The sequence below is a fragment of the Novosphingobium sp. TH158 genome, assembly GCF_002855555.1.
Taxonomy (GTDB): Bacteria; Pseudomonadota; Alphaproteobacteria; order Sphingomonadales; family Sphingomonadaceae; genus Novosphingobium.
In genome coordinates, this window is sequence record NZ_PKRT01000001.1 from 666,416 (window position 1) to 897,101 (window position 230,686).

The window sequence follows — 230,686 nt, forward strand, 5'->3', positions numbered from 1 at the left end:
AATCGTCAAGTTAAGCGGCCCATTAAATCGCAAATCGTTACCGCGCTTCCTGTTCGGCGTTTTTTGGTCTAGCCATGGCCCTCATGACGGGGGATCGTATCCATCAGGCCCTGGCCCGGATAGAGGCTGCCGCCGCCCGGATAGAGGCGGCCGCGGCAAGGCGTGGCAATTCCGACGGCGATCTCGCTGAACGGCACGAAGCCCTGCGCGGTGTCGTCGCCCAATCGCTGCGCGAACTGAATTCGCTGATCGGGAGCGCCCGGCAATGAGCAACATCGACCTGTCGATCGGTGGCCGCAGCTTCAAGGTGGCCTGTGCTGCCGGTGAAGAGGAGCACGTTGCCAGCCTTGGCCGCATGATCGACGCCAAGGTTGCCTCGGTCCCAGGTGCCGCCGGGCAGAGCGAGGCGCGCATGCTCCTGTTTGCTTCGCTGATGCTGGCGGACGAAGTGCACGAGGCACAGAATCGCAGCGGCTCCGTTCCGGCACCGCAGGCCCCGGTTGCAGACCCCGCACTGGCGGAAAGGCTCGAGGCGCTGGCCGCAACGCTCGAAAAATGCGCCACCGCCCTTGAGGCCTGAGCGCCCTGCGCCTAAATAGGCGGCGACGGGTACTGCCCGGTACGAACCGACAGAATATCCCTGAGGCTATAAGCAATCCATGGGGGCTGTCCCTGCCCGGACCCTGGTCCGACGCATATGGTCCCCACCTGACGTTCGAGGCGTCAGAGGATTTCCCGGCAACGGCCCATGGTGGTCCCGTCACCCTCCCGCAGGAGCCGCAATTGCTCGACAAGAAGACCCTGCGTGCAAGGCTGAAGCAGGAACGCCGTGAATTCGTCGCCGCGATCCCTGACTGGCAGCGCGGCCTGCTTTTCCGGCGACCGCCCTCTCCCCTTGTTGAGATGATACCCGATGGGGCCGTCATCTCGGTCTACTACGAACAGCCTGCGGAGGCACCGGCGAGCCACTATGCACGCTGGTTCTTCGAGCGGGGCCACCGTATCGCCCTTCCCTGGTTTGCCGATCGTGCTTCGCCCATGCAGTTCCGCGAATGGACAAACCCGTTCGAGGATGGCCTTCGGCTGGAAGCCGACCCATTCGACAAGGGCGGATTGAACTCGCTCCAACCGCGGGCAGATGCGGCCATGCTGGTCCCAGATGTGATGTTCTGCCCGCTCGTCGGTTTTTCGGCGGAAGGCGGCCGAATCGGCATGGGCGGCGGCCATTACGACCGCTGGCTTGGCGCAGACCGCCCCGCCCTTGCGATCGGGCTCGGCTGGGACTGCCAGCTTGTCGAGGAACTCCCGCTTGAACCGCACGACGCGCCGCTCGATGCGGTGGTCACTCCGACCCGTCTGTACTGGAAAGAATCCTGATGCGCACTGAACCCACCTGGCGAATCCCTGTCGGCGTGATCGGCCTGCTGCTGGCGCTTGCCGTCTATGCCTTGGTCATCGCGCGCTATGTGCCGGAACTGATAGGTGGCTGGCCCGCCCTCGCGCAAACACCGATCTATATCGTGCTGGGCATTGCCTGGCTGCTGCCGCTCAGGCGCTTCCTGATCTGGATGGAAACCGGCCGCTGGCGCGGCTGACAGGTTCAAACGACAATTTCAGGAAAATCCCCAAGTGGCGCGAGTGACGGGGCTCGAACCCGCGACCTTCGGCGTGACAGGCCGACACTCTAACCAACTGAGCTACACCCGCGCAGCCACTTGGGAGCCGCGCCACTAGGGCAGGCCACCGGGCCTGTCAACAGCTTTGCAGCCCATTCGAGCGGAAAGATTGTCGGGCAGTTATCCCTTAGCGTCGTTAACCATTTTTTGGGGCGGATTTGCGACAAGTCTGAGCGCAAGCGGGGGCTGATCTCAGATGAATTCGCGCAACTTCACCAAGGCATTTTCGCTGGTTTTCGCGCTGGCATTCGGCAGCGAATCCTTGGCTGCAAGCATATCGCTCGACAGCAGCGTGTTCGTGGAACGCAGCAAGGCGCAATCGCGCGTGCTCGAACCGGCGAGCGAACTGTCCCGTGGCGACCGTGTGGTTACTGTCCTGACATGGAAGCGGCAGGCACCCGGAGGGCAGTTCGTCGTTTCGAACCCCCTGCCCCGCAGCCTCTACTACCAGGGCAGCGCCAGCGATTCGGAAGAAGTATCCATCGATGGTGGCCGAAACTGGGGGAAGCTGGGCAGCCTGCGCCTGGGCGAGCGGCTGGCAACCGCCGAAGATGTGACGCACGTGCGCTGGAAGATCGAATCGCCGCGCACCAGCGGGCGGATCGCCTACAGCGCCATCGTCCGCTGAATCAGCACTCGTCGTATTTCCAGTAAAGCTTCTTGCCCTCGGCAAGCTCGGCAACCGCCTGCGCAATTCGCTTGTCGCGCGTTTCCGGCCGCTTGGCCTCTGTGATCCACTCGATATAGTCGCGGCGATGCGAAGGCGCGAAGCCCGCAAGGGCCGCCTCCGCGGCAGGACAGGCTGCGAGGGCCCGGGCAAAGTCCTCGGGCATCGGAAGCTCAGGCCTGGGTGCACGCTTAGGCCTTGGTGCAGCGTCCCCCGCGCGAATCGATTCCGCCTTCGCCTGCAGCAAAGCCACAAGCGAATCGTCGCTCGGCATCCCCTCCCGACAGGTGATCCTGCCGAAGTTTCCCATGCCATCGCCCATCATCCCGCGGCGCTCGCCCGATCCTTCGACGATCAGCGAAGCGTGGGCCTTGTGCGCGGCCATGCCGGCAAGGATCTTTCCCTCAAGCGTGAAATGCGGCACGCCCCACTTGATCGTCTCCGACGCATCGGGAACGGTCGCACCGACCAGCGCACGAAAGTGATTGAGGATCGGGACCGCAAAGCCTGCCGACTTGTCGATATAGGCATCGACGCGCGGATCGCCCTGCATTGCCCTTCTCCTAATTCGCCAGCAGCAGCACCGGCGTTTCGATCAGCTTCTTGATCGCCTGGACAAAACTCGCCGCATCCCACCCATCGACCACGCGATGGTCGCACGAGATCGAGATGTTCATGATCTTGCGCTTCTCGATGCGTTCACCGCCCATGCCGTCAGGTACGAACATCGGCCGTTCGACAATGCGGTTGGGACCGAGGATCGCGACTTCGGGCCGGTTGATGACGGGGGTGTGCGCCACCCCGCCCAGGGGACCAAGCGAGGTTATCGTCAGGGTAGAGCCGGAGAGTTCCTCGCTCTTGGCCGTGCCGGTGCGCGCCGCTTCGGCAAGGCGGACGATCTCCTGCGCCAGTTGCCACAAGTTGCGGTCCTGCGCGTTGCGGATCACCGGCACCATCAGGCCGGACGGCGTCTGTGCTGCCATGCCGAGGTGGACGGCAGCGTAACGCGTCACGACACCGGCTTCGTCATCGAAGCGCGCATTGATCATCGGGAAATCGGGCAGAGCCTTGCACACGGCCGTTATCAGCAGCGGCAGCATGGTCAGCTTGGGCTTGTCGCCGCGATTGGCGTTCAACTGCCCGCGCATTTCCTCAAGCGCGGTAACGTCGCATTCTTCTACATAGGAAAAGTGCGGAATGTTGCGCTTGGATGCTGCCATGTTGTCGGCAATCCGGCGGCGCAGGCCGATGACGCGAACCTCCTGGTCCTGCCCATGCAGGCCCGGGGCGCGGTAACCGCCCGGTCCGCTGTAGGCGAGGAACGCGTCCAGATCGGCATGACGGACGCGATTGCCTTCCGCCGGACGGACATCTGCCAGGTCAATGCCCAGTTCGGCAGCGCGTGCCCGCACGGCCGGGCTCGCCAGTGCGCGCGAATGGCCCCTCGCTGCCGGCGCGCGGGCTGGTGCTGGCGCGGCTGGCGGGTGCGGAGGAGGCGTCGGCGTTGGCGTGGGCGCGGCTGCGGCGACCTCGGGCTTCACTTCCGGCTCGGGCGCAGGGGCCGGAGCGGGCGGCTCGGGCGTTTCCACCGCAATGCGCTCGGCAGCGGCGGGGGTTGCGGGCACTTCCTCGGCCTGCCCCTCGCCCTCGACTTCGAGCACGACCAGCGGCGCACCGATGGCGACGATATCGCCGACGTCACCGGCCACCTCGACCACGGTGCCGGCAACGGGGCTTTCCATCTCGACCGTCGCCTTGTCGGTCATCATGTCGGCAAGGCGGCCGTCTTCCTCGACCCGGTCACCGACCTTGACGTGCCAGGCGACAATCTCTGCCTCGGCTATGCCCTCGCCAATATCCGGCAGGCGGAACGTGTACTTGCCCATCAGTCAGCCCCTAGAAGACGGTCGATCGCTTCGCCGATCCGCACCGGTCCGGGGAAGTATGCCCACTCCAGGCTGTGCGGATAGGGGGTATCGAACCCGGTCACGCGCTCGATCGGCGCTTCGAGATGATAGAAGCAGCGTTCCTGGACGAGCGCGACCAGTTCCGCCCCGAAACCGGAAGTGCGGGTGGCTTCATGCACCACCATCACTCTGCCGGTTTTTTCCACAGACTTCTCAACAGTCTCTATGTCGATTGGCACAAGCGTTCTGAGGTCGATGATCTCGGCGTCAACGCCCTTATCCGCACAAACCGCAGCGGCAACGTGGACCATCGTGCCATAGGCCAGCACGGTCATCGCTTCCCCTTCCCGCACGACGCGAGCCTTGCCGAGCGGTATCGAGTAATAGCCCTCGGGCACTGCGCTGTCGGGATGCTGGCTCCAGGGCTTTGCCGGCTTGTCGTAATAGCCGTCGAAGGGGCCGTTGTAGATTCGCTTGGGCTCGAAGAAGATCACGGGATCATTGTCTTCGATCGCGGCGATGAGCAGGCCCTTTGCATCGTGCGGCGTGCTCGGGATCACCACTTTCAGGCCGGCGACGTGGGTGAACAGCGCTTCCGGGCTCTGGCTGTGCGTCTGGCCGCCGAAGATGCCGCCGCCAAAGGGCGAGCGCACGGTGATCGGGGCGATGAATTCGTTTGCCGAACGGTAACGCAACCGCGCCGCCTCTGACACCAGCTGGTCGTAACCGGGATAGATGTAATCGGCGAACTGGATTTCCGGCACGGGCCGCAAACCGTATGCCGCCATGCCGACAGCGGCGCCGATGATGCCGCATTCGTTGATCGGCGTATCGAACACGCGGTTCTTGCCGTATTTCTTCTGCAGGCCGGCGGTGGCGCGAAACACGCCGCCGAAATAGCCGACATCCTCTCCCATGATCACCACATCGGGATCGCGGCCCATCATGATGTCGAGGGCGTCGTTGATCGCCTCGATCATGTTCATCCGCCGCGAAGGCGCATTGGCGAGCGAAAGCGGGGCTTCCTCCAGCGTCACTGCTCATACTCCTTCCAGGTGGGCCACTTGATCCGGCGCTCGCGGATGGCCTGTTCGGCCTGCTCCTCGAGGTGCCAGGGCAATTCCTCGTAAACGTCCTCGAACATGGTGTGGAACGGGTGATGCAGGCCGTGGCCGAGCACGCCGTTCTTCTCAGCCTCCTTGGTCGCCGCCTTGACCTGTTCCGCCAGTTCGCGGTCCATCGTCTCGTGCTGCTCTTCCGACCATTCGCCGATGGCGATCAGGTGCTTTTTGAGGCGGGTGATCGGATCGCCAAGCGGCCAGGCCTCGGCCTCGCGGGCGGATCGGTACTGGCTGGGATCGTCAGAGGTGGAATGGCCCTCGGCACGATAGGTGAAATGCTCGATCAGCGTCGGGCCATGGTTGGAACGCGCCCGGTTCGCCGCCCATTGCATCGCGGCATAGACCGCCAGCGCATCGTTTCCGTCGACCCGCAGGCCCGCCATGCCATAGCCGATTGCCCGCGCGGCAAAGGTGGTGCGCTCTGCCCCGGCAAAGCCGGAAAAGCTGGATATCGCCCACTGGTTGTTGACGATATTGAGCACCACGGGAGCGTTGTAGACCGTCGCGAAGGTCATCGCCGCGTGGAAATCGCCCTCGGCGCTCGATCCGTCACCGATGAAGCTGGTGGCAATCCGACTGTCGCCCTTGCTGGCGCTGGCGAGCGCCCAGCCCACCGCCTGCGGGAACTGCGTGGCGAGATTGCCGGAGATGGTGAAGAACGAATAGTCGCGGGCCGAATACATGATCGGCAGCTGCCGGCCTTTCAGGTGATCGGCGCGGTTGGAATAGATCTGGTTGATCATCTCCACCATCGGGTATCCCCGGGCAAGCAGGATGCCCTGCTGGCGGTATGACGGGAACACCATGTCATCCGAAGCAAGCGCAAAGGCCGAGGCAACGCTCGTCGCCTCTTCGCCGGTGCACTTCATGTAGAAGCTGGTCTTGCCCTGCCGCTGCCCGCGATACATCCGGTCATCGAACGCGCGGGTCAGGGCCATGACGCGCAGCATCTCCCGCAGGGTCTCGCCATCGAGGCGGGGATTCCAGGGGCCGGTCGCCTGATGCTCGTCATCAAGCACGCGGACCAGGTCGTAGCACAGCGGACTGGTATCGACGGCAGCGCAGCTTTCGTCGGGGCGCGGCTGCGCGCCTGCCGGGGGAACTTGCACGTGCACGAAATCGACGGGATCGCCCGGCCTGAACTTGGGCTCGGGAACGTAGAATTCGAGCGGCGGCCGGTTTCCGCCTCGCGCCAGACTTTTCCTGCCTTTCGCCATGGTCCCAGCTCTCCCGCCGCCCCTTGTGCGGCGCAGCAAAGTTTTACATTGGAGACATATTATTTCAACCCGGTTTCAACGTCAACCAAATGATCACACAGCAACGGGTGCCGGAATGTGCGCCTGAGGCGCATATCCCTCAACCGAAAAATCCTCGATCGCATAGTCGAAAATCGTTTCAGGCCTGCGAACGATCTCCATCCGCGCATCGCCGGACGGAACGCGCGAAAGCTGTTCTTCCACCAGCGGCGCGTGGTTGAGGTAAAGATGGGTATCGCCGCCCATCCAGACCACCTCCCCCGGCTCAAGATCGCATTGCTGCGCCAGCATGCGCGTCAGCAAGGCAAGGCTCCAGATATTGAAGGCAAAACCAAGTCCCAGGTCACACGAACGCTGGTAAAGCAGGCCCGACAGGCGATTTCCCGCGATATGGAACTGGTAGGTCTTGTGGCACGGCGGCAGGGCCATGGCGTCAAGCTCGGCCACGTTCCATCCCTCGATGATGTGCCTCCGGCTACCGGGATTCTCTCTCAGGCTTTCAACGACCTGGGCCACCTGATTGATCCCGGCGCCCCGGCGGAACGTTCCATCGCCCTGTGGCTCATAGCTTGGCCAATCGACCCACTGCTTGCCGTAGACCGGCCCCAGGTCACCCCATTCGGCGGCGAAAGCCGCATCCTCGACAATCCGGCGCGAGAAGTCCGGGCGCGAAATTTCGCTTCCGGTCGCCTTGCGATAGCGATCGAGCGGCCAGTCGGTCCAAATCTCAACGCCCTGGGCGCAAAGGCTGCGAATATTGGTATCACCGGTGAGAAACCACAGCAGCTCACGGCTCGCGGTTTTCCAGTAGACCCGCTTTGTGGTGAGCAGCGGCATCCGCCCTTCCGACAGGTCAAAGCGAATCTGTGCCCCGAAAATCGAACGTGTACCCACCCCGGTGCGGTCGATACGCTCGTCCCCATGCTCCCAGATGCGGCGCATCAGGTCGATATATTGCCATTCCCAATGATCGGGATTGGCCCGGAAGGCCGCAGAATCGGTATTTGGAAGGGTGATTGTCATTGTTCTTTCGTAGCGAGGCGATTGCATGCTTGCCACCCCGCGATTGCCTCTCTATAGGCGCGCTCCTGCCTCGCCCCTCCATGGGGTGAACGATCGGTCGGGGAATAGCTCAGCCTGGTAGAGCACTGTCTTCGGGAGGCAGGGGCCGGAGGTTCGAATCCTCTTTCCCCGACCACATCGTTTCCATCGCAACAATTTGTCATGGGGCTGCAATGCAGGCTTGCTAGCGCGCGGCTGCTCGCGCATTATGCTGCACTGCACAATTTCTTCTCCCCAGCAATTCGAGACACCCGTTACATGACCGAACCGCGCCTTCAGATGATGGAAGCGATTGCCCGCAAGCAGATTGTCGAAGCCGATTACAACGGGCAGCGCATCCGCCTTGCCCCGCACCTGCTGTTTGAGCGGCATGGTGACCTGTTCGTCAGCGCGCTGAACCTGGGCAAGACCTGGCGGAGCGATGAGGAACCGCGCCTTGGCCAGTTCAAGCTGGCTGGCCTCGGCAATCCCGCACTGCTGGATGAGCCCTTCGAGACCCTGCCCACCTTCGCGCCGCAGCCCCCGCGCGAAACGGATACCTTGCTGCTGGCCGTCTGACCGCTGCTCAGCCGCCGCGCAGCAGCTGGACGCCGTAATCGCGCTCGAACAGGTAGAGCAGCAGCCGCGCTGCTTCCCCGCGTTCACCGGTGAGTCCGCCGTCGCGCTCCATCAGCAGGCGCGCATCATCGTGGGCAAGCGGCAACAGGCGCTGGATCTGGTCGAGCTGCGCGACCCGAAAGGGCGTATCGCCCGATTGCCGTGTCCCCAGCAGCTCACCGCCGCCACGCAATTCAAGGTCTTCCTCGGCAATCCGGAAGCCATCCTGCGTTTCGCGCATCAGGGCGAGCCGCTTGCGCCCGGTTTCGGATAGCTCGTTACCGCGCAGCAGCAGGCACGTGCTCTTGCCTTCCCCTCGGCCCACCCGGCCGCGAAGCTGGTGAAGCTGGGCAAGCCCGAATCGCTCTGCCGCCTCGATGACCATCAGGGTTGCATTGGGAACATCGACACCAACCTCGATCACGGTGGTGGCCACCAGCACAGCGGCCTCACCCCGGGCGAAGCGTTCCATCGCCGCGTCCTTCACTTCCGGTCGCAACTGGCCATGAACGAGAACCACCTGTTCACCGAAGCGCAGCTTTAGCTCGGCAAAGCGCGCCTCGGCAGCGGCAAGATCGTCGGTCTCGCTTTCGCGCACCATGGGGCAGACCCAGTAGGCCTGCTGGCCCGTCTCGATATGCCGGGCGAGCGCACCGACAACGTCCTCCATCCGCTCGACCGCGACCACGCGCGTATCGATCGGCTGGCGGCCGGGTGGCATTTCGTCGAGCTTGCTGACGTCCATTTCCCCGTACTGCGCCAGCGTCAGCGTGCGCGGGATCGGGGTTGCCGTCATCGCCAGGCAATGCGGGGTCCGCTTGCCCTTCTGGTTGAGCATGAGGCGCTGCCCGACGCCAAAGCGGTGCTGCTCATCGATCACCACCAGGGCCAGGTTCTTATAGGATACCGCATCCTGGAAGATCGCATGGGTGCCAACGCAAATGGCGATCGAACCGTCAAGCAGTCCCATCAGGATCGATTCGCGCGTCCGGCCCTTGTCGCGTCCGGTGAACAGGGCGATGTTCACGCCCGTTGGCGCTGCCATGCGGCGGAGCGTTTCGAAATGCTGCCGGGCAAGGATTTCGGTGGGTGCAAGCAATGCAGCCTGAGCACCGGCCTCAACCGCAACCAGCATGGATTCGAGCGCCACCACCGTCTTGCCCGAACCGACATCGCCTTGCAGCAGCCTGAGCATGGGCGCGGCCTGGGCGAGATCGCCCTCGATTTCCTCAATCGCCCGGCGCTGGGCACCGGTCAGGGCAAAGGGCAGGTTTAATTTCGTCCGCAGCCGTCCGTCACCTGCCAGCGGCGTTCCCGTGCGCGCCCGGTTGGCATTGCGCACGAGCATCAGGGCAAGGCTGTTGGCGAGAAGCTCGTCATAGGCGAGCCGGTCCCGCGCGGCGGCGTGTTCACCCTTGTGCGCGAGGGACAGGGCATCGCGCCAGCCCGGCCACTGCATCCGGTCAAGCAGGCCAGGCTCGATCCATTCGGGCAGGTCCGGTGCATGGACGAGCGCCTGCTGCACCAGCCCGGCCACGCGCCCTTGGGTGAGGCCTTCGGACAGCGAATAGACCGGCTCGCACAGGGTTCCCAGCAGGGTGCCGCCATCGTCACTGACGTGATCGGGGTGGACGATCTGCAGTTGCTGGCCGAACTGATCCAGGCGCCCGGCAATCCATTTGCGCTCGCCAAGCGGCAGCTGCTTCTTTGCCCAGCCGGAATTGCGCCCGAAATAGGTGAGCGCGCAGGTATTTCCCGGCCCGTCGACCGCCACGACCCGGAAGGGCCCGCGCCCCGGCGGACTGCGATATTCGATGGGCGTCAACGCAACCACGACATTTTCGCCAACCGTGGCCTCGTCAAGGTCAGCCACCGCGCGCCGCATCACGAAGCGCTCGGGCAAGTGATAAGCCAGGTCGCGCAGCCGGGTCAGGCCCAGCTTTTCCAGCGGGCGCAGCAGGTTCGGCCCCACCCCTTTCAGGCTGGCAGTCTCGATGAACAGGGGGTTGAGCCGATCGGGGCGCATGCGATGCGTCATAGCCACCCGGATGGGCTTTTCGCCACCGACTTTTGCGCCGCCGGTTTGATGCCGCGCAATGATTGCGCCGGCATTCACGACGAGAATGGGGCAAATCAAAGGAGGACCCCATGCTGCTTTCCCATGGAACCGTGATCGTCCTTGTCGATGGGCGAGGTCTCGAACTGTATCGCAACGCCGGTGATGAAGCCGGGCCAGAGCTTGCGGCCATGCCGGCACCAAAGCTCGATAGCCGCAATCACAGCGGCGCAGGACATCATTCCAGCGCCGGCAATCATGCCGACAGCCAGGTCGGCGAGGATGCCCATGCCAATGCGGTTGCCCAGTGGCTCAATGCCGAGGTGCTTGGCCACCGGATCGAACAGCTTGTGGTCATCGCGCCGCCGCGCACGCTGGGCGAACTGCGACGCCATTTCCACAAGCAGACCGAGAAGGCGATTGCGAGGGAACTGGCGAAGGACCTGATGGGGGCAAAGCCGCCGCAGGTTCTTGCCGCCCTGCGCGAGGTGCACTGAGCAGTTGCCAGCCGCAGACCTCTCGCCTAGCGCAGCCGACATGGACCAAGCGAGCATTGACCCCGACCGCCTGAAGCGGCTGCGCTTTCGCGCATGGCATCGCGGCACGCGCGAGGCAGATTACATGATCGGCTGCTATTTCGACCGGTTCCATGCCGGATGGGACGAAGCAGCCGTGGAGTGGTTCGAAGCCCTGATCGAGGAAGAGGACGTCGACATCATGGGCTGGGCACTCGGCACGATTGCCGTGCCCGACCGGTTCGCCGGACCGCTGATGGATCGCATGTGCCAGCTGGATTACGTCGAAATCCCGCGCTGAGCGGGGCTATTGCGCGTCCACGATGTCGTAGACGACGACCCGGTCCCACAGGTGCCCGCAGGCATCGATGAAAGCCTTGTGCAACGGATGCGGCTGGTAATCGGCCTGGTCCTGCAGACTGTCGAAAGTCATCGATTCCGACACGTCCCACGAGTGATCAACCACCTCTCGCGCCTCGGTAGTGGCCGGGACGCCGATGTGCAGCGACTTGACTTGCGGGATGGCGCGAAGCGTTTCCAGTCCGGCAACCAGTTTGGCCCGGTCCTCGGCATTGCCGGGCCGCTTCAGCCAGAACAGGGCCATGTGCCGCAGGAACGGATTGTCGCTCATAGAATCTCCCCTTCGATGGCATGGGCCATGCCCGATCCGTCCGCCGGCAGCAATCGCCGCCGGGGGAGACTTTTGCCCCGCCGGGGGCTAGGAGCGCTTTCCCCCTGCCCCCGCATGCCCGAATCGGCACGCGGGGCGTTTGCTGTTGCGTGAACCGGTGCGTCTGACCATGCCTGACCTGAACAAGATCCTTTCCGCGAAGAGCCCGCTGACGCTCTCCTCGATCGCACGCGGGGCGCAGCCGCTGGTGCTTGCCGACCTGGCACGGGCCGCAAAGGGCCGCGCCGTGTTCATCGCGCCGGACGATGCCGCAATGCGCGCCATCGCCGATGCCGCAAGCTTCTTCGCGCCGGAGCTTCAGGTCATCGATTTCCCGGCCTGGGACTGCCTGCCCTATGACCGGGCAAGCCCTGCCCTGTCGATTTCCGCCCGCCGCCTTTCAGCCCTCTACAAGCTGCAGGCGAAGGCCAGTGGGCCGCAATTGCTCGTCACGACGGTAAACGCCGTACTGCAACGAGTGCTGACACCGTTCCGCATCCGGGAATCGGTACGCTTGCTCAAACCCGGCATGGAGATCGGCCGCGAGAGCCTGATCGCCCTGTTGCAGCGGCAGGGCTATTCGCGGACCGACACGGTTGCCGATGCCGGCGAATTCGCCGTGCGCGGTTCCATCTTCGATATCTATCCGTCCGGGCTCGACATGGGCCTCAGGCTCGACTTCTTCGGTGACGAGCTGGAAACCCTGCGCCTGTTCGACCCGAACACCCAGCGCTCGACGGGCGTGAGCGAGGAACACCTGCTGCTCCCGGCCAGCGAGGCACTGGTTGATGAAGCGAGCATAAAGCGCTTTCGCGCCGGATACCGGGACCTGTTCGGCGCGAATGCCACTTCGGACCCGCTCTATCAGGCGGTAAGCGACGGGCGCCGCCTTGCCGGAATGGAGCATTGGCTACCGCTTCTGGAAGAACGGATGGTCACGCTATTCGACCATCTCTCCGCCGACGACCTGGTACTTATCGACGCTGGCGCGATGGGCGCCGTGGATGAACGGCTGGCCGACATTGCCGACTATCATGTGGCCCGTTCCGACACCTCGGGCAAGGCACCCGGCTCCTACCGCCCGCTTGCGCCCTCCTCCCTTTACCTGATGCGTGCGGAACTGGACGAACGGCTGTCCGGCTGGCCGATCCATCGGACGGACATTTTCGCACAGCCCGAAGGGCCAACCACGGTCGATTTCGGTTTCTCCTCGGGCCGCGACTTTGCGCCTGAGCGGGCCCGTGGCGATAACGTCTATGAGGCTGCCGGCCGCTATCTCAACGGGCAGGCCGCACAGGGGCGCAAGGCGCTGATCGCCTGCTATTCAACCGGCAGCCGCGCCCGTATCGCCGCCATTCTCGGCGAAGCCGTGCGCCCTGCCCCCGTTCTGGCCGATAACTGGCAGGAAGCCCTTGGCCTTGCGGCCAAGGGCGTGTCCGTTGCGCTGGTCTTGCCGCTCGAAACCGGCTTCTCCAACCGTGACATTGAACTGGTAACCGAGCAGGACCTGCTTGGCGATCGCCTGGTCAGGCGCAAGAAACGGCGCAAGAGCGCCGACGCCTTCCTGGCGGAACTCTCGGCGCTGACGCCCGGCGACCTGGTGGTCCATATGGAGCACGGCATCGGTCGCTACGAGGGCCTCCAGTCGATCCCCGTCGGCCAGAGCCCGCACGATTGCGTGATGCTGGTCTACCACGGCGGCGACAAGCTCTATGTCCCGGTTGAGAACATCGACGTCCTTTCGCGCTATGGCAGCGAAAGCGAAGGCGTCGCGCTTGACCGGCTCGGCGGCGAAGCATGGCAGAAGCGACGCAGCCGCCTCAAGGAACGCATCCGCGAAATCGCGCATGAGCTGCTGCGCACCGCCGCACAGCGGGCCTTGCGCCAGGCCCCGGTGCTGGTTGCGGAACAGGCGGTCTACGACCAATTTGCCGAAGGCTTCCCCTGGCAGGAAACCGAGGATCAGGAAGCGGCTATCGAGGATGTCCTCACAGACCTTTCCGAAGGCAAGCCGATGGACCGCCTTGTCTGCGGCGATGTCGGTTTCGGGAAGACGGAGGTCGCCCTGCGCGCCGCTTTCGTTGCCGCCATGGCCGGCCAGCAGGTTGCCCTGATTGCGCCGACCACGCTGCTTGCCCGCCAGCATTATTCCGGCTTTGTCCAGCGCTTCAACGGCTTCCCCCTCAATATCGGCCGTCTGTCCCGCCTCGTGCCGGAAAAGGAAGCGGCCGCTACCCGTGCCGGACTGGCGGAGGGCACGATCGACATCGTCGTCGGCACCCATGCGCTCCTGTCGAAGAGCCTGACCTTCAAGCGGCTGGGCCTGGTGATCGTCGACGAGGAACAGCGGTTCGGCGTCAATCACAAGGAACGGCTGAAGACGCTGCGGACAAACGTGCACGTCCTCACCCTCACCGCCACGCCGATCCCGCGCACCCTGCAAATGGCAATGTCGGGCCTGCGCGAGCTTTCCACCATCCAGACCCCGCCGGTCGATCGCCTTGCCGTGCGCACCTACGTGATGGAATGGGACGACATGGTGATGCGCGAGGCGTTGCTGCGCGAACACCACCGCGGCGGGCAAAGCTTCATTGTCGTGCCGCGCATCGCCGACATGGCCGATGTCGAGGAGTGGCTGCGCAACACGGTGCCGGAAGTGCGCTTCGTCACCGCGCATGGGCAGATGAGCGCAAGCGAAGTGGAAGAGCGGATGAGCGCCTTCTACGAGAAGAAGTACGAAGTCCTGCTCTCGACCACGATTGTCGAAAGCGGCCTCGACATTCCCAGCGCCAACACGATCATCATCCACCGCGCCGACCGCTTCGGCCTTGCCCAGCTCTACCAGCTGCGCGGACGTGTCGGCCGCTCGAAGCTGCGCGCCTATGCCTACCTGACCACCCCTGCGGACCAGCAATTGTCCGAGGTCGCGGAGAAGCGGCTCAAGGTTCTGGGCGATCTCGACAGCCTGGGCGCGGGGTTCCAGCTCGCCAGCCACGATCTCGACATCCGCGGCGCCGGCAACCTGCTGGGCGACGAGCAATCGGGCCATATCCGCGAGGTCGGCTTCGAACTCTACCAGTCGATGCTGGAAGACGCGATCCTTGAGGCCAAGGCCGGCGCTTCGGGCCTTAAGCGCGAGACGAGCGGCCTCAGCCCGCAGATCACGGTCGATGCCCCGATCATGATCCCCGAGGAATATGTGCCGGACCTTGCCGTCCGCATGGCGCTCTATCGCCGCCTCAACGATGCCGAGAGCAATGACGAGATCGAGGGCCTCTCCGCGGAAATGATCGACCGTTTCGGCCCGCTGCCCAAGCCGACCGCAAACCTGGTCAAGCTGATCGAGGTGAAGCGCCAGGCCATCGTCGCGAACATCGCCAAGATCGATGTCGGCGCGAAGGGCTCGCTGGTCTCGTTCCACGACGACAGCTTCCCCGATCCGGCCGGACTTGTCGCCTATGCCCAGCGGCTGGAAGGAACCGTCAAGCTGAGGCCGGATAACAAGCTGGTCATCACCCGCACATGGGGCAATCCGGAAGCGCGGCTTAACGGGCTGTTCCAGTTGACCAAGGGACTGGCCTCGATCGCCCGCAAGGCAAAGGGTTAGACCACCTGCGCGTTCATACTTCCTTTGCCTCCGGCTGCTAATCGCACCCGGATTGCGGCATTGCCGCGCAGAGTGAGGGTTAACGCTTGGCCTCGAGCGCTATCGCGCTGGAACGGATCGCAGAACCGGCGGGGGCAAGATCGGCCGCTGGCGAAGGCCTGCGCCTGCGAACCCTTGCCCCGAAGGATTGCAGCCCGGCCGACTTGCACGCCTGGGCACAGCTTGCGCAGGACGGGAGCGAGCCCAATCCCTTCTTCGAGCACTGGTATCTTCTCCCGGCCCTGAAGGCGCTGGACAAGTCTGGCGCAGCACGCCTGCTGGTGCTGGAACAGGATGGCGGCTGGGCCGGCCTTCTGCCCATCGCTTCCCGCAAAAGCTATTACGGCAAGCCGATCAGGCACCTCGGCAGCTGGATGCACGCCAATTGCTTCCTTGGCGCGCCTCTCGTTGCGCGGGGACGCGAAGCTGCCTTCTGGCAGGCCCTGCTGGCCTGGGCCGATGGCAACGTGGAGGGACTGTTCCTTCACCTGCCGCAATTGCCGCTGGACGGCGCTCTGTTCGAGGCGCTTCGGCAGGTGCTGGCCGGCAAGGCGCGCCCTGCTGGCATCGTCATGCGCGAAGAGCGGGCTCTGCTGCAATCGGACCTTTCCCCCGAAGCCTATCTTGAGGCTTCGATGAGCGGCAAGAAGCGCAAGGAACTGCGCCGCCAGCACAACCGCCTCAGCGAGACAGGACGGGTCGAATTCGTCCGCGACGACTCCGATGCCGGACTCGATCAATGGACGGCGGACTTTCTGCGGCTGGAAAAGGCCGGCTGGAAAGGCCTTAACGGCTCGGCCCTTGCCTGCTCTGCCGATACCGAGGCCCTGTTCCGCGACAGTCTGGCAGGTGCGGCAGCTGCCGGACGGCTAGAGCGCCTGACCCTGCTGCTTGATGGCCAGCCCATCGCCATGCTCGCCAACTTCCTCACGGCCCCGGGCGCGTTTTCCTACAAGACGGCGTTCGACGAGGATTATGCCCGCTTCTCGCCGGGCGTCCTGCTCCAGCGGGAGAACCTGGCGCTGCTTGAGCGGGCGGGCATCGCATGGTGCGATTCGTGCGCTGCGCCCGATCACCCGATGATCGACCACATCTGGCGCGAACGGCGCGCCATCGGGTCGGTCTCCATCGCCATCGGCGGAAAGCTGCGCCGAGCCGCCTTTTGCCTGATCCTCAAAGCCGAACTGGGTCGCCGCCCTGACGGAGCCAGACTATGACCGTGTTTTCTCCCGAAGCCCGCAGCACGTTTGCCGCCAACTACCCCGAAGTGCCGCACAAGATTGCCCACGCGCTCGGCGATCACCCGCTGCTGAGTTTCGCCGCACTCGCCGATCTCGCGGAAGCGCTTCCCGCCACTTCGATCGAATACAATTACGCCGACCTGCCGATCGGCATCGACGGCAAGCCCGATCCGTCCGCGCTTTCCATCGGCGAAACGATCCGGAATATCGAAAGCAGCGGCTCATGGGCGGCGATCAAGAACATCGAACAGGTTCCTGCCTACGCCGATCTGCTGAACTCCCTGCTCGCCGAACTCCGCCCGGAAATCGAGGCCAAGACCGGACGCATGATGAAGCTTCAGGGCTTTGTCTTCGTCACCTCGCCCGGCGGTGTCACGCCTTATCACTTCGATCCTGAGCACAATATCCTGCTGCAGATCCGCGGTTCGAAGGTCATGACCCAATTCCCCGCCGGCGATCCCCGCTTCGCGCCGGATGAGGTGCATGAAGGCTATCACACCGGTGGCGCGCGCGAGCTGAAATGGCGCGACGAGCTGCTTTCCGGCGGGACAGAGTTTCCGCTCGATCCCGGCGAAGCCCTCTTCGTCCCCGTCATGGCGCCGCACTTCGTCAAGACCGGACCGCAGAGCTCGGTCTCGCTCTCGATCACCTGGCGCTCGGACTGGTCCTTTGCCGAAGCTGATGCCCGCGCCTTCAATTCGGTGCTGCGGCGGATCGGCTTCAGGCCGGCGAGCACCGGACGGTGGCCCGCGACCAATAAGGCCAAGGCGCTTGGCTGGCGGGTGCTGCGCCGGTTCCGGAGCCAACCGCAAGGTTGACGGCGCCGGGCGCAGCGGCAAAGGGCGTGGGCATGACCGACGCCCCTCGTCCCGACGACCTCGTGTCCGAACTCCTCCACCTGCTTAACGTCGAGCAGGTCGGCGAAGACGCATTCCGTGGCCGTCGCAAGGTGGGCGGCATCGGGCGCGTATTCGGCGGACAGGTCATCGCCCAGGCCCTTGCCTCCGCAGAGCGCACCGTTGCCCCCGATCGCGAGGTTCACTCGCTCCATGCCTATTTTCTGCGCGGCGGCAGCGAGGATCACGAGATAGACTTCACCATCGATCGCGACTTCGATGGCGGCAGCTTTTCAAACCGTCGCGTCGTCGCCAGCCAGCAGGGCACGCCGATCCTCAACCTCACGGCATCGTTCCACAAGCGCGAGCCCGGTGTCGGCCATGCCGAGGGCATGCCGCAGGTGCCCCAGCCCGAGGACCTGCTGAGCGAAGGCGAACTGCGGGAAAAGTACATTCACCTTGTGCCCGAGAACATGCGCGATTTTGTGCTGAAGTTCCGGGCGCTGGAAGTGAAGCCGGTCGATCCGGCGGCGTGGGCCGGAATGAAGGGTGGCGCACCGCGGCTCGATACCTGGTTCCGCGCGCCCGCCCGGTTGCCCGATGATCCGCACATCCACCGGGCGATCCTCGCCTATGCCAGCGACTATACCTTGCTTGGCACCTGTACCGTCCCGCACCGGCTTAGCTGGATGACGGGCGAGGTACAGGGTGCGAGCCTGGATCACGCCATCTGGTTCCATGACGATTTCCGGGTGGATGACTGGCTGCTTTACTCCACCGACAGTCCCTGGGCCGGACGTGCGCGCGGCTTCAACCGCGGCCGCATTTACACCCGCGACGGCCGGCTGGTCGCGGAAACCGCTCAGGAAGGCCTGATCAGAGTCAAGCCGAAGGGCTGACCATCAACCTTCGTGCCGGGGCAGTGGCTGGCCGCGCACGTGCGTGACCATGTCCCACACGGCGATGAACAGCGCGGCGATGATCGGGCCGATGATGAAGCCGGTAATGCCGAACAGTTCCAGACCTGCCACCGTCGCGATGAGGACGACGAAGTCCGGCAGCTTGGTATCCTTGCCGACAAGGATCGGGCGCAGCAGGTTATCGATCAGGCCAATGACGAAAAGGCCGCAGAAAACCAGTATTGCGCCTTCCCAGACAGACCCGGTGATCAACAGGTAAACCGCGACAGGCACCCAGACGAGGCCCGTGCCAACGGCCGGGATCAGCGACAGGAAGCCCATCAGCAGGCCCCACAGGAGTGCGCCCTCCACGCCCAGCATCCAGAAGATCAGGCCGCCGACCAGCCCCTGCATGACGGCTACGGCAACCGTGCCCTTCATCGTGGCGCGAATGACGGCGAGGAACTTGTCGATCAGCCGGTCACGCAGTTGCGGGCGGATCGGCAGGGCCGTGCGGAAGCGGTCTTCCAGCTCGTTCCCGTCGCGCAGCAGGAAGAACGTGAGATAGAGCATGACGCCGAGCGCGGCGATGAACGACAAGGCCCCCTGCCCTACGTTCAACGCCTGTCCGGCCACGGCCTGCAACCCGTTCTTGAGGCCGGGGGCGAGCGCCCCGCGCATCTGGTTGGGATCACCAATTCCATAGTCCTGGGCAATGCCGCGCAGCGATTGCGGCAAGGCATCGACCGCATTGTTCATGATCCGGCCGATGTCGATGTCACCGCTCTGGATCCGGGCATAGATGGCGCTGGCCTCCTGCACCAGGCTGGCGCCCAGCAATACGGCCGGAAGGATGACCACTGCGACGATCAGGAACAGCGTGATCCCGGCGGCCGTTCCCTTCCTCCCGCCCAGGGCGGCAACGAGGCGCAAGTGGAGCGGACGGAACAGGATTGCCGCGACAAGGCCCCACAGGATCGCGCCGAAATAGGGCAGCAGCATCCAGCCGAACAGCACCGTGACAAAGACGACGAGCGCGGCAAAGCCAACGTCTTCAAGCGTCCAGCCGTGCAAGTGCCTGTCTTTCATTCGCTTCCCTCCTGTTGCCGTCTGCGCTCAGCCGCCGGGATGATAGAAGTCATAGACCGCCTGCGCTACTGCCGCACTAACGCCCGGCGCGCGCTTCAGGTCGTCGAGCGCCGCCGCGCGCACCTTGCTGGCCGTGCCGAAATGCAGCAGCAGCGCACGTTTGCGCGCCGGTCCGATGCCGGGAATCTCGTCGAGCGGTGATGCGGTGATCGCCCGGCTGCGCTTTTCGCGGTGTGCACCGATGGCAAAGCGGTGCACTTCATCGCGCAGGCGCTGCAGGTGAAACAGCAGCGGCGAGTTTTCCGGCAGCATCTTTTCCCGACCGTCGGGGAAATGGAACACTTCGCGTCCCTCGCGACCATGATGCGGTCCTTTGGCGATGGCGATCAGGGGAACATCCTCGATCCCCATGTCCTCCAGCGTGTCGCGTGCCGCACTCATCTGCCCCTTGCCGCCGTCGATTAGCACTAGGTCCGGCCACATTCCGCCATCCCGGTCGGGATCTTCATCCTGCACGCGGGCAAAGCGGCGCTGGAATACCTCGCGCATCATCGCGAAATCGTCATTGGTCTGGGCGCTACGGATGTTCCATTTGCGGTACTGGCCCTTGATGAAACCTTCCGGCCCGGCAACGATCATCGCGCCGAGCGCCTGCGCGCCCTGTATGTGGCTGTTGTCGTAAACCTCGATCCGTTGCGGCGGTTCGGGCAATTCCAGGAATTCGGCCAGTTCCCGATTGAGCTTTGCTTTGGTCCCGCTTTCGGCCAGGCGCCTGTCCAGCGCTTCGACAGCGTTGCGCCGGGCCTGGTCAAGCAGACGCCGCCGGTCCCCCCGCTGCGGCACGGAAATCTCCACCTTGCCTCCAGCCCCTTCGCGGAACGCCTCCGCCAGCAGATCGGCCTCCGGGATCGGGCGATCGACGAGGATGCAGCGGGGGGGCGGCACTTCCTCGTAAAACTGGGCCATGAAGCTTTGCAGCACCTCTTCCTCGCTCAGACCCTCGGTATGGCTCGGGAAGAAGGCGCGGTGGCCCCAGTTCTGGCCGCCGCGAATGAAGAACGCCTGGATGCCGACATTGCCGCCCTTGCTGGCCAGCGCAAAGATGTCGGCATTGCCGAGGCCCTCCGCGTTGATCGCCTGGCTGCCCTGGATGAAAGTGGCGGCGCGCAGCCGGTCGCGGAGCATGGCGGCGCGTTCGAAGTCCAGAGCCTCGGCGGCCTTGGCCATCTGCGCCTCGATCTTGCGTTGGACGGCAGAGCTTTTGCCGCCGAGGAAATCCTTGGCCTCGCCGACCAGTTCGGCATAGCCAGCAGAATCGATGCGGCCGACGCATGGGGCCGAGCAGCGCTTGATCTGGTAAAGCAGGCACGGACGATCGCGCCGGGAAAAGAAGCTGTCCGTACAGCTTCTTAGAAGGAACAATTTCTGCAACGCGTTAATCGTGGTGTTGACCGATCCGGCGCTTGCAAATGGCCCGTAATAGTTACCTGCCGCGCGACGCGCGCCACGATGCTTCATGATGCGCGGAAACTCATGGTCGGAACGAAGCAGGATGAAGGGAAAGCTTTTGTCGTCGCGCAGCAGCACGTTGTAGGGCGGGCGGAAGCGCTTGATCAATTGCGCTTCCAGCAGCAGCGCCTCTGCCTCGCTGTTGGTCGTGACGATGGTCATCGACCGGGTCTGCGCGACCATGCGCTGCAGCCTCAACGGCAGGCGATCGACCTGCGTGTAATTGGCGACCCGGTTCTTGAGCGCCCGCGCCTTGCCAACGTAGAGCACGTCGCCCCGGGCATCCTGCATCCGGTAGACGCCCGGCCGTGGCGGCAAGGTTGCCTGCACCTCGCGGATAGCGGCGACGCCGGCCTCGAGATCGGGCCGGCTACCCTTCATCGTGAAGGTCGCCCGCTCCTCGTTGAAGCGTTCGGACGACTGCCGGTCAGGGGGGACAGCATTCTTGCGGGCCATGAGGCGCAGATAGGGCCTTCGCCCGTCGCTGGCAAAGGGATCAGAAGCGCTTCGAGATATCGAGCCCGATGAAACGTCCCGTGGGGTCCAGCAGGTCGGGCTGATAGCCGATCGGCACGGTGCCGCTGCTATCAGTCACCTTCTGGCGCGAATCGAACAGGTTGTTGACCACCATGGCTACGCGGACACCCTTCAGGACCTTGCTGTCCTTCGCCAGCCACTTGGCAACATCCATGTTGACGAACAGGCGCATGTTGACCTTGGTCAGGCTGCCGAAACGAAGGTCGGTCGTGCCGTCGATGCGCGTCGGGGCCGTATAATTGCCGTTCAGGCGCAGGCCGACACCGCGATAGAAAAATCCGCCGTCCAGTTCCAGCGTGTGCCGGGCCACGCCGCCGCCGCTGAGTGCATCGCCATTCAGCAGGTCAAGCACCGGTCCGCCAGCGGCGACCGTAACCCGGTTGCGGAACTGGACCGTGTGGAACAGGGCCAGGTTCCAGCGCCCGACGCCATTGGCGTTCATCGGCCCCATCATCGGCGGGCCGCCGCGTCCGCCGCCGCCCATCCGCCCGCCGGGGCCGCCCTGGGGACGACCCATGCCGCCGGGCCCACCCGCAGCAGCACCAGCCGGCGCCTTGCCGATCGGGCCGTTTACATTGACGCCCCAGCGCAGGCGCGAGGCCTGTTCGTTGAAGAAGTTCACCGGTCGGCGGTCAATGGCCGTCAGCTTCCCGTTTATGCGGGTCACGCGCCCCGGGAAGGCCGCCTCGATCGCCTGCGTCAGGACAGGAAAAGACGCTGTGACATTGTCCGAATTGTTGCGGAAGTATTCGGCCATGATCATCGTGTTCTTCACGAAGGGCAATTGCCAGTTGGCACCGAACTTCAGGTCGCGGTCGGTTCCCTTGACCAGTCCCGGATTGCCGCCAGTCGTTACGGTGACCAGTACGGTTTCCGCCCGCTCGAAATCGAAGACCGGGACGTTGAACGATTGCACCACCGGGTTGCCAAGTTCGGCCAGCGAAGGTGCGCGCTGGTTGACGATATAGCTGGCCTGCAGGTTCAGCTTCTCGGTCGGCCCCCAGTTGAGGCCGGCGCTCCAGTCGGAAAGCGAGCCGAAGTCGGACAGATGGTTGTAGCCGGCGCTGAAGTTGAGCGAGAGATTGCCGATGGCCTCGAGGAAGCCCTCGCGCCTGCTTGCGATGGGAATACCGATGTTGACCCCGACAGAGGCATCGTCACGCTTGAGCGAGAAGCGACCAAGCGCGGTGCGCGAGTCCTCGCTGGTGATCGCGGTATGGGCAAAGCCGCCCTTGATTGTCGAAGTCACCTCACCGCCCGGCAGGCGCAGCGGCCGGCCGATAACGGTAACCAGGCTGGCCACCGAATTGCTGGCAGTCCACGCACGGTCGAAGCCCAGCGATGCCTGGGGGGGTATCGGACCGGTGATCGGCAGCGTTCCGGCTGCCGCGGCGGCGGTGAGAGTCGCGGTGCCCGCCCGGCGCTCGAGGCGCGTGTCGCTTTCCGTCCGGCTGGCATCGACCGTTGCCGAGAGCAGCCACTCTCCGAATGGCTTGTTGAAGCCGGCACCGCCCTGATAGCTGACGGTCTGGTTCGACCGTTCAAGCGGATCGCCAAAGGTGCGCAGGGCGCTGGCCCCGCCAGGTGCGATCAGCGTGACCGAATTAAGCCCCTGGAGCGAATTGGTGTTCGCCCGCGAAATCGTGCCGTTCAGTGTGATGGAGCCGCCAAGGCCACCCTTGCCGAGTCCCTTGGTCCAGGTGGCGTTAAGCGAGGTATTGGTGCGATCGGAAATCAGCGTGCGGGCACCGGCGGGATCGGGATCGCCCGGCACGGATGAAAGGCTGCCCGTGGCCTGGATCACGCCGCGTTCGGCTTCGGTAAGCGGCGTGGTCCGTTCCCGCGCCGCAGTCAGGTTCAGGCGACTGCCCTTGTTGACCGAGAACAGGCTCAATTCCTGCTCTGCCGTTGTCGAGCCACCCCGATCCGGACCGCCATATTCGATATCGACGGTGCGCTGGGCGAAACTGTCCTTCAGGATCATGTTCACCACGCGCGCGTTCGGCGGATAGCCGAAGCGCAATGCCACTTCCTCAGGCAGGATCTCCATCCGCCGGATCGCCTCGGTGGGCATATCGCGCATTTCGCGGAAACTGGTGATCCGCTGCCCGTTGATCAGCGTGATCGGCGGGCCGCCGCCGCCCCGCCCGCGCCCGGAACCCGTCTGCGGAGCCAGCGAGGCAAGAAGGTCTGAGACCGAATTTGCACCGTAGGACGTGATTGCCTTTTCATCGAGCACCTCGATCGCCTTCTGCGGCACGTCGAGCTGGCCGGGAATGCGTTCTGCAACGACGACGATCTCGCCGGAGGTGTCCACGGCCTCCTCTGTTTCGGCCGAAGCGCCCGTCGGAGCTTCCTGCTCCGCAGGCGTTGCGTTCTGCGCGATGGAAGGCGTTGCCCAGAGCAGGGCGACGGAAGAAAGGTAAGCTGCGGGGAGGAGCGGATTCATAGCGATGCAGTCCTGCCTCGCACCATGATTGCAGGCAAGTAGAGCAGGGTAATAAATTGTCGCTGTTGCGAAACAATCTCACCAAGACTGCGCTCTTCCCTTTTTGCCCTCGCCCCGCTATGGCGCGCCGCAATCAGGAACAACCACGACGGATACGGATCGCCGATGGCGAAAGAAGAACTTCTCGAAATGCGCGGCACGGTGGTCGAACTGCTGCCCAATGCCATGTTCCGCGTCCGCCTGGAAAACGATCACGAGATTCTGGGCCACACCGCCGGCAAGATGCGCAAGAACCGCATTCGCGTGCTGGTTGGCGACGAAGTCCTCGTCGAACTTACGCCCTATGACCTGACCAAGGGCCGCATCACTTACCGCTTCATGCCCGGCCGCGGCGGTCCCGGCCAGTTCTGACCTGCCGGGTGGCCAACCCCGCCCTCATCCTCGCTTCTGCCTCCCCGCGCCGGCGTGAGCTGATTGCCAGGCTTGGCGTGGAACCGCAGGCCATTGCCGCGGCAGATATCGACGAAACACCGCACAAGAACGAACAGCCGCGTGCCTATGCCCAGCGCATGGCCCGCGAAAAGGCTGCGGCCGTACGGTCGGACCATGCTCATGTGCTGGCCGGCGATACGGTGGTCTGCTGCGGCAGGCGCATCCTGCCCAAGGCCGAAGACGAGGCGACCGCAAGGGCCTGTCTGGCTCTGCTTTCCGGCCGCCGCCATCGGGTCCTTTCGGCAGTGGCCTTGGCAAGCCCCGACGGTACGGTGCGGGAAAGGCTCAGCGAAACGATCGTCCGCTTCAAACGGCTCGATGCTCTCGAAATCGAAGCCTACATCGCCGGGGGCGAATGGCACGGCAAGGCGGGGGGCTATGCCATCCAGGGCGCGGCGGAAGGCCTGATAACCTGGATATCGGGCAGCCATTCGGGCGTAGTCGGCCTGCCCCTGTTCGAAACCAGAGCCCTGCTGAAGGCGGCCGGCTTTGTCATCGGCTGAACCGAAGGACGGCTGGCTCGTCGAAGAGGGCATTGCCGAGCATCGCGCCCTGCTTTTGCGGTCTGGCACGGTCGTGGCGGCCCAGATCGAATGGCCGGGCCGCCTGCTGGCCGGAGAGATTGCCGAGGCGCGGCTTGTCTCGAAGTCCGCAGGAGCGACGCGGGGAACCGCTCTTTTCCCCGGTGGTGAGGAAGCACTGGTCGATCGCCTGCCCCCGGCGGCGAAGGAAGGCGCGCTCATCCGGCTGGAGGTGGTTCGCCCAGCGCTATCGGAAACCGGCCGGTTCAAGCTCGCCCGTGCCCGCCCGACAAATGAGGCCGTGTGCCCTGCGCCGAAACTGGCGCGGCGACTGTCAGCACGCGTCGTCCGCGCTTTCGAACCCGGCCTGTGGGAAGAGGTCTGGTCGGAAGCCTGGGAAGGCCGCTTCGATTTCGATGGCGGATCGCTGATCATTTCGCCCACGCCGGCAATGACGGTGGTCGATATCGATGGCTCGCTGCCCATACCCCTTCTGGCGCGCGCTGCGGCAAAGGCGTTGTGCGCCGCAATTCCCCGTTTCAACCTGGGCGGATCGCTGGCCGCCGATTTCCCGACGCTTGAGCGCAAGGAAGATCGCAAGGCAGTCGACGCGCTGATTGTCGATGGCCTGCAAGGCTGGCCGCATGAACGGACGGCAATGAACGGTTTCGGACTGGTGCAGATCGTCAGCCGCCTCGCTGCACCGTCGCTCATTGGCCTCCTGGCGAACGACCGGGCCGGCAGTGCGGCACGCGCCCTGCTGCGGCAGGCGGAGAGAATCACCGATCCGGGGCAACTCATGCTGACGTGCAACCCGAGTGTGAGGGCCGCTATCCGGCAGGACTGGATCGACGAACTGGCACGGCGCTCGGGCAAGGTCATCCAATGGTCGATGGATCCCGGCCTTGCACTTGAGGGCGGATTCGCGCAGGCGGTGCCATCATGACCGCACCCAAGCGAAAATGCCCGATTTGCGGGAAGCCCCGCAGCGAATCCCATGCGCCTTTCTGCTCCACCCGCTGCCGCGACCGCGACCTCGTGAAGTGGCTGGACGATGGCTATGCCCTTCCCGGACCGCCCGCATCCGGGAATAGTGACGACGAGGCCTGATTTCACTCTTGCCAAGCCGGCGCGCCTTCGCCATAGGCGCGCTTCCAACCGCTCGCCGGCCCTTAACTGGACCGTCGCCGTAGCGCTGCCCGGGTAGCTCAGTTGGTAGAGCACATGACTGAAAATCATGGTGTCGGCGGTTCGATTCCGTCCCCGGGCACCACTGCGTCCTGATCAGGGACGCCTTCCCCGCCAAAATCCCGCCCCTCTGGCCAAACGAGCGTTTGACGATGCTTGCGTAGTCACACTAGGTAACATCCCTTGCGTAATTTTACCGGGGGAGTTCCATGGCTACGAAAACGAGGGACAATGGCGAGCTTGAAGCCATTATTGCCCGGACCGCGCTGAAGTACGATCTGCTTCCGTACGAATCGAAGCCCTTTGCCATGAGCCAGCCGGCTAGGCTGGGTGCGCTGGCCCGCTTGTTCGGGCTTGAGGCAGCGCCGCTCGCAAAGGCCCGCGTCCTTGAGCTCGGTTGTGCATCTGGCGGCAACATCATTCCCCACGCCGCCCGCTACCCCGATGCCCAATTCGTCGGCGTTGACCTCGCCCGCACGCAAGTGGCGGCGGGCCGTGCGCGCATCGAGCGCATGGGCCTCAACAACATCGAAATCCTCTGCAAGAGCTTCACGGAGATCGGCGAGGAGCTGGGCACCTTCGATTACATCATCTGCCACGGCGTCTACTCGTGGGTTCCGCCGCAAGTGCAGGATGCGATCATGAAAGTGATCCGCGCACGCCTTTCGCCCGTGGGCGTGGCCTGCGTCAGCTACAATGTTCTGCCCGGCTGGCGCATGATGCAGCCCCTGCGCGACGCATTCCTCCTTGCCGTGCCCGACGGCGTCGATTCGCTCGGCCGCGTCCGGATGGCCCGCGAGATGCTGGAATTCATGGCAAAGACATCGCCGGACAAGGGGCCTTACGGCGAGACCCTGCGCAACTGGGCACAACGCCTCGCTAGCCTGCCCGATGACTATATCGCGCACGAGTTCCTTGAGGAATGCAACGACCCCAGCCTGATCCGCGACTTTGCCAATGCCGCCGCCGTGCATGGCCTGGGCTATCTTGGTGAATGCGAACTGTCGGCGATGATCCTCGACAATTACGGTCAGGAGCTTGCCGAAGGCGTCCGGGCGCGGGGCGGTTCGGATCTTGTCGCCTCTGAACAGTGGCTCGATATCCTCTCAGGCCGTACCTTCCGTCAGTCGCTCCTGATCGCCAACGAGCGGATGGCCGGTGTGAACCGCGCGCTATCGCCGGATTCGATCGCCGCGCTACACTTCGTCCTGCCTGCCGGCTGCAAGGTTGCCCGCGATGGCGATGCCACGACCTTCACGGCCGCAGACGGGCGCTTGCTCAGCTCCACCCTGCCCTCGGTTGGCGGAATGCTGGAAAAGATGGCTCAAAGCTTCCCGGCGTCGACCAATGTCGCCGCCCTCACCGAAGGTGCGGAAGACCAGGCCCGGGCCGAAATGCTCGATGCGCTCTATCGCATGGCCATGACCGGCCTGCTCTATCTGCAAAGCGAGCCGGTGCCCTGCGCAACGAATGCCGGAGACAAGCCGCGCGCCAGCCTGGTCGCGCGTTCTGACGCAGAGGCGGGCGCTGGTTATACCACCAGCCTGCGCCATGAAACCGTTGCCCTCGATCCCGGCGCCCAGGCCCTCCTGCCGTCGCTGGATGGCACCAATGGCAAGGAAGAGCTGGAAGCGGCGCTTCTCGAGGCAACGCAGAAGGGTGCACTTTCTTTCGCACGCGACGGCAACGCGATCACCGACGCGAAAGAGCTGAAATCCGCCATCGCGGAACTGCTTCCCAACCTGTTGGTGGGGATAAGCGCGGCTGGCCTGATCGAGGCCGAAGGGCCTGCGTTGACTTACTAAGTAGTTCTACTTAGGTCTCGAATCGTCCGTGCTGGGGAAGTGCGGGCGATTCTAATAATAATACATTGGTCGCAACCGTTTTTCTTGCCTGCCTTGTGGGAGCAGAATGATGCTGCGTGCGCGAATCAATGGATCGAACTCGACCTCTTTCGGATCAAAGGCCCGTCGGCTCTTTGAATCGGGCACCAGTCACAATGCGATGAGGCTGACCCTGGGAGCGGTTGCCGTCTCTTCGGGTGTCTTTTCGTTGACAACACCTGCGCTGGCCGCCTGTTCCGTTGTCGGCGGGAACCAGCTGATCTGCGATACTACTGCGCCCAATCCGAACACCGCACCGCAGAACAAGGTGTATACCGGCGATGTCGGCGTCCAGGTTCAAACCGGCCATGTCAGCACTGCAACTTTCAGCTTCGCGCCCTCCGGACCCGGCATCCACTTCGGCATCTACACTGCCCCCACTTCCTTCATCGTTGCCACATCGGGCAATGCCTTCACCGTGATTTCCACCGCCGGCTCGGTTGATAGCACCACCCCCGGCGGCAGCGGGATCAACGGTACGATCTCGACCACGAACGGAATCGGCCTGGTCATCGACAACTCGGGCAATGGCGGCATCAACATCACGCAGGGCAGCGGGTCGACGATTTCCGGTTCGACCGGGGGCCTGCAGTTCACCAATGGTGGCTCGGGCGATACCGTCCTGTTCTCCAGCGGCCTGATTTCGGGCGATACCGGCCCGGCAGTGAAGGTCTCGAACACCGGCAGCGGTGATATCGAACTGACCTCTACCGGTGTGGTCACCGGCGCCAGCGGCTATAACGTCTCGACCACCGGCTCGGGCAACATCGCCATCAACACCTCGCAGGCGATCGGCACCAACGGTTCGGGCATCACCGTCACCAACGTTGCATCGAGCGGCAACATCGACGTGACCGCTGGCAAGGCCATCGGCACCGGCGTGGGTACGAACGGCGTGAACATCGCCGGCAACTCGGCCAGTGGCACCATCAACCTGACCACCAATGGACAGGTCAGCGGCGGCCTCAACGGCATCATCGTCCAGAACAGCAATGCCGCCTCCACGGGTGACGTGACGGTCAACACCAATGGCGACGTCCTCGGCACCTTCGGCAGCGGCATCGTGCTCTCCACCGCCGGTTCGGGCGACGCCGCAGTCAATGCCAACAGCGGCCAGGTCCGCGGCGCCTCCGGTAACGGCCTGACCATCAGCTCTGCACTCGGCAATGTCAGCGTCACCGGTAACTCGAGCTTTGTCGGCTCGGGCGGCGACGGCATTGACGCCAGCGCTGCAGGCAACATCAGTCTCACGGGCACCGGAACGGTCGCGGCCAAGAATAACGGCATCGAAGCCGTATCCACCGGCGGTGGCGACGTGACGATCTCGGGCACTGGCAATGTCGATGCAACCCTTGGCGCCGGCATCACCGGCACCACCAACGGCGGCGACGTCATTATCCAGCCGGCAGGAAAGGTCATTGGCGGCGCCGGCGGCATCCTCGGCACCACGAGCGGTGCTGGTCTGGTATCGATTCAAACCACTGGCGTCGTAAATGGCGGCACCAGTGACGGCATTCGCGCCAACAGCGGAACCGGCGGCTCGACGGTCTTGGCCAATGGCGGCGTCATCGGCTCCACGAGCGGCATTACCGCCAATTCGACCGGTGCAGTTTCGGTCACCGCAAACGGCCAGGTTTACGCCACTGCCGGCAATGCAATCGACACGACCGCCACCACTGGTCAGACCAATATTGCCAGCAACGTTGGCGCCTTCGGCTCGAACATCGGCATTGACGCTTCCTCGACCACAGGCGGCATCAAGATCGACACAAACGGAGTGGTCGAAGGCGGGCTCGCCGGCATCGCGGGGAATTCCACAGGCGGCAATATCGAAGTGAACGCCGCTTCAGCGGTCAAGGCTGGCATCGGCATTTCGACCTCCGCCACCGGCACGGGGACCTCGTCCGTTACCTCGGGCGGCCTGATCACCGCCGGATCGATGGGCATCGAAAGCTATACCCAGAACGGCAGCAACACGGTCAACGTCAACGGCGGCATCAACAGCGGCGGCCTTGGGGTGAACACGCAGGTCGAGGGCAATGGCACTTCGACCGTGAACATCAACAGCGACGTCACTGCGGCCGGTATCGGGGTCCGCTCGCAGAATGTCACGGCCGGCGCATCCACGGGCAATCTCAATGTCACGCTTGCAGCAGGTTCCACCCTCGATGCCGGCACCGAAGGCGTCATCACCAATCTCGGCAATTCGACCGGTACTGCAACGGTAAACGTCAATGGTGAACTGATCGCAGGCACGACCGGCGTGAAGCAGACCTCGCTTGGCGGCGCGAACGTCGTTAACGTCGGCGCGGCTGGCTCGGTAGATCCGCTGATCGGTGTCGACCAGTCCACCGCATCGGGCTCGAACACGGTCAACAACCTCGGCCTGGTCGAAGGCGATAACGTCGGCGTCCGCCAGGCCGCCACGACCACCGGCACGAACACGATCGTCAATGACGGCACCATCACCGGCGGCACTATCGCCGGCGTGCAGATGACCGGGAAGGACGGCCTGCAGTCGATCTCCGGTTCGGGTACGATTTCCAGCTCGGCCGGCATCGGCGTTTCGGTTGTCACCAGCGGCTCCGGTGGCATCGACATTACCGGAAACACCATTTCCGGCGCGACCACGGGCGTCCTGGCCCGCCAGAACGGCGTCTCTTCTGCCGGCATCACGATCGATGGCAGTGGCAACATCACCGGCGGCACCGGCCCCGGCATCAATGCCCTGATCAACAACGCGGGCTCCTCGGGCAATGTGCTGATCGACCGCACGGGCGACATCTCGGGCGGCAATTTCGGTATTGCTGCGACGAACAATGGCACGGGCAATGTCACAGTCGATGTCGACGGCACTGTCACCGGCACGGCCGGAACGGGCATCCGCGCAATCGCCAGCAATGCTGGCACCGTCTCTGTCACCACCAGCGGCCTCGTCACCGGCGCATCCGGAAACGGCATCCGCGCACTCAGCGATACCGGCAAAATCTCGATCGGCCAGACCGGCGGCGTGACCGGCAGCCTCGATGGCATCAATGCCGTCTCGACCTCGGGCAACATCAATATTTCGGGCTCGGGTGACGTCACCGGCACGAACAACAACGGCATCCAGGCCGACACGGCAGGCAATATCGACGTGCTGGTGACCGGCAAGGTCACCGGCGGTCTCACCGCGATCCGTGCCGTTTCCTCGGGCGCAGGCAATGTCACCGTCTCGGGCACGGGCGCAATCCTCAGCACCGCGGGCAGCGGCATCAATGCCGATTCCAACGGCGGCAATGTCGTCGTTGCCCCCTCCTCTACTGTCATTGGCACGGCCGGCACCGGCATCCGTGCGGTTACGAACGGCGCGGGCAGCACCAGCGTTACCACGCTTGATACGGTGACGGGCGGCGCCGGCAACGGCATCCGCGCGGCCAGCGGCACGGGCGGCACCACGGTCTTTGCCGACGGCAACGTTTCGGGCACGGCAGCAGGTATCGACGCGGACTCCAGCGGCAGCGTCAGCGTCACCGCCAATGGCTCGGTCTCGGGCGGCACCGGCGCGGGCATCTCGGCCACCGGCACCGGCCTTGGCGGCATCACGATCGACGGTAATGGCGCAGGCCTTATCCAGTCGACCTCGGGCGACGGCATCCTCGCGAACCTCACCAAGGCTGCGAATGGCAGCGGCATTGACATCAACGTCGAGCAGGACGTCAAGGGCGGCCTCAACGGCATCATTGCCACCAACGCGGGCTCTGGCTCGGTGTCCATCGTGGCTGGCGGCGACGTAAGTGGCGCAGGCGCTGACGGCATCTTCGCCACCAGCGGCATCGGCGGGACCACGATCATCGCCAATGGTGACGTTACCGGCGCAGGCTCGGGCATTGCCGCCGGTTCTGCCGGCGACGTGAAGGTCACGGCGAATGGCTCGGTGACCGCAGGCCTCAGCAACGCCATCTTCGGTCAGTCGACCGGCAACGGCGGCGTCATCATCGACGGCAATGGCGCTGGCCTCATCCAGTCGACCTCGGCCTCGGGCGTACTGGCATCCATCACCAGCGGCGCGAACACGAGCGCCATCGACATCAACATCGAACAGGACATCAAGGCCGGCACCCAGGGCATCTCCGCGACGACCGCAGGCGGCGGCAACATCGGCATCGTTGCCGATGGCAACATCACGGCTGGCGGCACCGGCATCCTGGCGCAGAACACGGCAGCCGGCGCAAACGCCGGCAATGTCGATGTCACACTGAAGGCCGGAAACGCCATCACGGCGACCGGCAGGGGCATCGACGTGAATCTGGGCGTTTCGACCGGCACGGGAACGGTTAACGTCAATGGTGACGTGTCCGGTTCCGAAGGTGTCTGGGTGACGGCCAACAACGGCAAGATCGACGTAAATCAGGCATCTGGCACGACGATCAGCGGTGCCGACAACGGTATCGTCGCCCTTGCCGGCGGCAAGATAACGGTTGATGCACTCGGCACGGTGACCGGAAGCAACGGAAACGGCATCTTCGCTATCGTGTCCCCTGCCTCAGGATTGCCTGCCGACAATACCGTTACCATCGTTGCCAACGAAGTCCGGTCATCAAGCACTTCGTCGGGCCAGTGGGGCGTTCTCGGCGCCACCCAGGGCGCACTCGGTGGCGATGTCAACATCACGGTCAATGGCGACATCAGCAGCATGACCGGGCCGAACACCTTGGCCAACGGCATCGGCGGCATTGCGCGACTGAATGGCGGAAACGTCACGATCACGGCGAACGGCGATATCGGTTCCAGCACTGACCGCGCGCGTTTCATCGGCATTTATGGCGAAGCCAATACCGGCAACGTTGCGATCAATACTGCGGGCAGCGCCTATGCAACCAGCAACGCGATCGCTGGCGTTTCGAATTTCGGCAATGTAACCATCGTCGGCACGGGGTCTGGCTCGCTCAACAGTGTCACGCTTGCCGGTGTCGCAGGTCGCGTGCTCGATAACGCAGCGACCGGAAACATCTCAATTGACGTCACTCAGGACGTGACCGGCGCGAGCGGCATTTTTGCCCAGAATTTCGGCACCGGTAATATCAGTGTTGTCGCGTCGAATGTGACCTCGACCAACAACTCCGGCATTCTCGCACTCAATAACCACGTCGGCGCCAACAGCGGCAATATCGACGTCACGCTGCGCGCCGGATCGACCCTCTCGAGCACTGGCGGCAACGGCATTCTCACCAACCTTGGTGAATCGACCGGCACGGCCACGGTTAACGTCAATGGCGCAATCATTGCCGACAGCCTGTTCGCCGGCGTCAAGCAGACCTCGATCGGCGGTGCCAACGTGGTCAACGTCAGCGCCACCGGATCGATCGATCCCCTGATCGGCATCGACCAGCTCACCGTTTCGGGATCGAACACGGTCAGCAACCTCGGCCTCACCGAAGGTGACACGATCGGCGTGCGTCAGGTCGCGGCGACGACCGGCACCAACTCGGTGACCAACGACGGCACGATCACCGGCAAGTCGGCCGAAGGCGTGCTTTCTACGGTTGTTGACGGCAATGCGCTTGTCACCGGCAAGGGCACAGTCAATGGCGGCACCGATGGCGTAAGCCTCACCACCACGGGCGCAGGCAATGTCACGCTCAGCGGCAGCCAGACGATCATCGGCGGCACCGGCGCAGGTGTGCTGATCCGCCAGACCGGCGGCGGCACCGGCCTTGTCACGGTCAACACCACCGGTGGTTCGATTTCGGGCGCAACGGGCATCAACGCCTCGTCCAACGGCATCGGCAACGTCTCGATCACCACGGTCGGCAATGTCACCGGCACGGCCGGGTCGGGCATTCTTGCCGCCAGCACCGGCACGGGCGACGTGTTGCTCAACAACTCGGGCGGCACGATCAAGGCTACTGCCGAGGGCATCAACGCGAACGCCTCAAACGGCAACATCAAGACCGAAGGCAACGCCGCGATCGACGCAGGCGGCACCGGCATTCTCGCCAGCGCTTCGGGTAACGTGGACATCCTCAACACGGGATCGGTGAACTCGGGGTCGACCGGCATTTCTGCCAAGTCGTCGGGCACCGGCAACGTCACCGTTTCGGGCACGGGAGCCATTACGGCGGGTGGCGCGGGCATTTTTGCCTCGTCCAAGGGCGGCAACATCGTGGTGAGCCCATCTTCCACGGTGACTGCAAATGGTGGCACCGGCATCACCGCCCTGACCAGCGGCAGCGGCAGCGTAACTGTCACCACGGTTGACGATGTGATCGCGTCCATCACCGGAATCGATGCGGCCGCAGGAACCGGAGGCGCAGCAATTTCCACCGGCGGCGCGGTAACGGGCAATGTCAGTGGCATCATTGCAACCGCAACTGGCGGCCTTGTCAGTGTCGATGCATCGTCCAGTGTCATCGGCAAGACCGGTCTGGGAATCTTCGCGCTCAATACCGGCGGCAATGTCGAAATTGCGACGAATGGCGGCACGGTCTCGGGCGGCACTTTCGGCATCTATGCGCAGTCCAACACAGGCTCGGTCAAGACGAGCGGCAATTCTAATGTCATCGGCCTCAGCGGTGATGGAATCTCAGTCCAGGCCGCCACGACCGCTGACGTACTGAACACCGGAACTGTAACCGCCGGTGGCACTGGTGTTGCCGCGGTTTCTACCGGGGCCGGCAATGTGACGGTGTCCGGGACGGGCGCGATCACCGGAACGGGTGGCTACGGCGTTTTTGCGCAATCGGCTGGCGGGAATATCACCGTCGCACCGGCATCTTCTGTAACGGCCGGCCTGACCGGCATCTACGCCTCCACCAATGGCAGTGGCGGCATTACCGTAACCACCGTCGGACCGGTTTCGAGCAAGACCGGCGATGGCATCCTCTCCATTTCGGGCACCGGTGGGGTGACCGTGTCCGCTGGCAGCACCGTTTCCGCGGCCAATCGCGGCATCGCCGCTTTCGCCACGGGCGGCCTTATCTCCATCAAGACGGACGCCGACGTTACGGCGACATCCTCGCAGGGGATCTACGCACTCAACAGCGGGACCGGTGACGTCAGCGTCGTATCCAATGGCGGCACCATCTCGGCTGGCGACATCGGCATTGTAGCAGTCGCAACCAAGGGTAACACCTCGGTCTCCGGCGACAGCAACGTCATTTCGAAGGCAAGCTTCGGCATCGATGCCCAGGCATCGGGCACCGTCGATGTCCTGACGACCGGTACCGTCAATTCGGCAATGACCGGCATCTACGCGATCTCCAACGGATCGGGTAACGTCACTGTCTCGGGAAGCGGCACGGTCAATTCTTCCGGTGGCAGCGGCATAATTGCCACCTCGCTGGGCGGCAACATTGTCGTCGCGCCGGCCTCGTCCGTGAAGGGCTCGGGCGGCGACGGCATCGTTGGGACTACGAACGGCACCGGCAGCGTCGCGATCACCACGGTCAACACGGTAACGGGCGGAGCTGGCGACGGCATTCGCGCAATTGCCGGGTCGGGCGGCGCGTCCGTGGATGCAGGCGCGACGGTCACCGGATCGGCCAATGGCATTGTCGCCCTGGCAACCGGCGGACTGATCGACGTTGCAACGGATGCCAATGTGACCGGCACTGCCGGGACCGGCATCTATGCCGCGAATTCCGGGATCGGCAATGTCCAGGTCACCACGAACGGCGGAACCATTACCGGCGGCACCGGCGGCATCTTTGCATCCGCAACCAATGGCACGGTGAAGACCAGCGGCTCGTCCGGTGTCGTCGCCAATGGCGGCATTGGCATTCTGGCCCTGGGCAACAGCACGATCGACGTGCTCAACACCGGTTCGATCACCTCCACTTCGGATGGCATCCTTGCCAATTCGTCGGGAGCGGCGGCGGTCACGGTCAGCGGCACCGGAACAGTCCTGGCTGGCGGTTCCGGTATTACGGCGATCTCCAATGGCGGATCCGTAACCGTTGCACCGTCGTCCACCGTTACGGGCTCAAATGGCTTCGGCATCTATGCATCCACCAACGGCTCCGGGGCCGTCACGGTCACGACTGCCGGCCTGGTAACTGGCGGCACATTTGACGGCATCTTCACCCAGGCAGGCAGCGGCCTGACCACGATCACCAACAATGGCGGCGTCGACGGCGCGGTCACTGGCATTCTCGCGCTTAGCGGAACCGGTGGCATTACCATCCTGGGCGCGGGTAACGTCACGGCCGGTGGTGGCGGCATCCAGGCCAGCTCGGGCGGTGGCGCGGTCAAGGTTCTCTCGACGGGCAGCGTAACCTCGGTCGGAACGGGCATCACCGCCCTTAGCACCGGCGCTGGCGCGGTGACCGTCTCGGGCACGGGCGCGATCAATTCCTCGCTGGGATCGGGCATCGTTGCCAGCACCGGAACCGGCAATGTCACGGTCGCTCCGGCATCAACTGTCTTCGGCGGCGGCGGTGACGGCATCAATGCAAGCACCGGCGGAAACGGAACGGTTTCCATCACCACCACCGGACTTGTTACCGGCGGTGCAGGCAACGGTATCACCTCAACGACGACCAAGGGTTCGAACACCATCGTCAACAATGGCGGCGTGGTCGGCTCTGCCAATGGCATCGTCGCCTCGGCCACCACGGGCAGCATCTCGATCTCCGGCCCGGGCAATGTCGTCGCCAACGGCGGCAATGGCATCCAGGCCAGCACCAGCGGCACGATCCTGAGCAACGCCAACATCAAGATCACCGATTCCGGCAGCGTAACCGCCACCGGCACCGGCATCCTGGCCAATGTATCGACCAAGGGTAACATCCAGGTCAGCGGCACCGGCGACGTCAACGCGGGCGGCGACGGCATCCGGGCGCAGACCGCCTGGGGCAACGTGACCGTCGCGCCGTCCGGCGCTGTCATCGGCAACGGCGGCTCGGGCATCATCGCCACGAGCGGATTTATCGGCAATATCAACGTTGTGACCGCTGGCGCGGTCCTTGGCGGCGCAGGCGATGGCATCTTCGCCGCAACCAAGATCGGGTCGGTCAATGTCACCAACAGCGGCGGCGTTCGCGGATCGGCCAACGGCATCGTCACGTCCACGCAGACGGGCGCCATCTCGGTAACCGGTGCGGGCGATGTCCTTGCCCTCGGCGGCAACGGCATCTCGGCCCAGAACCTGCTCGGCAACATCGACATCCTTGCCACCGGCAAGGTCCAGGCATCGGGTGTGGGCATCACTGCAACTGCGGGCGGCGGCAACGTCACCATCTCGGGCACGGGCGCAGTCCAGGGCGGAACAGGTGGCATCGCGGCCAATTCGACGGTCGGCAATGTCGAAATCGCCCCCGCATCGACGGTCTCGACGGTAGACGGCACGGCGATCGCAGCTTCTGCCGGACTGCTCGGCAAGGTTGAGATCAGCTCCCCTGCCCTCGTCTATTCGACCAACGGTGCAGGCATCACTGCCAATACCGCAACCGGCTCGATCTCCATCGCCAACAACGGTGGCGTGGATTCGAAGCTCGATGGCATCAACGCGACCTCGACCATCGGTGCGATCACCGTCTCGGGTTCGGGCAACGTCTTCTCGCACCTGGGTGACGGCATCGTTGCCACGACTGGTGGCGCGATCAACGTTCTTGGAACCGGAACGGTCTATGCGGGCGCAGGCGACGGGATCGTTGCTGCGTCCACCGGCGCAAGCAATGTCACCGTCTCCGGCACTGGCACCGTCTCGGCCACCGGCAGCGGTATCCTCGCGACCAGCGCGGGCGGCAATGTGCTGGTTGCGCCGGCCTCGAACGTTACCAGCAATACCGGCTACGGCATCCTCGCCGCGACCTCTGGAATCGGCAAGGCGACCGTGACGACTGTCGGCTCCGTCATCGGCAGCGGTGCTGAAGGCATCCGCGCGATCAGCGGCAGCGGCGGCACCTTTGTCACCGCCGGTGGTAACGTCAGCGGTGCAACGAACGGCATTGTTGCACTTTCGGATGGCGGCGAAATCCTAGTCGCCCCGGCTGGCAACGTCACGGCGGCAAACGGCGTCGGTATCTATGCGGCAAACACCTCCGCCCTCGCCAATGCCAGCAACATCAACGTCAGCGTGGCGAGCGGCAAGTTCGTCAACGCGCTGGGCGGCAATGGCATCGAAACCAACCTCGGCGTCTCCACTGGCACGGCTACTGTCACGCTTGACGGAGAGGTAACCGCAGCCGGCTTCACCGGCGTCAAGCAGACCTCGATCGGCGGCGCCAACGTGCTGATCGTGAACGCGGGCGGAAAGATCGATCCGATCATCGGTTCCGACCAGTCGACCGTCTCGGGTTCGAACACCGTCACCAATGCCGGCTTCATCCAGGGCGACAACATCGGCGTGCGCCAGGTCGCCACGACCACCGGCACCAACACCGTCACCAACAACGGCACGATCGTCGGCACGGCCCAGCAGGGTGTGCTCGTCACGGGTGTTGACGGCAACTCGCTGGTCACCGGAACCGGCACGGTCACCGGCGGCAACGGCGGCATCGTCATGCAGACCAGCGGCACCGGCAACGTGACGCTGACCGGCAGCCAGACGATCACGGGCGGCACTGGCTCGGGCGTCGATATCCGCCAGGTGGGTGCAAGCAGCGGCCTCGTCACCGTGAACACCACGGGTGGTTCGATTACCGGTGCGAATGGTATCGTTGCCGCGTCCAACGGCACGGGCCCCATTTCGATCACCACGGTTGGCGATATCACCGGCACCGCGGGTTACGGCGTACTTGCCGCCCACACGGGCACTGGCGACATTGCCATCGGCAACACCAGCGGCAAGATCACCGCAACGGCCGATGCCATCAACGCCTCCGCGGCGGCAGGCAACGTCAAGACCAGCGGCGATGTGACGATCCTGTCCACCGGCGGGAACGGCATTGTTGCCTCCGCATCGGGCAGCGTCGATGTCCTGAATACGGGTACGGTCACTGCAGGATCGACGGGTGTGATTGCCCAGTCGACCGGCGCGGGCAATGTCACCGTCTCGGGAACGGGCACGGTGCTGGGCAATGCCGGCAGCGGTATCATCGCGGCCTCGCTTGGCGGGAACGTCGTGGTTGCTCCGGCCGACTCGGTTACCGGCAAGGCCGGTGACGGCATCAAGGCAACCACCAACGGCGCGGGCAGCACCACGGTTACCACCCTGGGTGCAGTCACGGGCGGCGCGGGCACCGGCATCACTGCCACCAGCGGTTCGGGTGGCAGCTCGGTAACGGCCGGATCCTCGGTCACCGGCTCGACCAGCGGCATCGTCGCCACGTCGAGCTCCGGCAACGTCGATGTGAAGGCCAGCGGCGCCGTTCTCGGCTCGGCCGGGTATGGCATCCTTGCCAGCACCACTGGCGGCAACATTGTCGTCAATGCCCTCGACACGGTTTCCGGTCTTGGCGCGGACGGCATTTCGGCGTTAACCTCGGGCGCGGGCAATGTCACTGTCACGGCAGCCAAGCTGGTGACCGGCGGCAACGGCTCGGGCATCATTGCCTCGGGCAACGATGTCACCATCACCAATAACGGCGGCGCAACGGGCACCACCTATGGCATCAAGGGCACCGCTTCGGGTGCGCTGACGATCAACAGCAATGCCGACGTCAACGGCGTCAACGGCGGCATCTATGGCGAGACTTCGGGCTCGTCGGCGATGAACATCAACGCCAACAGCGGCGCCATCGTTGCCACCAACGGCAGCGGTATCGAAGGCTATGCCACTGGCGATGGCGACGTTATCGTCAATGGTTCAGCCTCGATCACTGCGAGCGGTTTTGGCGGTGGCACGACTGGTAACCTGCTGGTCAATGGCAGCTTTGATACCGGTGACTTGTCAGGCTGGACCCAGGCGGGCAACAACGGCTTCACCTCGGTGGCCGCCGGAAGCATGGGCGTTGATCCCGGCTTCTTCTACCGCGCCGGTCCGGTGGGATCGACCGGGACGCTAAGCCAGACGGTTACCACAGCTCCGGGTACGGCGCTTGACTTCTCCGGGTGGTACTCCGTTGGCGGCGCAGGTTCGATCAGCACCGAGTTCCTCTGGAACGGTGTTTCCTTCAATTCACTGTTCGGTGGCCCGCTGGGTCTCACCAATGTGACGACCTCATTGCTCTCCACTGGCACGGATACTTTCGCGATCCGGTATCGCAACGATCCGAACTGGACGAACTTCGATGCCTTCTCGCTCTCCGCTACCTTCCCGAGCAACGGCATCCACTTGCACACGCTGGGCAACGGCAACCTGATCGTCGGCAACACCGGCGGCGGCTACAACGGTGCCATCGACCCGACCACGGGCGGAACCGGCATCCTGGCGACGATCGGCAACGCGACGCAGACGGGCAATATCGCGATCACCACCGGCAGCGGCGGCACGATCAGCGGCAATGCCGGCTACGGCATCAAGGCGCTGCAGGGTGGCCAGGGCTCCATCACGATCAATCAGGGCGGCGCCATTGGCGGCGGCCTCGGCGGCAATGTCGGCAAGGACGGCATTTCGGCCACGATCACCAATGCGGCCAATGGCTCGGCAATCAGCGTTACCTAGACGGCTTCGATCAGCGCTGACGGCAATGGCATCCTTGCCACTACTGCAGGCAAGGGCAATGTCACGGTCACTTCGAGCGGCGCGATCCTTGCGGGCCTCGACGGCATCCATGCAAGCACCGTGGGCGGCAACATCGTGGTGGATGCCCAGGCCGACATCACGACGGCAGCCGGCTATGGCATCAAGGCGGTGAACGCGGCTGCGGGCGCCAATTCCGGCGGCATCACCGTCAGCACCGCCAGCGGCACCAAGATCAACGCCACCGGCGGCGACGGCATCTACACCAACGGCGGCGTGTCGACGGGCGCAACGCTGGTGACCGTGGATGGCGATGTCACCTCCAACCTTATCGGCGTCCAGTCGCTCTCGAAGGGCGGTACCATCAGGATCGAGCAGAACGGTGCATCGACCATCGCTGGCGTCAATGGCGGCATCAAGGTCACGACGCTTTCTCCGGGCGGCGAGACCACCGTCAATGCCCTGGGCACTGTCACCGCATCGAACGGTGATGGCATCAACGTGTTCCACCAGTCGGGCGGCAGCGATGGCGTGACGATCAATTCGGGCGTCATCCGCGCCTCGAACGGCTCGGGCATCGTGGCTGTCATGGACGGCCCCGGCACGGGTGATCTCAACATCACCAACATCGGCACCATCGGCAGCCAGGGCGCCGCAGGCACGCTGCAGAACGGCATTCTCGGCACGCTGAACGCAGGCCAGCTGGGCAATGCCACCGTCACCGTAAACTCGGACATCGGATCTTCCGGTGATCGCGCTGCACAAAAGGGCGTGCTGCTCCAGTCGCTGGGCACTGCCAACACCGGCAATCTGAAGGTCAACATCCAGAGCGCAGGTGTCTATTCGGTCGGCAATGCCGTCGAAGTCCTGCAGTCGGGTAGCGGCAACATCGAGGTCACCAACACCGGCACGTCGAATATCGACAGCTTCGACGGTATCGGCATCCGCACCCTGATCTCGGGGAACCAGGCGGGTGCAACGACGATCACTGTTCCCGGCGATATCTTCGGCAAGACGGGCGGTATCGTTTCCAGCACCGGCGGCACGGGAGACATCACCATTGCTGCGTCGAACGTGACCACCACCGGCGGTACCGGCATCTATGCCGAGAACACCAACGGTTTCGGAAACCTGGCGAACATCACTGTCACCCAGGCGGCCGGCAAGCTGATCAGCGCAACCGGCGGCAATGGCATCGAGACCAACCTGGGCAACTCGCTTGGCACGGCGCTCGTCACCGTCAACGGCGAAGTCACCGCTCCGGGCTTCACCGGCGTCAAGCAGACCTCGCTGCACGGCACGAACATCGTGACCGTCTCGGCAACCGGCAAGATCGATCCGGTGATCGGTATCGATCAGGTCACTGCCAACGGTGCCAACGTGGTCAATAACCTTGGCTACATCCAGGGCGATGCAATCGGCGTCCGCCAGGCCGTGACGCTTACCGGCACCAGCACTGTCGACAACAACGGAACGATCGTCAGCGGCGGCACCGGCGTCCAGTCGACTACGCTCGATGGCAACGTGCTGGTCACCGGCACCGGCACCATCACCGGCGGCAACACCGGCGTGCTCATGGCGAGCGCGGGGGCCGGAAACGTGACGCTGACCGGTTCGAACACGATCACTGGCACCAGCGGCTTTGGCGTGTCGATGCAGCAGGTCGGCGGCAAGGCCGGATCGGTGTTCATCAACACGACCGGCGGCAGCATCACAGGTGCCACCGGCATCCTGGCGAACCACAACGGTAACGGTGTCATCGACATTTCGACGATCGGCAACGTGACCGGCACCAGTGGCACCGGCATCCTGGCACAGCATGTCGGCACCGGTGATATCGCCATCGCCAACAACAGCGGTACGGTATCGGGCACCACGGGCATCTTCGGCGTCGCATTGAACGGAAATCTCAAGACCAGCGGCGACGCCTCGATTGAAGGCTACTCTGCTACCGGCATCGTGGGCCTGGCGTCTGGCAATGTCGATGTGCTGAACACCGGAACGGTTAACGCGGTTTCCGGCGGCATTCTTGCCCAGTCCTTCGCTGCGGGTGCAGGCAATGTCACCGTGTCGGGAACCGGCGCGGTCTATGCCAGCAACGGCTTCGGCATCCAGGCGCTTGCCAATGGCGGCAACGTCCTTGTGCAGCCCGCCTCCACGGTAACCGGCGCCGGCGGCTTCGGCATCATGGGGCTCACCAATGGTGCCGGCACGGTCACCATCACCACGGCAGGCCCCGTGGTTGGCGGTGCAGGCGATGGCGTGATCGGCATCACCGCGAACGGCGCCATCAATGTGACCAACAACGACGGCATCACCGGCCAGTCCAATGGCATCTTCACCGCCTCCGGCTCTGGCCCGATCACCATCACCGGCCCGGGCAGCGTCCAGGGCAAGACTGCAAACGGCGTCTTTGCCAACACGGCTGGCACGATCGACGTCCTCGGCACGGGCACGATCAACGCCAACCAGTATGGCGTATTTGCCTACTCGACCGGTGCGAGCGCCGTGAACGTGCTCAACACGGGTGCAATCACCTCGGGCGGCACCGGCATCCTTGCCGGGTCGAACGGCGGCAATGTCACCGTGGCCCCCGCCTCCTCCGTATTCAGCGGCGGTGGCAGCGGGATCGACACCTTCACCAACGGTGCGGGCAACATCTCGATCACCACGGTCGGGCTGGTCACCGGCAACGGCGGCATGGGCATCCGCGGCATCAACGATGCCGGCACGATCACCATTGCCAACGGCGCAGGCGTCAATGCTTCGAACACCGGCATCTACGCCGGGTCGACGACCGGTGACATCAAGATCACCGGCGCCGGCAACATCAGCTCGGAAGGCCAACTGGGCGTCGATGCGCTGACTGCCGGTTCGATCGATGTGCTCGGCACTGGCACGGTCAACTCCGCAGGCACCGGCATCCGCGCCGTTTCGAGCGGACTTGGCAATGTCACCGTGAGCGGCACCGGCACGGTCCTCTCCTCGCTCGGCACGGGCATCGATGCCCGCTCCAGCGGAGGCAACGTGATCGTGGCTCCGGCCTCGACGGTGACCGGCACCCAGGGCTGGGGCATCATCGCCGGCACGACCGGAGCGGGCACCGTCTCGGTCACCACGGTCGGTCAGGTCACTGGCGGCAGCGAGGAAGGCGTCTGGGCAACCAGCGATGCAGGCTCGATCACCGTGGCCAATGGCGCGGGCATCAAGGGCCAGCTCAACGGCGTGCTCGCTGTCTCGAACACCGGCGCGATCCAGATCACCGGCGCAGGCAGCACGGTGGGCACCACCAATGCCGGCATCTCTGCCACCACGGCAGGCACGATCGACGTGCTTGGCACCGGCACGGTCAACGGCGGCACGGATGGCATTAATGCCATCTCAACCGGCGCCAGCGCGGTGACCGTTTCGGGTACCGGCGGCCTCAACGGCATCCGCGCCAGCAGCTCGGGCGGCGGTGCGGTTACGGTGAACGCCAATGCCAATGTCACCGGCACCCTCGCGGCAAGCGACGGCATCGACGCCAGCGTCTTTGGCGGCAACGGTACGCTGACCATCACGCAGAAGGCAGGCACCACGATCCAGGGCGCAGCCACCGGCATCACCACCAGCCACACCACGGGCAATACGGTGATCACGGTTGCAGGCACGGTGAAGGCCAGCACGGCGGCGGGAACGGGCATCAAGTCCAGCTCCACCTCGGGCAGCATCACCACCAACGTCCTGGCAGGCGGCTTTGTCGATCCGGCGGTGGGTATCGACGATACCACGGCCACCGGTGCGATGACGGTGAACAACGCCGGCCTGATCCTGGGCGACGTTACCGCCATCAAGATGACCGCCACGGGAACCGGCTCCGGCACAGTGAACAACAGCGCCACCATCACCGGCGGCACGAACGCGGTGCTGGGTACGATGAACGGCGGTGCCTTCACCATCACCAACAGCGCCGGTGCGACGCTGAACGGTGCGGTCAATGTGACGGGCTCGGCCGGTGCGACCTCGGTCTTCACCAACGCCGGAACCTGGAACACCTTCGGCTCGAACACCTTCAGCGGTTCCTGGTCGAACTCGGGTACGACGAACATTGCCAATGGCTCGTCGATCACGGTGACGAACGGCTCCACCAACACGGCAACCGGCCTGATGAACTTCGCCGGCAACGCCACGCTGGTGACCAACCTCACCAACCTGGGCCTGATGGAGGCACGCAACGGCACGGCGGGCAACAATGCCATCACGCTGACCGGCAACTATGTCGGCGGCGGCCGCATCGGGGTCGATACCAAGATCTCGACGGCCACCACCGATACGCTGACCATCAGCGGCACGGGCAGCGCCACGACCAAGGTGGAGCTCAACCTGATCGGACCGCAAGCGATCCTTCCGGGTGGCTTCCTGACGGTCGTGACCGTCAACGGCGGTGCTCCGGCGGGTACGTTCTTCTCGAACTCGCTGCCGGCGACCGGCCTGGTGCTCGAACGGTTCACCCAGAACCCGGCGAACACCAAGCAGTTCGGCATCCTGCAGACCTTCGATCCGGGTGTTACCCAGGTCACCGGCCTGCAGACCCTGGCGGGTTCGATGTCGGCCCTGCTCGACGATCCGCTCAGCGCCTACATCACCGACCGCAAGGGTGCCGATAACCAGTTCGGCCTGTGGATCCGCGGCGGTGGCGGCAACTTCGACCAGAACCTGTCGAGCACCTTCACGGCGACGGGCTTCACGGGCGGAGCTGCCGAGCGCGTCAACACGAGCTTCCACACCGTCCAGGGTGGTCTCGACTATGGCGTGCTTGGCCTTGGCACCGGCAACTTCAACCTGCACTTCGGCATCACCGGCGGTACCTTCGGCGGCACTGCCAAGGGTGCGACCGGCCGGACCGAGATCGATGGCGACTTCATCGGCGGCTACGTGGCCCTTACCGGCAACGGGCTGACCTTCGACGCCACGATCCGCAAGGAATGGCGCGACTACAAGATGACCAACCCGATCATCTTCGCCGCCGGTTCCGCCTCGACCAAGGGCGAAGCCACGGCCGGATCGGTCAGCGGTTCGTACAAGGTTGCACTGGGCAAGGGCGGCTTCTCGCTCACGCCGAGCGCTGCCCTGTCGTGGGGTTCGTCGAATGTCGATGCCTTTGTGGTCGATGCGCTCAGCACGGTCACTCCAGCAGACGACACGCAGAGCCTGGGCCGCTTCGGCGCCAAGCTGGCCTGGACCAGCCCGGACAACGGCAAGTTCATGGTCGAACCCTATGTCGGGGCCTATTACCTCGACAACTTCTCGAGGACCGAAACCGGCAGCGCCACCTACGGCATCTCGACGCTCAGCTCGATCACCTCGGGCTTTGACAACGGGGTGCAGTACACGGCAGGCATCAGCGGCCGCGACGCCAGCGGCAAGATCAACGTCTACGTCCAGGGCAACCTGTTCCGTGGCGGCGGTCTGGGCGGCGCTTCGGTCAACGGCGGCATCAGGATCAACTTCTGATGTCCGCCGGCTGAAGCCGGAACGATATCACCGAGGGAGGCGCGGATTTCGGTCCGCGCCTCTTTCGATTCCGGGGATGGCCGGGTTCACTCCTAGAGGTCGAGCAGGCATACATGCGGCACGCCCCGCACTTCAGCCCGGCGACACCGCCTTGCCCAAGCCAAATCGCGACAGGCAGGCTGCTGGCGATTGCATTTTGGCGATCCACGGCCTATGGCCATCGCGTCGCCCCGGCAGCGTGAGTTCGGTATAACTCGCCACGCCGGGGCTTGTCTTTTCGAGGTATCGCTCATGTCGCGTCGTCGCCAGATCTATGAAGGCAAGGCCAAGATCCTTTACGAAGGTCCGGAGCCCGGCACCCTGATCCAGTACTTCAAGGACGATGCCACCGCCTTCAACGCGCAGAAGAAGGGCACGATCCAGGGCAAGGGCGTGATCAACAACCGCATCAGCGAGTATGTGTTCACCCGCCTTTCGCACATCGGCATTCCCACGCACTTCATCCGCCGGCTGAACATGCGCGAACAGCTGGTGCGCCAGGTGGAAATCGTGCCCATCGAGGTCGTCGTCCGCAACGTTGCCGCAGGCTCGATCAGCACCCGCCTCGGCATCCCCGAGGGCGAGCCGCTGCCGCACACCCTGATCGAATACTACTACAAGGACGATGCCCTGGGTGATCCCCTGATCGCCGAGGAACACATCGCCTGCTTCGGCTGGGCTTCCAACGAAGAGATGCAGGACATCTCCTCCATGGCGATCCGCGTGAACGATTTCCTGTGCGGCATGTTCGCGGCAATCGGCATCCGCCTGGTGGACTTCAAGCTGGAATTCGGCCGCATCTGGGATGGCGATTACAGCCGCGTGATCCTTGCCGACGAGATCAGCCCCGATGGCTGCCGCCTGTGGGATATCCTGACCGGCGAAAAGCTCGACAAGGACCGCTTCCGCCGCGATCTCGGCGGCGAGGAAGAGGCCTACCAGGAAGTCGCCCGCCGTCTCGGCCTGCTGCAGGATGACGGTGCGACGAGCGAAGTCTTCGACCTTTCCAAGCACCGCAAGCTGCGCGGCAAGTAATTCGCAGGAAGGCACTTGCCTAAGCGCATCGGCTGACGCACCGTCCGGCCGATGCGCCGAATCCTGTTGCTGATTGCCGCCCTTCCCTCATTGCTGCTGGCCGCCTGCGCGCCGCAGCAGCAAGGGCTTTCCTCCTCTCCGCCGCCGCCGCATCGCCCCCGTTCCGAATGGGCGATGAATTGGAGCAACGTGCCGGTCGATCCCGGCTACCGCTTCGGGCGGCTGGCCAATGGCATGCGCTATGTCATCCGCCAGAATGCGACGCCAAAGGGCACTGCCGCGGTACGCATGGAGGTGAATGCCGGCTCGCTGGACGAAAGCGACAGCGAACGGGGTTTCGCCCACTTTGTCGAGCATATGTCGTTCAACGGATCGACCAACGTCCCCGAGGGCGAGATGGTGAAGCTGCTTGAGCGCGAGGGCCTGGCCTTCGGCGCAGACACCAATGCCTCGACCAACTACACCGAAACGCACTACATGCTGGACCTGCCGCGCAACGATCCGAAGTTGCTGGAAACGGCGCTGATGCTGATGCGCGAAACGGCGAGCGAGCTGAAGTTCGATCCCGCAGCCGTCGATCGCGAGCGTGGGGTGATCCTGTCGGAAATGCGCGACCGCAACACCTGGCAGCTGCGCAACTATTCCAGCCAGGCGGAATTCACCTATCCCAAGGCGCATTACGTCCGCCGCCTGCCCATCGGCACGACAGAGACACTGACTGCCGCCACGGCCGGAGCCCTGAAGGCTTTCTGGGCGCGCGAATACGTGCCCGAGCAGACGACGATCATCGTCGTCGGCGATTTCGATCCCGACCTTGTCGAAGGCACGATCCGCAAGCGCTTCGATGACTGGAAGGCCGCCCCTTCGCCTGTCGATCCCCAGCCATCGGCGGGTCCGCTCGACCTCAAGGACAAGGGACGAACCGCTGTCTATATCGACCAGGCGCTGAGCGAACGCGTGACGATCACACGCTCGGGCAAGTGGCGGAACGAAGCGGATTCGATCGAGGAGCGCAATGCCCGCCTGCTCCGTTCTGTCGGCTATGCCATCGTCAACCGGCGTCTGCTGCGTATCTCGCGGCAGGCCGCGCCGCCCTATCGCGGCGCGAGCTTCGGGACCGGCGCGGTCTTTCGCGAGGCACGGGCGACAAACCTCGTTGTCGATACGGTGGATGGCAAGTGGCGAACCGGGATGCTCGCCGCCGCAGCAGAATACCGCTTGGCCCTGGCCCACGGCTTCACCGCCGCCGAAGTGAACGAGCAGATCGCCAACCTGCGCAATGACTGGCGCAACGCCGCAGCATCGCAGGATACCCGCCATCACCGCAGCTATCTCGACGCCCTGCTTTCGCTGATCCGCGATGAGCGTGTCCCGGCAACACCGCAGAGCACGCTGGAACGGATCGAGGCGTTCATTCCGCAGATCACGCCGGAGCGCGTGCTTGCCGCCCTGCGCGAGGATGCGCTTGAGTTGAAGGACCCGCTGATCCGCTTTTCCGGCCGGAAGGAACCGGTTGGCGGCGCCAAGGCGATCCGCGACACGTGGAACCAGGCCATGCGCAGCCCGGTCAAGGCATCGGGCATGCAGGAAGCCACCGCTTGGGGCTACAGCGATTTCGGCACACCCGGGACCATTGCCAGCGACTCGACAGAACCCGTGCTGGGCATCCGCACCCTGCGCTTTGCCAACGGCGTCCGCCTCAACCTGAAGCGCACCGACCTCGAGAAGGACCGCGTGCTGATCCAGGTGAGCGTTGACGGCGGCAGCATGCTCAACACCCGTGAAAACCCCTTGGCCACCGAAATGGCCGGCAATCTGCAAGCCGGCGGCCTTGGCAAGCATTCGGCAGATGATCTCCAGACGATCCTGGCGGGGCGGTCGGTCGGTGGCAGCTTTGGCAGCACGCCGGAAACCTTCGTCGCCAGCGCCGGGACCACGCCCAAGGATCTTGAGCTGCAGATGCAGGTCTTCGCGGCCATGATCACCGACCCCGGCTACAGGCTGGAAGGCCAGACGCTTTACTACAATGCCATGAACACCTTCTTCGCGCGGCTGCGCTCGACCCCGGGCGATGCCTTGCGCAATTCGGCTGGCGGCATCCTTTCCGACAACGATCCGCGCTTCACTCTGCAGCCGATATCCGCGTACCGGGCGCTCTCCTTCAAGAAGCTGAAGGCGGATATTTCCGAACGGCTGGCCAAAGGCGCGATAGAAATCGGCGTCGTCGGCGATTTTCAGGAGGACGCCGCCATCGCCGCCGTTGCCAGGACTTTCGGAGCGCTGGCCCCGCGCGAGCCGGAGTTCCAGCCCTATGCAGAGCGACGGACAAGGCCCTTCACCGCCGACCGTTCGCTTCGCGTGCTGCGCCATGACGGGCCAAAGGATCAGGCAATCGTCCGGATGACCTGGCCGACGCGCGACGGCGAGGATCCGGTCGAAACGGTGCGCTTTGCCCTGCTTGAACAGGTCTTCCAGAACATGCTGACCGAGAACCTGCGCGAGGCGCTGGGCAAGGCCTATTCGCCGGGGGTCGGCGCAGAGCTGTCGCGCGTCTGGCGCGGGTACGGCACCTTCACCATCTCGTCTTCGGCCAATGTCACCGACGTGCCTGCGGTCCGCCGGGCAATGTTGCAGGCGCTTGCCAGCCTGCGCGATGCCCCGATCAGTGCCGACCAGTTGCAACGCGCCCGAGCGCCGATGCTCGAAAGCTTCGACAACGCACTGAAGCGCAATGGCGGCTGGCTTGCCCTTGTCGATCGCGCCCAGACCGAATCCGACCGGATCGACCGGCACGTCAAGGGCAAGGAACGGCTCGCCGCCATCACGGCAGCCGATCTCCGGGCCCTGGCCCGTCGTTATCTTGTCCCGGGCGGAGCGGTTGAATTCAACGTGCTGCCCGAAGGCGTCGATCCCCCCGCGCAATAACGATCAGGCGATGGTGTCCTGATAGCGGCGCACGGCAACGAAGCCGAGCACGCCGAGCATGACAAGCAGAGCCGCCGCCTGCGGCAGGGCGAGCGACCAGTCCCAGCCTTTGAGCATGATGCCGCGCACCAGTCGCAGATAATGCGTGGCCGGCAGGGCCTCCGCCGCAACCTGCACCCAGCCCGGCATGCCGCGATAGGGGAACGCAAAGCCGGAGAGCAGGATGCTCGGCAGCATGAAAAAGAAGCTCATCTGCATGGCCTGAATCTGGCTTTTGGCAATGGTCGAGAATGTGAAGCCCACGGCCAGGTTCACCGCGATGAACAGCACGGTCACGACGATCAGCAGCGGCAATGAACCGACGAACGGAACGTCGAAGATCAGTGCTGCGCACGAAAGCACGATGGCCATCTGTACCGATCCGACGATCAGGTTAGGCACGATCTTGCCGACCATCACCTCGAACGGGCGCAGGGGCGTGGCGAGCAGGTTCTCCATAGTCCCCTGCTCCACTTCACGCGTCACCGTCATCGATGTCTGCATCACCATGGTCATCGTCAGGATGATCGCCAGCAGGCCCGGTACGGTGTTGTGGCTGGTTATGCTTTCGGCATTGTATTCGCGGTGGACCACCACCTCCACCGGGGCTGGTGTCGCCCTCCTAACCGCCAGCGGCCCGATCAGGTCATGCCCGACAGCGGACTGCACGGCCTCGTTGATTGCCGAAAGTGCCGGTCCGGTCGCCGAAGGATCGGACGCGTCCGCCGTCACCAGAAGCTGGGGCCGTTTGCCGCGCACCAGGTCCCGGCTGAAATCGGGCGGGATAGTGACGAGGAACTGAACCTCGCCGCTCGCGACAAGGCGCTCGCCCTCGCCTTTGCTTGCAACGATGTGCTGGACGCGGAAATAGCGGGTGTTGTTGAGGGCCGATGCAATCGATCGCGTAAACGCCGAATTGTCGTTGGCCTCGATCGCCAGCGGCAGGCTGCGCGGGTCGGTGTTGATGGCATAGCCGAACATCAGCAACTGCATGATCGGCATGGCGAACATCATCGCTACCGTCCCGGGATCGCGGGCAGCCTGCCGCACTTCCTTGAAGATCATCGCAAGGATGCGCTGCCAGTGGCGCAGATAGCGCCCGCTCATCGTGCCACCACCGAATTGTCATCGGCTTGACGCATCAGGTGGATGAACACGTCTTCAAGCGTCGGTTCCGCCTTCGTCCAGCGCACGGTATCGGCCCAGGGGCTGACGGCCTGGCGGAGCAGGTCAGGATCGCTGCCGCAAACGTGGATCGCCGAACCGAACGGAGCGGCCATGGCCACCCCCGGGCGCCCTTCGATCTGCGCCGAAAGCATGTCCGCCCCCGGACCATCGCCTTGCAGGGCGTGGAGGCCCGATGCCGCGATGACATCCGCCGAAGTGCCGCGCGCCAGCATGACGCCATAGGCGATATAGGCAATCTCGTGGCAGCGCTCTGCCTCGTCCATGTAATGCGTCGAAACAAGGACAGTCATGCCTTCGCGAGCCAGTTCATGGATCTGGTCCCAGAACTCGCGCCGGGCCTGCGGATCGACCCCGGCCGTCGGCTCATCGAGCAGAAGGATGCGCGGTTCGTGCAGCACGGCAGCGGCCAGTGCGAGGCGCTGTTTCCAGCCCCCCGAAAGCTTTCCCGCGAGCTGGTCGGCGCGGGTCGCCAGACCCAGCCGGTCGAGCGATTCCGCCACCCGCCGGTCAATGTCGTCGAGCGAATAGACGCGGGCGATGAATTCCAGGTTTTCCTTGATCGTCAGATCGCTGAACAGGCCGAACTTCTGGGTCATGTAACCCATCTGCGCCTTGATCGCATTGCGCCCGGTGCGCAGGTCCAGCCCCAGGACTTCGCCCTCACCCTCGTCGGGAATGATAAGGCCGCAGATCATCCGCAGCGTTGTGGTCTTTCCCGAGCCGTTCGGCCCGAGGAAGCCGCAGATGCGCCCGTGCTCGACGGTCAGGTCGACATTGTCCACCACCGTGCGCCCACCGAACCGCTTGGTCAGGCCGCGCACGGAAATGGCAGGAGACGCATCGCTCACTGCGGCACGACCTCAACCGGAAGGCCCAGAGGCAAGGGCTTGTCCGACACGGGCAGCAAGGCCTCGACCATGAACACCAGCTTGGCGCGGGCGCGTTCGCTGTAGATCACCGGCGGGGTATATTCGCTGCGCGGGGCGATGAAGCTGATCTTCGCCTGCCGCACATCACCGCAGCCATCACAGGTGAAGCGGATCGTCGTGCCCACCTTTATGCCAGCCACCCGGTCCTGCGGCACATAGAATCGCAGCTTGCGGCGATCATCCGGGAGAACCGCGACGACGGGGCTGTTCGCCGGCACCCATTCGCCGGGGTTGTAGAAGGTCTGCTCGACAATGCCCCGGGCAGGAGCGACCGGAGCAATCTCGCTGCGCAGCTTCTGCTGCCCGCGCAGCGCCGCCTGCGCACCGGCAACACCGGCCTGGGCGGCGCGGATTTGCTGGGCGCGCCCGGCGGTCATTTCCGCCGCGCGGATCTGCGCCTGCATCTGGGCAAGCTGCGCGCTGGCACCATCACGGGCTGCCCGTGCCGCATCCAGTTGCGCCTTGCTGGCAAAGCCCTTGTCGGCCAGTGCAGCCATGCGGGTAAAATCGTTGCTCGCCTTGGTCAGCGCCGCCTGCGCCTGCGCTGCATTGGCGCGCCAGACGTCAATCTCGGCCTGCCGCTGCCGCGCCTGGGTCAGGTCTTCAGCCTGGGCTTCGCTCGATGCCACCTGCGCCTGTGCCTGGCTGACCGAGGCATCGAGCGTATCCGGATCGAGCGAGAACAGCGGCGTACCGGGGGCCACGCTGGCACCGCGATCGACCGGGCGCTGCGCCAGCCGGCCGGAAACGGGGGCCGCGACGTAAAGTGTCTCGCCCTCGACATAGCCGAGCCACACCTCGTCCCGGTCACTGCCGCGAAGCAGGAACCAGGCGAGGAACCCGGCAAATGCCAGGATTCCGATTATCAGCGGCTTGGGAACCGATTTCATCGCCTCATGCTTCCTTTCTCGCCAGCAATCCGTTGATTACCGTATCGGCATGGATCTGCGCGGCACGGGCAACGTCCAGCTTTTCCGCGCCGACAGGCTCAAGCACGGTAAGCCACAGCGCGGTCAGGATAATGCCGCCTGCGATGGAGCGGCCAGCATGGCGCGGGTCGGCGCAGTCCAGCTCCCCGCTCTCGATGCCTTTCATGAGCAGTGCTTCGATAATGCCCATGATCCGGACGATCGCCTCATCATGGTAGAACCGCACAAGTTCGGGAAACTTGTGCCCCTCACCCACGATCAGGCGGGGCAGGAAAATCACCTCGGGACTGGTGACGAGAGCGAAGGCCGCGATGATGAACTGCCGCAACTGCTGCGCCACCGGCAGGGCGCTCGCATCGGCCGGGGCCATGCGCGGCATGGAATTGGCGACGATATCGCTTACCAGCGCGCGGAACACCGCCTCCTTGCTGGCGAACTGCAGATAGACCGCAGCCTTCGAAATACCGACCCGCGCCGCGATATCTTCCATGCGCGCAGAGGCGTAGCCGCGCGCGATGAACTCTTCGCGAGCGGCATTGAGCAGGTCTTCCCGGCGGGTAGGACTGGCTGGCCGTGGCATGCTTGATTTATAACTGACCGGTCAGTTATAAATCAAGAGCCCTCACCGTGCGCTGTTGGGACGGCTCTGGCGGCCGGTCTTGTTCGCCCATTCCTCGATCAAGCCATCGTAGAACGGCTGTTCGATCAGTTCGTACTTCTCGGGGAAGTTGTAGTTGCCGCTTTGAACCGTGCCGGTTTCCATGACCTCGCGCGCCATCTTGAGGTGATTGGCAGCAGCCGTCACCCATCCACCGGTCATCATGTTGAAGCCGGTGCCGGGAATGGTGAAGCCCATCGTCGCCACTGGAATCTTGGATGCGAATTCCTTGACGAGGTCGGGCACGGCATCCGGGCGCGGCGGGTAGAACAGCACGTCGGCCCCCGCTTCCTTGTAGGCCCAGCCCCGGCGGATGGCTTCCTCCATCGATCCGGTGCCGCCGCCGCCTGCCTCGCTGGGGTAGAGTTCGTCGCAGCGTGCGATGATGACCAGGTCCTGCCCCATGTCGCGCCGGGCGCGCACGACGGCATCGATGCGCGCCTGCTGGTCCTCAATCGAGCATAGACCGTTCACATGCCGGGAATGCTTGGGGTTGTTTTCGTCCTCCACATGGATGCCGGCGATCCCCTGCTGGATGTAGCGGCGGGTGAAATGATAGGCATCGGCCACCGTCTCTCCCAGCGTATCGGCATCGGCAATCAAGGGAATCGAGATGACATTGGCGATCCGGCTGGCCTGCTCGATCTGCTCAACCTGGCTGAAAACCCCGTTATCCGGCACGGCATAGTGAAAGGCCGAACAGGCATGCCCGCCAAGGTAGGCGGCCGGAAAGCCGACATGCTCGGCAATCCGGGCCGTCAGCGCCGAATAGGTGTCACCGGCTATGAAGTGTTCGCCCTTTTCGATCAGCGCGCGCAGCTTTTCACCCGGGGTCGGCATCCGTCACTCTCCTCAAAATCCATCTGGCATTGCAGCCTTCGCGCCGGACAGTTGCATGCGGCCCCGCACCGGGCAAGGTTCCAGCCCCCAAACCGCGCGACATTCGCCGCGGCGGTGTGGAAGTTCGGCGATCCGTGCTTGCCCCTGCCCGCTTCTGGCGGCATAGGCGCGGCCAATCTCCCTTCGCAGCGAAAGGCCAGTCGATGAAGGTCCGCGTTTCCGTCAGCCTCAAGAACGGCGTGCTCGATCCGCAGGGCCGCGCCATCCAGCACTCGCTTGAAGGTCTCGGCTTTGCCGGCGTCCGCGACGTGCGCGCTGGTCGCCTGATCGAACTCGACGTCGATGACAACGTCACCGACGAGGCGCTGGACGAGATGTGCCGCAAGCTGCTCGCCAACATGGTGATCGAGAATTACCGGATCGAACGGGTGCCGGCATGAGCGGGTTACGTTCCGCTGTAATCACCTTTCCCGGCTCCAACTGCGACCGCGACATGGCGGACGCGCTGGAAAAGGTTTCCGGCACCGCGCCCTTCCGCGTCTGGCATGGCGATGCAGCCCTGCCCGAAAAGCTGGATTTCATCGCGTTGCCAGGCGGCTTTTCCTATGGCGATTACCTGCGCTCCGGCGCGATGGCGGCGCGCAGCCCCATCATGCAGGCCGTGGTCGAAGCGGCTGGCCGGGGGGTTCCGGTCCTGGGAGTGTGCAACGGCTTCCAGGTCCTTACCGAAAGCGGCCTGCTGCCGGGCGCGCTGATGCGCAATGCCGGTATCCGCTTCGTTTGCCGGGAAGTGGCGCTGACGGTGGAGAACAGCCAGTCGCTGTTCACCTCGGGCTATACGCAGGGTGAAAAGATCATCATCCCGGTCGCCCACCACGACGGCAACTACTTTGCCGACGATGAGACGCTGGACCGGCTGGAAGGCGAAGGCCGCGTGGCCTTCCGTTATGCCGAACCGGTCAATGGCTCGGCCCGCGACATTGCCGGCGTGCTCAACGCGGCCGGCAACGTGCTTGGCATGATGCCGCACCCGGAACGGATGATCGAGGCGGCACAGGGCGGCACCGATGGCCGCGCGCTGTTTGAATCGGCAGTGAAGGGCCTGGTCGGCGCCTGATCAGGCTGCCTGGCCACCGCGCGAAACGGTGTTCTGATAAAACAGCCGGCCGGCTTCGCTCGCCACCATCGGGCGACCGAAATAGAAGCCCTGCACCTTGGTCGCACCAAGGCTGCGAACCATGTTGAGCTCGGCCTCGGTCTCGACGCCTTCTGCCGTGGTCGACATCTCGAGGCTTTGCGCCATGGCCACGACGGCACGGATGATGGCAAGGCTCTCGGGATTGCCGGTCGCCGCGCCCTGGACGAAGCTGCGATCGACCTTGATGGTCGAGAAGCGAAGCTTGCGCAGGTAGCCGAGCGAGGAATAGCCCGTGCCGAAGTCATCCAGCGCAACCGAGCAGCCCAGCGCCATGATCTGCTCCAGCGTGTTGCGGGCAGTGGTGCCGTCGCGCACGAAAATGCTCTCCGTCACCTCGATTTCCAGGCGCGCAGCCGGCAGGCCGGAGGCTGCCAGGGCGGCGACCACGGTCGAAGAGAAGTGCGGGTCGAGCAGCTGTTCGCCTGATACGTTGACCGCAACCTTCACATGGCCGGGCCAGCGGGTCGCCTCGCGGCAGGCCTCGCGCAGCACCCACTCACCGATAGGAACGATCAGGCGCGTATCCTCGGCCATGGGTATGAACTTGGCCGGGCTGACAAAGCCGTGCTCGGGGCTGTTCCAGCGGATCAGGGCCTCGAAGCTCACCACCTGCTCGGTCTTGGCATCGACCACTGGCTGGTAGTTCAGCAGCATTTCGTTGTTCTCGAGCGCGCGGCGCAGCGAAAATTCCAGCTTGCGGCGTTCCTCGGCATCGGCGTGGAGCGTCGGTTCATAGGTGCAGTGCACCCCGCCGCCGGCATCCTTCGAGCGGTACAGCGCAAGGTCGGCGTTGCGCATCAGCGTTTCCACGGTCGATCCGTCGCGCGGGCCGACGGCCGACCCCACCGAAGCGCCGACGTAAAGCGTGTGATGGTCGACTTCGTAAGGCTGCGACAGGCGCTCGATCACCGCCTTCGCCACATGCTCGACGCGGCCGAGATCGGATGCGTCGCGGATCACGATGGCGAACTCGTCACCGCCAAGGCGCCCGCAGATCTCGTTCTCGGACATGATTTCCTTGAGACGAGCCGAAACGCGCGCCAGCAACTGGTCGCCCACGACGTGGCCCAGGGTATCGTTCACGGCCTTGAAGCGGTCGAGGTCGATCATCAGGAAGGCGCACTTGGTCCGCCACTGCTCGGCAAACCGCATGGCATCACCCATGGTCTCGGTCAGCATGAGGCGATTGGGAAGACCGGTAAGCGTGTCGTAACGGGCGAGATGGGCAATCTTGTCGGCGCTCTCGCGCTGTTCCGTCACGTCGGAACCGACGCCGCGGAAGCCGTCGAAGTTGCCGCTCTCGTCCAGCTTCGGCGTGCCGGAAAGCTCCCACCAGCGCGCCTCGCCCCGGATGGTTACGCGCACCAGCAGGTTCGAAAAGCTCTCACGCCGCTTCAGGCGCTCGGCCAGATCGTGCAGGCTTGAGGGGAATTGGCCGGTTTCCCAGGCCTCGCCGGCGATCAGCTGGATGAAAGGTTTGCCGTCGATCTCGTCAGGATCAAGGCCCAGGGCAAAGGCAAAGCGCGGGCTGACCGAACGCACCCGGCGCGAGGTGTCGATCTGCCACAGCCAGTCCGCCTCGCCTTCCTCGAACTCGCGCAGCAGCAGCGAGACGACCTCGTTCTTCTCGAGCATGGCCGATTCCGCCACCCGCGATGTGAGGAAATTGCGCGCGCCTTCGATTGCGCCAAGCGAAACGAAGACGATCAGCGCCACGGCCGCGGCGGCGGCATCGATCATTCCCGAAAGCAGGAACTGCGCGACCGAACCGATACCAACAAGGGTGCCGAAGATGATCGTGCCGAGCGGACTTGCCGGACAGATCACCGCATGTGCCGCCAGCAGCATCGCCAGCACCGTCCACAATTCCAGCTTGAGCAGGGGCGTTCCACCCAGCGCAAGCATGACCATGGGGACGGCCCAGATCAGCGAGACGATGCCATAGGCTATCGTCTGGTTGGTCATTTCCGGCTTCGCGATCGCCCGGCGGTCCGCATCTGACAGCATGCGGTCGATCTTGGCCGTATAGGAAAGCGCAGCGCCCAGCGCGATCAGCCAGCCAACGACGATGAACACGCTGAATTCATCGAGCAGGACATGACCGGCGGCGAGACCCGCCACGGCATGGGCGATCAGCCGCTGGATCGTGTTACGGGCGAGGCTGGCATATTGCATGCCACGAAGGCGCATCCAGTCGCCCTCCTGCGGATTGGACAATCCGAGGATCACCGGAACCGGCAGGTCCCTGGGCAGCGCGGCGGGTTCTTGGCTTTTCGGCTTCACGATCGGGGAAACTAACGGGTATTTGTTAGCACCGCGTAAACCGAACCTTGCCCTGTATAGATTTCAGGTTGCGGCGCCCCCTGCGGCCAGGGGACGCACCGTCATTCCACCGTGACCGACTTTGCGAGATTGCGCGGCTGGTCAACGTCCGTGCCCTTCGCGCAGGCCACATGATAGGCCAGCAGCTGCACCGGCACGGCATAGACCAGCGGCGCGATCAGCGGGTGCACCTTGGGCATTTCGATCGTTGCAAGGCACCCCTCGCCCGCTTCCTCAAGCCCTTCCTTGTCGGAAATCAGCACGATCTTGCCGCCACGCGCCCGCACTTCCTGCATGTTGGAAACGGTCTTTTCGAACAGCGGACCGGAAGGCGCCAGGACGATCACGGGAACCGCCTCGTCGATCAGGGCGATCGGCCCGTGCTTCATTTCACCCGAAGCATAGCCTTCCGCATGGATATAGCTGATTTCCTTGAGTTTCAACGCGCCTTCCAGCGCCAGCGGGTAATCCTGTCCACGACCCAGGTAAAGCACGTCCCGCGCCGGTGCGATCAGGTGTGCCATCGCGGCGATCTCATCATCGTGGGCAAGCGCGGCATTGAGGCAGGCGGGCACTTCAAGCAGCTGCTCGACGATGTCGGCCTCTTCAGCGCGGTCCATCCGGCCGCGCTTCACCGCCAGGTGAGCGGCGAGAGCCGCCAGCACGGCGAGCTGGCAGGTGAAGGCCTTGGTCGATGCCACGCCGATCTCCGGCCCGGCATGGGTCGGCAGCAGCAAATCCGCCTCGCGCGCCATCGAACTTGTCGGCACGTTGACGACGACGGCGATGGTCTGGCCGGCTTCCTTGCAATGGCGCAGAGCGGCAAGGGTATCGGCAGTTTCCCCGCTCTGGCTGATGAACAGTGCCAGTCCGCCCGGCTCAAGCACCGGATCGCGATACCGGAACTCGCTCGCCACATCGATATCGACCGGCAGGCGCGCGAACTGCTCGAACCAGTACTTGGCCACCATGCCTGCATAAAAGCTGGTGCCGCAGGCCACGATGGTAACGCGGTTGATCGTGGAAAGGTCGAAATCGAACTGCGGCAGGGCTACCGTCTGGTCCACCTGGCGCAGATACGAGCGAAGCGTTTGAGCGACCACAGTCGGCTGCTCGAAGATCTCCTTCTGCATGAAGTGGCGGTAATTGCCCTTCTCGATCGCGGCGGCAGAGGCACCCGAGGCAACGATTTCACGCTCGACGGGGTTGTTGTCCTTGTCGAAAATCCGTGCGCCGTCGCGCGTGATGACCACCCAGTCCCCTTCATCGAGGTAGGTGATCTTCTGGGTCAGCGGCGCCAGCGCAAGCGCGTCGGAGCCGAGATAGGTCTCCCCGTCGCCATAGCCGACCACGAGCGGCGAGCCGAGCCGCGCACCGATCAGCATGTCCGGGTGTTCACGAAAGGCAATGGCAAGCGCGAAGGCCCCGCGCAGCGTGGGCAGCACGGCCTTTACGGCATCATCGGGCGAAAGGCCGGCTTCCACCTGCTCGGATACGAGATGGGCGACCACTTCGGTATCGGTGTCGCTCTCGAAGCGACGGCCGCGGGCCATCAGCGCATCGCGCAGCGACTTGAAGTTCTCGATAATGCCATTGTGGACCAGCGCGAGATGATCCGTCGCATGCGGGTGGGCATTGGCTGCGGTTGGCGCGCCGTGCGTCGCCCAGCGCGTATGGGCGATGCCGGTGCTGCCGGCTGCGGGATCGCGCTCAAGCTCAAGCACAAGGTTGGCCAGCTTGCCGGGCGCGCGCCGACGGATGAGTTGCCCGCCGCTGACGGTGCAGACGCCCGCACTGTCATAGCCGCGGTATTCCATCCGCCGCAGACCATCGACAAGCCGCTCTGCGACCGCTTGCCTGCCGACGATGCCGATAATGCCGCACATGCCTTGAATGCCTTTCGCTTGTCAGGTGTAGGGAACCCGGATTCCGGGAATGTTTGCCGGGAAATCCTTGATATTTCGCGTAACCAGGATCGCACCGTGGTCTTGTGCCGAGGCAAAGACCAGTGCGGCCGGCAGGCTGAGCGAGGGGCGATCCACCCGCATCATTGCTGCTCGCCGGGCAATTTCCGGGGTGATTTCGCGCGTCGAGAAGTTCGCAAGGAACCCCTCGGTTTCGTCGCGAGCCGGGGCCGGTACGGCCGCCATGACTTCCAGCCAGGTGATGCGGCTGATCCACGGACGCGACACGCGGCGCAGCTCTGCCATGGCCAGATGATGGCCGGAAAGCATGTCGATCACGATCGACGTGTCGAAGTAACTTTCGCTCACGAAATTTCGCCCGTGTCCCAGGCCTTGCGGATTTCCGCTTCGTATTCCGCCCCGTCAGCGCCCTGCCCATAGCGGGTCCAAAGGCCGAATCCTTGCTCCAGCCAATCCTTCTGGCGGGAACGATAGGCGGTGATAGCATCGCGGATCACGGCCGCGCGCGATTTGCCCTGCTCCGCCGCGTGCGAATCGAGCCAGGCAATGTCTTCGTCGGGAAGGTCAGCGAGGATGCGCATGATGCCTAGATATCATATCGCGATATCATGTCAACGAAGGGCCGATCCGGTCCGGATTATTTCCTGCCGGCTTTCGCTTCCGCCTTCTTGCGCTTCATTGCGTCATGGAAGCGGTCTGCCCAGCCCTGTTTGACCAGCTGTTCCGCCCGGACAATGCGCAGTTCGCCATCACCCACGTCGCGGGTAACCGCGCTGCCAGCTGCAACGATAGCATCCGCACCGATCCTTACAGGCGCAACCAGCGCCGAATTGGACCCAATGAAGGCGCGCTCGCCAATTACCGTCTTGTACTTGAAGTAGCCGTCATAATTGCAGGTAATGGTGCCTGCGCCGATGTTGGCCCCTGCCCCCACTTCGGCGTCACCGATGTAGGAAAGGTGGTTTGCCTTGGCACCCTTGCCAAGCACCGCCTTCTTCACCTCGACGAAGTTGCCGACCTTCGCCTTTTCCTCAAGCACGGCGCCGGGGCGCAGACGCGCGTAAGGGCCGACTTCGGTTCCGCTGGCAAGGCTGGCACCCTCAAGGTGGCTGAACGCCCGGATCCTTGCGCCATCGGCAACCGACACACCGGGGCCGAAGACTACATTCTGCTCTACCAGCACGTCGCGTCCGAGCCGTGTGTCCCACGAGAACCACACCGTATGCGGCGCAACCAGGCTGGCGCCATCGGCCATCGCCTGAGCCCGGCGGCGCTGCTGCCAGCGTTCCTCCGCCTCCGCCAGTTCGCCGCGGCTGTTGATCCCGGCAACCTCATCGGCATCCGCAGTGACGACGACGGCGCAGGTCCGCCCGTCGGCATTGGCGATATTGACGATGTCAACGAGGTAGTACTCGCCTTGCGCGTTTTCGTTACCCACGCGCGCAAGCAGGCCGAACAGGTCTTCGGAACGCACCGCCATGAGGCCCGAATTGCAGAGGCGGCAGGCGCGCTCCACATCGTTGGCATCCTTGTGCTCGACCATCTTGAGCACCCGGTCGCCCTCGGCGATCACGCGGCCATATTGCAGCGTTTCAGCAGGCTCGAAACCAAGCACGACCACAGCGGGGTTATCCTCCCCGTGCAGGCGGCCGATCATCGAACGCATGGTTCCGGCACTGACGAACGGCACGTCGCCATAGAGGATGAGCACATCGCCCGCGAAACCCGCCAGGGCAGTTTCTGCCTGCTGCACTGCATGGCCGGTGCCGTGCTGCGGTTCCTGGACGGCAATGGCCGCCCGATCCCCCATCGCCGCCTCAAGCTGTTCGCGACCCGCGCCGACGACCACGACCTGCCGCTCGGGAGCGAGTTCGGCGGCGCTGGCCATCAGGTGCTCGATCATCGGACGCCCGGCAATCGGATGGAGCACCTTGTGCAGGTCGCTTTTCATGCGGGTGCCCTTGCCCGCGGCGAGAATCACGATGGCGAGCGGTCTTGCGTGGTTAACGGTCGTCATGCGCCCCCTCTGCCATCAAATGCTTGCCGTTTCCACAACGCCGCGCCATCGGGCATCGCGATGACGCAATTTCCTTTCCAGATCGTCGGTTTCGACCTCGACGGCACGCTGCTCGACACCCATGCGGACCTTGGCCACGCGCTGAACCACGCGCTCAAGCTTGCCGGCCGGCCGGAAGTGCCGGTGGCGCTGGCGCGCGACCTGATCGGCGGCGGCGCAAAGATGATGCTCGACAGGGCTCTGGCCGCAACCGGCGGGCCGGACGGTATCGACAGGGATGCCCTGCACCGCGAACTGATCGCCTTCTACAGCGCGAACATCGCTGTCCATACCCGTCTGTTTCCGGGGGGCGAGGCCATGCTGGAGGCGCTCGACCAGCATGGTGTGAAGATTGCGCTGGTGACCAACAAGCTGGAGTCGCTCGCCCGCACCCTGCTGGAAGAACTGGGGCTGACGAAACGCTTCGCCACGATCATCGGCGGAGACACACTGGGACCGGGTCGCGGCAAACCCGCGCCCGATCTGCTCCTCCTGATGCTGGAACGGCTCGGCGAGGGGCGCGCAGCCTATGTCGGGGATACGACCTATGACACGGGCGCGGCCCGCGCCGCCGGGCTACCCTGCGTTGCAGTAAGCTTCGGCTTCAATGACGTACCGGTGGACGAGCTTGGCGCCGACGCCGTGATCGGCCATTTCGACGAGCTCGTCCCTGCCCTGCTGCGCCTTTAGAAATCAATCTGCAGGCGGGTCTGCAGCACGTCCAGGCCGTACTTGCGCTGATCCACCGGCAGGGTGGAAAGCGGCAGGACCTGGCCGGCCAGCGGACCGCCCGTCACTTCGACTCGGCCATAGTTCACCATGAAGCGGACATAGTCCATCGGGTACCAGTTAAGGCCCAGCAGGTAGCTGGACTGGGTTCCACCCCGTCCAAGCCGGCTGGTCACCGCCGCGAGGCTAGTGGTGCCGGAAGTGAAGTTGTTGGTCAGGCCGTTGATCAGGCGGTCGTCGTCGAGATCGAGATAGTCATAGCGCAGAGCAAGCTGGAACGCCCCCGACCCGCCCTTGGTCACGGGGTTGAGCACCTTGGTACGGGCCCAGGTGCCATCGCCGCGCTTGTAGCCGCGCGTCTCGCCGGTCAGGAAATAGCCGACCTCGCCATAGGCCCCGAAGAAGCCGGGATCGGCAGTCGGCGTTACGGCCGTGTTGCTGCCAGAGAACGCGTCGTTACCCGATGCCAGCGAGCCGGCCGCATAGCCCTTGGCCTTGAGCCACTGCGCTTCACCGGCGAAGTAGAGCCCCTTGAACACGGCCGCCGCCTCGATGCCCAGGATATGGTCGCTGCTGGCGGCAAAGCTTCCTGTATCGACGAAGCGGATGTCGGTAAGCTGGCTGGTCGGGCGGGCGCGATAGCGGGCAAGCTGATTGGTCGAGGGCATGCCGGTGCCGCTGGAGGTGCCACCCGCGATGTTCGAGGCGAAATCGCGATACTGGAAGCTGGCGCCAAGGTGCAGCTGCCCCCCCAGGGCCTTGGGCGCATAGACAAGCCGTGCCGCGCCGATCCAGCCGTTGTTGTCGAGACTGCTGTCGATGGCGTGGGCCGCAAACAGTCCCAGCTCGGCGCGAAGGTCGTCATTCCGGCTCTTGATTGCCGTGGCAATGCCCAGGCGGCGGGCATTGATGAAAGCGTCGTTGAAGGTCGACCGTTCGATGAAGGTGTTGAAGTTGGAGCTGGATATCTGCTCCATGCTGTTCAGCGTCTCGAAATTGCCGACGCGAACGGCCAGCGGCAACTTCGGTGAGGCATAGCTGACGAGAACATCGCCGAAGCCAACCGAGCCGTTGGCGAAGTCCGCTTCCGCCTTGTAGCCGAAGCCGCCGGGCACCGTGCCTTCGAAGCCGAGACGGGCGCGGCGGACGCGGGTGCGGGTGCCAAGGTTGGTGCTGAGCAGCGCGCCCGGCGTGCTGATCGTTCCGGCATCGAAATGAAGCCGCCCGCGCGGCTTGAAGCTCCAGCCATCCTTGCTGGCCAGCTTGGGCGCACCGTCCCAGGTGATCTCGGTCGCTGGCTTGGCGGTTGCCGTCGCAGCCGGAGCCTTGGCGAGTGCGGCAGAGGCGGCCGCAGCTTGGCCTTCCGCGTTCACCGCCCGCGCTTCCGCCGAAGCGGCGCGGGCATTGGCCTCGCCAAGCCGCTCCTGCAAAGTGGTGATCTGCTTCTGCATGCCGTCCATCTGCGCCTGCAGCGCGGCGATCTGCTGCTGCACCGCTTTCAGGTCGGCGTTCTGGGCATGGGCAGGCAGCGCCCAGCCTGAAGCACAGGCGATGGCGATAGCGGAAGTGCGAAGGAACCGGGACATGAGCAGGCCTCCCTGGCCGAATATGGCGAATCGATTACGGCTTTAGGACCGCCGAGTGACACATTTTTGACGCTTCATGACAAATTCCTTGAGAGGCGGACGTTACGGCGTCCGCGAGAATTTCCTTCGCCATTGAAAGCCGGCCTTGCCCGTGCCATTCGACCGGCTTCATTGCCTTGGTGCAGCGCACTATTTCGGAGGTTTGCGTCATGACCATTTCGTTCAAGGACAAGGTCGCCATCGTTACCGGCGCAGGCGGAGGCCTGGGCAAGGCCTATGCCCTGGAACTGGCCCGGCGCGGGGCAAAGGTCGTCGTCAACGATCTGGGCGCAGCGCGTGACGGCACCGGCCATTCCGACGCAGCCCTCGCCGTGGTCGACGAGATCAAGGCCGCCGGCGGCGAAGCCATGTCGAACGGCGGTTCGGTCACCGAATACGAACAGATGGTGGAAATGGTCGCCAAGGCCAAGGAAGCCTGGGGCGGCGTCCACATCCTCATCAACAATGCCGGCATCCTGCGCGACAAGAGCTTCGCCAAGATGGAACCGGCAGATTTCGAACTGGTCGTGCGCGTCCACCTGCTTGGCTCGGCTTTCGTTACCAAGGCCTGCTGGGAAACCATGCGCGAGCAGAACTATGGCCGCATCCTGATGACCACCTCTTCCTCCGGCCTGGGGGGCAACTTCGGCCAGTCGAACTATTCGGCGGCAAAGCTTGGCCTCGTCGGGCTGGCCAAGACGCTTTACCTCGAAGGCGCGAAGAACAACATTCGCGTGAATTCGCTGGCGCCGACCGCCGGCACCCGCATGACGCAGGATATCTTCCCGGAAGAAGCCTACAAGGCGTTCAATCCCGAGGCCGTCGTACCCGCCGCCCTGTTCCTCGTTTCCGAAGATGCGCCGACCAACGCCATCGTCGGTGCCGGTGCGGGCGTGTTCCAGAGCGCGTTTGTCACCATGAACGAGGGCGTGCTCCTGCCCCCGGGCAACTGCACGGTCGAGAGCTTCGCCGAAGCCTGGGGCACCGTCTCGAAGCAGACCGGCGACAAGGCGATCCAGAACGGCATGGAGCAGTCAATGCACGCCATGACCATGCTGCAAAAGGCTGCCTCGGGCAGCTGATCGCCATAGTGTGTTGACGCAGTAATACAGATCGGGCATTCTCCCCGCATCACAGGGGAGAATGTCTGATGTATTCCGAAGCAGAACTGCAATCGGCTGTAGCGGCAGGCGCGCTCAGCCACGAAGCAGCAGAAGCGTTGCGCTTGCACGTATCCGGCATGCGCACAGCGCCTTCGGTCGATGAAGAACACTTCCGTCTCATCACCGGTTTCAACGACATCTTCGTGACTATCGCAGCCGTTCTGTTGATCGCCGCCGTCGCTTCGATCGGGCAGGCGATTACGCCGGGACTGGGCGGAGCCCTCGTCGCCGCCACCGCCTGGGGCATGGCGGAATACTTCACGCGCCAGCGTCGCATGGCCTTGCCCTCGATCGTGCTTCTCCTTGCCTTTGCCGGCGGACTTGCGGCGGCACCGATCGAGATCATGAACGAAAACTTCGGCCACATCAGCGAGTCTTCCGCCTCGCTCTTCGTCGCCGGGGTCGGCCTGTTCGTGGCCGCCGGTGCCTGGCTGCACTGGCGCCGCTTCATGGTGCCGATTACGGTGGCAGCCGGAGCCGCTGCCATTGCCGCAACGCTGATCGCGCTGATCGCCGCCGCCCTTATTCCGCAGGACGGCAGCGATGCCGAGCGCATCCTGTTACCGATCATCTTCATCGCCGGGCTTGGGGTCTTCGCGGTTGCCATGCGCTGGGACATGTCCGACCGTGCGCGCGAGACGCGTCGCAGCGACGTTGCCTTCTGGCTGCACCTGCTCGCCGCGCCGATGATCTGCCATCCGCTATTCTACTGGATCGGCGTGACCGGCGGCGAGAACATCGCCCCTGCCTCGGCAATCGCGGTAGTGGCAATCTACATCGTGCTCGGCCTGGTGGCGTTGGCTATCGACCGGCGGGCGATGCTGGTTTCGGCGCTGGTCTATGTGCTGGTCGCCCTTACCTACCTGTTCCGCGAGTTCGGTGTGCTGGAACTGAACGTGGCGATCACCGGGCTGGTCATCGGCTCGGCCCTGCTGACGCTCTCGGCCTTCTGGAGCCCGATCCGCCGCTCGATCGTCAACCAGCTGCCGGGCGACCTGCGCGAGCGTCTGCCGTTGACGGGCATGGCCCTGGCCTGAGAGACATTCGGCACCAGGGGCGGGACTGCCTGCCCTGCCCCGGTCCCGGAACCTCATTCCTCGACGAGCTTGACCAACCGGCGCTCCAGCGGGGAAAGCACCCCGCTCAATTCGTGTCCGCGCTTCAGGATCTGGCCGGACTCTCCGAAAAGCGTCCACATGCCTTGGCGGGATCGCAAGGCCGGGCGCTTTTCCAGGCGCACCTGAGGCCGTTCCGCAGCCCGGCGAAATGCGCAGAACGCCGCGGCGTCGCGGCTGAAATCCATGGCATAGTCGCGCCACTCCCCGGCCGCGACCATGCGGCCATAGAGATCGAGGATTCGCTGGAGTTCGGTGCGGTCAAAGCCGACCTGGGGAGGCTGTCCGCCGGGGAACGGAGTGACAACCGCACTCAAGCCGATTTCTTGCCCTTCTTGCGCGTGACGCCCTTGGCCGCTCCGGCATCACGCTCCTCAAGCAGCAGGGCGAGCCGCTTCTGCAGGGTCTCCAGCTCGCACTGGATGATTTCCAGCTTTTGCGTGGCCGGATCGAACCGGTCGGAACAGGGCGTGCCGTAGGGCACGAAATCGCGCTGCCAGGCCTCGACCGGCACGAGTGTGGAGCGCGCCTTGACGCCCACCATCGTCGCGCCTTCGGGCACGTCCTCGGTCACCACCGCATTGGCGCCCACACGCGCGCGCTTGCCCACGGTGATCGGCCCGAGAATCTGCGCGCCCGAACCGACGATAACGTTATCTTCCAGCGTCGGATGCCGCTTGCCGCCCACGCCATTGGCAGGATTGGTGCCGCCCAGCGTGACGCACTGGTAAATCGTGACGTTATCCCCGATCTCGGCCGTTTCGCCGATGACGGTGAAACCGTGGTCAATGAACAGGTGCCGGCCGATCGTCGCGCCGGGATGGATATCGATCGCGGTAAAGAAGCGCGAAATGTGGTTCACCAGCCGGGCGAGGAAAAACAGCCGCGCTTCGAACAGCCAATGGGCCACGCGATGCCAGCCGAGCGCCCAGACCCCCGGATAAAGCAGCACTTCCCACCGCGAACGCGGTGCCGGATCGCGCGAGACGATCGAGTCCAGGTAGTCGGTCAGGCTTTTCAACATCAGGTTCCGATTGTCCCCCATTCGCGCGGTCAAAGCAAGCGCGGTTGGCTTGCCCCCAGGGTTTCGTCCAGCGCATCGCGCCAGATCGCCAGCGTGGGAGCCTGCTTGCGCTCAAGGCTCAACCGGTCGATCGCCGCAACGAGCCGCTCTATGCCAAGATGGGAACGCTCCGCGCGAGGGACAAGGTAAGATGCCGCATCGGGCCCCAGGGCAAGCCCTCGCATCTCTGCATGGATGGCTATCAGCTCGGTCAGCATGGCATCGTCAGGTTCGCCGATTTCAAGATGCAGCGCCGCGCCCATGCGCGATCGCAGGTCCGGGAGGGCGATGTTCCAGCCACCTTCGGGCGAATTGACCACCAGAAGCAGGGGTGTCCCGCTTTCCTGCGCGCGGTTCCACCGATGGAAAAGGTCTGCCTCGTCAAGGCGCTCGGCATCATCGATGGCATCACCCGCCCCGCTATCGGCGAACCAGCGCGCCAGGAGCGACTTGCCGGAACGCGGCGGACCGAAAAGCACCGCCGTGCGAAAGGGCCATTCCGCCGCGTGGCCAAGCGCATCGATCACCGCGGCATTCGCACTGCCCACAACGATGCGCGAAGGGCCGGCACCCGTGCCGAGCGGAAGCGGGATCTGTCGCACGGATCAGCGCCTGATGGACAGGGCGTTGCTGCCCGCGGAGACCGACCAGCCCCGGGCGCGCAGGGCATCGCGCAGTTCCTCGATCGAACCTGCAAAGGTTACGCGCATGACCGAGGTGCCGCCCATGGCAAGGCTGCTGGTCGAGGCTCCGCGCACGCCGGGCACGCTCCGAACCGAGGAGAGCGCGCCATCGACCGCCTTCGCATCAGGCGATGCAAACTGGACCGTGATGGTGCTGATCTTCGCCTCGGCGGTAGGAGTGGGGCTTGGCGATGCCGTCGGGCTTGCTCCGGGCGTGGCCTGGGCTGCCGGCGCATTGGCCGCTTCCTGCCGCGCGGCGGCCGCGATGATGGCGGCAAGCGTCGGGTCGATTTCGGACTGCTGGCGAAGCGCCGCATCGGGCTTCAGCATGCCCTTGGCGAGGGCATCGTTGTACATCCCGTCGATCCGCTTCACCGCGTTTGCCAGCATCGCAGGCAATTCAGCCTCGCTGTTCGCCGTCAGGGTGAAACCGCCGAGCGAGACATTGTCCGGGCCGTAACGCGCGGTGAAGGTGCCCCGCACCGGACCGCCGGGCCACTGCCGCTCAAGCCGGGCCACGGGCACAAGGATGTCGGATGCGCCGAACTGATCGACGATGTTGCCCCACCAGGCGCGGCTGCGGCGCGTGGTCTGGCCGGCGGTGAGCAGCAGCGAATCGCCACCGCTGCCCGACGGGCGGACGTAATCGATCCCGCTGTCAGGCGCGCGGAACTGGGCCCATGCCGCCTGCCAGGGCCCGCGAACCTCGTAAACCTGCGCCGCTCCGCCGGAATAGAGCACCGGGATGGTCAGCATCGGGGCCGAATGGCGCGCAATCGTGCCGTCGCCCGAGGCGATAAACTGCCCCGCCCTCGCCCGATCGAATATGACGCTGAGCGTGGCAATGTAGCGGCGCGGACCGATCTGTTCGCGCTCGACGACGATGGATGCCACCAGCGACTCGATCTGTCCGTCGGGCATGGAAGGCCCGCCGGCTTGCGCCCAAGCCTTGCGCCGCGCCTCGTTCCAGGCGGCCTCTCGCGCTTCCTGCGCTGTCTTGCCGGTCACGTTAACTTCGATTCCCGACACCTCGATATCGCGGGAAACGGCGATCGGATTGATGCCACGATCACCTTCGATCTGTGCGATCAGGCGCACGGAACCGGCGACAACCAGCGCGATTGCGGCGGCCGCGGCCAGTGCCTTGAGCACATTGGCCTTGCGTCCGGGCGCTTGTGCCTGCGGGCTGGGATGATCGAGTGCGACTGCCATCGGGGAAAACCGCTGGCCTTTTGCCCAATCATCCGTGGAAATCCAAGCAGGAAAAGGTTAGGGCCGCCGCGATGTCTGAAAAGAGCTATTCATACGAGCAGGCCGGCGTCTCGATCGCGGCCGGAAATGCGCTGGTAAAGGCCATCGGCCCGCTGGCGAAGGCAACGGCGCGCCCGGGTGCGGACGCGGAGCTTGGTGGCTTCGGCGGCTTCTTCGATCTGAAGGCTGCCGGCTACAAGGACCCGCTGCTTGTCGCCGCGAACGATGGGGTCGGCACCAAGGTCAAGCTGGCTATCGACCATGACCGGCACGACAAGATCGGCATCGACCTTGTCGCCATGTGCGTGAACGACCTGATCGTGCAGGGCGCCGAACCGCTGCTGTTCCTCGATTACTTCGCGACCGGCAAGCTGGACAATGGCGTGGCGGAACGTGTCGTTGCCGGCATAGCCGAAGGCTGCAAGCTGGCCGGTTGCGCGCTGATCGGCGGAGAAACGGCGGAAATGCCGGGGATGTACGCTGCTGGCGATTACGATCTGGCCGGTTTCTGCGTCGGTGCCGTCGAGCGGGGCGAGCAGCTGACCGGCAGCAAGGTTGCGGCAGGCGACGTGCTGCTCGGCCTTGCCAGTTCCGGCGTTCACTCGAACGGCTATTCGCTTGTCCGCCGGCTTGCCGCGGACAAGGGCTGGAAGCTCGATCGCCCTGCCCTGTTCGACCAGGAACGGCTGCTGATCGACGCCCTGATCGAACCGACCCGAATTTATGTGAAGAGCCTGCTGCCGCTGATCCGGCAGGGGCGTATCCACGCCCTCGCCCACATCACCGGCGGTGGCCTGCTCGAGAACGTCCCCCGCGTCCTGCCCGAAGGGCTCCACGCCCGCATCGATGCCGGCGCATGGGAACAGCCGCGGCTGATGGCTTTCCTGCAGGCGCAGGGCAACATCGAACCGGCAGAAATGGCGCGGACGTTCAATTGCGGCGTAGGCATGGTCCTGGCGGTCGCCGCTGACGAAGTGGCCGGTCTCAAGGCCGATCTCGAAGCTGCTGGCGAAACCGTGTTCGTCATCGGCGCTATCGAGGCCGGGGATCGCGGCTGCACCGTGCAAGGCGACGATGAAACCTGGAGCGCGCGCGCGGTCTGGGAGGCAACGCACCTTGCCTGAGCGCGCCAGGGTTGCCGTCCTCATTTCGGGCAGCGGCACCAACATGGCAGCGCTGCTCTATGCCAGCCGGGCGGATGGCTGCCCTTATGAAGTGGTGCTCGTCGCCGCCAACGACCCCGAAGCAAAGGGCCTGAAGCTGGCCGAGGCAGAGGGCGTTGCCATTTTCGCCCTGTCACACAAGGGCATGGCGCGTGCGGACCACGACAAGGCGATGGACGCTGCCATCCGGGCCAGCGGCGCGGAATATGTAGCGCTGGCCGGTTACATGCGCATCCTGACGCCGGAATTTGTTTCGAGTTGGGAGGGGCGGATGCTCAATATCCATCCCTCGCTGCTGCCGAAATACCCGGGCCTGCACACGCACGAACGCGCGCTGGAAGCAGGCGACAGCCACGGTGGCTGCACCGTGCACCTCGTCACCGCAGAGCTGGATGACGGCCCGATGCTGGGCCAGACGCCGGTTGCGATCCTCCCGGGCGACACGGCAGACAGCCTGGCGGCCCGCGTCCTGATCGCCGAACACCAGCTTTACTCGCGCTGCCTGTCCGCGCTGGTGACGCGCGAGAATAGCGCCGACTGGCTTCTGGAACAGGTTCGCGAGCGCGCGCTTGCCTTGCCCGAGGTCGAGGAACGCCCATCGCACGGTTCGCCCGGCTGGCGGGTGGGCGGCAAGTATTTCGCCCATTTCAACGATCAGCACCACGGCACGCCGCACATCGCGCTGCTGGTAAAGACCAGCGGTGCCGACGAAATGGACGGGCTGATCGAAAGCAACCCGGATGCCTATTTCCGGCCTGCCTATTACGGTGCTTCGGGCTGGGTCGGCGTCATCCTGAACCGGCCGGGAGTCGACTGGCAGGGCATCGGCGAATGGCTTGAGCGCAGCTGGCGCTCGGCCGCCCCTCGCCGCCTGACAAACCTGATGGCCGCAGCCGACCAGTTCTGAGGGGGCGAGGTTCAGATCTCGCTTTCGTCCACCACCGGCCGGCTCTCCCGCGTACCGCGGTAGAGCTTGGCAGGATCGTTGGGATCGCCCGCGATCATGACATGGTCTTCGTGAACCTCGACCAGCCGCCCGACGAAGGGGAAATCGGCCAGGCTGCCGGTAACGCGGTAACTCACCGTATCGCCGACCTTGAATGTCTTCTCATCGAAGTTGAACTCGAACGGGCAGGCCTCGTTCGCTTCACCCATGCCTTGCATCTGAACTCTCCTTCAGTCGGGAAATAGGGGCACGGCAGCCCGAGGGCAATGCAAAGGGCCGCCGGATCGCTCCGACGGCCCCTGTCCGGCAATCTGCCTGCGTCAGTCCGCCTTTTCGGCGGTGCGGGCCTTCGAAATGATGCCGCTGATCTCGTCGATCAAGGCAAGCCGCTTCTTCTTCAGCGTCTCGGTATATTCGTCGGAAGGCGTTTCGATCTCTGCCTCAATGCGGTGAATCTCGCCGTTCACATCATGATAGCGATCCGCCAGGGTAACGAAGTGCGGATTGCTCAGCTTGAGTTCGTGCAGAAGCGCGCGATCGTTGTGGAATTCATCAGCCAGTTCATGCGGCGTATGGGACATTCAAGGTTCCTTCCTTTTGTTGTTGTCCGCATCATCGCCGCCACTGCGAATGGCGCATTGCTTTAGGTCAAACTCGCGCAAATCCCCATGCAAAAGGGCCGCCGGATCGCTCCGGCGGCCCCTTGCTCCTGTCCGCGGGGGGACAGATCAGCCGACGATTTCTTCCGGCTTGAAGAAGAAGGCGATTTCGATCGCAGCGTTCTCGTCCGAGTCCGAACCGTGGACGGTATTTTCACCGATCGACAGGGCGTGCGTCTTGCGGATGGTGCCTTCGGCGGCATCGGCCGGATTGGTGGCCCCCATGATTTCGCGGTTGCGGGCAACCGCGTCTTCACCTTCAAGAACCTGGACGACGACCGGTTCGCTCATCATGAATTCGCACAGTTCGCCGAAGAAGGGGCGTTCCTTGTGCACCGCATAGAAGCCCTCGGCCTGTTCACGGGTCATGTGGATGCGCTTCGAAGCGACGACGCGCAGGCCGGCTTCTTCAAGCATCTTGGTGACCGCGCCGGTCAGGTTGCGGCGGGTTGCGTCGGGCTTGATGATCGAGAAGGTGCGGGTAACCGCCATGGTCTTGTCCTTGAATGGTAAGGTGGGGGAAATTGCTGGCGCGCCCCTAGCCGGGATTATGCTGCGCTGCAAGATCGCGCGTCAGCCGGTCTTTTCCCAGCGGCCGCTGGCTTGCGAATAGTAATTGCGCTCAACGCCCACGCGCTCGCGCAGCCGGCGCCAAAGGCCCCGTGCATCGTCGATGGTCCTGCCATCGAAAAACAGCAGGACGCGGTCGAAGCCATCGGCCTCGCGCCACTTGCCGTCCGCCAGCGCCAGGATCTTCGCCCCGTTGGCCGCTTCGAGCGCCGGCGAGAGGAGCACCGGCTGGCGGTCTTCATGGCCCGCCCCTGTCTTGCCGTTGGCCAGAAAAGCCTCGCGCGTGGACCACAGCGCCTCGCTCACCCGATCGAGCAGGCCATCGTCATCGGCAACCACCAGCATCCGCTGACCACCGGCCAGCGCCTTCGCAGCAATGGCCGCGATCGCCTGTTCGGCCGGATCGCGGCTCAACTGGTAGAAATCGACTCGCATCAGCTCTCCAGGCTGTCGCGCACGAAGCGGTCAAGCAGGCGCACGCCGTAGCCAGTGGCGCCCTTGTCCCACGTCGCACCCGGCTTGTCGGCCCAGACCATGCCGGCAATGTCGAGGTGCGCCCAGGGCGTGCCCTTTTCAATGAAGCGCTGGAGGAACTGCGCCGCGGTGATCGAACCGGCAAACTTGGCGCCCATGTTCTTCATGTCGGCAATCGGGCTGTCGATCATCTTGTCATAGGCCGGGCCCATCGGCAGGCGCCACAGCCTGTCGCCACTGGCATTGCCCGCCCGGGTCAGCTTTTCGGCCAAGGCATCGTCGTTGGTAAAGATGCCGGCATATTCGTGCGCCAGCGTGGCGATGATCGCGCCGGTCAGGGTAGCAAGATCAATCACGGCGGCAGGCGAATGGTTCTTCTGCACCCAGGTCAGCGCATCGCACAGCACCAGGCGGCCTTCGGCGTCGGTGTTGATCACCTCGACCGTCTGGCCGGACATGGTCCTGACCACGTCGCCCGGACGCTGCGCGTTGCCATCGGGCATGTTCTCGACCAGGCCGCAGACCGCAACGATATTCGCCTTGGCCTTGCGCAGGGCGAGCGTCAGCATGGTGCCGGCAACGGCCCCTGCCCCGCCCATGTCCCACTTCATGTCCTCCATGCCGGGCCCGGGCTTCAGGCTGATGCCCCCGGTATCGAAAGTGACGCCCTTGCCAACGAAGGCCGTCTTGCGGGCATCGCCGCCGCCGTTCCATTCGATCACCAGCAGGCGCGGCGGACGGGCCGAGCCCTGCCCGACGCCCAGCAGCGCCCCCATGCCAAGCGCCTGCATTTCCGTCTCGTCGAGGACGGAAACGGCAAGGCCTGTCCCCTCGAAGCGCTTGATGCAGCGATGCACGAAAGATTCGGGGTAAATGACATTGCCGGGCTCGGTCACCAGCTCACGGGTGAACTCAACCCCCTGCGCCACGGCGAAAGCATCCTGCCAGGCCTCTTCGGCGCCGGCGGGCGCGCCGGCTGCAATGATTTCTGCCAGCGAAGGCTTCTGCTCATCCTTCATCGTCGTGCGATAGCCATCATGGCGCCATGCGCGGAGGCGCGTGCCGAGCAGCAGCGCGGCAACCTCGTTGGCAGAGGCTGCGGACCCGGCAAAGTCGACCGTTGCCGAAGTCTCGCCAGAGGTCAGCAGCCGTGCGGTCAACGCCGCGCCGGCCTTTTCCAGGTTGGCCAGCCGCGCCGCATCGCCGGCTTCGCCACCACCAAGCAGGACCAGCCGGACCACAGAGCCTTCGCGCGGGACGAAGGCTTCGAACACCTGTCCGGACTTGCCGGAAAAGCGCGTCGAGCGCGCACCTTCGACAACAGCGGGCTCAAGGTCGGCAGGCAAGGCATCCTGGTTCACCAGACGGGCGATCACACGGGCATTGGCGGCGGGTGCGGCGGCGAAAGAAATCTTCATGAAAACTCCGGACGAAGCTGTTTGCGGTGGCATGGGCAATTCCACCGCCATCGCGGATTGCAGTTAGGCGCGGGCAGTGCGATAGGCAAGCCATGCTCCCGGTGCCCGTTTCCGCCCAAATGACGCAAAAGCATGGATTGCACCGCTGGCTGGCTGGTGCCGCATCGCTGGCGCTGGTGCTGATCGGCACGCCCGCCCTTTCGCAGGATGCCGCCACGACAAGCGCGCAGGCCCAGCGCCCGATCGAGCACGCGGTAAACCCCAAGGACGAGCCGGCGGCCGTTCCCTTCTCGGGCGTTGCGGCATCCGACGAGCCCATCGGGTTCGAGGCGGACCGCGTCGATTACGCCTATGACGAGGAAAAGGTCACCGCTTCGGGCGAAGTGGTGCTGCGCCGGGATGGCCAGTCGGTCCGCGCCGATTCGGTTACCTGGAACCGCAAGACCGGAGAAATCGTCGCCGCCGGCAACATCCGGATGGTCGACAAGGACGGCAACCAGCTTTTCACCGACCGCGTCGAACTGACCGACGAACTGAAGGCCGGGGCCATGGAGAACCTGCTGATCGCCCTGCGCGAAGGCGGGCGCCTGGCAGCCCAGGGCGGACGCAGGGATGCCAACGGCAATATCGTCCTTACCCGCGCTTCCTACACCGGCTGCGCGGTCGAGGATGACGAAGGCTGCCCCAAGACACCGACCTGGAAGGTCAACGCCGCCGAAGTTACCTATGATGCGGCGCGCAAGAACCTGCGTTTTCGCGGGGCGCGCATCGAACTGTTCGGCATTTCGCTTTTCCCCCTGCCCGGCCTGATGCTGGCGACGGATGGCCGCGCCATTTCCGGCCTGCTGATCCCCGATATCCGGCTCTCGGCCTCGAACGGCATCGAGCTGAGCGAGGGCTATTATCAACGCCTGGCCAACAACCGCGACGTTCAGGTGAAGGGGCATATCTTCACCAAGGCCGCACCGATGATCTCGGCGCAGTACCGGCAACTGACCGACATCGGCGCATTCCAGGTGACCGGCTACCTCACCCGAAGCTCGCTTATTCCGGTCGGCACGCCGGGCGGCAGCAGCAAGACGGTTGCGCGCGGATACCTGTTCGGCAACGGCCGCCTGCAATTCGACCCGGAATGGAGCCTCACCTCCTCGATCCGCGTCGCCAGCGACCGCACTTTCCTGCGCCGCTACGACATCAGCCGCGATGATCGCCTGCGCTCAACCATCGAGCTCGAGCGCATTGCCCCGGAAAGCTACCTGTCCGTTTCCGGCTGGGCAACGCAGACCATGCGCGTGGGCGTTCGTCAGGGCCTCGTCCCCGTGGCGCTGCCCGTGATCGACTATCGCCGCCGCATTTCGGACGTGGCGGGCGGCAAGGTGGAATTGCAGCTGAACTCGCTGGCCATCAGCCGCACCAGCGGGCAGGAAACGCAGCGCGCCTTTGCCGGCGCAAAGTGGGACCTGACCCGGATGACCGGCATGGGCCAGCTGATCACGCTGACCGGGCTGGCTCGCGGCGATATCTACCACTCGTCCGATAACGCGCTGACGAGCACCCCGAGTTACCGCGGATCGCCCGGCTGGCAGGCCCGCGCCCTGGCAACCGCGGCCGTGGACGTGAAGTGGCCGCTGGTCGGCCAGTTCATGAACGGCACCCAGGTGCTGACGCCGCGGTTCCAGATCGTTGCCAGCCCGACGATCCGCAACCTTGCCGTGCCGAACGAGGATGCGCGCGCGATCGACCTTGAGGATTCGAACCTCTTCGCGCTAAACCGTTTTCCCGGTTACGACCGGATCGAAGACGGCGTGCGCTTCACCTATGGCGTTGACTGGCAGTGGCAGGCACCGGGCTGGCGCGTGAAGTCGACCATCGGCCAGTCCTATCGCCTGACCAGCAAGCCGACCCTGTTTCCGGACGGCACCGGGCTTAACAAGCGCGCGTCCGATATCGTCGGGCGGACCGAGGTGCGTTTCCGCGACATCGTCAAGCTGACGCATCGTTTCCGCCTCGACAAGGACGACCTGGCGATCCGCCGTAACGAGTTCGACGCGACCATCGGCAGCCAGAAGACCTATTTCGAAGTCGGCTACCTGCGGCTCAACCGCGACATTACCAGCGTGGAAGATCTTCAGGACCGCGAAGAACTGCGCTTTTCCGCACGCGCCAAGGTTGGCAGGCACTGGTCTGTCTTCGGTTCCGGGGTCATCAACATGACCAACCAGAACGAAGACCCGCTCAACACCTCCGACGGCTGGCAACCGCTGCGCACGCGCCTCGGCGTGGCCTACGAGGATGATTGCCTTGAGCTGGCGCTCACCTGGCGGCGCGATTTCGTCGCAACGGGCGACGCTGTGCGCGGCAACACGTTCCAGATCTACTTCGCGCTGCGCAACCTTGGCCTGCGCTGACGATTTGCCGCAGTCAGGAGTTTCCACAGGTTGGCAAAGCGGCTATCGCCCCTGCCGCAATGCTCAGCTAAGGTTAAGCCGGAAGGCGGCAATGGCGCACGCATATTCGGGCAGGCTTCGCCTGTCGCAAACGGGAATTGGATGACGGTGACTAGAGTTTCTCGCTTGGCTCCTCTTGGCCGATCCATTTTGGCCCTCACGATTGCGGCGCTGGGCGCCGGTGCAGTGGCCCAGGATGCGGGAGAGCCCGCGCCCCGCGGTACGATCTCGATCCCGGAAAACGTCACGATCTTCGGCAAGAACGATCCCAACAACCGTCGCGCCACCGCGATCGTCAATGGCGATATCATCACCGGAACCGAGGTGGACGAGCGCGTGGCGCTGGTCGTCGCGGCCAACCAGGGCAAGATCCAGCCCGAGGAAATGGAGCGCCTGCGCCTGCAGATCCTGCGCAACCTGATCGACGAAACCCTCCAGATCCAGGAAGCCAAGGCCCAGGAGCTTGAGGTCAAGAACGCCGAGGTCGACCAGTCGTTCGCCCGGCTTTCCCAGCAGAATTTCCCGCAGAACCCGAAGGCGATGGAAGGCTACCTCAAGCGCATCGGTTCATCGGTGGATTCGCTCAAGCGGCAGATCCGTGGCGAACTGGCGTGGAACATGCTGTTGCGCCGCAACGTGCACCCCTTCGTCAACGTCTCCGAGGAAGAGGTGAAGGAAGCCATGGAGCGCCTGAAGGCGGCCAAGGGCACCGAGGAATACCACATCGGCGAAATCTTCCTTGCCGCGACCCCAGAAACCCAGGCGCCGGTTTACGAAAACGCCAAGAAGATCGTCGAGCAGATCAAGCAGGGCGCCAGCTTCTCGGCCATGGCGCGGACCTATTCCGAAGCCTCGACCAAGAGCGTCGGCGGCGATCTCGGTTGGATCCGCCTTGCCCAGTTGCCCACCGAACTGGCCGGCGCAGCGCAAGGCCTCCAGCCGGGACAGCTTGTCGGGCCGGTGCAGATCCCGGGCGGCTTCTCGATCCTCGTGCTGATTGACAAGCGTGCCGTGCTGACCGCCGATCCGCGCGATGCCATGCTGTCGCTCAAGCAGATCTCGATCGATTTCCCTGCCGGCACCAGCGAAGCAGACGCGACCAAGCGCGCAGCCGATTTCGCCACGGCAATCAAGGGCGCCAAGGGCTGCGGCAATGTCGGTGAAGTGGCCAAGACCATCGGCGCACAGGTCGTCGAAAACGATCAGGTAAAGGCGCGTGACCTGCCCGGTCCGCTTCAGGAATCGCTGCTCAAGCTTTCGCTGGGTGAAACCACGCCGCCGTTCGGATCGATCCAGGAAGGCGTCCGCATGCTCATGCTGTGCGGCCGTGACGATCCGCAGGTCGATTCCGGACCGAAGTTCGAGGACATGATGTCGCAGATGGAGGACGACCGCGTCAACAAGCGCGCCCAGGCCTACATGCGCGACCTGCGCCGCGACGCGGTCATCGAATACAACTGAGGTCACGGATGAAGCCGCTCGCCGTATCGCTGGGCGATCCGGCGGGTGTCGGCCCGGAACTGATCGCGGAAGCGTGGTCGCGCCGGGCCGCTGCCGGCCTTGCGCCCTTCTTCGTCGCGGGCGGAGCATCACTGCTTCATCGAGCGGCCAGCCTGCGCGGCATAGAACTGCCAGTCCAGCCGATTTCACGGCCCGATGAAGCGCCAGCCGTATTTGGCGAGGCGCTGCCGGTTCTCGGTCTGTCAGACGGCGAGTACCGCCCCGGCGAGCCTGACCCGGACGGTGCCCGGCTCGCGCTGGAATCGCTCACCATGGCGACGGGGCTCGCCCGATCGGGCCAAGCTGGCGGGGTCGTCACCGGCCCCATCGCCAAGGCGCGCCTTGCCGCTGTCGGCTTCGATCATCCGGGCCAGACCGAATTCGTCGCCGCAGCCTGCGGCGTTGAACCGCAAAATGCCGTCATGATGCTCGCCGGGCCAAGCCTGCGAACGATCCCCCTTACCGTACACATCGCGCTTGAGCAGGTGCCCGCCGCCATCACCCGCGAACTGATCGAAGACCGTGTGCGGATTGCCGCCAGTGCCCTGTCGAGCGATTTCGGCCTTGCCGCGCCCCGCATCGCCATTGCCGCGCTTAATCCCCATGCCGGGGAAGATGGCCGCATGGGGGATGAAGAGGCCCGGGTGATTGCACCGGCCATCGCCGCACTGGCAGCCGAGGGACTGGCCGTGACCGGCCCTCACCCCGCAGACGCCCTGTTCACGCCGCGCGCGCGGCAAACCTATGACCTTGCCGTCTGCATGTACCACGATCAGGCACTGGTTCCCCTGAAGGCGCTCGATTTCGATGAAGGCGTCAATGTCACGCTCGGCCTGCCGATTGTTCGCACCTCTCCCGATCACGGCACGGCATTCGCCATCGCCGGCAAGCGCCTTGCCGATCCCGGCGCGATGATCGCGGCCTTGCGCATGGCCGGAGAGATCGCGGCGCGAAGGGCGGCGGCGGCATGACCCTTCCCCCCTTGCGAGAGGTCATTGCCCGCCACGGGCTCAGCGCATCGAAGGCGCTGGGGCAGAACTTCCTGCTCGACGAACAGCTGCTTGACCGGATCGCGGCCATTCCCGGCAAGCTGGCCGGCCAGCAGGTGCTGGAAGTCGGGCCCGGGCCGGGCGGCCTCACCCGCGCCCTGCTGCGCGCCGGAGCGCGAGTGACCGCGATCGAGATGGACAAGCGCTGCCTGCCCGCGCTTGCCGAACTGGCAGAGGCTTTCCCGGGCCAATTGCGCGTGATCGAGGGCGACGCGACCAAGGTCTCGCACGGCATCGAGGGGCCCTATCACGTCGTCGCCAACCTGCCCTACAATGTCGGGACGGCGCTGTTCGTCGGCTGGCTGTCGGGGGAGGACTGGCCGCCGCAGTGGTCCTCGCTGACGCTGATGTTCCAGCTTGAAGTTGCCCAGCGCGTCGTTGCCGAACCGGGCGGCGATGCTTTCGGTCGGCTGGCCGTGCTGGCGCAATGGCGCAGCAGGGCGCGTATCGCGATGAAGGTGCATCGCAGCGCCTTCACCCCGCCGCCCAAGGTCATGTCCGCCATCGTCCATGTCGAGCCGGCGGAGATGCCGTCGGGCGTTTCGCCGCGGATGCTTGAGCGCGTCACCGAGGCCGCCTTCGGCCAGCGCCGCAAGATGCTGCGGCAGAGCCTCAAGGGCGTGAACGGAGCGCTTGCGGCCCTGGAGAGGCTGGCGATCGATCCCCAGCGCCGCGCAGAGACCCTGTCTGTCGACGAATTCGTCGCGATTGCCCGCGCACTTTCCTGATCAGCGGGAAAGGAAGTCCGATATCCGGTCAAGCGAGCCAATCGTTCCGGTTATCAGATCCACCAGGAAGAAGGCGGCAATCGCCATCAGGCCCAAGGCCCCGGCGAACTGCGGCTTGCGGGCAATGAACTGGTTCCAGTCGATGGCGAATGCCGGGCTGTGGCTCGCCTTGCCCGCCGGTTGCCGCCTGAGTGCCAGCGGACCGGTCTCTCCGGCGATGAAGGCCAGAACATCGATTCGCTCGCGAAAGCGCATCCCCATGCGGCGGCCGTTGGACCATTCCACCTGCCCGAACAGGGTGTGCCCATTGACCATGATGTCGATCATCTCGCCGCGCGCGGGTGGTACGGCCAGGGTCAGCAGCAGCCCGCGCGATGAAGCATCGAGCACGCAGACATCGCGCGCAAAGCCGCTGCCATGCAGCCGGCCGCGCATCAATACCTTGTGACGCGGTTCGATCCTGTCCTTCACGGCGGAAGGCCCCCTCTGTTCACCCGGGGAGACGTCTAGCCCGCCACCCCTGCAAATACGTAAATGTGCGCAAGACAATTCCGCAGGATTTGAACCGGACCGGCTGAATGGCTAAGGTGGTTTCATATGCAACAGATTGCCGCCCACGAATCCCGCATGATAGCCGCGATAGACGCCGCGCCGATGCTGGCACGGGTGGAACGTTGGGCCGCAATCAACAGCGGCACCACCAACCTTGCCGGACTAGACCGGATCGCAGCCGAACTGGAACCCGCCCTCGCCGAACTGCCCGGCGAAGTGCGACGGGTCGCAGACTCGCAGGTAACAGCTGTCGCCGCCGATGGGAGTAGCTACGAACAGCAATTCGGCCAGCATCTCGTGCTCAGCGTCCGGCCTGACGCACAGCGGCGCATCCTGCTGACCGGGCACATGGACACGGTGTTCCCTGCCGATCACGCCTTCCAGACGCTGCGCTGGCTCGATGAAACCACCCTCAACGGCCCGGGCGTCGCGGACATGAAGGGCGGCATTGCGGTGATGCTGGCCGCGCTGAAAGCATTCGAAGCCAGCCCCGGCGCAGAACGGCTGGGTTATGACGTGCTGCTCAACTCCGACGAGGAAGCAGGAAGCCCCTCCTCCGCCCCGTTGATCGCATCGCTGGCAGCCGGGAAGCAGGCAGCGCTGACCTATGAACCGGCTGCCCTGCCCGACGGCACCCTGGCCGGGGAGCGCGCGGGCAGCGGCAATTACAGCCTGGTGGTCCACGGCCGCGCTGCCCACGCCGGCCGCAATCCCGAGCAGGGCCGGAACGCCATCGTTGCCGCAGCGGCGCTTGTGATCGGGCTCGCCGAACTGCGCAAGCCTGGCCTCGCCGTCAATCCGGCCCGGATCGAGGGCGGCAGTGCGAACAACGTGGTGCCCGATCTGGCCATCGTGCGGTTCAACATCCGCCCCCAGACCGAGAGGATCGCCGGCGAGTTCGAGCGGCACCTTGTCATGCTCATTGGCCGGATCGAGCAGGAACACGGCGTGCGCATCCACAGCCACGGCGGCATGGGCCGGCCACCCAAGCCGATGGACGACAAGGCGCAGCGGCTGTTCGAGCTCATCCGCCAGTGCGGTGCCGATCTTGGCCAGCCGATCCGCTGGCAGTCTTCCGGCGGCGTTTGCGATGGCAACAACATCGCGGCTTGCGGCGTTCCCGTGGTCGATACGCTGGGCGTTCGCGGCGGCGCCATCCATTCCGCCGACGAATACCTGATCGTCCCCAGCCTGGCCGAACGGGCTGCCCTTTCCGCCCTTATCCTGTCCCGCCTTGCCGATGGAGCCCTGGCATGAGTTTCGTTGTCCGCGCAGCCAATGCCGATGATCTCCAGCACCTTTACGAGATGGCCAAGCGCACGGGCGGCGGCTTCACCAACCTGCCGCCTGATCGCAAGGCGCTTGCTGCGAAGCTGGAACGATCCGCAGCCGCCTTCGGCCGAACCCACGACGATGTGGGCGACGACCTGTTCGTCTTCGTGCTGGAGAATACCGAAACCGGAGAGGTACGCGGCACCTGCCAGATCTTCTCAGCCGTCGGGCAGAAATGGCCGTTCTATTCCTATCGCATCGGCGCGCTGACGCAGCACAGCGAGGAACTGGGCCGCACTTTCAGGGCGGACATCCTCAACCTCTCGACCGACCTTGAAGGCGCCAGCGAAGTCGGCGGCCTGTTCCTCCATCCCGGTGAACGCGCCGGCGGCCTTGGCATGCTGATCGCGCGCAGCCGCTACCTGTTCATGCGCACGCATCGCGCCCGCTTCGCCGACCGCACGCTGGCAGAGCTGCGCGGGGTGATCGACGAGGCCGGCGGATCGCCGTTCTGGGATGGCGTTGCCGGCCGGTTCTTCGGGATGAACTTCCAGGACGCGGATGAATTCAATGCCAAGCACGGCAACCAGTTCATCGCCGATCTCATGCCCAAGCATCCGGTCTATATCGCCATGCTGTCCGAGCACGCCCGCTCGGTCATCGGCGTGCCGCACCCGTCAGGCCGCGCCGCCATGCGCATGCTCGAGGAAGAAGGCTTTGCCTGGGAGAACTACATCGACATTTTCGATGGCGGCCCGACCATGACCGTGCGCACCGACCAGATCCGCTCAATCCGCGAGGCGGAGGATGCGCGCATCGGGCGGCTCGATGCCGGCCTCGGCGATCACAAGGATGGCGAAAAGCGCCTCGTTTCGGCGGGAAGGCTCGACCAGTTCCGCACGGCCTATGGCTGGATCAAGCGCGAGGGCGAGACGATCGCGCTCGATCCTGCCTGCGCCGCTGCGCTCGGCATGGCTCCGGGCGACAGCGTCACCCACGTGGCGAGGTGGTAGGCCGATGGAGCTGGTGGAAATCAATTTCGACGGACTGATCGGGCCGAGCCACAACTACTCCGGCCTCAGCTTCGGCAACCTGGCGGCCACAGCCCATGCCGGGCAGGTTTCCCATCCCCGCGCCGCGGCCCTGCAGGGGCTTGAAAAGATGCGGCACAACATGGCGCTGGGCTTGCCCCAAGGCGTGCTCTTGCCTTTGCCAAGGCCGAACAACGCCTATCTCGGTGCGCTCAACGCCGACAAGGACACCGATCCCGCGATCACCGCCATGGCCTGGTCGGCCAGTTCGATGTGGACAGCCAACGCGGCCACTGTTTCGCCCGCTCCCGATACGGCAGACGGCCGCTGCCATCTCACGCCCGCCAACCTGGTTTCCATGCCGCACCGGGCGCACGAATGGCCCGATACATTCCGGCAATTGCAGATCGCCTTCGCCAGCACGGCACACTTTGCGCTTCACCCGCCGGTTCCGTCCAGCTTTGGCGACGAGGGCGCGGCGAACCATATGCGGATGTGCACCGGGCATGGATCGCCGGGGCTCGAGATCTTTGTCTATGGCCGCCCCGGCGGGCGCTTCCCGGCCCGGCAGCATGAACAGGCGAGCCGCGCCATCGCGCGCGGGCACCTGCTCGATCCGGCACGCACCCTGTTCATCGAGCAGAACCCCGATGCGATTGCCGCGGGCGCCTTCCACAACGACGTGGTCGCTGTCGCCAACGAGACCGTGCTGTTCTGCCACGAACTCGCTTTCGCCGAGCCCGAGGCGACCTATGCCGCAATCCGCAAAAGCCTTCCCGAGGCAGAGATCATTGTCGTCCCGGCAAGCGAGGTCAGCCTTGCCGATGCCGTCTCGTCCTACCTGTTCAACGCCCAGCTGGTCAGCCTGCCCGAAGGCGGAATGGGATTGGTCGTGCCGCAGGAATGCACCGAACAGGCGGCCACCAGTGCCTATCTTGCATGCCTGATCGCCAGCAACGGCCCGGTGCGGCGGGTCCTGCCGGTGGATGTCCGGCAATCGATGTCGAACGGCGGGGGGCCTGCCTGCCTTCGCTTGCGGGTGGTTGCCGATCCGGCGACGATCGATCCGCGCTTCCTGATCGACGAGGCCAGGGCAGACCGGATCGAGCAGGTGATCCGCGCGGACTGGCCTGAGATGATCGCGCCCGATGATCTTCGCTCAGAGGCACTGGAGGCGCAGGTTGTCGCGGCGCGCCAGCGGCTGCTGGCCGCACTGGACCTAGAACAGCTCGGCTGAATGTTGCCCTGTCGGTAAGATTTACATTTAACCCCGGGTTAACCACCCTCTTGCGCCGAAATCTGCGAATGGCATGATCGTTGCTGTGTGTAACACAGGCGAGGAAGGGTCCCAGATGCTGCGAAAGATTACCCGGCTGTTCGTGATCAAGACCCGGGTCGAGGCGTTCCTCATCATCTATGCCCTGGCGCTTGGCGCGTGCTCGCGCGGGGTCCATTACCTCAGCCAGTTCCCCGGTTACGGCGGCAAGATGCTGTTCCTGGCCTGCAACGGCGCGGTCTTCATGGCCGGCGCGAAGATTATCGACTGCCTGAAGTACGAACAGCGCGAACGCGATCGCGAGACGACGCAGGTTTTCAGCTGAGGAAGGGAAGTGGAGGGATTCTGTTGCTAGGCTCCCTCCGGGCCCCCGGTTTCCGATTCTGTTACCCGGTCCGGTCCGAACCGTGCTGTCGCTTTATAACTTCAGGGCGTTAGCCCCTAGAATTATGCAGCGAGAGCAAGTGCTTCGTTGTCGTTGGCACTTGTGAGTTTTGAGCCTTTAACGGGTTACTCAGCCCGGGCGAAAACAGTGCTTTTCAACACACGTCGATCCTAGTTCGGCCCCGTCATATTCCCCGGAGACCGAGGAAGGTGGTGGAGCCGCCGGGTACCGCCCCCGGGTCCGCTGTGCCTATTGCACACCGCAATTTATCGCCATAGCCGGGCGAACCCGGCGAAAGCCAATATAGGGGGCCCGCGCAAAAAGAAAAGGGCGGAGGCCCCCCAGCCTCCGCCCCAAGTCCCCAGGAGGGGAGATGCGCCTACTTTTTCAGCGCATCGCGAATTTCGGTGAGCAGGTCCACTTCGCTCGGCCCGGCGGGTGCTGCAGGCACCGGCGGGAACACCTTGTTGGCCTGGCGCACGATCAGGAAGATCACGAAAGCCAGGATGAGGAAGTTGATGATGGCGGTGATGAAGCTGCCCCAGGCAACGACATTGGCTCCGGCAGCCTTCGCTGCGGCAAGCGTGGCGCCTTCGGGAACCGTGCCGCTGAGCACGGTATACTTGTTCGAGAAATCGACATCGCCAACGATGGCGCCGATGATGGGCATGATGACATCGTCGGTCAGCGAGGAAACGATCTTTCCGAAAGCCGCACCGATGATCACGCCAACAGCCAGGTCAAGCACGTTGCCCCGGGCGATGAAGGCCTTGAATTCGTTCAGCATAGCGTCCCCTTTCCCGCAATGATCCCTAGGCGCGACCTTACATCATGTTTCTCCACCGGCAAGACCTCCACGAAAGCACGATGTAACAAGTTGTTTCGCCGATCTCGCCGCTTGAACGCGCCCTGCACATCGCTACATTCGATCCATCCGCGGCCCCGGCCGCCTTGAAAGGGAATGTATTTCATGGCCGTATCGCTCACCCGCCGTCTTGTTCGCGGCGCAGTTGTCGGCACCGCCGCGCTCGGCCTTGCCGGCTGCGGCATCAATTCGGTCCCCACGGCGGAGGAAAAGGCCAAGGCCAAGTGGGCCGATGTCCAGGCTGCCTTCCAGGAACGCGCCAACCTTGTTCCCAACCTCGCCGCCGTCGCCAAGGGCGCAGCGGACCAGGAAAAGGGCATCCTGACCGGCGTGGTCGAAGCGCGCGCCAAGGCCACCAGCATCCAGCTTAACGCCAAGGACCTCAACGATCCGGCGAAGATGAAGCAGTTCCAGGATGCCCAGAACCAGCTTTCCGGTTCGCTTGCCGGGTTCGGGCGCCTGCTCGCCAATGTCGAGGCCTATCCCGAGCTGAAGAGCATCACCAATTACCAGATGCTCCAGAGCCAGCTTGAAGGGCAGGAAAACCGCATCCGCATCACCATCCGCGATTACAATGCGGCGGTGCAGGATTATAACACCACGATCCGCACCTTCCCCGATGCGATGGCGGCCAAGATCTTCTATGGCGCAAAGCCGATGGTGCCCTACCAGGCATCGACGCCGGGCGCGGAAGTTGCGCCCAGCCTCGAAGGCAAGCTCTAGGAGCGATAGCATGACCGGGCAGGCCCCTCGCCTGCGCCAGACCCGCAGCTTCACAGTCTGTACGATGCTGCTGCTCGCACTGGCGGCGCTGTTTTCAGCGCTGCCGGCCCGGGCGCAGTCGTTCCCGGAGCTCACGGGGCGGGTGGTCGATCAGGCGAACATCATCCCCGATGATGTCGAAGCGCGGCTGACGCAGAAGCTCGAAGGGCTGGAGAAGCAATCGCAACGCCAGCTGGTCGTCGTGACCCTGCCGGACCTGCAAGGCTACGAGATCTCCGACTACGGCTACCAGCTCGGCCGCCACTGGGGCCTTGGCGACAAGGAGCGCAACGACGGCGCGATGCTGATCGTCGCGCCCAAGGAGCGCAAGGTCCGCATCGAGGTGGGCTATGGGCTTGAACCCTATCTTACCGACGGGCTTTCCTCGCTCATCATCCAGCAGAAGATCGTCCCCAGCTTCAAGGCGGGCGACATGCCGGGCGGGATCGAGGCGGGGACCGACGCGATCATCCAGCAGCTCACCCTGCCGCCTGACGAGGCGCAGAAGGTGGCCGCCAGCGCCAAGCCGAAGGCCGCCGCGAACAGCGGTTCGGTATTCCCGGCCGTGCTTTTCATCGGCATGATCCTGCTGTTCTTCGTCTTGCCGCTGATCCTGCGCTCGCGTGGCCGCGGCAGGCGCTATGACAGCGACGTGCTGGGCAATGTCATCATGTGGAGCGTGCTCGAAGGGCTCGCCCGCGGCGGTTCCGGCGGGGGCGGCGGCTCGTTCGGCGGCGGCAGCGGCGGTGGCTTCGGTGGCTTTTCGGGCGGTGGCGGCAGCTTCGGCGGCGGCGGCGCCTCGGGCGACTGGTAGGAGACGACCATGGCCAGACAGCAGAACCTGACGCAGGAGGACCGTCTTCGCGTCGCACAGGCCGTCGCCGAGGCGGAGAGCGCGAGCGCGGGCGAGATCGTCACCATCATTACCGAACGGTCGGACAGCTACCATGACGTAGCGCTCGTCTGGTCTGCAATTGCCGCCCTACTGGCACTCAGCGCGCTGGCTATCGCCCCCGGTTTCTACCTTGGCCTGTGGGACTGGCTGTTCGGCAACTGGCAGGTCGAATGGACGCCGCGCCAGCTGTTCGAGCTTGCCATCCTGTTCGGCAGCCTGAAATTCCTAGGCTCCTGGCTGATCCTACTGTGGCAGCCGCTGCGCGTTTGGCTGGTGCCGCGTCCGTTGCGCAACGCCCGTGTCCGCAACCGGGCGATAACCTGCTTCAAGGTGGGAGCGGAGCGGCGGACCCATGGCCGCACGGGCATCCTTATCTACTTGTCCATGGCCGAGCATCGCGCGGAAATCGTCGCGGACGAGGCCATTGCCTCGCTGGTTCCGCCTGAAACCTGGGGCCATGCCATGGCCTCCATGATCGCGGAACTGCGGCAGGGGCGCATGGCCGACGGCATGATCGCCGCCGTTCGCGAGGTTGGCACCGTGCTGGCCGCGCACTTCCCGCGCGATGCGAACGATGTGAATGAACTGCCGGACCGGCTGATCGAGGTATAATGGCTGAGGAAATCGTCTGGCAGGGCCGCTTCGTAACCGCGAAAGTCGATGGCAAATGGGAATATGTCAGCCGCTCGCGAGGGATCCGGGCGGCAGTGATCGTCGCCATTGACGACGAAGGCCATGCCATTCTGGTCGAACAATACCGGGTACCGCTGGGCCGGTCCTGCATCGAACTTCCGGCCGGCCTGATCGGCGATCACGACGATGTCGCCGGGGAGGATGACCTTGTCGCCGCCGCCCGCGAACTCCAAGAGGAAACCGGATATCGCGCGGCCCGCATGGAAGTGCTGGGCGAATACTGGTCATCGCCCGGAATGCTGAGCGAGAGCTATACGCTGGTGCGCGCGCACGACCTTGAGAAGGTGGGCGAAGGCGGCGGCACCGATGGCGAGAACATCACCGTGCACCGTGTGCCAATTGCCGGTCTGGCAGACTTCATAGCGGAGCGCCGGGCAATGGGCGATGCGATCGATGGCAAGCTGCTGCTGCTCACCGGGCCGCAACTGCTCGCTTAAAGCGTCCGGATGATCCCGGAGAAATCGACCGCGCCGTTGCCGGCATCGACCCAGGCCTGATAAAGTTCGCGCGCGCGCTTGCCCATCTCGGCATCGACCCCGGCCGTTTCCGCCGCTTCCATCGCCAGCGTCAGGTCCTTGAGCATCAGCGCGGCGGCGAAGCCCGGCTTGTAATCGTTGTCGGCCGGGCTCTGCGGGCCTGCTCCGGGAACCGGGCAATAGCTCGTGACCGACCACGACTGGCCTGAAGACACCGAGATGATGTCATAGAACTTCTGCGGATCGAGGCCCAGTTTCTGCGCCATGGCAAAGGCTTCGCAGGTGCCGATCATGTGAATGCCCAGCGCCATGTTGTTGCAGATCTTTGCCGCCTGCCCCGCCCCGCTGCCCCCGGCATGGATCACCGCCTTGCCCATCCGGGCAAGGATCGGCTCGGTGCGGGCAAAGCCTGCTTCGCTGCCACCGACCATGAAGGTCAGGGTGCCGGCATTGGCCGCAGCGATCCCGCCGGACACCGGCGCATCGACCATCTCGTACCCGGCAGCCCCCGCCGCTTCGGCAACCTTGCGCGCGGTAGCGACATCGATCGTCGAGCAATCGAGGAGTACAGCCGACTGCGGCGCGACGCCGATCACGTCTGCAAGATAGACGCTGTCGACGATCTTGCCGTTGGGCAGCATCGAAACGACCGCTTCCACGCCCTGCAACGCCTCGCGCGCGGTCGCAAAGGTAGCGCAGCCGTTCTGCCGCGCCAGCTCCAACGCCGCTTCGGCAAGGTCGAAGGCCCGCACTTCATGGCCCGCCTTGACGAGGTTGGCGGCCATGCCGCCGCCCATGTTCCCCAGGCCGATGAAGGCTATCTTCATGGAACTACCTGTTCTTCCAGACCGCCGGGCGCTTTTCGACGAAGGCGTTCATGCCCTCGGCCTTGTCCTCGGTCGCGGCGAGGATGCCCCAAGTGCGGCGTTCGTAAAGCAGGCCCTGCTCCAGCGTCGTTTCGAAGGCGACGTTGACCATTTCCTTGTTCAGCAGCGCTGCCATGCGCGGCATCGCGGCGATTTCTGCGGCGATGGCAACCACGGCATCGACAAAGCCTTCGACCGGCAGCACGCGCGCGACCAGGCCGCACTGTTCGGCCTCTGCCGCGTCCATCATACGGCCGGTAAGGCACAGGTCCATCGCCTTCGCCTTGCCCACTGCGCGGGTCAGACGCTGGGTGCCGCCCATGCCGGGGGCAACGCCAAGCTTGATTTCCGGCTGGCCGAAGCGGGCCTTTTCCGATGCGATGATCATGTCCGCCATCATCGCCAGCTCGCAACCGCCGCCCAGCGCGAAGCCATGCACTGCCGCGATCCACGGCTTGCGCACGCGGTGGGCAATGTCCTTCTGCCAGCCATCGAAGAAGGCCTCGGCGAAGAAATCGGTGGCGGGCTTGTTGGCCATCTCGGGAATGTCGGCTCCTGCTGCGAAAGCCTTTTCGCCGGCACCGGTCAGCACCACGCAGCCCTGGCTTTCGTCTGCTTCGAAAGCGGCCATGGCGGCGGCAAGGTCCTTCATGACCGTCGAATTGAGGGCATTCAGCGCCTGCGGACGGTTCAGCTGGATCAGCGTAACCGCGCCGCGCTGTTCAACGATCAGCGTTTCGTAGCTCATAGGGGTTTCCATTCCTTCTCGGGGGGCAGCGGGGCGAAGATCGATTCGATCAGTTCGTCGCTGACTTCCTCGGGGGTTGCCGGGTTCCATTTTGCATCGTTCGTCTTGTCGACGATCACCGCGCGCACGCCTTCGGCAAAGTCCGGGCGGGTCAGCACGCGGCTGGCGATGCGGTATTCCATTGCCATGTTCTCGGCAAAGTCCTTGCAGGCCAGGCTGTCATGCAGCTGGCGCAGGGCGACCTTGCAGGTCTGCGGCGACTTGGTGCGCAGGGTGGCAAGTTCCTTGGCCGCCCATTCGCTGTCATCGCCGGCAAGACTGGCGAGGATGTCTTCATAGCGATCGGAATCGAAGTGGCGGGCAATTTGCCCTGCCTGCGCCTCGATCCGGGCGGGAGGAGGCGTCACCGAAAGCGCGGCCAGCACCTGCCCGGGCTCGTGGCCCGCAACGATGCGCGCCTTGGCCTCGGCCAGGATTTCCGCCGGAATGTAGTGGGTCGCCAGACCGGTCCACAGGCATTCCGCCCCGTCGAGACGGGTTCCGGTGAGGGCGAGGAACTGGCCAAGCCGCCCCGGCAGGCGCGAAAGGTGCCAGCCGCCGCCAACATCCGGAAACAGGCCGATGCCGGTTTCCGGCATGGCAAAGCGGGTGTTCTCGGTCGCCACGCGAAAGCGCGCCGGCTGCGAAATACCCACGCCGCCGCCCATGGTGATGCCGTCCATGAAGGCGATCACCGGCTTGGGGTAGGTCATCAGCAGGTGGTTGAGCTGGTATTCCTCGTAGAAGAACTGCAGCCCCGAAACGCCGCCGTCGTTCAACGCCGAATTGCGCAGCAGGTTGATATCCCCGCCCGAGCAGAAGCCCCTGCCCTCGCTGTGATCGAGGATCACGGCTTGGACTTGCGGATCGTCCTTCCACGCAAGCAGCGCTTCGGTCATCGCATGGTCCATCGCCTGGGTCAGCGCATGGATCGCCTTGGGCCGGTTGAGCGTGAGGAACCCCGCCACACCTTCGCGGCGGACGATCAGTTCCTCGGTGCTCACTTGAGCAGGTCCCTGCCGATGATCATCCGCATAACCTCGTTGGTACCTTCAAGGATGCGGTGGACGCGCAGGTCGCGCCAGAAGCGCTCGATCGGATAGTCCCGCAGGTAGCCATAGCCGCCGAACATCTGCAGCGCCTTGTCGACGATCTCGCTGCCGCTGTCGGAAGCGAGCTTTTTGGCCATGGCGGAGAAGCGGCTCTTGTCGGGCGCGCCCTCGGTCACCTTTGCGGCGGCGAGATAGAGCAGCGCGCGGGCCGCTTCGAGATCGGTCGCCATGTCCGCAAGCTGGAACTGCGTGTTCTGGAAGGCAGCAATCGGCTGGCCGAACTGGCTGCGGTCCTTGACGTACTGCACCGCCTCGTCGAGGCAGCGCTGCGCACCGCCCAGCGAGCAGGCGCCGATGTTGATGCGCCCGCCGTCGAGCCCGGCCATGGCGAACTTGAAGCCATCGCCTTCATTGCCGACGCGGTTCTGCACCGGCACCTTGACGTTATCGAAGATCACCTGCGCGGTCGGCGAGGCGTTCCAGCCCAGCTTCCGTTCCGGCACACCGAACGACAGGCCCGGCATGTCCTTTTCCACCACCACGCAGGAAATGCCCTTCGGACCTTCCGCCCCCGTGCGGACCATGACGAGATAGTAATCGTTGAAGCCGCCGCCGGAGATGAACTGCTTGGTGCCGTTCAGCACGTAATGGTCACCTTCGAGCCGCGCCGTCGTCTTCAGCGCGGCCGCGTCCGAACCGGAACCCGGCTCGGTCAGGCAGTAGCTCGCGATCTTCTCCATCGAGACCATCTGCGGCAGGTAACGCGCCTTCAGGTCGTCGCTGGCGAAGGTATCGAGCATCCACGCCGCCATGTTGTGGATCGAGATGTAGGCGCTGGTCGCCGGACAGCCATAGGACATGGCCTCCATGATCAGCGCCGCCTCAAGCCGGCCAAGGCCGATGCCGCCCATTTCCTCGGAAACGTAGATCGCGCCGAAGCCAAGCTCGCCGGCAGCCTTCCACACGTCCACCGGATAGTGGTGCTCTTCGTCCCACTTGGCGGCGAAGGGCGTGATCCGGTCAGCGGTGAACTTGCGCGCCATGTCCTGGATGGCGAGCTGGTCTTCGGTAAGGGAGAATTGTCCGGTCATGGTTCAGATCACCCGATCAGCTCGATGATGTCCTTGCCGAACAGCTCTTCGTCGCTCGGGATCACCTTGGGCTGCGGCAGGTTGCGCGACACCCAGGTCAGGTTGACGAGATCGCGCCAGGAAATGTTGTTGTTGGTGGCATTGCCGCCCCACGATCCGCAGCCGAGGCTGAAGGTCTGCGGCATGCCGTTCCACAGGTTGCCCGAGTTCGAGGGCGCCTGCGGCTGGTTGACCATCACGCGGCTGGTGAAGGTCTGCGTCGCCAGCTTCATGATGTTCTCGTCATTGTACGAGTAGATGCCGCAAGAATGGCCGCGGCCCTGGTAGGCCTGGATGGCGTTGGTCAGGGCGATGGCCTCGTCGATGTCCTTGGCGCGGTAGAGCGTCATGGTGACCGAGAGCTTTTCGCCCGAGAACGGATAGTCCGGCCCGGTCCCGGTTTCGGGAACGATCAGGAAGGTCTTGCCTTCGGGCAGGCCGAAACCGGCCATGCCCGCGATCTTTTCCGCCGGCTGGGCAACGATGTTGGCATTCAGCGCGCCGTTCACCCAGATGGTGTTCTGCAGCTTCACCTTCTCTTCGCCTTCGACGACATAGCCACCCTGATGCTTCAGCTTTTCGAGCATGGCATCGTAGATCGAATCGAACAGGATCACGCTGTTGTCCGAAGAGCACGAGGCGGCAAGGTCCAGCGTCTTGGAGATGCGGATCTTCTCGGCCGCTTCGTCAAGGTCCGCCGTATCGTCGACCGTGATGACAGCATTGCCCACGCCGACGCCGAGCGCCGGGGTGCCGCTGGAATAGGCGGCATGAACCATCGGCCCACCACCGGTGGCAAGCACGCGATCGCACTGGCGCATCAGTTCGTTGGTCTTTTCGACCGAAGGGGTTTCGATCGGGATCACCAGATCGGCCGGGGCGCCCATCTTGACCAGGGCATCGCGCATCAGGTTGCAGATGATGGCGTTGGTGATCTTGGCGCGCGGGTGCGGCGCGATGATGATGGAGTTGCGCCCCTTCACCGCGCAGATCGACTTGATCACCGGGGTCGCCTCGGGGTTGGTCGAAGGCGAAAGCGCGCCGATCACGCCGACCGGCTTGGCGATCTTGACGATGCAGCGCTCCTTGTCTTCCTCGATCACGCCAACCGACTTGTCGTTGATGATGTCCATCAGGGCGGCGCGGGTCTTGCGGAAGATCTTGAGGTACTTGCCGTCGTAGTTGCCAAGCTGCGATTCATCGACCGTGTGCTGGGCGATCATTTCGGCGGTTGATTCCTTGGCAACAGCCCAGACCATGCCGCGAATCCAGCGGTCCACCTGTTCCTGGGTGGCGTTTTCGATCTGCGCCTGCGCCGCGCGGCTGCGCGCGATCAGCTCGGCGACTTCGCGGGCTTCGGGGGTATCGTTCAGGGTCGGGGCGAGAGCCATTGTCGTTTCCTCGAGGGTATTGGTACGCGCTGGGCGCGGGCTTGTTAATTGGTCGATTAAACGCCCGGAGGCGCGGTTTCAAGTGAATCAGACGAGCATTCCGCTCAGCCGGCTCTTCACGATCGCCTCGGCATCGCCGATGATGCGATCGATCAGTTCCTGGCAGGTGGGGATGTCATGGATCAGGGCCTGGATCATGCCGGCCCAGAAAATGCCGCCTTCGGTATCGCCGGACTTGAGCATTTCCGCCCCCTTCCTGCCCGCCACCAGTTCGCGAACGTCCTCGAACTTCGCGTCAGGCTTCTTGAGGCGCTGCACCACTTCGTCCGAAACCCCGTTCTTGCCCACGCGGGCCGTGTTGTGCAGCGAACGGAAGATCAGGTTCGTGCCGCGTTCGTCGTTCTCGACGTACTTCTGCTTGATGTTGGGATGGATCGGCGCCTCCTGCGTGGCGCAGAAGCGGGTACCCATGTTGATGCCATCCGCACCCAGAGCGAGGGCGGCGACAAGCCCGCGGCCATCGCCGATGCCGCCCGAGGCGAGCATGGGGATCTTCACCTTGTCGGCAGCGGCGGGAATCAGGATCAGGCCGGGAATGTCATCCTCGCCCGGGTGGCCGGCGCATTCGAAGCCGTCGATCGAGATGATGTCGCAGCCATTGCGTTCGGCCGAGAGCGCGTGGCGCACGGCGGTGCACTTGTGCAGGATGGTGATGCCGTGCGGCTTCATCATCGCCCACAGCTCACGCACTTCCGCAGTGCCGGCGGTCTCGACGATCTTGACCCCGGAATCGATCACCGCCTGGGCATAGGACTTGTAGTCCGGCGGGGTAATCGAAGGCAGGACGGTGATGTTCACGCCAAAGGGCTTGGACGTCATCGACCGGCAACGCTCGATCTCGTCACGCAGAGCATCGGCGCTGGGCTGGGTCAGCGCGGTGATGATGCCGAGGCCGCCCGCGTTGGAAACCGCGCTCGCCAGTTCGGCATAGCCGACATGCATCATGCCGCCCTGGACGATGGGATGTTCGATACCGAGCATTTCGGTGACGCGCGTCTTGAACGGCATTGGCTGGCCCTTCCCTCAAATGAGCAATGTTCCCGGTGCCGATAGGACGGGTTGGCGGCAAATCCAATCGCCCTGCCGGATTTAACCTTGGCTGCGTGCGCAATATCGCCGCGCCAGAACGGCGCAGACCACAAGCTGGATCTGGTGATAAAGCAGCAGCGGCACGAGGATCAGGCTGAGCGCGGGGTTGGCCCCGAACACCACCTTGGCAATCGGCGCACCGTTGGCGAGGCTCTTTTTCGATCCGCAGAACACCGCCGCAATCTCGTCTTCGGTGGAAAGCTTCATGGCCCGCGATGCAAGGGTGGTAAGCACAAGCACCAGCGCCAGCAGGGCCGAGCACATGATCGCCACCACCAGCAGCGCCAGCGCCTGCCCGGCTGTCCACATGCCGGCAAGGGCCGCGTCGCAGAACGCGACATAGACAATCAGCACGATCACCGCCCGGTCCGCCTTGCCGACCAGCGGCTTGTGGCGATCGAGCAGCGCGGCGATCAGCGGCCGGGAAAGCTGGCCAATCACGAAGGGCAGCAGCAGCTTCAACAGGATGCCGCCGATCTGCGAGGTCAGCGGGGCAATGCCGGGCGCCCTGGTCATCACCAGTGCCAGCAGCAGGGGCGTCAGCACCATGCCCAGCAGGCCCGAGAGGGTGGCGTTGAAGATGGCGGCGGGCACATTCCCCCGGGCGAGCGCCGTCATCGCCACGGACGAGGATATCGTCGAGGAAATGGCGCAGAGGAAGAAGAACCCCAGCCGCAGCTCCGGGCCCAGCGCCTGCGGGGCACCGTGCCAGACGGCCAGGCCGATGAGCGGGAACAGCACATAGATGCTCGCCTGGACCAGGATGTGCAGGCGCCAGTTGGCCGCAGCAGCGCGCATGGCCGAAGGGGCAACGGCGGCACCATGGAGGAAGAAGACGAGCGCAACGCCCAGGTCCGTCAGCAGCCCGGCACGAAGCTGGCCGTCCGATGCACCGATTGTCGGGAAGGCAAATGCCAGGGCAACAGCCAGGCCGATCGCAAGCAGGAAGCCGTCGATCTTCATTCTCGAAAGCAGGCCGGTCATGCTGAGCCCCTTACACGAACGGCCACCCTTGCGGATGGCCGTTTGTATAATGGCGCGCCCGGAACGATTCGAACGTCCGACCCTCAGATTCGTAGTCTGATGCTCTATCCAGCTGAGCTACGGGCGCGTTGGAATGGCGCTAATAGGAGCGGTTATCCGGCTTGGCAATGCCCTATTTTGCCATTCTTGCCAGGTAATCGCACAACTGCGCCGCCAAGGGGTAATCGAGCGGCGGCATTGCCAGTTTTTCCAGCCCTTCAGGCCCGAACCAGCCGATTTCCTCGCCTTCCAGGCATTGCGGATCGCCTTGCCACTGGGCGCAAGTGTAAAGAGTTATTGCAACCCCGCCGCCTTCTCCGGGCGCAACATGCGAAGAATCGGCATAGCCGGCCTTATGCAGTTCCCCGGCTGCGATCGTAATGCCGATCTCTTCGGCGATTTCGCGGACCAGCGCGGTTTCCGGCGATTCGCCGGCTTCCACCTTGCCGCCCGGAAATTCCCATAGACCGCCGTGTACTCTCTTTAACGAGCGGCGATGCATGAGGATTCGGCCATCCGGACCAGCCAGCGCCAGCGCAACCACCTGAACCACTGTCGGAGAAGTTTCCAAAACTGCGTGCTCCGCTAACCCAATCTTAACTTCGTGATCGGAAAAAGGCCCCATCGACTAAATGGATGGCAATACAGAAATGCAAGGCAAGTCCATCTTTACCAGGATCATGCATGACGCCCGGGGGGCAACTGCCGTTGAATACGGCCTGCTCGTCGGCCTGATCTGCATGGCTGCAGTCCTGGGAATGGATGGCTTTGCCGGTGAAGTCGAGAAGATGTGGCACAAGGTCGAGACTGGCCTGCGTTGACCTTCCGATTAACGAATTTTCAATACCTGCCTTCTACTTAGACGATTGTGCTCTACCGGTGGGACGGGACGAGCCGGGTAAAACAGACTGCAATTTGGAGACCAACCATGAAGTTCATCAACAAGCTGTTCCGCGACGAAGCTGGCGCCACCGCGATCGAATACGGCCTGATCGCCGCTCTCATCGCCGTTGCCATCATGTCGACCATCGGCGGTCTGGGCACCGAGCTCAACAAGACCTTCTCGAAGACCTCTTCGGCCATGAGCTCGACCAACGCCTAATAGCGCGTCGAACGGCTAAAAGATCAGGGGCGGCTGGGAAACCAGCCGCCCTTTTTCGTTGCCCCCGCCCGTTCGCGGGCAAAATACTTAACATGAATTTGCGTTAGGGGTTTCCCTTTAGGTCCCTTTTAACCTTGTCGGCCAGACCGGGGGCACTCACCCCGACCCACCGGGATGGGTCAACAATCGGCTAGCCGAAAAAAGGAGACCGAAAATGTCGTTCGTCACCCAGCTCTTCCGCGATGAAGCAGGCGCAACCGCCATCGAATATGGCCTGATTGCCGCGCTTATCGCCGTTGCCATCATGACCACGATCGGCGGCCTCGGCACCGAACTGAACAACACCTTCTCCAAGACCTCGTCGGCCATGAGCTCGACCAACGCCTGACGATCCGGTCGCAGACGCAGTCAGAAGGGGGGCGCGTCGCGTCCCCCTTTTCCGTTCGCCCCTCAGTAAACGATCAGCTTCACCTTCTGCCCCGGCACCAGCGGGCTGGTAGAGGTAAGCCCGTTCAGCACCAGGAACCGGTCCAGCTCATGATCGGCATAGGCCATGCGGGTGGCCATGGTCTGGACAGTGTCGCCTTTCTTGACAGTCACCACCGAGATCCGCCGCGGCTTTACCCCCGCCGCCTCGCCCGCGGAAAGCCGCCGCATCGACTTGAACATCGATTCGAAGGCATTGGCCCCGCCGGGCTGCGTAATCGTCAGGAAATGGAAGGCCTGGTTGTTCGAAAACTCGTAGGCAAAGACGAGCACGTCCACCTGCCCGCTGCTGGTATTCACCCGCGCCGCGGCATAGGCAGCGGGCAGGTCGTTCACGCGGGTCCGCTGGATTGCGCCGGGGTTGATCGCCTGCCCCTGCCCCGCCAGGCGGGCGAATACGGACTGGATATAGGCATCCATGTTGCCGTTATAGGCTGCGCTGCTCAGTTCGCCCTTGGCTGACTGGCCAGTGATGGCGACGGCCTGGGTCCCGTTGACCATGTAGAAGCCCTGCGGGACTTCGAAGCCGAATTTCATGTCCGGGTGCAGGAACCGTCGCCCGTCGATGATCCCCTGCTTGGGATCGTCGCCGATCATCAGGCCGTTGATCCCGGCGAGGAACTTGTCGCGGTTGAGGTTGCCCGAGGCGGCCCCTGCCCGGGCCAGTGCCGCCCGGATGCGCGGCGCGTCCGACGGGTGGGTGGATGCCCATTCGGGCACCTTGTTCCCGGTCTGCCCCTGGATGCGGGCCTCCAGCGCGTTTTCGTTCGCCAGGCTTTGCAGCACCGAACCCATCGCGCGGCCATCGTAACCGGCACGGCGCAAGTATGCGATGCCAAGGTTATCGGCCTCGGTTTCCTGCCCGCGCGAATACTTCAGTGTCAGCAATTGCGGCGCCACCTGCGCCCCGCGAGAGAGCAAGCCGCCAAACTGGCCGCCCACCGCCGCACCCAGCACTTGCCCAAGCACGCCGAAGATCGAATTGCGCGTTGCCGTGCTCTGCCGCTTCTTGCCGTGCTGGGCGGCAACGTGGCCGACTTCATGGCCAAGGACGCCGGCGAGCTCCGCCTCGTTGTTCATAAGGCCGACAAGGTCGCGGGTGACGTAGACATAGCCGCCGGGGATGGCGAAGGCGTTGTTCACCGAGGAATTGAGCAGGGTAACCGTGAAGTCTGACTGGGCGTTCGACAGGCCAGACTGGACGGCAATCGCCTTGCCGACGCCCTCGACATAGCTTGCCTGCGGCCCGGTCATCGCGCCACCGAATTCCTGCAGCAGCTGCGGGTGCGCCTTGGCCCCCTGCTCCTTGTCGGACTGGCTGATCGATTGAGTTGACTGCGATCCGCCAACGCTGGGCACAAGCACCATCAGCGCGGCACTGGTGCACAAGAGCCAGCGCTTTTTGCGACGCGGTTCCATGATATTACTCCTCCGCAAGGCACCCCTCGAAGGACAAGGGCTGCGACCGGGAACCATGGTTCACCGGCCCGGCGGAGAGGTCAAGCCCGGCCGATCGCGATGAAGCGCTCCTCACGAAGAGCCGTGCGCTTTTCGGGCGTGAGTTTACAAAGGGTATCAAGTTCCTCGCCGATCGCGGCAGCCAGGCTGCTGGCCGTGGCGGCAGGATCGCGGTGGGCCCCGCCCACCGGCTCGGGCACGATTCGGTCAATCACACCGAGCTTTGCAAGGTGCTGGGCCGTAACCTTCATCGCCTCTGCCGCATCGGCCGCCTTCTCGGGCGTGCGCCACAGGATCGAACTGGCGCCTTCCGGCGAGATCACCGAATAGACCGAGTGCTCAAGCATCAGCACGCGTTCGGCACTGGCCAGCGCCACTGCGCCGCCCGAGCCGCCCTCGCCTACGATCACCGCGACCATCGGCACCCGCAGGCCAAGGCAGGCTTCGGTGGAGCGGGCGATGGCTTCGGCCTGCCCGCGCTCTTCCGCCTCGACCCCCGGAAAGGCGCCTGAGGTATCGACCAGCGTCACCACCGGCAGGCCGAAGCGACCCGCCAGTTCCATCAGGCGGATTGCCTTGCGATAGCCCTCGGGCTTGCCCATGCCGAAATTGTGCCGGATGCGGCTGGCCGTATCGTTGCCCTTTTCATGGCCGATCAGCATCACCCGCCGGTCACCCAGCCGGGCGAAGCCGCCAAGGATCGCCTCGTCCTCACCGAAATAGCGGTCACCGCCCAGCGGCATGAAATCGGTGAAGGCCAGGTTGACGTAATCGCGGAAGTGCGGCCGCATCGGATGGCGGGCCACCTGCGTCTTCTGCCAGGGCGTCAGCGCGGCATAGGTGCTGGCCAGCAGGTTGGCGCTCTTCTTCTCGAGCCGGGAAATTTCCCCGTCGAGATCAAGGGCACCGGCTTCCGCGGTGGAACGCAGTTCGGCGATGCGGGCTTCAAGCGCGGCAAGCGGCTTTTCGAATTCGAGGTAGGAGACCATCGAAGCGCCTCTAATCGCCGCTGCGATGCGCGGCAAGAGGATGGCGCGAGTTAACCAGAGCTACGAGCCGCGCAGAATCGACATGAGTGTATATCTGTGTCGTCGCGATATCGGCATGGCCGAGCAGCGTCTGCAGCACCCGCAGGTCTGCCCCGCCTTCAAGCAGGTGCGTGGCAAAGGCATGGCGCAGGACATGCGGCGATACCTTGTCCGGCGCGATCCCGGCGCGCCCGGCCAGTTCGCGCAGCATCTGAAACAGGCGCACGCGCGTGAGGTGGCCTTTCTCTCCGCGCGAGGGGAACAGCAGCTTGCCCCCCTGCGGGCGCAAGGCCAGCCAGCGTGACAGGACCTGCCGGGCACGCGTGCTCACCGGCACCATGCGCTGCTGGCCGCCCTTGCCGGTTACGTGAAGGAACGGCGCATCGCGGGGGACAGCGGCAAGTGGCAAGGAAACAAGTTCGGTCGCGCGCAGGCCCGAACCGTAGAGCAGCTCGAGCAGCGCCAGCAAACGGACTGCATCCGGCCGGTCGCCTGCGGCTTCTTCCTCGGCCTGGCGGAACAAGGCATCGACCTCCGCATGGCCGAGCAGGCGCGGCAACGGGCGGCGGGTACGCGGGCGCGGCAAGGCGGGCGAAGGATCGTCCTTTCGCCAGCCCTCGTCTTGCAGGAAGGCATAGAACTGGCGCAGCGCCGAGCATTTCCGCGCAAGGCTGGAAGGGGCAAGATCCGACCATGCGGCGCCCAGCCCGCCCAGCGCAGCGGGATCGGCCTCGACGAGATCGCCGATAATCTCCTCTGCCCCTTCAAGATCGCGGCGATAGGCCGCAAGGGTATTGGCCGCCGCCCCGCGTTCGGCGGCGAGCATGGCAAGGAACGAGGATATGGCTTTGGTCGTGGTCAGACCCCTGTCACGCCCGCGCGACAGCCTCTGCGGCGATCATCCGGGCTTCGGCAGATAGGCCGACGCGGTTGAGTGCCGAGACGATGTGATAGAGATGCCGGGCCGTCATCTTGTCCCATCCGGAGCCCTGCATTCCTGCGCCTGCCAGCAGCGCGACAAGCGCCTGGTTGTTCACGCTTGCCGCCTGGTCGATCATCTGCGTCCAGCGGGTCGGCGCATCAAGCGGGACGCCCATGTCCTTGGCGATGTCCCCTGCCGCCTGCTGCGAAACCCGCCCAAGCCCGGCGAGGCCTGCAACAAGGAACTGGGTCTTGCGCTGTTCCTCGCTCTCGTCATTGTTGCGATAGGCTTCGATCTGGTCGCGCGAGACCTCACCCGGACGGTTGGGCTGTGCCAGTGCCAGCAATGCCCAGCCCTCGCTGCCGTTGGGCACTACCGGCCCCCACTTCAGCGCATTGGCATCAAGCCCGGCAGCAAGCATCGAGGCGATCAGCCCGGCGGCATCATCGGCAAAGTCGCCCGATGCCGGCAGGCGCGCGGCGGCATAGGCCGTAAGCACTTGCCGCGAGTAGGCCTGCAACGGGTTCGAGCCATTACCCCACAGCGATTTGATCGCCGCCAGCTTTTCCGCAGGTGATTCCGCCAGGTAGGCAGACTGGAGCTGACCGGCGCGTTCGGACCATTCGTCCGAGCCTTGGAGGGCGAAAATCTGGCTGTAGAGGTCCACCATCGCCGCGCTTGAAAGCACACCTCGACCGGCGGCAACATCGGCACCGGCGGCGCGCAGCATCAGCGATGCCATCGGGGCCGTGGCCGGATAGGCGCGCAGGTTCTCGTTCGCATCGCCCAGCAGCTTGGCCGGCGGTTCAAGCCCGACGGCCAGCGCAAGGCCATAGCGCAGCGGCGTCATGCCCTCGACGGCATCCCATTCGATCTTCACCGCCCGCTGGCCACGGCTGGCGGCACCGGCGTATTTCTGGGCCAGCAGCAGGTCCACCTGCTCAAGCCCTTCGCCCGGACGCAAGCGATCGAGCACGGCCATGGCGCGGCTGGCTTCGCCCGAATAGGCGGCGCAGATGCCCTGGAACAGCTTCCACTGGCTGTCCTTGCGCGCCCCGCCCTGCCAGGTCACAACCGGGCAGGCGCCGGTGAAGTCTGCCGTGGCGACATAGGCGTCGAGCGCTGCCTGGGTCAGCGCGGGCGAGTAATTCCCGGCATCGACATCCTGCGCCAGTTCGCGGGCCGCATCGCCTTCGCCCATGCGAACCAGCAGGGCCGTGCGCAGGGCCACGAATTCGGCCGGATCCATCCCCGCCGGCGCATCAAGGCGGGATGCAAGGGCGCGGCGCAGCAGGATATGCCCCCAGCGCGAAACCAGTCGGCCGTTGTTCTTCGCCAGTGTCGCCCGCACCAGCGAGGCATTCTGCCCGGCAAGCGACCACGAAGGCAGGCCGCCCTCGCCCTCGTCGATCACGCCGATCTGCTTCATCGCCCGGCGCGCGCCGGCGGGAACGTCGAACTTGGGTTTGTTGCCGAGCAGAGCGGAAAGCTCCTCTGGCGTCATCTTTTCGAGGCGGTCGAGCGAAGGAATGTTCGATGGCAGGGTCACCGGGCCACTGGCCGGCGCTGCTGCACCCGGCACCGGCTGGACAACCGGACTGGAGACCGAGCCCGGCCCCGGTGCAGCCCGAGCCGCGGCGGGCGCGGGATCGGCAGCGCGCGGCGCGGCCTTGGGCTGGGGACGGTCAAAACCGGGGGGCAAAAGCGATTCCGGCCCCTGCTGGGCAATGGCAATCGCCGATGTCAGCAGCAATGCGCCGCCCAAGGCCAATGGCAACCGCTTCATTTCACAGACTCCGGAACCGCAACGTCCTGTTCGACGGGATGAAGCTCGCGCTGGCCGCCATCGATCCAGGCCCAGACGAGCAACAGCAGCACCACGATCGTCACGATGGCCAACACCATTTTCCTGCCACCCCGCATCGCCACGCCGAACCACTCCCCGGAAAGCTTGCACCCGCCTCTATCGCATCTATAGGCGAGCCTGCAATGGAACTTGACGCACCCATGCCATCCAGCGCCGAAATCGAAGCGCTTTCCCGGCGGATCGACCGGTCGATCGTGCTGGTCGGCATGATGGGCGTGGGCAAGTCCACCGTGGGGCGCAAGCTGGCAAACGCGCTGCATTTCCCCTTCGTCGATGCTGACGAGGCCATCGAGCAGGCCGCGCAGATGACGATCCCCGAAATTTTCGAGCATTACGGCGAGGCCAGCTTCCGCGATGGCGAACGCCGGGTGATTGCCCGCCTGATGGGCGAAAGCCAGCCCAAGGTCATCGCCACGGGCGGCGGGGCGTTCTGCAATCCGGAAACACGCCAGCTGATCCTGGATCGCGGCATCACCGTATGGCTGGACAGCGATATCGACGTGCTGGTCGAGCGTGTCGGCCGCAAGGACAACCGCCCGTTGCTGCGCCAGGGTGACCCGCGCGAGATCCTGACGCGCCTGAAGGCAGAGCGCGAGCCGTTCTATTCGCAGGCGCCGATCCACGTGAAGAGCGGCAATGTCCCGCATTCGCACGCTCTGGCGGCAGTGCTCAAGGAGATCGACGCATGGCTGTAGTCCCCGTTTCGCTTGCCGGCCGCCCTTACGAAGTGCGCATCGAACGCGGTCTGCTGCGCCGGGTGGGCGAGGAATGCGGCGCGCGCCTGCGCAAGGCCCGCGTGCCGATCGTAACCGATGCCCATGTCTATGCGGCCTGGGGCGAGGCGGTGGAGCAATCGCTGCTCGCCGTTGGCAAGCAGCCGGCATGGCGCGTCCTGCCCGCCGGCGAATCGACCAAGAGCTGGGACCAGCTTTCCGCCACGGTTGACTGGCTGCTGGCCGAGGAAGTGGAGCGCGGCGATCATATCCTTGCGCTGGGCGGCGGCGTGATCGGCGATCTGACCGGATTTGCCGCTTCGATCCTGAAGCGCGGGTGCAACTTCATCCAGCTTCCCACCACCCTGCTTGCCCAGGTCGATTCAAGCGTCGGCGGCAAGACGGCGATCAACACCGAAGCGGGCAAGAACCTGGTTGGCGCGTTCCACCAGCCCTCGCTGGTCCTTGGCGATCCCGATGCGCTCGACACCCTGCCCCGGCGCGAAGTCGGTGCGGGCTATGCCGAGGTGGTGAAATACGGCCTGCTGGGCGATGCGGCGTTCTTCGACTGGTGCGAGGCCAACGGCCCTGCCCTGCTGGCGGGAGAGCACGAGGCGCGCGAATTCGCCATCGCCCGTTCGGTGGAGGCCAAGGCCCGCATCGTTGCCGAAGACGAACGCGAGACGACCGGCGCCCGCGCCCTGCTTAATCTGGGCCACACCTTCGGCCATGCGCTCGAGGCGCAGACAGGCTTTTCCGACCGCCTGCTGCACGGCGAAGGCGTGGCCATGGGCATGGTCCTTGCCGCCCGCTATTCGGCGCGCAAGGGCCTGATGGACATGGCAGAGGCAGAGCGGATCGCCGGCCATTTCGCTGTCACCGGGCTGCCGCACCAGCTGTCCGCCCTGGGGCTTAACTGCACCGGCGCCGCGCTCGTCCAGCACATGCTGCATGACAAGAAGATGGATGCAGGCACCCTGCCCTTCGTGCTGATGCGCGGCATCGGCTCGGCCTTCCTGGCGCGCGATGTGGCGCTGGATGACGTGGCGCAGTTCCTCGACGGGGAACTGCACCCCTGACAGGGCGGTTGACGGCTCAGCAAAGGAGCCCAGCCATGCCTGCAAAATCCAAGGCCCAGCAAAAGGCCGCCGGCGCAGCCCTTGCGGCCAAGCGCGGCGAAACCGGCAAATCGAGCCTCAAGGGCGCGAGCCGCGAGATGGCGGCATCGATGACCGAAAAGGAACTTGAGGAGCTGGCCAGCACCAAGCGCAAGGGCAAGCCCGAGCATGCGGCCCGGCGGGGCTGATCAGCCGAACACGGCCACCGATTGCATGCCCGAAATCACCGGATCGCCGTTTGCGTTCCACAGGCCCATGTGCTGGCTGGAACAGCCGCGCTCGGCATAGTCCGCGCTCGATCGCAGCAGCCACCACCCGTCCCGCGTCGTAGGGGCCGGGGTCAGCAGGTTGACGATCCACGTCATCGAGCTGACGGGTGTTGCCGGCGTCAGCAGCGGCAGGATGCCCGGCGGCAGCGCATCGGCGAGGAGCAGGACTTCGACCATCGGATCGAGCACGGCTCGGTCCTGCAGGCGGACCCACCAGCAGATTTCCGGTGCCTTGCCCTCGCCTTTGGGCAGGGCGAAGCGCACCTCGAAATTGCTGCGAAGAAAGGCCGGCATATGAGGATGCGGCGCGAAGGTGCGGCTGTCTTCTGGCGCGATCAGGCCTTCCGGCGCTGTCTGGCGGTTGAGATGGACCGCGCTTTCCACCGGCCCCATGAACACGAAGGTCGCCGTCAACGTGCAGGCTCCGCCGCAAGTTACCTCGGCCCCGATCCAGGTGGCATTCTTGCCCCGGCGCAGCACGCGGGCGCTGACTTCGGCAAGACCATTGACCGGCCCGACAAAACTGACCGAGGCCGAACGCAGCGGCGGCAACCCTTCGCCCCCGGCGCGGATCGCCGCAACCAGGGCCAGGGCTGCGGAAAAGCCACCGTATCCGGTGCGCCCTTGCAGCCAGCTTTGAGGCACCGTCAGGCCGAACCCGCTGTCCGTCGGCGTCGCAGAGGCAAGCAGTTCGGCAAAGGTCATGGCATCAGGTCCACGTAGTCGTAATCGGGAAGCACCGCCTTGCGCAGCAGGGTGCGGTGGCAGCAGGATGGATCGCGTTCGTAACACAGCAGGGCTGTCGGCTGCTCTGCCGCCAGATCGCCAAGGGCGGCGCCCTGCGCCAGCGCCTCGGGCAATTCGAGCTGGCTGGCGTAGATCCGCTTGAGGTCTTGCAGCCTGCCGGCCCGGGCGGCTTCGCGGCCCGCAGCCGGGGTGCCGAGCGCCCGGAAATGGCGATAGCCGATGCCCGCCTCGGCCAGGTTTGCCGCCAGGGCCGTCTTGGAAAATCCCGGACGGCGCGAGGCGGCAATCGCCCTGACATCGGCAACGATCCGGACCCCGGCTGCGGACAGGGCGGCAATGAAGTCCGCCATCGTCGTCTGTTCGTAGCCGATGGTCCAGATCGTGGGACGCGTCATTCGAGTTCGAGGATCACCGCATCCACCGCCAGGCTTTCGCCGGCAACGGCGTTCACCTTCTTGACCGTGGCCGACTTTTCGGCGCGCAGGATGTTTTCCATCTTCATCGCTTCCACCACCGCGAGCGGCTGGCCGGCCTCGACCTTGTCGCCTTCCTTGACGTTGAGCGACACAAGCAGGCCCGGCATCGGGCAGATGAGGAACTTGGAAAGATCCGGCGGCACCTTTTCGATCATGTGATCGGCAAGGTGAGCCACCCGAGCGGGCAGGATATCCACCTTGTGGATCGCGCCGCGGGTGGTCATCTTCACGCCGGTGCGGGTCGTGGCGATCTTGATGCCCAGCACCTCGTCACCGATCTCCGCTTCGACAATGCGATCGCCGGGTGTGTATTCCATCGCCAGGTCCACGGCCTCGCCATCGACGGTGATGTCCTCGCCTGCAAGGCTGACGAGGTGGCGCTTGTCACCGATCTTGACCGACCATTCGGCCGGCGCATCGAGCGTATCGGCAAGCTGCCCATCGACCTGCCGCGCACGGTCGGCACGGGCGGTGGCGATGAAACCGGCTACGGCGGCAAGCTTTGCCTTCAGTTCGTCCGAAGCGGCGGCCCCGGTGAAGCCATCGGGGTATTCCTCGGCAATGAAGCCGGTGGTCAGTTCGCCCGAACGGAAGCGCGGGTGCTGCATGATGGCCGAGACGAAATCGATGTTGTGGCCCAGCCCTTCGATCTCAAAAGCGTCGAGCGCGGCGATTTGCTTGTCCGCTGCCTCGTCGCGGGTCTTGCCCCAGGTGATCAGCTTGGCGATCATCGGATCGTAGAACATCGAGACTTCGCCGCCTTCATAGACGCCGTCGTCCACGCGCACGCCGTCCACGCCGCGGCGACCGTTCTCCGCACCGTCGTCCGTCCAGCCATCGACCGGCGGATTGTAGCGCACGAGGCGGCCCGTCGAGGGTAGGAACCCGCGGTATGGGTCTTCGGCATAGACGCGGTTCTCGATCGCCCAGCCGTCGATCTTCACGTCGTCCTGCGTCATCGCCAGCTTCTCGCCAGCGGCAACGCGGATCATCTGCTCGACGAGGTCGACCCCGGTGATGCATTCGGTAACCGGGTGTTCCACCTGCAGGCGGGTGTTCATTTCGAGGAAGTAGAAGCTCTCGCCGCTCGGGTCCGCACCCGAGACGATCAGTTCCACCGTGCCGGCGCTGTAATAGCCCACAGCCTTGGAAAGGGCGACACACTGTTCACCCATGGCCTTGCGCATCTTCGGCGTGACGAAGGGCGAAGGCGCTTCCTCCACCACCTTCTGGTGGCGGCGCTGGATCGAGCATTCGCGCTCGTTGAGGTAAAGGACGTTGCCGTGCTTGTCGCCAAGGATCTGGATTTCGATGTGGCGCGGGTTTAGGATGAACTTCTCGATGAACACGCGGTCATCGCCGAACGAGTTCAGGCCCTCGCGCTTCACGGATTCGAAGCCTTCGCGCACGTCGGTTTCGTTGTAGGCAAGGCGCATGCCCTTGCCGCCGCCGCCGGCCGAGGCCTTCATCATCACCGGATAGCCGATCTCGTTCGAGATGCGCACCGCGTGCTCGGTATCCTCGATCTCGCCGACGAATCCGGGAACGACGTTGACGCCGGCTTCCTTGGCCAGCTTCTTCGATTCGATCTTGTCGCCCATGGCGGCAATCGCGTTCACCGGGGGTCCGATGAATTCGATGCCCTCTGCGGCAAGCGCCTCGGCGAACGAGGTGCGTTCGGAGAGGAAGCCGTAACCCGGATGGACCGCCTCTGCACCGGTCGCCTTGCAGGCCTCGATGATCTTGTCCGCGATCAGGTAGCTTTGCGCGGCAGGCGCGGGGCCGATATGCACGGCCTCGTCCGCCATCTGCACGAAGGGCGCGCGGGCGTCGGCATCGGAATAGACTGCGACGGTCTGGATACCCATGCGCCGCGCCGTCTTGATGACGCGGCAGGCGATTTCACCACGATTGGCGATGAGGATTTTCTTGAACATTCGTCTCGCTCCGCAGTGAATCAGGCGCCAAGCGGCGGCATGTTGTGGCCCAGCAGCACCAGCATGTCCGCCGCGCATTCGACCACGTTCGAACCCGGGCCGTAAATGCCCTGGACCCCGGCTTCGCGCAGGAAGTCGTAATCCTGCGGCGGGATGACGCCGCCAGCGACAACCTTGATGTCGGGGCGACCGGCGGCCTTGAGGTGGCCGATCAGCTCGGGGATCAGCGTCTTGTGGCCAGCGGCGAGCGAGCTGGCGCCCACTGCGTCCACATCGTTGTCGAGCGCCAGCTTGCAGGCCTCTTCCGGGGTCTGGAACAGCGGGCCGCTGGTCACGTCAAAGCCCATGTCGGTGAAGGCCGAGGCGATCACGTTGGCGCCGCGGTCGTGGCCGTCCTGGCCCATCTTGGCGACGAGCAGGCGCGGCTTGCGACCGAGGCGGCGGGTGACGGCTTCGACGCCTTCGATCACCTGGGCATAGCGGGCATCGGATTCGTAAGCCTTGCCGTAGATGCCGGTAACGGGAACCGGCTGCGTGCCATAGCGGCCGAAGGCCACTTCCATCGCGTCCGAAATCTCGCCGAGCGAGGCGCGGTGGCGGGCGGCCTCGACAGCCAGTTCGAGCAGGTTGCCATTGCCCTTCGCGCCTTCGGTCAGGGCTTCGAGCGCGGCGCGGCACTTGGCCTCGTCGCGGGTGGCGCGCATCTTCTGCAGGCGGGCGATCTGGGCATCGCGCACGGCGTGGTTATCAACCTCGAGCGTATCGAGGTGTTCTTCCTGCGCCAGGCGATACTTGTTGACGCCGACGATGACGTCCTCGCCCTTGTCGACGCGCGCCTGCTTGGCGGCGGCGGCCTGTTCGATCAGCTGCTTGGGCATGCCCGAGCCAACCGCCTTGGTCATGCCGCCAAGGCCATCGACTTCCTCGATCAGCTTCCAGGCATCGTCGACCAGCTGCTTGGTCAGCGCTTCGATGTAGTAGGAGCCGCCGAGCGGATCGACCACCTTGGTGATGCCGGTTTCCTCGGCCAGCACGATCTGCGTGTTGCGCGCGATGCGGGCGGAGAAGTCGGTCGGAAGCGCGATCGCTTCGTCGAGCGCGTTGGTGTGCAGCGACTGGGTGCCGCCGAGCACTGCCGCCATGGCTTCCACCGTGGTGCGGATGACGTTGTTGTAGGGGTCCTGCTCCTGCAAGCTGACGCCCGAAGTCTGGCAATGGGTGCGCAGCATCTTGGAGCGTTCGCTCTTGGCGCCCAGCCCGTCCATCACGCGGTGCCACAGCGTGCGCGCGGCGCGCAGCTTGGCCACTTCCATGAAGAAGTTCATGCCGATGCCGAAGAAGAACGACAGGCGGCCGGCGAAAGCATCAATGTCGAGGCCCGCAGCCATGGCGCGCTTCACGTATTCCTTGCCGTCGGCAATTGTGAAGGCCAGTTCCTGCACGGCGGTCGCCCCGGCTTCGTGCATGTGATAGCCCGAAATCGAAATGCTGTTGAATTTCGGCATCTTCGCAGAGGTATAGGCGATGATATCCGAGATGATCCGCATTGAAGGTTCGGGCGGATAGATATAGGTGTTGCGGACCATGAACTCCTTGAGGATGTCGTTCTGGATGGTCCCGTCGAGCTGTTCGGTGGCGACGCCCTGTTCCTGACCGGCGACGATGAAGAAGGCCATGATCGGGATCACCGCGCCGTTCATCGTCATCGAGACCGACATCTGATCGAGCGGGATGCCGTCGAACAGGATCTTCATGTCCTCGACCGAGTCGATGGCAACGCCGGCCTTGCCGACGTCCCCCACCACGCGGGGGTGATCGGAGTCGTAACCGCGGTGGGTCGCAAGGTCGAAGGCGACCGAGAGGCCCTTCTGACCGGCGGCGAGGTTGCGGCGGTAGAAGGCGTTCGATTCCTCGGCGGTGGAGAAACCGGCGTACTGGCGGATCGTCCAGGGGCGGCCGGCATACATCGATGCGCGCACGCCGCGGGTGAACGGGGCAAAGCCCGGCAGGCCCGGATCGCCCGCATCTTCCGCCGTGTACAGCGGCTTGATCGCGAAGCCCTCGGGAGTGTTCCAGGTCAGGTCCTTGCCCTTGACCTCTTTTGCCGCTGCTGCCTGCCAGTCTTCAATCTTGGCCATGATAACCCTCATTCGCCCCGGAAAACCGGGGGCCTCTTTTCAAGAAATGCCTGCACCGCCTCGGCGCAGTCCTTCGAATTGCCCGATACGCGCTGCGCCTCTTCTTCGATGAGCAGCGCGGAAAGATAGTCGGTCGCCGCAGCGGCCTGGATTGCCTGCCGGATCACGCCGTAGGATACGGTCGGCCCGGCGGCGAGCCGTGCGGCCAGTGCCTTGGCATCGGCCAGCAGGGCCTCGTCAGCCACCACCTTGTAGATCATGCCCCAGTCGAGCGCCTTGGCCGCCGGGATGCGCTCCACCAGCATCAGCGCCTCGGTCGCGCGGGCCTGGCCGACAAGGCGCGGCAGGATCCAGCTTGCCCCGGCATCGAGCGCCAGCCCGACATTGGCAAAGGCGAAGTAGAAGAACGCGCTCTCGCCAGCGATGACGAAGTCGGCATGAAGCGCCAGCGGTGCCCCTGCCCCGGCCGCCGCGCCGTTCACCGCCGCGATCACCGGGATCTTCAGCGCCGCAAGCTTGCGCAGCATGGGGTTCACGGCCTCTACCAGGCCCAGCTTGATCATGTCGCCGAAGCCCTGGCCCTCGCCCACTTCCGACGCCATGTTGCCGCCCGAGCAGAAGCCCTTGCCCGCGCCCGTGATCACCAGCGCCCGCGCATCGCCCAACTGGTCCAGCGCCGTCGACATTTCGCGGCACAGGTCCCACGACAGCGCGTTGCGCGTTGCCGGGTCGTTGAGCGTCAGGATGGCGACATCGCCCTCCCGCTCAAGCAGGATGCGCTCGAACGCCATCAGTGGTGGCCGTCCTTCGGCGTCTCCATGATCTCGGTCAGGACGCCGCCCATGTCCTTGGGGTGGACGAAGAAGATCAGCGTCCCGTGTGCGCCGATGCGCGGTTCGCCCAGCACGCGCTTGCCCATGGCTTCGAACTCGGCCTTGGCGGCGTGAATGTCCGGCACTTCGAAGCACAGGTGGTGCTGCCCGCCCAGCGGGTTCTTTTCCAGCCACTTGCCCACGGCCGAATCCGGCGAGGTGGGCTGGAGCAGCTCCACCTGCGTGCCGTTCATGCCGCTGTCGGTCGGCGTGTTGACGAAGCACACGCGGACCTGCTGGCTTTCGAGCACGAACGGCTCGGTAATGTCGGTCGCGCCCATGACATCGCGGTAGAACGCGATCGAGGCGTCGAGGTCAGGCGTCGCGACGCCGATATGGTTCATCCTGCCGAGCTTCATGCCGCAACCCTTTCGATGATCAGGGCGATGCCCTGCCCGCCACCGATGCACATGGTGATCAGGCCATAGCGGCCCTCGATGCGCTTCAGTTCATAGGCACACTTGATGGTGAGGATGGCGCCAGTTGCGCCGACCGGATGGCCAAGGCCCACGCCCGAGCCGTTGGGGTTCACCTTCTCCGGATCGAAGCCGAGCACCTTGGCAACGGCAGCGGCCTGGGCGGCGAAAGCCTCGTTGCTTTCGATCACGTCCATCTGATCGAGCGACAATCCGGCGCGTTCCAGCGCGATCGGCACCGCCTTGATCGGGCCTTCGCCCATGTGATCCGGCTCGACTCCGGCGTGGCCCCAGGCGACGATCTTCGCCAGCGGCTTGAGGCCGCGCTTTTCAACTTCCGCGCCGGTCGCCAGCACGACAGCGGCAGCGCCATCGTTGATCCCGCTGGCGTTGGCAGCGGTAACGGTGCCGTCCTTCTTGAAGGCCGGACGCATTCCGGCGAGCACGTCCAGCGTGGTATTGCCCTTCACGTGCTCGTCGGTGTCGAAGATCTCGACGCCCTTGCGCGTCTTGATCTCTACCGGAACGATCTGCTCCTTGAAGCGGCCTTCCACCTGCGCGCGGCTGGCGCGCTGGTGGCTGGTGACGGCCAGCGAGTCCATGTCCTCGCGGCTGATGCAGTGGCGGGCGGCGACGTTTTCTGCCGTGATGCCCATGTGATAGCCGCCAAGCGCGTCCGACAGGCCGACCGTCAGCGCGTCTTCCTGCGTGTTGTCGCCCATCTTCTTGCCCCAGCGCACGCCGTGGTCATGATAGGGGACGTTCGACATCGATTCCGCACCGCCGGCGACGGTGATCGAAGCCTCGCCGGTCATCATCAGGCGCGCCGCGTTGACAATCGCCTCGACGCCCGAGCCGCACAGGCGGTTAAGCGTGAGCGCCGGCACATGGTGCGGGATGTCAGCCTTGAGCGCGATCGCGCGGCTGAGCATTTCGTCGCGCGCGCTGGTCGGCATGACCTGGCCGATGACGACATGCTGCACGTCCGCCGGGGCAACCTGCGCCCGCTTCAGCGCCTCGGCCACGACGATCGCGCCCAGCTCGTTCGGCATGAAGCCCTTGAGGGTGCCGCCGAAGTCACCGATGGCCGTACGCGCGCCGCTGACGATGTAGATGTCTTCAAGATTGGCCATTGTCATTCCTGCATGAAGCCCGATTGATCCGTAATTCTATTCTGCCCGGCCACGCCGCAGCGTGTCGTTGCCGAAATTCCTGCTGGTCATCCGCACCTTGCCATCATTGCAGGCGAAGGTGACGGGCTCAGCTTCCTGCTCCGGATAGTCCGGGAAACTGATACGCGCTTTCACGACTTCCGCGTCATTGGCAACATTGCTCACCGCGCCATCGGAAACGCCGCCCTCCCAGATGCGGAAGGCTTTGAGCCGGCCATCCACGAAGCGCACTTCCACGCCCGAGCCATCGCCGCTGAGCTCCGAGAACTCGACACCGGTGTACCAGCCATTGCATTCCCACTGGGCGACCGGTTCCGGCGTCGCCGTAATCTCGGGCTGGGCCGCAGCGCTGGGCCCGGACGTCGCAAGCAGCTGCGATTCATCGGGAGCCGTGCCTTCAGCCTTCGGGCGGAAAGCGAACAGAGCAATCGCCCCGACGACAACGGCAATCAGGATACCCAACAGGATCCAGACCGGACGCCCCGCACCTGCCGGAGTGCCAGCAAGCAGGCGTGCCTTTTCGCTGGCATACTCCGCTTCGTCGATCGCTCCCTGATCGCGAAGGCACTTAAGGCGCTCAAGCTGGTCAATCCGGTCGGTCATGACATTACAGCGGAATGTTGTCGTGCTTCTTCCAGGGGTTCTCGAGGTGCTTGTTGCGCAGCTTCCTGAGGCCCAGCGCCACGCGGCGGCGGGTGGAGTGCGGGTAGATCACCTCGTCGATGAAGCCCTTGCTTGCCGCCACGAAGGGGTTGGCGAAGCGGTCTTCGTATTCCTTGGTCTTTTCCGCGATGCCGTCTGCATCGAGGCCGCGGAAGATGATCTCCACCGCACCCTTGGCGCCCATCACGGCGATTTCCGCGGTCGGCCAGGCGTAGTTGAGATCGCCGCGCAGGTGCTTCGAAGCCATGACGTCGTAAGCACCGCCGTATGCCTTGCGGGTAATCACGGTGATCTTCGGCACGGTCGCCTCGGCATAGGCGAACAGCAGCTTCGCACCGTGCTTGATGATGCCGTTGTGCTCCTGCGCCGTGCCGGGAAGGAAGCCGGGCACGTCGACGAAGGTCAGGATCGGGATGTTGAAGGCATCGCAGAACCGCACGAAGCGCGCGGCCTTCTTCGACGAGTTGATATCGAGCACGCCCGCCAGCACCATCGGCTGGTTGGCGACAACACCCACCGTCTTGCCCTCGACCCGACCGAAGCCGCAGATGATGTTGGCGGCGTGGCCGGGCTGGATCTCGAAGAATTCGCCCTCGTCCACCGTCTTGCGGATGACTTCGTGCATATCATAGGGCTGCGTCGCCGAAGCCGGGATCAGCGTATCGAGGCTGTCCTCGCGGCGATCCCACGGATCGGCGTTCGGACGCTCGGGCACTTCCTCGCGGTTGTTGAGCGGCAGGTAATCGAAGAATTCGCGCGCGGCGAGCAGCGCTTCAACGTCGTTCTCTAGCGCAAGGTCGGCAACCGAGGTCTTGGTCGTGTGCGTAATCGCGCCGCCCAGTTCCTCCTGCGTGACGATCTCGTTGGTCACGGTCTTCACCACGTCGGGACCGGTGACGAACATGTAGGAGCTGTCCTTCACCATGAAGATGAAGTCGGTCATCGCCGGCGAATAGACCGCACCGCCCGCGCAAGGCCCCATGATCAGCGACAGCTGCGGGACGACACCCGAGGCAGTGACGTTGCGCTGGAAGATCTCGGCATAGCCGCCAAGCGAGGCGACGCCTTCCTGGATGCGGGCACCGCCGGAATCGTTGAGGCCGATCACCGGAGCACCCACCTTCATGGCGTTGTCCATGATCTTGCAGATCTTCATCGCGTGGCGTTCGGAAACCGCGCCACCGAACACGGTGAAGTCCTGGCTGAACACGAATACGAGACGGCCGTTGATCGTGCCCGAACCGGTGACCACGCCATCGCCGGGGATGACATTGTCCGGCATGCCGAAGTCGACGCAGTTGTGCTCGACGTACATGTCCGTCTCTTCGAAGGAGCCTTCGTCGAGCAGGATTTCAAGCCGTTCGCGCGCGGTCAGCTTGCCCTTGGCGTGTTGTGCGTCGATGCGCCTTTGCCCCCCGCCCATCTTGGCGGCGGCGCGGCGCTTTTCCATTTCGGCAATATTGGCGGACATGCCCCGGCAGTTCCCTTCGCAGATGCGGAAATTCGGGAATCGCTAAGCCACGCAAGGTGCCGCGCGTCAATGCTTTTAATCGACCAGTTAAAAACAATCCGCAGGGCGATGCCGATCAGCGCATCAGCACCAGCTCCTCTGCCATGCTGGGATGCAGGGCGATCGTCTGGTCGAACTGCTCCTTGGTCAGCCCCGCCTTCACCGCAATGGCCACGGCTTGCAGGATTTCGGGAGCTTCCGGCCCGATCATGTGCACGCCAAGGACCTGGTCGGTCGCGGCATCGACCACCAGTTTGTAGAAGCCGCGTTCGGCGTGCTGCGCGAACATGTTCTTCATCGGCCGGAAGTCGGAGGTGAAAACCTTGATCTCGCGGAACTGCTCACGCGCCTGCGCCTCGGTAAGGCCCACCCCGGCAAGCGGCGGCTGCGAGAACACGGCGCTGGGGATCAGGCTGTAATCGACCGTGCGGCTGGTACCGGCAAACAGGTTGTCGGCCAGGGCGTGGCCCTCGCGGATGGCAACCGGGGTAAGCTGAACCCGGTCGGTCACGTCTCCCACCGCCCAGATCGAGGGGCAGGACGTGGCGTTGAACTCGTTGACCGGAATCTCGCCATTCGCGCCCAGCGCAATGCCGGCAGTCTCAAGACCCAGCCCGTCGGTCTTGGGGCGGCGGCCGGTGGCGACCAGCACGATATCGGCGGTCAGCGGGTCAGGATGGCCCTTGGTGTAGACGTGCAGGCAACCGTCGGCCTGCTTCTCCACCCGTTCGATCGGGCTGTTGAAGCGATAGTCGATCCCCCGCGCCATGGTGATGCGCAGCAGCCGGTCGCGCAGCGATTCATCATACCCGCGCAGAATCTGGTCGGAGCGGTTCACCACCGTCACCTGACTGGCCAGCGCATTGAATACGCCGGCGAATTCCATGGCAATATAGCCCGCGCCCTGGACCACCACCCGGCGCGGCAGTTCCGGCAGGTGAAATACCTCGTTCGAGGTGATGCAATGCTCGCTGCCCGGGAACTGCGGCACCACCGGCCAGGCGCCGACGGCGACCAGGATATGCCGCGCGCTGATCTCGCGTCCCGATGCCAGCCGCACCGTGTTCGGCCCGGCAATGGTCGCGCGTTCGTGGAAATGCTCCACCTTGTTGCTGTCCAGCGTGTTCGTATAGGCCCGCTCCAGCCGATCGACATCGCTGGCGACGAAATCGCGCAGGGCCGCCCAGTCGAACTTCGCGCCTTCTATGGTCCAGCCGAAACCGGCTGCATCGCCCAGTTCGTGCGCGAACGACGATGCATAGACCAGCAGCTTCTTGGGCACGCAGCCCCGGATAACGCAGGTTCCGCCCACCCTGAACTCTTCGGCAACGGCGACCCGGGCCCCGTGCGAGGCCGCGATGCGGCTTGCCCGCACGCCGCCCGAACCGGCGCCAATCACGAAAAGGTCGTATTCGAAGTCTGCCATGCCAAGCTCCTGTAGCGGGGGGCGATATGGGGCGGCGAGGCATGGCTTGCCAACCGCTTTTCGCGATTTGAGTGATCGGGCCGGAGATGCCGCCATTCCGGTGCCAACTGCACGGCAGCCGGATTGCCGCCCCGGCTGGCGGAACGTAATCGGAACCCAGGACATTCCCTGATGGAGACCGGCAATGAGAACTGCCCTTGCCCTCGCCGCGGCACTCTTGGCTTCAAGCCCTGCCTTCGCGGCAAAATCCGATCCGGCTTGCCCCGCCGGCAAGCTTCAGCGCGTGCGTGTCAGCGAGATCAGGCCGGGCGGATCGCTCGCCGGGTTCCGGGAAGCCTTTGGCCTTCACGCGCGCTGGTACGCCCAGCGCGGCTACCGGACGGACCGGCTCTCGATGTCCCCGGTGGTTGCCGAAAACGGCATGGGCCGCGGGCGCAAGGGGGCGGTCAGGGTGGTAACCATCCACACCGGGGTCAGCAACGTACCGCGTGAAAAGCAGGATGCGGCGTGGAAGGCCTTCGTCGCCAAATACAAGGAGAACAGCCGGATCGTCTCCACCACGATGACCTGCACCGATACTGCGCAGGGGTAACGCCGCAGGCTCAGTCTGCGACGATCGCTGCGCTCACCGCGCCGAGAACGCGGCAGGCGTCCCGCGGATCGAGCCGCACCTGCAGGCCGCGCTGGCCACCGTTGATATAGACCTGCGCTTCGGCCAGCGCAGCCGCCTCGATGGCCACGGGAACCGGACGCGGCTGTCCGAAGGGGCTGACCCCGCCCACCTTGTAGCCGCTCACCCGCTCGGCCTGCGGCACCGGCATCATCTGGGCTGACTTGCCGCCAAGCGCCGCGGCGAGGCGCTTCATCGAAAGCTCGCGATTGCTGGGCAGGATCGCGCAGGCAGGCTTGCCGTCGAGCAGCACCATCAGCGTTTTCAGCACCCGCGCTGGATCCTCGCCCAGCGCTTCGGCAGCTTGCAGACCCACCTTGTCCGCGCCGGGATCGTAGTCATAGGCGTGAACCGAATAGGCGATGCCGGCCTTGTCGAGCGCCTGCGTCGCCCGGGTAGCCCTGGCCATCAGCCAAGGCCTGCCGCAGCCAGCAGGGCGGTGGTGCTGGCATCGAAGCTGGCCCCGCCCGCGTCGATCGACCTGGCGATCTCCTTGCCCAGCTCCACGCCGAACTGGTCGAAGGAATTGATCCCCATCAGCACACCGGCAGCAAAGGTGCGGTGTTCGTGGAACGCGATCAGCGCGCCAAGCGTGGCGGCGTTGATCTCGTCGCACAGGATCGTCGCAGACGGCCGGTCGCCCGGATAGGCCCGCGCCGGATCGTCGCTCTCGCGCCCTGCCATCAGCGCGGCGCCCTGGGCAAAGCAATTCGTCAGCAGGGTGCGATGGTGGGCGGGATCGAGGGCGTCGCCCGGCTGGATCGCCGCGATGAAGTCGATCGGCGTGATCACCGTTCCCTGGTGAAGCAGCTGGAAGACCGCGTGCTGGGCATCGGTCCCCACGCCACCCCAGGTAATCGGCGCGGTCGGCCCGTCGACAGGCGAGCCGTCAGCCCGCACGCGCTTGCCGTTCGATTCCATCTCCAGTTGCTGCAGATAGCTGGGAAACAACCGCAGCCGCTCGTCGTAAGCAAAGACCGCGCGCGTCTGGCAGCCGCGCAGGCGGGTGTACATCAGGTCGCTGAAGGCGGCGCGCAGCGGCAGGTTTTCGGCCCCGTCCATGGTCAGGAAGTGGCGGTCCATCTCCGCCGCGCCATCAAGCAGCGAGGCAAATTCGTCCCACCCCAGCGCCAGGGCAACCGGGAAGCCGATCGAGGACCACAGCGAATAGCGCCCGCCAACCGACTCGCTGAAGGGCAATACGCGGGTTTCGTCGACGCCCCATTCCACCGCCTTGTCCGGCGAGGCGGTCAGGGCAATCACCCGGCCATAGGGATCGGCCACGCCGTTCTCGCCCAGCCAGGCGAGCGCCGATGCGGCATTGGTCATCGTCTCGATCGTGGTGAATGTCTTGGAGGCAACCGCCACCAGCGTCGTCGCCGGGTCGCAGCGCGCAAAGGCCGCTTCCAGCGCGCAGCCATCGATATTGGAAACGACATGGACATCGCACATCGCCCCGTCGCGGGTCAGCGCGTCGATCGCCAGAGCCGGGCCGAGCGCGGAGCCGCCGATGCCGATGTGGATCAGGTGCTTCACATCGCCCAGCAGGCCGCCGTGGATGGCCTCGACAAGGCTGCGCATGCGGGCATGGAGCGCGCCCGCCTCGTCAACCGCCTCCTCGCTGCCCACGCCGCGCTGCGCGGTGTGCTGGACCGCGCGATCCTCTGTCACGTTGATCCGCTCGCCGGAAAACAGGGCTGCGCGCCTGCCATCGAAGTCGCAGGCTTCAGCCAGGGCGGTAAAGCCGGACAGCAGGCCGGCATCGAGATGGGTCTTCGACCAGTCGAAACGGACCGGCCCTCCCGGCAGATCGAGCACCGCGGTAAGCGCATCGACCCGGCCGGCATCGGCGAAGAGTTCCGACAGCCGGCGTTTCGGCAGCGCTTCAAGCGCTTTCCAGGCCGTGCTTTCCGCTTCGTTCATCGCTGCCTCTTTCCTCTTGCGTCGCCCTGCCCTATGCCGCCCGCAAGCTGCCGTGCCAAGCCGGGACGCCTTCGTTCATCCCGGATAAAGCTTGTCAGGGCGACTGCTGTATTATAATTACAACACACTAATCCACGGGGCCTCATGACGACCGAACCCAACGCCAGCGAAACCTTGCCCGGGGACGGTGCCGCCGCGCCGGCCAAGCGTGAGAAGAAGGAAGACAGCTTTCCCGTTTTCCTGATCAAGCTGCTGCTGATCGTGCTGGTGTTCCGCAGCTTCATCCTTTCGCCGTTCAACATCCCCAGCGAATCGATGCTGCCCCGGCTGCAGAAGGGCGATTACCTGCTCGCCAGCAAGTGGTCCTATGGCTACTCGAAGTATTCGCTGCCGTTCAGCGCGCCGCTGATCCCGGGACGCCTGTTCGCCAGCCAGCCGGAACGCGGCGATGTCGCCATCTTCAAGGCCCCTCCGGGCAATGACGTCGATTACATCAAGCGTGTGATCGGCCTGCCGGGGGACCAGATCCAGATGATCGGCGGCGTGCTGCACATCAATGGCAAGGCAGTTGCCAAGGAGCGCATTGCCGACGCCCAGTATCCCGTCTCGCCCTACAACCAGTGCCACGAGATGTTCCGCAGCAAGCGCGAGGATGGCACGGACACCTGCCGCTATCCGCAGTACCGCGAAACGCTGCCCAACGGGGTGAGCTACAACGTGCTCGACCTTGGCCTTTACGCCGCCGATGACACGCAGGTATTCGTCGTGCCCGAAGGCCACCTGTTCATGATGGGCGACAACCGCGACAATTCCGAAGACAGCCGCTTCGATCCCGAAGCCGGCGGCGGCGTGGGCTTTGTTCCGCAGGAAAACCTGGTCGGCAAGGCGCAGGTCATGATGTTCTCGACCGACGGTTCCTCGTCCTGGCTGCTGCCCTGGACCTGGTTCACCGCCGCGCGCTGGGACCGCATCGGGGGCCGGATTTGAGCGAGCCTGCCCTTTCCCCGGAAACACGCGCATTCCTTGAAAAGCTCACCGGTGGCCCGCTTGGCGATGAAAGTCTCTGGCATGAAGCGCTGACTCACGGCAGCACGGGCGAGGCGCGGCATTACCAGCGGCTCGAATTCCTCGGCGATCGCGTGCTCGGCCTGTCGATTGCCGAATGGCTGCACGAACTGGGCACGGACAACGAAGGCCGGCTTTCCCAGCGGCTCAACGCGCTTGTCAGCCGCACGATGAACGCCGCGATTGCGCGCAAGATCGGCCTCGCCCCGCATATCCGGTTGGGCAAGCAGGCCAACGACGATGGCGGGCGCAACAGCGACAACATCCTGGGCGACGTCATGGAGGCGCTGCTCGGCGCCGGCTTCCTGACGCAGGGCTTTCCCGCCATGCGCGCACTGGTGCGCAAGCTCTGGTCGGAAGCGGTAACCGGCAAGGTCGGCCAGTCGAAGCACCCCAAGTCAGCGCTGCAGGAATGGGCGGCCGGAAACCGGCGGCGGATGCCCGAATATTACCTTGTCGAACGCTCGGGCCCGGATCATGCGGCGCGCTTCACCGTTGAAGTTCGCATCCACGCCGTGGGCGAAGCACGCGCCGAAGGCAGCAGCAAGCAGGAGGCCGAAACCCAGGCCGCCGCAGAATTCCTCAGGAGGTTCGGATGACCCAGCACTGCGGACTCGTCGCCGTTATCGGCGCGCCCAATGCGGGCAAGTCCACCCTCGTCAATGCACTCGTCGGCCAGAAGGTCGCCATCGTCTCGGCCAAGGCGCAGACCACGCGCGCCCGGCTGATGGGGATCGCGCTGGAAGGGGAAGCGCAGATCATCCTTGCCGATACGCCGGGCATTTTCGATCCCAAGCGACGGCTTGACCGTGCGATGGTTTCCGCGGCCTGGGAAGGCGCGCAGGAAGCCGATGCGATCCTGCTGGTAGTCGATGGCCGCAAGAAGAAGCGCGAGTACCTCCAGTCGATCCTGGAGAGCCTGTCCGGCCGGCCCGAGCGCAAGATTCTCGTGCTCAACAAGGTCGATGAAACCGCCAAGGAACCGCTGCTCGTGGCCGCGCAGGAACTTGCCGGCGACGGCCAGTTCGACGAGGTGTTCTTCGTTTCCGCCCTGACCGGCGATGGCGTGCCGCAGCTCAAGAAGCGGCTGGCCGAACTGATGCCCGAAAGCCCATGGCACTATCCCGAAGACCAGGTCTCCGACGCCAGCGAACGCCTGCTGGCCTGCGAAATCACCCGCGAGCAGATTTACCGCCAGCTTCACGACGAGCTGCCCTACGATTCCATCGTGCGGCCCGAAAGCTACAAGACGCGTCCCGATGGCTCGGTGGAAATCCACCAGCAGATCGTCATCGCCCGCGACAGCCAGAAGGGCATCGTCCTTGGCAAGGGGGGCAGCAAGCTGAAGTCCATCGGTGAGGCCGCCCGCAAGGAGCTGGCCGAACTGCTGGGCCAGAAGGTCCACCTGTTCCTCCACGTCAAGGTCGACGAACGCTGGGAGGATGACAAGGAAATCTACGAGGAAATCGGGCTGGACTGGGTGAAGTAAGCCCCCTTTGCCTGCCCCCGGCATAGGTGTTATTTCTCTCCTCGCCCGGCTTGGGGGAGATGGTGGATGAACCAGTATCACTATGTCGTGATTGTCCTGTTTGCGATCTTTGTCCTGCTTGACCATTTCGGCAAGGGACACCGGCTGGATGACGTGCCTTACTGGCGGGCGATGGGCGTGTTTTCCGCCATCCTCTATTTCACCATCCTCACCTACGCGCCGTTCCTGTGGGACGGGCTGCTGGGCCAATACCGCCTGATCCCGGCAGACAAGTTGCCGTTCTGGGTGCAAGTTGTCGGCGGGTTCCTCGTCTTCGAGCTGGGCGTCTACCTGTGGCATCTGGGCCTGCACAAGATCCCCGGCCTATGGCGCTTCACCCATCAAATGCACCATGCGGCCGAACGGGTGGACATCTGGGGCGCGTTCTATTTCCACCCGCTCGACATGGTTGGCTGGGCGCTTCAAGGGTCGCTCTCGCTGGTATGGGTCTTCGGGCTTTCGGCCGAAGCGGCCTTCATCGTTGCTGTTGCCGCGACCATCCCCACCATGTTCCAGCATACCAACCTTCGCACCCCCGTGTGGCTCGGCTATGTCCTCCAGCGGCCCGAAAGCCATTCGATCCACCACCAGCGCGGGGTGCACGCCTACAATTATGGCGACATTCCCCTGTTCGACATCATCTTCGGAACCTTCAAGAATCCCAAGGATTGGGAGGCAGAAGCCGGGTTCCACAAAGGCTCGACCAACAAGGTCGGCAAGATGCTGGCGTGCCAGGAAATCTGAACAGAAATCGTTTGAAGGGATCGTTCCGCCGATGATGAAGGCACTCCTGATTGGCCTTGGCAGCGTGAGTGCGTTCGCCCTTGCCGCGCCTGTCGTGGCCAAGCCGGTGCCCCGCAATGCCCATTACGTCGCCATGGGATCGTCCTATGCCGCCGGAACGGGCCTCGGCGGGATCAAGCCGGGCACGCCCCAGCGCTGCGGCCGCAGCCCGAAGAGCTATTCCAGTCTCGTCGCAGAGCGGCTGAAGCTCGATTACGATGACCAGACCTGCGGCGGGGCGACCACGGCGCATATCCTGGGCCCGTGGAACGAGCTTGCCCCGCAGATCGACGCCGTGAAGGCGAATACCCGGCTGGTTACGATCACCATCGGCGGGAACGACCTGGGCTATGTGATGAACCTGATGCTGGGTTCGTGCCCGCCGGGCGGCATGATGGTCCAGGGGACCGCCCGCGCCTGCTCCGCTCTGCGCCCGCCTGCGACGGAGGCCTATGCCAAGCTGGAGGGCAACCTGCGCAGGATCGTGCAGGAAATCCGCCAGCGCGCGCCCAAGGCCCGCGTGATCTTCGTGCAATACGTCAAGCTGGTGCCCGATACCCCGTGCGAAGTGCTGGGGCTCACGCCTGAGGGGGCGATCCTCAACCGCGAGATTGGCGAGCGCCTGGCCGCCGTCACCGCCCGGGCAGCAGAGGCCGAAGGGGCCGAGGTGCTCGCCGCGCAAGACCTATCTCGCCAGCATACCGCCTGTGATGCCGCACCGTGGAGCGTGGGGCCCAAGCCCACCGGCCCCGATGGCAACGCATCATGGCATCCGACCGTTGCCGGCCATGCCGGGATTGCCGATGCGCTGGTGAAAATGCTGCGCCGCTAGCGCAGCTTGGCAATCCCGATACCGTCCAGCTTGGCCCGCTCCTTGGTCGATTCCTCGGAGCGGTTCAGCGCCTTGGCAATTTCCTTGAGGCCCTTGCCCTTGCCGGCGAGCGTGCGCAGCTTGGCCACCTCTTCGGCCTTCCAGGGCTGGCGGTGCTTTTCGAACTTTTCGGCCATCACTCGGCCTTTTTCTTGGCAGCGGGCTTCTTGGCGGCGGGCTTCTTGGCCGGGGCTTTCTTCTTGGCGGGAGCCTTCTTCTTCGCGCCTTTCTTGGCCGGGCCCTTCGCCGCCTTCTCGGTGATCAGCGTGATCGCCTCTTCCTCGGTCAGATCTTCGGGCTTCTTGTCACGCGGCAAGGTGGCATTGGTCGTGCCGTCCGTCACATAGGGGCCGTAACGACCGGCCATCAGCTTCATCTCGCCCCCGCTTTCCGGGTGCGGGCCGAAGGTCTTGAGCGGTTCGGCCGCCGCGCGTGCGCCCCGGCCGCCGCCGTTCGCCGCCTCGGCCAGCTTGGCAACCGCCATGTTCATCCCCGTCTCGAAGATTTCGGCCGTTCCGCGCAGCTTGGCGTACTTGCCATTGTGGGCGAGGTACGGACCATAACGCCCGAGACTTGCGGTGATTGGCTCACCCGTTTCCGGATGATTGCCGATCGTGCGCGGCAGGCTGAGCAGCTTGACCGCCCAATCCAGGTTCAGTTCGCCAATGTCCTTGGGAATGGACGAACGCTTCGCCTCCTTGCCGCTGCCCATTTCGATATAGGGACCGAAACGGCCCGCCTTGCGATTGATCGCCTCGCCCGTTTCGGGGTGCTTGCCGATCTCGCCATCCGCTCCGTCGCCCGATCCGCCCGGCTGGGCGAACTTGCGGGTATATTTGCATTCCGGATAGTTGGAACAGGCAACGAAGGCCCCGAACCGCCCGCCGCGCAGGGCCAGCCGGCCCACGCTGCACTGTGGGCACTGGCGCGGATCGTGGCCATCGCCCTTGTCCGGGAACAGGTAGTCGGACAGGAACTCGTCCAGCGCTTCGGTCACTTCCGAAGGCTTGCGCTCCATCACCTCGTCGGACTTCGGCTTGAAGTCCTTCCAGAACTTGGCGAGCAGTTCCTTCCAGTTCTCGCGCCCGCCCGATACGTCATCGAGCTCATCTTCCATCCCTGCGGTGAAATCGTAAGCGACATAGCGCGGGAAGAAGCGTTCGAGAAATGCAGTGAGAAGTCGGCCCGATTCTTCTGCGAAGAAACGATTTTTCTCGGTCCTGACGTAGTTGCGGTCCTTCAGGACCTGCAAGGTGGCGGCATAGGTGGAGGGACGGCCGATGCCCAGTTCCTCAAGCTTCTTCACCAGGCTCGCCTCGGAATAGCGCGGCGGCGGCTGGGTGAAGTGCTGGTTCGCCTCTACCCCCTGCTTGGCCGGCATATCGCCCTTGTTCAGTACGGGCAGCAGACCGCTTTCATCCTCGTCCTCGCCCGGCTTCTGGTCGAGCGTTTCGTCATAGACGGCAAGGAAGCCGGGGAACTTCACGACCTGGCCGGTCGCGCGCAGCTCGTGCCGCCCGGTCGCCTCGCGCAGGGTTACCGTGGTCCGTTCGATCGAGGCAGAGGCCATCTGGCTGGCGATGGCGCGCTTCCAGACCAGCTCGTAGAGCCGCGCCTCATCGCCGCTGCCGAAGCTGTCGCGCGTGAAATCGGTTGGCCGGATAGCTTCATGCGCTTCCTGAGCATTTTTCGCCTTGGTCTCGTAATGACGCGGTTTTTCCGGCAGGTAATGCCCCTTGTACCGGTCATTGATCGCCGCCCGGGCCGCCTGGATGGCGCTGGGATCCATCTGCACGCCATCGGTACGCATGTAGGTGATCGCCCCCGCCTCGTAGAGGCTCTGCGCCACGCGCATGGTGTGGCTGGCCGAGAAGCCAAGCTTGCGCGCCGCTTCCATCTGCAGGGTCGAGGTGGTGAACGGCGGCCAGGGGTTGCGCCGGGTGGGACGCACATCGACATCCTCCACGCGGAAGGCCCCCGCTTCGACCGCAGCCTTGGCCCGCTCTGCCGAACCGGCATCGCCAAGGCTCAGCTTGTCGAGCTTCTCCCCGTCGAACCGCACCAGACGTGCCGGAAAACGGGTACCGTCATGTTCAAGCTGGGCCAGGACCGACCAGTATTCCTGCGGCTTGAACACCTCGATCTCGCGCTCGCGCTCGCAGATCAGGCGCAGCGCCACCGATTGCACGCGCCCTGCGCTCTTGGCACCCGGCAACTTGCGCCACAGCACTGGCGAAAGGGTGAAGCCGAACAGGTAATCGAGCGCGCGGCGGGCAAGGTAGGCATCGACCAGGTCCTGATCCAGCTCGCGCGGCTGGGTCATCGCCTTGGTTACGGTCTCCTTGGTGATGGCGTTGAAGGTTACGCGCTGGACGTCCTTGGGCAGCGCCTTGCGCTTGGCCAGCAGCTCGCGCACGTGCCAGGAGATAGCCTCGCCCTCGCGGTCAGGGTCAGTGGCGAGGATCAGGCGGTCCGCTCCCTTGGCGGCATCGGCGATGGCCTTAACCTGCCGCTGCTTGTCGCCGTAAAGCTCCCAGTCCATCGCGAAGTCCTCGTCCGGCCGCACCGAACCGTCCTTGGGCGGCAGGTCGCGAACGTGACCGTACGAGGCGAGAACCTTGTAGTCCTTGCCGAGATACTTCTCGATGGTTTTGGCCTTGGCGGGGGATTCGACGATGACAAGCTGCATGGCGCTGAACGGACTTTCCTACGCGTATGTGTACACGCGCGAGGGTGAGAGGTTCGGCGTGGCTCCGTCAAGCCACTCGCTGGAACTGCGTCGGTGCTTCTGGCATAGGCGCCGGCGATGAGCGCAAACCCTCCCGAACTCGATCAGGCCTTGCGGATATTCTCCGCCGGGCAGCGCCCGCAGGCGGTGACCATGATCGAGGGGCTGGTGGCACGCGGCATGCCGCAGGCGATGCTGCTGCTGGGCCACATGAAATGGGGCGGACACATCGCGCAGGATCCTGTCGGCGCGCGCCGGCTGTACGAGCGGGCCGGCAGTGCCGGGTCGCACGACGGAGCCGTGGCGGCGACCAACCTGCTGGCCAGCGGCATTGCCGGTGAGCGCAACTGGCTGGCGGCGCTGGAACGCCTGAAGTCCGAGGCGGCAAGCGACCCGGCCCGCAAGGCGGCGCTGGACCTGCTCGGGGCGATGGAACTGGACGCATCGGGCAACCCGCAGAGCCTGCCCGATGGCGATGTGTTGAGCGACAGCCCGCAGGTGACGCTTTACCGCGGCGTCTTCAGCCCGGCCGAGTGCGCCTATGTGCTCAAGATCGCCGAGCCGGGATATCAGCCTTCGATGGTGTACAATGCCCAACGCCAGCTGGTGCGCGATCCGATCCGCAGTTCCGATGGCTCGGTGCTGCACTGGCTGATCGAGGACCCGGCGATCCATGCCCTCAACCGCCGGCTGGCGTCGCTGGCCGGCCTGCCGCCTGAGAACGGCGAAGCGGCGCAGGTACTGCGCTACAATCCGGGGCAGGAATACAAGCCGCACCACGATTTCGTCCGTGCCGCAGAAAACCAGCGCACGATGACCGCGCTGGTCTGGCTCAACGATGGCTATGACGGCGGCGAGACGGCGTTCCTGCGAACCGGCCTCAAAGTGAAGGGACGCAAGGGCGATGCGGTGGTTTTCCGCAACACCCAGCCCGACAGCAGCCTGGACCCGATGAGCGAACACGCCGGCATGCCGGTGAAGCGCGGCACCAAGCTGCTTTACAACCGCTGGATCCGGGAAGCGCGCTGGCAGCCCTGAGCGAGCGCTGGCGCCCTATCCTGCCAGGCTGACCCGTCCGGCGGCATGGCGCAGCAGCCGGCCAGCCAGTTCCAGTTCCAGCAGGGCAAGCTGGACTTCGGCCGCAGAAGCGCCCGACTGGCGGATCAGTTCATCGACCGAGACCGGGGCAATCGTCAGCAGGCTGGCGATGTCGGCAGGCTGGGCGGGTTCCGCTTCGGCACGGTAGAGCGGAATGTCCTGGCTCTCGCGGAAGCGGCTGCGCGGCGCGCCGGTGAAGCCCTGGAGCAGTTCGATCACGTCTTCGGGGCGCTGCACCAGCACCGCACCATCGCGGATCAGCTGGTTGCAGCCGTGGCTGCGGCTGTCGAGCGGCGATCCGGGAATGGCCATGACCTCGCGCCCGAACTCGCCCGCCAGCCGCGCGGTGATAAGCGAGCCGCTTTTTGGCGCGGCCTCCACCACCAGAGTACCCGCGGCCATCCCGGCGATGATCCGGTTGCGTGCGGGGAAGTGCCGGGCCAGCGGCTCGGTGCCGCAGGGCTGCTCGGCAATCAGCAGGCCGTCGCGAGCGACCTCTTCCTGCAGGGCGGCGTGCTCCGGCGGGTAGGAAATGTCGATGCCGCTGGCGATCACGCCCACCGTGCCCCCGCCGCTGGCCGCGCCGGAAAGCGCGCCCTTGTGCGCGGCGCCATCGATCCCGCGCGCCAGGCCGGAAACGATCGTGCAGCCCTGCCCCGCAAGCGCGGCGGCAAAATCGCGCGCCAGCTTCACCGCCGCTGCCGAGGCATTGCGCGCGCCGACAATGGCGACGCAAGGCCGCGATGCCAGCGCGGCATCGCCCCGCACCGTCAGGATCGGCGGTGCACCGTCGCATTCCGCCAGCAGCGCGGGATAGTCCGCCGAATCGTGGAACAGGTAGCGCGCCCCTGCCCGCCGCACCGCTGCAACCTCTGCCTCGATGCGGTCTGCGGGAGCGGCCCGGTATCGCGCCCCGCCCCGCGCCGCGAGATCGGGCAGCGCCTCAAGCGCGGCGGAGGCAGTGCCGAAACGGCGCAGCAGCTGGGCATAGCTGACCGGCCCGACATTGGGCGAGCGCAACAGGCGGATGCGGGCAAAGGCCTCGTCCTGCGAAAGGTCGAGCGCCGGGGCCACGCTCATCCCTTGGAGCCTACCTTCGGTTCGGTGCCGGCGCGCAGGCGGGCGATATTGGCCCGGTGCAGCCACAACACGAGCAGGGCGAGGATTGCCAGCGCAGGCACATAGTCACCCAAGCCGAAGGCCAGGGCAGCAAGCGGCGCAGAGACGGCCGCGCTCATCCCCGAAAGCGACGAGATGCGGGTGATGGCAAGCATGCCGAGCCAGACCACGGCGTAAACGAGGCCGATCTGCCAGCCGAGACCCAGAGACACGCCCATGAGCGTGGCCACACCCTTGCCGCCGCGAAACTTGAGCCAGACCGGGAAGCAGTGCCCGATTACCGCGGCAAGCCCGCCAAGCGCCGGATCGCCGCCGGGAAGCTCGCCAGCCAGCCAGACCGCGGCAAAGCCCTTCGCCAGGTCAAGCAGGAGGGTTGCTGCCGCAAGCCCCTTGCGCCCCGTGCGCAGCACGTTGGTGGCGCCGATATTTCCCGAGCCGATCGAGCGCAGGTCCCCCGCACCGGTCAGCTTCGTCAGGATCAGGCCGAAGGGCACCGATCCCAGCAGGTAGCCCGCGATGAGCGTTGGCAGCACGGCATTCAGGTCCATCGATTTCCCCCGTTTCCGCACAGCCCCTTAGCGCCTTCGCTTGCATTCGCGCAGCGGAAAAATAGGTATGCGGCCGATATGGCTCATTCTCCCGATCCCGCCGCCCCGGTGCTGCTGTTCGATTCCGGCGTCGGCGGGCTATCCGTGCTGGCAGAGCTCAGAAAGGTGCTGCCCGAGGCACCGGTGATCTATGCCGCAGACCTTGCCGGCCTGCCCTATGGCGAGAAAAGCGAGGCGGAGATTGCCGCGCGCGTCTGCGGATTGCTGGGTCGCCTGTCCGAACGATACCAGCCGCGGCTGATCTGCATCGCCTGCAACACCGCCTCGACCATTGCCCTCGCCATGGTGCGCGATGTGCTGGAAGTGCCGATCGTCGGCACGGTCCCGGCGATCAAGCCCGCTGCGGAAATGACGCGCACCGGAGTGATCGGCCTGCTGGGAACGGCGGCCACGATCCGCCAGCCCTATGTCGACCGGCTGGAGGTGGAATTCGCCAAGGGGAAGACCCTGCTGCGCCATGCCGCCCCCGAACTGGTCGGTGCGGCAGAGGCCAAGCTGCGCGGGGAACCCGTGGACAGCGCCGTTTTCATGCGGGCTGCCGAGGGCTTGCGCCGCCAGCCCGGAGCTGAGCGGATCGATACGGTGGTGCTGGCATGCACCCATTTCCCGCTCGTGAAGGATGAGCTGGCGCAGGCTTTCGGCCCGCAGGTGCACTTCATCGACGGGGCAGCGGGGATTGCCCGTCGGATCGCCGCCCTTACTGCCGGCCAGCAATTCACCCGCCCTGACCCCGACTGCGCCCTGCTGACCGGCAAGGACACTGCCCTTGCCGATGCGCTGGCACCGGCCTTCGGGAAGTTCGGGATTTCCCGGATCCTCATGCTATAGGCAGGGGGCAAATGACCCGTCGCATCAACCTGTTGCTGCTTGCCTTGCTGCTGATCCTCGGCGGCCCGGTGTGGTACCTGCTGCTCGACACCAGCCCGTGGCGAGTTCCGCCGAAAGACCTGCGACTGGCAGAAGCGCGTCGCCTTGCCGAGGCGATGCCCGGTCCCCGGCCTGAGCGCATCAGCCTCGACATCGTTGCGTGGAAGCGTGTGCCCGGCAATCTCTTTGCTGCAGGATCGGGCTTCAAGCGGCGTCTGATCGCGGTGATGGCCTTCCGCCTCGATGTGCCCGGCAGGCCGCCGATCATGATCGATAGCGGCATGACCCGCGCCTATGCGGACGAACTGGGCATGGAAGCCTTTGACGAACCGGCACAGGCCCGCGTCAACAAGTCGCTGCGCGAAGCCGGGACCATCCTGTTCACGCATGAGCATGCCGATCACCTCGGCGGGCTGGCCGCACTGGCGGGGGCCGAAGGGGGCGCGCCGCTGTTGTCGCGCGTGATGCTCAATCCCGCGCAGGCAGCAGCCACGACGAGGCCCTCGTCCTTCCTGCCCTGGCCGCAGGGAACGGCCATTGCCCCGCGCATCGGCGCTGCCGGCCCGCAAGCCGTTGCGCCGGGCGTCGTAGTGATCCCCACGCCGGGCCACACCCCCGGATCGCAGATGATCTATGTCCGCCTGGCGAGCGGCAAGGAGTACCTGTTCGCCGGGGACACGGCAGTCCTGGTGATGAACTGGCAGCAGGAGCGCCCGCCCTCGCGGCTGCTTTCGGACCGCCTCGTCCCGCAGGACCGCGCCGCGATGGTAGGCTGGCTGCGCGCCTTGAAGGCGGAGCATCGCGGCACCCCCGCGCTGGCGATCGTTCCGGGGCACGATTCCGATTGGATCCTCGATCCCGGTAACGGCATGGGCTTCCAGCGGATCGGCGACTGAACGCTACACAAAGTTTCTGGCAACCGGGGCGCGGATCGTCTAAAGGCGCGCCATTTGACGGGCCAGCTATCTGGCCGACAAGGACAGCGGCGCGTGAATTACGACAAGATTTTCGATGCAGCGATCGAGCGACTCCACTCCGAAGGTCGCTATCGCGTTTTCATCGATATCCTCCGGAACAAGGGTGCCTACCCCAACGCGCGCTGCTTTGCCGGTCATAACGGGCCCAAGCCGATCACCGTCTGGTGCTCGAACGATTACCTCGCCATGGGGCAGCACCCCAAAGTGATCGAGGCGATGGAACAGGCGCTGCACGATGTCGGCGCCGGTTCGGGCGGCACCCGCAACATCGGCGGCAACACCCATTACCATATCGAGCTTGAGGCCGAACTGGCCGACCTGCACGGCAAGGAAGGCGCGCTGCTGTTCACTTCGGGCTATGTCTCGAACGACGCGACGCTCTCCACCCTCGCCAAGATCCTTCCCGGCTGCGTGATCTTCTCGGACGAGCTCAACCACGCCAGCATGATCGCCGGCATCCGCAATTCTGGCGCCGAAAAGAAGGTGTTCCGCCACAACGATCTTGAACACCTGGAACAGCTGCTGGCCGAAACCGATCCGGACGTGCCCAAGCTGATCGCCTTCGAAAGCGTCTATTCGATGGATGGCGATATTGCGCCGATCCACGCCATTTGCGACCTGGCGGACAAGTACAACGCGCTGACCTATATCGACGAGGTTCACGCCGTTGGCATGTACGGCCCGCGCGGCGGCGGCATCACCGATCGCGACGATGCGGCCAAGCGCATCACCATCATCGAAGGCACGCTGGGCAAGGCTTTCGGCGTAATGGGCGGCTATATCGCAGCTGATCGCAAGATCATCGACGTGATCCGCTCCTATGCCCCCGGCTTCATCTTCACCACCTCGCTCAGCCCGGTGCTGGTCGCGGGCGTGCTCGCCTCGGTCCGCCACCTCAAGAGCTCGAGCGTTGAGCGCGATGGCCAGCAGGCCGCCGCCGCCTTCCTGAAAAAGAGCTTCGCCGATGCCGGCCTGCCGGTGATGCCCAGCACCACCCACATCGTGCCGCTGATGGTCGGCGATCCGGTGCGCGCCAAGCAGATCAGCGACATCCTGCTCGCCGAATACGGCGTCTATGTGCAGCCAATCAACTTCCCCACCGTGCCGCGCGGAACGGAGCGCCTGCGCTTCACCCCCGGGCCTTCGCACAGCGAAGCGATGATGCGAGAACTGACTGAAGCGCTGGTCGAAATCTGGGAACGGCTGGAACTGAAGCTCGCCGCCTGAAGGCGGGATTGCTCCGTTTCGGGGCCGCATCAGTTTACAATGGACCTTCCATGAAAAAGCGATAGGCTCCCCCATCGCCCTGACGGGTCGTGCCTGCAGGGCTGGTGTCGCAACCGGGATATGGGAGGGGATGATGGCCGAAAACTGGGCCGCCGACGTCAGGAAATATGCGCCTGACGCAGACGAAAGCATAATCGCCGGAATCGTCAGGTACTGCGGGATCGCGCTGCGAAATCGCGATTCGGCGCTGGTGAGCTTCTCCGATCCCACCGAACTCGCCCGGGTGCGCACCAATTACCTGAAGAAGAAGCTGGGCCTTTCCCTTGCCGACGATGTGCTGGACGAAGCCATTGCCAAGGTTGGCGCGGCGATGAAGGGCGATCGCACGAAGAACCGCGTCACGGTCTATTACCTGCTGGCCCGGGACTTCGACAAACTCGGCCTGTTCGCGAAGAAGCCGGGGGCGAAGGCCCCAGCTGCGCCCAAGGCAAAGGCCAAGCCGGAGAAGGCAAAGGCACCGGCCAAGACAGCTTCCGCCAAGGCCGCCACTCCAAAGGCTGCACTGGGCAAAACCCCAGCTGCGAAGGCGCCTGCCGCAAAGGCGGAAAAGCCCGCGAGCGCCACGAAGGTTGCGGCCAGCAAGGCAGCACCGGCAAAAGCCACGACGGCCAAGGCTGACACGGCCAAGGCGACAGCCACGAAGGCCGCACCGGCCAAGGCAACGCCCGCTGCAAAGGCGGCAAAGGCTACGCCTGCCAAGATCGCCGCCGAACCGAAGGCCGCAGCCAAGGCCCCGGCAAAGAAGAAGGCCGCCCCTGCCAAGGCTGCTGCTGGCGCAGCGGGTGTCGCCACGCTGGCGAGCCTTGGCACTAAGAGCAGGAAAGCCGCAAAAGCTACAGTCGATACCAGCGAAGCGGCCGTCACTGCTGCTGCCGCCACCGCGACCAAGGTCGCGGCTGTCGCAGCAGGCGCGGCGGGTGCCGTCGCGGCAACCGCAGGCAGCGTTGCAGCCAAGACGGCCGATACCGCGGGCAATGCCCTTGCCGGAGCGGCAGACCTTGCCGGCAGTGTCGCCTCGGGCGCGGCAGAGGCGGTTGAAAAGGCCGGTGCCGCTGTCGCCGGCGTGGCTGGTGCGGCAACTGCCGGAATGGCTGGGCTGGCATCGGGCGCAGGCGATGCCGTGCAAGGCCTGCTGGGCGATGAGGATCGCGAAGGTGGTTCAATGAACTGGCTGTGGTGGCTGTTGCTCCTGCTGCTGCTCCTGCTGGCGATCTGGTGGTTCTTCCTGCGCAGCCCGGCGGTCAGCACAGAGGCCGATGCCCCTGCCGTGAACGCAGCCGCGGCCGGCGCTGCGGCAGCCCTGCCCGCCGCATTCGCTTCCGCCCCTGCGGAAGGCCAGGCAGCCATTCCTTCGGGCGAGGGCGTGACGGTGGAAATGCGCGAGGGCAAGCCGGTGGTGAAGGTCTATTTCAGCACGGGCCAGACCACGGCTCCGGCGGCACTCACCGAAGCGGCAGGCGGCCTGAAGGCCTATCTTGATGCCAACACCGGGGCCGCGCTCGCCGTTTCGGGCTACAACGACACCAGCGGCAATGCGGCGGCCAATGCCAGGCTTTCCAAGGAACGCGCACAGGCGGTGAAGGCGGCGCTGCTGGCGGCGGGTGCTCCCGAAGCTGCCGTCACCCTCGTGAAACCGGAAAACACGACCGACACCAGCGTTCCCGCCGCAGCGGCGCGCCGGGTGGAAGTTTCGGTGAAGTAATCGGCATGGAGGGTGGAAGCCGCTGCGCTTCCGCCCTTCCCCCCGCCCGGCCAATTGCCTAGGCAGGCTCCGCGATGGAGCTGAACCCGATCTACGCCCGGATGGGCATCACCATTTTCGAAAAGATGTCCGCGCTGTGCCGCGATGGCTCGCGCATCAACCTTGGCCAGGGATTTCCCGACGATAGCGGCCCGCGCGAACTGATCGAGGCAGCGGCCCGGGCGCTTCGCGACCGATCCAACCAGTATCCCCCCAGCCCCGGCGTGCCCGAACTGCGCGATTCCGTGGCCGAATTCTATCGCCAGCGGCAGGGCCTTGACCTCAATCGCGACAACATCCTTGTCACCTCGGGGGCGACCGAAGGCATCGCCGTGTCCATCCTCGCCACGGTGAACCCCGGCGATGAAGTGCTGATCTTCAATCCGGCCTTCGATGTCTATGCGCCGATGGTCCGCCGCGCAGGCGGCGTGCCCGTGTTCATTGACCTTCTGCCCCCGCAGTGGACTTACGATCGGGCGCGCATCGAGGCGGCAATAACGTCGCGCACGCGGGTGATGCTGCTGAACGATCCACTCAACCCCACCGGCACCTGCGCGAGCGAGGCGGAACTGGCGATGCTGGCGGACATTTGCCTCGCGAATGACCTGATCGCCATCTGCGACGATGTGTGGGAAGCGGTTCGCTTTGACGGGCGCCCGCACCGCTCGCTCTTCTCGATGCCGGGAATGGCGCAGCGGTCGGTGAAGATCGGATCGGCCGGAAAGATCTTTGGTCTCACCGGCTGGAAGATCGGCTGGCTCTGCGCGCAACCGCCGATTGCCCAGGCCCTAGCCCGCGCCCACCAGTTCATCACCTTCACCACGCCGCCTGCCCTGCAATATGCGGTGGCCGAGGGGCTGGCGATGGATGGCGTGATCGACGCGCGAAATGAAGGCTGGAACCCCGGCCGCACCGTGCTTTCCGCCTGCCTGCGCGATGCCGGCTTTGCCGTGCTGGAAAACAGCGCAACCTGGTTCACCTGCATCGACCTGCCGGCATCGGGCATCACGCTGGCGGACGAGGACTTTGCCGAAGCTCTGGTCAATCACGGCGGCGTGGCGACCATTCCGGTGTCGGCCCTGTGCGAAGGCGGCGGCGTGAAAACCGTGCTGCGCCTGTGCCACGCCAAGCCCGAAAGCAGCCTGCGGGAGGCAGTGCAGCGCATGGCAGCGTTCCGCGCGAGCCTGTGACGCCGGGCGCTGTCCTACACGCCCCGCGCAGCGTATAACCGGCAGGCTCCTTGACATCGTCGATCCTGCCGCGCGTTCCCGGGCGAACGACAGCGCCGCTTTTTTATTTTTCCCTGCGACAAATGCGCACTGCAACCACCCGATACCCGCAGGAACGCTGGGCTGAAGGCTTGCCGCGCGAGGTTGACACGGTGTCAACCTTGTCAACCTCACGAGCAATGGATCAGCGCACGACCCGTGCCTCCCAGTCTTCCGGCAGGGCGATCTTCTTCGCCACCGGGAAGCCCAGATAGCCGTTGTGCGCGAAGGCATAGGCATTCGTGCGCAGCGGATCGCCGGAAACCAGCACCATGAACTCGTCCGGCCGGGTAACGATCGGCACGAGCCGCTTGGGATCGTCGCTTTCGGCAAAGTCCGCCGGCAGGCGCCCCAGCATGACCTGATGCTTAAGGCTGCCGATCTTGAACTCGGTCCAGACGTTCATCATCTGCTCGACCCGGCCAGCTTCCATGCGGGCATTGTCGAACAGGTACTGCTTTACGTCGTCCTTGCTCCAGCCGGCCTTGGCGATGGTTTCGGCCAGGATCGGGCTGAGCACCAGCGCCGGTCGCAGGGTGCCGAACGTCAGCCCGCCGACGGTGAAGGATATCTCCCAGCCGGTTTCCTTGGCCACGCCATCCGCCAGATAGGGCATCATCGCCTCGGGCGTTGCCCCGGTGACAGACGGCATGACATCGCCGCCCGTCATGCGGGTGATGGTGACGGTGTTGTCGCCCGTGGCAAAGCCCATGTCCTCGGCGTTCGACGGCCAGCCGATGGCGGCCAGCGCGTCCTCGTTCTCCGCCAGCACCACGCGGAAGGTATTGCCGAAGCAGCCCTTGTCCGTCTTGTGCAGGCGGAAGCCGGCGATGTTGCGCAAGGCAAGCCGCCAGAAACGGCCGACCGAGGTGTTCGGCTTGAACCCGTCGCGCAGCACGCCCTGGGTGTAGTTGAAGCCAAGCTGCTTGATGATCGGCCCGTTGAGGATGATCAGCGTTTCCGAACCCGGCGTGTTGCCCGAATGCTCCACGCCATACATCGGATCGGCCATGGCCTCGCCCAGGGCGATCAGGATCGGCATGTATTCCGGTCGGCACCCGGCCATCACGCCGTTCACCGCGATCGACCAGATCGTCACTGCGCGGCTTTCCGGCAGGACGATGCCCAGCGTCTCATCCGGATCGCGGTCGGTGTAGCTCAGGAACTCGGCGATCTTCTCGGGCGTTGGCGGAACGATGGGCAGACCGTCGCTCCATTCGCGCTCGTAGAAGAAATCGTTCACCTCCTCGAAGCTGCCGGTGAACACGACATCGCGCGATCCCGGCTCGTCTTCCAGCACCACCTCGTCCGGCTGGACGGTGAGGTTGGCGATCACTTCGGCAGCCGTAACCTCCACGGCGTTGCGGCGAATCTCCTCGACCGACTGCGCACCGGGATGGCCGACGATCGTCGCCACCGGCAAGTTGGGATAGCCCAGCCCCATGCGCGTCGCATAGGCCTGACTCATGAACCCTTCGCATACCAGCGAAGCGGTCGGCACTCCGGCTTTTTCACATGCCTCGCTGGCCCGCAACACGGCGGGCGTGCAAGAACCTCAGCAGGCCATACTTGTTATGGCCGCGTCCACCCCTAGCTCCTTGAAGCGCTGGGGCAGCGAGGCGAGAATTTCGCGTTCGCTCTGGCCGTGGATATTGCCGAATTCCCGCCAGGAAATGAACTTCACGTCCGGATAGGTCTCGCGAAGCTTACCTTCCAGCGCGTCGTAGATCTCGTCACCGGCAAAGAGGAAATCCCACAACTGGGCCACCGTCTTGCCATTGAGCGTATCGAGCCGCCGCGCCAGCTTGCGGACCTTCAGCCGCCGCTCTCCGGACGGCCAGACGACCGAGTACTGGCCTTCCTTGCTTGCCATCGTCTATCCTCTCACTTGCTTCCCGACAGGAAGCGGTGCGCTGCCTCGGCCGCGCTCACGCCTTCTGCCATTGCTTCGATCCCGGTGCCACCGAAACCCGCACGCGCGGCCCCGGCCAGGAAAATGCGCGGGTCGCCGCCCGCACAGGCGGCAACCAGCGGGTTGGCCGTGTCGATCCCGATAAAGGGGAATACGCCATCGCAGGCCAGCTCACTGACCTCTCCGCTGCGCAGGTTGCGCAGGGCAAGGCCCGTAACCTTCATGTCGCCGTGGATGGCGGTTACCTCGCTATCCCAGACGAACCGCACGTTATCGCGGGCATCCAGCTTGTCGATGTGCTCGCGGCGCGCCTTCAGGGGGCTTCGGCAGACCATGGTCACCTGCCCGGCCACCCGGGAAAGGGTCATCGCCTCGTGCACGGCACCATCACCGCCACCGATCACCGCAACATGCTTGCCGCGATAGAACCCGCCATCGCAGGTGGCGCAGCGCGATACGCCGCGGCCGGCAAATTCTTCTTCGCCCGGAACGCCCAGCTTGCGGAGCGAGCCGCCGGTGGCGACAATCACCGCATCGGGGGCGTAGGTTGCTCCATTGGCATCGGCCAGCGAAATCCTGTCGCCCAGTTCCAGCCGCTCGACCGCCGCATCGATCAGCCGCACGCCAACCTTCTGGCTCTGTTCGAGCAGGTGCATGGCAAGATCCTGTCCCGACCATGTGCCTGGAAACGGCAGGTCCTCAACCTCTCCCAGCGTGGCAACGAGACCGCCGTAGAGGCCCGACGCCTCGAACAGCGTGACCATCCGGCCCAGCCGGGCGGCCTGCCTGGCTGCCGAAAGGCCGGCAAGCCCGGCCCCGATCACGGCCACTTCCTCAAGGTTCTTGAGCCGCCTTGCCACGACACTCCCCTACGTTGTTTGAACAGGTGATCAGCACATCACGGCGCGTTCTGCAAGCCCGACACGCGAATTGGCATCGCCAACAAGCCATCGCGCCGTTGCCTCGCTGGCGCCATTCATCCAAGGAAGGGCAAAATTGCATGAAGGAATCGGCGGGATGGCAGGGATGGCAATCGAATCGGCGAAGTTCCGCCAGGTCCTCGGCAACTATCCCACCGGAGTCGCAGTCATCACCGCGCCTGGCCCGCAGGATGCGCCGGTGGGCATGGTGGTCGGCACCTTTACCTCGGTGTCGCTCGATCCGCCGCTCGTCGGCTTCCTGCCCGACAAGCGATCGTCCACCTGGCCGATGATCGAACAGGCCGGCCACTTCTGCGTCAATGTCCTGGCGCGCGACCAGCTTGAACTGTGCGCCAAGCTGGCAAAGTCCGGGCCCGACAAGTTCACCGGGGTGCAGTTCGAACTGTCGGAACACAACCTGCCGGTGCTGGCAGGCTCGATGGTATCGATCGAATGCCGCCTTCATGCCGTGCAGGAGGCCGGCGACCACTGGTTCGTCACCGGACTGGTCCTTGGGCTGGAATCCCATCGCGAGACCGACCCGATGCTGTTCCACCGCGGGCAGTATGGAGGCTTTTCAGCCAACAGCTGAATCCGCCCCGGCGGTTTGACAGGCGCAGGCGCGCTTGTTGTACACACGTTCAAATCCAGACCATCCAGACAGAGGGAAGAGGCTAGCAAATGACACGTTCGCTCAATGGCAAGGTTGCCGTGATTACCGGCGCAGGTTCGGGCATGGGCCGCTCGATGGCGCTCCGCCTGGCAGAGGACAACGCGAAGATCGCGGTGTGGGACATCAACGGCGAAGGCGCGGAAGAAACGGCTCGCCTGGTCCGCGAAGCCGGCGGGACCGCCATTGCCATCCAGGCCGACTGCTCCGATGCCGCCGCGATCAAGGCCGCAGCCGAACAGACCCGCCGTGAACTCGGCCCGATCCTGATCCTCGTCAACAACGCCGGTATCGCGCCGTTCAACAACTTCCTCGAAATCAGCGAGGAACTGCTGACCAAGGTGCTGAAGATCAACCTGGTCGGTCCGTTCCTCGTCAGCCAGGAATGCGTGCCCGACATGATCGCGGCCAAGTGGGGCCGGATCATCAACATCACCTCGTCCTCGGTTCAGTCGGGTTCTGCGCTGCAGACCCATTACACCAGCTCCAAGGGCGGGCTGCTTGGCCTTACCAAGTGCCTGGCGATGGCGCTTGGCGAACATGGCATCACCTGCAACATGATCCCTCCGGGATCGATCGATACCCCGATGCTGCGTGCTGCGGATGTCATGCAGCAGCCGGGCGCAATCGAAGCTTATGGCAAGGCGCTTCCGGTTGGCCGCATCGGCCAGGGCGAGGACATCGCCGCAGCCGCTGCCTTCCTCGCTTCGGAAGAAGCCGGATACATGACCGGCCAGACGATCAGCGTGAACGGCGGCCGCTACATGGGTTCGGCCTGATCCTGACCGCTACAGGATGATCGAGCAAAGCTCCGCCGGAGACGAACGCTCGATCATCCCGTAGGTAACCTGTCCGTCCCAGGTAAACCTCACCCCGCCCTGCTGGTTGTTGAAGCCATTGGTGCCGGGATTGCCCATGTGGAACGTGGCATTCACCGTCTCCCCGGCGATGTGGAACGTGCCCTCCGCTGTCTCGATCGCGCAGGAAACGTCATCGCCCTTCGGCATGACACGGCGCAGGAACGGCGCATTGCGGACCTTGCCGGTCAGGAACTTCTCGCCCGTCCACACGTAGGCGTTGTTGTAGGTATCCTCCGGGTCCTCGCCGGGCAGCGGGGGATAGGTGATGAAACCGAAGGCACGGCCATCGGGGAAGACGGCTTCCATCCAGGCATGGCCGCGAAAGGCGCCCATCGGCCGCACGGACTGGCGCCGGATGCGGCTGCCGAGGCAGTTGAAGGTCTGGACCTCGCCATCAATCGAAAGCTCGCCGCTGCCCCGGAAACAGTGCTCCACCCGCCAGCCATAACCCATGGAACCGGCATCGGCGCGTTCGCGCTCGGTCATGCCTGCCAGCTTCTCCTCGCGATAGTCCTGCACCCATGACGGCGTGACCATCTCAAGCTCCACCGCCCAGTTGACCCGGGGGCGTCTGCGTCCTTCCAGTCCCTTGGATCGGCCCGGATCGGCATAGGCGCCGAATTCGCTGCGGATCTGCTCCTCCACCGATCCTTCCCACGCCTCGCCATCATAGCTGACCGCCCAGCGACGGAATGGCTCCACGCAGCGGAAGATCATCCCGTCACTGCCCAGTGTATCAGACTTTCCCGAGGCACCGACTGAGGGAACGGTGTTGCCCACCCTGCTTTCGCGCAGCACCCTGCCATCGGCGAAGGCCACGTTCATGTCGAACCGGTGATGGTCCCATGCTGCGCCCACAGCCTCGATCCCTACGCGCGGCAGGGCGAAACAGCCGTTCTCTTCAAAGATCCAGACCGATGCACTTTCGCGCATCTCCGGGTCTTCAGGGCGCGAAGGGAACATGTAATCGATGTCGATCGGCAGGCCGCCGGTCCAGTCCGTCATGGCAATTCTCCCTGGCGCCATGGTGCCGCAATCCGGCGTCCGGGCAAGCCGCCGCAGCGATGCCTTAGCTGCCAAGCACCCGGCGCCGCGCATCCATAATGTCGGCAAGATGGTTCACCGGATCGCCCGCCGTCACCCCGGCCTCCACCGGCATCAGGATGCCCGTGATCTGCCTCGCACGATCGCTGGCAAGGAACAGTGCCGCCTGCGCGCAATCCTCTGGATCGCCGCGCCGCTTGAGGATCTGGTTGGACAGGTAGACCGCATCGACCTCGCGCTCCAACTGCGCGATCCGGTCATCTGCCGCCCCCTGCTGGAATGACGAAAGCTGTGTGCGGATATGCCCCGGCACGAGGCAGTTTACCCGGATGTTATAGCGGCCAAGATCGATGGCGGCAGACTTGCTGAACTGGTTCAGCGCTGCCTTCGATGCGCGGTATGTCATCATCGCATGACCGGCCAGCGATCCCGCAATCGAGCTGTTGTTGAGGATGACCCCGCCGCCATGGTCCTTCATGTGCCGTGCGGCGATCTGTGTGCCGAGCATCGGACCCAGCACGTTCACCCGCATCACCCGGTCGAAATCGTCGAGCCGGTCGTCGATGAAATCGGGATAGGCGGCGCAGGACATTCCGGCATTGTTGAACATGATGTGGAGCCCGCCAAAGCGCGCAACGGCAAGATCGACCGCCGCCTGCACCTGATCGCGATCCGCCACGTCGGTGCGGACGAATACGGCCTTGTCGCCAAGGCTATCGGCCAGCCCCTGCCCACCGGCCTCGTCCATGTCGGCAATAACGACGCTGGCCCCTTCGGCGACGAACAGTTCAACCGAAGCCCGGCCGATCCCGCTCGCCCCGCCGGTGATGACGGCGACCTTTCCGGAAAGCTCGCCCATCAGGCTGACCTGCGGGTGAAAGTGATCGGCAGGCTCTCGATGGTGCGGGTCGCCACGGTCGGCACGTATCGGATATCCTCGACCGGGATGGCCAGCCGGATGTTGTCCATGCGCCGGACGATCTCACGAGCCATCACCTTCACCTCCATGCGCGCCAGCGCCAGACCCACGCACCGGTGCGGGCCGCCGCCGAAGGCAACGTGGCGGGCAATGTTCGGCCGGTCCAGATCGAACTTGCGCGGATCGGGGAACACCGTCTCGTCATCGTTGCCCGAGCCGTAGACGAGCAGCATGTGCGCGCCCTCGGGGATCGTCGTACCGCCTACGACCACCTCACGCGTCGCCAGGCGCGAAAGCGCCCGCACGGGCGGTTCGATGCGCAGCAGTTCCTCGACAAAGCGCGACAGCCGCCGGTCATCTTCCACCACTTCCTTCAGCAGGTCGGCAAAGCCGGGGCGCGTGGTGATCAGGTAGAAAAGATTGCCGATGGCCGTTGCGGTCGTATCGTTTCCGGCGATCAGGATGGCGCGGATCAGGCTGACCGCCTCGGCAAAGGTCAGCGTGTCGGCCGTGCCGTCTTCGTTCGGTAGTCTGGCATGGACGATGTCGGAAATCATGTCCTCGCCACGATTGGCCTCGCGCTCCTTCATCTTCCCGATGATGTAATGCTGAAGGTCGCAGATCTGGCGGGCGTTCTCCAGCATCTGGTCGCGGTCCTGCATCCGCCCGATCTGCGCCGTTACGGCGACAGACCAGCGGCTGATCTTGTCTTCCATGCCGTGATCGAGCCCCAGTTGCTCGACAATCACGCGGATCGTCAGCGGCACGGCAATGTCCTTTACCGCATCGGCATTGCCGCGATCGGCAACGCCTTCGAGCACCTCGGCGACCACCGCAGCGATCCGCGGCTCCAGCGCCTTCACGCGGTGCGCGGTAAAGGCGTTCTCCATCAGCTTGCGGATGCGCGTGTGGTACGGCGGGTCCGACATGATCGCGTCGGGGAAATAGCCACCGCCTTCGTTCTTCAGGATTTCCTGGAATTCGGCCTGCATCCCGCGCGCCTGCTGGGTGTGATAGCCTTTGTTCACCGAAAAGGTGATCGGGTCGGACTGGACGAAGAAAATGTCTTCGTGCCGGGTGACCAGCCAGGAATCCAGCTTGGGGTCGTAATGCACCGGATCGCCGTGGCGCAACGCGGCATAGAACGCGTGCGGCTGCGACTGGATGGCATAATCGGCCAGCGTGCCGTGCTCGATCAGATCCTTGTCTGCGGGGGTAACGTCGCGGCTTGCCATCATCGAATCCTGTCCCGTTTGATCCTGGCATCATGGCGCGGGGCTATCGCGCCCGCCATAACCTCTCTCGAACCGGGACTTGCCCCTTGCGGCAAAGCAGATCAGCCCGCGGGGGCAACCGTCACTTCGATCCCGTCCAGTTCCGCGGAGAGGGTGATCTGGCAGGAAAGACGGCTGGTTTCACGCGGCTCTGCCGCCATGTCGAGCATGTCCGCCTCGATATCATCGGGCGGACCAACCCGGGCGAACCAGTCTGCGCTGACATAGACATGGCAGGTCGCGCAGGAACAGCCGCCGCCGCAATCGCCGGCAATACCCTCTACGCCGCGTGCCTTCGCCAGCTCCATCAGGCTGACACCTTCATCGACATCGTCGAAGGTGCGGGTCTGCCCCTTTGCGTCCGTCATCGTTACTTTGAGCTTGCCCATATCCTCTCTCCCGGCGACCGGCTTTTCCTGAAGCAGCCGCCCGGTCGAGGCAAGGCCTGCCTCGCCCCTCGCCGCCATGGGAAACCGCCAGTGCGCCGCCAGTCATTTGGCTGAGCGGCACCTGCGCCTATTCATCATGCAACCGAAGCGCGCGCCATGCCGCCATGAGAGGATATGCCAGTGGCCAGAACCGTCATTGCCAATGCGACGATCTTCGATGCGACGGGTAAGCCGCCCTTTGCAGGCGATCTGGCCATCGCCGGCAACCGCATTGTCGCGGTTGGCCCCGCCGGCTCGGTTGCGTCGCAAGAAGGCGATTGTCGGATAGATGCGGCGGGGCGGTTCCTCATGCCCGGCATGGTCGAAGGCCATGGGCACATGTCGTTCGGCGATGCTGCCAGTACCGACCAGATTATCGCCCCCTCGCCCGAAGCCCACACGCTGATCACCATGCAAGGGGCAAAGACCCTGCTCGATGCCGGGTTCACCAGCTTCTACGGCGCTTCCGAGGCGAAGATGCGGCTGGCCGTGGCAATCCGCGATGCGGTGAATGCCGGCACCATTCCCGGCCCGCGCATCCGGGCGGGAAGCCTGGAAATCACCGTCACGGGATCGATCGGCGATGAAAGCCGCGAGCATTCGGAACGCGTCGGCATCTCGATGATTGTCAACGGCCCGGAAGAGATGCGCCGTGCGGTTCGCATCGCCTGCCGCGAGGGCTGCGACAACATCAAGCTCGATGTCTCGGGCGACCCGTTCTATCCCTCGGCCCCGGCACACACCACGCCGATGAGCTTCGAAGAAGTGAAGATGGCCGTCGATACGGCGCGCGGGTTCGGCCGCAAGGTAAACGCCCATGCGCGATCGATAGACAGCGTCAAATACTGCGTGCGGGCCGGCGTGGCCGGCATTCTCCATGCCGAATTCCACGACGAGGAAATGCTCGACCTGCTGGAAGAGGCGAAGGACCGCGTGTTCGTCGCGCCATCGATCGGCCTGTTCCACACCATGATTCACGAAGGCGAGCCCTGGCTCCTCAAGGGCACGGCAGAGGCCATGGGCATCCCGGCGCTGGTCGAAGCTTCCATCGAAACCCATACCGCCCTGCGCAAGCGCGGCATCCGCCACCTGATTGGCGGGGACTATGGGCTGGCATGGAACCGGCAGGGAACCAATGCCCGCGATGTGCAGCACTTCGTGGATTACTATGGCTATACCCCGGAAGGGGCGCTGACCTGCGCCACGCGCAATGGCGGCCTAGCCATGCGCGACGAGGGCGATCTCGGAACGATCGAGCCGGGCAAGCTGGCCGACCTGCTGCTGATCGACGGCGACGTGCTGTCAGACCTTTCCCTGCTCGTCGATCCTGCGCGCATGGCGCTGATCATGAAGGACGGCGCGCTTTACAAGAACATGATCGCCTGAAGGAGGCCATGCCCATGAACATCGAAACCGGCAAGCTGAACCCCGGCGAAGCCCGCTGCCCCGCCATTTCCACGCAGGAAATCATCGCCGCGGACAAGGTCAAGGCCCCCGGCTGGGTAACCAGTGAAAGCTACCAGTACCTTGGCAGCGAAGACATTTCGAAGGAGCGTTACATCGACCCCGCCTTCGCGCAGCGCGAACTGGAATCGATGTGGACCCGCACCTGGCAGTTCGCCTGCCGCGAGGAGCACATTCCCGAAGTGGGCGATTACTATGTCTACGATATCGGCCCGTGGTCTTTCCTTGTCACCCGCACGGAAGAGAACCGGATCAAGGCCTATTTCAACGCCTGCCTGCACCGTGGCACCAAGCTGCGCCCTTCGGCCACGTCGGGCTATGCCAGCGAGTTCAAATGCCCCTTCCACGGCTGGTCCTGGAACCTCGACGGCAGCAACAGGCAGGTGCTTTGCCCGTGGGATTTCCCCCATGTCGACCGCGCCAGCCTGAACCTGCCCGAAGCGCGGGTGGAAAGGCTGGGCGGCTTCGTGTGGATCAACATGGACCCCGATGCCCCCGGCCTGCGCGAATACCTGGGTGCCGAAGCGCTGAGCCATATCGAGGCCTGGAAGCTGGAAGACCGCTACATCCACGTCCACGTGCAGAAGAGCTTCCCGGCGAACTGGAAACTGACGATGGGCGCCTTCATGGAGGCCTACCACGTGCTCGATACGCACCCGCAGGTGGCGCCTTCCAACGCCGACGCCAATTCGCAGTACGATTTCTATGGCGAACACGTGGATCGCTTCATCTCATGCCTCGGCGTCATCAGTCCGCACCTTGAAGGAAAGTTCACCGAGCAGGAAATCCTCGATCAGTTCACGGTCGGCGATGCCTCGGTCCTCTCGGACGACCGTCCCAAGGTTCCCGAAGGCGGTAGCGCCCGCCAGGCCATGGCCGACATGTTCCGCGGCATGTTCGAACAGGCAACGCAATCCGATCTGTCGCACGTGTCGGATTCGGAGATCCTCGATTGCTTCAGCTACACGATCTTCCCCAACACCTTCCTGTTCCCGGGCATCTCGCTGCCGATGGTCTATCGTTTCCGCCCGGACCCGAAGGACCACCGGCGCTGCATTTACGAGGTGATGTTCCTGCGCCCCGCGCCCAGCGGCGGCCCCCGGCCCGAACCGGCAGAACCGGTAATCCTGAGGGATCACCAGTCGTTCACCGAAGCGGAAGGCATGGACCCCGGCTTTGGCAGGATCCTAGATCAGGATACCGACAACCTGCTTGCCCAGCAGGAGGGGCTGGAGTGTTCGGCGAAGGCGGGGCTTACGCTGGGCAATTACCAGGAAATCCGCATCCGCCACTTCGAGCAGGCCATCGACAAATATGTCGCCATGCCTGCAAAGGTGCCCACCCGGTCGTGACGGGACACGGCAAGGACGGGCCTGACGCAATGCTGCGCTTCCTGCTATCGCAGCACGGCCGGCATCCGGCTGGCTCGACACCTGCAATCGACGATGGACAAGGCCTGTGAACGCGCTGAAGGGACTGACAGTCATCGAATTGTCCGAGCGCGTCTGCGGCGAATATTGCGGAAAGCTCATCGCCGATTTCGGGGCGGAAGTAATCAAGGTGGAGCGGCCCGGCGGTTCGCCAACCCGCCACATGGGGCCCTTCAAGGACGATCTGCCGGGCGCCGAGCGATCGACCGTGTTCGCCTATCTCAACACCAACAAGAAGTCCGTGGTGCTTGATCCCCACCTGCCGGCCGACCGGGAGCGCCTTGAACGGCTGATCGCCCGCGCCGACGCGCTGATCGACGATCACCCCAGCCCCCTGTCCCCCCCGCAGGAGCTTTCGGCCCGGTTTCCCCGGCTGGTCCATTGCCTGATCACGCCCTTCGGCCAGGGTGCGCCCCAGGAATGCCAGATCGCCAGGCCGCTCAACGTGATCAATGCCGGTGGCTGGGCCTATCACACACCCAGCGAGACAGCGCCGGACAAGCCGCCGCTGAAGGGCGCCGGACGTTTCCTGCCGGACTACGAGACGGGAATCGATGCGGCGCTGTGCGTGCTGTCGTCCCTGCTGCGCCAGCGTCGGACGGGACACGGGCAGGCAATCGACATTTCCGAGGTCGAGGTTCAGGTAAACCGCACCGACTGCGTGCTTGGCCGCATGCTTGCCGGTGAACAGGAGCCAAGCCGCGCGCGCACGGCCTATGACATGGGCGGCCCGGCCGCAGCCTTCGCCTGCGCTGACGGCTTCCTCTACATGATCATCACCACCCGGGCGCACTGGAAGGGCCTGGTCACGCTGATGGGCAATCCTGAATGGGCCACCGCATTCCCGGAGGACTGGCTGGAGTTCCAGTGCACCCCCGATCGCGTCGCGCAGTTTCGCCGGCACTTCGCGGACTGGGCGCGGGTCCAGCACAAGCATTGCGTCTCGGTCGAAGGGCAGAAGCTGGGCGTTACCATCGTACCGGTCAACAGCGCCGCCGAACTGCCGGGCAACGAGCAGTTCCGGCACCGCGGCTTTTTCCAGAAGCTGTCCCACCCGGTGCTGGGCAAGGCGCTCTACCCCACCGTCAGCTACCGCATGAGCGCAACGCCGGTGCAGCTGGCCTCCCCTGCCCCGGCGCTGGGGCAGCATGACGGGGAGATTGCCTGATGCCGATGCCCGATCGCGGTGGACCGCTCTCGGGAATCCGTGTCCTTGCCTTCACCAAGGTCTGGGCCGGCCCCTATGCGGGCAAGTACCTGGCCCAGCTGGGTGCGGAGGTGATCAAGGTGGAATCGATGACCAACCTTGACGAGATGCGGGCCTATGGCGGGGTCGATGTTAATGCGGCCCCCTATTTCCTGTCGATCAACCAGGAGGTGCTCTCCGTCCAGGTCAACATGAAGACGCCGGAAGGGCTGGATCTGGTCCGCAGGATGGTCGCCCAGAGCGACGTTGTGATCGACAATATACGGCACGGCGCGATGGAGCGGTCGGGCCTCGATTACGAAAGCCTCCGAAAGATCAGGCCGGACATCATCCAGCTTTCGGTGAAGATGTGGGGCAATGAAGGTCCGCTTGCCTACCAGACCGGCTATGCCCCCTGCTTCGCTGCCCTGTCCGGGCTGAACTATCTCGTCGGGCATGAGGGCGAGGTGCCGCGCGGCATGAACATCCGTTACGGCGATTCCAGCGCCGGAGCCTGCGCGGCGCTCGCCATCGTGGCCGCGCTGCATCATCGCGAAACGACCGGCGAAGGCCAGTTCATCGACCTTTCTGCGGTAGAGGCAATGACCAGCTTGATCGGCGACAGCCTGCTATCGTGGAGCGTGACTGGCACGGTGCCGCAGGCCGATGGCAATTTCCACGGCGGGATGTGCCCGCATGGGGCCTATCCCTGTGCCGACGGCGAATGGCTGTCGATCGCGGTCGACGGCGAGGACGAATGGTCGGCGCTATGCCAAGAGCTTGGCCTGCCTGCCGCGCCGGAGCACGCCTCGCTGGAACTCCGGCAAGCAGACCGGCACCGCATCGATGCAATGATCGCAGCCGCAACGGCGCTCCGCAGCGCCGGACAACTCGGCGAAGCGCTGCGGGTCCGCGGCGTGCCGGCCTTCCGCTCGCAAAGCTCGATCGACCTGTGCTCCGATGACCTGATGTGGTCGCGCGGCGGCTATCGCATGGTCAGCGATCATCACACCGGCACGCGCCCCGTTATCGGCCCGCCCTGGCGCATGGCGCCGGACGAAGCGCGCATCGGACGGGGCGCACCGCTGCTTGGCGAACATAACGACTATGTCTATGGCGAGCTGCTGGGCCTTCCCCCCGGCGATATTGCGGTGCTGAAGGAGCGAAAGGTTATCGACTAGCGCGTCCATCCGCGCCAGCCTTCCGGCAAGAACTGGGAGACGGACAATGGAACTGGCCTTTTCGATGCCGCACATGCTCGAGCTCAAGGCATCGATGCAGCCGTGGGAACTGCAGGTTACCGGCGCTGACCAGACGCGACTGGCGAAGTGGGCGGAAAAGCTGGGCTTCGCCATGATCTCGGTGCCGGAACATCACATCATCCCGCGCCAGCACATCGGCCTTTCCGGTCCGTTCTATTTCCATGCCTTCGCCGGCATGTCGTACCTCGCCGGGGCGACCGAGACGATCCGCGTCAATTCCTGCATCTCGATCCTGCCGCTGCAGAACCCTATTGTCTCGGCCAAGGCGCTGGCAACGCTGGACTGGATGTCGAGCGGCCGGGCGATGATCACGTTCGCCGCCGGCTGGCTGGAGGAAGAGTTCGACATCCTGGGCGTGCCATTCAAGGAGCGCGGGGCGATCTGCGAGGAATACCTTGCCGCCATCATCGAGCTGTGGACCAGCGACAATCCGGAGTTCGAAGGCAAGTACGTCAACTTCCGGGATGTCGCGTTCGAGCCCAAGCCCGTCCAGAAGCCTCACCTGCCGCTTTGGCTGGGGGGCGATGCTGATCCGGTGCTGCGCCGATGTGGCCGCTATTGCTCCGGCTGGTGGCCGTTCCTCACCAAGCCGGAGACGATCCCAGACAAGATCGACTACATCAAGTCCCAGCCCGACTACGCCGGCAAGCTGGAACACGTGTTCTACGGCTTTTCGACCAGCCGCGTGGGCGAAGGGCATGTGGTGATCGACGATCCGAAGGCGCGGCCTGGGCAAACCAAGGCCGAGATCATCGACCGCCTTTCATGGTTCAAGGAACTGGGCGTGACGATGAGCGGCATTCCCATCCCCGCCGTCACTGGGGTGCAGGAATACATGGACTATACGCAGTGGGTGGCCGAGGAGATCATGCCGGCAATCCGCTGAGGATCAGCCCCAGATCGCCTCTGCCGCCGCAACCGCCTGTGCCTGTCGCCCGCCCAGCTCACCGGTCAGGAACTTGAGGCGATAGGTCCACAGGTGCATCGGGTGCTCCAGCGTCATGCCCATGGCACCCATGAACTGGTGGTAATCGTACGCCACCTTCTTCGCCGCTTCGAGTCCGTGGTTGAGCGCCAGTGCTGCGTCACCTGCATCGCCGGTTCCGGCAGCGCGCAGCGCGAGCCAGTAGGCGCCATTCGTCAGCACCTGGTCTTCGGCCAGCCGGTGGCGCATGGCCTGAAACGTGGCGATCGGACGGCCGAACTGCTTGCGCTCCGAGGTATAGGTCTTGACGCTTTCCAGCGCGGCGGCGAGCAGTCCCGCCGTTTCCGCCGCCACCCCGACACGCCACAGGCGCAGCGCTTCCGCAGGGGTGAGATCATGCACGCGCGCATCGGCCGGCACAGCCGCCAGGCAGGCCACCGGATAGGCGTAAAGCGGCTCGTCCGTCGCTACGCGCACCTGCTCCGCAGAAGCCGTGAAACTGCGCACGCCGCTGCTGCCGACCACGACCACGGTTGCTCCCGGCCGCAGGTAGCGGACCGGGCGGGCAAGCTGCCCTTCCTCGACAAGGCAGACCGGACGCGGCAGTTCGGGATCGAGGGCGATCCGCAAGAGCGCCGATGCGGCAGCTTCCACTGCAAAGGGCAGGCGCGCCAGCCGTTCGATCACCAGGGCCGCAGTGACTGCGCCCAGTTCTTCCATCGCGGCAACGTCAAGGAAGCCGCCTTCGGCCAGTTCCGCTTCCAGCGCATCGCTGACCAGCGCCAGCGAGGTGTCGTGCAGCGGCACGGTGGCATAGGGACGCGTAAGGCCATCGAGGAAATCGATGATCTGGCGTTGGTCTTCATTCAGCGCGAGGTCCATCAGCGCGGCTCCCTCGGAAGTTCGAGCACGTCGCCCGCAATGATGTTGAGCTGGATTTCCGCCGCACCCGATGCGATCCCGGCAACGATGCCGCGCTGGTGATGCATCTTGAGATAGGGCGATGCATCGGCCAGCGCCTCGGGCACATATTCCACGACGAATTCGCAGACCGCGCGTTCCGCCATGACCGTGGCGAAGCGGGCGGAACTTGCTTCCGGACCGACTGCCAGGCCTTCTGTGCGCTTCTGGACAATGGCGTAGTTGGCCGTGCGCGCAGCCTCGCACAGCGCCGCGCAACGCCCTGCCTCTGCCATCACGAGTTCGCCCGACCAGGCACCGCGGTTTTTCAGCATGGCCACCGCCCGATCAAGCGCAGTACGCGCGAGGTGGTAGCGCGGGATGCCGAGGCGTTCGTTGGTCAGCGAGTAAGAGATGATCTCCCACGCCTGACCTTCCTCACCGAAGCGCTGGCCGATGGGGACCTGCACATCGTCGAAGAACACCTCGTGGATGTCGCCCTCGCCGATGAGGCTGGGAATCTGGCGCACAGTGATGCCGGGCGTGTCCATCGGGACAAGCAGGATCGTGATGCCGCGCTTGCGATCGTCGCTGGTGCGGGTCAGCAGGAAGCAGGTGTCGGCCAGGCCGGCATAGCTGGTCCAGATCTTCTGCCCGTTGATGCGATAGGTGTTGCCTTCCAGCACTGCACGGGTGCGCAGGGATGCAAGGTCGGAGCCGCTGTCAGGCTCGGAAAAGCCCTGGCACCACAGCATCTCGCCCCGCGCGATCTGCGGCAGGTAGCGCGCCTGCTGTTCGGGCGTGCCGTACTTCATCAGCGTCGGCCCGATCCAGTTGACGTTCATGTACTGGCCGCCGCGCGGCTCGCCGTATTCCCACATGACTTCGGCCAGGATCTGCTGGTGCCATGCATCCAGGCCCTGCCCGCCATGTTCCACCGGCCAGTGCGGAAACAGCATGCCGTTATCCGCCAGCTTGCGGCAGAATTCGGCGGCAAAGCGCGTTAACGCAGGGCTTGCCGGGCCGTGCTGGGAAAACTTCTCCCAGTCATCGGGCAGCTCGGCATCGAGGAAGGCGCACAGCTTGTCGCGAAACGCCTGCTGATCTTCGTTCCAGGTGAACTCCATGTCGCTCCGGTTAGACCAGCCCCGGTCAAGGTTCCAGACCCCGCGCAACGCTGGGGTGATAGAGCGCCGGGACCGGTTGTGGCGCGCGCACCCTTGCCACAGAATTGCGGCAAAGGAGATTGTCATGGACCTGAATGTCGGCGCCGAATGCCTGAAGCTGGAACGCGAGGGACCGATCCTGTGGTGCACGATCGACCGGCCGAACGCCCGCAATGCCTTTACCCCGGCCATGTACTTCGGCATCAAGCGCGCCGTCCGCATGGTCAACGACAAGAACAATGACCTGCGCGCCCTTATCATCACCGGCACGGGCGATGTGTTCGCTCCCGGTGGCGACCTGGGCGGCCGTTACGAGCCGGGCGACGAAAAAGTGCCCGAAGGCCTGACTTACGAGACCCTGCCTTTCGTCGCGATCCGCGAATCGGTTGCTCCTGTGGTCTGCGCCGTCAACGGCATCTGCCAGGCCGGCGGCCTGCTCGTCGCGATGATGGCCGACGTTGCGGTCGTATCGGAAAAGGCGACTTTCCGGGTGCCCGAACTGCTGCGCGGCATCGTCGATGCAACCTATGCCGCCGTGCTTCCCGCCCATGTCGGCATGGCGCAGGCGCGCGACCTGCTGCTCACCGCCCGCTCGATCGACGCCGCCGAAGCCCATCGCATCGGCCTCGTCAGCCGCATCGTCCCGCATGAGAACCTGCGGGCAGAAGCGCTCAAGGCCACGGTCGAACTGCTCAAGGCCGCACCCGAAGCCCGCGCCCACGTCAAGCGGATGCTCAACCAGCAATATGCCGCCATCGATTACGAGACGATGTTCGCCAGCCTCGCCTATGGCACCGAAGTGCGCGAGGGCATGCGCAGCTTCATGGAAAAGCGCCAGCCGAACTGGATTCCCGACGACCTGCCCGAGGTCTAAACGGTGGCGACAGGGTTCCCGTATGCCTTCCGCAGCTCGTGCTTCGCGAGCTTGCCGGAAGGGATGCGGGGCAGCTCCTCGACAAAGTCATAGCTGCGCGGCTGGGTAACCGCCGAAATGCGGGTGCGGCACCATTCGCGCAGTTCAGCTTCCAGTTCCGGCCCGGCCTGCGACCAGTCCTTCGGCTGGATCACCGCCTTCACTTCCTCTCCGTATTCGGCATTCGGCACGCCGATCACGGCGGCATCGAGCACCTTGGGATGGACGATCAGGCAATCCTCGATCGCCTGCGGATAGATGTTCACCCCGCCCGAGATGATCATGAAGTCCTTGCGATCGGTCAGGAACAGGTAACCGTACTCGTCCAACCTGCCGATATCGCCCACGGTGAACCAGTTGGCGTGGTGCGGATGCGTGGCGCGGCGGGCCTTTTCGGGGTCGTTGAGATAGCTGATCGTCCGGCCCTCGGGCGCCTCGAACCAGATCACGCCGGATTCGCCGGCCGGCAGCTCGTTGCCATCCTCGTCGCAGATATGGATCGGCCCCATCGAACTGCGCCCGACCGAGCCCGGCTTGCGCAGCCACTCCTCAGCCGAGATCGCTGTCGCGCCGACACCCTCGGTGCTTGAGTAATATTCGAAGATGCACGGCCCCCACCATTCGATCATGCGGCGCTTGATCTCGACCGGGCATGGCGCCGCAGCATGGATCGCCAGCCTGAGCGACGAGGTATCGTATTTGAGCCGCACTTCGTCCGGCAGGGCCAGCAGGCGCACGAACATGGTCGGCACGAACTGGGCGTGATTGACCCGATAATCCTGGATCGCCCGCAGCGTAGCCTCGGCGTCGAACTTTTTCAGGGTTACAAAGGTGCCGCCCAGCCGCTGGGTTATGACCATGCCGGAGAGCGGCGCGGCATGGTAAAGCGGCCCGGCATTCCAGGCGACCAGCGGATCGAAAGGCTGGTACATGTCCGGCCGCCCCTCAGACGGGTTGAACTCGTCGATCGGGCCGGGCGTGAACGGCACGGCGATGCCCTTTGGCCGACCGGTGGTGCCGCTCGAATAGAGCATGTGGAAGCCGGATATCTCGTCCGCAACCGGCTCGGCAGGCATCGCCGCCAAAGCCTCGCCCAGCGAAGTCGCGCCGGCAATCGGCTCGTCATCGTCGGCAAAGAAGATTTCCGACACGCCGGGGATCAGTTCGGCACGCTGGGCGGCAAGCGTGCGGGGCGTGGCCCCGACCGACGCGGACAGCACGAGCAGCTTCGACGCGGAATCGCCAAGGATATAGGCCGCTTCTTCCGGCTTCAGATGCGTCGAAAGCATCGTCACCATCGCACCGCAACGCGTCGCGCCCCAGTAGACTATCGGCACGAGCAGCGAATTGCGCATCATCACGCCGATCCGGTCACCCGGCGCAATCCCGTGCGACCGCAGCAGCTGGGCAAAACGGTTGGAGCCCTCGTCGAGCTGGCGATAGGTCAGCACCTCGCCGGTATCGGCAATGACCAGCGCGGGATGATCGGGCCGACTCAGCGCGTGGGCTGACGGATGGTGTCCGGGCATCTGCCGCTCCTTACTTCAAGGCCAGCGCGGCAGCCTCCGCATCGCAGCCGGCCGGCGCGTGCTGACCGGCCAGAGCCTTCGCCTCTTCGCGCGCGGCGGCAAGGTCGGCCTGGTAGGCCGGTTCCGACTGGAGCCGCGCGAAGACCGCTGAGGCAACGACCTGGCCCTGCTCGATATCGTTGAGCCAGTGGACGTTGCAGATGCGGCGGCTGTCGCCAAAGGCGCGGCCACGCGCGACGAGTTCGGCAGTCCGGTCAGGGAAGACCTGCGCCAGCACCAGCGACCAGCCCCAGCCGATCCCGGAATGGCCGGAGGTATAGGATCCGTTTGCCCGCAGCCCCGGCTCGTCCTTGGGCGTGCAGGTTGGCTTGCCGTTCACCACGAAGGGCCGCTTGCGCATGTACTTCTGCTTGGTCGGCGCGGAGGCAAGGCCGAACTCCCGCAACGAACGGCGCAGCAGGGCATCGGTCTTCGGCGTGGTCGAAGGACTGATCGTCACGCCCGCCGCGCAGGAAAACGCGCCCGTCGCCTGCGCCGAGGTAAGGTCGGCATCGCGCGCCGCCAGGGCGAAACGCGGTGTCCCCTGCAGCTTAAGCGCGGCCTTCTGGGCGGCCTTGTCGCGCGCTTCATCGGCAGAGCCGGGTGCCGGTGGCGGCGGATCGATCTTCAGGCTGTCCGGCATCGCCCCCTTGGGCAGGTAAGGCGGCAGCATGAAAGGGTTGGTCTGCGCCAGCAGGCTGGTCCCCAGCCCGGCCGACAGCGCCAGACTTGCAGCAAGAACGAATTTAGCGCGCATCGATCAAAGCCCCTCCACCATCAGGCAACGGTATGGCGCGGCCTTTTGCCGCAGCTTCGCCCGTTCCTGGTAATCGGGGCTGTAATACCATGCCCTGGCAGAGTCACGGTCGGGAAATTGCAGGACGACAACGCCATCGGCAGCATCGCCTTCCAGCGTTTCCAGATCGCCATAGACGACCAGCGGCGTCATTGCGCTTGCCGAAGCGCCCGCCCCGCGATTTCCCGAACGATAGGCCTCCATGGCCTCGTGATCGACAATCTCACCCTCGCGGATGAAGATCATGTAAGTTGCCAAGTCACTCTCCCATGCCGTCTTCGTTGACCATCCAGTTCACGAAGCGATGGAGAGGATACATGCCATCCCACGGGTTGCCTACTGTCGACGGACCGGCCTCGCCCAAGGGGCAAACGCGCTGCGCCCCGCCCGCGCCCAACCGGTCGCGGTAATCGGCCATGCGCTCGCTGGGGTAGAAGCCGATCGTCTGCGTGGCGACGTTGACGTACTTCACCGCATCGTCGAGCGAATCGACCCGCACCACGTTGCCGATCTTGTTGATCGGGTGGAAATCGACCGGCTCTTCGGAGCGGATGACCAGGCCCTTGCCATCGGCCTTGCCCCAGGTGCCGTATTCGTCGTCCATCATCATCAGCGCTTCCACCTCGTCGCGCAGGTCGCCCGAAAGCGGACGGACATCGCCCGAAGCGGCGGCGCGCTCGGCAATGTTGCGCTGGAACTTGGCGCACCACTTGTCGACCAGATCCTGCGGACCTTCGACGAACTGATAGCGGCTGGCGGCGCAGGCTTCCTGGTTGAGCATCATCAAGTCGGCAGCACAGCGGCTGGCGGTTTCCTCCATGATCTCTTCGCTGGCCAGCGCCTCGCGGCCGACCATCGAGATCGAGGTCTTGGGATCGAACGAGACCAGCTGGAATCCGGGCCCGAGGTACTTGATGACGTTGTTGATCGCGTCGCCGCCGCCCCAGGCGACGATCTTGTCGAAGTACTGCGGACGATAGAGCACGTTCTCCACCGCGGCGTCGCCACCGCGCCAATAGACCGCGCTCATCGACTTGACGATCGGATGCTCAGGATCGATCTGCGCCATGGTCCGCAGGATCGCCACAGTATAGAACGGATCGGCGCTGCTCATCTTGAACAGGTTCACCGCCTTTACCAGCGCGCCCTGGGCAATCGACTTCACGGCAACGCCGGGCGAGTTGCCGGGCAGCACATGGATCAGGCGCGGGGCATAGGCACGCACGAAGCTTTTGCGGCCGGTGAAGTCCTCCTTCGGCACCCAGCCATCGAGTGCACCGGGATCACGGAAGCTCTGCTCCACCTCTGCTTCGAGGATGCGCTTGTCGAGGTAGGCGACCGCGTGCTTGCCCACCGTCTCGAACACCGAGCGCGGCAGGATGTGCGTCGATGCCATGCGATCGAAGCATTCATGGACATATTCGTTGTCCGGCGCGACGAGGCGCTGGCCGGTTTCGACCAGAAAGTCGATGATCTCGGAAACCGGCACGTTCAGCAGCGGCGGCACCTCGGTGCGCTTCGGGATCGCCTTGTCATAGGGGATGTTCGGCGTGGCGAAGGTCACGCCAAGATCGCGCGACTTCTGGACGATGTCGTTGCCTTCGACCAGCTCGCCCCGGAGGAAAAACGGCGCGGAAACGATCGGTTCCGCATTGGCGTCGAGCTTCTGGATGATCTCGGTCATGCCACACCCCTTACATAAGCGTCGATGGTGCCTGCGCAGCCGATCTTGTCGTCACCTTCAAGGTCGGCATAGCGGGCAATGTTGTCGCGAACCGACGGTCCCTTGTTGCCGCAGGCGCAGGGGCTGTAATCGAGGCTGATCCGGTCGCCCGAGATGACCCCGCCCCAACGCCCGTCGAGCGACAGGTCGAAGAAGGCCGCGCGGCCTTCGATCTCGCCGCCGTTCACGTCATAAGGCACCAGAGCATCGCCCTCCTTGTCGAGGATCATCGGCACGATCCATGGCGGCACGTGATAGCGATTGCCTTCGCGGCACTTGGGCATGCCGGAATTGAGCTCCTGCATGGAATAGTTCTGGAAATCCTGCTCCGGGCGGATGTTGAACGTCTCGTGGACGAATTCCTTGTAGTCCGCAGGCAACTGGGCGCGCTTCAGGCCGCCGCCGACATAGATGCAGTTGTCCGGGTTGAAGTCCTTGGCGGAATAGCCCTTGTCGCGCACCGCCTTGGCAACGGCATAAAGGCCGCTCCACAGGCCCGAGACCATCAGCAGCTTGTCGCGGTTCTCGATGATGTGCTGGGCGGTAAGTTCGATGGCGTCGTCCAGCACCTTCTGGCGGTCGGCCGAGGTAGCTTCGAAATCCGCGATTTCCTGCGGGCTCGCCGTGCCGTCAGCCATCTTCTTGCGCATCACCACCATCTTGGTGAGCGAGCCGACGGTGATCGGTGGCACCGGATAGTTCCACCGGCCCAGCTCAGGATGGGAAAAGGCCGCCTTCTGCGCCTCGGCAATGGTCTGGTTCTTGGGCACGGTGGCAACCGGCGCGCAGCCCACCATGTAGCGGTTCGCTTCAGGCTTGACGCCCGAACCCCAGGAGAAAACCTGCACCGTATCGATCTTCGACCAGTCCATGTCCTTCTGGCTGGCGATCAGCATGGCCGACTTGCCCGTGGTGCCGCTTGAGCAGGAAATATAATAGCCCTTCGCCGCCAGGCGGGCGATCCAGTCGTCAATGTCGGTGATCCCCTCAAGGTCCACGCCTTCGATCGGATAGGGCGAGACGGTGCCGAGCCACTTGGTCAGCCGGTCCCACTTTTCTTCCATCAGGAAGCTTTCGGGATAGGACTTGTAGGCCGTGTGCGGGAACAGCAGCGGAACCATGTCTTCCACGCTGGTGATCTCTTCGATGCCGGCCTCTTCGGCGCGATGGCGCAGCAGGCGGATCTTGTCCTTGCGATCCTGGAAGCGCTCATTGAGCGCCTGCACCTGAAGGTCGCGAAGCTCGGCGGCGGTATAATTGAACCGCTGCGGGTCCTGGGCATAGCCGAGCAAAGTCTCAAGGGCAGAAGTCACTTGCAGAATCCTTTCACTGCGCCACGCTGTCGGGACTCGACAAATGGCAACTCATGCGTATCATTATTTGGTGATTCCCTGAGCGGTGCAAGCAAAATCTGCGAAAGGCGTGATTTGAAGGACGGCATCCCCCCCACCCGGCGCAGCGCGGGACGTCCCACCCGGGAACAGGCGGAGGCGCGCCTGGAGGAACTGCTCGACACCGCGCTCGACCTGTTCCTGGAACACGGCTTCGAACTGGCGACCATCGAGATGATCGCCACGCAGATGAATATGACCAAGCGCACGGTCTATGCGAAATTCCCTGACAAGGCCGCGCTGTTCCTGGCTGCGGTACAGCGCGCGATCGAGCGGCAGATCGTCCCGCCGGAAGATCTGCGCAAGCTCGATCAGGGCGATCTGCGCGAAACGCTGCGCGCCATCGGGCACCAGCGCATCGGCCTTGTGCTGACCCGCAACGGCCTGCGCCTGCAGCGGATCATCAACACCGAAAGCTTCCGGTTCCCCAACCTGCTGATGCTCAACTACAACCAGAGCGGGCGGCCGGTAACGGAATTCATCGTCGAGTTGCTCGAACGCGAAATTTCGCGCGGCACCATGCGGTCGGCCGATCCGATGCTGGCCGCCAGTGTGTTCCTTTCGATGGTGGTAAGCGGACCGGTGCGCCAGATCGTCGCCGGCATTCCGCCCGAGGCCGAGGAAATCGAGCGGATCGTGGATTTCGCCGTGGACGTGTTCCTCGACGGAATGCGGGTGCGCTGATCGCAACAAACAATTTCATGCAGTGGGAGAGTACATGAGGACCTATCTCGGCGAGTTTCGCGTCAACTGGCACGTGTTGCTTGCCTGTTCGCTCGGCCTCGCGCTCGGCTCACCGCTCAGCCACTATACGCTCAGCCTGTTCGGGCCGGCGCTGATCGCGGAATTCGGCTGGTCGAAGGCGGACTTCGCCCTGATCGCATCGGTGCCACTGCTGACCCTGCCGCTGATCCCCGCAGCCGGACGCTTCGTGGACCGCTTCGGGCCGCGCATTGCCGCCTCGGTCGGTTTCGCCGCCTTGCCGATCGGCTTCTTCGCCTTCACCCAGATGTCGGGAAACCTGATCGAGTTCTTCGCGATCTACCTGATCCAGCACGTCTTCGGCATCCTGACGACGACGATGGTGTTCTGCCGCGTCGTGGTAGAGCGCTTCGATGCAGCGCGCGGGCTGGCGTTGTCCCTGCTGATGACCGGGCCGCCGACCATCGGGGCTATCGCGGCCAAGCTGGTGGGCGATCTGATCGCTCTGGAAGGCTGGCGCGCCGGCTATATGGCGATGGCCGCCGCCGCCGTGATCGGCGGGCTGATGTCGGTCCCCTTCCTGCGCAAGCATACCGTCCGCACGCAGGAGGATCGCGAGGCGGTGCGCCTGCCCCTGCGCGATTTCTTCCACCTGCTGCGCAATCCCGTGCTGCTGCTGATCATCGGCGGCATGGTGCTGGTGAACCTGCCGCAGGCCTTTGCCTCTTCGCAGTTGGTGCTGATTGCCACGGAAAACGGCGTCAGCAATGCCGGCGCGGTCTGGATGGTCTCGCTCTATCCCATCGGCGTGATCGTCGGCCGCTTCCTCAGCGGGCTGGCGCTTGACCGGATGCCGCCGCATTACGTGGCCATCGCCGCGCTGGGGCTGCCGGCGATCGGCTATGCGCTGTTTGCCTCTCACGTGACCTCCTATGAAATCCTCGCGATCGGCGTGGCGCTCATCGGTCTGGCTCAGGGGGCAGAGGGCGATATCGGCGCCTACCTCGTCTCGCGCCGCTTTTCGCTCAAGAACTACAGCCTGCTGCTCAGCATGGTGACCGCCTCGATCGGACTTGGCGCGGCGCTCGGCGGCCTCGTGGTCAGCGCATCGCTGCGCATGACTGGGCGCTATGACGCGTTCCTGGCCATCGCCGCAGCCACCACTCTCATCGGAGCTTTCCTGATCTTTGCCACCAGTTTGCGACGGTTCGACCATATCGGCGAAGGAGAAAATCGATGACCCTGGATGCCACCCGCCCCGTTGCTCTCGTCACCGGCGCCAGTGCCGGCATTGGCAAGGCGGCCGCCCGGATGCTTGTGGCCAAGGGCTGGCAGGTGATCGGCACCGGCCGCGATCCCGCGCGCAGCAGCGCTGCCATCGCCGAGATCGAGGACGCTGCGGACAACGGCGGCAGCTTCACCATGCTGCGCGGCGATTTCGATTCGATGGCGCAGGTGAAGCGCCTTGCCGGCGAGGTGAAGGCGCTCGCGCCCCGGCTCGACGTGCTGGTGAACAACGCCGGCGGCGTGCGCGACCGGCTGATCGCGACCGAGGAAGGCACCGAGGCGACATTTGCCGCCAACCACCTCGCCCCATTTCTCCTTACCCGCGAGCTGTTGCCGCTGCTGCGCGGATCGGCTCCGTCACGGGTCATCGCGGTTTCCTCCAGCGCGCACCGGCATAGCCAGGGTTTCAACTTCGATGACCTGCAAAGTCTTGGCACCGGCCATGCCGTTGCGGGCTATTGCCAGGCGAAGCTGGCCAACATCCTGTTCACGCGCGAGCTGGCCCGGCGCGAAGCTGCCAATGGCGTGATCGCGCAGGCCATGCACCCCGGCGTGGTGGACAGCAACTTCGCCAGCCACGGCGATCAGGCGATGAAACAGCACATGGCCGCCGCCGATACCGTATCGCCCGACGAACCGGCGGAAACCATCGTCTGGCTGGCTACGAGCGACGAGGGTGGTCGCGATGGCGGCCGCTATTTCCATCGCCTTGCCGAAGAAGTCCCCGGCGATGCCGCGCGCGACGATGCCGCCGCCGCGCGCCTGTGGGACGAAAGCGAAAAGCTGCTGGCCAGCCTCGGCTTCTAGGCCAGGGCCGGCGGGGTCACGCCCCGCTGTTCGGCAACAATGCGGAATTCGTCGGTGTTGTTGGCCGGTATCGCATAGCCGCCCTGGTCGTCGTTGATCGTGGCCCAGTTCGCCGCAATCGTTTCGGCATCCATCGGCGTGTCCTGGGCATGGCCATCGCATATCCCAATGAAGGCCCGCCCCAGCCTGCCGCCCAGCATCGAATAGATGCCGTGGTGGCTGGTGCAGGCGGAACTGGCAAGGAATGTGGCCAGCCCCGCAGTATAGGCGGGATCGAAGTATTGCGGCATGGCCGCGCTCCACCGGTTCTCGCCGAGTTCACCGGGCTTGATGTCGATGGTCATGCGGCTCATCGCATTGGGCATCATGGCATTGCACAGAATGCCGTGCGGCGCCCCCGCCTCGGCAAGGTTGTGCATCAGCCCCATCACCGCCCCCTTGGCCGCGCCGTATGCGGCCAGTGAAGCGTTGCCCAAGGTTCCACCCGAACTGGTGGTGAATACGAGCCGGCCATAGCCCTGCGCCTTCATGTGCGGCCAGGCGGCGTGGGCCACGCTCCACGATCCGCCGACATGGACCGCCAGCAGGGCGTTGAGATCGTCCAGCGTCAGATCCTCGAATGCTCCGTACCGGATGGTCCCGGCATTGGCGATCACGGCATCGATACGGCCGAAATTTTCGAGCGCGCAGGCAATGATCGCATCGCCGCCCGCCTGTGAGGCGACGCTATCATAGTTGGCAACCGCCGTGCCGCCCGCGGCCCTGATCTCGTCCACCACCTTGTCGGCAAAGGCGGAGGATTCCCCGCCCGGCACGCCGTCCGTCGCCCCGCCGAGGTCATTGACGACAACCTTGCCGCCACGGCGCGCGATTTCCAGGGCATAGGCCCGTCCCAGCCCGCCACCGGCCCCGGTGATGACGATGGCCTGCCCGGCAAAGCTGATCGGCATGGCACCCCCTTCCATGCGCTCAGTCCCAGGCCAGCGGCAGGTATTCGATGCCGAAGGTGCGGCCGGTGTGATACCGGTACTCCTCACCCTCTCGCAGGCGGATATTGCTGAACCGCTGAAGGAACAGCTCGATCACGATCCGCAGTTCACGCTTGGCGAGGTGGATGCCCAGGCAATTGTGCGTGCCGGTGCCAAAGGCGATGTGGCGCGATTTGCGATCGATATCGACCCGGTGCGGATCGGCGAAGACCGACGGGTCGCGGTCTGCGAGCATCAGCGGCAGGTGGATTTCCTCTCCCGCCTTCATCTGCACGCCATGGAACACGGTATCGCGCGCCAGGTTGCGATGCGTCACGACGACAGAAAAGGCGCGGGTAAATTCCTCAACCGCAGGGCCGATCAGTTCCGAGTCGGCGCGCAGCCGCTCCTGCAGGTCGGGATGGGTGGCAAGGTACCGCAGTATCCAGCCCAGCGTCGAATAGACCGTATCCAGCCCGCCGACGTAGAGGACATAGAACATGCCCATCGATTCAAGGTAGGTCAGCTGCCTGCCATCAACCTCGCCATTGACCATGGCATCGAGCAGCGGGTTGCCCGGTTGCTCCAGCTGCTTTTCCCGATGCGCCTTGAGATAGGCATAGACTTCGCGCGCGGCCTTCACCCGCTCTGCCATGTCAGCCCCGCGCATGATGCCGTCTTCCCAGTGAATGAACTGGTCGAGCATCGCCCGCGGCATGTTCATGAGGTCAAGGAAAACGTACGAGGGATAAGGGATGGCGAATTGAGAGATGAACTCGCAGCCGCCCTGCCCCGCGAACTTGTCGACCAGTTCGCTGGCCGAACGCCGCACCGCCTCTTCCAGTTCGCGCAGGGCCTTGGGCGTGAAATGCGGGTTCAGCAGCCGGCGATAGCCATGATGCGCCGGCGGATCGATCTCGATGGGGTTCAGGCGGACGTTCTCCCCCACCAGGTCGGCAATCATGCCGTGCCGTTCGGCGGTGAAGTTCTCGTAATCGATCATCGCCTCGCTGATCAGGTCGTAGCGCGTCAGCAGCCAGCCTGACCGGCCATAGGCGACATTGGTGCACCAGCGGATCGGCGGCCCATCGTGCAGGCGGCAGATCGCTGCCCACGGATCGCGCCCTTCGGCGGTAAAGGCATCGAAATCCGCGTCCCACACCAGCGCGTCGGGTACGTGCGCAGGAACGGTGGTTGCCGTGGTCGCCATGGGGGCCTCTCCTCTCGCCAGCCTATTGCTGAACTTATGTTCAGCAGACTGTGGGAAGAGTGGCCCTCCGTCAAGCCCTGCATTCAAGTGCGGGATTGACGCGGGGCGCAAGTGCGAGAAAGGCGGGGCAAACCACACCGGACCGAAAGCCATGATCGCACCCGACCGCCCCCGCCGCTCTGCCCTTTACCTGCCTGCATCGAATGCCCGTGCCATTGAAAAGGCGCGCAACCTTCCGGCGGATGTGATCATCCTCGATCTGGAGGATGCCGTGGCTCCGGAAGCCAAGGCCGATGCCCGCGCCGCTGCCGTCGCCGCCGTGCAGCAGGGCGGGTTCGGCAACCGCGAAGTGGCGATCCGGGCCAATGGCCTCGATACCGAATGGGGCGCGGCCGATCTTGAAGCGATTGCGGGGTCGGGCGCCGATGCCGTCCTCGTCCCCAAGGTCTCGACCCCGCATGACATCGCCGCCTGCGAGGCTGCTTTGGCCTCTGCCCCCGCTGCCATGCAGCTATGGGCGATGATCGAGACCTGCACGGTGATCGGCCAGCTCGATGCCGTAGCCGCAATGGCTGGCAGCACGCGGCTATCGCTGTGGATCATGGGGGTGAACGACCTGGCGAAGGAAATGCGCGCAAGGCTGACGCCGGATCGCACGCCCTTCCTCCCTGCCCTGACGCTGGCGGTCTGCGCGGCCCGCGCACACGGGGTCACCATCCTCGATGGCGTGTGCAACGAATTCCGCGACCTTTCCGTCTTCCGCGCAGAGGCGGAACAGGGGCTGCTTTATGGCTTCGACGGCAAGACGCTGATCCACCCCGATCAGATTACCCCGTGCAACGAAGTCTTCTCTCCCGGCGAGGCAGAGCTTACCCAGGCGCGCGCGATCATCGATGCCTTTGCCCTTCCCGAAAACGCCGGGAAAGGCGCGATCCGGGTAGACGGCAAGATGGCCGAGCTGCTCCACCTTGAACAGGCGAAGCGACTGGTGGCCATTGCCGAGCGGATCGGCGCGCTTAGCTGAAGCGCGCCAGCACCTGCTCCATCTCTGCCGTCGTGCGGATGCCCGGCGCGGCTGCGCATACGGCGGGGATGGAATTGACGGCGCGATGCGCGGTGAAGCCCGGGGTGACGGTGGGATAGGTCTCGCGGTCCACCGGGAAGGTGATGTTCACCTCCATCGGCGTGTCGCCTTCCACCGCAACCTTCCAGCCGCTTTCGCGCAGGTTCCAGTCGCTGTGCTCCACATCGGCGGTACAATACCAGTTGGCGCGGAAACGCAGGCGGGCCTTGCCGTCCTTCACGCCTTCGATGGTAATGCGCTGGGCGCCGACGGTGCCCGCCTCGATCGTGCCGGCAGCGATCTCTACCGTGTTGTTGGCAGCAGAGAGTTCACCAAAGGCGCGCCATTCGTCGATCTCGATGCCGATCGCCTGCGCCACCTGGGCAAGGCTCGCGGCGAAATCGTGCTTCACGTAATCGACCTTGCGCTGATCGAACTGCCCGACCGACACGCCGTAACCCATGACGTTGAAGATCAGGTCCGGCGAGTTGCGGCTCGTCATGTCGGCATATTCGTCGATCGTCACGCAATCGAGCCGGCGCGACATCGAAACCATCGGCAGCAGCATGGCCTCGGTGATGAAGCCCGGGCTTGAACCGGTGGAATAGACCGAACTGTTGCCCGCCGCGCACGCTTCCTCGATCCGTTCGCGCACTTCCGGATCCATGCTCCTGGGATCGTGGAAATCCCCGCGCGTGGTGACGACGTTCTTGCCCGAGGCGAGAATCTGGCAGAGCTCGTCGATGTTGGTGCCCTGCCGCATGTAGAGCACGCAATCGGCCGGCTGGGCGACAATTTCGGCGACCGAGCTGGTAGCGATCACGCCGGTATCGGGACAGCTTCCCTTGTAACCCACGTCGCGCTCGACCAGCCGCGCGGCATCAAGCCCGGCCTTTTCCGGGTTGCTCACCCACAGTCCGACAAGTTCCATGTCCGGGTGCTCGACCACGGCCCGCATGGCGCGGGTGCCGACATTGCCGGTCGCCCACTGGATTACGCGATACTTCGTGCCATCGGCCATGTTCTCTCTCCCGTTGACGAGACAGCGCCGAACCGCGTCAAGCGATCCGGCGCCATCCCTGTTTGCCCGTGATTGGATCAGAACTTCGTGCCGATCTCAATACCCCACGTCGTCGGAGCCGACCAAACCGCGCCGGTGGCGAAGTTGTTGTACTGCGCCTGGGTGACGTAGCGGCTGTTGGTGACGTTATCGCCGAAGGCCGCCAGGAAGAAGCGGTCGGACGGCGCGTTCCACTGAGCCCGCAGCGACAGGACTTCGTAGGCCTTCTGCGGGAACTGGGTTCCCGAAGGGCCGAAGAAGAAGCTGGAGGTGTAGTAGAGGTTGCCCGACAGGGCGAGCTTGCCGCCCGCCAGGTCCGCCGTATAGCGCGCACCGACATTCGCAGTGAACTCGGGCGTGCGCTGCATCTTGGTATTGGTCAGGGTAACGCCGGTCAGCAGGTAATAAGACGTGCCGTTGGCGCAGTTGACCACGGCTGCACCGGTGCAGCGCGCATAGACCGGCGCATCGTTGAACTTCTTGTAGCGGGCATGGACCCACGCCGCGCCAAGGTTGAAATCGAACGCATCGGACACGCGGTAACGCACCGCACCTTCAAGGCCGTAGATTTCCGATTCAGCGGCATTGATGACCTGGGCAGAGGGCGGATTGCCCTTGAACAGCGAGACCTGCAGGTTCTTGTAGTCGTAATAGAACGCCGACATGTCGACCGACAGCGCCCGGTCATCATACTTGTAGCCAAGCTCGAAGGCGTCGATCTTTTCCGGGGCAACCGGGTTGCCGGTGCTGCCACCCACGTCGAGGATGCCCGCCTTGAAGCCACGGGTGTAGGAGGCATAGATGCTCGAGCTGTCGCTCGGCTTGTAGCGCAGGACGACGCGCGGGGTCAGCGTGTCCTTCTTCACGGCAGCAGCCTGCGCCGCGGTAACCGGCGTCTTCACGCCCGAGAAGGCGGTGATGTAATAGGCATTGTCGATCTTGTCGTGGCTGTAACGCAGGCCGCCGGTGATGAAGAAGCGCGGCGAGACTTCGTAAGTGCCGTCGACAAAGGCGGCGAGGCTGCGCGAAGTGGTGCTCGACCCGCCCATGCGGATCCGCCCGACTGTGGCGACGTTATTGTCCAGCCAGGTCTGCCATTCGTCCTTGTTGCTGAAGTAGAACGCGCCCGCAGTCCACTGGAACGGGCTGCCCGGCTTCGACGTCAGCAGGAATTCCTGGCTGAAAGTGCGGTTGTTAACCGGCAGGCCGATCTGGAACACGGTGAACGCCGTGTGGTCGAGGTCTTCCGACTGGTCGACATCCTCGCGCTTGTACTGGGTGTACGAGGTGAAGTTGGCGAAGCCGAGATCGGCCTTCAGCGTTGCCTGGTAGGTATCGCTATCGCTCTCGACCCGGTTGGGCACGTCACCGGCAAAGAGATCCGGCTTGGTGGTGTACAGTGTCGTGGGGACGAAGGTAGGTGCCATGTCGCCAAGGACCGGATCGACATAGACGTTGGCCAGCATCGAGCGCGGATCTTCCGTCGTCGTATGGCCATAGCGCAATAGCAGCGAGGCCGTGCTGGAAAGGTTGAACTTGGCACCCAGGCGCATCGACCACGACTTGTAGCGGCCGATCTTGTTATTGCCGGTCAGGTCGGTCTGGAAACCGTTGCCGCCGCGGTAGAGCGCTTCCATGTCGAAAGCGACATCATCGTTGCCGGCGGTGACATAGCCCTGGAGCTTGTGTTCGTTGAACCGGCCATAGGATGCCTTGACCTGCCCGCCCGATTCCGCGCTCGGCTCGCGGGTGGTGACAAGGATCGCACCGCCGGTGGTGTTGCGACCGAAAAGCGTGCCCTGCGGCCCCTTCAGGACCTGGACCGATTCCACGTTCATCATGTCGAAATCGGCACCCAGCGGGTTGGGCGAGTAGAAACCGTCGACGTAGATGCCGACATTGCCGCCGACGCCGGACGTGGTCACGGCCGTGCCAATGCCGCGGATGCTGGGCTGCACCCACTGCGCCTGGCTGTCGAAACGCAGCGCCGGGGTGACCTTGGAAATGCCGGTCAGGGTCTGGATGTTGGCGGTGGCCAGCTCTTCGGTCTTGAGCGTGGTCACCGTGATCGGCACATCGACCGAGCGCTCTGCACGGCGCTGGGCGGTGACGATGATTTCCTGGCTGGCAGCTTCCTCGCCCTCGCTGGCATCCTGCGCCATGACCTGCGTCGGCATGACGACAAGCGCGGCAAGCATGGCCTTGGCCGATGCGGCTGACATGAATCGAGCAAATTTCATGGGCTTACCTCCTCCACCCGCAGTCCTTCGCTGCGGCTCGTAAAAGAACCTAGGCCGGTTGCACTGCCGTTCAAGCCAAATGGGGCCACCGGACTTCGCAGCAGCGATCAAGGGCCGACGTAATTCACCGTGCCCATCTGCGGATCGGGGGAGTCTGCCTTCCAGCGCACCGAGCCATAGGGCCGCTCAAGCCAGCGCCGCACGCGCGATTCCCCGGCATGGCGGCTGAAAGCATTGGCCGCCATCTGCGCCTCGGAATCGGCCTGGGTGTAGCGATCGCGCATACGCAGGTAATCGCCCCAGGTGGGACAATGATACCGTTCGAGCCAGATGTTCGGGTTGGCAATGTCGCGGGCAATGGTCCAGTCGAAGCCACCATTGCGCTGCCGGCTTTTGCCGACCTGCCGGATCGCGTTGTAGAAATCGCGCGCATCGGCGGGATCGACGTCGTACTCCACCTCGATCGCCACCGGGCCGGAACGGAGCGAAAGTTCCATCGCAACCTCTGGCTCGTTGGCCAGCGCCCAGGAATCCTGCCCTTCGGCATCGCCGCGCGGCAGGGGCGCGATGAAGCCGATGACGATCGTAAAAATGCCGAATACCGCCGATGCCACGAGCGAGAGGAACAGGCCCTGGCTGGCTGCAACGGCACCCCAGAAGGCCGCGCCGATGGCGATGCCGCCGGTAAGGGCGGAGGAATAAAGCGACAGTGCACGCGCGGTTACCCATCGCGGCGCCGAAAGCTGGACACCGACGTTCAGCATGGCGACCGTCAGGATATTGCACGCCCCGCTGATGAACATCGCGGCACACGTGAGCCAAAGGTCACCGCTGACCGCGACCAGCGTGGTTGCCGCGCCGGAAGCCACGGAGAACAGGCGCACGGACCGCTCCGTGCCCAGCCCCTCGCGCAGTTGCGACACGAACAGCGCACCGATCACCGCGCCGATGCCCGCCGCACCGAGCATGAGGCCATAAGTGCCTGCGGTACCGCCCAGCAGGTCCTTGGCCACAAGCGGGCCCAGCGCCGGGATCGAGGCCGTGCCCAGCCCCATCAGGAAAGCGCGCAGCAGCACGGTGCGGATCGCGGGCGCATGCAGGGCGTAGCGGGCGCCGGATACGATGGCCCGGTCGATCCGCTCCGGTGGCAGGCGCGAAGGCACGTGCTTGCGCTTCCAGAACCAGAAGGCGATCCACAGGGGAAGATAGAATACCGCGTTGATCGCAAAGGCGGCGCTGGCCCCCAGGACCTTGACGACGAGGCCGCCGATGGCCGGCCCGACGCTGCGCGCGACGTTATAGCTGATCGTACCAAGGGCGACGGCCGCCGGCAGGTCTTCGTTCGAAACCTGTTCGCCGATCGAGGCCTGCCACGACGGTGAATAGAGCGCCACCCCTGCCCCGATCAGGACGCAGAAGGCCAGCAGGATCCACGGCGTGGTCAAGCCGGCGAAGGCCAGCGTGGTCAACACAGCACCGCAGATTGCCGAAAAGCCCAGGCCGACAAGGGCAATCTTGCGCCGGTCGAACATGTCCGCCACCGCGCCGGCGGGAACAGCGACGAGCATCAGCGGGAGCATGAGCGCGGTCTGGACCAGCGCGACCATGCTCGGCGAATTGGTCAGCCGGGTCATCTCCCAGGCAGCGCCGACGCCAAGGATCAGCTGCCCGAAGTTCGAAAACAGGCTCGACGTCCAGATTCTGCGGAAAGTGGGCTCGCGCAGCGGGGCGAACGAACTGCCCCCTGTCTTGCTCCCACCGGACGTGCCGGCCACTCGTGATTCTCCCCATAAGAATGGTTGACGCGATCATCACGTGGGCAGGCAATTGGTCAAGCCGCGATTGGCATAAATTGCCGGATCGCGCAGGCGATGCCGCGCCGGGCAAATGGCTCAACCGCCCCTGCGGATTGCCTTGCCGCGCTTCTGCGACCAAATGGCTCGCAAGAACATTTGCAAAGGATATGACCGTGGCCGAAGCCTATATCATCGACGCCGTCCGCACGCCCCGCTCGATCGGGAAGATGGGCAAGGGTGCGCTCTCGACGATGCACCCTGAACACCTTTCGGCATCGGTCCTTGCCGCGATTGCGGAACGCAACAACCTGAACACGGCCGACGTCGACGATGTCGTCTGGGGTGTCTCGGGCCAGATCGGCCTCCAGTCGGGCGACATCGGCCGCAACGCCGCGCTCGACGCAGGATACGACGTGAAGGCCGGCGGCGTGACGCTCAACCGCTTCTGCGGATCGAGCCTGACGGCCACGAACTTCGCGGCCGGCATGGTCATGGCCGGCATGCATGACCTGGCGGTTGCCGGCGGCATGGACATGCTTTCCTACGTCAACATGTTCGGCATGAAGATGCGCGAAGCCGGCGTCAGCGGCGGCGGCATGGGCGTGGGCAATCCGCGCCTCCAGGCAAAGCACCCGCAGTCCAACCAGGGCGTCTGCGCCGATGCCATCGCGGCGATGGAAGGCATCAGCCGCGAAGACCTGGAAAAGCTGGGCTACGAAAGCCAGCAGCGCGCAGCCAAGGCGATCGCCGAGGGCCGCTTTGCCAAGAGCACGATCACGGTGAAGGACGATGAAGGCAACGTGATCCTCGACCACGAGGAATACCCCCGTCCCGAAACCACGCTCGAAGGTCTGGCCCAGCTGAAGCCGGCCTTCGAAATGTTCATCGACATGCCCTCGCAGCCGGGCGGCAAGACCTATCGCGAGCTGATCAACCAGGTCTATCCCGACGTGGACATCAAGCCGATCCACCACGTCGGCATTTCCTCCGGCGTCGTCGATGGCGCGGCGGCTATCCTGATCGCATCGAAGGAATATGCCGAAAAGCACGGCATGAAGCCGCGCGCCCGCATCGTCGCCATGGCCGAAATCGGTGATTGCCCGACGCTCATGCTCAACGCTCCCGTCCCGGCGGCAAACAAGGTGCTGGCGAAGGCAGGCCTGACCAAGGACGATATCGACGTCTGGGAAGTGAACGAAGCTTTCGCCGTCGTCGTCGAAAAGTTCATCCGCGACCTCGACCTCGATCGCACCAAGGTGAATCCCAATGGCGGCTCGATCGCGCTGGGCCACCCGATTGCCGGCACGGGCGCGATCCTGATCGGCACCGCGCTTGACGAACTGGAACGCACCGGCGGCCGCTATGGCCTCGTCACCATGTGCGCTGCAGGCGGCATGGCCCCGGCAATCATCATCGAACGCATGGACTGATTTGGGCGCGCTGGCGGGGGGACTCGCCAGCGCCGCACAAAACGCTATGCTGCGGTCGGAGGGGCTTCTCAAAGGGGGATGGAGCCATCGAAAGCCAAGGCCAAGACCGGCGGGAAATCGGCCGACTGATCATCCTGATCGGCCGGATGCTGCGCCAGGATTTCGATCGTCATGTCGGCGACGTGGGCGTAACGCGCTCGCAATGGGCGATGATCGCGGTGGTTTCGCGCATGCAGGGGGCAACCCAGCGCAAGATTGCCGAGATCCTCGAAATGTCGGAGGCTTCGGCAGGTCGCCTGATCGACCGGCTTTGCGCCGACGGCCTGCTCGAACGCGGCGAGCATGACAGCGATCGCCGGGCACGGTCGGTCCGCTTGACCGACAAGGCCACTCCCCTGCTCGACCAGCTGGGCAATTTTGCCAAGGACAACGAAATTCTCGTCTTCCGCAATTTCAGCGGCGAGGAGCTGGAGACTTTTGCCCGCCTGCTCGAAAAGCTGCGGGCCAACCTGGCATCCTGAACCGCCAACAAAAAAGGGCGATGCCATCGGCACCGCCCCTTTTTCTGTACTGCTGGAAAAGCCGCCGATCAGCGGGCCTTGCGCAGTTCCACCTTGGTCAGCTTGGTGACCAGCTTGCCATCGACTTCCGACAGGCTGGAATTCGGAACCGTCACGAGGCGGCCTTCAAGGATCACCTGGACCAGGCCGGTTTCGGTAACGCGGTAGATGGTGGCGATGCGGCTGCCGTTTGCAGCGTAGATCGACTTGCCCGCGATGGCTCCGGCAGGAGCGGCGGCATCCTCTGCGTTCACGGCAACCGGCAGGACCGTGAAGGACACGAGCGTTGCAACGAGAGCGAGGGGAAGGAACTTCTTCATGAAATAACGACTCCAGATGTCCCCGATTCTGCCGGGGGCTTACTAACCTCGGTTAGTAATTGGGTTTCAGGGTTCGCAATCGCAAAACACGCAAAGTGGGTTGCAATTTCCACAACTGTCAGCAAGGCGGCGAAAAGCGTGCCGCGCCCTGGCGATTCTGTTGAGCGATGCCCCTTGCCGGGCCGCTTGATCGTCGCAGCGATGGCCCTGCGGTTGCACCCATGCGCCGTTGCGCGCAGGAACCGAAACCAAGGCGGCTCTGCCCGCAAACGAGACTTGATACGGGAAGACAAGACATGACGAAGGTGATGCAGGGAATCCGGGTTCTGGAAGTGGCACAGTTCACTTTCGTTCCGGCTGCGGGCGCAATCCTCGCCGATTGGGGCGCGGACGTGATCAAGATCGAGCATCCGGTCCGTGGCGATACCCAGCGCGGCTTCCTCAACATGGGCGGCGTCACGCTCGATCCGCAGCGCCAGACGCTGTTCGAACACCCCAACCGCGGCAAGCGCTCGGTCGGCGTCGACATCACCACGCCCGAAGGCCAGGAAGTTCTCTATGAGCTGGCGAAGACGGCCGACGTCTTCCTGACCAACTACCTGCCGCACCAGCGCCAGAACTTCAAATTCGACGTCGAGCACATCAAGGCCGTAAACCCGAACATCATCTATGCCCGCGGCAGCGCCTTCGGCCACAAGGGCCCCGAAGCCGGCGTCGGCGGGTTTGACGGAACGGCCTTCTGGTCGCGCAGCGGCGTCGCCATCTCGATGACGCCCGAGGAACTTCCCGGACCGCTCGGCCAGGGCATCCCGGCCTTTGGCGATTCGATCGGCGGCATGTTCATCGCTGGCGGCATTTCGGCCGCGCTGCTTCACCGCGAACGCACCGGCGAAAGCCCGGTGATGGACGTTTCGCTGCTCAGCTCGGCGATCTGGGCATCCGGTGCAGTGATCGCGCAGGTTGCCGAAACCGGCGTGCTCACCCGCAACCAGATGCCCGGCACCGGCGGCGCGGCGCGCAATCCGTTCCAGGGCAACTACACCACCTCGGATGGCGGCACGATCAACATGTGCACCCTTTCGCCTACCGCCCATATCAAGAGCCTGTTCGAGCATATCGGCGTGCCTGAGGCGGCAGAGGATCCGCGCTTCAGCGATGCCCGCGCGCTGTTCGAAAATGCCGGTGCGGCCAGCGACATCATGGTCAAGGCCTTCGCGTCGAAGCCCTTCGAATACTGGCGCCAGCACCTCAAGACCTACACCGGTCAGTGGGCGCCGATCCAGTCGTTCCAAGACCTGCTGACCGACGAACAAGCGCTGGCCAACGACATGATCATCGAGGTTGAGGCTGCCGATGGCAGCGACCGTCCGCTCAAGCTGGTCCGCGGCCCGGTCCAGTTCGACAGCGCCCCGGTCGAAACCACCCGCTCGCCGATCGCATCCGAACATACCGAAATTGTCCTGATGGAACTGGGTATGGAATGGGACAAGATCGAAGAATACAAGGCCAAGGGCGCCATCGCCTGAGTCAGACCAGCAATCCAAGGAATTAAGCAGATGAAACCCGGTACCCGTCTCAAGAGCGCAGCCTGCGACACCGAAGTCATGGTGATCAAGTGCGGCGAAGGCACGATCGAATGCGGCGGCGCGCCCATGGGCGAAACCAAGCCCGCCGAAGCCGCTGCACTGAGCGCCGATCATTCCAACGGCACCCTGATGGGCAAGCGCTATGTCGATGCCGACGGCAAGTTCGAACTGCTCTGCGTCAAGCCCGGCAAGGGTTCGCTCTCGGTCGATGGCGTTGCGCTGGTGACCAAGGACGCCAAGCCGCTTCCTGCCTCGGACTGACCCCGGCCTGACACGATGAACATCTCGCTGATCCTCGAAATGGCGGCAGAAGCCGCCCCCGATCGCGTTGCGCTGGTTTGCGATGGCAAGCGCTGGACCTATGCCGACCTGCTGGCTGCCGCGCGCGGCGCGTTCGAGCTGATCCAGGAATCGGGCGCGGAATATGTCGCCCTGCTTGATGAAAGCAGCGAGGCTGCGGTGATCGCGCTGTTCGGCGCGGCGCTTGCCGGCGTGCCCTATTGCCCGCTCAACTACCGCCTGGCGGACGAGGATCTGGCTGCCCTGCTCGGCCGCATTGCCCCGGCCCTGGTGGTCGGCGATGAAGAGCGCGTTGACCGCATTGCCGGGGATCAGGGACACACGGTGTTCAGCCGCGAGCTCTTCAGCCTCAAGGCGCAGGAAACCGTGCCGGCTGACGATGCGCGCGAGTTTGATCCGGGCGAAGGCGTAGCGGTGCAGTTGTTCACCAGCGGCACGACTGCGGCGCCCAAGGCGGCGATCCTGCGCCATTCGAACCTGCTGGGCTATATCCTTGGCACGGTCGAATTCGCATCGGCCGAGGAAAGCGACGCCGCGCTGGTCGTGGTCCCACCCTATCACATCGCCGGCATTTCGGCGCTGATGAGCTCAATCTACTCGAACCGCCGCATCGTCATGCTGCCCAGCTTCTCGCCGGAAGCCTGGCTGAAGCTGGTCGAGCAGGAGCAGGTCACCAACGCGTTCGTCGTGCCGACCATGCTGGGCCGCATCATCGACGCGTTCGAGAAGGCACCCGGCACCAACGTCGCCTCGCTGCGCGCCATCGCCTATGGCGGCGGCAAGATGCCGCTGGAAGTCATCACCAAGGCCCTGGAACGCTTCCCGGATGCCGGCTTTACCAACGCCTATGGCCTGACCGAGACCAGCAGCACCATTGCGCTTTTGGGACCGGACGACCACCGCGCTGCACTGGCTTCGGACGATCCGAAGATCCGCGCGCGCCTCACCTCGCTGGGCCAGCCGCTGCCGACCGTGGAGATCGAGATCCGCGACGAAGACGGCAAGGCGCTGGGCCCGGGCGAAGCCGGCGAAATCTTTGTTCGCGGTGACCAGGTCTCCGGCGAATACAAGGAAAAGAGCGCACTGGTAGAAGGCGGCTGGTTCCCCACCCGCGACGCTGGTTTCATCGACGAGGACGGCTATCTCTTCCTCTCGGGCCGCGCCGATGACGTGATCGTGCGCGGCGGCGAGAACATGAGCCCCGGCGAGATCGAGGACGTGCTGCTTACCCATCCCGCCATCGCCGATGCCTGCGCCTGCGCGGTGCCTTCGGTCGAATGGGGCGAAGCGGTTGGCGTTGCCGTTGTCACCCGCGAAGGCCACCAGCAGCCCGAGGAAAGCGAGCTCAAGGAATTGATCCGCGGTCGCCTGCGTTCGAGCCGCGTCCCCGAAAAGGTCGCCTTCGTGGCAGAGCTGCCCTACAACGAAATGGGCAAGTTGCTGCGCCGCGAGGTCAAGAAGATCCTTGCCGACTGACACGTCAGCCGGGCTGGCCATTCCGCTCACCCGCTGGGCGGATGGCAGGCTTGGAGAACTCGCCGCTTCGACGGGATCCGCCGCGATTGCAAAGCTTCGCGGCAGGACCTTGGTGGGTGAACGCGCGCAGATCAACGCCTTCAGGATACCGGGTCGCCGCTCGGCAGGCGGTGGCAGCCAGCTGATAGCCGCACAGGGCGGCTGGGTGGCGATCAACCTGTCGCGCAGCGATGACCGGGACCTGCTGCCCGCGCTGTTCGAAACACAAATGCTGGACTGCAACGACCTTGGCGAGGTCGTCGAACTGGCCTTTGCCCGCAGCGCCAGCGATCTTGTCGCGCGGGGCCGGGAAATGGGCATGGCGATTGCCTGGGACCAAGAGGTGCCTGCCAGCCCCGCGATGGAAACCTTGGCAGAAACAGCAATCGCCCCGGCGCAAAGTGACCGGCCGCTGGTTGTCGATCTATCCGCGTTGTGGGCCGGCCCGCTATGCGGCCACCTGCTGCACCTGGCTGGCGCGCAGGTGGTCAAGGTGGAGAGCGAAAAGCGTCCCGATGCCATGCGGGATGGCGATCCGGGGCTGTTTCACCTGCTGAACGGCGGCAAGGACAATGTCGCGATCGACATTTCAAGCCGCGATGGCCTGGCCGCACTTCATAGCTTGCTGGAGAGGGCAGACATGGTGATCGAGGCCGCCCGCCCCCGCGCCTTGCGCCAGCTGGGCATCGATGCGGACGCACTGGTCCGCACCCAACCGGGCAAGGTCTGGCTGACAATTACGGGACACGGCACGCGCGGCGCTGCCGCAGACTGGATTGGCTTCGGCGACGATTGCGCCGTTGCGGGGGGGCTTTCGTCCGCGCTGTTCGAAGCGAGCGGGGCGATGGGCTTCGTCGGCGACGCCATTGCCGACCCGCTCACCGGTATCACCGCCGCAGCCGCCGGCTGGCAGGCGTGGCGTTCCGGCCGCGGCGGACGCATGGTATTCTCGATGAGCGGGATCGTTCGGGATGCCATAGCCGCCGAACGTGCGGCGGACAGGAACCGCTTCTTCCGGGAGCTGAATGACTGGGCGGCGGCGCATGGGCGTCGCTTCCCGGCAGTCGGCGAACGCGTCCCGGCCGGCCCCCTGCGCGATATCGGAGCAGACAACGCGGCGTGGCTGCCGTGCTGATCCGCAATGCCGAAGTCTGGGGACTGGGCCCCGCAGACCTTCGTCTTGCCGATGGCGTGATCCGGTCGGTCGGCAAGTTGCAGCCCCTCGCCGGCGAGCCAGTTCTCGATGCTGCCGGGGGTGCCTTGCTGCCGGGACTGCACGATCATCACCTTCACCTCGCCTCGGCTGCCGTGCGGCGCCAGTCGGTCGTCTGCGGCCCGCCTGAGGTCACGACGGCAGAGCAACTGGCCCAGCGGATTCTCTCCGTTCCAGGCGATGGCTGGATCAGGGGCATTCTCTATCACGACAGCGTCATGGGCCTTCCGGACGCGCAGGCGCTTGACCGGATGGTGCGTGATCGGCCGCTGCGCATCCAGCACCGTTCCGGACGCATGTGGCTGCTCAACTCGCTGGCGCTCCAAAACCTGCTTGCCCTCTCCCCGCCTCCGGCCGGGCTGGAACGCGAAGCCGGGCATTATACCGGCCACCTGTTCGATGAAGACACCTGGCTGCGCCGGACGCTTAACGCCAGTCCGCCGCCGCTTGGCGACATCTCCCGCGAACTCGCACGCTTTGGCGTAACCGGGCTGACCGATATGTCGCCATCGAACACCCCGGAGACGCTTGACTGGTTCTCCGCCGCACAGGCTTCCGGCCAGCTGCGCCAGCACCTGCTGATGGCAGGCACGCTGGAGCTGGCGCGCGGCCCGGCAAAGCTGCACCTGCACGAAAACGCCCTGCCCGATTTCGACGAGGTCCTGGCCTTCATCCGCACCGCGCACGGGCTCGGCAGGCCGCTGGCGGTCCACTGCACGACCGAGACAGAGCTGGTCTTCACCCTCGCCGCCCTCGAAGCGGCTGGAACCATGCCGGGCGACCGGATCGAACACGCGGGCATCGCCACTGACGACCATATCGCCCGCATCGCGGACATGGGCCTTGCCGTGGTCAGCCAGCCGCATTTCATTGCCGAGCGGGGTGACCAATACCGGGCGGACGTGGAGCCGGCGCAGGTGCCGCTACTCTACCGGCTTGCCTCTTTCAAGCGGGCCGGCGTGACGCTGGCGGCAGGCAGCGACGCGCCGTTCGGGTCGCTGGATCCTTGGGCAGCCATGCGCGCGGCAGTTACGCGGCGCACTCCTTCCGGTGCAGTGATCGGACCGGACGAGGCACTTACGCCCGAGGAGGCGCTTGCGCTCTACCTTGCCGACCCGGAAGACCTCTCGCGCCTCAGGACCATATCCGAAGGGACGCGGGCAGACCTTTGCCTCCTCCGCACAGGCTGGGCCGAGGCCCGCGAGCGGCTTGATGCATCAATCGTCCGCGCGACTTTCATCGCCGGTGATCTCGTCCACCAGTCCCCATTCGAGGGCGGTGCGGGCTGAAATCCTGCGGCCGGACAGGATCATCTCGCAGGTGCGCTGGTGCCCGATCCGCCGGGTAAGCGAAACGCAGCCGCCCGCGCCGGGCAGCAGGCCCATCGCCAGTTCCGGCAGCTGGAACCAGGCGCGCGACGTTGCCGTGATCCGGCGGGCATAGGCTGCAAGCTCCAGCCCGGCACCCACGCAGGCACCGTCGATATGGACTTCCATCTTGTGCCCGCAACCGGCGGCCCAGCGCGCCGGCAAGGTCTGGCTACGGATAGCATGAGCCTGCGCCGGATCGCGGGTGGTGCCGAATTCGCCAAGATCGGCCCCCAGTGAAAAGGCCTTCCCCCGCGCCCTGACCAGAACCTGTTCGATCGTATCGTCCACCACGGCCAGCTGCAGCATGGTGTTAAGGGCATCCCGCATCGGACGGTCGATGGCATTGCCTGCCGCCGCACGGTCGAACGTGAGGGTGAGCACTTCCTCATGCCGTTCGGCCAGGACATTGCCTTCGGGCATATCGGCAAGCGGCCGCGGGCGACCCTCCAGCCAGCGGGCAAATTCGCCGCTGCCCTGCAACACGCCATAGGCCAGCGATTCCATCGTCAGGCCATCGGTCAGCGACATGCCGGGCAAGCTGCGGAGCAAGTCAACGATTACCCGCGCTGCCAGCGGATTGGCGGAAATGGCTGCATAGAGATTCTCGGCTGCGGCCCGGTCCCTGACGCGACAATCGACCGCACTGGCCAAGGGTTCGGGGGCATCGCCGATGAGAATTACGGGAGTCTGCGGAAGGACGATTCGGTCGGACCAATCGCAATCGGGCGTCCATTCCACGAACAGGCACGCTGAGTCCAGCGATGCTTGCGCATGCCAGAGCCGATTGGCCGGAACGATGGTCTCGATGAAAGGCATGGCTTGTCCCTAGCTGATTCCCGCCACTTTTTCGCCCATGCGATGCCGCCATCGCCCCTGCGGGCTTTGAAACATGCGTTCAAAAAAACGAGGTTGTCTCATTTTCCGTTTGACAGACCCCCTCCGCGATTCAATCATGCGATTAATTAGCGAATGGGAGAGTAGCTATGGCATCGGTCTCGAACTCGTCCAACAAGGCAAAAATTGCCAAGCGCGTTATCGAAGTGTTGGATTATTTCGACGACGACCATCGCGAAGCAACGGTGATGGATATCGTGCGGCGCTACAACCGTCCGCAATCGAGCACCTCCGAGCTGCTTTCGAGCCTGGTTGACCTGGGCCTGCTCTACAAGGATCCCTATTCCCGCTCCTACAGCCTCAGCCCGCGCGCCGCGCTGCTGGGCACCAACGGCCAGTCCGGCATGGCCCGTGACGGTCGTATCGTTCGCCTGATCGATCGCCTTGCCGCCCAGACCGGCCTGGCTGTCGCGCTCTACGGCATGGTCGGCCTCAACGCGCAGATCGTTTCGTGGCGTTCGGGTTCGCGTCAGGGCCAGGGGAAGCAGCGCGCGCTTTACGGCGGCATGCAGGAGCCGCTGCTCGAATCCGCCGTGGGTTGGCTGATGCTTTCGACGATCCCGCAGCCGCGCCGCGATGGTGTGCTGCGTCGCCTGATCGCCGAGGCTGCCGATGACCGCAAGGTTCCCTTCGCTGATCTCAGCACCCGCGTGGTGCAATGCGCCGATACCGGCGTGGGCATCGGCCAGGCCGGATTCGGCACCGGTGCGGAAATGGTAACGGTGCTGCTGCCGGACCAGCCGGAAGATCACCCGATGGCGATCGCGCTGGTCTATGCGCCTGACAGCCAGATCAGCACGGAAAGCCTTGCCGGCTGCATCCGCGATTCGATCGCGCATTGCCTGCTGGGCGAGGAAGCAGCCCCGGCCAGCCTCGAAGCGGTCCCCCACGCCGCCTGAGCGCAGCGGCGCAGATCAGCCTATATCACCGAGCGGCGCACGGGCGCCCTCGGTGCTGAAATCGACCCGGTCGCCAACCCTCTCGCACTGGTCATAGCGTTCCGGCTGGCTGGCAAAGCAGCTGCCAGGCAAGGCGCGAAGCGTCTTTTCCGTTTCCCACGGAATCAGCCGCCCATGCGCCACCAGCCCCGCCCATTGCAGCATCCGCGCTTCCGCCCGCGCATCACCCGACAGGGTGGTGATCCAGGATCGCAAACCGATCAGAGGCAGCCCTGCGGCAGCTTCCGGCGATGACACGACATCGTCCTTCGCCTGCCAGTGCTGCCGGTCCTCGCCATTGCGGCGCAGCAGCAGCTCGTTGACGCCATCAACCGGATCGGAAACGTAAATCTCGTAGAGCGTCTCGCCGGCATCGTGGACATGGCGCAGCGCCAGCTCGGCGAGATCGAACAGGTGCGTGCAGTTCGCCTTCTTGTCGAGCGCCCGTTCCTGCCGTTCGAGCGGCACCCCCAGCCAGTCCGCTTCCAGTTTCGCGACCGCACCCGGGCATATGTTCCAGGGCGCGCGTTCCGTCAGCGCTGTCACCGCCGTCACCCGCTCTCCATCGTGCTCCAGCGTCACCGCCATGCGGTGAACGTCATCCTCCAGCCTCGAGGTGACCGAACGCTGGGATGGCAGTACGTGAAAGCGGCGGCGGAAGCCGGGCTGCTGGTCGACAGGCAGGGTCATTGCCTGAAGACTACCATGCCCTTGCCGCCACGCGCCATCGCGCCCGCGATTTGGCTTGGGGCCTGTTGATTGTCTGCCCGCCATGCCATCTAGCAGGCACCAACAAGCCATTCCCGAGAGGAGATTTATTGTGAGCGATGTTCTGGGCTACGCCGGCAAGCGGGTTATTGTCACCGGGTGCTTTTCGGGCATGGGCGAGGCGACGGCCAAGCTGCTGATCGACCTTGGTGCCGAAGTGCACGGTTTCGACTACAAGGACAGCACCCTTCCCCTCGCCAGCTTCACCAAGGTGGACCTGCGCGATGCCGCCTCGATCGAAGCGGGCATTGCCGGCCTTGGCGGCGGACGCATCGATGCTCTGTTCAACTGCGCCGGCCTGCCCAATGGTTCGTTCGATCCGATGGACGTGATGAAGGTGAACTTTATCGGCCTGCGCCACCTGACCGAGCAGGTCCTGCCGCTGATGGGTGAAGGCAGCGCCATCGCCAACATCGCCTCCACCGGCGGCCTCGGCTGGAGCCGCAACATCCCCACCAACATGGAATTCGTCACCACCAAGGGCTGGCAGGCCGCGGTGGACTGGTGCGCGGGTCACATGGACGTGGTGCGCGAAGGTTATGCCTTCTCCAAGGAAAACGTGATCGTCTGGACCCAGTTCATGGGCGCCCACCTGATCAAGAAGGGCATCCGCATCAACTGCACCCTGCCCTCGCCCACCCAGACGCCGATGATGGCCGACTTCCACAAGAACTCGGGCAAGGACGTGGTCGACGCCGCAGCCGAACCGCTGGGCCGCTATTCGACGCCTTATGAACAGGCCGCACCGCTGGTCTGGCTCAACAGCCCCTTCGCGACGATCGTCAACGGCGTGGTCCTGCCGGTTGACGGCGGCTTCATGGGCGGCATTCCCACCGGCCAGATCGACCTTTCGAAGATGATGCGCCGGGCGGATTCCTGATCCCGCCCGGATCGTCCGGAATGAAACGTGCCGGGTAGCAATTGCTAAACTAGCTTAGGATTTCTCCCGGTTTTCCGGACACGACATACTTGACTGCAAGATACCTTCCAATAGTCTGACCACGTGATCAGGGATGTCCGCGCTTGCGGTTACCCGGGCAAAGGGCATCCCTTCACGGTACAACGGTGCAAAAGCGCCGGGCCGTAAAATGACAATGGTTCGGCCGGAGCCGCAGTGGTTCCGGCATTCTTGGGAGGGAACTATGCGTAACGCCTCGATGATCAGGTCTGCCCTGATGGCAGCGACGATGCTGAGCTTCAGTGGAACGGCACTGGCTCAGGATGCCGACGAAGATAGCGGCACCGAAAAATCCAAGGAAATCGTTGTTACCGGCACGCTGATCCGCGGCGTTGCACCGGGCGGTTCGCAAACGATTGCCGTGGGTGCAGAACAGATCCAGGCGACCGGCGCGGCGAATACGTCGGACCTGCTTGCCTCGGTTCCCGCAGCCGGCAACTTCCTCTCCTTCGTCGGCGTACGCGGCTCGTCGAACTTCTCGCTGGCGGTGAACCGCCCCTCGCTGCGCTATCTCGGCAACACCTCGGGCAGCACGGCAACCACCCTGCTGCTGCTTAACGGCCATCGCCTGCCCGGCATGGGCATCAACCAGACCACGGCTGACCTTGACGCGATCGCGGCCGGCGCGATCGAGCGCGTGGAAATCGTCACCGATGGCGGTTCGTCCACTTATGGTTCGGACGCGGTCGGCGGCGTGATCAACTTCATCACCCGCAAGGAATTCGACGGCGTGGAAGCCAAGGGCAGCTATGGCCTGGGCAATTACGGCGGGTACCAGCAGGCCAACGCCGCGATTACCGTGGGCAAGAAGTGGGACGGCGTTTCTGCCTTCGTCTCCTATGACTTTGCCTGGCACAACGAGCTTTACGGCGCTGACCTGCCGTTCTCGCAGAACCGCGACTGGATCAACAATGCCCCGGCGGAACTGGCCTGTACGGTCGGCTCCATCCAGAATGCCGGTAACACCTATGCCCTTCCCGGCCTCGCCAAAGGCCTGGGCAACCGCTGCGACAACACCGAACTGCAGACCGCCTATCCGCGCGAAACCAAGCATTCGGTCTATGCCAGCCTGTCGATCGATCATGGCGGGCCGGTCAGCTTCATGGTCACCGGTTTCTACGTGAACCGCAAGAACGTGTCGGATGCCGGCCCGCTGCTTGCAACCGGCACCTCCGTCCCGGCAACCAGCCCCTTCTACATTCCGATTACCGGCGTGACCGGGGCTGAAGTGTTCCAGTACAATTTCTCGCCGGTTTTCGGCAACCACACCTACCAGACGACCAAGCTGGAATCGTGGGGATTCACGCCTTCGGCAAAGATCAGCCTGGGCAGCAACTGGCAACTTAACGTCCTTGCCAACTATGGCCGCGGGCGGAGCGATTTCATCGGCCAGCAGATCAACCCCACGCCGATCAACACCGCTGCTGCTGCGGGAACCTTCAACCCGGCGAATCTGACCGCGGCAACCAACACCGCGACGCTCGCCGCGGCAGCTGACTGGTACCAGTTCGGCAAGGCGACGAACGAGCTGATGAACTTCCGCGCCGTGATGGACGGCACCCTGCTCTCGCTGCCTGCGGGTGAGGTCAAGCTGGCGGTTGGCGGCGAACTGATGTGGGAATCCTACAAGGGCTCGCAGTCGCGCACGACGACCTTCGCGGGGATCGCCACTTCGCCATTGCTGAAGAAGACGCGCGACGTGCGCGCCGTGTTCGGCGAATTGTCCATCCCGCTGCTGGGCGAAGACATGGGCGTGTTCCACAGCCTCGTCCTCACGGCATCGGGCCGTTACGACGACTATTCGGACTTCGGCGACACCTTCAACCCGAAGCTGGGGCTGACCTTCGAGCCGGTTGACTGGATCAAGCTGCGCGGCACATGGGGCAAGGCATTCCAGGCCCCGGGGCTTTCCGATCTTGCCCAGGCTGCGGCGCCGACGATCAACGTCCTGCCCTTGTCCGTCCGGCCCTTCGTCAAGCCCGGCCTGACCCCGGGAACGACCGACCGCAACATCCTTTACGTGATCGGCGGCACGAAGCTTCCGCTGAGCCCGCAGACCGCCAAGACCTGGTCGGCCGGCTTTGACGTGAAGCCACCGGTGATCCCCGGCCTGTCGTTCGGGATGACCTATTACAACATCAATTACGAAGGCTCGATCTCGATCTATCCGATCTTCGACCCGAACTATTACACCAACTTCCCCGATCAGGTCGTGACCTACGATCAGGGCATTGCCGCAATCCAGGCCCGCGTGAACGAGCTGAATGCCCTGGTCGATCCGGCCGTGGCGACAGCGCGACTGGCTTCGCTTCCGCTCGGACTGCAGAGCATCTATGCGGTGATGGACGGTCGCTCGACCAACCTGGGTTCGATCAAGACTGCCGGCTTCGACTTCTATGTCCGCGAGCAGCTGGATACGAGCTTCGGCAACGTCTATCTCGACGCATCGGGAACCTACATCACCAAGTTCCTGACCCAGTCGTACAAGGGTGGCCCGGTTACCGACTCGCGGCTGACCAACTTCACCAAACTGCGCCTGGCAACAACGCTGGGTGCCAACATCGGCAACCTCAAGGCGCAGGTGACCTGGCAGCACTCGCAGGGCTACAAGACCGTGCCCACGGCCGCCAACCTGAACCAGCAGTCGGTGGATTCGTTCAACGTCTTCAACCTGTTCATGAACTACGCGTTCAAAGGCGATGGAGCGCTGAAGGACGCCTCGATCTCCTTGAACGTCGACAACCTGCTTAACCAGGCCCCGCCGCTGTTCCGCGGTGCCGGCAACTCGGTCTACGGCTTCGCCAATGGCTGGACGCTGGGCCGCGTGGTGAAGCTGGGCGTCAGCAAGAAGTTCTGAGAGCAGCAAGGCTGCACATTCCTGCGGGCGGGGTACGAAGGTGCCCCGCCCGTTTTCTTGTCCGCAATCGCCAAGGCGATTGCGCGCGTCGGCAGTTGAAAGCCCGTCCCGCGCAGTGTTCAAGGCCAGGCAAGGCAAACGAAGGCATCCATGACCATGAGCGACGAAGCACCCCACCTGCTGACCGAGGAAACCGAAGATGGCGTGCTGATCGCCACGCTCAATCGCCCGGACAAGCTTAACGCGCTAAGCCGCGAAACCATGGACCTGCTGACCGATGCGGTGATCCACTTCCGCGATACCGATGCGCTGAAGGTGATGCTGATCCGTGCAACGGGGCGCTATTTCTGCTCTGGTGCGGACCTTACCGGGGGCAACCAGAAGCGCATTTCCCCGACCGGCAACACGCCGCGCGGCATACGCGAGAACCACCGCCTGAATCTCAACAACATGCAGCAGTTGTGGGACGAGATGGAGCATATCGAAAAGCCCTTCGTCGTCGCGCACCACGCCATGTGCGTTGGCGGCGGGCTTGAGCTTTCGCTCTCCTGCGACTTCCGCCTCGCGGCAAAGGGCGCGGGCTATGCCTTCCCCGAGGGACTGTTCGGCGTGCTTCCCGCATCGAGCGGCGTTTCCCGCCTGACGCGCATCTGCGGGCCGCACTGGGCCCGCTGGCTCATCATGGCCAACAAGCCGGCCAGTGCCGACATGGCCTTCACCATGGGCCTGGTCCATCAGGTCTACGAGGACGAAACTTTCGAGGCAGAGGTCATGGATTTCTGCCGTCACCTGGCCAAGCAGAACGGCGAACAGATGGGCGCTGCAAAGGTGGCGATCGAACTGTGCGCGGAAGTGGGCCGCGATTCCGCTCGCCATATCGAGCGTATGGCCAATTCCGCACTGATGCTGAACCCCGACTATCTCGAAGGGGTGAAGCGCTACATGGCCAAGTTCAGCAAGGAATAAAGGCGCGAACAGGCGCGACGGGACTAGCCGCCGTTGCGGCAGTCCCGGATCGCCATGACCAGCAGGCGCGTCAGCGGATCGATCACCTTGGTGTTGCGCGGACCGAATTCGCGCTCGATCATTTCGGGAATCTTGGGATCGGTGGCAACGGTCACCGCGCGCTCGATGCCGGTCATCAGGACCGAGGCCATCTGCGACGCAGCGGCGGTCGGCTCGTCCCCTTCAAGGCACATCTGCTGGCGCAGGCGCCAGATCACCGGCTGCGCGGAGCGGACACGAGCCGCCAGCATGCGCTCGTCATACTGGTCCGCCATGTTGTTGCGCAGGTGCAGGATGCGCGAATGCCGCGCCCAGAACTCGAAATAGGCTTCGATGAAGCTCTTGCAGCGATCCTCCAGTTCATCATCGGGCCAGTATTCCGAGATGAGGTCGATGTAGCCGCCCTTTTCGCCGGCCTCGAACATGACCGGGCCCAGCAGGGCGAGCAGCAGTTCGGTAAGGTCGGCGAAATAGTTGTAGAGCGAAGTCATGCCCAGCGAGGCCTGACGTGCGACGGCGCTCAGCGAGATCGAGAGATCGTCTGCCTCGGTCAGCAGGTCGTTGGCGGCGGTGAGGATGCGTTCGCGTGTCGCCTGACCCTTGCGGCCAAGCTTCTGCCCGTTCAGGTTGTGGCTGACATCACCGGCGGGCACGGCTGCGATCCGTGCCGGGTCGGTAATCCTTGCCTTTGCTGCCGCTGTCCCCACTTGCCGTTCCCCAACGCAGTAGTCGACGGCGGATTGGCTCCGCCGCCGGACAGGCTCAGCCCATGGTGCCGATGGCAACGAGCTTGGGCTCAAGGTATTCCTCGATGCCCTCGACGCCCCATTCACGGCCGACACCGCTGGCCTTCACGCCGCCGAACGGCAGGTCGCCGGCGATGCACATGCCGTTGTTGATCGAGAAGGTGCCGGTGTGGATGCGGCGGGCGATGCGCAGGCCGCGCTCGACGTCGCCGGTGCAGACACCGCCGGACAGGCCATAGGCGCTGTCATTGGCGATGCGGATCGCGTCTTCATCGTCGTCGAACGGAATGACCACGATCACCGGGCCGAAGATTTCTTCCTGGGCAATGCGCATGTCATTGGTGACATCGACGAAGCAGGTCGGCTCGATCAGGTAGCCCGGGCCCTTGTCGGGACGGGCGCGGCCACCGGCCAGCAGCGTGGCTTCCTGCTTGCCAACCTCGATCAGGCCGAGCACGCGCTCATACTGCTTGCGGTTGACCACCGGGCCCATGGTTGCGCCTTCGAGCGAAAGGTCGCCCCAGTTCTCGCCGAACTTCTCGTAAGTCGCCTTGAGGATCGCCTTGGCTTCCTCATAGCGGCTGCGGTGCACCAGCAGGCGCGACTGCACGGCGCAGCCCTGCCCGGCGTGGTTGGTGAGCATGCCCATGGCCACGTTCATGGCGAAGTTGGGATCGTCTTCCAGAACGATGCGGGCCGACTTGCCGCCCAGTTCGAGGAACACGCGCTTCAGCGTTGCCGCGCCCTGCTGCATGATGCGCTTGCCGACCGCGGTGGAGCCGGTGAAGCTGATCAGGTCGACGCGCGGATCCGTGACCAGCATTTCGCCGGCCAGGGCCGGGTCTTCGCCGAAGACCACGTTCATCACGCCCTTGGGAATGCCGGCTTCGTTGGCCAGTTCACCGAAGATCGCACCCATCGACGGGGTATCGGGAGCCGGCTTGAGAACGACGGTGCAACCTGCGAGCAGCGCGGCGACAACCTTGCCGACATTGACGTAAAGCGGTGCGTTCCACGGCGTGATCGCGCCGACGACACCGATCGGCTCGTGGTAGGACTTGCGGACATTCTTGATGCCGTAAACCTCGCGCGAGCCGTAATCGCGTTCCCATTCGACCCGCGGGAACACGTCGAGGTAGTCCTGCCAGCCGGCCAGCGCCATGGCCACCTGTTCGCGGTTCACCGAACCACGCGCAGCGCCACCTTCGTGGACGGCAATGTCAGCCAGACGGGCAAAGTTCGCCTTGAACAGCTCAAGATACTTCTTGCAGATCTCGAAGCGGTTCTGGCGGTTGGAATCGTGCGACCAGTCCGTGCTGTCAAACGCGCGGCGTGCAGCGGCGATCGCCTCGTTCACGTCCTCGGCCGAGGCGTCCGCGGCCTTGTTGACCGGGGCGTCGGTCCACGGGCTGATGACGTCAAAGGTCTTGCCGCCGGCGGCATCGCGCAGTTGGCCGTCGATGAACAGACGGGCGGGAGTAAGGTTGGTCATGGAGGTCGGTCCTGCTCTTAGGAATTGGACTGGCGGGGAAGCGGATTGCCGCCAACGCCGACGAAATTGAGGTGAACGTCGGCCGGCATGTCGATCACGGCCCGGAAAACGTCGGTCACGCTCTTGTAGGTGGAAATCGGCATCTGGCGCATGTCATTGCCCTGACGCGCATTGGCCATGTGGAAGCGCATGCCGGTATCGCCCGGCCAGTCGGGCCCCTTGGGGTTGGTGGGGTCCATCATGGCGCCAGCCTGGACGACGGAGACCTTTACGCCTTCCGCAGCCAGTTCCTTGCCCCACATATAGCTCATCATTTCGAGCCCGGCCTTGGTGCCTTCGTAAAGCCACAGCATCGCCAGGCGCAGGTGCACGGATTCGCTGGAGACGTTGATCAGGTGCCCGCCGCCGCGCAGCAGCGGCAGTGCCTCGCGCGCAACGAAGATCGGTCCGACGAAATTGGTCATGGTCATGGCCATGATGGTTTCGTCTGCCGCTTCGCCCAGGTCGAACGGCTGGTAGATCGCGGCATTGTTGATCAGGACGTCGATCTTGGGGAACCGCTCGGCAACTGCGGCAAAGGCTGCGCGGACCGAGTCCGGGTTGCCCACGTCGCAGGCGGCGGCCATGTGCCCATCGCCGATCTCGCCAAGTACGGCTTCCAGCTTGGAAAGCGTACGCCCCAGCAGGATGACGGTATCGCCATCGGCCGCGAGCCGCTTGGCGAGCGCCTTGCCCAGCCCTTCGCCCGCTCCGGTAATTGCAATGATCTTGCCCACGCTAGTCAAATCCTCTCGCGATAAGGCTGTGGCTTCGCAATAAGCCCCCGGACTCTCAAGGGGCAAGCGTATCGCGCAAGCGATTGTTGCCAGACATCAAAGACAAGTCGTTGATGGAAAAGGATTATCGAAATCAGATTGCCTTGCGGGTCAAGTTGGCGCGCATTTGCCGCATCGCGGCCATAAGGGCTTCGCGCTGATCGGCGGAAAGGCCATCCTGCGCCGAATCCATCGTCTCCATCGCCATGGGCCGCATCTGTTCGAGCAAGCCATGCGCCTTGTCAGTCAGGTACAGGCGCCAGGCGCGGCGGTCGGCAGGGTCTGCCCGGCGCTCGACCAGCTGGGCATCCTGCAGGCGGTCCACCATGCGGCCAAGGGTGATCGGTTCAACCTCGAGCATTTCGGCAAGGCCGCCCTGGTTGATCCCCTCGTTCATCGCCAGCAGCGACAGAACCTGCCATTGCGGGCGCGTTACGCCGATAGTGCGCGCCTTCTCGTCGAATGCGCGGCGCATCAGGCGGGCCACCTGGGCCATGAGCATGGCTACGTTCTCGTCCATGACTGGCCAATAATAGCAATGCTCATTATATTCCAGCACAATTCAGGCAGAGCGAAAGCAGCAGGTTTACCCAGATGACTGAGCACAAGGCCAAGAACCCGCCCCCTTTCCAGATCTTCCGCGCGCGCGAGGCGATGGACTTCGAGGAAAGCGGGATGATGCACGGCGAAGGCCCGATCGCCGAGGCCGTGGGCGAGGCAAGCCAGGCGCTGGTCGATGCGGGAATTCTGGAAGGCAGCAAGTTGCGCGTGCTGCTGCGCCGACCGGGCGGCTTCAGCCTGTCCTATGCCTGGTTCAAGAGCGGCTTTCCCCTGCCCCTGCACAGCCATTCCAGCCCGTGCCTCTATTTCATCGTCGGCGGTTCGCTGCGGATCGGCACGCACGAACTTGGCCCGGGTGACGGCTTCTACCTCGATGCCAACATGCCCTATATCTACACGCCCGGCCCGGACGGAGTGGAAGTGCTGGAATTCCGCGATACGGACAGCTTCGACATCCGCCTGCGCGGCCGCAACGTGAAATGGTGGCACAAGGCGCTGGATAAGCTGAAGGTGTCGATGCAGACCTGGTCGCGGCAGACCCGACCGCCCTCGGGCATCGAAATGCCCTAGGTGCGTTCCAGCGTAGCCAGGACCGAAGGAACAAGCTTCGGCAGGTTGACGAAGAGCCCGCCCCGCCCGGCCATGCTGTCATCCAGCCGTTCCAGCCATTCCCTGTCTCCCCACGGCGGTTCGGCCAGGATGGCGCCCGGGATCAGGGCCGCAACCGCCTCGCTGGTTTCGCGCGGATGGTGCAGGTCGGATGCGCCGCTGCGCAGGATCGTTACCGGAATGGTGATCGCTGCAAGCTGGGCCCGCGTGACGCAGGGGATCGGGGCGTCGCCGGGATAATAGGCGTCCGCCCAGCGCCGCATGGTGGCGACGAACCGGTCGCGATCCTGAGACAGCAGGCGATCCCTGTTTGCCGGCCAGCGGGAAAGAGGCTCCTGCCAGCCCGGCAGATCGAGCACGGCCTCCATGCCATGCGTCGCGGCTGCCAGCGCGGCATCGGCGCAGTAGAAGACCGGCAGGGTGGCGATGCCGATGCCACCGCCCGAGAGCCATTGCAGGTGCAGGCCGGAAACGACATCGGGGTGATGGATCGCGGTGACAATCGCCTCGCGCGCGCCGCCCGATGCGGCAACGATCAGCGCCGGCCCCAGCCCCGTTGCGCGCAGCAGGCCGGCAAGAGCATCGGCGTTCTGCCGCGTCTCGCTCTCGCCAGTGAACAAAACCTCGCTCTCGCCGCAATTGGGCCGGTCATGGATCAGGACGCGGCAATCGTGCTGCGCCAGTTCCTCGGCAAGCGCGCGAACCCCAGGCGTATCCTTGGAAAAACGCCCGCCGGGGGTGATCGCAACCGCTCGCGAGCCGTTGCCGATGATCTCGTAAGCGAGAGAGGCGCCGTTGACGTCTGCCCTTGGCACCTCTTTCCCTTTCGCTGCGATCAGCCTTCGGCGGCCAGCCGGTCGCTCGCCAGCTTGCGAAGCTCGGCGGTCTTGATCTTGGCGCTGCCGGTGGTTTCCAGCTCGTCCTCGGCAAAGAACAGCACGCGACGCGGAACCTTGTAGCTGGCAAGCTTGGTCTTGGCGAAGGCCTTGACCTCGTTCTCGCTGACGGTCGCGCCTTCCTGCGGCACCACGCAGGTCACCACCAGTTCGCCGAGCAGTTCGTCTGGCACGCCCACTGTCTTGGCGACCTTGACCCCCGGGCAGTCGCGCAGGTGATCGTCAATCTCGATCGGCGAGACATTGGCCCCGCCGGTCTTGATGATGTCGTTCAGGCGGCCTTCCCAGATCAGGCGGCCGAGCTGGTCGATATAGCCGCCATCGCCGCAGCGCAGGTAGCCCTCGTCATCCAGCGAGTTGGCGAGAGGAATGCCTATATAGCCGAGCATGAGCGTCGGCCCCTTTACCGCGATCTCGCCGCGCTCGCCAATCAGCATGATCGCGCCGGTCATCGGATCGACGATCTTGATCGTTGCCCCCGCCGTGGGAACGCCGTGGGTTCCCTCCGCCAGTTCGCGCGGTGCATTGCTGGGGAAGACGGAAATGAGCGTGAAGGTTTCGGTGTTGCCGAATGCCTGGAAAGGTTCCTTCCAGTCCGTCGTCACCGTGGGATGCTGTGCCAGCGGCCCATCGGCATCGACATAGTGCAGGCTGGAGAGATCGGCCGAACGGTAATTAGGCGCCTCAACCAGCTGGGCCCACTGATGCGGCCAAGCGATGACCATGGTGCCCTTCTCGGCCTGGATGAGGTCCAGGGCTTCGGCAGCATCGAACCAGCGCTGCAGCAGAAGCGAGCCGCCCGAGGACAGCGTACCGCCCAGCGCCATGGCGAAATTGCCCGACCAGAAGAAGCCGTTGGCCGACCAGGTGCGAGGCGGCACCTTGATGTCGTACCACTGTGCCCAGCGCCACAGCTGCAGGCAGACGCCGCGGTGGGCAGAAAGGATGCCCTTCACCTTGCCGGTCGAGCCGGAGGAGAAGAACAGCACGCCGGGATCTGCCGGAGAAACGGCATCGGCGCGCGCTTCGACCAGGGCCGGATCGATGGAATTGCCGGTCGCGAGGAAGCTGGCCCAGCCCTCGATACCGCCAAGGCCTTCGTTGCTGTCGATAATCGCAGCATGGGTGAGGAAGGGCAGTTTGGCCGAAGCAAGGCTGCCGGGCGTTGCCGTGGCGATCGAAGGCTCGATCTCCACCAGCATCTGCGCAAAGTCCTTCTTGAGGACATGGCGTTCAAGCAGCAGCACCGAACAGCCCGATTCCTGCAACACCACTTCCAGTTCGGCAGCGGTGAAGAAGGTGCTGATCGTGCTGGCAATGCCGCCGGCAAGCGCCGTACCGAACACGCAGGAGAGAAACTCCAGCCGGTTCGTGGCAAGCACGCCAACGCGCGTTCCCTTGCCGACACCGCAGGCGACAAGAGCGCGCGCGACTTCCATCGAACGCGCCAGCAGGTCGTCATAGGTCCAGCGCCGGACCTCGTCTCCAAGGTGGATCACCGCCGCTTCGTTCGGGCCGTAACGCCGCGCGATTTCGCGGACATAGGACCCGAGCGTCAGGGCGCCGATGCCGGTTTCTTCCTCGAGCGGCACCCCGCGCGAGATCGAAAGTCCGGCATCGAGATCGATGATCGCGCGCGGCGTGGACATGACCCTCGCCCCTCTATCAGCGGTTGACGTCAACCAGGACGCGGCCGCGGATCTTGCCGGCGACGATGTCATGACCGGCCTGGATTGCGCCCTCGAGGTTCACTTCGTGGCCGATCTTGCTGATCAGGCCGCGATCGAGGTCACGATCGAGGCGCGCCCAGGCCGCCATGCGCGGGCCCTTCGGGCACATCACGGAATCGATGCCGAGCAGCGAAACGCCGCGCAGGATGAAGGGCATGACCGAACCCGGCAGGTCTGCACCCTGGGCCAAGCCGCAAGCCGTCACGAAACCGCGGTACTTGGTCTGGGCGATGGCGTTGCACAGGGTGTGGCTGCCGACCGAATCGACGACACCGGCCCAGGTTTCCTTCTGGAACGGCTTGCCGGGGGCGGAGTATTCATCGCGGTGGACGAATTCCTTGGCGCCCAGCGAGGTCAGATATTCCTTCTCCGACTCATCGCCATAGGAAGCGACGACATGGTAGCCGGCCTTGGCGAGCAGCGCAGTGGCGACCGAGCCGACGCCGCCCGGGGTGCCGGTGACGAGGATCGGGCCATCTTCCGGCTTTACGCCCGCGTTCACCAGCGCATCGACGCTGAGCGCGGCGGTGTAGCCGGCAGTGCCGATGGCCATGGCTTCCTGCGGCGTGAAACCGGCGGGCAGCTTGATCAGCCAGTCGGACTTGAGGCGCGCCTTGGTGGCCAGGCCACCCCAGTGCACTTCGCCCACGCCCCAGCCGTTGAGCAGTACTGTGTCACCGGGCTTGAACTCGTCGGTCTCGCTGGCGCTGACCGTGCCGACCAGATCGATACCCGGAACCATCGGCCAGCGACGCACCACCGGACCGGCGCCCGTGATCGCCAGGCCGTCCTTGTAGTTGATGGTCGAATAGAGCACGTCGATGGTGACATCGCCTTCGGGCAGCGCGCTTTCGTCAAGCTGCTTGAGACCAACGGTCTGGCCGGTTTCGGTCTTTTCGATCAGGATTGCGGTGAACATCTTTCAGGTCCTTGTCTTCGCTCCGGCGCGGGAGCGTGGTCGCGGGAAATTCTGCTGCTCTCAAAGCGGCTTTGCAGGCTGGCTGGCAATGGCCCCGGCCATGCTATCGTCAAGGCGATGCACTGGCCAGCCCGTCAGTCTCTGGCACCGCCTGCCCCCAAAAGCAAACGGCCGGAGGTTTCCCCCCGGCCGCAGCTTTGCGTATCGCTGTGAAGCGGATCAGCGCGAGCCGATCGCGAAGCGGGCAGTGATGCCGAATTCGCGCGGTTCGGTGGTGCTGATGACGCGGTAGTTCGAGACGAGCGTCTGCGGGGTCGCACCGACAGCGGCACGGATGACCGCAGCGCTGGCGTCGCGGCTGGTGACGCGGAACGTGTTGAACAGGTTCTTCACGTAGCCGGTGACTTCCCACGAACCGTCGCTGGCGCGAACGCCGGCGTAGAAGTTCGCCAGAGCGTAGGACTTCACGTCGTCGATCAGGTTCTGCGGGTCGTTCTTGGAATCGCCGTTGAAGTTGACGAGACCGCGAGCGAACAGATCCATGCTGTCGTTCATCGGGTAGTTGTACTCAGCCATCACGTTGCCGCTGAACGGCGCGGTGCGCGAAGCCGACTGGTTGACCGTGCAACGAGCAACCTGGCGGTTCGGATTACCCGTGCCCTGGATTTCGGCAACGGTCGGAACCGGGCCAGCCGAAGCCGGGGTGCAGGGGATCGTCGCGTTCATCTTGCTCTTCGCGTAGGCGGCGTTGAGGCTAAGCATGAAGGCACGCGACGGACGGTAGGTCAGCTCGGCTTCGACACCGTCAACCTTGGCGGGAACCGGAACGGCCAGGCCGCTGACGGTGCGGGTCGGCACGCCGGCGGTCAAGGTCGTGGTCGAGGAGCCCGTGTTCGGGATCACGTAAACCGACGGGGTCGAGAAGATGTAGCCATCGAAGTCCTGGTGGAATGCCGAGACGTTGAGGATCACCTTCTTGTCCATGAAGCTCGACTTGAAGCCGATTTCATAGGACTTCGAACGTTCCGGGTTGTTCTGGGCAACCGACTGCAGCAGCGGATCGACGGCGTTGGCAAGGGTGATGCCCGAGCGCGCGAGGATCAGCGGGGTCGAACCCGAACCGATGCGGAACGAGCTGCCGGCATTGGCATAGACCATGAAGTCGTCGCTGAAGCGGTGCTTGACCGAGGCGTTCCACACCCAGTTCTTGTAGGTGTTGTTCGGACCGTTGGTGTTTTCCTGGTACTTGATGTGACGTGCACCGCCCGAGATTTCGGTCGATTCACCGATGTGCGCGGTCAGGTTGCCGAACAGCGACTGTTCCAGCGTACGGCCACGACGCGGCGTGGCAGAAGCCGAAGTGGTCACGTAGTTGGCCGGAGCAACCGAACCGGTGAACACGGCAGCACCGTAGCTCTGCAGGTCGGTCCACGGCGTCAGCTTCTGGATGAAGCCACCCAGAACGTAATCGAACATGCCGAACAGGCGATCGTCATTCGACAGGCGCCATTCGTGCGTGGTCTGCGTCGTATTCGTGTCCTGCCAGCTGATGGCGTTCTGCGGGTTCGACGAGTAGGTGAACTGCGAAGCCGAATAGTTCGTCGCAACACCCGGGAAGGTGCTGTTGAACACGTCACCCTTGTCCTGCGGGTCGAACGAGATCAGGCGCTGCTTGCTGACGCTGGCGACATAGTCCAGCTTCTGGCCGGCGAAGCGGACGGTCGACTGCCAGTTGAACAGGTCGAAGGTCTGCTTGTTGTCGCGCGGGATGTTGAGCATCGACGCACGATCCTTGGCGGTGATCAGCGTCGAACCAACGGGCAGCGTGCCACCAACGGCGAGGTGTGCCGATTCAACCTGGTCAAAGATCGTGTAGTCCTTGTCGAGGTGGGTGTACGAAGCGTTGATCGTCAGCGCATCGAAAGCCTCGACACGGCCGCTGATGCGGAAGGCCTTGGTTTCGGTCTTCGGCTTCGTGGTGGTCAGGCGGCTGAAGACGCGGTTGCTTTCGTTCTGCTCATACAGACCGGCGACGCGCAGGGCGAAGTGGCCCTGGACGATCGGCAGGTTGACTGCACCCTGGCCGTTGTAGGCGCTGAGGTTGTTGGCAGTTCCGGCAACGTAGCCACCGAACTGGTCAAGGTCGGGGCGGCGGGTGGTGACGGTGATCGAGCCCGACGGCGATGCACGACCGCGCAGGGTGCCCTGCGGACCACGCAGAACTTCGATCTGGCCGACGTCGAACATAGTCTGCAGGACGGCGCCGCCCGAGATCGGGGCGTCGTTCAGGTAGAATTCGACGGTGCCGTTGTTGCCGCTGGCGTTCACGTCGACGGCGAGACCACGGAGCGAGGTCGTCGAACCGGTAACGTTCTTGCCGGGCTCAAGCTGAAGGCCGGGAACGACTGCGGTGATGTCCTTGAACTCGCGAAGGTTCAGCTTCTGGAGGGTGTCGGCGCTAACCGCGTTGACAACCAGCGGAACGTCCTGGACGTCTTCGTCCTTGCGGCGTGCTTCAACGACGATCGGGGTGGTTGCACCCTCTTCTTCCGACGCATCCTGAGCAAATGCCGGGCTGGCGAGCGAAAGGACGCTCACCCCTGCCAGGAAGAGATTACGACTGAAATTCATTACATTTCCTCCAGTTTGAAACTTCATTCGACGGTTAGAAGTACCGTCTTGTCTTGATCTCACCGCTCAGCAGAGCCTGATCGGGTGGAATTATTGGAGAGAGTTGCTTGTCCATTTGCAGGCACGGGCTCGAACAGGGGCAACGAACACCGGGATTACCGCATCAAAATCCGCCTGTGACGCCGCAAAGGCAGCGATGGCTTGATCCGGCGAACCAATAGGCGCCGGCAAGTGCGACAGAACGGAATGAACAATTCACGACATGCTCCTCCCAAAGCTTGCGACGACCGCATAGCCGTTTTCGAGAGGCGCACAACGGCAGCAACATCGCTGAAGCGATTGCGCTGCATTCAGCCTGTTGAATCAGAAGCACTTTGGCAGTTTTAACAGGTGTTTAGCATGCCGAAATGCTAACCCTGCTAAGCACTTAGCAGCTGATTTCGGGAAACCTGTTGCAAAAAAATGACATGCTCACGTTTCTATAAAGCAGCAAAGTTGCCCCATTTACGCGAAGCCTTGTCGCATTAATGCTCAGCCACCGCGGGTGACCGGAATCAGCGCACCGGTGATTGCCCTCGCCTCTTGCGATGCCAGGAACAGGATCACGTCGGCAATCGCCGCCGGCTGCACCCACTGCGAGAAGTCCGCATCGGGCATGTCGGCACGGTTGGTCGGCGTGTCGATGATGCTCGGCAGGACGGCGTTGACCGTAACCCCCTGCCCCGCCAGTTCCTCCGAAAGGGCTTCGGTCAGGCGGTGCACGCCCGACTTGCTCGCTGCATAGGCGCCCATGCCCATGCCGGCCTTGATCGCGGCTCCCGCGCCGATGTTGACGATCCGGCCATTGCCCGAGGCAACCAGCAGCGGGAGTGCCAGCTTGGTGATCGTGGCATTGCTCATCAGGTTCATCGAGGACATCCGTGCCCAGGCATCGAGCGAGCCGCCCTCAAGCGTTTCCCAGGTGAACCCGCCGGCCACGTTGACCAGCACGTCCACCCCGCCCTGCGCTGCGGCAACCTTGTCCAGCGCGGCCTGCGTTGCCGCAGCATCGGTCAGGTCCACGCCGCCGATGTCGAGCGCACCGGCCACGGCACTGTGCGGCGCGGCAGCGAAATCGATGCGGGCAACCTTGTCACCCGCAGCGGCGAAGGCCTCGCTCACCGCCTGGCCGAGGACACCGAAACCACCCGTGACAACTACCGAACGCGCCATGTGCAAACTCCCTGGATCAGGCGAGCGCGGCAACCTCGGCCAGCACCCGCTCGGCATGCTCCTTCCGGCAAATCAGCAGGTCGGGCATGTAGACGTCGCTCTGATTATAGACGAGCGGCGAGCCGTCAATGCGCGAGGCGTGCAGACCATGCGCAATCGCTACGGCGGCGGGAGCACAGGAATCCCATTCGTACTGGCCGCCGGAATGAAGGTAGATATCCGCCTCGCCGCGCACGATTGCCATGGCCTTGGCCCCGGCCGAGCCCATCGGCACCAGTTCGGCGCCCAGCTTTTCGGCCACCTCGGTTGCCTCGCGCGCAGGACGGGTGCGGCTGACCACCATGCGCAGCTTTTCAGGAGCAGGCGGAACCACGCCCGGAGCATCGGTGCGCAGCACCACGCCAAGGCCCGGCAAGCCAACCGCACCGACAGACGGGGCGCCATCGATGGCCAGGCCGACATGGACCGCCCAGTCGGTGCGCGCCTCGCCATATTCGCGGGTGCCGTCCACCGGGTCGATGATCCACACGCGCGAATGGGCAAGGCGCTCGAAGTTGTCCTTTTCCTCTTCGGAAAGCAGTCCATCGTCCGGGCGCTGCTCGCGGATTGCATGGACCAGGAACTGGTTCGCCGTCTGGTCCCCGGCCTTGCCCAGCGCCTTGGGCGAGAACATTCCGGCAGAGCGCACCTCGATCAGCAGGCGGCCGGCCACTTCGGCAAGGTGAACAGCCAGTTCGGCGTCGGTCATGGCAATCCTCTCAGATGGATGCGGCCGGATCGTCAGGCGTGCGGCTGGCGCCCCACTTGATCGAACTCCAGACCCGCTCGTGGAAATAGTAGAGCAGTATCTTGGTGATCACCTCTGTCGAGGCAATCGCCCCGGCCGCCTTAGGGCTGCCGGTGAACAGCCAGCTGAGCAGGAAGGTATCGATCGAGCCGAGTACCCGCCAGCTGACTGCCTTGGCGAAAGAGCGGCCGTGATGTTCATGTCCTTTGAACAGGAACACGGCCGCCCCTTCCCTTGTCGCTTACTTCAGCGGCATCAGCTGGCGGATGATGTGCGCTGCAGCTTCCTGCGGCGTCATCTCCACCGTGTTGACGCGGATCTCCGGATTGACCGGCGGCTCATAGGGGCTGTCGATCCCGGTGAAGTTCTTGAGCTCGCCCGAACGCGCCTTCTTGTAGAGGCCCTTGACGTCGCGCGCCTCGGCCACTTCCAGCGGGGTATCGACGAAGATCTCGATGAACTCGCCATCGGGGATCATCTTGCGCACCATCTCGCGCTCGGCCCGGAAGGGGCTGATGAAGGCGGTGAGCACGATGAGGCCGGCATCGACCATCAGCTTGGCCACCTCGCCCACGCGGCGGATGTTCTCGATGCGGTCCGCCTCGGTGAAGCCCAGGTCCTTGTTCAGGCCGTGGCGCACGTTGTCACCATCCAGCAGGAAGGTGTGGCGGTTCATCAGGTTGAGCGACTTCTCTACCTCGTTGGCGATTGTGCTCTTGCCCGAACCCGAAAGGCCCGTGAACCACAGCACCTTGGGCGTCTGGTTCTTCAGCCGGGCGTGCTCGTTGCGGTCGATATCGGTCGGCTGCCAGTGCACGTTCTGCGCGCGACGCAGGCTGAACTGGATCATGCCGGCGGCAACGGTCGCATTGGTGATCTTGTCGATCAGGATGAACCCGCCCAGCGAACGGTTTTCCGCATAGGGTTCGAAGACGATCGGCTTGTCGGTGGCGATCTGGGCGACGCCGATGGCGTTAAGCTCCAGCGTCTTTACCGCGACGTGCTCCATCGTGTTCACGTTCACCGCGTACTTTGGCTGCTGCACGGTGACCGAAACGGTCTGGGTGCCCAGCTTCAGCCAATAGGCGCGGCCGACGTGGAGCGGCTCGTCATTGAGCCAGACGATGGTGCTTTCGAACTGGTCGGCCGCCTGCGGGGGATTGTCTGCCAGCGCGATGACATCGCCGCGCGAGCAGTCGATTTCGTCGGCGAAGCAGACCGTGACCGACTGGCCGGCAACGGCTTCGTCAAGGTCTCCGTCCAGCGTGACCACGCGCGTGACCGTGCTGGTCTTGCCCGAGGGCAGCACGCGAATGGCATCGCCCGGCTTGACCGAACCGGTGGCGACAAGGCCGGAGAACCCGCGGAAGTCGAGGTTCGGGCGGTTGACCCACTGCACCGGCATGCGGAACGGCTTGTCCTGGTCGGTCGAGGAGAGGACTTCCACCGTCTCGAGGTGCTCGATCAGGCTCGGCCCCTGGTACCACGGCGTATTGTCCGAAAGGCCGGTGATGTTGTCGCCCTTGAAGCCCGAAATCGGCAGCGCGGTGAAGCTTTCGATGCCGATCGACTTGGCGAATTCGGCATAATCCTTCACGATGGCATCGAACACGGCCTGGTCGTAATCGACAAGGTCCATCTTGTTCACGGCCAGCACCAGGTTCTTGATGCCGATCAGGTGGCACAGGTAGGAGTGGCGGCGGGTCTGGACGAGCACGCCCTTGCGCGCATCGATCAGGATCACGGCAAGGTCGGCGGTCGATGCGCCGGTGATCATGTTGCGGGTGTACTGCTCGTGGCCCGGGCAGTCGGCGACGATGAACTTGCGCTTCTCGGTGTTGAAGAAGCGATAGGCGACGTCGATGGTGATGCCCTGCTCGCGTTCGGCGGCGAGGCCATCGACCAGCAGCGCGAAGTCGATCTCCTGGCCCTGCGTGCCGACCTTCTTCGAATCCGCCTGAAGCGCGTCGAGCTGGTCTTCGAAGATCATCTTCGAATCGTAGAGCAGGCGGCCGATCAGCGTCGACTTGCCATCATCGACCGAACCGCAGGTGATGAACCGCAGCATGGTCTTGTGCTGGTGCTGGTCGAGGTAGGCGTCGATGTCCTCGGCGATGAGCTTGTCGGTTACGTAGACCGGATCGTTCTGGATATCCGACATCAGAAGTACCCCTGCTGCTTCTTGACTTCCATGCCGGCGCCGCCGGCGTCCTTGTCGATGGCGCGGCCCTGGCGCTCGGAGGTGGTGGTCAGGAGCGTTTCCTGGATCACCTCGGGCAGGGTCTTGGCCTGGCTCTCCACCGCACCGGTCAGCGGGTAGCAGCCGAGCGTGCGGAAGCGGACCGAACGCATCACCGGTTCTTCGCCCGGCTTCAGCGGGAAGCGCTCGTCATCGACCATGACCAGCATGCCGTCGCGCTCGACGGTCGGGCGCTTGTCGGCGAAGTAGAGCGGGACGATGGGAATGTCGTTTAGATGGATGTACTGCCAGATATCGAGCTCGGTCCAGTTCGAGATCGGGAAGACGCGGATTGATTCACCCTTGTTCTTCTTGGCGTTGTACAGGTTCCACAGCTCGGGGCGCTGGTTCTTCGGGTCCCAGCCGTGGCTGGCCGTGCGGAACGAGATGATGCGCTCCTTGGCGCGGCTCTTTTCCTCGTCGCGGCGCGCACCGCCAAAGGCGGCATCGAAGCCCCACTTGTCGAGCGCCTGCTTCAGGCCTTCGGTCTTCCACATGTCGGTGTGGAGCGGGCCGTGATCGAACGGGTTGATGCCGCGTTCGGCCGCTTCTGGGTTATGGTAGACAAGCAGCTCCATGCCCGAAATCTCGGCCATCTTGTCGCGCAGCTTGTACATTTCCTTGAACTTCCACGTCGTATCGACGTGCAGCAGCGGAAACGGCGGCGGGCTGGGATAGAACGCCTTGCGCGCAAGGTGCAGCATCACGGCGCTGTCCTTGCCTACGGAGTAGAGCATGACCGGCCGTTCGGCCTCTGCCACCACTTCGCGGATAATATGAATTGCCTCGGCCTCTAGGCGTTCGAGGTGAGTTAGGGTCTTGCGGGACAAGTCGCTCACAGGTCCTCTCCGTTGCTGTCTGCGCGCCTTCCTGACTCAAGGCCCTTGACGTCTATACTCCCATATGGGAGCAAAACGCATGGCACTCGCTCCGGTCGATGAAACCAACCTGTTGCTGCCCCTGTTCGACGGGCTGTTCGAGAAGCCGTTGTGGGAAACCTTCCTGCGCCGGCTGGCGCAGCGCACCGGGGCGGACCGCGTGCGCATGACGATCAGCAACCCCGCCTCGCCCGGCCAGCAGCCCTTGCAGCGGCGCGTCGTTGCCGACCGGCTGGCGGAAGATCCGGGCGAACCCGAGGCTTTCGACAGCAGGGTCTACAACGTGCTGCGCCCCAATCGCGTCTATGCGCTGGAGGAGATCCGCGAATTCGACCGACCCGCCGAAAGGGCCACTCAGGACGCGGCCCTTGCTGCCGCCCGCATCGGCGATGCCCGCCTGATCCGCATCAGCGGACGCGGCGATATCGAGGCGTGGATCGTCCTGCTGCACGAACGGCCGACCTTCGGCGCGGTGGACAGCGCGCTGCTGACCGCTCTGGCCCCGGCCGTATCGACCGTGCTGGCGCTGTTCGCTGCAATCGGCGGCCTGCGCCTGCGCGCCGATGCCTATCGCGAGACGCTTGACCTGCTCGGCATCGACCAGGCCGTGCTCGATCGGGATGGCCAGCCGCTGGGCATCGATCCCAACCCGCCTGCCCTGCCCGTTCCCGCTTTCGCAGAGGATTGCACAGCCCTGTCTGCCGCGCCGGCGGGCGAGCGCCGGATCGTGCAGGGCAAGGTGCTGCTGCGCCCGTCCGGGCTGCACCGCGAGGGGCTGACCCACCCCGCAGCGGCCATTGCGACATGGCGGACCGGCCGACTGCCCGAGCCGCGCGATGCGGCCCGCGTGCTGATGCAGGAGCACGGCCTTTCCGCCCGTGAAGCTGCCCTTGCCGAGGCGCTCAGCCGGGGCGTGCCACTGATTGAGGCAGGCCGCGCCCTGCAACTGACCGACGAGACGACGCGCAACTATTCCAAGCGCATCTACGCCAAGACGGGCACCAGCGGGCAGGCAGACCTTGTCCGGCTGGTGCTGACGGGGCTGGCTCCGCTGGCCTAGCCCCGCCGGGGTCCGGTTTACGCCAGCTTCGCCTCAGTCTCGGCGATTTCGGCCTTGAGCCACATGGTCTCCGACAGGTTTACCGCGCCGCCGCGCGCCAGCAACAGCTGGCAGGCGTGCTTCTTCACCGCCAGAGCCCTCTTCTCCGCCGGATCGACACCCAGCGCGATATCGACGAGGTGGAGCGCCTCCAGCGGCTTGTCGGCATCGAGCAGCGCCTTTGCCCGCGCCGCAACCTTGTCTGCCCCGCCTGCCAGTTCGGCGATATCGGCATAGACCGACGACACCGGCGAACCGAACAATGCGGTCGTCCCATCCTCGTACTTGAACCAGTTGCCGTTTTCTTCCCACACGGCCCGGACGGTCCACTTGGTCTGGCCGTGGAACTGGCCGATCTCCAGCTCCCTGGGCAGGTGGATCGACTGCATGGCCTCATAGACCGTGCCGCCGGCGTTCATCACCTTGATCGTTTCCTGCTCGATCCATTTCACCGCGTCATGCATGGCCTGCACGTCTGCGCGAATACGATCGGCACCGCGAACCGGCTCGCCATGCCCGGTGATGACCAGTTCGGGCTGCAGGTCCATCACAATGCGGCAGGATTCGAGATAGGGCCCGACCAGCCGCGGCTTGTCGCCCCGCGTAGTGGTGAGATTGGGCATCGAACGCCAGACCGGGCCAAACAGGTTGCCGGTAAATACCGTGCGCTCCTGCGGCAGCCAGACGATCACCGAGCAAAGCGTTTCGCCGCCGGGAACCTTGATCACTTCGAACGTCTTGCCGCCGATATCGAACGACAGCCTGTCTGCCACCTCGACATCGGGCGTGATGCGCGGCGGCACCGGCGGGGGGCCGTTGCGGCGGGTCATCGAAGCCCACAGCTTGCCCGAACGGCGGCCGAGGAAAGCCTTCAGATCATCGAAATACTGGTCGGTCTCGGTAAAGCCCTTGCCGGCGATCACTTCGGTGCCCGGCTCCACCTGCTCGGGCAGCGCGCCGAAATGGTCCGCATGGGCCTGCGTCAGCACGATCTTGCGCAACGGGCCTGTGCGATGCGGGGCGAACAGGGCCTTGTTGCGCTCGCCATTGTTGAGGAAGCCGGTGTTGACCAGCACGTCCCCGTCAGGCGTGTTGACGAGATAGGCGTTGGAAACGTCCTTCACCATCCAGATGGTGTCGGTGATCTTCTCCGCCTCGGTCTGTCCGTCACCTGCGGTAACGAGATTGCCCAGATGGGGCTTGGTGTCTTCGGCCATGGTTCAGGCTCCCTCGAATTCGATCATGACCTTGGCCGACTGCGGCGTTGCAGCAACCTTCAGCCCCTCCAGCACCTCGTCGAACGGCAGCTTGTGGCTGATCAGCGATGCCAGCTTGTCCTTGAGGCGCGGCATGGCTGCCAGCACCTCGGGCATTTCGGTGGGATAGCCGACAGCGGTGGTGATGGTCATCTCGCTGGTCAGCATCCGGCCCGCCGGAAACTCGATAGGCTTCATGTAGGCTGCGGTAATCACCATGCGGCACTGGAACTTGGCCATCATGATCACATCGGTGAGGATCGATGGGGCGCCCGCCGCATCGATCCAGGCATCGGTGCCCACGCCGACGCGGTTGTACGAGGCCACCTCGCCGTGCAGCTTTACCAGCTCTGCCCGGACGTCGCAATTCGCCGGATCGAGCGCGGCCCGGGCGCCCAGCGCCAGTGCCCGCTCGCGGCGTTCGGGCGCAAGATCGAGCGCGACAACATCGGTAACGCCGCGATCGACCAGCCACAGCACCATGCCAAGCCCGATCGGCCCGCAACCGAAGACCACGACCTTGTCGCCCGGCTTCACCTCGGCGCGGTTGACGCCGTGCATGGCCACGGCCAGCGGCTCGCACAGTGCGGCGATGTCATAGGGAACGCCCTCGGGGATGGGCAGCAGCTTGCCCATGTCCTCGGCATCCTTGAGCAGCAGTTCGGGAGTGAAGGCCCCTTCCATGCCTCCCGAGCCGACGAACATGCCGTTGATCACCACCCGTTCGCCCACCGTATGGCCGGTCACCTCGCTGCCCACCTCGATCACCTCGGCAGAGGCTTCGTGGCCCAGGGCGGTCTTGGTGCCCGGCAGCGGGATACCGCCCATCTTGATGTAGGACAGGTCCGACCCGCAAATGCCGCAGGCCTTCATCCGCACGACCACGTCCTTCGGGCCCGGCGCGCCTCGTTCCACCTCGTCGAGGCGGACATCGTTGACGTCATGGATGGTGAGCAGTTTCATGCGTTCTCTCCCGACTGCGATTTCGCGTCAGTCAAATGCCCAGTTCGTCATTGCGAGCGAAGCGAAGCAATCCAGGGCGGTTTGCGCTGGCTCTGGATTGCTTCGTCGGCTCCGCCTCCTCGCAATGACGAAGGCGGGGCCGCGTTGAGGCGGATCAGGCGCGGATCATGTAGCCGCCATCGACCTTGATGGTCTCGCCGGTGATGAAGGCGCTGGCATCCGAACACAGGAACGCGCCGATGCCCTCGAAGTCCTCGGGGTAACCCACGCGCTTCATCGGGGTAATCGGGGCATACTGGCCGGTCAGGTACTGCACCGCCGGACCATCCGCAGGCCCCATCATCGGCGTCATGATCATGCCCGGCGCAACCACGTTGGCGCGCACGTTGTACTGGCCCATCTCGGCGGCAAGGCAACGGACAACGCCGGCCACCGCGCACTTCGAGGCGGCATATTCCTCCTTGCCGGAAATGCCCTGGAACAGGCTGAGCGACCCGCAGGCGACGAGGCTGCCGCCCGGCTCGCCGGCCTCGGCGCGTTCCTTCATCAGGCGGGCCGCTTCGCGCAGGGTGAAGAAGGCACCGTGCAGCGCGGTCTTCTGGAACTCGAACCAGTGATCGCTCGGCATGTCGAAGATCGAATTGTAGCGCGGGCTGGCACCGGAATTGGCGAAAACGCAGTCGATGCGGCCGAAGTCCTGCATCAGCCGGGCATAGCCGTCGATGATCGCCTGCTCGCTGGAAACATCGACGATGTAGGTTTCGACGCGGCCCGCGCCAGCTGCCAGCAGCTGTTCCTTGGCGGCGGCGTTCTTTTCGGCATTGCGCGCCCAGATGGCCACGTCACCGCCCTGCTTCGCCACGCCCATGGCAAAGCCCAGGCCGATGCCGCCATTGCCGCCGGTAACCAGCGTGACCTTGCCCGTGCAGTCGAAAAGGCCCTTGGCCATCCTCTCTCTCCTTGAATGATCCATGCAAAGTGGCCGCGCGCGCGGCGCGGTCCGATGGCCATGAGTTCTCGCACCGCCTGTTCTTGTGGCAACGGCAGCGATTGCGGAATTCGGGACGCAGTCTATAGTTCGGGACACAATCCCCGGAAAAGCACCCACGATGCCCGCCAGCCAGCCCACCGTCGTCATCGATACCGAACGCACCGGACAGGGCGTGACGGCGCAGATCGTGCGCTATGACATACCCGGGCCGACCAACGCGGTGATCTACGAGGCGGACCGGTATCTCATCAACATGTGCCTCACCCCGCGCCCGCTCAATTCGCGGGCCGGCTACCGGGAACGCTGGGGGCCGCATCGCTTCGAACGGCTTGGCGACGTGTTCATGGTGCCGCCGGGCGAGGCGCTGGCCGTGCGCGGCGAAGGCGGGCAGCAGGCCTCGTTGCTCTGCTACCTGGGCGCGGGCCGCATCGACCAGCTTCTCGGCCAGCGGCTCGAATGGAGTGACCGGCAACTCGCCACCACGCTCGACATCACCAATGCCCGCATCCGCAACCTGCTGTTCCGCCTGACAGAGGAGGTCCGCCATCCCGGCTTTGCCGCCGGACCGATGCTGGAATTCCTTTCGGGAGAACTGGCGGTGGAACTGGGACGCTTCTGCCTTGAGGTGGAAGAAACCCCCGTAACCGGCGGCCTTGCCTCATGGCGACTGCGCCTGATCGACGAGCGGCTTGCCGCAAGTCCTGCCGCCCCCGCGCTGGAAGACCTTGCCGCGCTCTGCAACCTTTCGGTACGCCAGCTTACGCGCGGCTTCCGCATCAGCCGCGGCTGCTCGATCGGCGAACATATCGAGAGGCGGCAGATGGAATCGGCAAAGCGCATGCTGGTGGCGGGCGACAGCGTGAAGGCCATCGCCTTCGCCCTGGGTTTCTCCTCGCCATCCAGCTTCGCCTTCGCCTTTCGCCGGGCGGTCGGCACCAGTCCCAGCACCTTTCGCCAGCGCCAGCTGAGATCGTTGACCGGTTGATCGCTTCCTGTCCCGATTTCGATACTACGTCCCGGCGACCCGCTTGCCATCCGCCCTCACCCTGCTGCCTAATTGGCGCATATCGAGAGGATGACCATGGCCGACCTGCTGCAACCCAATGCCCTGATCGACGCTGCCCATACTGCGACGGGCATTGCCGATTTCGACAACAACACCTGGCGCGAAGGGTTCGACGTGCTGGTGGCCGACGTCAACGCGCATATCGACAATTTCTCCGAAGGCGGCCTTGCCCGGGTGCAGAACGATATCGTCCACTACCTCAAGGGCCGCCTCAAGGTTTCCGAATACCTGCGCCAGCACCCGGAATTGCTGGACCGCCCGATCGAGAAGCCGGTCTTCGTCATGGGCGTGCCGCGCACCGGCACCACCTTGATGAGCAACCTGCTCGCCGCCGATCCGGCGCGCCGTTCGCCGCTGACCTGGGAGATCGACGATCCGGTGCCGCCGGTATCCTCGCCGGCCATGCTGACGCAGGACCCGCGTGCGGTTTCGCGGCTGGCGGCGGAAAAGGCGGCGCTCGAAGCCAACCCGGCCATGGGCAAGTATTATCGCGGCTCGGCGGTCTATCCCAACGAGTGCGTGTTCTTCATGGCGCACGATTTCAAGACGCTGATGATCGAGTCCAAGGGCGTGCTGCCGGCCTACAAGGAGTTCATCTTCTCCTGCGACATGACCAGCGCCTATGAATACCACAAGAAATTCCTCCAGGTGCTGCAGCACCACGCGGGCGGCGTGTGGAACGTGAAGAAGCCCAGCCACTCGCTGTGGCTCGACACCATCCTCAAGATCTATCCCGACGCGCGCATCGTCTGGACGCACCGCGATCCCTTCACCGCCACCGGATCGCTGATGAGCATCATCTCGCTCAGCCACATGGGCCACATGGGCAGGATCGACGCGGAATGGCTGGCCAGCGATTACCCCTGGCAGGCCGCCGAACACGCCAACCGCATCATGGACTTCCGCGACCGGCACGGCGAGGACCGGATCATCGACGTGCATTACGCCAATATCGTCAACGATCCGGTGGGCGAAACGAAGAAGCTCTACGCGAAACTCGGCGACGAATGGACCGCAGAGGCCGAGGCCGGAATCCGCAAGTGGGTGGATGACAACCCGCAGGACAAGTTCGGCCGCCACGAATACAAGCTCGCCCAGTATGGCGTGACCAAGGAGAGCCTCGAGCCGATGTTCGAACGCTACCTGTCGCGCTACGACGTGGCGCGCGAAGGCTGAGGGAGGACGCCATGCTGATCGGAACCCATTACCAGAACGGCTACATCTGCGACGACATCGAGGCCGCAATCGCCCAGTTCAAGGCGCGGGGGCTGGACAAGGACCCGATGATCATCCCGGTCGACCAGCTGGTCGACACGCCCGAAGGCCCCAAGCGCCAGAAGAGCCGCATTGCCATGTTCATGCACGGCGGCGTGCAGTACGAGCTGATCGAGGTCGAGATCGACGAGACCGGCGCCTATGCCAATGCCCCGGACAACGGCGGCAAGATGCGCTTCCACCACATCTGCCTGCGCGTCCCCGATTACGAGGCGTTCCGCAAGGCGGTCGACGACCAGGACCTGCCGTTGGTGTTCGAGCGCAATTCCGGCCCCGGCAAGCTCAGCTTCGCCTATCTCGATGGGCGCAAGGCGTTTGGCCATTACCTCGAATACACCTGCATGCCCGATGCAATGTGGGAGCAGATTTCGGCGATGTGATCGGGGGTCAGCCCCCCATCACCGCCCGCCGATTACTACGCTCCGCCTCGAAGCGGGCGAGTTCACCGTCGCCTGCGAGGATCGCCGCGATGATGCGGTGACGGCCGGCTTTCCAAGCCGCGAGCGCCTGTTCGTCGATCACGCGCGCTTCGCGTGTACCGGCAAAGCGCAGCGTCACTTGCGTCAGCAGTTCGAACAGCGGCCAGCGGACCATGCGGAAAAGGAGGTCCTGAAAGTCGGCCTCGAAGCCGCCGCGGTCGGTTTCGCTTTCGCTGGTCTCGATCCGCGCGGCCAGTGCCGCCAGTTCATCGCGCAGGTCTGCATCCCCGCACCCGGCCGCCGCCGCGCAGATCTCGTTGAACAGCAACGAGGTGATGTTGAGCGCCTCGCCGAACGAGGCCGGGTGGGTGCGCAGGTAGACCGCGATGGCGCGTTCCAGCGCCGCTTCGTCGGGCCGGGTGCCGTAGTAGCCCCCGCCCGGCCCGCGCCGCGCCTCAAGCAGGCCTTCGTGCTCCAGCAGCCGTGCGGCCTGTTGCAGGGTGACGATGCCCACTCCCAGCCTCTTGGCGAGATCCTGCAAGGAGCCGAGCAGGTCCCCCGGCTCCGAGGCGAAGACCTGCTCGCGCAGGGCATCGGCGGTTTCACTGACGAGATTGCGCTTCATGCGGCTATTCTATGCGTAGATTTAGCCCAAAAATGCAAGACGGTATCGCCTCTGCGCGGTTGACCGGGCATAAACAGGCATATTATCCATGCCGCAACAAGAATCGATCCCGAGAGGACCCGCCATGGCCTTCCAAGCCCCCAATGCCGACCTGCTGCCGCGCTCCACGCTGATCATTGGTGACAGCGTCGAGGAACAGGGCAGCGGTGATCTGCTCGCCCACCTCTACCCCGGCACCAACGAGGTCACCCGCGAGTTCCGCATGGGCGCGCCGTCGGACGTCGATCGCGCGGTAGAGGCTGCGCAGGCGGCCTTCCCGGCATGGCGCGCGATGACCGGGGACAAGCGCCGCAACCTGATGTTTGCGCTCGCCGCCCTGCTCGAGGCGGAAAGCATGAACCTCGCCCCGATCCTCATTGCAGAGAACGGCAGCGTCGCCATGACTGCGGGCTACATGGGCTTCGATGGCGCCAACAAGTTCCGCTATTGCGGCGGCTGGGCCGACAAGCTGGAAGGGCGCACCGTTCCCACCTGGGGCGGGCCGGCACACGATTACGTGCAGTATGAGCCCTATGGCGTGGTCGGCGTGATCGTGCCGTGGAACGGGCCGATCTTCGCCGCGACCATGGTGCTCGCCCCCGCGCTGGCTGCGGGCAACTGTATCGTCATCAAGGCGCCGGACCTTGCCCCCTATTCGGTCATGCGGCTGGTCGAACTGATCCGGCAGGCAGGCTTCCCGCCGGGCGTGGTCAACCTCGTCACCGGCGGGGCGGACGTGGGCGCGGCGATGGTGTCGCACCCCGGCATCGGCAAGATCGAATTCATCGGCTCGGGCACAACGGCGAAGAAAATCCTTGCCAGTGCCGCCGAGAGCCTGAAGCCGGTCGGGCTGGAACTGGGCGGCAAGTCGGCCGTGCTGGTCTTTGCCGACGCCAACCTTCAGGACGCTGCCAAGCGCGGGCTTTCCGGCGCGGTTTCGGCAAGCGGACAGGGCTGCGTCAATGGCACCCGCCTGCTGGTCGAACGCTCGATCTACGAACCCTATGTCGAGATGCTGAAGGCCATGGCCGGACACATCGTGGTGGGCGATCCCTTTGCCAAGGAAACGATGATCGGTCCAGTCATCTCCGAAGCCTCGCTCGCCCGTATCCAGGGCATGATCCAGCGCGGCGTCGAAGCGGGCGGCCGCGTGGTCTGCGGCGGTGCCGAACGGCTCGGCGGCGATCATGCCGGGGGCAACTTCCTGCCCCTCACGGTGCTCGCCGACGTGCCCGCAGACAGCGAGGTGTTCCGCACCGAAGTGTTCGGCCCGGTGCTGGCCGTCACCCCCTTCGACAGCGAGGAAGAGGCGATCGCCCTGGCCAACGGCACCGACTATGGCCTGGGTGCCTATGTCCACACCCAGAACCTTGCCCGCGCCCACCGCGTCGCCGGGCAGATGATGGCCGGCATGGTGCAGGTCAACGGCTCGGGCGAAGGCATGACGCCTTGCGTGCCCTTCGGCGGCATGAAACATTCCGGCCATGGCCGCCTCGGTGGGATCGAAGGCATCCGCGAGTTCCAGCAGGTGCGGAACGTCTGGGTCAATCTGCAGGGCTGACGGGAGTTTCACGATGACATTTTCACTCGACCAGTTCCGCCTCGACGGCAAAGTCGCGATCGTTACCGGTGCCGGCGGGCGCGGGAACTCCATCGGTGCCGCCTATGCCAAGGGCCTTGCCGCTGCCGGCGCCAGCGTGGTCGTCGCCGATCTCAACGGCGATGGCGCCAGGGCCGTGGCTGAAGAGATCGTCGCCTCTGGCGGCAAGGCTGCCGCCGTGCAGGTGGACGTATCCAGCGAGGAATCGACAAGGACCATGGCCGCAAGTGCCGTTGCGGCGTTCGGCGGGGTCGATATCCTGGTCAACAACGCCGCGCTGATGGTCGATATCAGCTACGACAACTTCGAGACCGTCTCGATGGATGCCTGGCACAAGGCGTTCGCGGTCAACCTCGAAGGTGCGCTGCTGTGCAGCCGCGCGGTCATCCCTTCGATGCGCGAACGCGGCGGCGGGCGGATCGTCAACCAGACGAGTGGCGGCGCTTTCCCGGCCAGCGGTCTCTACGGCATCACCAAGCTGGCGCTGGTCGGCTTGACGACGAGCCTTGCCAAGCAGTTCGGCAAGGACGGCATCACCTGCAACGCCATCGCGCCGGGCAACGTGACCTCCGACGCCGGCAAGATGCTGGTGCCCGACGACAGCCCCTTCATCCAGTTCCTCAACATGACCTGCGCCCTGCGCGCTCGCGGTGCACCGGACGAACTGGTCGGCACACTGCTTCTGCTGTGCTCGGAAGCGGGCCAGTGGATCAGCGGCCAGACCATCCACGTCGACGGTGGCTGGGTGCTGCGCCCGTGACCATCAAGGCAGGCTTCATCGGCCTTGGCTCGATGGGCGCTCCCATCGCGCGCCGCCTTGCCCGGCAGGGCTTCGATGTCATCGGCTGCGACATTTCGCCCGCCATGCTCGAAGCATTCGACGAGCCCGGAACGCGCCGCACAACCGATCCGATGGAATGCGCCGCAGCCAGCGAGCTGCTGGGGATCTGCGTGCGAACCGACGCGCAGTTCGAGGCGCTGGTCGATGGCGGCAGGCTTTATGAGGCTCTCGGTGCAGGCGGCACGGTGATCCTGCATTCCACCATCGCACCGGAGCTCGCGATATCGCAGGCGGAACTCGCCGCGAAATACGGTGTCGGCTTCGTCGATGTCGGCGTTTCCGGTGGCGGGCCGGCCGCGATCGAAGGCCAGCTTTCGCTCTATGTCGGGGCGAGCGAGGAAGACCTTGCCAGCGCGCGTCCCTGGCTGGAAGCAATCGGCCGGAACCTTGCCCACCTTGGTCCGGTCGGCAAGGGGCAACAGGGAAAGCTGCTTAACAACCTGATTTCCATCGCAAATTACGGCATGTCCAGCGCCATCGTCGATATCGGCGAGGACATGGGATTCGACCGCCAGCAACTGATCGACGCCTTCATGGCCGGATCGGCGCAGAGCTTTGCCCTGCGCGTCGGCCCCGGCTTCACCGCCCCGGGCCGCGACCACATGGACCTGCACGACCTGCTGAGGAAGGACGTGGATCACTGCCGCGACTTGCCGACCAGCGAGACGGCGGCGCGCGATGGCCTGATCGCCGCCTGCGAAGTCATGCTCGCGCGCCTGCGCCGGGCGGCGGGACAGCCCGGGCAGAGCAACCGCGCGACGGTGGAAGCCTATCTCGCCGCGGTGCAGGCAAAGGATCTGGATGCCTTCGTCGGCCTGTTCGCCGACGATGCCACCTATTCGGTGCCCCACGGCAAGACCATGCAGGGCCTGGGCGAGATCCGGGAATTCCAGACAATGGTCTTCACCGCAGGATCGCCCTCGCCCGCGTTGCAGGGTCTGTTCGTCGCGCCCGAAGGCATCGCCGCCGAGATCGAAGCAAGGCTGCCTGACGGATCGGTGCGGCAGACGACCAACCACTACCGCTTCGATGCGGCGGGGAAGATCGCCAGCCTGAAGATTTACGCCCGCGGCTGATCAGGCCGGTTCGGCAGCCTTTTCGATCCGTCCGTAAAGCGTGGTGCGCTGGCGCAGGGTGCGACCGGCAGCGCGGGCGATATCTGCCAGGCTATCGACCGTCAGTTCCTGCCCGTGGCTTGCCCCGGCGGCACGGCTGATGCTTTCGTTCATCAGCACGCCGCCCAGATCGTTGCAGCCGGCCCGAAGCATGGCCGCCGCGCCATCGGCACCCAGCTTTACCCATGAACACTGGATCGAACCAATGCGCGTATGCAGCACAATGCGGGCAACGGCGTGCATCAGCACCGCCTCGCGCCAGGTCGGGCCCTTGCGGCTCTGCCCCCGGCGGTACATCGGCGATTCCATGTGGACGAGCGGCAGCGGCACGAATTCGGTAAAGCCGCCGGTTTCGCCCTGCAGGCGGCGGATTGCCAGCAGGTGCCGCGCCCAGTGCAGCGGCCCTTCGATGTGGCCGAACATGATCGTCGCCGTGGTCGGCAGGCCCACCTTGTGCGCGGTACCGACGATATCGAGCCACAGCGGCGTCGTCAGCTTGTCCGGGCAGATCACCCGGCGCACTTCATCATCGAGGATCTCGGCCGCCGTGCCGGGCAGCGAACCAAGGCCCGCGTCCTTCAGGCGGCGCAGGTAGTCCGCCACCGAAACGCCCTGAGTGGTCGCGCCCTGATGGACCTCAAGCGGGGAAAAGGCATGGACGTGAAGATCGGGGCAAGCATCCTTCACTGCGCGCAAGATCGCGGCATAGGTCTCGCCGGTGTAGGCCGGATGGATGCCGCCTTGCAGGCAGACTTCCGTCGCCCCCTTGGCCACCGCCTCCCGCGCGCGTTCGGCAACGTCTGAAGGCTCAAGCAGGTAGGGCGTGTCGCGGAAACCGGCCTTCGAACTGCTCTTGGAAAAGGCGCAGAAGGTGCAGGCATAGGTGCAGATGTTGGTGTAGTTGATGTTGCGATTGACTACATAGGTCACTTCATCGCCCCGCACCTCGGCCCGCAGCGCGTCCGCCGCCTCGACCACCGCCTGCGCCTGCGCGCCGCGCGTCGCGAACAGGCTGGCGATTTCCTGTTCCGACAATTCGTGGCCATCGGCAGCACGATCGAGCAGCGCGTGGAGTTGCAGCGAAACCGGCCCCGGCAGGGTGCGGCCCAGCGGCGCATCGGGCGAGCCGGGAGCCGCATCGGCGATGCCGGGGCTCCAGGCGGAATCGCGGCCCAGCCATTCGCTGTCCGCCAGCCTGAGCACGGCGGGGCGGATAGCGGGATCAAGCCAGCCCTCCGCGGCAACAAACCGCGTATAGACAGTCAACCGCTCAGCCAGCGGCCGCCCGGCAGATGCGCAGATCTGTTCCAGCCGGGCAATTTCCGGCCAGGGCGCCTCGGGATTGACGTGGTCCTGCGTCACCGGGGAAATGCCGCCCCAGTCATCGATCCCTGCATCGATCAGCCGGCCCAGCCGTGCATCGTTGAGGTTCGGAGGCGCCTGCACCGAAACGCTTTCATCCAGAACAATGCGGGCCAGCGCCAGGGCGCGCAGGAATTCCTCGTCCTCCACGCCCGGGATGCCGGCCATCTTCGTGCCATCCTTGGCGCAGAAGTTCTGGACGATCACTTCCTGCAAATGGCCATGGCGGCGGTGCAGGTCATTCAACGCGATCAGCGCTTCGATCCGTTCTTCTTCGGTCTCGCCGATGCCGACGAGGATGCCGCTGGTCATCGGCACCCGCGCGCGGCCCGCCGCCTCGATGGAGGCGAGGCGCACGGCCGGAACCTTGTCGGGTGAACCGAAATGCGGACCACCCTTTTCGCCCAGCCGGTCCGCCGTGGTTTCGAGCATCAGCCCGCAGCTGGCAGAAACCGGCTTGAGCATCCGGTAATCGTCTTCGTCGAGCACACCGGCATTGATGTGCGGCAGCAGCCCGGTTTCGTTCAGCACCGCCTCGGCGCAATGGCGCACATAGTCGATCGTCCGGGAAAAGCCTCTTTCCGCCAGCCAGTCGCGCGCGGCCGCATAGCGGCGTTCGGGCGCATCGCCGAGCGTGAACAGGGCTTCCTTGCAGCCCTGCGCGGCACCGGCGCGGGCGATCTCGAGCACTTCCTCAAGCGAAAGGTAAGGCGCGGGGACCTGCGAAGGCGTGGTCGCAAAGGTGCAGTAATGGCAGACGTCGGTGCAAAGGCGCGTCAGCGGGATGAAAACCTTGCGGCTATAGGTCATCCGCGCAGGCCCGCGTGCATCGCGCCGGGCGCGGGCTTCTTCCAGCAGGGCCTGGGTCGGCATCGCGGCAAGGCGGGCCTTCAGGCTGGTAACGGCGTCCAATTCAGCACTCCACTCCGACTGCGGCCAGCACCGCGCGCGCAAGCCGGGCCTGGTCCTCCGCCGATTTCATCAGCGTTTCGGACAAGGTGACGGCAAGCCCGCCGGTGCGCAAGGCGTCGGCGTCCTTAGCGTCCGTGCGATCTATGACGATATGGTCGATCAGCGCGCCGTAATGCGCGGCAATGTCCAGATTGGTGCCGGCAAGCCCGCGTTCGCTGAACAGCTTGGAGAGCGGTCCCTTCAGCGCCCTGCCCCCGATAAGCGGCGAAACGGCGATGCAGGGGACCTGCCGCAGACCCAGCGCCGCGCGCACGCCATCCACGGCAAGCACCGGATCGACGCTGAGATAGGGGTTCGAAGGACAGATCACGATCGCAGCCAGATCGGGCCGGGCAAGCGCCTCGGCAAATCCCTGCGCCATGGCTGCACCGGGCGTGCCCGCAAATCGCACGGCCGTAACGGCAGGCCCGCACTGCTCGCCCACGAACCAGCGCTGGAAGTCCGTCCAGCCGCCCGGCGTGCAGACCTGCGTGCGCACCGGATCGTCGCTCATCGGGAAGACCGCGTGGCCGATCCCCATGGCGCGGGCCAGGTGGGCGGTGACATCGGACAAGCTTGCCCCTTGCCGCAGGCGCCAGCTGCGGGCGATGTGCGTCGCCATGTCGCGGTCGCCCAGGTTGAACCAGTCCTCCTCGCCGAGTGAGCGAAGCTGCTCCATCGTGCGCCACGTTTCATCCGCCAGCCCCCAGCCGCGCTGGCGGTCGTTGCGGCCGGACATGGTGTAGAGCACGGAATCGATATCCGGGCAGATCGTCAGCCCCAGGTGCTCGAAGTCGTCGCCGGTGTTGACTGCAACCGTCAGCCGGCCGGGCGCGAGGACGGCACCAAGGCCGGCCGCCAGCTTTGCACCGCCCACGCCGCCGGACAGCGCAAGGACATGGCCGCTCACGGAAACAGGTCTCCCTCCACGGGGCGCATGATCGCAGCCGCGCCAGGGCCGTCCTCTGCCGTTCGCCAGCGCTCGGCCCCGCGCACGATCGCCACCGGCGTGCCTTCCGCGCCTTCACCCATGGCGAGCACGGCGAAGGCCGCGATGGCATCGGCGATGGCGACGACGGTTGCCTGCAAGGTCCGTCCGAACAGGTCCTGCTGCCCGCGACGATCGTCGGTCGCGATGATCCCGGCGCAGCCGATTGCCGTGCCCAGCGTGCCTTGCCGCCATGCCCGGCCAAGGCTGTCGGCGATGATTACTGCCGGTCGCCCCGGCAGAGCTGCCCGGATCGCGCGGGCCGAGGCATCCGGATCGCGCGGCCAGAGCAGCACCTTGCCCCCTTCGACATTGGATGCATCGATCCCGGAATTGGCGGTGACATGGCCCGTGCGATGGCGCGTGATGATCGCCTGCTGCGTCGCCCGCATGACGGACTGCGCCTCATCCACGATCAGCCGCGCGAGCGCCGGGTCGCGACCGGTCAGCGCGGCAAGTTCAAGCGCGGGCGGATCGGCGGTCACATCGGCCAGGTCCACCGTGCGCCCCTCTGCCTTGGAAACGATCTTCTGCGCGATCACGACCACGTCGCCGCTGCCCAGGGCAAGGCCGTCTGCCTGCGCCGCTGCGGCAATCGCCCCCGCGACATCGTCACCCGCCGCGAATTGCGGCATTGCCCGAAGCACGGAGACGGACATAGTGGGGCCGAAGGCTGTCACAGGCGGCAACTCGTCAACTGCAGTTCTGAATGAACGGTCCTGCCGGATCGGCAGGTTTTATGATCGCGGCTATGCGCCATGGCGCAATTAGGCCAGACTGGGAAGAGGAAGGACATTCGCATGGCACGGATCGGAGTTATCGGCGGCACGGGCGCTTTGGGCAAGGCAATTGCCCGCAGGCTGGCCAAGGCCGGGCATGAAGTAACGATCGGCAGCCGCTCTGCCGAAAGCGCCGCTGCCGCAGCGCAGGAAATCGGTGCCACGGCTGGCTGCGCGAATGACGAAGCGGCACGCGACAAGGACGTTGTCATCGTTACCGTGCCCTATTCCGCTCATGCCGATACGCTCGGCCAGATCCGCGATGTCGTCGGCAGTGCCATCGTCGTCGATGCCACCGTGCCGCTGGTGCCGCCCAAGGTGATGCGGGTGCAGCTTCCGGCTGCCGGCAGCGCAGCCGTCGAGGCGCAGGGCCACCTTGGCGAAGGCGTGCGGCTCGTTTCCGCCTTCCATTCGGTTGCGGCTCACAAGCTGATCCATGACGAGAAGATCGAATGTGACGTTCTGGTCTTTTCCGACGATGTCGAGGCGCGCAAGGTCGTGATCGGTCTGTGCGAGGACATGGAACTGCGCGGCCTTTCGGGCGGCGCGCTGGTCAATTCGGCAGCGGCAGAGGCGCTCACCTCAATCCTCATCTACATGAACAAGACCTACAGCGGAGATGGCGCGGGCATCCGCTTCACGGGCCTGACGGCGGCACCGGCCATTCCGTGACAGTCTGGGTCATCATCCCGGTAAAGGCTTCTGCCGCCGCCAAGGGGCGGCTGGCGCAGGCCCTCACCGCGGATGAGCGCAACCACCTGTCGCAGGCCATGCTGCGCCGTGCCGTGAAAGCAAGCTGCGCGGCAGTGGGAGGCGAGCGCGTACTGCTCGTCGGCCAGTCGCCCATCGATCTGCCCCATGGCGTGGAGGTGCTTGGCGAGCCCGAAGGCGGCCTTAACGCGGCACTGGCCCACGCCCGGGCCGAAGTTTCCCGGCGCGGCGCAACGCGCGTGATATCGCTGGCGGCCGACCTGCCACTGGTCGCGCGCGAGGATGTGCTTGCCCTGGCGAACCTGCCTGATGCCCAGGCCACCATAGCGCCTGACCGGCACGGAACCGGCACCAACGCACTGTCGCTCCCCCTGCCCGACGCGCTGGGATTTTCCTACGCCTATGGCCTTGGCAGCTGCGAGCTTCACCTTGCCGAGGCGCGCCGCCTTGGCCTGGCCATGACCAGGACCGAGCGGCCGGGCCTGGCACGGGATGTCGATGAACCTGCCGATCTCGTCGATGCGCGCGATCTCCTGATCCGCCAGCAAGGGTGACTGCAATGGACAAGCCAATGATCGACCTTACCGGCAAGGCCGCTTTCGTTACCGGCGGCGGCGGCGGGATCGGGCGCGCCTCGGCGCTGGCGCTCGCTGCGGCAGGCGCAGATGTTGCGGTGATCGACGTGATCCCCGAACGCTGCGACGAGGTGGTGGCCCGCGTGCGCGAAATGGGGCGCAATGCATTGGGCATTGCCGGCAATGTCATGGAAACGCAGGTGGTAGGCGATGCGGTCGATGCCGCCGCTGCCGAGTTCGGCCGGCTCGACGTGCTCGTCAACAATGCCGGCGGGGTCACCTGGCGCGCCTTTGCCGATCTGGCCGAGAAGAACTGGCGCCGCCACATCGATCTCAACCTGGTATCGAACCTGGCCGCAACCTCGGCAGCCCTGCCGCACATGATCGCGGCGGGCGGCGGAGCCGTGGTCAACGTCACCTCGATCGAGGCGGACCGCGCCGCGCCCGGCTATGCCGTCTATGCCGCTTGCAAGGCCGGGATCAACAACCTCACCCGCACCCTGTCGGTCGAATTTTCCGAACATGGCATCCGGGTGAACGCCATTGCCCCGGATTTCACCGCAACTCCCGGCACCATGGGCAATTTCACCGGCCCGGTGGACGAATCCGCCTGGCCGAAGATGGACGGCGACCGGGCCGAAGTGTTGCGCCGGAGAATCCCGCTCGGCCGCGTCGGCATTGATCAGGAATGCGGCAACCTTGTCGCATTTCTTGCCTCTCCCCTCGCCTCCTACATCACCGGCGCGATCATTCCCGTCGATGGCGGCACCTGGGCTAGCGGCGGCTGGATTCGCAGCGATAGTGGCAAGTGGGTGCTGCCGCCGGAAATGCCGAAACAGGGCTGAACCAGCACCGGGAGAGAAAACGACATGAGCTTCCCCGTCAGCATCAGCCTGCCCTTCGACCATATCGACCACCCGGAAGAATTCATCTCGATGGAGGCGGTCGCGGAGATCTGCCGCACGGCAGAAGCGGCGGGCTTTTCCGCCGGCTGCGTGACCGACCATCCGGTACCCGGTTCGCGCTGGCTGGATAACGGCGGCCACTATGCGCAGGATCCCTTTGTCATGCTGTCGCTGATCGCTGCGGTGACCACGAAGCTGCGGCTGCATACGAACATCCTGGTCCTGCCCTATCGTAACCCCTTCATCACCGCCCGGTCGGTTGCCACGCTCGACGTGTTCTCCGGCGGGCGCGTGATCCTGGGCATGGGCGCGGGCTACCTGAAGGCGGAATACAAGGCGCTGGGGGTCGATTTCGATGCCCGCAACGATCTGATGGACGAATATATCACGGCGATGAAACTGGCCTGGACGGGCGAGGATTTCGCTTTCGCGGGCACCGGCTATTCCGCCCCCGGCAACCGCATGCGCCCTGTGCCGATGCAGAGCCCCCATCCGCCGCTGCTGGTCGGCGGGAACAGCCGCCGCGCCATCCGCCGCGCGGTGGAGCTGGGCGATGCCTGGCACCCCTTCTTCGCGCCCGCCGCAGTAACGGCCACCGCGCGCACCGTCTCGCTTGCCGAGGAAGAGGATATCGACGCCGCGCTGGCCTATCTTCACGCCCATTGCGAAAAGGTGGGCCGCGCCCAGCCGCCGCAGATCATCCTGTCCAGCGTGTTCACCATCAAGCCGGGATACAGCCCGCAGGAAGCCATCGATATCATCTGCGGCTACCGCGAAAAGGGCACGCATGGCGCAGGCGCCAGCATCTTCGTGAACAGCCGTGCCGAGTGGTGCGAACTGGCGCGCGACTTCGGTGAGCGGGTCCTGCCGCGCCTGGGCTGACGATCCGGCACAACGCCCCGTCGATGGGGCATTCGTGATACAACCTGCGACTTGATCCGTTCAACAGTTGAACTATCATCGCGGCAGATAGAACGAATGTCCTGAGAGGAGACGGGGGATGAAAGGGCTTTGGCCGATCCTGCCATCCGCGATGCTGCTTGCTGCGGCACCGGCGCTGGCACAACCGGCGGACCTGCCGATCGCCCCCGCCACGACAGACGTTTTCCCGCCCGGCGTGAAGGTTATCAAGAGCCCCTCGGGCTCCGTCTTCGCCAATGACAAGGGCGTTACGCTCTACGGCATGGACATGCGCGTGCTGTGGCGCGCGGGGTCGGATCCGTCGCAGTTCTGCAAGGGCGAATGCGCCGCCCAGTGGGAGCCGCTGCTCGCTCCGCCGGGGACCAAGCCCAACCTTGCCCTGCCCCGCGGTTTCGGCCGCCCCGCGCCCTTTACCGACTGGATGGTGATGGAAAGCGCCGCCGGTGCGCAATGGGTCTACAAGGGCTGGCACCTGGTATTCGTGCGCAAGGGCGACAAGCCCGGCACCACCACTTACGAAGGTGCGGAAGACCTGACCTGGAACACGTTGAAGTTCGTTCCGCCGGCGCCAAAGATCGTTGCCCCGCAAACGGTATCGACCCGCTGGCGGGACAAGGAATACGTGCTTGCCGACAAGGAAGGCCGGGTGCTGTTCACCGGTTCGTGCAAGAAGACTTGTGCCGACTGGCATCCCCTGCCAGCCCCGGCGGCAGGCCGCGATATCGGCGAATGGTCCGTCTCGCGCACGGGCGACGTGCCGCAGTGGACCTGGCGCGGCAAACCGGTGTTTTTCAGCATGGCAGATGACCCCGCCACCCTTCCCGCATCGGCGCGGGTGCTGAAGCCATGAAGCGCGCAATGGGGAACAGGCAGATGATGAAGCAGCCCTTGATGATCGCCGCCGGCCTTGCCGCGCTTGCTGCCGGATCGATGGCGGGCGGCCCGCGCACGATGACGCAGCCGGCCATTGCCGAAAGCCCGGCGCAGGCCCTGCCCGCTCCGCCGGCCAATGGCGTGATGGGCTTTGTCGTCAGCGATTTCACGCCGCCGGTGATCCAGGGCAAGGATGCCTGCCCCGATGGCCCGGCGCTGAAGCTGCGTGACAGCTACCTCGCCGGGCTCGATCCCGGGGAGCGGGCGCGGCTGACGCTCAAGGAGAACGAGAAGGAACTGACCAGCCGCTGGCAGGCAACTGCTTTCGGGCCCAACGGCACCAACCTCTGTTCGCAGCCCGACATGTTCAAGCGACCCGAGATGCGCACCGTGCAAAGCAAGGTCGCCTGGGGGCTCGACCTTGACGAAGGCGGCGGCGGCGACACCTGCGCGCACGAAGGCTTCACCACGCCGACCGGCGAGACCGGGATCGACAACCAGGAATACCGCGCGCTTGGCTGCAAGCTGGAATGGCGCGGCGTCGATGGCATGACCGGGGACCAGGAAGTGGGCCTCAAGCAGTTCTACAGCTCGGGCGAATGGACGCAGGTGATCCTGCTCAAGGGCGTGGACAGCTTGCAGAACGATCCGCAGGTCGAGGTCATCTATGCCAACACGCCCGACCGGCCGGTGATCGACGGCAAGGGCAACTGGCTGCGCGGCATGACCTTTTCGATCAGCGACACCGCACCGCGCCATCGCAACGTGCTGAAGGGCAAGATCGTCAACGGCGTGCTGACCACCGAACCGGCGACGATCAAGCTCGCGCAGACCTGGGGCCAGGGCGGCACACGCGACATTCGCGGCAACCGCGGCAAGTGGGAATACCACAAGGCCCGCATCCGGCTGGCTTTCCAGCCCGACGGCAGCATGAAGGGCATGCTGGGCGGCTATCGTCCGGTGTTCGATCCGATCCTCAGCCCCTCGCTGGGTGGCGCAGGATCGGCGCTGGTCGCGGGGATCGACTGCGCGGCAGAACTCGCCGCGCTGAAGAAGCTGGCCGATGGCCTGAAGGATCCGAAGACCGGCAAGTGCACCGGCATTTCCGGGGCGCAGCGCATGGCGGCAATCCCCGCCTTCGTGAACGACATTCCGCAAAGGACGGCATCGCGATGAAACTCCGCAAGACGCTTGCCCTCGGCCTCGCCGCCAGCGCCCTTGGCTTCGCCGGCTGGTCGCTTTCGCCACAGGCGACACAGGCGGTCGCCGCATCCTCGCCCGCGGCGGTTTCTACGCCTGCCGGGCAGATCGTCGCCATGCGGCGCATCACCGAGGCGCAGTACCGCAACGCGATTGCCGATATCTTCGGCCCCGACATCACCGTTGCCGGTCGGTTCGAGCCGGTGGTCCGCCCGGTCGGCGAGCTGATCGCCAGCGGATCGAGCGAGGCGGCAATCTCTCCCGCCGGACTCGAACAGTTCGATGCCATGGCGCGGGTGATCGCGGGACAGGTGTTCAACGATGCCCATCGCGGACAGTTCATGGACTGCCAGCCGGCCAGCGCCGAACGCTTCGATGCCGATTGCGCGGGCAAGGTGCTGACGCCGCTGGGCCGCTACCTGTTCCGCCGACCCATGACTGGGGCCGAAACCGCCTTTTACGTGCGGCTGGCCGAACAGGGTGCGGCACCCACAAAGTCCTTCCACAAGGGGCTTGAGCTGTCGCTGGCGGCGATGCTCACCTCGCCCAGCTTCCTCTACATCATCGAGACGGCGGAGCCCGATCCGGCCAATCCCGGCGGCCTGCGGCTCGATAACTACAGCCGGGCCACCCGTCTGGCGATGACGCTGTGGAACACCACCCCCAACGACAACCTGCTGAATGCCGCCGCTGCCGGTGACCTGACCGACCCGGCAAGGCTTGATGCCGTGGTTGCCCGCATGGTCCAGTCACCCCGGCTCGAGGCCGGTACGCGCGCCTTCTTCGCCGACATGCTCAAGTTCGAGAAATTCGACGAGCTGGCGAAGGACCCGATCATCTATCCCTACTTCAACCAGGATGTGCTGAAGGCCCTGCCCGAGCAGATGCTGCGGACGATCACCGATCACCTGCTGACCCGCAATGGCGATTATCGCGAGCTCTTCACCACCCGCCGCACCTTCATGACGCGCGCGCTGGGCGGTGTTTATCAGGTGCCGGTATCCCGTTCCGAAGGCTGGGTGCCCTACGAATTCAGCCCGGATGACGACCGTGCCGGCCTGCTCGGCCAGGCGGGGTTCCTGGCGCTCTATTCGCATTCCGGCCGCTCCTCTCCCACCCTGCGCGGTCGGGCGATCCGCGAGCTGATGATGTGCCAGGAGGTTCCCAACCCGCCGGGCGACGTCAATTTCACCGCCGTGCAGGACACGGCCAACAAGGCCATGCCCACCGCGCGCATCCGGCTTTCGGCGCACAACACCGATCCGGTCTGCGCCGCCTGTCACAAGATTACCGACCCGCCGGGCTTCGCGCTTGAACGCTTCGACGGCATCGGCGCCTTCCGCAAGACCGAGAACGACACCCTCATCGACCATTCCGGTGCGCTGGGGCTTGCCAAGTTCACCGGTGCGGCCGGGCTGGGCCAGGCGATGAACGCCTCGGGCGCGACCACGCAGTGCGTCGCCTCGCGGGCAATGGAATATGCAACCGGCCGCCCGACCCGGGATGCCGCGCTGATCGAGGCGATGGACAAGGCCTTCGCCGCACGCGGCTATGGCATCCGGGCACTGTTCCAGCAGGTGATGACGCGCCCGGAAACCTGGCGCGTCCCCGCTGCCGGGGCGCTCGGCGGCACAACTCACGTCAGCTACAACGGCTTCAAGCGATAAGGCCCGAGGAGAACCACCATGGGATACGATCTCAGCCGCAGAACCGCACTTCGGGGCATGATGGGCGGCGCTGCCGTTACCGTTGGCGTGCCCCTGCTCGACTGCTTCCTCGACGGCAATGGCCAGGCCATGGCCGCGACCGGCAAGCCGGTGCCGATCCGCTTCGGCACCTGGTTCTGGGGCCTTGGCGTGAACCCCAACCGCTGGTTCCCCAGCAAGCAGGGCAAGGGCTATGACCTGAAGCCGGAACTCGCGCCGATCGCGCCCTTGCAGGACAAGATCTCGATCCTGGGCGGGTTCAACGTGCCGCTGGATGGCGCGCCCAACCTGCCCCACGTCAGCGGCGGCGCGGCGGTTCGAACCGGACGCGCGCTGACGGCGGAACGCGGTCTGCCCGGCGAAAGCTTCGACGTGACCATCGGTGACCGCATCAGCACCCGATCGCGCTTTGCCGCGCTGGACCTTTCGGCCACGGGCGATCCGCGCAATTCGCTTTCGGGGCGCGGCGGCGGCAACCTCAACCCGGCGGAAGTCTCGGCCGCAGGGCTCTACCAGCGCATCTTCGGCCTTGGCTTCAAGGATCCGAACAGCGGCAGCTTTACCCCCGATCCGCAGGTAATGGCCCGCCGTTCGGTGCTTTCGGGCGTAACCGAGCAGCGCCAGTCGCTGGAGCGCGCGGTGGGTGCGGCCGACAAGGCGAAGCTTGACCAGTACTTCACATCGCTGCGCCAGCTGGAAAACCAGCTTGAGGTCGAACTGACCAAGCCCGAACCGCTGCAGGCCTGCAAGGTGCCGACCAAGGTGCCGCAGCTGGCGGTGAATGCCGAAATCGAAAACGTGATGAAAAGCCACGAGCTGATGACCGACCTGCTCGTCATGGCGCTTGCCTGCGATCAGACGCGGGTGTTCAACATGATGTTCAACAACGGCGCCAGCTCGCTCACCCGCATCGGCTCTACCATCACGCACCACCAGCTGACGCATGAGGAAGTGCTCGACAACCGGCTGGGCTACCAGCCCGAGGCCACCTACTTCCTCACCAAGATCATGGAAGCCTGGCTCTATTTCGTCACCGCGCTCGACAAGGTGAAGGAAGGCGACAAGACCCTGCTCGACAACACGCTGGTCTTTGCCCACTCGGAAACCGAATTTGCCAAGTTCCACACGATCGACAACCTGCCGATGATGATCGCCGGTTCGGCCGGCGGCAGGCTCAAGTCCGGCGTCTACGTCGATGGTGCCGGATCGCCGATCAGCCGTGTCGGCCTGACGCTCCAGCAGGTCATGGGCGTGCCGCTTGATCGTTGGGGGGCAAAGTCGATGGAAACGAACAAGTCCATCGGGGAGATCCTGGCGTGAAGGTGCTCGGGGTACTCGGGCTTTCGGCGGCGCTGCTTTCGGGCGCGCCCGCCCCGGCGCAGGACGCGGCCAAGGCGCAGGCGGCGCCGGCAGCAACCTCGCTCGCCATGGTCATCCCTGCGCTGAACGTTTCCGACGTGGCGGCATCCAGCCGCTTCTATGTCGACGCCCTGGGTATGAAACTGCTGGCCCAGCGGCATAACGAGACCTTCCTCAGCCTAGGCCCCGATGCGAAGCAGCCGGTGGTCATGCTGATGCGCGATCCGGAACTGAAGCAGAATCCCGTCATCACCCAGGGCACCGGGTTCAACCGGCTGGTCCTGCGCGTTGCGGGCCTGACTGAAATAGTGGCGCGACTGAAAGCGGGCGGCTACAAGGTCAGCGACATTCGCGACGTATCGATGGGGTATCGCATGGCAATGGCCACCGATCCCGATGGATATCGTCTGGAACTTGTGGAAGCTGGGGCAAGACCGGAGAAGAAGTGATGCAAGAAAATCGTCGCCGTTTCCTGCAGTGGGCTGCCCTTGCGCCCGTCGCCGCCATTGCCGCCACGCGGTCTGGCAATGCCCTGGCCAACGGCGCCGGGACAAACGCCTGTTACGATCCCGCCACGCTGCCGATGTCGCAGAAAAGCCTGCGCCGCTCGGTGGAATATGTCAACGTCTCGGCCGACCCGTCAAAGCGCTGCGGCCTTTGCGCGTTCTACCAGGCGAAGGGCGATTGCGGCAGCTGCCAGATCCTCACCTCGGTCGTCAGCCCGGCCGCCTATTGCAGTTCCTACGCACCCAAAGCGGGCTGATGTCGGCAGCGCTGGAGAATCCGCAGCGCGAAGCCATCCTGCGTCGCATCAATTATTCCGTGGGGGATCGCCTGCCTGAAAGCGGGCCCCTCACCTGGGACGATTACGGGTTGCTGGCGCAGGGACTGGCCATGGCCGCGCGGCCGCTGCACCTGGCAACGCGCACCGTGACGGAGCGCTATTCGCTGGGGCCGCGCGGCGCGTGGCTGCTTAACCTGATCAACGCAGGCATCGTTTTCCCGCACGAGCTGGCCGAGGTGTTCGGCATCGGTCGCAGCCTCATTTCGTCGGAGCTTTCGCGCCTTGCCGAAGCGGGCCTGATCGAAAGCCGCCCCGGCGCAACCGATCGCCGTCGGACCGAGCTGGCACTGACCGAGCTGGGCAACCGCGAAATGCTGGCGATCCGCGCCGGGATCGAGAAGAACCTTGCAGAAGCGCTTGCGGATTACAGCGCGGAGGAAATCCGCCTGTGCGCCCGCATGCTCGGCACCCTGCGCGAGAAGGTTTCCATCTGAAGCAGGACAAGCCTGATGCCGCATCCGATCGCCATCGATTTCATCACCGCGCTGGGCCAGGACCCGGTGGAAATGGTGCACCTTTGCGCCGATCTTGGCGTGCAGGCTGTCTCGCTGGCCCTGACGCCGACGGTAAAGGTCTCTGACGATGCACCGGGCTGGTCCATGCGCGAAGACAGCGGGCTGCGCCGGTCGGTTGCCGCCGCACTGGCCGAACGGGAGGTGCGCCTGCTCGTCTGCGAGGGCTTCCTCATCCATCCGCAGATGGACATTGCCAATGCCGCGCACGATCTCGATCTTGTTGCCGAACTTGGTGCCGGCGCGGTCAACTGCGTGTCCATCGAGCATGACGAGGCCCGCGGCCACGCCCAGTTCGCCCTTCTGGCAAGCCTTGCGCACGAACGCGGCATGCGGGCGTTCATCGAATACATGCCCTTCGTGGCGGTGGACACGCTTGCCAAGGCGATCGCCTGCGTGCGGCAGGCGGGACCGGGTGCGGCAATCGTGCTGGACGCCATGCATTTCTTCCGCACCGGCACCGCGATTGCCGATCTGGCCGCGCTCGACCCCGCGCTGATCGGCCATGCCCAGCTGTGCGATGCCCTGGCCGGCCTGCCGCCCGAACAATACATGGATGCCGCCAAGCATGATCGCCTTTCCCCCGGCGAAGGCGACCTTCCGCTCGGCGAATTCCTGGCGGCGCTGCCAGATGGCCTGCCGGTCGGCCTCGAAATCCCGCAGCGCTCGCGGGCGCAGGCGGGTGAGGATCACCGCCGCCGCATCGAAAACCTGATCGCCGCCGCAAGAGGTTTTTCGACAGAGCTGTTGTAAGAAAGGCCAAGCTGCGGTACAATCCCGGACGAGACAGACAAGAGTCCGGGAGAATCCGTGTCATGAACCTTGAAGCCGGCACCTTCGAGCAGGCCCCCGTGCCCGACCTGGGCCTCGAACCGATCCCCGCCAAGGCCTATTACGACCCCGAGTGGTTCGAGCTTGAGCGCAAGGCCGTGTTCCTGCGCAACTGGTTCCCGATTGGCCATGTGTGCGAAGTGCCGGAAAGCGGCAACTTCATTCGCCGCGAGGTGGAATTCGCCCGGGCATCGTTGCTGATCGTACGCGGCAAGGATGGGCAGGTTCGCGCCTTCCACAATGCCTGCACCCATCGCGGCACCCAGCTGACCGACGCCACCTGCGGCAAGCAGTCCAAGTTCTCTTGCCGGTACCATATGTGGACCTTCGGCACCGATGGCGCCCTGCTCTCCGCCCCGGATTTCGAGCGCTTCGGGCTCGACAAGAAGGACTGCGGGCTGAAGTCGGTCGCCTGCGAGGTTCACGCCGGGCTGATCTTCGTCAACTTCGATCCCCAGCCGGCCAAGCCGCTGCGCGAATGGCTGGGCGCGCTGGCCGATGGCATGGAAAAGGTGCCCTGCGCCCATGCCACGAACTTTTCCGAATATGTCTACGAGATCGATGCCAACTGGAAGCTGACCTACGACAACTTCCAGGAGAGCTATCACCTGCGCTTCATCCATAGCGAAACCGGCAAGGCGACCTTCTCTCCCGCCAACCCCTTCGGCTATCCGGCGGCGCAGGAACTCCACGATCCGCATCGCACCCAGACCATCTGGACCAATCCCGACGGTGCCAGCCTGATGACGCCTTCGCAGATGCTGGGCTTCAAGGCAGGCATGAAGGCGGTGATGCGCGGCGACGTTCCTGAAAACCCGGAAAACCGCAAGTATTTTGCGATTTTCCCGAGCTTCTTCATGCTCGGATCGTCGGGCAACAACTTCAGCCACACCGTCTATCCCATCGGGCCGGAGAAGTCGCGCGGGGTGATCCGCATCTACTGGATCAACGAGGACAAGACCCCGGCTGTCCGCTACGGCCGCGAATTCGGCATGGCGCTGACCCGCGATATCCATTCGGAAGACATCTCGGTGATCGAAGCCGGACAGCGCGGCATTTCCAGCGGCGCACTGGAACATATCCACTTCCAGGAACAGGAAGTGCTCTGCCGCCACCTCTACATGATGGTTGACAAGGCGGTGCGCGAATACAAGGCCGAACAGGGACTTGCATAACGCATAAGGGACCTGGGAATGGATCGTCGCCTGTCCGGCATGGGATTGCTGGCCGCCATGGGCCACCGGCTGCCATGACGCTCGATGCAGCGACGATCCTTGCCGAAGCGCAGGACAAGGCGGGATTTGCCGATTGCGAGCCGGCAATCGCGGCGAACCTCGAAGTGCTGTGCCACGCGCTCAACACCGATGCGCAGCTGAGTGCAGAGGGCACGGCGGCGGCGCGGCGGGCGCTGGTTGCCCGGCAGGCAGACCGCATCGGCGGCCTGAAATGGCTGGCCGGGAACCCGGAAATCGCCGACGAACCGATCGAGGCGCTGTTCCTTTGCGGCGTGCCCCGCTCGGGCACGACCTATTTCCAGTACCTGTTCGATCGCGACCGGCGATACCAGCTGGTCCGTACCTGGCAGAGCCTGGTGCCGCTGCCCCCGCCCGCTGTCGATGCGCAGTCGGTGGAAGAGCGCAAGGCCTTTGCCCGCGAAGTCCGCGCCCGCACCCGCCCGGCAGAGCCGGAAAACTTCGATGCCCTGCACCTCTATGACGAGGATGGCTCTGACGAGTGCCACGCCTTCATGGAACAGGGGGTAACGGCCGCCGGGTTTCACAACGTGTTCGACGTGCCCGGCTATTTCGACTGGCTGCTGGACAGTTGCGATCCCCTGCCCGCCTACCGGGTGCACAAGCGCCAGCTGCAATTGCTGCAATGGCGCGGGGACCGGCTGCCCTGGGCGCTGAAATATCCCAACCACCTGCTGTTCATGGACGCGATCTGCGCGGTCCATCCCCATGCCCGCTTCGCCATGACTCACCGCGATCCGTGCCAGGTGCTCGCTTCCATCGCCAAGATGACGCTGACCCTGCGGCGCACCCGCTATGATGGCGTCGATCCCCTGCGTGTCGGCCAACAGATGCTGCACTTCATTGGACGGCATATCCAGCGCATCATGCAGTTCTGCGACGGCCCCGAAGCTCACCGCGTGGTCCATGTCGATTACTATGCCCTTGTCGCCGATCCCGGCACACAGATGGCACAGGTCCACGCCGCTCTGGGCATCGATTCCCCGCCCGATGTGATGGCGGCCATCACCGGCTGGCGGCGTGAAAACCCCAAGAATGCACGCGGCGCGAACGACTATGCCCTCGCCCAGTTCGGCCTGCGGGCCGAAGAAGTGGAAGAGCACTTCGCCCCCTATCGCCAACGATTTTCCATCCCGCGCGAGGCAGAAGCCCTCGCCGCCAACACCTGACACGAGAGAGGACGACCATGGACAGCAAGGCCATCGAAAAGATCATTGCCAAGGAAGAGATCCGCGATCTCGTGCTGCTGTATTCGCGCGCCATCGACCGCAAGGACATCGACCTGCTGCGCGACCTCTATACCGAGGACGCGACAGACGATCATGGCGACAGCTACACCGGCAGCCAGCAGGGATATTGCGACTTCATCGAGAAGTCCTTCCCCTACATGAACTATTCGGGCCACCACGCCTGCAATCACCTGATCGACGTGGACGTGGAAGCCGGCACCGGCTGCGGCGAGGTCTATGCCCTGGCCTATCACACCATTCCCGATGGCCAGGGCGGCCAGATGGAAGACCTGATGGCCGTGCGCTATATCGACAATTACCGCCGCTGTGCCGATGGCAAGTGGCGCTTTGCCAAGCGCGTGGTGACCTATGACCTGAAGATCCGCCGCCCGCTCGCCGGGCCGGCCGTGCCCTTCCCGGACTATGTCAACGATCCCAGCTATGGCGAACTGGCGATGCGCCTGTTCCAGCGCGGCGCGCGCGGCTGAAACATATTGAAGCCATTGCGGGGCCTGCCTATCTCTTCGCGGAAGTCCATCAGGAGATGATCATGCCCCGCCTGCTTGCCCCCGTTGCATTCGCGCTTTCGATCGCCGCTGTTCCTGCTGCCATCCAGGCCGCGCCGGGCGCCGCAGCGAGCGCGCCGATCGTCTCATCAAGCGGCACCGATGTCGGTTATGCCACCGTCTCGGTGAAAAAGGGCAAGGCGGTGCTGTCGATTGCCGTAACCGGTGTTTCGGAAGGTCCGCACGGGCTGCACCTGCACACCACCGGCAAGTGCGGCCGCCCGGCCTTCACCGATGCCGGCGGGCACCTGAACCCCGGCGGCCACCAGCACGGCACGTTGAACCCGGCGGGCAGCCATCTGGGCGACCTGCCCAACCTCGTCGTTTCCGCCAGTGGCGAGGCGCGCGGCGAAGTGGTGCTGAACGGCAAGCCCAAGGATGTGATGGCCGCGCTGTTTGATGCCGATGGCACGGCCATCGTCATCCATGCCGGTCCGGACGATTACAGGACCGATCCCACCGGCAACAGCGGCGGGCGGATCGCCTGCGGGGTCTTCTCGCGCAACTGACCGGCGTCAGCCGGCGAACAGCCCCGCATAGGCCTTGCGAAGCTCTGCCTTCTGCACCTTGCCCATGGCATTGCGCGGCAGGGCTTCGACCACGGCGATGTGCCGGGGCTGCTTGAACCGGGCGAGCTGGTCCTGAAGCCCGGCCACGATGGCCGCAGGGTCCACCTGCGCGCCCTTTTGCGGCACGATCACGGCCACCACGCCTTCGCCCAGATCGGGATGCGGCACGCCGATCACCGCGCTTTCCTCCACGCCGGGCAGCGCATCGATCGCTTCCTCGATCTCCTTGGGATAGATATTGAGACCGCCGGCGATGATCAGGTCCTTCGCCCGGCCGACCAGCGTGATGCGCCCATCAGGGGCCATCGTGGCGATGTCTCCGGTTACGAACCAGCCGCCTTCGCGGAATTCCTCGGCGGTCTTTTCCGGCTTTTTCCAGTAGCCTGAAAAGACGTTTGGCCCGCGCACTTCCAGCACGCCGGGCTCACCGCGCGCCACCTCGCGGTCCGCCTCGCGGATGCGCACGTCCTCGCCCGGCAAGGGATAGCCGACCGTACCGGCCAGCCGCTCGCCATCGTAGGGGTTGGACGTGATCATGCCCGTTTCGGTCATGCCATAGCGTTCCAGGATGCGGTGCCCGGTCCGCTCGGCAAAGCGATCGTGGACCTCGGCCAGCAGCGGCGCCGAGCCGGAGATGAACAGGCGCATCGTGGCGCAGGCATCAGGCGTCAGCTCCGGCTGCCCGAGCAGGCGAGTGTAATGCGTCGGCACGCCCATCATTACGCTGGCCTGCGCGAACTGGGCGATGACCTTTGCCGGATCGAAGCCCTTGTGGAACAGCACCGAAGCCCCGGCCAGCAAGGCACCATGCAGCGCGACGAACAGCCCGTGCACGTGATAGATCGGCAGCACGTGGATCAGCACGTCATCAGCCGACCAGCGCCACAGGTCGTGGAGTGTTTCGGCATTGGAAAGCAGGTTGCGGTGGCTCAGCATCGCGCCCTTGGATCGCCCGGTGGTGCCGGAGGTGTAAAGGATCGCCGCCAGGTCCTCACCGCTGCGCATGGCCAGTGGAACGCCTGTTTCCGGCAGGTCCGCCAGCAGCGATCCATCGCCGTTTTCGCCCAGTGTCACGACTTTCGCCCGACCGGCGAGGACAGCGACCGAGGCCTCGTCCGCCGGGCGGCAGACGACGATGGCCGGCTCTGCATCGCCAAGGAAGTATTCCAGCT

General features: G+C 64.6%; 209 protein-coding genes, 4 tRNA genes and 1 other RNA gene (1 of these 214 only partly in view). 107 read left to right on the plus strand and 107 right to left on the minus strand.

Annotated features, from left to right (window positions below):
* Positions 1–83 precede the first annotated feature (83 nt).
* The 4 genes from C0V78_RS14720 (at position 84) to C0V78_RS03390 (ending at position 1,595) form a co-directional block, all read left to right on the plus strand.
* Positions 84–269: a hypothetical protein gene (locus C0V78_RS14720; RefSeq protein ID WP_144039828.1), complete on the plus strand. Its 186-nt coding sequence runs from the start codon at positions 84–86 to the stop codon at positions 267–269.
* The gene (locus C0V78_RS03380) at positions 266–580 is read left to right on the plus strand and encodes a cell division protein ZapA (RefSeq protein ID WP_101796435.1); all 315 of its coding nucleotides are present in this window, start codon (positions 266–268) and stop codon (positions 578–580) included. Before C0V78_RS14720 ends, C0V78_RS03380 begins: the two co-directional genes overlap by 4 nt.
* Positions 581–783: 203 nt before the next feature.
* Entirely contained in the window at positions 784–1,377 is a 594-nt protein-coding gene (locus C0V78_RS03385; protein ID WP_254049802.1) for a 5-formyltetrahydrofolate cyclo-ligase, read from the plus strand.
* A complete protein-coding gene (locus tag C0V78_RS03390) occupies positions 1,377–1,595 on the plus strand; it encodes a DUF2842 domain-containing protein (RefSeq protein WP_101796436.1) in 219 nt (72 codons plus the stop codon). Before C0V78_RS03385 ends, C0V78_RS03390 begins: the two co-directional genes overlap by 1 nt.
* 35 nt (positions 1,596–1,630) lie before the next feature.
* Here the strand turns inward: C0V78_RS03390 and C0V78_RS03395 are convergent.
* Positions 1,631–1,707: transfer RNA gene (locus tag C0V78_RS03395), tRNA-Asp, on the minus strand.
* 165 nt (positions 1,708–1,872) lie between these two features.
* Between C0V78_RS03395 and C0V78_RS03400 the strand changes: the two genes are divergently transcribed.
* A complete protein-coding gene (locus C0V78_RS03400; RefSeq protein ID WP_254049803.1) occupies positions 1,873–2,304 on the plus strand; it encodes a hypothetical protein in 432 nt (143 codons plus the stop codon).
* Position 2,305: 1 nt separating this feature from the next.
* On the opposite strand, the gene C0V78_RS03405 is transcribed toward C0V78_RS03400, so the two are convergent.
* The 5 genes from C0V78_RS03405 to thyA all read right to left on the minus strand — a co-directional run bounded on the left by C0V78_RS03405 (position 2,306) and on the right by thyA (position 7,650).
* Entirely contained in the window at positions 2,306–2,896 is a 591-nt protein-coding gene (locus C0V78_RS03405) for a YdeI/OmpD-associated family protein (RefSeq protein WP_101796437.1), read from the minus strand.
* 10 nt (positions 2,897–2,906) lie between these two features.
* Positions 2,907–4,229, minus strand: a complete 1,323-nt coding sequence (locus C0V78_RS03410) for a dihydrolipoamide acetyltransferase family protein (protein WP_101796438.1) — start codon at positions 4,227–4,229, stop codon at positions 2,907–2,909.
* Entirely contained in the window at positions 4,229–5,236 is a 1,008-nt protein-coding gene (locus tag C0V78_RS03415) for an alpha-ketoacid dehydrogenase subunit beta (protein WP_101798172.1), read from the minus strand. Before C0V78_RS03415 ends, C0V78_RS03410 begins: the two co-directional genes overlap by 1 nt.
* Before the next feature lie 47 nt (positions 5,237–5,283).
* Positions 5,284–6,588 (minus strand): 3-methyl-2-oxobutanoate dehydrogenase (2-methylpropanoyl-transferring) subunit alpha, encoded by a 1,305-nt coding sequence (locus tag C0V78_RS03420; RefSeq protein ID WP_101796439.1) that lies wholly within the window; start codon positions 6,586–6,588, stop codon positions 5,284–5,286.
* Positions 6,589–6,681: 93 nt separating this feature from the next.
* Positions 6,682–7,650 carry a thymidylate synthase gene (gene thyA, locus C0V78_RS03425; RefSeq protein ID WP_101796440.1) on the minus strand — a complete coding sequence of 323 codons (969 nt, stop codon included), beginning with the start codon at positions 7,648–7,650 and terminating at the stop codon, positions 6,682–6,684.
* Between the two features lie 98 nt (positions 7,651–7,748).
* Between thyA and C0V78_RS03430 the strand changes: the two genes are divergently transcribed.
* Positions 7,749–7,825, plus strand: a tRNA-Pro gene (locus C0V78_RS03430).
* Between the two features lie 122 nt (positions 7,826–7,947).
* The gene (locus tag C0V78_RS03435) at positions 7,948–8,247 is read left to right on the plus strand and encodes a hypothetical protein (RefSeq protein WP_101796441.1); all 300 of its coding nucleotides are present in this window, start codon (positions 7,948–7,950) and stop codon (positions 8,245–8,247) included.
* Positions 8,248–8,254: 7 nt separating this feature from the next.
* Here C0V78_RS03435 and recG read toward each other — a convergent pair whose 3' ends face one another.
* Positions 8,255–10,312 (minus strand): ATP-dependent DNA helicase RecG, encoded by a 2,058-nt coding sequence (gene recG / locus C0V78_RS03440; protein WP_101798173.1) that lies wholly within the window; start codon positions 10,310–10,312, stop codon positions 8,255–8,257.
* 122 nt (positions 10,313–10,434) lie between these two features.
* Between recG and C0V78_RS03445 the strand changes: the two genes are divergently transcribed.
* Together C0V78_RS03445 and C0V78_RS03450 are read left to right on the plus strand one after the other, a co-directional pair.
* Entirely contained in the window at positions 10,435–10,839 is a 405-nt protein-coding gene (locus C0V78_RS03445) for a host attachment protein (protein WP_101796442.1), read from the plus strand.
* Positions 10,840–10,879: 40 nt separating this feature from the next.
* Entirely contained in the window at positions 10,880–11,158 is a 279-nt protein-coding gene (locus tag C0V78_RS03450; RefSeq protein ID WP_101796443.1) for a succinate dehydrogenase assembly factor 2, read from the plus strand.
* Between the two features lie 6 nt (positions 11,159–11,164).
* Here the strand turns inward: C0V78_RS03450 and C0V78_RS03455 are convergent, their stop codons facing one another.
* Positions 11,165–11,488 carry a Dabb family protein gene (locus C0V78_RS03455; protein WP_101796444.1) on the minus strand — a complete coding sequence of 108 codons (324 nt, stop codon included), beginning with the start codon at positions 11,486–11,488 and terminating at the stop codon, positions 11,165–11,167.
* A 169-nt stretch (positions 11,489–11,657) separates the two neighbouring features.
* Here C0V78_RS03455 and mfd point away from each other — a divergent pair, with 169 nt between their 5' ends.
* The 4 genes from mfd (at position 11,658) to C0V78_RS03475 (ending at position 18,149) form a co-directional block, all read left to right on the plus strand.
* The gene (mfd, locus tag C0V78_RS03460) at positions 11,658–15,134 is read left to right on the plus strand and encodes a transcription-repair coupling factor (protein ID WP_101796445.1); all 3,477 of its coding nucleotides are present in this window, start codon (positions 11,658–11,660) and stop codon (positions 15,132–15,134) included.
* 86 nt (positions 15,135–15,220) lie between these two features.
* Entirely contained in the window at positions 15,221–16,390 is a 1,170-nt protein-coding gene (locus C0V78_RS03465; RefSeq protein WP_254049804.1) for a GNAT family N-acetyltransferase, read from the plus strand.
* Positions 16,387–17,232 carry a transcriptional regulator gene (locus tag C0V78_RS03470; RefSeq protein ID WP_101796446.1) on the plus strand — a complete coding sequence of 282 codons (846 nt, stop codon included), beginning with the start codon at positions 16,387–16,389 and terminating at the stop codon, positions 17,230–17,232. The genes C0V78_RS03465 and C0V78_RS03470 overlap by 4 nt, the downstream gene beginning before the upstream one ends.
* 32 nt (positions 17,233–17,264) lie before the next feature.
* Positions 17,265–18,149 (plus strand): acyl-CoA thioesterase II, encoded by an 885-nt coding sequence (locus C0V78_RS03475; protein ID WP_101798175.1) that lies wholly within the window; start codon positions 17,265–17,267, stop codon positions 18,147–18,149.
* 3 nt (positions 18,150–18,152) lie between these two features.
* On the opposite strand, the gene C0V78_RS03480 is transcribed toward C0V78_RS03475, so the two are convergent.
* Genes C0V78_RS03480 through C0V78_RS03490 form a run of 3 tightly spaced genes read right to left on the minus strand, consistent with a single transcriptional unit; the run spans position 18,153 to position 23,733 of the window.
* A complete protein-coding gene (locus C0V78_RS03480; RefSeq protein ID WP_101796447.1) occupies positions 18,153–19,238 on the minus strand; it encodes an AI-2E family transporter in 1,086 nt (361 codons plus the stop codon).
* 27 nt (positions 19,239–19,265) lie between these two features.
* Complete coding sequence (uvrC, locus tag C0V78_RS03485; RefSeq protein ID WP_101796448.1) at positions 19,266–21,203, minus strand: excinuclease ABC subunit UvrC; 1,938 nt, start codon at positions 21,201–21,203, stop codon at positions 19,266–19,268.
* A 40-nt stretch (positions 21,204–21,243) separates the two neighbouring features.
* Positions 21,244–23,733 (minus strand): TonB-dependent receptor, encoded by a 2,490-nt coding sequence (locus C0V78_RS03490; RefSeq protein WP_101796449.1) that lies wholly within the window; start codon positions 23,731–23,733, stop codon positions 21,244–21,246.
* Positions 23,734–23,898: 165 nt separating this feature from the next.
* On the opposite strand from C0V78_RS03490, the gene infA reads away from it, so the two are divergent.
* The 10 genes from infA to C0V78_RS03540 all read left to right on the plus strand — a co-directional run bounded on the left by infA (position 23,899) and on the right by C0V78_RS03540 (position 49,853).
* Complete coding sequence (infA, locus tag C0V78_RS03495) at positions 23,899–24,144, plus strand: translation initiation factor IF-1 (protein WP_068073902.1); 246 nt, start codon at positions 23,899–23,901, stop codon at positions 24,142–24,144.
* Positions 24,145–24,152: 8 nt separating this feature from the next.
* On the plus strand, positions 24,153–24,728 hold the full coding sequence (locus tag C0V78_RS03500; protein ID WP_101796450.1) for a nucleoside triphosphate pyrophosphatase: 576 nt from the start codon (positions 24,153–24,155) through the stop codon (positions 24,726–24,728).
* Complete coding sequence (locus tag C0V78_RS03505) at positions 24,715–25,692, plus strand: ribonuclease (protein WP_101796451.1); 978 nt, start codon at positions 24,715–24,717, stop codon at positions 25,690–25,692. Before C0V78_RS03500 ends, C0V78_RS03505 begins: the two co-directional genes overlap by 14 nt.
* Positions 25,689–25,856: a DNA gyrase inhibitor YacG gene (gene yacG / locus C0V78_RS03510; protein WP_101796452.1), complete on the plus strand. Its 168-nt coding sequence runs from the start codon at positions 25,689–25,691 to the stop codon at positions 25,854–25,856. The genes C0V78_RS03505 and yacG overlap by 4 nt, the downstream gene beginning before the upstream one ends.
* A gap of 87 nt (positions 25,857–25,943) precedes the next feature.
* Positions 25,944–26,019: transfer RNA gene (locus C0V78_RS03515), tRNA-Phe, on the plus strand.
* Positions 26,020–26,143: 124 nt separating this feature from the next.
* Positions 26,144–27,739: a methyltransferase regulatory domain-containing protein gene (locus C0V78_RS03520; RefSeq protein WP_101796453.1), complete on the plus strand. Its 1,596-nt coding sequence runs from the start codon at positions 26,144–26,146 to the stop codon at positions 27,737–27,739.
* Between the two features lie 199 nt (positions 27,740–27,938).
* Complete coding sequence (locus C0V78_RS03525) at positions 27,939–40,343, plus strand: S-layer family protein (protein ID WP_144039829.1); 12,405 nt, start codon at positions 27,939–27,941, stop codon at positions 40,341–40,343.
* A gap of 120 nt (positions 40,344–40,463) precedes the next feature.
* Positions 40,464–45,854, plus strand: a complete 5,391-nt coding sequence (locus tag C0V78_RS03530) for a hypothetical protein (protein ID WP_101796455.1) — start codon at positions 40,464–40,466, stop codon at positions 45,852–45,854.
* A gap of 291 nt (positions 45,855–46,145) precedes the next feature.
* The gene (gene purC, locus C0V78_RS03535) at positions 46,146–46,928 is read left to right on the plus strand and encodes a phosphoribosylaminoimidazolesuccinocarboxamide synthase (RefSeq protein WP_101796456.1); all 783 of its coding nucleotides are present in this window, start codon (positions 46,146–46,148) and stop codon (positions 46,926–46,928) included.
* A gap of 51 nt (positions 46,929–46,979) precedes the next feature.
* Positions 46,980–49,853, plus strand: coding sequence for a pitrilysin family protein (locus C0V78_RS03540; protein ID WP_101796457.1), 2,874 nt, complete (start codon positions 46,980–46,982; stop codon positions 49,851–49,853).
* A gap of 3 nt (positions 49,854–49,856) precedes the next feature.
* On the opposite strand, the gene C0V78_RS03545 is transcribed toward C0V78_RS03540, so the two are convergent.
* The 5 genes from C0V78_RS03545 to C0V78_RS03565 are packed head-to-tail and all read right to left on the minus strand — an operon-like array spanning position 49,857 to position 54,436.
* Positions 49,857–50,999: an ABC transporter permease gene (locus tag C0V78_RS03545; RefSeq protein ID WP_101796458.1), complete on the minus strand. Its 1,143-nt coding sequence runs from the start codon at positions 50,997–50,999 to the stop codon at positions 49,857–49,859.
* Positions 50,996–51,928, minus strand: a complete 933-nt coding sequence (locus C0V78_RS03550; RefSeq protein WP_101796459.1) for an ABC transporter ATP-binding protein — start codon at positions 51,926–51,928, stop codon at positions 50,996–50,998. The genes C0V78_RS03545 and C0V78_RS03550 overlap by 4 nt, the downstream gene beginning before the upstream one ends.
* On the minus strand, positions 51,925–52,899 hold the full coding sequence (locus tag C0V78_RS03555) for an HlyD family secretion protein (RefSeq protein ID WP_101796460.1): 975 nt from the start codon (positions 52,897–52,899) through the stop codon (positions 51,925–51,927). Before C0V78_RS03555 ends, C0V78_RS03550 begins: the two co-directional genes overlap by 4 nt.
* A 4-nt stretch (positions 52,900–52,903) precedes the next feature.
* Entirely contained in the window at positions 52,904–53,518 is a 615-nt protein-coding gene (locus tag C0V78_RS03560; RefSeq protein ID WP_101796461.1) for a TetR/AcrR family transcriptional regulator, read from the minus strand.
* A gap of 42 nt (positions 53,519–53,560) precedes the next feature.
* Positions 53,561–54,436, minus strand: a complete 876-nt coding sequence (locus C0V78_RS03565; RefSeq protein WP_101796462.1) for an oxaloacetate decarboxylase — start codon at positions 54,434–54,436, stop codon at positions 53,561–53,563.
* A 203-nt stretch (positions 54,437–54,639) separates the two neighbouring features.
* On the opposite strand from C0V78_RS03565, the gene purS reads away from it, so the two are divergent.
* Complete coding sequence (purS, locus tag C0V78_RS03570) at positions 54,640–54,876, plus strand: phosphoribosylformylglycinamidine synthase subunit PurS (protein ID WP_101796463.1); 237 nt, start codon at positions 54,640–54,642, stop codon at positions 54,874–54,876.
* Entirely contained in the window at positions 54,873–55,553 is a 681-nt protein-coding gene (purQ, locus tag C0V78_RS03575) for a phosphoribosylformylglycinamidine synthase subunit PurQ (protein ID WP_101796464.1), read from the plus strand. Before purS ends, purQ begins: the two co-directional genes overlap by 4 nt.
* Here the strand turns inward: purQ and C0V78_RS03580 are convergent, their stop codons facing one another.
* The 5 genes from C0V78_RS03580 to glmU form a co-directional block, all read right to left on the minus strand.
* Positions 55,554–57,824: a bifunctional diguanylate cyclase/phosphodiesterase gene (locus C0V78_RS03580; protein WP_101798176.1), complete on the minus strand. Its 2,271-nt coding sequence runs from the start codon at positions 57,822–57,824 to the stop codon at positions 55,554–55,556. It abuts the gene before it with no gap.
* Positions 57,825–58,018: 194 nt separating this feature from the next.
* Positions 58,019–59,842, minus strand: a complete 1,824-nt coding sequence (glmS, locus tag C0V78_RS03585; RefSeq protein WP_101796465.1) for a glutamine--fructose-6-phosphate transaminase (isomerizing) — start codon at positions 59,840–59,842, stop codon at positions 58,019–58,021.
* Between the two features lie 21 nt (positions 59,843–59,863).
* The gene (locus C0V78_RS03590) at positions 59,864–60,229 is read right to left on the minus strand and encodes a PIN domain-containing protein (protein ID WP_101796466.1); all 366 of its coding nucleotides are present in this window, start codon (positions 60,227–60,229) and stop codon (positions 59,864–59,866) included.
* Positions 60,226–60,462 carry a ribbon-helix-helix domain-containing protein gene (locus C0V78_RS03595; protein WP_254049805.1) on the minus strand — a complete coding sequence of 79 codons (237 nt, stop codon included), beginning with the start codon at positions 60,460–60,462 and terminating at the stop codon, positions 60,226–60,228. The genes C0V78_RS03590 and C0V78_RS03595 overlap by 4 nt, the downstream gene beginning before the upstream one ends.
* A gap of 56 nt (positions 60,463–60,518) precedes the next feature.
* Positions 60,519–61,898, minus strand: coding sequence for a bifunctional UDP-N-acetylglucosamine diphosphorylase/glucosamine-1-phosphate N-acetyltransferase GlmU (gene glmU, locus C0V78_RS03600; protein WP_101796468.1), 1,380 nt, complete (start codon positions 61,896–61,898; stop codon positions 60,519–60,521).
* Between the two features lie 60 nt (positions 61,899–61,958).
* Here glmU and C0V78_RS03605 point away from each other — a divergent pair, with 60 nt between their 5' ends.
* Positions 61,959–62,627, plus strand: coding sequence for an HAD-IA family hydrolase (locus C0V78_RS03605; protein ID WP_101796469.1), 669 nt, complete (start codon positions 61,959–61,961; stop codon positions 62,625–62,627).
* Here C0V78_RS03605 and C0V78_RS03610 read toward each other — a convergent pair.
* Positions 62,624–64,252 (minus strand): OprO/OprP family phosphate-selective porin, encoded by a 1,629-nt coding sequence (locus tag C0V78_RS03610; protein ID WP_101796470.1) that lies wholly within the window; start codon positions 64,250–64,252, stop codon positions 62,624–62,626. The two genes, C0V78_RS03605 and C0V78_RS03610, sit on opposite strands and share 4 nt — an antisense overlap.
* 209 nt (positions 64,253–64,461) lie before the next feature.
* On the opposite strand from C0V78_RS03610, the gene C0V78_RS03615 reads away from it, so the two are divergent.
* Both C0V78_RS03615 and C0V78_RS03620 read left to right on the plus strand, forming a co-directional pair.
* Entirely contained in the window at positions 64,462–65,373 is a 912-nt protein-coding gene (locus C0V78_RS03615) for an SDR family NAD(P)-dependent oxidoreductase (RefSeq protein ID WP_101796471.1), read from the plus strand.
* Between the two features lie 68 nt (positions 65,374–65,441).
* A complete protein-coding gene (locus C0V78_RS03620) occupies positions 65,442–66,491 on the plus strand; it encodes a hypothetical protein (RefSeq protein WP_101796472.1) in 1,050 nt (349 codons plus the stop codon).
* A gap of 53 nt (positions 66,492–66,544) precedes the next feature.
* On the opposite strand, the gene C0V78_RS03625 is transcribed toward C0V78_RS03620, so the two are convergent.
* The 4 genes from C0V78_RS03625 to C0V78_RS03640 are packed head-to-tail and all read right to left on the minus strand — an operon-like array spanning position 66,545 to position 69,527.
* Positions 66,545–66,886, minus strand: a complete 342-nt coding sequence (locus C0V78_RS03625; protein WP_101796473.1) for a DUF2794 domain-containing protein — start codon at positions 66,884–66,886, stop codon at positions 66,545–66,547.
* Complete coding sequence (gene epsC / locus C0V78_RS03630; protein ID WP_101798177.1) at positions 66,883–67,593, minus strand: serine O-acetyltransferase EpsC; 711 nt, start codon at positions 67,591–67,593, stop codon at positions 66,883–66,885. The genes C0V78_RS03625 and epsC overlap by 4 nt, the downstream gene beginning before the upstream one ends.
* Before the next feature lie 29 nt (positions 67,594–67,622).
* Positions 67,623–68,234, minus strand: a complete 612-nt coding sequence (locus C0V78_RS03635; protein WP_101796474.1) for an ATPase — start codon at positions 68,232–68,234, stop codon at positions 67,623–67,625.
* A gap of 3 nt (positions 68,235–68,237) precedes the next feature.
* On the minus strand, positions 68,238–69,527 hold the full coding sequence (locus C0V78_RS03640) for a hypothetical protein (protein ID WP_101796475.1): 1,290 nt from the start codon (positions 69,525–69,527) through the stop codon (positions 68,238–68,240).
* Positions 69,528–69,598: 71 nt separating this feature from the next.
* On the opposite strand from C0V78_RS03640, the gene purM reads away from it, so the two are divergent.
* Positions 69,599–70,690, plus strand: a complete 1,092-nt coding sequence (purM, locus tag C0V78_RS03645; protein WP_101796476.1) for a phosphoribosylformylglycinamidine cyclo-ligase — start codon at positions 69,599–69,601, stop codon at positions 70,688–70,690.
* The gene (gene purN / locus C0V78_RS03650; RefSeq protein ID WP_101796477.1) at positions 70,641–71,636 is read left to right on the plus strand and encodes a phosphoribosylglycinamide formyltransferase; all 996 of its coding nucleotides are present in this window, start codon (positions 70,641–70,643) and stop codon (positions 71,634–71,636) included. The genes purM and purN overlap by 50 nt, the downstream gene beginning before the upstream one ends.
* 11 nt (positions 71,637–71,647) lie before the next feature.
* On the opposite strand, the gene C0V78_RS03655 is transcribed toward purN, so the two are convergent.
* The 5 genes from C0V78_RS03655 to C0V78_RS03675 all read right to left on the minus strand — a co-directional run bounded on the left by C0V78_RS03655 (position 71,648) and on the right by C0V78_RS03675 (position 74,796).
* Entirely contained in the window at positions 71,648–71,893 is a 246-nt protein-coding gene (locus tag C0V78_RS03655; RefSeq protein ID WP_101796478.1) for a hypothetical protein, read from the minus strand.
* A 102-nt stretch (positions 71,894–71,995) separates the two neighbouring features.
* Complete coding sequence (locus C0V78_RS03660; RefSeq protein WP_101796479.1) at positions 71,996–72,256, minus strand: YdcH family protein; 261 nt, start codon at positions 72,254–72,256, stop codon at positions 71,996–71,998.
* A gap of 147 nt (positions 72,257–72,403) precedes the next feature.
* Positions 72,404–72,826, minus strand: a complete 423-nt coding sequence (ndk, locus tag C0V78_RS03665) for a nucleoside-diphosphate kinase (protein ID WP_101796480.1) — start codon at positions 72,824–72,826, stop codon at positions 72,404–72,406.
* Between the two features lie 81 nt (positions 72,827–72,907).
* On the minus strand, positions 72,908–73,339 hold the full coding sequence (locus C0V78_RS03670) for a DNA polymerase III subunit chi (RefSeq protein WP_101796481.1): 432 nt from the start codon (positions 73,337–73,339) through the stop codon (positions 72,908–72,910).
* Positions 73,339–74,796 (minus strand): leucyl aminopeptidase, encoded by a 1,458-nt coding sequence (locus C0V78_RS03675; protein WP_101796482.1) that lies wholly within the window; start codon positions 74,794–74,796, stop codon positions 73,339–73,341. The genes C0V78_RS03670 and C0V78_RS03675 overlap by 1 nt, the downstream gene beginning before the upstream one ends.
* Before the next feature lie 92 nt (positions 74,797–74,888).
* Here C0V78_RS03675 and C0V78_RS03680 point away from each other — a divergent pair, with 92 nt between their 5' ends.
* The 4 genes from C0V78_RS03680 (at position 74,889) to rsmA (ending at position 80,520) form a co-directional block, all read left to right on the plus strand.
* On the plus strand, positions 74,889–77,204 hold the full coding sequence (locus tag C0V78_RS03680; protein ID WP_254049806.1) for an LPS-assembly protein LptD: 2,316 nt from the start codon (positions 74,889–74,891) through the stop codon (positions 77,202–77,204).
* A gap of 141 nt (positions 77,205–77,345) precedes the next feature.
* Positions 77,346–78,704 (plus strand): peptidylprolyl isomerase, encoded by a 1,359-nt coding sequence (locus C0V78_RS03685; RefSeq protein ID WP_173843328.1) that lies wholly within the window; start codon positions 77,346–77,348, stop codon positions 78,702–78,704.
* 8 nt (positions 78,705–78,712) lie between these two features.
* Positions 78,713–79,714 (plus strand): 4-hydroxythreonine-4-phosphate dehydrogenase PdxA, encoded by a 1,002-nt coding sequence (pdxA, locus tag C0V78_RS03690; protein WP_101796483.1) that lies wholly within the window; start codon positions 78,713–78,715, stop codon positions 79,712–79,714.
* Positions 79,711–80,520: a 16S rRNA (adenine(1518)-N(6)/adenine(1519)-N(6))-dimethyltransferase RsmA gene (gene rsmA, locus C0V78_RS03695; protein ID WP_101796484.1), complete on the plus strand. Its 810-nt coding sequence runs from the start codon at positions 79,711–79,713 to the stop codon at positions 80,518–80,520. The genes pdxA and rsmA overlap by 4 nt, the downstream gene beginning before the upstream one ends.
* Here rsmA and C0V78_RS03700 read toward each other — a convergent pair whose 3' ends face one another.
* Complete coding sequence (locus tag C0V78_RS03700; RefSeq protein WP_101796485.1) at positions 80,521–80,991, minus strand: hypothetical protein; 471 nt, start codon at positions 80,989–80,991, stop codon at positions 80,521–80,523.
* A 126-nt stretch (positions 80,992–81,117) separates the two neighbouring features.
* On the opposite strand from C0V78_RS03700, the gene C0V78_RS03705 reads away from it, so the two are divergent.
* From C0V78_RS03705 to C0V78_RS03720, 4 genes are all read left to right on the plus strand, one after another.
* Entirely contained in the window at positions 81,118–82,329 is a 1,212-nt protein-coding gene (locus C0V78_RS03705; RefSeq protein WP_101796486.1) for a hydrolase, read from the plus strand.
* A complete protein-coding gene (locus C0V78_RS03710; RefSeq protein ID WP_101796487.1) occupies positions 82,326–83,357 on the plus strand; it encodes an arginine N-succinyltransferase in 1,032 nt (343 codons plus the stop codon). The genes C0V78_RS03705 and C0V78_RS03710 overlap by 4 nt, the downstream gene beginning before the upstream one ends.
* Before the next feature lie 4 nt (positions 83,358–83,361).
* The gene (locus C0V78_RS03715) at positions 83,362–84,612 is read left to right on the plus strand and encodes an N-succinylarginine dihydrolase (protein ID WP_101796488.1); all 1,251 of its coding nucleotides are present in this window, start codon (positions 83,362–83,364) and stop codon (positions 84,610–84,612) included.
* A gap of 115 nt (positions 84,613–84,727) precedes the next feature.
* Positions 84,728–84,976, plus strand: a complete 249-nt coding sequence (locus C0V78_RS03720; RefSeq protein WP_101796489.1) for a hypothetical protein — start codon at positions 84,728–84,730, stop codon at positions 84,974–84,976.
* 8 nt (positions 84,977–84,984) lie between these two features.
* Here C0V78_RS03720 and ssrA read toward each other — a convergent pair.
* Positions 84,985–85,368, minus strand: a transfer-messenger RNA (tmRNA) gene (gene ssrA, locus C0V78_RS03725).
* A 47-nt stretch (positions 85,369–85,415) separates the two neighbouring features.
* Positions 85,416–85,823, minus strand: coding sequence for a large conductance mechanosensitive channel protein MscL (gene mscL / locus C0V78_RS03730; RefSeq protein ID WP_101796490.1), 408 nt, complete (start codon positions 85,821–85,823; stop codon positions 85,416–85,418).
* Positions 85,824–86,006: 183 nt separating this feature from the next.
* On the opposite strand from mscL, the gene C0V78_RS03735 reads away from it, so the two are divergent.
* From C0V78_RS03735 to C0V78_RS03750, 4 genes are read left to right on the plus strand one after another with little or no spacing between them, the layout of a single operon-like run.
* The gene (locus C0V78_RS03735) at positions 86,007–86,624 is read left to right on the plus strand and encodes a LemA family protein (RefSeq protein WP_101798180.1); all 618 of its coding nucleotides are present in this window, start codon (positions 86,007–86,009) and stop codon (positions 86,622–86,624) included.
* Between the two features lie 10 nt (positions 86,625–86,634).
* A complete protein-coding gene (locus C0V78_RS03740; protein WP_371514416.1) occupies positions 86,635–87,477 on the plus strand; it encodes a YgcG family protein in 843 nt (280 codons plus the stop codon).
* 9 nt (positions 87,478–87,486) lie between these two features.
* Positions 87,487–88,170, plus strand: coding sequence for a TPM domain-containing protein (locus tag C0V78_RS03745; protein WP_101796492.1), 684 nt, complete (start codon positions 87,487–87,489; stop codon positions 88,168–88,170).
* Positions 88,170–88,688, plus strand: coding sequence for an NUDIX hydrolase (locus C0V78_RS03750; protein WP_101796493.1), 519 nt, complete (start codon positions 88,170–88,172; stop codon positions 88,686–88,688). The genes C0V78_RS03745 and C0V78_RS03750 overlap by 1 nt, the downstream gene beginning before the upstream one ends.
* Here C0V78_RS03750 and mmsB read toward each other — a convergent pair.
* The 9 genes from mmsB to C0V78_RS03795 form a co-directional block, all read right to left on the minus strand.
* Positions 88,685–89,554 (minus strand): 3-hydroxyisobutyrate dehydrogenase, encoded by an 870-nt coding sequence (gene mmsB, locus C0V78_RS03755; RefSeq protein WP_101796494.1) that lies wholly within the window; start codon positions 89,552–89,554, stop codon positions 88,685–88,687. The two genes, C0V78_RS03750 and mmsB, sit on opposite strands and share 4 nt — an antisense overlap.
* A gap of 4 nt (positions 89,555–89,558) precedes the next feature.
* Positions 89,559–90,341, minus strand: coding sequence for an enoyl-CoA hydratase-related protein (locus C0V78_RS03760; protein ID WP_101796495.1), 783 nt, complete (start codon positions 90,339–90,341; stop codon positions 89,559–89,561).
* Positions 90,338–91,384, minus strand: coding sequence for an enoyl-CoA hydratase/isomerase family protein (locus C0V78_RS03765; protein WP_101796496.1), 1,047 nt, complete (start codon positions 91,382–91,384; stop codon positions 90,338–90,340). The genes C0V78_RS03760 and C0V78_RS03765 overlap by 4 nt, the downstream gene beginning before the upstream one ends.
* Positions 91,381–92,523: an acyl-CoA dehydrogenase family protein gene (locus tag C0V78_RS03770; protein WP_101796497.1), complete on the minus strand. Its 1,143-nt coding sequence runs from the start codon at positions 92,521–92,523 to the stop codon at positions 91,381–91,383. Before C0V78_RS03770 ends, C0V78_RS03765 begins: the two co-directional genes overlap by 4 nt.
* A gap of 8 nt (positions 92,524–92,531) precedes the next feature.
* Positions 92,532–93,953, minus strand: coding sequence for an aldehyde dehydrogenase family protein (locus C0V78_RS03775; protein ID WP_101796498.1), 1,422 nt, complete (start codon positions 93,951–93,953; stop codon positions 92,532–92,534).
* A gap of 87 nt (positions 93,954–94,040) precedes the next feature.
* Positions 94,041–95,021, minus strand: a complete 981-nt coding sequence (locus C0V78_RS03780; RefSeq protein WP_101796499.1) for a nitronate monooxygenase family protein — start codon at positions 95,019–95,021, stop codon at positions 94,041–94,043.
* A gap of 81 nt (positions 95,022–95,102) precedes the next feature.
* Positions 95,103–96,086, minus strand: coding sequence for a bile acid:sodium symporter family protein (locus C0V78_RS03785; RefSeq protein ID WP_101796500.1), 984 nt, complete (start codon positions 96,084–96,086; stop codon positions 95,103–95,105).
* 50 nt (positions 96,087–96,136) lie between these two features.
* Positions 96,137–96,213: transfer RNA gene (locus tag C0V78_RS03790), tRNA-Arg, on the minus strand.
* Positions 96,214–96,258: 45 nt separating this feature from the next.
* Positions 96,259–96,678 carry a (deoxy)nucleoside triphosphate pyrophosphohydrolase gene (locus C0V78_RS03795; protein ID WP_305778332.1) on the minus strand — a complete coding sequence of 140 codons (420 nt, stop codon included), beginning with the start codon at positions 96,676–96,678 and terminating at the stop codon, positions 96,259–96,261.
* A gap of 97 nt (positions 96,679–96,775) precedes the next feature.
* Here C0V78_RS03795 and C0V78_RS03800 point away from each other — a divergent pair, with 97 nt between their 5' ends.
* The 3 genes from C0V78_RS03800 (at position 96,776) to C0V78_RS03810 (ending at position 97,615) form a co-directional block, all read left to right on the plus strand.
* Entirely contained in the window at positions 96,776–96,946 is a 171-nt protein-coding gene (locus tag C0V78_RS03800; protein WP_101798181.1) for a Flp family type IVb pilin, read from the plus strand.
* A gap of 107 nt (positions 96,947–97,053) precedes the next feature.
* Positions 97,054–97,227, plus strand: a complete 174-nt coding sequence (locus C0V78_RS03805; protein WP_101796502.1) for a Flp family type IVb pilin — start codon at positions 97,054–97,056, stop codon at positions 97,225–97,227.
* A 214-nt stretch (positions 97,228–97,441) separates the two neighbouring features.
* On the plus strand, positions 97,442–97,615 hold the full coding sequence (locus tag C0V78_RS03810; RefSeq protein WP_101796503.1) for a Flp family type IVb pilin: 174 nt from the start codon (positions 97,442–97,444) through the stop codon (positions 97,613–97,615).
* A gap of 62 nt (positions 97,616–97,677) precedes the next feature.
* Here C0V78_RS03810 and C0V78_RS03815 read toward each other — a convergent pair whose 3' ends face one another.
* The 5 genes from C0V78_RS03815 to C0V78_RS15215 form a co-directional block, all read right to left on the minus strand.
* A complete protein-coding gene (locus C0V78_RS03815) occupies positions 97,678–99,132 on the minus strand; it encodes a M48 family metalloprotease (RefSeq protein ID WP_101796504.1) in 1,455 nt (484 codons plus the stop codon).
* A gap of 80 nt (positions 99,133–99,212) precedes the next feature.
* Entirely contained in the window at positions 99,213–100,160 is a 948-nt protein-coding gene (locus C0V78_RS03820) for an acetyl-CoA carboxylase carboxyltransferase subunit alpha (protein ID WP_101796505.1), read from the minus strand.
* Positions 100,161–100,170: 10 nt separating this feature from the next.
* Complete coding sequence (locus C0V78_RS03825; protein ID WP_256385675.1) at positions 100,171–101,061, minus strand: tyrosine recombinase; 891 nt, start codon at positions 101,059–101,061, stop codon at positions 100,171–100,173.
* 7 nt (positions 101,062–101,068) lie between these two features.
* A complete protein-coding gene (locus tag C0V78_RS03830) occupies positions 101,069–102,907 on the minus strand; it encodes a hypothetical protein (RefSeq protein WP_101796507.1) in 1,839 nt (612 codons plus the stop codon).
* A complete protein-coding gene (locus tag C0V78_RS15215) occupies positions 102,904–103,026 on the minus strand; it encodes a hypothetical protein (RefSeq protein ID WP_256385664.1) in 123 nt (40 codons plus the stop codon). Before C0V78_RS15215 ends, C0V78_RS03830 begins: the two co-directional genes overlap by 4 nt.
* 84 nt (positions 103,027–103,110) lie before the next feature.
* Here C0V78_RS15215 and C0V78_RS03835 point away from each other — a divergent pair, with 84 nt between their 5' ends.
* From C0V78_RS03835 to C0V78_RS03845, 3 genes are read left to right on the plus strand one after another with little or no spacing between them, the layout of a single operon-like run.
* The gene (locus C0V78_RS03835) at positions 103,111–103,683 is read left to right on the plus strand and encodes a shikimate kinase (protein ID WP_101796508.1); all 573 of its coding nucleotides are present in this window, start codon (positions 103,111–103,113) and stop codon (positions 103,681–103,683) included.
* Entirely contained in the window at positions 103,674–104,780 is a 1,107-nt protein-coding gene (gene aroB, locus C0V78_RS03840) for a 3-dehydroquinate synthase (protein WP_101796509.1), read from the plus strand. Before C0V78_RS03835 ends, aroB begins: the two co-directional genes overlap by 10 nt.
* 35 nt (positions 104,781–104,815) lie before the next feature.
* A complete protein-coding gene (locus C0V78_RS03845) occupies positions 104,816–105,007 on the plus strand; it encodes a DUF3008 family protein (protein ID WP_101796510.1) in 192 nt (63 codons plus the stop codon).
* Here C0V78_RS03845 and C0V78_RS03850 read toward each other — a convergent pair whose 3' ends face one another.
* The 10 genes from C0V78_RS03850 to gorA all read right to left on the minus strand — a co-directional run bounded on the left by C0V78_RS03850 (position 105,008) and on the right by gorA (position 116,445).
* Positions 105,008–105,793, minus strand: a complete 786-nt coding sequence (locus tag C0V78_RS03850; protein ID WP_101796511.1) for an acyl-CoA thioesterase II — start codon at positions 105,791–105,793, stop codon at positions 105,008–105,010. It lies immediately after the preceding gene.
* Positions 105,790–106,230, minus strand: coding sequence for a DUF488 family protein (locus C0V78_RS03855; protein WP_101796512.1), 441 nt, complete (start codon positions 106,228–106,230; stop codon positions 105,790–105,792). Before C0V78_RS03855 ends, C0V78_RS03850 begins: the two co-directional genes overlap by 4 nt.
* A complete protein-coding gene (locus C0V78_RS03860) occupies positions 106,227–108,248 on the minus strand; it encodes an acetyl/propionyl/methylcrotonyl-CoA carboxylase subunit alpha (RefSeq protein WP_101796513.1) in 2,022 nt (673 codons plus the stop codon). The genes C0V78_RS03855 and C0V78_RS03860 overlap by 4 nt, the downstream gene beginning before the upstream one ends.
* 20 nt (positions 108,249–108,268) lie before the next feature.
* Positions 108,269–110,386 carry a methylmalonyl-CoA mutase gene (scpA, locus tag C0V78_RS03865; protein ID WP_101798182.1) on the minus strand — a complete coding sequence of 706 codons (2,118 nt, stop codon included), beginning with the start codon at positions 110,384–110,386 and terminating at the stop codon, positions 108,269–108,271.
* Between the two features lie 8 nt (positions 110,387–110,394).
* The gene (locus tag C0V78_RS03870) at positions 110,395–111,177 is read right to left on the minus strand and encodes an enoyl-CoA hydratase-related protein (RefSeq protein ID WP_101796514.1); all 783 of its coding nucleotides are present in this window, start codon (positions 111,175–111,177) and stop codon (positions 110,395–110,397) included.
* Positions 111,177–111,617: a methylmalonyl-CoA epimerase gene (gene mce / locus C0V78_RS03875; protein ID WP_101796515.1), complete on the minus strand. Its 441-nt coding sequence runs from the start codon at positions 111,615–111,617 to the stop codon at positions 111,177–111,179. Before mce ends, C0V78_RS03870 begins: the two co-directional genes overlap by 1 nt.
* Positions 111,614–112,807 carry a beta-ketothiolase BktB gene (gene bktB, locus C0V78_RS03880; RefSeq protein WP_101796516.1) on the minus strand — a complete coding sequence of 398 codons (1,194 nt, stop codon included), beginning with the start codon at positions 112,805–112,807 and terminating at the stop codon, positions 111,614–111,616. The genes mce and bktB overlap by 4 nt, the downstream gene beginning before the upstream one ends.
* A 36-nt stretch (positions 112,808–112,843) precedes the next feature.
* Positions 112,844–113,449, minus strand: coding sequence for an SHOCT domain-containing protein (locus C0V78_RS03885; protein ID WP_101796517.1), 606 nt, complete (start codon positions 113,447–113,449; stop codon positions 112,844–112,846).
* 4 nt (positions 113,450–113,453) lie between these two features.
* Complete coding sequence (locus tag C0V78_RS03890; protein ID WP_101796518.1) at positions 113,454–114,980, minus strand: acyl-CoA carboxylase subunit beta; 1,527 nt, start codon at positions 114,978–114,980, stop codon at positions 113,454–113,456.
* Between the two features lie 115 nt (positions 114,981–115,095).
* Positions 115,096–116,445, minus strand: a complete 1,350-nt coding sequence (gorA, locus tag C0V78_RS03895; protein WP_101796519.1) for a glutathione-disulfide reductase — start codon at positions 116,443–116,445, stop codon at positions 115,096–115,098.
* A 184-nt stretch (positions 116,446–116,629) separates the two neighbouring features.
* Here gorA and C0V78_RS03900 point away from each other — a divergent pair, with 184 nt between their 5' ends.
* A complete protein-coding gene (locus C0V78_RS03900) occupies positions 116,630–117,037 on the plus strand; it encodes a hypothetical protein (RefSeq protein ID WP_101796520.1) in 408 nt (135 codons plus the stop codon).
* 10 nt (positions 117,038–117,047) lie between these two features.
* Here C0V78_RS03900 and ybaK read toward each other — a convergent pair whose 3' ends face one another.
* On the minus strand, positions 117,048–117,524 hold the full coding sequence (gene ybaK, locus C0V78_RS03905) for a Cys-tRNA(Pro) deacylase (RefSeq protein ID WP_101796521.1): 477 nt from the start codon (positions 117,522–117,524) through the stop codon (positions 117,048–117,050).
* Complete coding sequence (gene pgi / locus C0V78_RS03910) at positions 117,524–119,038, minus strand: glucose-6-phosphate isomerase (RefSeq protein ID WP_101796522.1); 1,515 nt, start codon at positions 119,036–119,038, stop codon at positions 117,524–117,526. Before pgi ends, ybaK begins: the two co-directional genes overlap by 1 nt.
* 144 nt (positions 119,039–119,182) lie before the next feature.
* On the opposite strand from pgi, the gene lepB reads away from it, so the two are divergent.
* From lepB to C0V78_RS03935, 5 genes are all read left to right on the plus strand, one after another.
* A complete protein-coding gene (gene lepB, locus C0V78_RS03915; RefSeq protein ID WP_101796523.1) occupies positions 119,183–120,025 on the plus strand; it encodes a signal peptidase I in 843 nt (280 codons plus the stop codon).
* On the plus strand, positions 120,022–120,702 hold the full coding sequence (rnc, locus tag C0V78_RS03920; RefSeq protein WP_254049807.1) for a ribonuclease III: 681 nt from the start codon (positions 120,022–120,024) through the stop codon (positions 120,700–120,702). Before lepB ends, rnc begins: the two co-directional genes overlap by 4 nt.
* A complete protein-coding gene (gene era, locus C0V78_RS03925) occupies positions 120,699–121,592 on the plus strand; it encodes a GTPase Era (RefSeq protein ID WP_101796525.1) in 894 nt (297 codons plus the stop codon). The genes rnc and era overlap by 4 nt, the downstream gene beginning before the upstream one ends.
* Before the next feature lie 66 nt (positions 121,593–121,658).
* On the plus strand, positions 121,659–122,375 hold the full coding sequence (locus C0V78_RS03930) for a sterol desaturase family protein (protein WP_101796526.1): 717 nt from the start codon (positions 121,659–121,661) through the stop codon (positions 122,373–122,375).
* 31 nt (positions 122,376–122,406) lie between these two features.
* The gene (locus tag C0V78_RS03935; protein ID WP_101796527.1) at positions 122,407–123,246 is read left to right on the plus strand and encodes an SGNH/GDSL hydrolase family protein; all 840 of its coding nucleotides are present in this window, start codon (positions 122,407–122,409) and stop codon (positions 123,244–123,246) included.
* Here the strand turns inward: C0V78_RS03935 and C0V78_RS03940 are convergent.
* Both C0V78_RS03940 and topA read right to left on the minus strand, forming a co-directional pair.
* Entirely contained in the window at positions 123,243–123,422 is a 180-nt protein-coding gene (locus C0V78_RS03940; protein WP_101796528.1) for a hypothetical protein, read from the minus strand. The two genes, C0V78_RS03935 and C0V78_RS03940, sit on opposite strands and share 4 nt — an antisense overlap.
* Positions 123,422–125,974: a type I DNA topoisomerase gene (gene topA, locus C0V78_RS03945; RefSeq protein WP_101796529.1), complete on the minus strand. Its 2,553-nt coding sequence runs from the start codon at positions 125,972–125,974 to the stop codon at positions 123,422–123,424. The genes C0V78_RS03940 and topA overlap by 1 nt, the downstream gene beginning before the upstream one ends.
* Before the next feature lie 117 nt (positions 125,975–126,091).
* Here topA and C0V78_RS03950 point away from each other — a divergent pair, with 117 nt between their 5' ends.
* On the plus strand, positions 126,092–127,051 hold the full coding sequence (locus C0V78_RS03950; RefSeq protein ID WP_101796530.1) for a 2OG-Fe(II) oxygenase: 960 nt from the start codon (positions 126,092–126,094) through the stop codon (positions 127,049–127,051).
* Positions 127,052–127,066: 15 nt separating this feature from the next.
* Here C0V78_RS03950 and dprA read toward each other — a convergent pair whose 3' ends face one another.
* Both dprA and plsY read right to left on the minus strand, forming a co-directional pair.
* Complete coding sequence (gene dprA / locus C0V78_RS03955; RefSeq protein ID WP_101796531.1) at positions 127,067–128,191, minus strand: DNA-processing protein DprA; 1,125 nt, start codon at positions 128,189–128,191, stop codon at positions 127,067–127,069.
* Positions 128,188–128,778: a glycerol-3-phosphate 1-O-acyltransferase PlsY gene (gene plsY, locus C0V78_RS03960; protein ID WP_101796532.1), complete on the minus strand. Its 591-nt coding sequence runs from the start codon at positions 128,776–128,778 to the stop codon at positions 128,188–128,190. Before plsY ends, dprA begins: the two co-directional genes overlap by 4 nt.
* Before the next feature lie 78 nt (positions 128,779–128,856).
* Between plsY and murI the strand changes: the two genes are divergently transcribed.
* The 5 genes from murI (at position 128,857) to C0V78_RS03985 (ending at position 134,900) form a co-directional block, all read left to right on the plus strand.
* The gene (gene murI / locus C0V78_RS03965; protein WP_101796533.1) at positions 128,857–129,666 is read left to right on the plus strand and encodes a glutamate racemase; all 810 of its coding nucleotides are present in this window, start codon (positions 128,857–128,859) and stop codon (positions 129,664–129,666) included.
* 11 nt (positions 129,667–129,677) lie between these two features.
* On the plus strand, positions 129,678–130,601 hold the full coding sequence (locus C0V78_RS03970; RefSeq protein ID WP_101796534.1) for an MBL fold metallo-hydrolase: 924 nt from the start codon (positions 129,678–129,680) through the stop codon (positions 130,599–130,601).
* Between the two features lie 93 nt (positions 130,602–130,694).
* Positions 130,695–131,909: a 5-aminolevulinate synthase gene (gene hemA / locus C0V78_RS03975; RefSeq protein ID WP_101796535.1), complete on the plus strand. Its 1,215-nt coding sequence runs from the start codon at positions 130,695–130,697 to the stop codon at positions 131,907–131,909.
* 133 nt (positions 131,910–132,042) lie between these two features.
* Positions 132,043–133,671: a DUF2853 family protein gene (locus C0V78_RS03980; protein ID WP_144039830.1), complete on the plus strand. Its 1,629-nt coding sequence runs from the start codon at positions 132,043–132,045 to the stop codon at positions 133,669–133,671.
* Positions 133,672–133,745: 74 nt separating this feature from the next.
* Entirely contained in the window at positions 133,746–134,900 is a 1,155-nt protein-coding gene (locus tag C0V78_RS03985; RefSeq protein ID WP_101796537.1) for an aminotransferase class I/II-fold pyridoxal phosphate-dependent enzyme, read from the plus strand.
* Between the two features lie 223 nt (positions 134,901–135,123).
* On the opposite strand, the gene C0V78_RS03990 is transcribed toward C0V78_RS03985, so the two are convergent.
* The 3 genes from C0V78_RS03990 to C0V78_RS04000 form a co-directional block, all read right to left on the minus strand.
* A complete protein-coding gene (locus C0V78_RS03990; protein ID WP_101796538.1) occupies positions 135,124–136,446 on the minus strand; it encodes a hypothetical protein in 1,323 nt (440 codons plus the stop codon).
* A gap of 87 nt (positions 136,447–136,533) precedes the next feature.
* A complete protein-coding gene (locus C0V78_RS03995) occupies positions 136,534–136,851 on the minus strand; it encodes a hypothetical protein (RefSeq protein WP_101796539.1) in 318 nt (105 codons plus the stop codon).
* An 11-nt stretch (positions 136,852–136,862) separates the two neighbouring features.
* Complete coding sequence (locus C0V78_RS04000; RefSeq protein WP_101796540.1) at positions 136,863–137,750, minus strand: NAD(P)/FAD-dependent oxidoreductase; 888 nt, start codon at positions 137,748–137,750, stop codon at positions 136,863–136,865.
* Positions 137,751–137,907: 157 nt separating this feature from the next.
* Here C0V78_RS04000 and C0V78_RS04005 point away from each other — a divergent pair, with 157 nt between their 5' ends.
* Positions 137,908–138,402: a flavin reductase family protein gene (locus C0V78_RS04005; protein WP_101796541.1), complete on the plus strand. Its 495-nt coding sequence runs from the start codon at positions 137,908–137,910 to the stop codon at positions 138,400–138,402.
* Positions 138,403–138,491: 89 nt separating this feature from the next.
* The gene (locus tag C0V78_RS04010) at positions 138,492–139,259 is read left to right on the plus strand and encodes an SDR family NAD(P)-dependent oxidoreductase (RefSeq protein WP_101796542.1); all 768 of its coding nucleotides are present in this window, start codon (positions 138,492–138,494) and stop codon (positions 139,257–139,259) included.
* Positions 139,260–139,268: 9 nt separating this feature from the next.
* On the opposite strand, the gene C0V78_RS04015 is transcribed toward C0V78_RS04010, so the two are convergent.
* From C0V78_RS04015 to C0V78_RS04030, 4 genes are all read right to left on the minus strand, one after another.
* Positions 139,269–140,345: a hypothetical protein gene (locus C0V78_RS04015; RefSeq protein WP_101796543.1), complete on the minus strand. Its 1,077-nt coding sequence runs from the start codon at positions 140,343–140,345 to the stop codon at positions 139,269–139,271.
* Positions 140,346–140,409: 64 nt separating this feature from the next.
* Complete coding sequence (locus tag C0V78_RS04020; RefSeq protein ID WP_254049808.1) at positions 140,410–141,243, minus strand: SDR family NAD(P)-dependent oxidoreductase; 834 nt, start codon at positions 141,241–141,243, stop codon at positions 140,410–140,412.
* Positions 141,243–142,541 (minus strand): cytochrome P450, encoded by a 1,299-nt coding sequence (locus C0V78_RS04025; RefSeq protein WP_101796545.1) that lies wholly within the window; start codon positions 142,539–142,541, stop codon positions 141,243–141,245. Before C0V78_RS04025 ends, C0V78_RS04020 begins: the two co-directional genes overlap by 1 nt.
* Positions 142,542–142,639: 98 nt before the next feature.
* Complete coding sequence (locus C0V78_RS04030; protein WP_371514417.1) at positions 142,640–143,044, minus strand: 2Fe-2S iron-sulfur cluster-binding protein; 405 nt, start codon at positions 143,042–143,044, stop codon at positions 142,640–142,642.
* A gap of 102 nt (positions 143,045–143,146) precedes the next feature.
* Between C0V78_RS04030 and C0V78_RS04035 the strand changes: the two genes are divergently transcribed.
* From C0V78_RS04035 to C0V78_RS04055, 5 genes are all read left to right on the plus strand, one after another.
* Positions 143,147–144,391: an amidohydrolase family protein gene (locus tag C0V78_RS04035; protein ID WP_371514418.1), complete on the plus strand. Its 1,245-nt coding sequence runs from the start codon at positions 143,147–143,149 to the stop codon at positions 144,389–144,391.
* A 14-nt stretch (positions 144,392–144,405) separates the two neighbouring features.
* Positions 144,406–145,821 carry an SRPBCC family protein gene (locus C0V78_RS04040; RefSeq protein WP_101796547.1) on the plus strand — a complete coding sequence of 472 codons (1,416 nt, stop codon included), beginning with the start codon at positions 144,406–144,408 and terminating at the stop codon, positions 145,819–145,821.
* 106 nt (positions 145,822–145,927) lie between these two features.
* The gene (locus tag C0V78_RS04045; RefSeq protein WP_101796548.1) at positions 145,928–147,067 is read left to right on the plus strand and encodes a CaiB/BaiF CoA-transferase family protein; all 1,140 of its coding nucleotides are present in this window, start codon (positions 145,928–145,930) and stop codon (positions 147,065–147,067) included.
* Positions 147,067–148,266, plus strand: a complete 1,200-nt coding sequence (locus C0V78_RS04050; RefSeq protein ID WP_254049809.1) for a CaiB/BaiF CoA-transferase family protein — start codon at positions 147,067–147,069, stop codon at positions 148,264–148,266. Before C0V78_RS04045 ends, C0V78_RS04050 begins: the two co-directional genes overlap by 1 nt.
* 46 nt (positions 148,267–148,312) lie before the next feature.
* On the plus strand, positions 148,313–149,233 hold the full coding sequence (locus tag C0V78_RS04055; RefSeq protein ID WP_101796549.1) for a TIGR03619 family F420-dependent LLM class oxidoreductase: 921 nt from the start codon (positions 148,313–148,315) through the stop codon (positions 149,231–149,233).
* Positions 149,234–149,236: 3 nt separating this feature from the next.
* Here the strand turns inward: C0V78_RS04055 and C0V78_RS04060 are convergent, their stop codons facing one another.
* Positions 149,237–150,154 (minus strand): acyl-CoA dehydrogenase family protein, encoded by a 918-nt coding sequence (locus C0V78_RS04060; protein WP_101796550.1) that lies wholly within the window; start codon positions 150,152–150,154, stop codon positions 149,237–149,239.
* On the minus strand, positions 150,154–151,299 hold the full coding sequence (locus tag C0V78_RS04065) for an acyl-CoA dehydrogenase family protein (RefSeq protein WP_101796551.1): 1,146 nt from the start codon (positions 151,297–151,299) through the stop codon (positions 150,154–150,156). Before C0V78_RS04065 ends, C0V78_RS04060 begins: the two co-directional genes overlap by 1 nt.
* A 124-nt stretch (positions 151,300–151,423) precedes the next feature.
* Here C0V78_RS04065 and C0V78_RS04070 point away from each other — a divergent pair, with 124 nt between their 5' ends.
* A complete protein-coding gene (locus C0V78_RS04070) occupies positions 151,424–152,212 on the plus strand; it encodes an enoyl-CoA hydratase/isomerase family protein (protein WP_101796552.1) in 789 nt (262 codons plus the stop codon).
* On the opposite strand, the gene C0V78_RS04075 is transcribed toward C0V78_RS04070, so the two are convergent.
* Genes C0V78_RS04075 through C0V78_RS04095 form a run of 5 tightly spaced genes read right to left on the minus strand, consistent with a single transcriptional unit; the run spans position 152,209 to position 157,651 of the window.
* Positions 152,209–153,780, minus strand: coding sequence for an AMP-binding protein (locus C0V78_RS04075; protein ID WP_101796553.1), 1,572 nt, complete (start codon positions 153,778–153,780; stop codon positions 152,209–152,211). The genes C0V78_RS04070 and C0V78_RS04075 overlap by 4 nt on opposite strands.
* A 10-nt stretch (positions 153,781–153,790) precedes the next feature.
* Positions 153,791–154,576 (minus strand): phosphatase PAP2 family protein, encoded by a 786-nt coding sequence (locus C0V78_RS04080; RefSeq protein ID WP_101796554.1) that lies wholly within the window; start codon positions 154,574–154,576, stop codon positions 153,791–153,793.
* Positions 154,577–154,579: 3 nt separating this feature from the next.
* Positions 154,580–154,873: a DUF1330 domain-containing protein gene (locus C0V78_RS04085; protein WP_101796555.1), complete on the minus strand. Its 294-nt coding sequence runs from the start codon at positions 154,871–154,873 to the stop codon at positions 154,580–154,582.
* Between the two features lies 1 nt (position 154,874).
* Positions 154,875–156,299 (minus strand): acyl-CoA reductase, encoded by a 1,425-nt coding sequence (locus tag C0V78_RS04090; protein WP_101796556.1) that lies wholly within the window; start codon positions 156,297–156,299, stop codon positions 154,875–154,877.
* Complete coding sequence (locus C0V78_RS04095) at positions 156,296–157,651, minus strand: hypothetical protein (protein WP_101796557.1); 1,356 nt, start codon at positions 157,649–157,651, stop codon at positions 156,296–156,298. Before C0V78_RS04095 ends, C0V78_RS04090 begins: the two co-directional genes overlap by 4 nt.
* 114 nt (positions 157,652–157,765) lie before the next feature.
* Here C0V78_RS04095 and C0V78_RS04100 point away from each other — a divergent pair, with 114 nt between their 5' ends.
* From C0V78_RS04100 to C0V78_RS04110, 3 genes are read left to right on the plus strand one after another with little or no spacing between them, the layout of a single operon-like run.
* Positions 157,766–158,413, plus strand: a complete 648-nt coding sequence (locus tag C0V78_RS04100) for a TetR/AcrR family transcriptional regulator (RefSeq protein ID WP_101796558.1) — start codon at positions 157,766–157,768, stop codon at positions 158,411–158,413.
* A gap of 34 nt (positions 158,414–158,447) precedes the next feature.
* Positions 158,448–159,671 carry an MFS transporter gene (locus C0V78_RS04105; RefSeq protein WP_101796559.1) on the plus strand — a complete coding sequence of 408 codons (1,224 nt, stop codon included), beginning with the start codon at positions 158,448–158,450 and terminating at the stop codon, positions 159,669–159,671.
* Complete coding sequence (locus C0V78_RS04110) at positions 159,668–160,525, plus strand: SDR family NAD(P)-dependent oxidoreductase (RefSeq protein ID WP_173843330.1); 858 nt, start codon at positions 159,668–159,670, stop codon at positions 160,523–160,525. Before C0V78_RS04105 ends, C0V78_RS04110 begins: the two co-directional genes overlap by 4 nt.
* Here C0V78_RS04110 and C0V78_RS04115 read toward each other — a convergent pair.
* Together C0V78_RS04115 and C0V78_RS04120 are read right to left on the minus strand one after the other, a co-directional pair.
* Positions 160,522–161,490: an SDR family NAD(P)-dependent oxidoreductase gene (locus C0V78_RS04115; RefSeq protein WP_254049810.1), complete on the minus strand. Its 969-nt coding sequence runs from the start codon at positions 161,488–161,490 to the stop codon at positions 160,522–160,524. The two genes, C0V78_RS04110 and C0V78_RS04115, sit on opposite strands and share 4 nt — an antisense overlap.
* A 4-nt stretch (positions 161,491–161,494) precedes the next feature.
* Entirely contained in the window at positions 161,495–162,703 is a 1,209-nt protein-coding gene (locus C0V78_RS04120) for a cytochrome P450 (protein WP_158241458.1), read from the minus strand.
* Between the two features lie 151 nt (positions 162,704–162,854).
* Here C0V78_RS04120 and C0V78_RS04125 point away from each other — a divergent pair, with 151 nt between their 5' ends.
* On the plus strand, positions 162,855–163,727 hold the full coding sequence (locus C0V78_RS04125) for a CoA ester lyase (RefSeq protein WP_101796561.1): 873 nt from the start codon (positions 162,855–162,857) through the stop codon (positions 163,725–163,727).
* On the opposite strand, the gene C0V78_RS04130 is transcribed toward C0V78_RS04125, so the two are convergent.
* The 3 genes from C0V78_RS04130 to C0V78_RS04140 form a co-directional block, all read right to left on the minus strand.
* Positions 163,720–164,787: a dihydrodipicolinate reductase gene (locus tag C0V78_RS04130; RefSeq protein ID WP_101796562.1), complete on the minus strand. Its 1,068-nt coding sequence runs from the start codon at positions 164,785–164,787 to the stop codon at positions 163,720–163,722. The two genes, C0V78_RS04125 and C0V78_RS04130, sit on opposite strands and share 8 nt — an antisense overlap.
* 77 nt (positions 164,788–164,864) lie before the next feature.
* Complete coding sequence (locus C0V78_RS04135) at positions 164,865–167,066, minus strand: TonB-dependent receptor (protein WP_101796563.1); 2,202 nt, start codon at positions 167,064–167,066, stop codon at positions 164,865–164,867.
* Positions 167,067–167,173: 107 nt separating this feature from the next.
* On the minus strand, positions 167,174–168,841 hold the full coding sequence (locus C0V78_RS04140; RefSeq protein WP_101796564.1) for an MFS transporter: 1,668 nt from the start codon (positions 168,839–168,841) through the stop codon (positions 167,174–167,176).
* Between the two features lie 194 nt (positions 168,842–169,035).
* Here C0V78_RS04140 and C0V78_RS04145 point away from each other — a divergent pair, with 194 nt between their 5' ends.
* Positions 169,036–170,292: an acetyl-CoA C-acetyltransferase gene (locus C0V78_RS04145; protein WP_101798187.1), complete on the plus strand. Its 1,257-nt coding sequence runs from the start codon at positions 169,036–169,038 to the stop codon at positions 170,290–170,292.
* A 146-nt stretch (positions 170,293–170,438) separates the two neighbouring features.
* Complete coding sequence (locus C0V78_RS04150) at positions 170,439–170,813, plus strand: MarR family winged helix-turn-helix transcriptional regulator (protein WP_101796565.1); 375 nt, start codon at positions 170,439–170,441, stop codon at positions 170,811–170,813.
* A 68-nt stretch (positions 170,814–170,881) separates the two neighbouring features.
* Here the strand turns inward: C0V78_RS04150 and C0V78_RS04155 are convergent, their stop codons facing one another.
* Entirely contained in the window at positions 170,882–171,172 is a 291-nt protein-coding gene (locus C0V78_RS04155; protein ID WP_101796566.1) for a hypothetical protein, read from the minus strand.
* Between the two features lie 296 nt (positions 171,173–171,468).
* Between C0V78_RS04155 and C0V78_RS04160 the strand changes: the two genes are divergently transcribed.
* From C0V78_RS04160 to C0V78_RS04180, 5 genes are read left to right on the plus strand one after another with little or no spacing between them, the layout of a single operon-like run.
* Positions 171,469–172,698: a CaiB/BaiF CoA-transferase family protein gene (locus tag C0V78_RS04160; protein ID WP_101796567.1), complete on the plus strand. Its 1,230-nt coding sequence runs from the start codon at positions 171,469–171,471 to the stop codon at positions 172,696–172,698.
* 30 nt (positions 172,699–172,728) lie between these two features.
* A complete protein-coding gene (locus C0V78_RS04165; protein ID WP_101796568.1) occupies positions 172,729–173,019 on the plus strand; it encodes a hypothetical protein in 291 nt (96 codons plus the stop codon).
* Positions 173,020–173,034: 15 nt separating this feature from the next.
* Positions 173,035–174,534 (plus strand): class I adenylate-forming enzyme family protein, encoded by a 1,500-nt coding sequence (locus C0V78_RS04170; RefSeq protein ID WP_101796569.1) that lies wholly within the window; start codon positions 173,035–173,037, stop codon positions 174,532–174,534.
* Complete coding sequence (locus tag C0V78_RS04175; RefSeq protein ID WP_254049811.1) at positions 174,524–175,708, plus strand: CoA transferase; 1,185 nt, start codon at positions 174,524–174,526, stop codon at positions 175,706–175,708. Before C0V78_RS04170 ends, C0V78_RS04175 begins: the two co-directional genes overlap by 11 nt.
* On the plus strand, positions 175,693–177,075 hold the full coding sequence (locus tag C0V78_RS04180) for an amidohydrolase family protein (protein ID WP_254049812.1): 1,383 nt from the start codon (positions 175,693–175,695) through the stop codon (positions 177,073–177,075). The genes C0V78_RS04175 and C0V78_RS04180 overlap by 16 nt, the downstream gene beginning before the upstream one ends.
* Here the strand turns inward: C0V78_RS04180 and C0V78_RS04185 are convergent.
* Entirely contained in the window at positions 177,004–177,972 is a 969-nt protein-coding gene (locus C0V78_RS04185) for an enoyl-CoA hydratase/isomerase family protein (RefSeq protein WP_101796570.1), read from the minus strand. The two genes, C0V78_RS04180 and C0V78_RS04185, sit on opposite strands and share 72 nt — an antisense overlap.
* Positions 177,973–178,139: 167 nt before the next feature.
* On the opposite strand from C0V78_RS04185, the gene C0V78_RS04190 reads away from it, so the two are divergent.
* Entirely contained in the window at positions 178,140–178,949 is an 810-nt protein-coding gene (locus C0V78_RS04190; protein WP_101796571.1) for a helix-turn-helix domain-containing protein, read from the plus strand.
* A 15-nt stretch (positions 178,950–178,964) separates the two neighbouring features.
* On the opposite strand, the gene C0V78_RS04195 is transcribed toward C0V78_RS04190, so the two are convergent.
* Positions 178,965–179,678 carry a DUF2889 domain-containing protein gene (locus C0V78_RS04195; RefSeq protein ID WP_158241459.1) on the minus strand — a complete coding sequence of 238 codons (714 nt, stop codon included), beginning with the start codon at positions 179,676–179,678 and terminating at the stop codon, positions 178,965–178,967.
* A 130-nt stretch (positions 179,679–179,808) separates the two neighbouring features.
* Here C0V78_RS04195 and C0V78_RS04200 point away from each other — a divergent pair, with 130 nt between their 5' ends.
* From C0V78_RS04200 to C0V78_RS04210, 3 genes are all read left to right on the plus strand, one after another.
* Entirely contained in the window at positions 179,809–180,636 is an 828-nt protein-coding gene (locus C0V78_RS04200; protein WP_101796573.1) for a coniferyl-alcohol dehydrogenase, read from the plus strand.
* A 277-nt stretch (positions 180,637–180,913) separates the two neighbouring features.
* Positions 180,914–183,571, plus strand: coding sequence for a TonB-dependent receptor domain-containing protein (locus C0V78_RS04205; RefSeq protein WP_158241460.1), 2,658 nt, complete (start codon positions 180,914–180,916; stop codon positions 183,569–183,571).
* A 156-nt stretch (positions 183,572–183,727) separates the two neighbouring features.
* On the plus strand, positions 183,728–184,537 hold the full coding sequence (locus C0V78_RS04210) for an enoyl-CoA hydratase/isomerase family protein (protein ID WP_101798190.1): 810 nt from the start codon (positions 183,728–183,730) through the stop codon (positions 184,535–184,537).
* Positions 184,538–184,560: 23 nt separating this feature from the next.
* Here C0V78_RS04210 and C0V78_RS04215 read toward each other — a convergent pair whose 3' ends face one another.
* The 4 genes from C0V78_RS04215 to C0V78_RS04230 form a co-directional block, all read right to left on the minus strand.
* Positions 184,561–185,283, minus strand: a complete 723-nt coding sequence (locus C0V78_RS04215) for a TetR family transcriptional regulator (RefSeq protein ID WP_101796575.1) — start codon at positions 185,281–185,283, stop codon at positions 184,561–184,563.
* Positions 185,284–185,338: 55 nt separating this feature from the next.
* Positions 185,339–186,814 carry an aldehyde dehydrogenase family protein gene (locus tag C0V78_RS04220; protein ID WP_101796576.1) on the minus strand — a complete coding sequence of 492 codons (1,476 nt, stop codon included), beginning with the start codon at positions 186,812–186,814 and terminating at the stop codon, positions 185,339–185,341.
* Positions 186,815–186,831: 17 nt separating this feature from the next.
* Positions 186,832–187,590 (minus strand): SDR family oxidoreductase, encoded by a 759-nt coding sequence (locus tag C0V78_RS04225; RefSeq protein ID WP_101796577.1) that lies wholly within the window; start codon positions 187,588–187,590, stop codon positions 186,832–186,834.
* Positions 187,591–187,723: 133 nt separating this feature from the next.
* Positions 187,724–188,149 (minus strand): MarR family winged helix-turn-helix transcriptional regulator, encoded by a 426-nt coding sequence (locus C0V78_RS04230; RefSeq protein ID WP_216822155.1) that lies wholly within the window; start codon positions 188,147–188,149, stop codon positions 187,724–187,726.
* A 74-nt stretch (positions 188,150–188,223) separates the two neighbouring features.
* Here C0V78_RS04230 and C0V78_RS04235 point away from each other — a divergent pair, with 74 nt between their 5' ends.
* A complete protein-coding gene (locus C0V78_RS04235) occupies positions 188,224–188,760 on the plus strand; it encodes a cupin domain-containing protein (protein WP_101796578.1) in 537 nt (178 codons plus the stop codon).
* Here C0V78_RS04235 and C0V78_RS04240 read toward each other — a convergent pair.
* From C0V78_RS04240 to cysD, 9 genes are all read right to left on the minus strand, one after another.
* On the minus strand, positions 188,757–189,614 hold the full coding sequence (locus C0V78_RS04240; RefSeq protein WP_101796579.1) for an alpha/beta fold hydrolase: 858 nt from the start codon (positions 189,612–189,614) through the stop codon (positions 188,757–188,759). The genes C0V78_RS04235 and C0V78_RS04240 overlap by 4 nt on opposite strands.
* Positions 189,615–189,634: 20 nt before the next feature.
* Entirely contained in the window at positions 189,635–191,344 is a 1,710-nt protein-coding gene (locus tag C0V78_RS04245) for a class I adenylate-forming enzyme family protein (RefSeq protein WP_101796580.1), read from the minus strand.
* A 16-nt stretch (positions 191,345–191,360) separates the two neighbouring features.
* Entirely contained in the window at positions 191,361–192,344 is a 984-nt protein-coding gene (locus tag C0V78_RS04250) for an MDR family oxidoreductase (protein WP_101796581.1), read from the minus strand.
* A 219-nt stretch (positions 192,345–192,563) separates the two neighbouring features.
* Positions 192,564–194,975 carry a TonB-dependent receptor gene (locus C0V78_RS04255; RefSeq protein ID WP_158241461.1) on the minus strand — a complete coding sequence of 804 codons (2,412 nt, stop codon included), beginning with the start codon at positions 194,973–194,975 and terminating at the stop codon, positions 192,564–192,566.
* A gap of 531 nt (positions 194,976–195,506) precedes the next feature.
* Positions 195,507–196,187 (minus strand): SDR family NAD(P)-dependent oxidoreductase, encoded by a 681-nt coding sequence (locus C0V78_RS04260; RefSeq protein WP_101796583.1) that lies wholly within the window; start codon positions 196,185–196,187, stop codon positions 195,507–195,509.
* Positions 196,188–196,203: 16 nt separating this feature from the next.
* Entirely contained in the window at positions 196,204–196,935 is a 732-nt protein-coding gene (locus C0V78_RS04265; protein WP_101796584.1) for a 3'(2'),5'-bisphosphate nucleotidase CysQ, read from the minus strand.
* A 10-nt stretch (positions 196,936–196,945) separates the two neighbouring features.
* Entirely contained in the window at positions 196,946–197,194 is a 249-nt protein-coding gene (locus tag C0V78_RS04270; protein ID WP_101796585.1) for a DUF2061 domain-containing protein, read from the minus strand.
* A 21-nt stretch (positions 197,195–197,215) separates the two neighbouring features.
* Positions 197,216–199,135 (minus strand): sulfate adenylyltransferase subunit CysN, encoded by a 1,920-nt coding sequence (cysN, locus tag C0V78_RS04275; RefSeq protein WP_101796586.1) that lies wholly within the window; start codon positions 199,133–199,135, stop codon positions 197,216–197,218.
* On the minus strand, positions 199,135–200,043 hold the full coding sequence (cysD, locus tag C0V78_RS04280; protein ID WP_101796587.1) for a sulfate adenylyltransferase subunit CysD: 909 nt from the start codon (positions 200,041–200,043) through the stop codon (positions 199,135–199,137). Before cysD ends, cysN begins: the two co-directional genes overlap by 1 nt.
* An 88-nt stretch (positions 200,044–200,131) precedes the next feature.
* Here cysD and C0V78_RS04285 point away from each other — a divergent pair, with 88 nt between their 5' ends.
* Complete coding sequence (locus C0V78_RS04285; RefSeq protein ID WP_101796588.1) at positions 200,132–201,151, plus strand: LuxR family transcriptional regulator; 1,020 nt, start codon at positions 200,132–200,134, stop codon at positions 201,149–201,151.
* A gap of 17 nt (positions 201,152–201,168) precedes the next feature.
* Here C0V78_RS04285 and C0V78_RS04290 read toward each other — a convergent pair whose 3' ends face one another.
* From C0V78_RS04290 to C0V78_RS04300, 3 genes are all read right to left on the minus strand, one after another.
* Positions 201,169–202,407, minus strand: a complete 1,239-nt coding sequence (locus C0V78_RS04290; protein ID WP_101796589.1) for an MBL fold metallo-hydrolase — start codon at positions 202,405–202,407, stop codon at positions 201,169–201,171.
* 3 nt (positions 202,408–202,410) lie between these two features.
* Positions 202,411–203,409 (minus strand): zinc-binding dehydrogenase, encoded by a 999-nt coding sequence (locus C0V78_RS04295; protein WP_101796590.1) that lies wholly within the window; start codon positions 203,407–203,409, stop codon positions 202,411–202,413.
* A gap of 154 nt (positions 203,410–203,563) precedes the next feature.
* Positions 203,564–204,358 (minus strand): SDR family NAD(P)-dependent oxidoreductase, encoded by a 795-nt coding sequence (locus C0V78_RS04300; protein ID WP_101796591.1) that lies wholly within the window; start codon positions 204,356–204,358, stop codon positions 203,564–203,566.
* A 160-nt stretch (positions 204,359–204,518) separates the two neighbouring features.
* On the opposite strand from C0V78_RS04300, the gene C0V78_RS04305 reads away from it, so the two are divergent.
* The 3 genes from C0V78_RS04305 to C0V78_RS04315 all read left to right on the plus strand — a co-directional run bounded on the left by C0V78_RS04305 (position 204,519) and on the right by C0V78_RS04315 (position 207,121).
* Positions 204,519–205,385, plus strand: a complete 867-nt coding sequence (locus C0V78_RS04305) for an AraC family transcriptional regulator (protein ID WP_101796592.1) — start codon at positions 204,519–204,521, stop codon at positions 205,383–205,385.
* Between the two features lie 72 nt (positions 205,386–205,457).
* Positions 205,458–206,642, plus strand: coding sequence for a sulfotransferase (locus tag C0V78_RS04310; protein WP_254049813.1), 1,185 nt, complete (start codon positions 205,458–205,460; stop codon positions 206,640–206,642).
* 11 nt (positions 206,643–206,653) lie between these two features.
* Positions 206,654–207,121, plus strand: coding sequence for a VOC family protein (locus C0V78_RS04315; protein WP_101796593.1), 468 nt, complete (start codon positions 206,654–206,656; stop codon positions 207,119–207,121).
* 7 nt (positions 207,122–207,128) lie between these two features.
* On the opposite strand, the gene C0V78_RS04320 is transcribed toward C0V78_RS04315, so the two are convergent.
* Positions 207,129–207,785 carry a GntR family transcriptional regulator gene (locus C0V78_RS04320; protein ID WP_101796594.1) on the minus strand — a complete coding sequence of 219 codons (657 nt, stop codon included), beginning with the start codon at positions 207,783–207,785 and terminating at the stop codon, positions 207,129–207,131.
* Positions 207,786–207,909: 124 nt separating this feature from the next.
* Here C0V78_RS04320 and C0V78_RS04325 point away from each other — a divergent pair, with 124 nt between their 5' ends.
* From C0V78_RS04325 to C0V78_RS04335, 3 genes are read left to right on the plus strand one after another with little or no spacing between them, the layout of a single operon-like run.
* The gene (locus C0V78_RS04325; RefSeq protein WP_101796595.1) at positions 207,910–209,385 is read left to right on the plus strand and encodes an aldehyde dehydrogenase; all 1,476 of its coding nucleotides are present in this window, start codon (positions 207,910–207,912) and stop codon (positions 209,383–209,385) included.
* A gap of 13 nt (positions 209,386–209,398) precedes the next feature.
* Positions 209,399–210,184, plus strand: coding sequence for an SDR family oxidoreductase (locus tag C0V78_RS04330; RefSeq protein WP_101796596.1), 786 nt, complete (start codon positions 209,399–209,401; stop codon positions 210,182–210,184).
* Positions 210,181–211,341 (plus strand): NAD(P)-binding domain-containing protein, encoded by a 1,161-nt coding sequence (locus tag C0V78_RS04335; RefSeq protein WP_101796597.1) that lies wholly within the window; start codon positions 210,181–210,183, stop codon positions 211,339–211,341. The genes C0V78_RS04330 and C0V78_RS04335 overlap by 4 nt, the downstream gene beginning before the upstream one ends.
* Here C0V78_RS04335 and cofH read toward each other — a convergent pair whose 3' ends face one another.
* The 3 genes from cofH to cofE are packed head-to-tail and all read right to left on the minus strand — an operon-like array spanning position 211,342 to position 215,340.
* Entirely contained in the window at positions 211,342–213,654 is a 2,313-nt protein-coding gene (gene cofH / locus C0V78_RS04340) for a 5-amino-6-(D-ribitylamino)uracil--L-tyrosine 4-hydroxyphenyl transferase CofH (RefSeq protein WP_254049814.1), read from the minus strand. It lies immediately after the preceding gene.
* 1 nt (position 213,655) lies between these two features.
* A complete protein-coding gene (gene cofD / locus C0V78_RS04345) occupies positions 213,656–214,603 on the minus strand; it encodes a 2-phospho-L-lactate transferase (protein WP_101796598.1) in 948 nt (315 codons plus the stop codon).
* Positions 214,600–215,340 (minus strand): coenzyme F420-0:L-glutamate ligase, encoded by a 741-nt coding sequence (gene cofE / locus C0V78_RS04350; protein WP_101796599.1) that lies wholly within the window; start codon positions 215,338–215,340, stop codon positions 214,600–214,602. Before cofE ends, cofD begins: the two co-directional genes overlap by 4 nt.
* 99 nt (positions 215,341–215,439) lie before the next feature.
* Between cofE and npdG the strand changes: the two genes are divergently transcribed.
* From npdG to C0V78_RS04430, 16 genes are all read left to right on the plus strand, one after another.
* Complete coding sequence (gene npdG / locus C0V78_RS04355) at positions 215,440–216,132, plus strand: NADPH-dependent F420 reductase (RefSeq protein WP_101796600.1); 693 nt, start codon at positions 215,440–215,442, stop codon at positions 216,130–216,132.
* Positions 216,129–216,725 (plus strand): 2-phospho-L-lactate guanylyltransferase, encoded by a 597-nt coding sequence (cofC, locus tag C0V78_RS04360; protein ID WP_101796601.1) that lies wholly within the window; start codon positions 216,129–216,131, stop codon positions 216,723–216,725. Before npdG ends, cofC begins: the two co-directional genes overlap by 4 nt.
* 5 nt (positions 216,726–216,730) lie before the next feature.
* A complete protein-coding gene (locus C0V78_RS04365) occupies positions 216,731–217,591 on the plus strand; it encodes an SDR family NAD(P)-dependent oxidoreductase (RefSeq protein ID WP_254049816.1) in 861 nt (286 codons plus the stop codon).
* 24 nt (positions 217,592–217,615) lie between these two features.
* On the plus strand, positions 217,616–218,533 hold the full coding sequence (locus tag C0V78_RS04370) for a TIGR03619 family F420-dependent LLM class oxidoreductase (RefSeq protein WP_101796603.1): 918 nt from the start codon (positions 217,616–217,618) through the stop codon (positions 218,531–218,533).
* A gap of 118 nt (positions 218,534–218,651) precedes the next feature.
* Positions 218,652–219,422 (plus strand): hypothetical protein, encoded by a 771-nt coding sequence (locus C0V78_RS04375; protein ID WP_101796604.1) that lies wholly within the window; start codon positions 218,652–218,654, stop codon positions 219,420–219,422.
* 23 nt (positions 219,423–219,445) lie between these two features.
* Positions 219,446–220,621 carry a hypothetical protein gene (locus C0V78_RS04380; protein ID WP_254049817.1) on the plus strand — a complete coding sequence of 392 codons (1,176 nt, stop codon included), beginning with the start codon at positions 219,446–219,448 and terminating at the stop codon, positions 220,619–220,621.
* On the plus strand, positions 220,618–222,312 hold the full coding sequence (locus C0V78_RS04385; protein WP_173843332.1) for a DUF1588 domain-containing protein: 1,695 nt from the start codon (positions 220,618–220,620) through the stop codon (positions 222,310–222,312). Before C0V78_RS04380 ends, C0V78_RS04385 begins: the two co-directional genes overlap by 4 nt.
* 18 nt (positions 222,313–222,330) lie before the next feature.
* The gene (locus C0V78_RS04390) at positions 222,331–223,671 is read left to right on the plus strand and encodes a DUF1552 domain-containing protein (protein WP_101796605.1); all 1,341 of its coding nucleotides are present in this window, start codon (positions 222,331–222,333) and stop codon (positions 223,669–223,671) included.
* A complete protein-coding gene (locus C0V78_RS04395; protein ID WP_101796606.1) occupies positions 223,668–224,159 on the plus strand; it encodes a VOC family protein in 492 nt (163 codons plus the stop codon). The genes C0V78_RS04390 and C0V78_RS04395 overlap by 4 nt, the downstream gene beginning before the upstream one ends.
* Positions 224,159–224,473 (plus strand): high-potential iron-sulfur protein, encoded by a 315-nt coding sequence (locus C0V78_RS14840; protein ID WP_101796607.1) that lies wholly within the window; start codon positions 224,159–224,161, stop codon positions 224,471–224,473. Before C0V78_RS04395 ends, C0V78_RS14840 begins: the two co-directional genes overlap by 1 nt.
* A complete protein-coding gene (locus C0V78_RS14845; RefSeq protein ID WP_101796608.1) occupies positions 224,473–224,988 on the plus strand; it encodes a MarR family winged helix-turn-helix transcriptional regulator in 516 nt (171 codons plus the stop codon). The genes C0V78_RS14840 and C0V78_RS14845 overlap by 1 nt, the downstream gene beginning before the upstream one ends.
* 15 nt (positions 224,989–225,003) lie before the next feature.
* Positions 225,004–225,819: a sugar phosphate isomerase/epimerase gene (locus C0V78_RS04410; RefSeq protein ID WP_101796609.1), complete on the plus strand. Its 816-nt coding sequence runs from the start codon at positions 225,004–225,006 to the stop codon at positions 225,817–225,819.
* Between the two features lie 62 nt (positions 225,820–225,881).
* Positions 225,882–227,072, plus strand: coding sequence for an aromatic ring-hydroxylating dioxygenase subunit alpha (locus C0V78_RS04415; protein WP_101796610.1), 1,191 nt, complete (start codon positions 225,882–225,884; stop codon positions 227,070–227,072).
* 74 nt (positions 227,073–227,146) lie between these two features.
* On the plus strand, positions 227,147–228,319 hold the full coding sequence (locus tag C0V78_RS04420) for a sulfotransferase (RefSeq protein WP_101796611.1): 1,173 nt from the start codon (positions 227,147–227,149) through the stop codon (positions 228,317–228,319).
* A 17-nt stretch (positions 228,320–228,336) separates the two neighbouring features.
* Positions 228,337–228,867 carry a nuclear transport factor 2 family protein gene (locus tag C0V78_RS04425; RefSeq protein ID WP_101796612.1) on the plus strand — a complete coding sequence of 177 codons (531 nt, stop codon included), beginning with the start codon at positions 228,337–228,339 and terminating at the stop codon, positions 228,865–228,867.
* Between the two features lie 62 nt (positions 228,868–228,929).
* Positions 228,930–229,454 carry a superoxide dismutase family protein gene (locus C0V78_RS04430; protein WP_101798195.1) on the plus strand — a complete coding sequence of 175 codons (525 nt, stop codon included), beginning with the start codon at positions 228,930–228,932 and terminating at the stop codon, positions 229,452–229,454.
* A gap of 6 nt (positions 229,455–229,460) precedes the next feature.
* Here C0V78_RS04430 and C0V78_RS04435 read toward each other — a convergent pair whose 3' ends face one another.
* A protein-coding gene (locus tag C0V78_RS04435) for an AMP-binding protein (RefSeq protein ID WP_101796613.1) crosses the window boundary here: on the minus strand, positions 229,461–230,686 show its 3' portion. The gene runs 274 nt beyond the window's last position; 1,226 of the gene's 1,500 nt are visible here — the last part of the coding sequence; its start codon lies beyond the right edge, outside the window — the gene reads right to left on this strand; the stop codon is at positions 229,461–229,463.

Coding starts and splice junctions, on each gene's coding strand:
- C0V78_RS03415 (WP_101798172.1), bottom strand. CDS start 5,236: ATGAACATGATCGAGGCGATCAACGACGCCCTCGACATCATGATGGGC.
- purQ (WP_101796464.1), top strand. CDS start 54,873: ATGAGCGGGTTACGTTCCGCTGTAATCACCTTTCCCGGCTCCAACTGC.
- C0V78_RS03475 (WP_101798175.1), top strand. CDS start 17,265: ATGACCGACGCCCCTCGTCCCGACGACCTCGTGTCCGAACTCCTCCAC.
- C0V78_RS04425 (WP_101796612.1), top strand. CDS start 228,337: ATGGACAGCAAGGCCATCGAAAAGATCATTGCCAAGGAAGAGATCCGC.
- C0V78_RS04415 (WP_101796610.1), top strand. CDS start 225,882: ATGAACCTTGAAGCCGGCACCTTCGAGCAGGCCCCCGTGCCCGACCTG.
- C0V78_RS04285 (WP_101796588.1), top strand. CDS start 200,132: ATGGCACTCGCTCCGGTCGATGAAACCAACCTGTTGCTGCCCCTGTTC.
- C0V78_RS03890 (WP_101796518.1), bottom strand. CDS start 114,980: ATGTCCGCCAATATTGCCGAAATGGAAAAGCGCCGCGCCGCCGCCAAG.
- C0V78_RS04220 (WP_101796576.1), bottom strand. CDS start 186,814: ATGACCAACCTTACTCCCGCCCGTCTGTTCATCGACGGCCAACTGCGC.
- C0V78_RS03545 (WP_101796458.1), bottom strand. CDS start 50,999: ATGAGCGGGCGCTATCTGCGCCACTGGCAGCGCATCCTTGCGATGATC.
- C0V78_RS04370 (WP_101796603.1), top strand. CDS start 217,616: ATGAGCTTCCCCGTCAGCATCAGCCTGCCCTTCGACCATATCGACCAC.
- C0V78_RS04105 (WP_101796559.1), top strand. CDS start 158,448: ATGAGGACCTATCTCGGCGAGTTTCGCGTCAACTGGCACGTGTTGCTT.
- C0V78_RS03490 (WP_101796449.1), bottom strand. CDS start 23,733: ATGAATCCGCTCCTCCCCGCAGCTTACCTTTCTTCCGTCGCCCTGCTC.
- C0V78_RS04060 (WP_101796550.1), bottom strand. CDS start 150,154: ATGGACCTCGCGCTGAATGAAGACCAACGCCAGATCATCGATTTCCTC.
- ndk (WP_101796480.1), bottom strand. CDS start 72,826: ATGGCGGTTACCCGCACCTTCTCGATCATCAAGCCCGACGCAACCCGC.
- C0V78_RS03520 (WP_101796453.1), top strand. CDS start 26,144: ATGGCTACGAAAACGAGGGACAATGGCGAGCTTGAAGCCATTATTGCC.
- C0V78_RS03805 (WP_101796502.1), top strand. CDS start 97,054: ATGAAGTTCATCAACAAGCTGTTCCGCGACGAAGCTGGCGCCACCGCG.
- C0V78_RS03390 (WP_101796436.1), top strand. CDS start 1,377: ATGCGCACTGAACCCACCTGGCGAATCCCTGTCGGCGTGATCGGCCTG.
- C0V78_RS04040 (WP_101796547.1), top strand. CDS start 144,406: ATGAACATCGAAACCGGCAAGCTGAACCCCGGCGAAGCCCGCTGCCCC.
- C0V78_RS04320 (WP_101796594.1), bottom strand. CDS start 207,785: ATGAAGCGCAATCTCGTCAGTGAAACCGCCGATGCCCTGCGCGAGCAG.
- C0V78_RS03990 (WP_101796538.1), bottom strand. CDS start 136,446: ATGAGTCAGGCCTATGCGACGCGCATGGGGCTGGGCTATCCCAACTTG.
- C0V78_RS04420 (WP_101796611.1), top strand. CDS start 227,147: ATGACGCTCGATGCAGCGACGATCCTTGCCGAAGCGCAGGACAAGGCG.
- C0V78_RS03610 (WP_101796470.1), bottom strand. CDS start 64,252: ATGTCCCGGTTCCTTCGCACTTCCGCTATCGCCATCGCCTGTGCTTCA.
- C0V78_RS15215 (WP_256385664.1), bottom strand. CDS start 103,026: ATGGTGTTGGCCATCGTGACGATCGTGGTGCTGCTGTTGCTCGTCTGG.
- C0V78_RS04130 (WP_101796562.1), bottom strand. CDS start 164,787: ATGGCCGATGGCACGAAGTATCGCGTAATCCAGTGGGCGACCGGCAAT.
- C0V78_RS04325 (WP_101796595.1), top strand. CDS start 207,910: ATGGCCTTCCAAGCCCCCAATGCCGACCTGCTGCCGCGCTCCACGCTG.
- plsY (WP_101796532.1), bottom strand. CDS start 128,778: ATGGACCTGAATGCCGTGCTGCCAACGCTCATCGCGGGCTACCTGCTG.
- C0V78_RS04005 (WP_101796541.1), top strand. CDS start 137,908: ATGGCAGGGATGGCAATCGAATCGGCGAAGTTCCGCCAGGTCCTCGGC.
- C0V78_RS04080 (WP_101796554.1), bottom strand. CDS start 154,576: ATGCGCGCTAAATTCGTTCTTGCTGCAAGTCTGGCGCTGTCGGCCGGG.
- gorA (WP_101796519.1), bottom strand. CDS start 116,445: ATGGCAGACTTCGAATACGACCTTTTCGTGATTGGCGCCGGTTCGGGC.
- C0V78_RS04250 (WP_101796581.1), bottom strand. CDS start 192,344: ATGTTCACCGCAATCCTGATCGAAAAGACCGAAACCGGCCAGACCGTT.
- C0V78_RS03850 (WP_101796511.1), bottom strand. CDS start 105,793: ATGACCTTTGCCGAACTGCTTGCCTCTGCGACGCCGACGGACAGCGGG.
- topA (WP_101796529.1), bottom strand. CDS start 125,974: ATGCAGCTTGTCATCGTCGAATCCCCCGCCAAGGCCAAAACCATCGAG.
- murI (WP_101796533.1), top strand. CDS start 128,857: ATGGCTCATTCTCCCGATCCCGCCGCCCCGGTGCTGCTGTTCGATTCC.
- C0V78_RS03655 (WP_101796478.1), bottom strand. CDS start 71,893: ATGCAAGGCATGGGTGAAGCGAACGAGGCCTGCCCGTTCGAGTTCAAC.
- C0V78_RS03940 (WP_101796528.1), bottom strand. CDS start 123,422: ATGGCCGAAAAGTTCGAAAAGCACCGCCAGCCCTGGAAGGCCGAAGAG.
- pdxA (WP_101796483.1), top strand. CDS start 78,713: ATGAAGCCGCTCGCCGTATCGCTGGGCGATCCGGCGGGTGTCGGCCCG.
- C0V78_RS04385 (WP_173843332.1), top strand. CDS start 220,618: ATGAAACTCCGCAAGACGCTTGCCCTCGGCCTCGCCGCCAGCGCCCTT.
- C0V78_RS04185 (WP_101796570.1), bottom strand. CDS start 177,972: ATGCCTTTCATCGAGACCATCGTTCCGGCCAATCGGCTCTGGCATGCG.
- C0V78_RS03675 (WP_101796482.1), bottom strand. CDS start 74,796: ATGAAGATTTCTTTCGCCGCCGCACCCGCCGCCAATGCCCGTGTGATC.
- C0V78_RS04295 (WP_101796590.1), bottom strand. CDS start 203,409: ATGAAACTGCTCACCATCCATGACGTCAACGATGTCCGCCTCGACGAG.
- C0V78_RS04090 (WP_101796556.1), bottom strand. CDS start 156,299: ATGACCGAGATCATCCAGAAGCTCGACGCCAATGCGGAACCGATCGTT.
- C0V78_RS04075 (WP_101796553.1), bottom strand. CDS start 153,780: ATGCCCGGACACCATCCGTCAGCCCACGCGCTGAGTCGGCCCGATCAT.
- C0V78_RS03785 (WP_101796500.1), bottom strand. CDS start 96,086: ATGACCGGCCTGCTTTCGAGAATGAAGATCGACGGCTTCCTGCTTGCG.
- C0V78_RS03950 (WP_101796530.1), top strand. CDS start 126,092: ATGAGCGCAAACCCTCCCGAACTCGATCAGGCCTTGCGGATATTCTCC.
- C0V78_RS03870 (WP_101796514.1), bottom strand. CDS start 111,177: ATGGCGTTCGAGCGCATCCTGCTTGAGCGGGAGGGCGATGTCGCCATC.
- glmS (WP_101796465.1), bottom strand. CDS start 59,842: ATGTGCGGCATTATCGGCATCGTCGGCAGGCAAGCGGTCGCAGAGCGG.
- C0V78_RS04190 (WP_101796571.1), top strand. CDS start 178,140: ATGGCATCGGTCTCGAACTCGTCCAACAAGGCAAAAATTGCCAAGCGC.
- C0V78_RS04210 (WP_101798190.1), top strand. CDS start 183,728: ATGAGCGACGAAGCACCCCACCTGCTGACCGAGGAAACCGAAGATGGC.
- C0V78_RS03995 (WP_101796539.1), bottom strand. CDS start 136,851: ATGGCAAGCAAGGAAGGCCAGTACTCGGTCGTCTGGCCGTCCGGAGAG.
- C0V78_RS04235 (WP_101796578.1), top strand. CDS start 188,224: ATGACTGAGCACAAGGCCAAGAACCCGCCCCCTTTCCAGATCTTCCGC.
- C0V78_RS03605 (WP_101796469.1), top strand. CDS start 61,959: ATGACGCAATTTCCTTTCCAGATCGTCGGTTTCGACCTCGACGGCACG.
- C0V78_RS03620 (WP_101796472.1), top strand. CDS start 65,442: ATGTATTCCGAAGCAGAACTGCAATCGGCTGTAGCGGCAGGCGCGCTC.
- epsC (WP_101798177.1), bottom strand. CDS start 67,593: ATGTTGAAAAGCCTGACCGACTACCTGGACTCGATCGTCTCGCGCGAT.
- C0V78_RS03710 (WP_101796487.1), top strand. CDS start 82,326: ATGAGTTTCGTTGTCCGCGCAGCCAATGCCGATGATCTCCAGCACCTT.
- C0V78_RS03380 (WP_101796435.1), top strand. CDS start 266: ATGAGCAACATCGACCTGTCGATCGGTGGCCGCAGCTTCAAGGTGGCC.
- C0V78_RS04055 (WP_101796549.1), top strand. CDS start 148,313: ATGGAACTGGCCTTTTCGATGCCGCACATGCTCGAGCTCAAGGCATCG.
- yacG (WP_101796452.1), top strand. CDS start 25,689: ATGACCGCACCCAAGCGAAAATGCCCGATTTGCGGGAAGCCCCGCAGC.
- C0V78_RS03555 (WP_101796460.1), bottom strand. CDS start 52,899: ATGAAATCGGTTCCCAAGCCGCTGATAATCGGAATCCTGGCATTTGCC.
- C0V78_RS03580 (WP_101798176.1), bottom strand. CDS start 57,824: ATGCGCCTTCGTGGCATGCAATATGCCAGCCTCGCCCGTAACACGATC.
- cofE (WP_101796599.1), bottom strand. CDS start 215,340: ATGTCCGTCTCCGTGCTTCGGGCAATGCCGCAATTCGCGGCGGGTGAC.
- C0V78_RS04125 (WP_101796561.1), top strand. CDS start 162,855: ATGATCGCACCCGACCGCCCCCGCCGCTCTGCCCTTTACCTGCCTGCA.
- bktB (WP_101796516.1), bottom strand. CDS start 112,807: ATGGCCAATCTTGAAGACATCTACATCGTCAGCGGCGCGCGTACGGCC.
- C0V78_RS04025 (WP_101796545.1), bottom strand. CDS start 142,541: ATGATGGCAAGCCGCGACGTTACCCCCGCAGACAAGGATCTGATCGAG.
- aroB (WP_101796509.1), top strand. CDS start 103,674: ATGGCTGTAGTCCCCGTTTCGCTTGCCGGCCGCCCTTACGAAGTGCGC.
- C0V78_RS04115 (WP_254049810.1), bottom strand. CDS start 161,490: ATGGAAGGGGGTGCCATGCCGATCAGCTTTGCCGGGCAGGCCATCGTC.
- C0V78_RS03860 (WP_101796513.1), bottom strand. CDS start 108,248: ATGTTCAAGAAAATCCTCATCGCCAATCGTGGTGAAATCGCCTGCCGC.
- C0V78_RS04245 (WP_101796580.1), bottom strand. CDS start 191,344: ATGTCCACGCCGCGCGCGATCATCGATCTCGATGCCGGACTTTCGATC.
- C0V78_RS03745 (WP_101796492.1), top strand. CDS start 87,487: ATGGCCAGACAGCAGAACCTGACGCAGGAGGACCGTCTTCGCGTCGCA.
- C0V78_RS04110 (WP_173843330.1), top strand. CDS start 159,668: ATGACCCTGGATGCCACCCGCCCCGTTGCTCTCGTCACCGGCGCCAGT.
- C0V78_RS14720 (WP_144039828.1), top strand. CDS start 84: ATGACGGGGGATCGTATCCATCAGGCCCTGGCCCGGATAGAGGCTGCC.
- C0V78_RS03980 (WP_144039830.1), top strand. CDS start 132,043: ATGGCCGAAAACTGGGCCGCCGACGTCAGGAAATATGCGCCTGACGCA.
- C0V78_RS04195 (WP_158241459.1), bottom strand. CDS start 179,678: ATGACCCTGCCTGTCGACCAGCAGCCCGGCTTCCGCCGCCGCTTTCAC.
- C0V78_RS03770 (WP_101796497.1), bottom strand. CDS start 92,523: ATGACCGGACAATTCTCCCTTACCGAAGACCAGCTCGCCATCCAGGAC.
- recG (WP_101798173.1), bottom strand. CDS start 10,312: ATGCGCCCCGATCGGCTCAACCCCCTGTTCATCGAGACTGCCAGCCTG.
- C0V78_RS03985 (WP_101796537.1), top strand. CDS start 133,746: ATGGAGCTGAACCCGATCTACGCCCGGATGGGCATCACCATTTTCGAA.
- C0V78_RS03935 (WP_101796527.1), top strand. CDS start 122,407: ATGATGAAGGCACTCCTGATTGGCCTTGGCAGCGTGAGTGCGTTCGCC.
- C0V78_RS03525 (WP_144039829.1), top strand. CDS start 27,939: ATGAGGCTGACCCTGGGAGCGGTTGCCGTCTCTTCGGGTGTCTTTTCG.
- C0V78_RS03435 (WP_101796441.1), top strand. CDS start 7,948: ATGACCGAACCGCGCCTTCAGATGATGGAAGCGATTGCCCGCAAGCAG.
- C0V78_RS04050 (WP_254049809.1), top strand. CDS start 147,067: ATGCCGATGCCCGATCGCGGTGGACCGCTCTCGGGAATCCGTGTCCTT.
- C0V78_RS04030 (WP_371514417.1), bottom strand. CDS start 143,044: ATGGCGGCGAGGGGCGAGGCAGGCCTTGCCTCGACCGGGCGGCTGCTT.
- C0V78_RS03400 (WP_254049803.1), top strand. CDS start 1,873: ATGAATTCGCGCAACTTCACCAAGGCATTTTCGCTGGTTTTCGCGCTG.
- C0V78_RS04155 (WP_101796566.1), bottom strand. CDS start 171,172: ATGAAGAAGTTCCTTCCCCTCGCTCTCGTTGCAACGCTCGTGTCCTTC.
- rsmA (WP_101796484.1), top strand. CDS start 79,711: ATGACCCTTCCCCCCTTGCGAGAGGTCATTGCCCGCCACGGGCTCAGC.
- C0V78_RS04160 (WP_101796567.1), top strand. CDS start 171,469: ATGACGAAGGTGATGCAGGGAATCCGGGTTCTGGAAGTGGCACAGTTC.
- glmU (WP_101796468.1), bottom strand. CDS start 61,898: ATGACGACCGTTAACCACGCAAGACCGCTCGCCATCGTGATTCTCGCC.
- lepB (WP_101796523.1), top strand. CDS start 119,183: ATGACGACCGAACCCAACGCCAGCGAAACCTTGCCCGGGGACGGTGCC.
- C0V78_RS04150 (WP_101796565.1), top strand. CDS start 170,439: ATGCTGCGCCAGGATTTCGATCGTCATGTCGGCGACGTGGGCGTAACG.
- C0V78_RS03735 (WP_101798180.1), top strand. CDS start 86,007: ATGGCCGTATCGCTCACCCGCCGTCTTGTTCGCGGCGCAGTTGTCGGC.
- C0V78_RS03810 (WP_101796503.1), top strand. CDS start 97,442: ATGTCGTTCGTCACCCAGCTCTTCCGCGATGAAGCAGGCGCAACCGCC.
- C0V78_RS03780 (WP_101796499.1), bottom strand. CDS start 95,021: ATGCCGTTCAAGACGCGCGTCACCGAAATGCTCGGTATCGAACATCCC.
- C0V78_RS04260 (WP_101796583.1), bottom strand. CDS start 196,187: ATGGCGCGTTCGGTAGTTGTCACGGGTGGTTTCGGTGTCCTCGGCCAG.
- C0V78_RS04305 (WP_101796592.1), top strand. CDS start 204,519: ATGCCCGCCAGCCAGCCCACCGTCGTCATCGATACCGAACGCACCGGA.
- scpA (WP_101798182.1), bottom strand. CDS start 110,386: ATGGCCAAGATTGAAGACTGGCAGGCAGCAGCGGCAAAAGAGGTCAAG.
- C0V78_RS04430 (WP_101798195.1), top strand. CDS start 228,930: ATGCCCCGCCTGCTTGCCCCCGTTGCATTCGCGCTTTCGATCGCCGCT.
- C0V78_RS03450 (WP_101796443.1), top strand. CDS start 10,880: ATGGACCAAGCGAGCATTGACCCCGACCGCCTGAAGCGGCTGCGCTTT.
- C0V78_RS03410 (WP_101796438.1), bottom strand. CDS start 4,229: ATGGGCAAGTACACGTTCCGCCTGCCGGATATTGGCGAGGGCATAGCC.
- purN (WP_101796477.1), top strand. CDS start 70,641: ATGAAACCTGGAGCGCGCGCGCGGTCTGGGAGGCAACGCACCTTGCCT.
- C0V78_RS03615 (WP_101796471.1), top strand. CDS start 64,462: ATGACCATTTCGTTCAAGGACAAGGTCGCCATCGTTACCGGCGCAGGC.
- C0V78_RS03775 (WP_101796498.1), bottom strand. CDS start 93,953: ATGGCTCTCGCCCCGACCCTGAACGATACCCCCGAAGCCCGCGAAGTC.
- C0V78_RS04410 (WP_101796609.1), top strand. CDS start 225,004: ATGCCGCATCCGATCGCCATCGATTTCATCACCGCGCTGGGCCAGGAC.
- C0V78_RS03930 (WP_101796526.1), top strand. CDS start 121,659: ATGAACCAGTATCACTATGTCGTGATTGTCCTGTTTGCGATCTTTGTC.
- cysN (WP_101796586.1), bottom strand. CDS start 199,135: ATGTCGGATATCCAGAACGATCCGGTCTACGTAACCGACAAGCTCATC.
- C0V78_RS04135 (WP_101796563.1), bottom strand. CDS start 167,066: ATGAAATTTGCTCGATTCATGTCAGCCGCATCGGCCAAGGCCATGCTT.
- C0V78_RS03815 (WP_101796504.1), bottom strand. CDS start 99,132: ATGGAACCGCGTCGCAAAAAGCGCTGGCTCTTGTGCACCAGTGCCGCG.
- C0V78_RS03845 (WP_101796510.1), top strand. CDS start 104,816: ATGCCTGCAAAATCCAAGGCCCAGCAAAAGGCCGCCGGCGCAGCCCTT.
- era (WP_101796525.1), top strand. CDS start 120,699: ATGACCCAGCACTGCGGACTCGTCGCCGTTATCGGCGCGCCCAATGCG.
- C0V78_RS03540 (WP_101796457.1), top strand. CDS start 46,980: ATGCGCCGAATCCTGTTGCTGATTGCCGCCCTTCCCTCATTGCTGCTG.
- C0V78_RS04390 (WP_101796605.1), top strand. CDS start 222,331: ATGGGATACGATCTCAGCCGCAGAACCGCACTTCGGGGCATGATGGGC.
- C0V78_RS03750 (WP_101796493.1), top strand. CDS start 88,170: ATGGCTGAGGAAATCGTCTGGCAGGGCCGCTTCGTAACCGCGAAAGTC.
- C0V78_RS03560 (WP_101796461.1), bottom strand. CDS start 53,518: ATGCCACGGCCAGCCAGTCCTACCCGCCGGGAAGACCTGCTCAATGCC.
- purC (WP_101796456.1), top strand. CDS start 46,146: ATGTCGCGTCGTCGCCAGATCTATGAAGGCAAGGCCAAGATCCTTTAC.
- C0V78_RS03685 (WP_173843328.1), top strand. CDS start 77,346: ATGACGGTGACTAGAGTTTCTCGCTTGGCTCCTCTTGGCCGATCCATT.
- C0V78_RS04015 (WP_101796543.1), bottom strand. CDS start 140,345: ATGACGGACTGGACCGGCGGCCTGCCGATCGACATCGATTACATGTTC.
- C0V78_RS04255 (WP_158241461.1), bottom strand. CDS start 194,975: ATGAATTTCAGTCGTAATCTCTTCCTGGCAGGGGTGAGCGTCCTTTCG.
- purM (WP_101796476.1), top strand. CDS start 69,599: ATGTCTGAAAAGAGCTATTCATACGAGCAGGCCGGCGTCTCGATCGCG.
- mfd (WP_101796445.1), top strand. CDS start 11,658: ATGCCTGACCTGAACAAGATCCTTTCCGCGAAGAGCCCGCTGACGCTC.
- C0V78_RS03720 (WP_101796489.1), top strand. CDS start 84,728: ATGCTGCGAAAGATTACCCGGCTGTTCGTGATCAAGACCCGGGTCGAG.
- C0V78_RS14840 (WP_101796607.1), top strand. CDS start 224,159: ATGCAAGAAAATCGTCGCCGTTTCCTGCAGTGGGCTGCCCTTGCGCCC.
- C0V78_RS03455 (WP_101796444.1), bottom strand. CDS start 11,488: ATGAGCGACAATCCGTTCCTGCGGCACATGGCCCTGTTCTGGCTGAAG.
- uvrC (WP_101796448.1), bottom strand. CDS start 21,203: ATGGCCCGCAAGAATGCTGTCCCCCCTGACCGGCAGTCGTCCGAACGC.
- C0V78_RS04330 (WP_101796596.1), top strand. CDS start 209,399: ATGACATTTTCACTCGACCAGTTCCGCCTCGACGGCAAAGTCGCGATC.
- C0V78_RS03660 (WP_101796479.1), bottom strand. CDS start 72,256: ATGTCCCATACGCCGCATGAACTGGCTGATGAATTCCACAACGATCGC.
- C0V78_RS03405 (WP_101796437.1), bottom strand. CDS start 2,896: ATGCAGGGCGATCCGCGCGTCGATGCCTATATCGACAAGTCGGCAGGC.
- C0V78_RS14845 (WP_101796608.1), top strand. CDS start 224,473: ATGTCGGCAGCGCTGGAGAATCCGCAGCGCGAAGCCATCCTGCGTCGC.
- C0V78_RS04315 (WP_101796593.1), top strand. CDS start 206,654: ATGCTGATCGGAACCCATTACCAGAACGGCTACATCTGCGACGACATC.
- C0V78_RS04205 (WP_158241460.1), top strand. CDS start 180,914: ATGATCAGGTCTGCCCTGATGGCAGCGACGATGCTGAGCTTCAGTGGA.
- C0V78_RS04065 (WP_101796551.1), bottom strand. CDS start 151,299: ATGGAGTTCACCTGGAACGAAGATCAGCAGGCGTTTCGCGACAAGCTG.
- purS (WP_101796463.1), top strand. CDS start 54,640: ATGAAGGTCCGCGTTTCCGTCAGCCTCAAGAACGGCGTGCTCGATCCG.
- C0V78_RS04165 (WP_101796568.1), top strand. CDS start 172,729: ATGAAACCCGGTACCCGTCTCAAGAGCGCAGCCTGCGACACCGAAGTC.
- C0V78_RS03705 (WP_101796486.1), top strand. CDS start 81,118: ATGCAACAGATTGCCGCCCACGAATCCCGCATGATAGCCGCGATAGAC.
- infA (WP_068073902.1), top strand. CDS start 23,899: ATGGCGAAAGAAGAACTTCTCGAAATGCGCGGCACGGTGGTCGAACTG.
- C0V78_RS03445 (WP_101796442.1), top strand. CDS start 10,435: ATGCTGCTTTCCCATGGAACCGTGATCGTCCTTGTCGATGGGCGAGGT.
- C0V78_RS03830 (WP_101796507.1), bottom strand. CDS start 102,907: ATGAAGCGGTTGCCATTGGCCTTGGGCGGCGCATTGCTGCTGACATCG.
- C0V78_RS03970 (WP_101796534.1), top strand. CDS start 129,678: ATGACCCGTCGCATCAACCTGTTGCTGCTTGCCTTGCTGCTGATCCTC.
- C0V78_RS03640 (WP_101796475.1), bottom strand. CDS start 69,527: ATGGCAGTCGCACTCGATCATCCCAGCCCGCAGGCACAAGCGCCCGGA.
- mce (WP_101796515.1), bottom strand. CDS start 111,617: ATGAAGCTCGGCAGGATGAACCATATCGGCGTCGCGACGCCTGACCTC.
- pgi (WP_101796522.1), bottom strand. CDS start 119,038: ATGAACGAAGCGGAAAGCACGGCCTGGAAAGCGCTTGAAGCGCTGCCG.
- C0V78_RS03715 (WP_101796488.1), top strand. CDS start 83,362: ATGGAGCTGGTGGAAATCAATTTCGACGGACTGATCGGGCCGAGCCAC.
- C0V78_RS04230 (WP_216822155.1), bottom strand. CDS start 188,149: ATGGACGAGAACGTAGCCATGCTCATGGCCCAGGTGGCCCGCCTGATG.
- C0V78_RS03595 (WP_254049805.1), bottom strand. CDS start 60,462: ATGCGCATCCTCGCTGACCTTCCCGACGAAGACATTGCCTGGCTCGAT.
- C0V78_RS04365 (WP_254049816.1), top strand. CDS start 216,731: ATGGACAAGCCAATGATCGACCTTACCGGCAAGGCCGCTTTCGTTACC.
- C0V78_RS04020 (WP_254049808.1), bottom strand. CDS start 141,243: ATGGGCGAGCTTTCCGGAAAGGTCGCCGTCATCACCGGCGGGGCGAGC.
- C0V78_RS03885 (WP_101796517.1), bottom strand. CDS start 113,449: ATGACCGACCGGATTGACCAGCTTGAGCGCCTTAAGTGCCTTCGCGAT.
- C0V78_RS03855 (WP_101796512.1), bottom strand. CDS start 106,230: ATGACGCGTCCCACGATCTGGACCATCGGCTACGAACAGACGACGATG.
- C0V78_RS03760 (WP_101796495.1), bottom strand. CDS start 90,341: ATGAGCTACGAAACGCTGATCGTTGAACAGCGCGGCGCGGTTACGCTG.
- C0V78_RS03480 (WP_101796447.1), bottom strand. CDS start 19,238: ATGAAAGACAGGCACTTGCACGGCTGGACGCTTGAAGACGTTGGCTTT.
- C0V78_RS04380 (WP_254049817.1), top strand. CDS start 219,446: ATGATGAAGCAGCCCTTGATGATCGCCGCCGGCCTTGCCGCGCTTGCT.
- C0V78_RS03835 (WP_101796508.1), top strand. CDS start 103,111: ATGGAACTTGACGCACCCATGCCATCCAGCGCCGAAATCGAAGCGCTT.
- mscL (WP_101796490.1), bottom strand. CDS start 85,823: ATGCTGAACGAATTCAAGGCCTTCATCGCCCGGGGCAACGTGCTTGAC.
- ybaK (WP_101796521.1), bottom strand. CDS start 117,524: ATGGCCAGGGCTACCCGGGCGACGCAGGCGCTCGACAAGGCCGGCATC.
- dprA (WP_101796531.1), bottom strand. CDS start 128,191: ATGAGCGTGGCCCCGGCGCTCGACCTTTCGCAGGACGAGGCCTTTGCC.
- C0V78_RS03800 (WP_101798181.1), top strand. CDS start 96,776: ATGCAAGGCAAGTCCATCTTTACCAGGATCATGCATGACGCCCGGGGG.
- C0V78_RS04070 (WP_101796552.1), top strand. CDS start 151,424: ATGGACCTGAATGTCGGCGCCGAATGCCTGAAGCTGGAACGCGAGGGA.
- C0V78_RS03740 (WP_371514416.1), top strand. CDS start 86,635: ATGACCGGGCAGGCCCCTCGCCTGCGCCAGACCCGCAGCTTCACAGTC.
- C0V78_RS04265 (WP_101796584.1), bottom strand. CDS start 196,935: ATGACCGACGCCGAACTGGCTGTTCACCTTGCCGAAGTGGCCGGCCGC.
- C0V78_RS03670 (WP_101796481.1), bottom strand. CDS start 73,339: ATGCGAGTCGATTTCTACCAGTTGAGCCGCGATCCGGCCGAACAGGCG.
- C0V78_RS03470 (WP_101796446.1), top strand. CDS start 16,387: ATGACCGTGTTTTCTCCCGAAGCCCGCAGCACGTTTGCCGCCAACTAC.
- C0V78_RS04290 (WP_101796589.1), bottom strand. CDS start 202,407: ATGGCCGAAGACACCAAGCCCCATCTGGGCAATCTCGTTACCGCAGGT.
- C0V78_RS04120 (WP_158241458.1), bottom strand. CDS start 162,703: ATGGCGACCACGGCAACCACCGTTCCTGCGCACGTACCCGACGCGCTG.
- C0V78_RS04300 (WP_101796591.1), bottom strand. CDS start 204,358: ATGGCCAAGGGCCTTTTCGACTGCACGGGCAAGGTCACGCTGGTTACC.
- npdG (WP_101796600.1), top strand. CDS start 215,440: ATGGCGCAATTAGGCCAGACTGGGAAGAGGAAGGACATTCGCATGGCA.
- C0V78_RS04375 (WP_101796604.1), top strand. CDS start 218,652: ATGAAAGGGCTTTGGCCGATCCTGCCATCCGCGATGCTGCTTGCTGCG.
- C0V78_RS03820 (WP_101796505.1), bottom strand. CDS start 100,160: ATGGTCTCCTACCTCGAATTCGAAAAGCCGCTTGCCGCGCTTGAAGCC.
- mmsB (WP_101796494.1), bottom strand. CDS start 89,554: ATGAAGATAGCCTTCATCGGCCTGGGGAACATGGGCGGCGGCATGGCC.
- C0V78_RS03900 (WP_101796520.1), top strand. CDS start 116,630: ATGAGAACTGCCCTTGCCCTCGCCGCGGCACTCTTGGCTTCAAGCCCT.
- C0V78_RS03420 (WP_101796439.1), bottom strand. CDS start 6,588: ATGGCGAAAGGCAGGAAAAGTCTGGCGCGAGGCGGAAACCGGCCGCCG.
- C0V78_RS04170 (WP_101796569.1), top strand. CDS start 173,035: ATGAACATCTCGCTGATCCTCGAAATGGCGGCAGAAGCCGCCCCCGAT.
- C0V78_RS03565 (WP_101796462.1), bottom strand. CDS start 54,436: ATGCCGACCCCGGGTGAAAAGCTGCGCGCGCTGATCGAAAAGGGCGAA.
- thyA (WP_101796440.1), bottom strand. CDS start 7,650: ATGACAATCACCCTTCCAAATACCGATTCTGCGGCCTTCCGGGCCAAT.
- C0V78_RS04010 (WP_101796542.1), top strand. CDS start 138,492: ATGACACGTTCGCTCAATGGCAAGGTTGCCGTGATTACCGGCGCAGGT.
- C0V78_RS03680 (WP_254049806.1), top strand. CDS start 74,889: ATGCTCCCGGTGCCCGTTTCCGCCCAAATGACGCAAAAGCATGGATTG.